Origin of the sequence: Aquabacterium sp., from assembly GCF_016234775.1 — a bacterium.
GTDB lineage: Bacteria > Pseudomonadota > Gammaproteobacteria > Burkholderiales > Burkholderiaceae_C > Aquabacterium.
The window spans coordinates 1-228,720 of record NZ_JACRAH010000021.1 but is presented as its reverse complement, the minus strand read 5'-3'; the positions used below and the strand labels follow the sequence as shown (position 1 = coordinate 228,720).

The window sequence follows — 228,720 nt, the reverse complement described above, 5'->3', positions numbered from 1 at the left end:
TGCTGGTGATGGAGGACGGCGAGGTCGTCGGGATCATCACCGAGCGCGACTACGCACGCAAGATTGCGCTCATGTCTCGCTTGTCCCGGGAGACGGACGTGAGCGAGATCATGACCTCGGCCGTGATGTACGTGAGCCCGAGTCAGACCAGCGAAGAGTGCATGGCCCTGATGACCGAGAACCGCCTGCGCCATTTACCCGTGATGGACGGTGATCGCCTGCTCGGCATGGTGTCCATCGGCGATCTGGTCAAGGGCATCATCTCCGAGCAGAAGTTCATCATCGAGCAACTGGAGCACTACATCTCGGGCGTGCGTGCCTGAGTTGCTCGATGTGCTGTCAGCCAGTTCAGTGGCTGATCATCCACGGCCGCTTGCTCGGGAACATCTTGTTCCCGTTGGCCGCCTTGACCGTGGCGCTGCGCTTGGCCCCTGGCGAGCAGCAGCCGCATCCTGACGGATGTTTGAGCCGCTGATACCCACCGTACTCCTTGGATGACATGGGCGCGTGTTGCGCGCGCTCATTGGTCTCCATGGCCGTGCGCGTGTCGCTGCTCACGCAGGCCAGGCGCGGTGCACTCACGAACACACGTTGCGAGTCCGTGCCGCAGTCAGGGCAGGCACATGGGTCATTGCGCTGAGCCAGGCTGCGAAAGGCGTCGAAGCCGCCGCAGCTCGGGCACGCATAGTCATAGGTGGGCATGAGCGTGCTCCTGGTGCTTACTTGATGTCCGGCGAGATCGGCATGTCGATGCTGCCGTCGAGGAACTTCGTGGGCCCGGCGGCGGTCGGGTTGATGTCGAAGTCGAAGATCTCGGTGGGCAGCCACAAGGTCGCGCAGGCATTGGGCACGTCGACCACGCCGCTGATGTGGCCCTGCACGGGCGCCGTCCCCAGGATGGAATAGGCCTGCGCACCGCTGTAGCCGAACTTCTTGAGGTACTCGATGGCGTTGAGGCAGGCCTGGCGGTAGGCCACGTTCACGTCCAGGTAGAGCTGCTTGCCTTGCTCGTCCACCGAGATGCCTTCGAAGATCAGGTAGTCGTTGTAGACAGGCTTGATCGGGCTGGGCTTGAAGATGGGGTTCTTGATGCCGTACTTGGCCATGCCGCCCTTGATCAGCGTGACCTTCATGTGCACCCAGCCGGCCATCTCGATGGCGCCGCAGAAGGTGATCTCGCCATCGCCCTGGCTGAAGTGCAGGTCGCCCACCGATAGGCCAGCGCCATCTACATACACGGGGAAGTAAACCTTGGAGCCCCGCGAGAGATCCTTGATGTCGCAGTTGCCGCCGTGTTCACGTGGGGGAACGGTGCGGGCTGCGGTAGCGGCGGCCTTGTCCTTGGCTTCGCCGGTGAGCTTGCCCATGTGGGCTGTGCCGGCGAAAGGCGGGTTGGCCAGGCCGGTCACGCCGGGGTTCGAGTCGATCAGCTCTTGCTCACGCGTGTTCCAGGCCTCCAGCATCTTGTGATCAGGCAGGCAGCCGATCAGGCCTGGGTGGATCAGGCCGGCATAGCTCACACCGGGCACATGGCGGCTCTTGGTGAACATGCCGTGGATGTCCCAGATGGACTTCTGCGCCAGCGGGAAGTGCTCGGTCAGGAAGCCACCACCGTTTTGCTTGCTGAAGAAGCCGTTGAAGCCCCACAGCGAGTCTTGCTTGGCGCCGATGTCCAGCAGGTCTACCACCAAAAGGTCGCCAGGCTCTGCACCCTTCACGCCCACGGGGCCGCTGAGGTAGTGCACGGTGCTCAGGTCGATGTCGCGAACGTCATCGGCCGAGTCATTGTTCTTGATGAAGCCACCGGTCCAGTCGAAGGTTTCCAGGATGAACTCATCACCAGGGTTGACCCAGCAGGCCATCGGGATGTCCGGGTGCCATCGGTTGTGGATGTTCTCGTTCAGGGTGGGCGATTGGGTCAGGTCGACTTTGATCAGGGTGTCAGCCATGGCGTACCTCTTGGTGAAGATGGGTTTCGAAGAAATCAGACAGACAAATAGGCTTTGATGCGCTCGGCATCGGTGTCGGCGCGCGTGGTCTCATGCACCAGTCGGCCGCCTTCGATCACGAACAGACGATCAGCCACGTCCATCGCAAAGGACAGCACCTGTTCGGACACCACGATCGTGATCTCGCGCAACTTGCGGATCTCGTTGAGGGCCTTGGCGATGTCCTTGATGATGGAAGGCTGAATGCCCTCGGTGGGTTCATCGAGCAGCAGCACCTTGGGGTTGGTCACCAAGGCTCTGGCAATGGCCAGTTGCTGTTGCTGCCCGCCCGACAGGTTGCCGCCCTTGCGTGCGCGCATGTCGAACAGCACGGGGAAGAGCGAGTAGATCTCGTCAGGGATCTTCTTGCTCTTGCTGTTCTCCAGACCGGTCTGGATGTTCTCTTCCACCGTCAATGTCGGGAAGATCATGCGGCCTTGCGGCACATAGGCGATGCCTTTGGCTACGCGCTTGTAGCTCTCGTCCTTGACGACGCTGCTGCCTGCCACGCTGATCTCGCCGGACTTGGTGGGCAGCACGCCCATCAGGCTTTTGAACAGCGTGGTCTTGCCCATGCCATTGCGGCCCATGATGGCCACGGTCTCGTTCTTGTTGGCTTCAAACGAGATGCCATGCAGCGCCTCGCTCTGGCCATAACTCACGAACAGGTCTTTGACTTCCAGCATGGTGTGTCTCCTCAGTGACCCAGATAAACGTCAATCACCTTGGGATCACTCTGGACCTGGTCCATCGTGCCTTCGGCCAGGATCTTGCCCTGGTGCATCACCGTGACCTTGGATGCAATCTGAGCCACAAAGGCCATGTCGTGTTCGATCACGATCATCGAGCGGTTCTTGCAGATGCGCTTGAGCAACTCTGCGGTTTGCTCGCGCTCCTTGGCGCTCATGCCGGCGATGGGTTCGTCCAGCATCAGCAGCTCGGGCTCCTGCATCAGCAACATGCCGATCTCCAGCCATTGCTTCTGGCCGTGTGAGAGCAGGCCCGCCTCGGTCTCCAGCTTGTCCGACAGACCGATTTCTTCGGCCACCACCTGCACGCGCGCCTTGACCTCGTCCGTGCACTTGAAGCCCAGCGCGCCCAGTACGCTGCGGCCTTGCGGGAAAGACACCTCCAGGTTCTGGAAGACGCTCAGGTTCTCGTAGATGGAGGGGGTCTGGAACTTGCGGCCCACACCCGCCCGCACGATCTTGTGCTCGGGCGTTCTGGTCAGCTCCTGGTCCTTGAACTTGATGCTGCCTGTGCTGGCCTTGGTCTTGCCGCAGATCAGGTCCAGCAGCGTGGTCTTGCCGGCTCCGTTGGGGCCGATGATCACGCGCAACTCGTTCTTGTCGACATAGAGGTTGAGGCTGTCGATGGCCTTGAAGCCATCGAAGGACACCGTCAGATCCTCGATGTAGAGCACGAACTCTTTCTTGCCACTTGTGTCACTCATGATGAGGTTCCTTGTGTGAACAGGTGAGGGTGTCAGGCTTGTTGGCCGCTCATGCCGGGGGGCAGGCCATCCTTGCCGGGCGGCAGCACATTGGGGTAGGCCGCGTGGGCCGCCTTGATGCGCTCTGCTTGAGTGGCACGATCGGCCTGACGCTTGTCCCACCAGGGTTTGATCTTTTGCTCCCACAGACCGGCCAGGCCATCGGGGAAGGCCATGGTCACGCCGATGAACAGGCCCGACATCAGGAACAGCCACAGATCCGGTGCGCTCTCTGAGAAGTAGGTCTTGCCGAAGTTCACGATCAGCGCGCCGTAGATGGCGCCAACCAGGCTCATGCGGCCACCCACTGCGGCGAAGATCACCATCTCGATGGAAGGCACGATGCCCACGAATGAAGGCGACATGAAGCCCACCTGCAAGGTGAACATGGCACCACCGATGGCGGACAACATGGCGGCCAGGCAGAAGGCGAAGACCTTGAACATGGCCACGTCGTAGCCAGAGAAGCGCACGCGGTCTTCCTTGTCGCGCATGGCCAGCAGCAAGGTCCCCAGCTTGGAAGACTGTACCCAGCGGCACAGAAAGACCGAGGCCAGCAGCAGGCCCACGCACACGTAGTACAGCACGTACTTGGCGTGGTCGGTGCGGATGTCCCAGCCCAGCATGGTCTTCAAGTCGGTGATGCCGTTGACGCCGCCTGTGTAGCCTTGCTGACCGATGATGAGCACCGTCAGGATCAGGGCCACAGCCTGCGTGATGATGGCGAAGTACACGCCCCCCACGCGCCGCTTGAACATGGCGTAGCTGATGATGAAGGCCAACAACGTGGGCACCACCAGCACGGCGATCAAGGCCAGGGGCAGGCTCTTGAATGGCACCCACCAGGACGGCAGGGCTGTGAGCTGGTTCCAGTCCATGAAGTCGGGGATGCCGGGTGTGGACTGGATCTTGGTGCTGATGGGATCCGACGCCTCCAGCTTGAGGAACATGGCCATCATGTAGCCACCCAGGCCGAAGAACACCCCTTGCCCCAGGCTGAGGATGCCGGCATGCCCCCACAGCATGACCAGGCCGAGTGCCACGAAGGCGTAGGTCAGGTACTTGCCGATGAGGTTGAGGCGGAATATGTCCAGCGCGAGGGGGAAGACCACGATCAGCAGCAGGGCCAGCAGCGCGATGCTGCCCAGCTTTTGCTGTGTGATCCAGGTTTGAACTTTGCCCATGAAAAACTCCTTTCAAACCGTTGGATTACTTGCGAACCTTCGAGGGGAACAGGCCTTGTGGACGCAGCATCAGGATCGTCACGACCGTGAGCAACGTGAGCACCTTGGCGTTCGAGCCTGTCATGAAGAACTCGCTGATCGATTGCGTCTGGGCGATGCCGAAGGCCGATGCCACGGTGCCCAGCAGGCTGCCTGCGCCACCGAAAGTGACCACGAGGAAGGAGTCCACGATGTAGAGAGAGCCGCTGGTAGGGCCTGTGGAGCCGATGGTGGTGAAGGCGGCACCGGCCACACCGGCGATGCCGCAGCCAATCGCAAAGGTGAGTCGGTCCGTCTGTTTGGTATTGATGCCGATGGCGTTGGCCATCACGCGGTTGCTCACCGTGGCTCGCACACGCAAACCCCAGCGGGCCTTGTACAGCGCCAGCATCAGCAGCACCGTGACCAGGGCGGTAAGGCCCATCACGAACATGCCGTTGATGGGAATGTCCAGGCCCTCTTGAGGCGCCCAGGAGCCCATCAGCCAATCGGGCAGCGTCGGGCTGACTTCCTTGGGGCCGATGGCCGTGCGGAAGATCTGTTGAAGACCGAGGCTCAAGCCCCAGGTTGCGAGCAGGGTATCCAGTGGCCGTTTGTAGAGGTGACGGATCAGTGCCCATTCAGTGAGCCATCCGATGCCGAAGGCGATCAGGAATGCGGCGACGATGGCAAACGGGAAGTAAGCCTGGATGAGGTCCGGTGCGTATTTCTCGATCACGGTCGATCCCATGAACACCGTATAGGCGCCGATGGTCATGAATTCACCGTGCGCCATGTTGATCACACCCATCTGGCCAAAAATCACGGCCAGCCCCAGGCCCATGAGCAGCAGCACCGAAAACAGGCTCAAGCCTGCGAAGCCCTGCATCAGGCCGATATTGAGTAGTTCTTCAAAAGACATGGGTCATCCCCTTCAATCCAAAAAGCCCGCGCAGCACCGGTCCGTGACTGCAACCGACGCTGACGCAGGAAGCGATCTGCTTGCCTGAACCCTGGCCGTCGTCTGAATACGGCAGGCAGATCGCGCGCTCATCCTTCGAACACACGCAGTTCGGCCCATCAGCCCCCTTGAGGGGGAGGCCAAGGCCGTAGGGGGTGGGTTATTGATATCCCTTGGGGAATGGATTCGGCTCGATCAGGTCGGTTGATTCGGCTACCACCTTGAACGTGCCATCCGGCATGCCCTGAGCGATGCGTGCCTTGCTGTAGAGGTGGTGGTTGGCGTGGACTTTGACGTAGCCTTCCGGCGCCGTTTTCAACTCGATGCCAGGCGAGGCGGCCACGACCTTGTCGACGTCGAAGCTGCCGGCCTTTTCGACGGCAGCCTTCCACAACCAGGGCCCCAGGTAGCCGGCCTGCGTCACGTCCCCGATGACCGACTTGGGACCGTAAGCCTTCTTGAAGGCCTCGACGAACTTCTTGTTGTTCTCGTTGGGCAGCGATTGGAAGTACTTCATCGAGGAATAGAAGCCGGCGAAGTTTTCGCCGCCTACACCCAGCATTTCGTCTTCGGTCACCGACAGGGTCAGCAGGAACTGCTTGGCGCCCGTGATCCCGGCAGCCTTGAGTTGCTTGTAGAAGGCCACGTTGGAGCCCCCGACCACTGCCGCAAAGATGCAGTCTGGCTTGGCCAGCTTGATCTTGTTGATCAGGGAGTTGAAGTTGGTATTGCCCAGTGGGTAGTACTCCTCACCCACCACTGAACCCTTCTGGAAGTTTTCGATGTGCTTGCGGGCGATCTTCATCGACGTGCGTGGCCAGATGTAGTCGGACCCCACCAGGAAGAACTTCTTGGCCTTTTTCTCCTTGGCGCCCCAGTCCAGGCCCCAGATGATCTGCTGCGTGGCTTCCTGGCCGGTGTAGATCACGTTCTTGGACTGTTCCAGGCCTTCATAGAAGGTGGGGTAGTACAGCAGGCCGTTTTCCTTTTCGAAGATGGGCAGCACGGCCTTGCGCGAAGCCGATGTCCAGCAGCCGAACACGCAGGCCACCTTGTCATTGACCAGCAGCTTCTTGGACTTCTCGGCAAAGGTCGGCCAGTCCGATGCGCCGTCTTCCTTGATGACCTTGATCTTGCGGCCCAGCACGCCGCCCATGGCGTTGATCTGATCAATGGCCAGTTGCTCTGCCTGGATCGATCCCGTTTCCGAGATGGCCATGGTGCCCGTCGCGGAGTGCAACTGGCCCACGATGACCTCGGTGTCGGTCACGGCCAGCTTGGTCGTGTTGACAGCCGAGGTGGCGGGTGCCGCACCGTAGCTCAGGCCGGCGACGCCCATCAGGGGGACGGTGCCCAGCCCTTGCAGGACGCGGCGGCGGTTGAGGGACTGATCATTCTGGTCATTCGACATGAAAGGACTCCTTGCACAAAAACGGGTTGCCGATGCCGCGCAGTGGTGCATGAGTGGCCCTTGTCGAACCTGTCATCCCGCACCGCTTGTCGCGACCTTGGGTGCAACAGTACGGACGAGCGGGTTTTCCATGAATACGTTAATTGACGTAGTGGGCGTACGCACACGTTGCCAAAACCGGTGGATCGCTTCTTGCATACGAGCAGAGCCGTCCTTCTTTTCGGAGCCAGTTCGTGTCCGTAGCCCGGCAAAAGATCTTTCGCATTCGCCGTGAATACAACTCCTGGGTGGCCAACGAGACCCTGGAGGACTACGCGCTGCGCTACACCCCGCGCACCTTCCGCAAATGGAGCGAAATGCGGGTGGCCAACACGGCGTTTGGTGCCGTGTCTTTTTTGGCGCTGGAGGCCATAGGCGGCGCCATTGCGCTGAATTACGGCTTCACCAACGCGCTGTGGGCCATCCTGGTGGTTGGGCTGATCACCTTTCTGACCGCCCTGCCCATCAGTTATTACGCTGCGAAATACGGCGTGGACATGGACTTGCTCACTCGGGGTGCCGGTTTTGGCTACCTGGGCTCCACGCTGACTTCGCTGATCTACGCCAGCTTCACCTTCATCTTCTTTGCGCTGGAGGCGGCCATCATGGCGCTGGCCCTGCAGATGTTGTTTGGCTGGCCCTTGCCCGTTTGCTATGTGGCGTCTTCGCTGGCCATCATCCCGCTGGTCACCCATGGCATCACGCTGATCTCTCGATTGCAGATGTGGTCTCAGCCTGTTTGGCTGAGCCTGTGGATCTGCCCCTTCCTGTTCGTGGCCTTTCAGAATCCTGAGGCCTATGTGGCCTTTACCTCGCTGAGCGGTCGCAGCACGGGCAGCAGTGGTTTTGACATGACTGCGGTGGGGCTGGCCTCTACTGTGGCTTTCTCGCTGGTCGTACAGGTTGGCGAGCAGGTGGACTTCCTGCGCTTCCTGCCGGAGAAGACACGCGAGAACCGTGTGCGCTGGTGGACGGCCGTCCTGGTGGCGGGCCCGGGCTGGGTGGTGCCCGGCATGCTCAAGATGCTGGCGGGGGCCTTTCTGGCCTTTCTGGCCTTGCAACACGAAGTGCCGGTTGACAAGGCCATCGAGCCCACGCAGATGTACCTGGCCGGTTTCAGTGAGGTGTTCTCATCGCCAGCGTGGGCATTGGGTGCCACGGTGCTGTTCGTCATCGTGTCGCAGGTCAAGATCAATGTGACCAATGCGTATGCGGGCTCGCTGGCCTGGTCCAACTTCTTTGCGCGGCTCACGCACAGCCATCCGGGGCGGGTGGTGTGGCTGGTCTTCAATGTCATCATCGCCGTGCTGTTGATGACGCTGGGCGTGTTCGGCGCGCTGGAGCGCGTTCTGGGCCTCTACAGCAATGTGGCGATCGCCTGGGTGGGCGCGTTGGTGGCTGATCTGATGATCAACAAGCCCATGGGTTGGTCGCCCAAGGGGATCGAGTTCAAGCGCGCGCATCTGTATGACCTCAATCCGGTCGGGCTGGGGGCCACCTTGTCGGCAGCGGTGGTGGCGGTGGCGGCACATGCCGGGCTGCTGGGGGAGGGGGCCGTGGCCTGGTCCTCCTTCATTGCCCTGGGCATCGCCATGGTCATGTCGCCCTTGCTGGCCTGGATCACGCAGGGGCGTTACTACCTGGCCAGATTGCCTCGCACACAGTGGAAACCGGGCCAATTGGTGCGCTGCTCGGTGTGTGAGAACCACTTCGAGGCCGAAGACATGGCCATGTGCCCGGCCTACGATGCGCCGATCTGCTCCTTGTGTTGCACGCTGGAGTCTCGCTGCCATGATCGCTGCAAGACGCGATCGCGCGCGGCCGAACAGGTCTCGGATGGCCTGATGGCGGTGCTGCCGGTGGCGCTCTCCAAACGCATCAACTTCAGGGTGGGGCACTACCTGGTGGTGTTCCTGTCGATTGCCACCCTGCTGGCCTTCGTGCTGGGTGTTGTTTACTACCAGGAAGGCGTGGTCACCGGGCAAACCATGCTGGACGGGCCCTTCGTGAAGGTGTTCGCCCTGCTGTTATTGGCGGCGGCCGTGTGCGCCTGGTGGGTGGTGCTGGCCTCCGAGAGCCGGCGCATGGCGCAGGATGATTCCAACCGCCACAACCAGTTGCTGCAACTCGAAATCGACGCTCACCGGCGCACTGATGCGGCCTTGCAGCAGGCCAAGGAACTGGCCGAAGCGGCCAATCAAGCCAAGACGCGCTATGTGGCCGGCATGACGCACGAGTTGCGCACACCGCTCAACAGCATCCTGGGTTATGCGCAGATCCTGCTCAAGGAGGCCCCGCCTGTTGGCAAAAAGCGCACCGCACTCAACACCATCCAGCGCAGTGGCGAGCACCTCATGGGCCTGATTGATGGCTTGCTCGATCTCGCGCGCATTGAAGCCGGTCGATTGCGACTGGAATCAGCACCCGTTCCTTTGCCCGAGTTTCTGGATGATGTGGTCAGCATGGTGCAACCGCAGGCAGAGGCCAAAGGCCTGGGCTTCAAACTGGAGACACGAGGCAAGGTGCCTTCGTGGGTGCAGGCTGATGCCAAGCGGCTGCGTCAGATCCTGCTCAATTTGTTGAGCAACGCCGTGCGCTTCACGCAGAAGGGGCGGATCACCTTGCGCCTTGATGCACGCCGTGAGGTGCTGCGTTTTGAAGTGCTCGACACCGGCATCGGCATTGCGCCCCAGGACCTGGAGCGCATCTTCCTGCCCTTCGAGCGTGGCAGTGGCGGGCGTCGCAGCAGCGAGCCAGGTACCGGCCTGGGCTTGACCATCACGCACTTGCTGACGGAACTCATGGGCGGCGAGTTGAGTGTGCAGAGCGTGATGGGGCAGGGCAGTACCTTCAGCGTGCGCCTGTACCTGCGAGAAATTGTTGCGCCGCCTGAATCGAAGTTGCGGGAAAACGGGGAACGCACCATGCGTCTGCTGCAGCGCCCGATCACTGGCTATGAAGGCAAGCGCAAGACCCTGCTGGTGGTGGACGATCAACCGATACAGCGGCAGATGCTGGCGGGCATGTTGTTGCCACTGGGCTTTGATATTCGAGAAGCAGCCAGTGGCCAGGAGGGCCTGGAAAGCGTGAAGGAGGCCTGCCCGGACGCTGTGCTGCTGGACATCTCGATGGACGACATGGATGGCTGGCGTACCGCGCGGGCGATCAGGCAAGCTGGCTTTCGCGAGGTGCCCATCGTGCTCGTGTCGGCCAATGTGTTCGAGAACCGGCCTGAGAACCTGGCCGCTGCCGAGTGCCAGGCTTTTGTGGCCAAGCCGGTGATGGAGTCGGAGTTGCTCGATACCCTGGCGCGCTATCTGTCATTGCAGTGGGTGACGGCGCCGCTTGCAGCCATCAATGCGGACCACGCCGAACCCACGGACTTGCCGCAACTGGATTTGTTCACGGCGTCAGACAACGTCATGCCACAGGATGCGGCCTGGGAGCTCGATCGTCTGGCGCGCAAGGGTCATGTGCAGGGCTTGCAATCTGCGCTGGAGGAATGGACGCAGTCCGCGCCGGAGCAGGCTCGCCATTGGCGCCGCCTGCGCGAACTGATCGATCAATTTGACATGGAGGCTGTGGTCTCCTATGTGGCCCCCTATCTCGCAGAGGACACGCTTGATGAATCCCAAGCTTGAGCAGAGCCAGGGCACCGTCCTGGTGGTGGATGATGCGCCGGACACCCTGCGCATGTTGTGTGATGCGCTGGCCGATGAAGGCTATACCGTGCTGGTGGCCCGTGATGGCGAGCAGGCATTGGCCAGGCTCGATGTGGTGTCTCCCGATGCCATCCTGATGGACGGCGTCATGCCTGGGCTGACTGGCTTCGAGACCTGTCAACGCATCAAGAATCATGCGGCATGGTCTGCCATCCCGGTGATCTTCATGACGGGCTTGTCAGAGACAGCTGATGTCGTCGCAGGCTTTGAAGCGGGGGGCGTGGACTACGTGGTCAAGCCGGTTCGAATCGAAGAGGTGCTGGCCAGATTGAGCACGCATGTGCGCAACGCACGCATGGCACGTGATGCGCTGCATGTCATGCAACAAGGACAACGCACAAGCGAAGGCGGTTCAACAGAGCTCAGTCGTTTGAGTGATGCCGCCTTGACACCCCGTGAAACCGAAGTCCTCAGCTGGCTGGCAAAGGGTAAGACCAACCGAGATATCGCCGACATCCTGGGCATGAGTCATCGCACGGTCAACAAGCACCTGGAACACATCTTCGAAAAGCTCGGCGTGGAGACCCGCGCAGCTGCTGCGGCGCTCGCCAGCAGGGCCATCTCAGCTTGATGATCGAGTGCAAGAACCCTCAGCAAGGTTCTTGTCATCTCGCAAACCCTCATGCAGCAACAGGGGTAGTTCACGTCAGCATGCGTTAGGCTTGCGGGCGGCGTCTTGGCACGCCAACAGTTGAGGCCACAGGAGCAGTACATGGCATCACCACCTCCAGCGCATTGGGTCGCTGGCTGGGTCAAATACAAGCGTTTCAGCGAACTGATCTATGTGTCGGTTGCTGGGCACTTTGCGTTCGCACTGGCATATGGCCTGTATCTGGGCCAATGGTCGATAGCGGCCATGCTGGGCTTGCCTGCCACACTCGTGCTGGCCTTGTTCCCACTGTTCAAATCCAGATTGAGCCCTATCAGCATCCGCGCCTGCAGCTATGTGATGTTGCTGGGCAATCTGGCCGGACTGGTGCTGGCCTTGATGTGGATGGGCCTGACGCCGAGCACCGCCGTGTGGTGGCTGGTGTGGTGGCCCATGTTCGTGGCCCATCTGATGGGCGTGGTCGACGGCCTGATCTGGACGGCCATCGCGCTGCTGTCCGCCGTGTTGATGTGGCAGAACCAGCAGCATGGCTGGGTGCAGCCCTTGATGCGGCATGAAGACAACCCCTTGTTCATCATGCAGATCGGCTTCCTGATCATTGGCGCGGGCTTTGGCATCGTGGTGCGGCGCGCCTATGATCGATTTGGTGAAGAGATCGATGCGAACCAGCGCATGATCGACAGACAGAACCTGTCGCTGGAGCGGCGTGCGGTCAAGTTGGAGAGCATGCTGCAGGCCGTTCAACAGTCCAGCCTGGATCGCACGCGCATGTTCGCCCAGATCAGCCACGAAGTGCGCACGCCGCTCAACGGCATCCTGGGCTTCACACAATTGCTCAAGCGCGGTGAACTCACCAATCAGCAGTCGCTCTATGTCGAACAGATTGATCGTTGCGGTGATACCTTGATGCAGATCGTCAACGACGTGCTGGATTTTTCTCGCCTGGAGTCGCACCCTACACAGTTGGCATCGCAACGGTTTGACGCCGTGCAGTTGGCCCATGAGGCCGTGGACATGGTCTCGTCCATCGCCGAGCAGAAGGGTGTGTCACTGATTCGAGAGTTTCCCGACGGCGAGATTGACGCCATGGGTGATCCGCTGCGGGTCAAGCAGGTCTTGCTCAACTTGCTGGCCAATGCCGTGAAGTTCACGCCCCATGGCGAGGTCTCCGTGCGCTGCCGGACCATGCAGGCCGATGATGGCCAGCATGCCTTGTACGTGGAAGTCCAGGATTCGGGCATCGGTATTCCGCATGAAGCGCTGTGCCAGCTGTTTCAGCCCTTCAACAAGGCCAGTGACAGCACCATCCGTCAATACGGTGGATCGGGCCTGGGGCTGGCCATCTGCAAGCGCCTGGTGGACATGATGAACGGGCGCATCGGCGTGGACAGTCAACCAGGCTGCGGCAGCCTTTTCTGGTTCGAGGTGCCGATCACCGAGTGAAGGCGCTATCGGATGACGGCCAGCATCTCGTGCACGTCATGCGTCATCACGGCCAGGAAGGCCAGCAGGCCGATGTAGGCGGTGGCGTAGGTCAGCCGGGTTTCGGCGGAGGCCACGTAATAGCCTGCATGCGAGGGATCATCAGCACGGAACTTCCAGGCCTTGATCAATTGCGGAATGGCCATGATGGCGATCAGGATCAGCACTGGATTGAGTGGGTTCTGCCACAGCAGGAATCCCATTACCGGCACACCCAACAGCCACAGGCGTGGCGACAGCACGGCCGTGATGCGTCCGCCGTCCAGAGGTGACAGAGGGATCAGGTTGAACAGGTTCAGGAAGAAGCCGGCGTAGGCCACGGCCAGCAGCCACTTGCCACTGTGGTCCAGGTCCCGTGCAAGGAAGTAGCAGGCCAGCGCACCCAGCGTGCCCACCAGCGGCCCGCCCAGGCCCACGTAGGCCTCGGTCTCTGCGTCATGGGGCAGATCCTTCATCTCGATCCAGGCGCCCATGAAGGGGATGAAGGTGGGTGCACCTACTTGCAGGCCGCGCTGGCGTGCGGCGATGAAGTGTCCCATCTCGTGCACGAACAGCAGGGCGATGAAGCCAGCGGCGTATTTCCACCCGTAGATGAAGGCGTACACCACCAGCGAAATCAGCATGGTGCCGCCCGTGGTGAGCAGCTTGCCGAACTTCAGGCCGCTGAACAGCAGCAACAGGATCTTCAACATGGTGTGGGCACTGAACGAAGGTCAGCCTTGGTTTTTGTCACGCTTGAAGAACTTGGTGAACACAGCGAACACGCCTGCGCCGGCCAGCAGGATCACCTTGGCAAACTTTGCCAGGAAGCCGGCAGCCAGGGCGAACATGCCCAGCTTCTTGGCTGCCAGGCCACCCACGAGCGCAGCCAGACCATACTCCGCTACTTTGTCGGTGGACTGATTGAAGTCTGCATAGCGCTTGCCTTCATTGAAGTCCAGTGCCGTCAGCAGCGTCTGAGCGTGGGCCTTGTCCTGGCCGATGGCCTGCGAGCCGGTGATCAGGTTGAGCGTGATGTAGCCTTCGCGGCCCAAGGCATAGGTGTTGTAGTTGATGCTGGTGGGTTCATCGGCGGGGGCGCCCTTGACGCGTGCTGACATGGACCACACCAGGCGGTGCGCGTCTGCCACGTAGTTGGGCTTTTCCACCCAGCCCAGGATGTCGAGTTCGGGGTAGCCGTTTTTGCGGCGCTCTTCGTTGGAGGCTTCGGTACCTTCCTTCAGGCTCTTGAACAGCTCGTCCACGTCCCAGTTCCTGGCGTCATCATCCTTGATGTAGCCGGCGTCTTCATAGCGGGCCACCACCATCCAGCCTTGTGCATCCGATTCCGGGAAGACCAGGCCCAGCTCGCGCTCGTCGGGGTGGTTGCCCACGGCTTTCATGAACTGACTGGCGGCAGGCTCCGGCACCCAGATGTAGCCGGCAGGCAGCTTGAGGGTGGCCTGATCGCGCAGCTTGATCTCGGCAGGTCCCCTGATCTGGGCGGCCTGCATGGCCTTGGAGGCCTCTGCGATGGCGGCCTGGTGGGCATTGCTCTGGGCGGTATCAGATTGGTGCTCGTCGGCGATGGCGGTGGCCATGGCGGTGCACAGCACGGCGCTCAATGTGACTTGAATCAACCATCGGTATATGCTGAATGTGCTTGTTCTCATGGCGGCTCCCTTGTTTCAACGGCCGCAAAGGTTATCAGAGACAGTAACAGTGCTTTCCAATCGACGTGCCAGCTTTTAGACTTTTCGTCCCTAGAGATATTCAATCAAGGAGTCTCAGCATGAATGGTTTGTATCGGTTGTTGTGGGCGGGGGCCCTTTCCGGGGCGGCATGTCTGTCTCACGCTGAGTTGCGCTACACGTTTGATGCCGATGCGCAGGGGTTTTCTATCAATGGCGATGCGGCGGGCATGCTGGCGCACGAGTCAGCGGGATACTTGCGCATCCAGGATCTGACGGATGCCACCAATGTGATGTTGAGCCTTCCGGAGAGTGCGGTGGCCGGTGGATGGCTGCCTTATCTGGGGGGGGCCTTCTCGTTTGATGCCAGGCTGGCGTTGCCCATCTCCTCGTACTGGCCGGAGTTCGGTGCGGTTTCCCTGATTTCGAGTCAAGGCAGTGTGGTGCTGGACCTTGTGCCTTCCGGCGAGCCAGGTTCGGACTGGCGGACCTACAGCTTGAAGCTGGACGCCAGCGAATGGGGCGTTGAGCCAGGCATGTTTGCGAGCATTGTGGCCAACCTGCAGCGCGTGGACATCAACATGGAGGCAGGCAATGGCCCCATTGAAACCGTTCACCTTGACAACGTCGTGGTGAGCGCCGTGCCTGAGTCGTCCACGTGGGCATTGTTCGTTGTTGGGGCCGCTTTGATGGGCGGCGCCTCGGCGTTCAGGCGCTCACGATCAACTGCGGGGCGCCTGCCTTGTGCGTCACCAGGCCACCTTGCAGGGTGAGGGCATCTTCCACGAACCATTTCACGGCACGCGGGTAGATCACGTGTTCTTGCTTGAGCACCCGGGCTGACAGGCTGCCTTCTGTGTCCTCGCTCAGGACGGGCACCGCCGCCTGGGCCACGATGGGGCCGTGATCGAGCTCTGGCGTCACGAAGTGAACGGTGGCGCCGGCCAGCTTGCAGCCGGCTTCGATGGCACGCTGGTGCGTGTGCAGGCCTGGAAAGGCCGGCAGCAGGGAAGGGTGGATGTTCAGCAAACGGCCTTCGTAATGGCGCACGAAGCCTTCTGTCAGGATACGCATGAAACCGGCCAGCACCACCAGATCGGGCGCGTAGCCGTCGATCACGCGGGCCAGTTCGGCGTCGAACGCCTCGCGTGTCTCGAAGGCCTTGTGATCCAGCACGGCCGTGGCGATGCCGCGCGAAGCGGCAAACTGCAGGCCGCCAGCGCTGGCCTTGTTGCTGACCACGGCCGCGATGCGGGCGGGCCATTGCTCGCTGGCGCAGGTGTCCACAATGGCTTCCATATTGGAGCCTCGGCCGGAGATCAGGATGACGATGTTCTTCATGCGGGCGACAGTGTAATGTGCCTCGCACGTGGCCGGGCACCTACAATTCGGCACTTTCCCGTTTTCGTTTCTCCATTCGAAATCATCGCTTTCCACAAGCCGTCAACCAGTCGACCAGCCAGCCATGACCGCACGCGTTCTCACCGGTATCACGACCACCGGCACCCCCCACCTGGGCAATTACGTGGGCGCCATCCGTCCGGCCATTGCCGCCAGCCGCGAGGCCGGGGTCGAGAGCTATTTTTTCCTGGCCGATTACCACGCGCTGATCAAGTGTGACGATCCGGACCGCATCGAGCGTTCGCGTCTGGAAATCGCCGCGACCTGGCTGGCCGCCGGCTTGGACACCGAGCGCGTGACCTTCTACCGCCAGAGCGATGTGCCCGAGATCACCGAGCTGAACTGGCTGCTGACCTGTGTGACGGCCAAGGGCCAGATGAACCGGGCGCATGCCTACAAGGCGGCGGTGGATGCCAATGGCGTGAATGCCGAGGATCCGGATGCGGGCATCACCATGGGCCTGTACTGCTATCCCATCCTGATGGCCGCCGACATCCTCCTGTTCAACGCGCACCGTGTGCCTGTGGGCCGCGATCAGGTTCAGCATATCGAGATGGCGCGGGACGTGGCTCAGCGTTTCAATCACACCTTCGGCAAGGGCCGCGAGCTGTTCGTGTTGCCGCAGGCCGAAATCGAAGAAAGTGTGGCCACCTTGCCGGGCCTGGACGGTCGCAAGATGTCCAAGAGCTACGACAACACCGTGCCCCTGTTCGACGGCGGCCCCAAGGCCCTGAAGGACGCGATTGCCCGCATCGTCACGGACTCGTGCCTGCCTGGCGAGCCCAAGGACCCTGAGAGCGCGCACCTCGTCACCATCCACGATGCCTTTGCCGATGCCGCCACGCGTGCCGCCTTCCATGCCGACCTGCGTGCCGGCCTGGGCTGGGGCGAGGCCAAGCAACGTGTGGTCAAACTGATCGAAGACCATGTGGGCCCGATGCGCGAACGTTATGCGCAACTGGTGGCGCATCCCGAGCAGATCGAAGCCGTGTTGCAGGCCGGTGCTGCCAAGGCACGTGCCGTGGCCACGCCCTTCCTGACCGAGTTGCGTCAGGCCGTGGGCTTGCGCGCCATGGTGGCGGTGCCTCAAGCCAAGGTGGCCAAGGTGCAGGCCGTGAAGGCTGATGTGCCCGTTTTCAAGCAATACCGCGAGTCAGACGGCCAGTTCTATTTCAAGCTGACGGCAGCCGATGGCACCTTGCTGCTGCAAAGCCAGGCCTTTGCCGAAGGCCGTGAAGCGGGGGCGTGGGTCAAGCGCTTCAAGGCTGAAGGTGCCGTGGTGCTGGGCGAGGCCCCGGTGAACCTGGCTGAGGGTGTGGCACGTGATATGGCAGAGGCAGCGTTGACGGCCTTGCAAGCGCATGAAGCCGAGCAGGAAGCCAGCAAGGCCGCCAAGGGCTGAGCTGACGCACATCATGGCCGGCATCCACATCACCGACATCGAATCGGCCATCAACTGGTGGCGCGACCAACGGCCCTCGCCTGATGGCATCAGCTTGTGCGACGAAGTCAAGTCGCTGGCCGAGGTGTACGCGCTCATGGTGTATTACCGCGAGACGGTGTGTGATGACGTCACCATGCCCGTGGCAGCCCGCCAGGCCTGGCTGGCCTGGTACGACACCACACCCGATACCCCGTGCATCGCGATTTGCTCGACCAGCCAGGGCGATGACATCTGCAAGGGCTGTGGCCGTACCTTTGACGAGGTGCAACTGTGGCCCGAGATGACGCCGTTCGAAAAGCGGGCTACCTGGCGCCGCATCACGCTGGACGCCACATCCTGGCGCTTCAACCGCTATGCCGAGCGCGCCCGTGAGGGTGCTGAAGCGGCGACGAAAGCGGCCACCGCTGCGTCGGGCGGCGTTTAATCGCCCGCGCCAGCCCGCTGAGGATCGTCGTCGGGCGGTTTGTCGCAAGGGGCTTGCCTGCTGGCGAGGCTCGTTCACAATTGCAGCCCATGGCATCGTCTGAACGTGCTTTGGCATCTCCTTCATCTTTCAACTCTGTGCGGGCGTTCGGGCAGCGTGGCGTGATGGCCTTGCTGGCCAGCGCTGGCGTGGGCGTGTTGATGGGTATGCTTCGCGGGCAGATGTGGATCGGTTTCCTGGATTCGCTCTGTGTGGGCGTGGCCTGCTGGTTCCATGTAGACGTGAGCCGGGCCATCGTGTCGGGCTGGCGCTGGCGTCGCATGGGCCTCGATGCCCGGCAGGCCGAGCCCGCACCGGACGGCACCCTGCCGCACTGGCCGGGTTGGCGCTGGATGGGACCGTGCGTGGTGCTGGGCACCTTGGCGGGCATGTGGTCTGGCGCGTGGCTGGCGCAATGGCTGGCACTGGGCATGGGCTGGTTGCCAGGTTACCGCAGTGCCATGACCCAAAGCCAGACCGCCTGGCCCGTGGCTGCCATGGTGACCTTGGGTGTGACCCTGGTGGTCAGCTATGTCTTCTATGCCCGCGAGCGGGTCGCCCTGAGTCTGAAAGAGGCTGAAGCCGCGCGCCGTTTGGCGGCGGAAAGCCAGTTGCGCTTGCTACAGGCTCAACTGGAGCCGCACATGCTGTTCAACACCCTGGCTAATCTGCGCGTGTTGATCCAGATGGACGCGGCCAGAGCCCAGGCCATGCTGGACAGCCTGATCAGTTTTCTGCGTGCCACCCTGAGCGCCAGCAGGCAGGCCGCTCATCCCTTGTCCGATGAGTTCGATCGCGTGTCGGACTACCTGGCCTTGATGCAGGTCCGCATGGGCGCCAGGTTGCGCGTGCACTTGATGCTGCCAGACAGCTTGCGCGGCTGCATGGTGCCGCCGCTGCTCCTGCAACCCCTGGTTGAAAACGCCATTCAGCATGGCCTGGAGCCCAAGCTGGACGGCGGTGAGTTGCGGGTGGAAGCCAGCCGCCATGGCTGCCAGTTGCAGGTGACCGTGCTGGACACGGGGCTGGGCCGGGCTGCAGGCGAATCGGCATCAGGCCGCCCTGGAACGGGCTTCGGCCTGCAGCAAGTCAGGGAGCGGCTGGCGGTGACCTGGGGCGATGCCGCCTCGCTGCAACTCGCAGACCGCCCTGAAGGCGGCACGGTCGTGACTTTGAGCTGCCCCTGTTCATGACCCTTGGAGCACACACCGGCATGAAAGCCACCGCCCTGATTGCCGAAGACGAACCCTTGTTGGCCGCCTCACTGCGCCAGGAGCTTCAGCAACTCTGGCCTGATCTGCAGGTTCTGGCGGAGGTGCCGGACGGTCAATCCGCCGTGCAGGAGACCCTGCAGAAGCGGCCGCAGATCGTGTTTCTGGACATCCGCATGCCGGGCATGAGCGGGCTGGAGGCGGCGCAGGCCATCTCGGAAGACTGGCCTGGCCACGAGGCCTCGCTGCCGCTGATCGTGTTCGTGACGGCCTACGATCAGCACGCGCTGGATGCCTTCGAGCACGCGGCCGTGGACTATGTGCTCAAGCCGGTGCAGACATCACGTTTGGAGCGCACCTGTCAGCGCCTGCAACTCGCCTTGAAACGCCAAGTAGAGGACGATGCGGCTGAGCCAATGATGGCCCCCATCATCTCCCAGTTGCGCGCCTTGATTCAGGCCGAGAAACCCCGCTCCGACGAGCGCAACATGCCGCCGCCATTGCGCGTGCTGCAAGCCAGCCAGGGCCAGACCCTGCACATGGTTCCGGTTGACGAGGTGATCTACTTCGAGGCGGCCGACAAGTACGTGCGCGCGGTCACGGCGCAGTCAGAACACCTGCTGCGCATGTCGCTCAAGGAGCTGGCGCCGCGCTTGCCCGCAGGCCAGTTCTGGCAGGTCCATCGCAGCACGCTGGTGAAGGCCGATGCCATTGCGACCGCACGCCGGGAGGAAACGGGCCGCTACACCTTGACGCTCAAGGGGCATGCAGACAAGCTGACCGTCAGCCGTCTGTACGCGCATTTGTTCAAGGCCATGTGAGCCAAGGCGCTTCGGCGCGTTGCGGGTTGTCGATCAAGCCGTGCGGGTCTGACGCCCTGCCTGTGTGGTGCCCGATGGCTTGCCCTTCCAGGCCTTGACAATGAAAGGCCAGATATAGGTCAGGAAGGTCTTGAGGTCCGCGCGCGCGATGCAGGGCAGTTCGGTGCCGCGCTGCCAGGTCGGGTTGCGTTGTTCGAAGTAGGCGATGTCCGGATCTGCGCGCATGTCGTCGGTGATCTCGGCGACATGGTCCTTCAGGCAATTGGCGCCGTCGCCAAAGTCCAGCAGCATCTTGTCTTGATCGAGCTTGCCGGGGAACATGGCTTCACAGTATTCGATCACCAGCTCTTGCAGATCCGTTGATGCCGTGCCGCCGCGCTTGGGGTAGAAATCTGGGAAGTTGCGTGCCAGCAGCAGATAGGTTTTGTAGCCCTTGGAGATCAGCGTCCAGTACTGCGGCGTCAGGGGCGATTTGAGCGCTTCCCAGAACAGCTTGAATGCAAACGCCTTTTGCAGAGAACGTGAACCCCAGTAGTTGCGGTCGATGATGGTGTCGCCGCTGAACAGGCCCTTGGCCTGCTTGCCGCCCAGCTTGAAGGTGTAGATGCCCAACGTCGAGAAGCCCACGATTTCCTGAGTCGACTTGTGGCGCACGATGAAGGCGCCATCCTTCTTTTCCAGGTCGCTGATGAAGGTCGACAGCGGGCTGTAGGCGTAGTTCGCCTCGAACAACTCGTGCATGCGGGCGATGTCCACGACACTCAGCGTGTTGACCTTCTGGTAGCGGGTGGTGAGCATGGTGACGACTTTCGGGTGGCGTTTGACGTTGTCTATGGGCTTGATTCTTCCGTTTGCCCACAGCCTTGCCCGAGAGGGGCAACCCTTGCGTTTTGGCTCAACCCTTCAAATGGGGGGTGTTTGAAACGGTGATATTTCTCCTATGTACAACGTCGAACGTTTGTTTGAAATCCGTTTAACAGAAGGGCCGGAGGGTATGGCACCCCTCGGGCCCTGGGGCTTTACTGCGGTACGGGTGCAGCCTGTGCGCGTTTGAGTGCCTGGAGGTAGTCGGCAGGCCGGATGTAGCCCTTGGCCAGCGCAGCGTCTGCGGCGGCCTTGTACTTGCTCACGTAGTCGGCGTGAGTGGGGTACAGCGATTTGAGCTTGGTGGCCGAGAAATAATTGGTATTGCCTCCGGCTACACAAGCGAACAAGTCCAGGAAGGCCAGTGAGCCGGTCGTGAAGTTCGCGTGGCCGTACTTGGCAATGGGCACGTCGATCTCGGGCAGGCGCAAACCCCCGACGGCATTGCCGTTGGCGTCCTTCTTGACGCTGCCCAACCAGTCGCGCTGCATGCGTGGCGCCACAGGTGGTACCTTGCCATTGAGCATCCAGTTTTTCAGGTGGTCATAGGCAGCGATCTGGGCCATGTAAAAAGGCATGGCGTTGTAGGGGCTGCCACATTCGGGTGGTGTCCAGCCAACTTCTCGCCCGCTCACGGATCCGATGCTGTCCAGCAGGTATTGATCTGCATGGGCCGAGCCGGCCACCTCCCAATGGCGGATGCGGTCCGTGTCGATCTGTCTGGAGGTGCCGCCCGCGACCGCCACATCCATTTCCGACTGAATCAGAAAGACCGGCACGTTGGTGTCGCTGCGCACGGCTGCCAGCGAGGGCATGTTGTCGGATGAAGCCATCTTGGCGCCACTGTTGAGTCGGCCGTGGATCAGGATGCCGTCAAACACCTTGTCCAGCGGCTGGATGGCGTTGGCGTAGGTCATCATGCGCATCGCTGATTGGGAGTGTCCGCTGGCGATCAGTTTGTGAGGCCGCAGGCCACCCAGAATCAGGTCATTTTGGTCACGCAGGGCCTGCGCTGTTTGCGACAGGATGTCGTAAGAAATGTCGTCACTGGGGATGCTGCCGGCGGCATAGCGATCGCCATAGGCCGTGAGCTTTTGCACACCCTGGATGCCCACCTTCTGGACGTTCACGCCCACATAGGCATAGCCCTCGCGCAGGATGGCCTCGTGCGCCATGCCCCAGTCCACATCCAGCGGGTAACCGGTGCTGACATTGAGCCATTCCACAATCACGATGCCGTTGAATTTGGCTGGATCAGAAGGGCTACGCACGATCATCATCGTGTTGTACGGCGTGTTGCTGGACACCACACTGGCGGCCCACTTGCCATCGCTGCCCAGTGTGCCCACGCCCTTGAACTTGCGGGCCAGGCCAGAGATGATGAATTCGCGCTCGGTGAAGCCGTATTGATCGAGGTGATCGACATCGGCGCGGTCACCGTAACCCGGTGTGGCCGGGCTGGCTGTGATGGCGGCTTGCGGGGCTGCGGCGATGGCCGAGGCCCCTGCGCAGATCAGCCATGTGGCCAGTGTCAGCCGGCTGAGGACGTGTTTTGTTCCAACTTGCATGCGGTGCTCCTGTAATGCGTTTAATGGAATGGTGTTCGTTATGTTTTTATCGCAAAGATAGTTGTCTTGCATAACAAAGCCAACCGGGCGAACCCGAATGAAGACCTCGGCGGATCACGCAGGCAAGGGGGTCGATAGAATCGAGGCATGAACGCGCCTATTGACGACAACACTCCCTCGAAACCCAGCAATTTCCTTCGCGGCATCATTGACCGCGATCTGGAGCAGGGCACCTATGCCAGCCGCCGTTGGGCCGGCTCGCCCGGTGATGCCGCTCACCACGAACAGGGCCAGCCAGACCCCGCCAAGATCCGCACCCGCTTCCCGCCGGAACCCAACGGTTACCTGCACGTGGGCCACGCCAAGAGCATCTGCCTGAACTTCGGCCTGGCGCGCGACTACGGCGGCATTTGCCACATGCGCTTTGATGACACCAACCCGGAGAAGGAAGAGCAGGAATACGTCGACGCCATCCTGGACGCCGTCAAGTGGCTGGGCTTTGGCTGGGACTCGAACTTCAATGGCAAGGCCGAGCGCCACCTGTACTACGCCAGCAACTACTTCGACCACATGTACCGCGCCGCCGAGTACCTGATTGACGCTGGTCTGGCCTATGTGGACGAGCAGACGCCCGAAGAGATGCGCGCCAACCGCGGGGACTTCTCTACGCCTGGCAAGGACAGCCCCTTCCGCACGCGCACCCCGCAGGAGAACCTGAACCGTTTCCGCGAGATGCGCGACGGCCAGCACCCTGACGGCAGCATGGTGCTGCGCGCCAAGATCGACATGGCCGCACCCAACATCAACATGCGCGATCCGGCCATCTACCGCATTCGTCGCGCCACCCACCACAACACGGGCGACAAGTGGTGCATCTACCCGATGTACACCTTCGCGCACCCCATCGAAGACGCGCTGGAGCAGATCACCCACTCGATCTGCACGCTCGAGTTCGAAGACCAGCGCCCGTTCTACGACTGGTTGGTGGACCGACTGGCCGAAGGCGGCTTGCTCAAGCAGCCCACGCCACGTCAGTACGAATTTGCCCGCCTCAACCTGACCTACGTGATCACGTCCAAGCGCAAGCTCAAACAGTTGGTGGACGAGAACGTGGTGGAAGGTTGGGATGACCCCCGTATGCCGACCATCGTGGGCCTGCGCCGCCGTGGCTACACACCCGAGGCCATCCATCTGTTCTGCGAGCGCATCGGCGTGAGCAAGTCTGATAGCTGGATCGACTACAGCACGCTGGACATTGCCCTGCGTGACGACCTGGAGCACAAGGCCCACCGTGGCATGGCTGTGCTGGACCCGGTCAAGCTGGTGCTCACCAACTGGGACGAGGTGATGGGCGCTGGCCACCTGGATCCTTGCTCTCTGCCCGCCTTGCCGCATCCGCCCGAAGGCACGCCCGAGCCCGCACACCGCCAGTTCACCATCGGCAAGGAAGTGTGGATCGAGCGCGAGGACTTCGAAGAAGTGCCGCCCAAGGGCTACAAGCGTTTGTTCCCCGGCAACAAGGTGCGCCTCAAGGGCGGCTATGTCATCGAGTGCACGGGTTGCGTCAAGGATGCCAATGGCCAGGTCACCGAGGTGCTGGCCACCGTGGTGCCCGACACCAAGAGCGGCACACCCGGCGCGGACAGCGTCAAGGTCAAGGCCGCGATCACCTGGGTGGGTGTGGCCGATGGCGTGGCTGCTGAAGTGCGCTTGTATGACCGCCTCTTCACCGAAGCCCAGCCTGATGCGGGTGGCAAGGACTTCAAGGCCAGCCTGAACCCTGACAGCAAGAAGATCGTGACGGCTTACGTCGAGCCTTCACTGGCGCAGGCTCAACCTGACCAGAAGTTCCAGTTCGAACGCTTTGGCTACTTTGTGGCTGATCGCCTGGACCACGCGGCCGGCAAACCCGTGTTCAACAAGATCACGGGCATGAAGGACGGCAACTGGGCAAAGTGATGGTCGGTTTACGTATCCGCATATGAACAAAGGGCGCTCAAGGCGCCCTTTGTTTTGGTGGATCAGCCCTTGCGGCTCAGCGGGACGGCAGGGAAGTCCACCGGCACGGCAAACGCCACGTTCACGTAGTTGGTGAACAGGTTAAGTGCCACATGCGCCAGGATCTCGACGATCTGTCCATCGTTGAACCCGACCTCGCGCAGTGCCTGCACGTCATGGTCCGTCACCTGACCACGGTCGTTGACCAGCTTGAGTGCAAAGCGCAAGGCGGCGGCGGTTCGTGGGTTGGCCGATTCGCCTTGTTGTGCAGCCTGCATGTCTTGCGATGACACGCCGGCCTTGCGGCCCAGGGCCGTGTGTGCAGCCAGGCAGTATTCGCAGGCATTGCGGTCGGCCACGGCCACGGCGATCTGCTCACCTAACTGGGCGTCGATGCTGCCACCACCCAGGGCGCCAAACGAACCCCACATGCTTTGCAGCGCAGCCGGTGAGTTCGAGACGGCCTTGAACATATTGGGCACGGTGCCAAAGGCTTGCTGGATCTGCTGAAGCAGGGGCTGGCTATGGGCGGGGGCTTGGGCGGTGTGATGCAGTGGGAGGCGAGACATGGTGTTTCCTTTCCTGGCTGAATGCCGGTTGATGCCCTGGTGGGCGTGGCGCACATCGGTGTGCTGAAGGAAAGTGTCGCGCTCAGGTCTGTATCATGGGGTTCATTTCGTCCACGAAACAAACCATATCGTCCATGATGGAGCCTGCTTCAACACCAGCGCTGGATCGCCTGTCTTCGCTGCTGGAGCGATTCAGTGTGCGGGCGCACCTGTTTCACAACGGGCCTTTGTGTGGCGTCACGCACTTTGCGGCTGAGCCGGGCCTGGGCTTTTTGCATGTGATGCGCCGCGGCACCATGACCGTGACGCACAAGGCCCGCAGCGGTGCGCCGCGCAAGGTGCAGGTGAACGAGCCCGCCTTGATCTTCTATCCGCGGCCACTGGCGCATGACTTTCACAACGCGCCCGAAGAAGGCAGTGACTTCACCTGCGCGACCCTGGCTTTTGACGGCGGAGCCATGCATCCCTTGGCCCGATCGTTGCCGCCCCTGCTGATCCTGCCCTTGTCGCAGATGGGCGAGATGAGCCACACGCTGGCTTTGCTGTTCGGCGAGTCGGAGCGCGTGCGCTGTGGTCAGCGTTTGCTGGCAGACCGCTTGTTTGAGGTGCTGCTGCTGCAACTGCTGCGCTGGTTGCTCGACCACCCTCAGGAAGGTGGCGTCAGCGCGGGCCTGCTCAATGGTTTGTCCGAGCCTCGCCTGGCCAAGGCCTTGGTGGCCATGCAGGAGCAGCCTGGTTTGAACTGGTCGTTGGCCAGCATGGCCGCCAGCGCTGGCATGTCGCGCAGTGCCTTCGCGGCCTTGTTCAAGCAGGAGGTGGGCGACACCCCGGCTGACTACCTCACGCAGTGGCGCTTGAGCCTGGCGCAATCGCAACTGCGCGCCGGGCGATCCATCAAGCAGATTGCCGATGAGTTGGGTTATGCCAATCCATCGGCGCTGTCTCGCGTATTTCGCCAGCGAGTGGGCATGTCGCCGCGCGATTGGCTCGGTCTGTCTGTCTGACTGGCGCGACAGGTGCCGATCCTGTCGCGCATTGCTTCTCAGCGGCGACGGCGAACCTTGGCCGCAGCGATCAGGCCCAGTGCACTCAGTGCCAGGGCGTAGGTCGAAGGTTCTGGAACAGCGGCCAGTTGGTACATCGATGTGGTGTTCGATACTTCATTGGAGAAGGCCAGGAAGACCTTGCCGTTCATCACGAAGCCTTTGAGTCCTTCGGGCGAGAGGTCACCATCGGACACCAGCATGTCGACAAAGCTGCTGTTGGCCGGGTCGGTGATGTCGAAGATGGCTACGGCAGCCTTGCGGGTGCGCTCCAGACCGATGAAGGCGTAGCTGCGGCCGTCGATCTCCAGGATTTCCACGCCCTCGGGTTCGACACCCTTGTCGCGGCTGCGGTTGTCATCGTAGATGCCACGTGCAATGGCCTCGCGGTCCAGGATCTCGCCGCTGTCGTAGACGATGTCGCCGGTCAGTGAGTCTCGGATCGAGAACGACCGCGCGCCTGCCGCATACAGATCGCCGGTGGACGAATCGGTGTTGGACACACGCAAGGCGTTCAGCGGCGAAGTGGCGCCGAAGCTGCTGGCCGCCGAGCGGTCAGCGTCATCTTCCCGGAAGTCACCCTCGTTGGCCATCACGACCAGGGTCTTGCCGCCGGCTTCATAAGCCGCGATGCCGTCGGGCATGTACAGGCCTTTGGCATTGACGGAGATGAGCGTGGCAGGTGCCGAGTTCGTGGTGTCGTTGTTGAGTGGGTCAATGCGATTGCCGGGCAGGCTGAAGTTCTTGGCGCCCAGTCCGATGACCTTCTCGAAGCCGCCGGTCTGCAGATTCAGCACGCCCATGGCATTGCCTTCTTGCAGCGTGACGTAGGCTTCGGTACCTTGCTTGTTGACCGCGATGTACTCAGGCTCGAAATCCATGCCCGTGTTGGCGCGGATGTGGGTGCCGCTTTGCGGCACGCCAGCGAGCGTGGCGGTGTGGGCCACCGTGCGGGTGTTCATGTTGATGATGCTGACACTGCCGACCGGATCCAGTGCGGGGACGCCATAGTTGCGATGCCCGTTTGAGTCAGTCAGACGCGTACCGTAGGTGCCGGGGGTGCCTTCGTTGGCAACCAGCAACTTGCTGCCATCCTTGGTGAAGGTCAACATGTCGGGCAGGGCGCCGACAGTGATGGTGTTCGTGCCGCTGAGCAAGGTGCGCGTACCGGTATCGAACAGTTTGACCACGCCGGAATTGGTGCGCGTGCTCGATTCGATGGCGAAAGCGGCCACACCGTTGTGGATGGCCACGCTGTTGATCGAGCCCCATGCCGACGTGTCGATGCGCTCAAGGAATGTGCCAGTCTGGGCGTTGAGGACGTCCACCCCCGCCACGCCGGACACCCACACGGTATTCGTGGCGCTGTCGAAGCTCACAATCTCCGAGAGGAAGCCGCCAGTGTTGCTGTGCTGATAGGTCCAGGATTTGGTGATGTTGTCCAGTGCGCCTGCCTGAGCGGACAGTGTGGTCAGCAGAAGTGCCGTGGTGCACGCGCGGCGGATGAGCGCGGGAAAAGTCGGGAAAGTCATGGGACTGCTTGCGGGTAGGATGACGGTGATCCGCATGCTGCACTAGCTTCATGACTGGCCCGTGACACGGCGTTTCCAGGGGTATCTCGAACATCATGGACCGATCTGAACCAACTCTGCGAGCTGACATCCGCCCGGCATGGCAACGCTATGCCCTGATGCTGGCCGGCATCGTGGCCTTGGGTCTGGGTGTGTTGGGGGTGGTTCTGCCGGGTCTTCCCACCACGCCCTTTGTTTTGCTGGCCGCAGCCTGTTTTGCCAAGGCCTCACCACGTTGGCATGCCTGGCTGAAACACAACCGCTGGTTTGGTCCCATGGTGCGTGACTGGGAGGCCCATCGCTCTCTACCGCTGAAAGTGAAATGGCTGGCCAGCGCCATGATGCTGGCCATGGTTAGTCTGTCAGCCTGGAGCTTGCGTGCCCCACCGGGCGCTGTGGCCTTGCTGTTCGGCCTGGCCTTGGTGGGCTTGCTGGTGGTCTGGCGTATACCAACACGACGCTGAAGGCGGGCTCGCCGCACACCAGCTCAAGCCTGTGGGCAGCGCGGCGTCACAGCCCCTTGAGTTTGAGGCGCACGGCCTGTTGTATGTAGAAGGCGACAGGATCCGGCGCACCTTTTCCTACCAGCCCCAGCACGTGGTTGATCTCATCGAGGTGGTTCCAGGGGTAGTCGTCACGCAGGACCTTGCCCCAGTGCGCGGCGCAGACCGGCACCAGGCCATCGGTGGCCACGCCGGGGGTGCTGGCGCCGGCTTGCTTGAGGATGGCGTCAGAGATGTCCCAGCTGTTGGTGGCAGCCTGATTGCCGGTGATCGAATAGAACAGCGTATTGCCCACCTTCTCGGCACCTTCGCCGCAATAGCTGATGGGTTTGCCTGCCGGAAAGCGTGCGTTGAAGGCTACGGTGTTGGATGCCCAGGCTTGCAAGGCGACCGGATCCTGCGGCAGCTTGCTGTTGCCCGAGGCCCAGCCGATCACGCTGCCCATGGCTGCCACCACCTTGCTGTAGTTGGTGAGCAGGTCACCCAGGGTGTTGTCGGCCTGCATGGTGGTGAGGTCGTGCGGAGAGCCGATCGAGGTGATGCTGGCCACCATGCCCGGGGCCACGCCATGCACATAGCGTGCGGTCGGGCCGCCCTGGCTGTGCGCGATCAGGTTGAACTTCGTGTAGCCCTTGGCGGCCGCCCAGTCTTTCATTTGCTTGAGCAATTGTTCGCCGCGTACATCGTTGTCATTGAAGGATGACACGGAGGCCACGAACACCGTGGCACCGTTCTTGCGCAGTTCATCGGGCACCTGGTAGAAGTAGTCGATCCCCATGATCGAGTCGAAGCCGGCCATGCCGTGCACCAGCACGATGGGGTATTTCGTCTTCGCCGTGGCGGTGGCTGCGTAGCAAGCCGAGGTGCTTAACGCAGCCAACAAGGTGGCGGCCAAGGAGACACAGCGAGAAAGCGATGAGGTGGACATGATCTGACTCCAGGTAAATTGTTATGCGATATAACAATGTTGAGCCAGTGAAATCCGGACGGCATCAGGACTTGTACCGAGGTGCGTTCAATCAAGGGGGATGACGCTGGCGCTGGTTCAGTGCTGAGCGAGTCAGTCGCCGCCGCAGCCGCCACCACAACTGCCGCCGTCGCCCCCGCTGCTGCTGCCATCACCGCCATCGCCATGGCCGCCCGAGTGGCCGTGCGCGCCACCTTGATCAGCGCCCGGACCGTCGTTGTCAGACAGGCCACTTGTCCTGCCGTCTACCGTGTTGTCGCTGAAGTCACCGCCACAGTAGACGGCTGCAACGTCGTCCCGTTCCTGTCCTTCGCGCCGTACGCCGCTGCAATCGGCCACGTACACAAAGCCGTTGGGGACCTGGTATTTGCTGTCCAGCGCAAACAGCAGAGGCAGGCGTGAGGGCTTGCGGGGGTTGATGTTTTCTTCCTGGCAACAGCAGCGCCAGCATCGGCGCAAGCCTTCGTTACCCAACTGGCTTTGCTTGAGCACGACAGCCGGCGTGTGATGCAGGAATCGACCAAAGGCCTGTCGACAGAAGGCCTCGTAGTGGCGTGTATACAGGATGAACTCGTGCCAGAGCTCATCTGCAAGCTGCGATGGCATGGACACGTAGTGGTGCCCGCTGCGGTGGTAGGCCAGGAAAAACTGGCGCAGCCCTCGGCTGACCAGTTCCATGTCCCGTTGTGTGAGTTGCGGGTGGCGTTCGATGACCTTGCCGAACACACCTTTCGGGAAGGCGAAGTGACGGATGAAGGCTTCGCGCTGCAGCGTCCGCTGGCGCCGCCAAAAGGTGAAAGTCAGGGCACCTATCGGGATCAGTGCCAACAAGGCGAGTGCCGTGTGCATGTGGCGAAGTCCTCCCTGTGATGTGTGGCGATGCGGCCATGTCGGCTCATCTATCGCTCACACATCATGCTGCCGCGGACTGGCTTATTCCGCCGTTTTCTTGGCAGCAGGCTTGCGAGGGCGTCGCGAGCGTGATGCGCTCTTGCGTGCGGCGGGCGCCTCGTCGGATGGTGCTGCTGCCTGGGCTGGTGCGTCGGCGGGCTCATTGCCCGCAGTGGCTGCGCGGGGCCTGGCTGGGGCGGCCTTGCGCTCGGTGTTCCTGGTGCGGGCAGGTGCTGGTGCAGGTATCGCATCTGCTTGCGCCATGGGAGCGGCTGGTGCCGGGGTCGCTGGCGCATCGTGCTGCTGGACATTCAATTCAGACAACCCATCATCCTTGCGGCGCGAGGTCTTGCGGGCGGCATTCTTGGCCGCAGCCTGGCGCCCGCCATTGCGTTGGCGACCACGCTGGCGTGTGGATGGTCCTTCTTCTTCTGAGGCGGCTGCCATGCTGTCCGCATCAGCTTGTGCACTCGCGTTGGCGTTCGTCGTTGACGTGGTGTCCGCATCCTGGTGATGTTGGGGGGCAGCTTGAGGTTTGGATGCTTCCAGCATCTCGGCAGGCTGCGTGGCGTTCACGTTTGCCTGCTCGATGCGGGGCGCCACTGTGCCTGTGCCACGTGACACATAGGCACCGGATTTCTCATCGCGACCGAACTCCAGCAAACCACGCTGCTGGGCATCTTCCAGCAGGTTGCCGAAGGTGCGGAAGCCGTAGTAGTTCTCGTTGAAGCCGGGGTTGCGGCGCTTGATGGCTTCCTTGAGCACCGAGGCCCAGACGCGACCACCTTCGTCGCGGTCCGTGACGAGCGCTTCGTAGGTCTCTGCGGCCATCTCGACGGCCTTGGTGCGACGCAGGTCCATTTCTTCGCGGCGGCGGCGGTCTTCCTCGGGCGTGCGGCGTTGCTGGGGCTGGTCGCGGTTATCGCGGCGTGCCGCCTGGCGCTGGCTTTCGCGCACCAGGTCGTCATAGAAGATGAATTCGTCGCAGTTGGCAATCAGCAGGTCGGAGGTGGAGTTTTTCACGCCCACGCCGATCACGTACTTGGCGTTCTCGCGCAGCTTGGAGACCAGCGGCGAAAAGTCCGAGTCACCCGAGATGATCACGAAGGTATTGACGTGGGACTTGGTGTAGCAAAGGTCCAGTGCGTCCACCACCAGGCGGATGTCGGCCGAGTTCTTGCCGGACTGCCGCACATGCGGGATCTCGATCAACTCGAAGTTGGCCTCGTGCATGGCGGCCTTGAAACCCTTGTAGCGCTCCCAGTCGCAATAGGCCTTCTTGACCACGATGCTGCCCTTGAGCAGCAGGCGCTCCAGCACGCGCTTGATGTCGAACTTCTCGTAGTTGGCGTCGCGCACGCCGAGGGCGACGTTTTCGAAGTCGCAAAACAGCGCCATGCTGATGTTGTCTTGGGGGAGGGCCATGTTGTTCTCTTTGGTCTTAGTGGGGCGAATCATCACATGACCAGGGCCCAAGTTGGCGCCTTCAGCGATCAAAACGCATAGTTGCTGTTCTTCGGGTCGAAATCGGCGTCGGTGAAGGTGGCGGGCAGGACCTTGTCAAAGCTGATGCGTTCGATCATTTCTCCGCGCTCGTTCCACGATTCAATCATGCGCACCCAGGGTTGCTGCAGGTTCACATAGACCTTGGATTTGGCGGCATAGGCGCCCGTCATGCCGGCAGGGGTCACCCAGGTCAGGGCGATGGTGCGTTCGCCGTTGACCTTGGCCAACTCGATCTGATTGGGGGCGGTGGGATGGCCATCCTTGACGCGCATCTTGTAGCTGTCAACCAGGATGGCGACGACCGACTGCATGCCCAGATCGCGCACGGTGTGATTGGAGTTGCCCTTGGCCATGGCGCCGTCAATGGCTGTCCACATCGAGGTGACGTTGAACAAACCGCCCAGGTGCCCATAGCTGGCGTCCTTGCGCCTGGTCTCGTCGTAGATGATTTCCTGGCCGGACTTCGGGCTCTCCTTGAGCCACTTCATGTAGACCTGACGGGGCTTGTGGCGGTATTTGATGTAGTTGACGAAGGGCTGACTGGTCCAGGTGCCGCTCAGCCGCTCTTCGCGTTTCATCCACAACTCGTACTCGTTGAGCTGCTTGAGGCCCACATCCAGATAGCCGGAGTAGGTCTGCGGGGCGAGCTGTGTGAAGGTTTTGATCAGTTGGTCGTCGTTCATGGCCTGCAAGGTGCCGGCCTTGATCTTCTGGACCAGTGCGTCGGCTTCGTCCATGCTGGCTTCGGTGCCATGCGCGCTCGCGGTTGTGGCCGCACCTGCGCTGATTGGCACCGATGTGAGCATGCCGCACGCCAGCGCCAGACCACCCAGGATGCAAGATGGAATACGGGGAACACGGCTTGGCTTCATGGTGACTCCTGCGAGCATGTCGATGGTGTTAGTATAAGGAAAGAAAAATTTCCTGAATGCAAACATGCTCCACTCATCCCGCAAACCAATGGCCGAGCCCGGGGCAAAAGCTCGGGTGCCTCGGCGTGGTTATGGGGGGCGCAGTGCGGAGGAACTGTTGCTGGAGCGGCGCCAGCGCCTGATGGCAGCCGGGCTGACCCTGTTTTGTACGTTGGGCTTCCAGCACACACGGATTGACGCCATCTGCGCGGAGGCCAAGGTCACGCCCCGGCACTTCTACGAGCAGTTCGACACCCGCGAGGCCTTGTTGCTGGCGATCTACGAGCAGGTGGTGGCGCACGCCCGCAGCCAGGTGCAGGCCGCCCTGCAGACCCCAGGCTTGATGCCGACTGAGCTGATCAACGAAGCCATCCGCGCTTTTGTGCGTGCCTACACGGACGACGCGCGCCACGCCCGTCTGGCTTGTGTCGAAGTGGTGGGGGTGAGCGCCGACATGGCCCGCCGCCGCCGTGCGGTCATCCACGAATTTGCGGGCCTGATAGAGGCTTATGCCAACGCCATGGCCCAGAGCGGTTTGCTGCCGAAACGGGACTACGGCCTGTCCTGCCTGGCCATGGTGGGCGCGGTCAACGAACTCATGTGCGAGTGGCTCATGGGCGACACGCCGCCTTCGGTGCCCGCTTTGACCGACGAGTTGCTGTCCATGTTTGCGGCCCTGATCCTGGGGGCGCGTGCCTTGCTGCCCGAAGCCTGAACCCCCTCAGATCAGGCCTGCATCCACCAGGTATTGGCTGGGGCGCTGGCGGTCGCACAGGATGGTGAGCCGCTGGCGGGCCCGCGTCATGCCCACATAAAGCAGGTTGCGGTTGTCGGTGGTGTTGCCGCCAATGGCGAACTCGCCCTTGTTGAGCCCGGGCAGGATGACGTGATCGAACTCCAGGCCCTTGGCGGCTTCGATGCTGGACAGCACGATGCAGTCCTTGCCGCGCATGCCTTGCTGACGGATCTCGCGCTCGTTCATCGCGCGGAAGAAGGATTCGACATGGTCATACGTGGCCGCTGATGCGATCAGGCCCTGGATGTTGGCACTGACCTGGGCGATGTCGCTGCGTTGCACCATCACGCGTGCGGCCAGTGTCTGCGGCGACAGGGCCGCCACAAAGCGCTCCAGCAGCACATGCGTGGCATTGGTGCTGGCGATGTCGATGGCCGCTTCCAGTTGATGGCGCGCGGCCTTGCCTGCATTGCGCAGGATCTGGTTCTCCAGGAACACCTCGACCAGTTCGGGCGTGTGCGCCACGCTCTTGATGGCCTCGTGCTGCTCCTTGGCGCGGTCCTCTGCCGTGTCTTGTGCGCTCTCGACATGGGAGCCCGCAAAGGTCAGCATGGCCTGCAGCACCCGCATGCGCGTCTCGATGCGCTCGATGCCGGCAAAGCTGTTGCGCGCACAGGCGATGAGGCCGCGTACAAACAGCACTTCCGGGCGCATCAAATAGGTGTCAAAGCCGCTGGTGCGGTAGTCCACCCCCTTGTCGAGCAGGTGGTTCTCCAGCGCCACGGATTGATGCGGCTGGCGCAGGAGGATGGCCAGCTCGCTTCGCGTGGCCTTGGGGCCCAGGCCAACGCCTTGCTGGATCACCTCGATGATGTGCCTGTGTGCGTCTTTGATATCGTCGTAGCCCACCACCTGGATGTCGGTGGCCATGCTGCTCAGCGAGTCATAGCGTTTGTTCGACAGCCTGCTGACCGATGCCGCCAGCTTGGGTCCGAATCGATATGAGGCGGTCAAGGGTAGCCTTTCGGCCTCACCGATTTCACGCTCGAAGGTGTCCCCCATGAAGCCGGCATCGGCCCCCGCCACCGCATGGATGACCTGATCCCGGTCGCCCACCCCGACAAAGGCGGTTTGCGGGTTCTGGATCAACAGATGGCGCAGCACCGTGAACATGGCCCGGTTGGTGTCGTGCATCTCATCGACCAGGATCAGATGCAGGCCCATGGCCAGCGGTTGCGGCAGGTCCACGAAGGCTTCGTCGTCCAGCAGCAGGCAGGCCAGGTCATAGGTGGCGTCATGCGGGGCGCGAAAAGCCGGGTGATCGGGGTGCCCGCCGCGCCGCAGGATCTCGTAGGCCCAGAAGGTGCGCAGCGTCAGGTAATCGAAGCCCAGTTCGTTGGCCAGATCAGGTGTGAGCACCTGTTCGCCGGCCTCCAGGAACCACTGCAAGGTGCCCTTGAGCCGTGCGAACGCCTGCAGCAAGCCTTCGACCATGGCCTCGCCGCTGCCATCGACGGCAAACTCGTCCGCGTGCCGTTCGTCCGGGTTGGACATCACGCGCTCGATGGCTTGCAGCACGTAGGGCTTGAGCTGTTCGGGCGTGTCGTAGTGGTGCACATTGCCGCCTTCCACATGCTGCAGGCGGGCGCGGCAGAAGTCATCGAAGGTGCGGATCTTGATGCGGTTGCGCACGGCCGCTGGCAGGCCGATGCGCTCCAGCGCCTGTTTCAAGGCCAGTACGGCGGCGTCGGTATAGGTGAGGGCCAGGATGCGCTCGGCATCGGCGCCGCGTTCGAGCGCCTGAGCCAGGCGCAAGGCCAGTGTGGTGGTTTTGGCGGCACCCGCATTGGCCTCCACGATCACGCGCTTGTGGCGCCCCAACTGGATGGCCAGTTGTTCGGCTGTGGGCACGATGCCCTTGGGTTGATAGCAGGTGTCAGCCATGGGCGCCATTCAACAGGCTCAACGCACCGATGGGATGCGGATGTTGCCGCTGCGGCAGGCGGTCGTGACACCCTTGCCGCAGGCCATGGCTTTCAGGTCCTTGCTCATGCACACGCGCACTTCAGACAACTCCGGCCCGCTGCAACTCACGACCACACTGTTGGCGGGCAGCGCGGGGTTGGCTTGCTGGATGGCCGATGCAATCGCCTTGGCTGGCATGAACAAGGGCTTGACCGGTGCCTGCATGGACGAAGGCACGCGGATGCTGGCCAGGGCCAGGTCTGCGGTCTTGAAGTAAGCCAGGGCACTCTGGTTGCTGCACGTACCGTGTTTGTCCCACTCGTGCCGAATCAGCGATGGGCTGGGGAACAGGCTGACGCCGTAGATGATGGCGTCGCGGCTCAAGGTTTCTGTTGTCTGGCAGAACTGAGGGTAGCCGCCCGCCTTGTACTGCGGCCACAGCCCGTGCAGCACAAAGCCATAGCCTTTGCCGCACTGATTTTTGTCCTGGCTGTGCATCAGGCAGTAGGTGGGCGACCAGGACAAGGCCAACACGTAGTAGTCGAATGGCTTGCTGCCTGCCGCTTGCGCAGCGCATGTGACGGCCAGCGTGATGGCCATGCTCAGCATGCGGATCACGGAAAGGATGGGCTTGGGCATGGAAAGGCTCCTGTGTTGATCTGATTAGCGTTGTACAGGGTGCCGGCGTCAGTCTTCTTGATCGTCGTCGTCATCCTGGCGTCGGCCGCTGCCTTTCTTGTTGCGGGCCGCCTTCTTGCGCTGGCGTTCCGCTTCGGCTTCTTCCGCCACGGCAGCCCATTGCGCGAACTCTTCAGGCGTTTCCAGCGTGATGGGCCCCAGGATCGCGCTGCGGAAGTCGTTGAGCACGATCTCGGCGGCTTTCTGCAGGTTGACGCGGCCACCCGTCATCACGGCCCCGCGCTTGCGGCCGATCTCAGTCAGCAGAACATCGTCATGCAGGGCGGGGATGCCGGCCACATCATCGAGTTTGTAGCGTGCGGCCAGCAAGGCGGCATAAGGCCCTTTCAGTCGGGCCAGCAGCTCCAGCGCCACTTCTTCTTCGTCATAGGCGTTGCGGCCCACGGCGCCACTGGCGGCCAGGTTGTAGCCACCTTGCTCGATGGTGATCTTGGGCCACAGCATGCCGGGCGTGTCGAACAGGTAGAAATCACTGGCCAGGTTGATGCGTTGCTCGATCTTGGTGATGCCGGCCTCGTCGCCCGTCTTGGCCGCCTTCTTGCCCACCAGGGTGTTCATCAGCGTGGATTTGCCCACATTGGGGATGCCGCAGATCAGCACGCGCAAGGGCTTGGCCATGCCGCCACGATTGGGCGCCAGTTCGCGGCAGGCCTTGATCAGGCGTTGGGCCGGGGCGGTGTCGCTGGCATCCAGCGCGATGGCTTGCGTGCCTTCCTGGGCGTTGTACCAGGCCAGCCAGGCGGCGGTGCGCTCGGGGTCGGCCACGTCCTGCTTGTTGAGGATCTTGAGCTTGTGGCGCGTGCCGGTCAGCTCCGCCAGCATGGGGTTGGCGCTGGAGCCCGGCAGCCGTGCATCGAGCATCTCGATGACGACGTCGATCTCCTTCATGCGTTCGATGATGGCTTTCTTGGTCACATTCATGTGACCGGGGAACCAGTTGATGGCCATCGGGGTGTTCTCTTTCCTGGGCTGGGGCCGCGCAGATGTGCAAACCCTCCATTGTGCTTGCTTCTGAATGTCAGAATGTGCGCCATCATTCAAATGGAGTGCGTGGGATGCCCAAACGTGTATGGACGCTGCTCTTGTGCGGCCTGGCCTTGTCAGTGCAAGCCGAGGAAAAGCCCAAATGGGAGCTGGGCCTGGGTGCCGCAGCCATGAGCTTTCCCGATTACCGGGGCTCGGATGAGTCTCGCGCCTACTTGTTCCCGATTCCCTATCTGGTTTACCGTGGCGACTGGATCAAGGCGGACCGTCAGGGCGCGCGTGCAGAACTGATCGATCTGGGGCCTTCGGCTCACGTGGATCTGGGGCTCAACGGCAGCATTCCTGTCTCCAGCGTGAAAAACCAGGCGCGCCGTGGCATGCCCAGCCTGTCTGGCGCCATCGAGATCGGGCCGGCGCTGGAAGTGCATTTCTACAAGTCCGAAGGTGACCGCGTCCGTTTGAAGATGCGCGTGCCCGTGACCTATGGCATCACTTTGGGCAACGGCGTGGGCAGCGACGGCTGGCAGGCCAGCCCGAACCTCAATCTCGATATCCGCAACGTGGCGGGCTTGTCAGGCTGGAACCTCACCATGCTGACAGGCCCCATCTATGCCACCACGCGCCGTCATGCCTACTTCTACGACGTGGCGCCCCAGTACGCCACGGCCGCGCGCCCTGCCTACAAGGCCACGGCGGGTTATTCGGGGGCGCAGTTCGTGGCCGGCCTGAGCAAGCGTTTCGACAAGACCTGGGTGGGCGCCTTCATGCGCTATGACAACCTCAATGGTGCCGTCTTCCGCGACAGCCCCCTGGTCAGGACGCGCAGCTACCTGGCCGGTGGCGTAGCCGTGGCCTGGGTGCTGGGTCAGTCTTCCGAAATGGTCGAGGCGGACTGAGGCGCAGGCAGCGCGGCGTCACCCACCCAGGCCCGCACGATCGGGTCCACCAGGCGTGAGTCGGTCAATGTGCGGATCTGCATATAGGCCTCTTGCGCCTCAGGGTGGCGCTTGCGCATGTAGTTGAGCCACTGCTTCATGCGGCCCGTGCGGGCGCGCGGCTCGACGTGAGCAAGGATCAGCTCCCAGAAGTAGCCCAGCAGAGGCTGCAGGCTGGGCCAGTCAGGTTGGGCCTGGCCTGCAATGGGCAAGCCCTGATCGATCAGGATGGCCAGTGCCAGGCCCGGGTCCACCACGATGCCTCGCCCCAGCATGATGTCGGTGCAGCCTGACACTTCCACGCAACGTCGCGCATCGTCTACCGTCCAGATCTCGCCATTGGCCACCACGGGAATGCGCACGCTGGTTCGGATGTCGGCGATGCGGTCCCAGTAGGCCGGGGGGCGGTAGCCATGCGCCTTGGTGCGGGCGTGCACCACCAGTTCATCGGCACCACCGGCTTCGATGGCCCGGGCGCAGTCTTCGGCCAGGTCGTCATCGTGAAAACCCAGGCGCATCTTGGCCGACACCGGCACTTCGCCCGGCACGGCCTGCCGCACAGCCGTCAGGATGCGGTGCAACAGCTCGGGGTCTTGCAGAAGGGCCGCGCCGCCGCCATGCCGGTTGACCACCTTGGCCGGGCAGCCGAAGTTCAAGTCGATGCCGGCAGAGCCCAGTTCGGCCAGCCGTGCAGCGTTGTCAGCCAGGCAAATGGGGTCCGAGCCCAGCAGTTGGGCGCGCACGGGCACACCTGCCGGTGTGCGGCTGCCATGGCCAAGCTCCGGCACCACGCGCAGGAAGGCGCGGGCCGGCAGCAGCGTGTCGGTCACGCGGATGAATTCGGAGACGCAACGGTCTATGCCGCCCACGCGGGTCAGGACATCGCGCAAGGCGAAGTCCAGCAAACCCTCCATGGGCGCCAGCAGGATGGCCATGAGAGAAAAACCTAGGGAACAACCGGGGCGCCAGTGTACGTATTTGGCCGCGTGTCGGGGTCACAATGTGCGCCTTCCTGCCCCATCCACGGTTCAAGAGAGGCGTCAATGAGCACCACCACCAGCCATGCCGCGCCTTTGCGCCAATGGGCCGATCTGCCGGGCCCCAAGGCCTGGCCCATCGTGGGCAATGCCCTGCAGATCCAGCTCAACCAGATCCACATCGATCTGGAAGACTGGGCCAAGGCTTACGGCCCGATCTTCAAGGCCAGGCTGGGGCCGGCGAAGGTGCTGGTGCTGCGCGATCACGACCTCATCAACACGGTGATGCGTGATCGCCCTGAGGGTTTCAGGCGGCCCGCCAAGCTCGATCAGCTCGTGCGCGAGATGGGCTTGCACCCCGGCGTGTTCAACGCGGAAGGGGCCGTCTGGTACGCCCAGCGCCGCATGGTGATGTCGGCGTTCTCGCCCAGCCATGTGCGGGCCTATTTCCCCTTGCTGCTGAGCGTGTCGAGGCGCTTGCAGGCTCGCTGGATCAAGGCGGCCAGCGCACATCAGCCCATCGACCTGCAAGCTGATCTGATGCGCTTCACGGTGGATGCCATCGCGGGCCTGGCCTTTGGCGCCGAGACCAACACGCTGGAGTCCGACGAGGACATCATCCAGCACCATCTGGACAAGATCTTCCCGGCGCTGTTCAGCCGGGTCAATGCGCTGGTGCCTTACTGGCGCTGGTTCAAGCGCGCCAAGGATCGCGAGCTGGCGCACAGCCTGACCATTGTCAGCCAGGCCATCGAGGATTTCATCGCCCAGGCACGCCAGCGCATGCGTGACGACCCCGCTCGCGTGGCGCAACCCACCAACCTGCTGGAAGCCATGATCGCGGCTGCAGACCAGCCCGACAGCGGTGTAACCGATGACGATGTGGCGGGCAACGTCATGACCATGTTGCTGGCCGGCGAGGACACGACCGCCAACACCCTGGCCTGGGCGATCTACCTGCTGCACCGCAACCCGGCGGTCCTTCAACAAGCCCAGCAGGAAGCCCGGGATGTGGTGGGCGCGGATCTCTCGATGCTCACCATGGACCACATGGCGCAACTGCCTTATCTGGAGGCCGTGTGCCACGAAACCATGCGCCTCAAGCCGGTGGCGCCATTTCGCGTGGTGCAAGCCTTGCGCGACACCGTGGTGGCCGATGTGGCGGTACCCAAGGACACCATGATCTGGTGCGTGTCACGCCATGACGCCATGGATGCCACCTACTTCCCGGATCCCGAAAGATTCGCCCCCGAGCGATGGCTGGATGCCGATGCGGCGCAGGCGAGCAGCGCCAAGCGGGTGTCCACGCCATTCGGAGCCGGGCCACGCGTCTGCCCGGGGCGATATCTGGCCCTGGTCGAAATGAAACTGGCGCTCGCCACCTTGCTGAGCCAGTTCCGCATTGAGGCCGTGGACACGCCCGATGGCAGCGAGGCGGCAGAAGTGATGTCCTTCACGATGACACCGGTCGGTCTGACCCTGAAATTGTCGCCAATTTCACCCTGAATCAGGGCTCAAGAACGGGTGGGCTTGTCCGATAAATACCCATCGTTCCCACGTCTGCCGCCATGACCACCGCCACCGAGCCCACCTGCATCGATGACATCCTCACGGAGTTGGACAAGGCCAGAAAAAACGGCCCCTTGCATGACATCCAGATCCCGCCATGCCCTGCATTGCTGACCCGCCTGCAGGGCGCCATGGCCAAGGAGGAGCCGGACCTCAACGAGGTGGCGCACATCGCCACCAGTGACGTGGCCATGTCGGCCGCCTTGCTGCGTGCGGCCAACAGCCCTTTGTACGCCGCTGGCGGCCAGCCTGCTCAGACCATCGGTCAGGCGATGAACCGCCTGGGCCTGGAAAACACGGCCGCGGTGATGATCGGTTTTCTGGCACGCCGCGCCATCAAGGTCAATTCCAAACATCTGTTGCGCTTCTGGGAACGCTGTACCAAGCGGGCCCTGGCCATGGCCTTCATGGCGGGCAAATTGCCCGGTGTGTCCACCGATCTGGCGCACACCTATGGCCTGTTCTGCCACGTTGGCATGGCCGTGATGGCGCAAAGTGTGCGTGGCTACCTGGGCACCCTGATCGAGGCCCATGCGCGCATTGATCGCTCCTTCGTCGAAACCGAGAATGCCAACCACAAAACCGATCACGCGGTGGTCGGTGCCCTGGTGGCCCGCGTGTGGCGCCTGTCGCCCTCGGTGACGGCGGCCATTCGCCTGCACCACGATCTGGACATCCTCAGGGAAAAGGGCGCGAAGTCGGAAGTCAACACCCTGGTGTCCATGGGCTTGCTGGCCGATTACTACATGCGCCGCCACGAAGGCCTGGAGCAGGACGTGGACTGGAAAGTCCACGGTGCTACTGCCATGGAGTGGCTGCAGGTCAGTGTGGACGAACAGATGGCCTGGGAAGAAGAACTGCGCGACATCTTCGAATCGGCCTGATCAGGCTGCTTGACTCCCGGCGGCCGCTCAGCCGTTAACATTCACGCCTTGCCTGTGGCCAACAATCGGCCACGCAGGCGATGAATTCAAGGGAGTCCACATCATGGCTGTATCCAGCCTCCTGGTATTGCTCGACGACATTGCGCTCGTCCTCGACGACGTGTCCGTCATGGCCAAGGTGGCCGCCAAGAAGACGGCGGGCGTGTTGGGGGACGATCTGGCCCTCAACGCCCAGCAGGTGGCTGGCATTCGTGCCGAGCGTGAACTGCCGGTGGTCTGGGCCGTGGCCAAAGGATCGGTGCGCAACAAGGTGATCCTGGTGCCCGCAGCGCTGGCCATCAGCGCCCTGGCACCCTGGGCCGTGACACCCCTGCTGATGCTCGGAGGCGCTTACCTGTGCTTTGAAGGCGTTGAAAAGCTGGCGCATCCCTTCCTGCATGGTGATGACCACGAAGAAGAGGCGCATCGCGAAGCCCTGGCCCATGCGCTGGCCGACGCCGAGGTGGACATGGTGGCGTTCGAGAAGGACAAGATAGAAGGTGCTGTGCGCACCGACTTCATCCTGTCAGCCGAGATCGTGACGATCACCTTGGGGACGGTGGCCGAAGCTTCCTTGATGAAGCAGGTGCTGGTGCTCAGCGGCGTGTCGGTGGCGATCACGGTGGGTGTTTATGGCCTGGTGGCCGCGATCGTGAAGATGGACGACGTGGGGCTGTACTTCAGTCAGATGGAAGGGCAGGGGCCTTTGCCAGCCCTGCGGCGTCGCGTTGGCCAAGGGTTGCTGGCTGCTGCGCCCGTGTTGATGAAAACGCTGTCGGTTGTTGGCACGGCGGCCATGTTCCTGGTGGGCGGTGGCATCTTGCTGCATGGTCTGCCTGGCGCACATGAGGTGGTGGAGGCGGCCGAACATGCGGTGCACGGCGTGCCAGCTATCGGCGGGGTGCTGGCTGTGGTGGCGCCGGTGGTGCTGGATGCGGTCGCCGGTATCGCAGCGGGCGCCCTCGCGCTGGCCGTGGTCATGTTGGGCAGCAAGCTCATGGGCCTATTCAAGCGCGGTTGAGCATCAAGGCGTTGTTCGATGTACAAAGCGCCACCCCCAACACAATGAGGAAGCTTCATGAGCCTGTCCATGTACTCGGCCTTCGTCCCTGTGGCCATCCACACCCTCCACAACCTGGCGGCCATCCTGGCCAAGGGTGCGGCGCATTGTGAGGCGCGCAAGATCGATCCGAACGCCTTCTTGACGGCGCGCATCTACCCCGACATGTTCCCCTTGATCCGCCAGGTTCAGATCGCCTCGGACACGGTCAAGGGCGGCGCAGCACGCCTGGCAGGCATCGACATGCCCAAGTACGAGGACAACGAAGCGACGTTTGCCGAACTGCAGGCGCGCATCGACAAGACCGTCGCTTTCCTCAAGACCATCACGCCCGAACAGATCGATGGCAAGGAAGACGCCGACATCGTGCTGAGCTTCCCGTCACGCACTTTCGAGTTCAAGGGCCAGGCCTACCTGACAGGCTGGGTGCTGCCCAATCTGTACTTCCACACCACCACGGCCTACAACCTGTTGCGCCACGGTGGCGTGGAGATCGGCAAAGCCGACTTCCTGGGCGGCGCCTGATGGATCAGTCGCTGGTGGCCGTGGCGGACACGGTCATTGGCAACCATTTGCCGAGCGTCACGGCCAGCATGTGGCGGTCAAAGGGCTTGGTGAGGTAGTCGTCCATGCCTCGCTCCAGGCAGGCTTCGCGGTCGCCCGTCAAAGCGTGTGCGGTGAGGGCCACAACTGGTGTGCGCTCCCGCGCCGTGTCTTCCGATTCGATGGCGCGGATCTGCCGGACTGCTTCGTAGCCATCCATGATGGGCATCTCGCAGTCCATCAGGACCACATCGAACGCCTTCTCCCTGAACATCTGCACGGCGACTTCGCCATTGCGGGCTTGATGACAGGTCACGCCCAGGCTCTCCAGCGTCATCGAGGCGATGAAGGCATTGACCTCATTGTCTTCCACCAGCAGGACATCACCGGTGAGTTTCCAGTCCTGGTCTTGCGGGGGCACCGAATCCCTGAACATCATCTGATCGGCCAGACCGTCGGTGGCGTTTTGTTCCACGGTGCTGTAGGGCACTTCCAAGGTGATTTCAAAAGTGGTGCCCACGCCGATGGCGCTGCGCGTGCTGATCTGCCCCCCCATTTCTTCGATGATCTGCTTGCAGATGGCCAGCCCCAGACCCGTGCCGCCATGGCTGCGGGAGGTGCCTGATTCAACCTGATAGAAGGGCTGGTACAACCGTTCCAGCGCCGCTTCGGGAATGCCCATGCCCGTGTCAGACACATCAATGACCAGTTGGGCATTTTGCTTGTCCAGCAGGTTCACGCTGGCCGAGACAACCACCTCGCCTTGTTGCGTGAACTTCACTGCATTGCTGATCAGGTTGAGCAGCACCTGGCGCAACTTGCCCTCGTCGGCGGTCAGCGTCTTGACCTCAAAGGGCACGCCAGAGACATCGCCGCGAATCTGCAGGCCTTTCTGAAGGGCGGCAGCGCGAAAGGACTCGCAGGCGGTGACGATGGTGTCGCGCAAGTTGAACGTTGTGGGCGTCAGGCGGACCTTGTGCGCATCGAGTTTGGCGAAGTCCAGGATCTCATTGAGGATGTCGAGCAGGTTCTTGGCCGAGTCGCGTGCCGACTTGACGAACAAGCGGTCCCGCTCCGTGAGTTTGTCGACGTTGAGCATGCTCAGGGCACCGATGACGCCGTTCATCGGTGTGCGAATTTCATGGCTCATGTTCGCCAGGAAGGCAGTCTTGGCGCGGTCGGCGGCTTCGGCTTGCTCCTTCATGCGACGCAGGTCTGCCACGCGGTTCTTGCGGCGTGATTGAAGGAACAACTTGCGCTCGCGGGACATCGACAGCCGATGGAGCATGTGGCCCAGTGCGTTGGCCGCGAACAGGTGGATCACCATGCGTTGGTAACCCGGGCCATCAAAGTCAGGCACGGCCGCACCGAAAGCCAGGGCCACCGCCATCATGAAACCGCCCAGCAGCAAGGTGTTGATGGCATTCAGGCGGGCAAAGCCGTAGGTCACCAAAGTGGCGAGCACAAATGCGGAGGTGAGCGTCCAGTAGGCGGAACTGGCAGGCGCATTGATCTGCCCGATGTGCGCGATATAGCCTGTGGTCAACGCGCTGAAGCAAACCAGGCAGGAACTGGTCTTGGCGTAGTGGCGTTTGAAGAATCGTTTGAAGTGTTGAACCAGTTGGCCAAACACCATGAACAAAACGGCCACGCTGAACCGGATCAATTGCGTGTCATCGAGCACGCCTCGGCGACCGGTTAAACCGTCAACCAACCAAAATGCCATGAAGGAGCAGGCCGCCAGCATGGATGAAATATGGAGAAACCGAACGCCATAGGAGCGATATCCCTTCTGGAATTCACGCTCCAGTTTGGGGTTGGTAAAACCTCGGTTACCCAAAATACGCTGTAGCTTTGAAATGGCCGCAAAACTCATCGGTCGCTCCTCAAGCATGCTCGGGAATCATCTGCCGCATTCACTGGCAGGATTCAGTTATGGCGTTCGTGGCGAGTATCTTGTGACTCGACATACCACTGCCAGCGGAGCGACATGCTTGGCAGGGGGCGCCAGATTAGCGCCTGTGCAATCTATGTGCAATACCGCAGCCCTGTCAAGCGGCAGATACCAAACTTGGTTTGATTGATACAGGCGTGCTGGCGGTCCCGGCGAGGAATCAGACCACTTGCACATTCTGACTGAGGTAAGGCTTGCGGATGAGTAACCCCGTGCCCGCTTATCAGCCCAAGGCGTCGTGCAGGGCGATCATCTCCTGCGTGAGCTTGTGGCGCTGATCCAGATGGATCATGGGTTTGGCTTGCTGGTGTGATTCCTTCACCTTGACCGAGGCGCTCAGATAAGGTTGCAGAACGGGCAAACCCTCGTCAATCAATTCCTGAACCAGTTTTTGCGGCAAGGATGCACGCGGTTGAAACTGGTTGACCACGATGCCGGATACCTTCAGGTCTTCATTGTGATCGGCCTGGATTTCCTGCACGTTGTCAAGCAAGGTGTAGAGCGCGCGACGAGAGAAATCATCGCAGTCAAAGGGAATGAGGCAGCCTTGCGCGGCAATCAATGCCGAGCGGGTATAGAAATTCAAGGCAGGCGGTGTGTCGATGTAAATGCGGTCATAGTCATCGGCCAGATCCGCCAGGGCGTCACGCAGCTTGTAGATCTTGTAGCGTGATTCCAGCTTGGCGTGCAACTCGTCCAAGGTGGGATGCGAGGGCATCAGGTGCAGGTTCTCGAACGGGGTTTCAACCGTGTACTCGTCTGCACCCTTCGGGCGTGCACTGAACTTCAAGGTCTGGTCAAAGAATTCGGCGGCGCTGACCTCGGCGTCTTCTTGGGGGGCCCCAAGCAGGTATTGCGTGGAATTGCCTTGAGGGTCCAGATCGATGACCAGGGTGCGCATGCCCTGGCTGGCACTGATGGCCGCGAGGTTGCAGGTGATGGTGGATTTGCCGACGCCACCTTTCTGGTTGAACACGACATAGCGCATGGCTGCTGACCTTCCTTGGACGCGTTGAAATGGGCAACCTTGCGTGTGTCGCCCTGGCGTCTATTGTGCACTGCAACAATGCCGGTTCGCGCAATGGGTCAGCGTTGTTTGCGTACCGGTTTGTAGCCTTCGTCGGGCTGTTTGATTTCCAGCAACACTGGCCTCTGGTGGCTGCCATCCTGATCGAGCAGCAAAGTGCCTTCAAATCGCCTGATCCGTTCGGCGGAACGAGGCAGACGTTCGTCTGTCAGCAGTTGCAGTTCGTGGATGCGGCGAGGGCGCAGGGCCAGGTTGACGTCGTCCGGCAGCATCACACACAGGGCATGCTGCAACTTCAGGATGATGGTCGTGTCGGTGCGGCTCCGCACATAGCCGTCCTCATCATCAAGCGCACCCTTGCGGCGTTTGCGATGGACTTCGCCGGAAACAGTGACCGTATCGCGTTCGTACACGCAGTTGTCGGCCGATTGGGCCTGAGCGGGTGCGGGCGAGACAAGCTCACTGAGCAGCCAGATGAACACGGCCGCCGCCGGTGCAATGAAGGACTTCAAGGCCGGTCTCCTGTGATGTGGGATGTTTAATCATCCGAGTCTAGGAGGGCCAGCGCATGAAGACATTCCCCTGGGGAGGGGATGTGTGGCAGATCAGCGACCGGTTTCGGGCAGCTCGATCTTGACTTCGAGCACTTCGAGGTCACCCTGACGCTCCATGGACACCTTGATGTCATCCGGATTGATCGAGACGTACTTCGAAATGACGGCCACCAGTTCGCGCTGCAGATCGGGCAGGTAGCTGGGGCTGTGGCTGCGACCATTGCGCTCGTGCGCCAGGATCAGTTGCAGCCGCTCCTTGGCCACCGTGGCCGTCTGCTTCTTTTCGCCGAGGAAGAAGGACAGGAATCCCATGGTCTTACTTGCCTCCGAACAGGCGCTTGAAGAAGCCGGGCTTTTCGGCTTCGATGAAGCGCAGTGGTTTGTCCTGGCCCAGGAAACGGTCGATCACGTCGCTGTATGCCTCTGCGACGTCCGAGCCCTTCATGTGGATGGCCGGGATGCCCTGGTTGGAGGCGTTCAGCACGGTCTCCGATTCAGGGATCACGCCGATCAGCTTGACGCGCAGGATCTCGTGCACGTCTTCCAGCGACAGCATCTGACCGCCTTCCACGCGATTGGGGTTGTAGCGTGTGATGAGCAGGTGTTCCTTGATGGGCTCGGCGCCGTCTTGTGCACGCTTGGTCTTGCTGTTGAGCATGCCCAGGATGCGGTCGGAGTCGCGCACCGAGGAGACTTCGGGGTTGGTCACCACGATGGCCTCGTCGGCAAAGTGCATGGCCATCAGCGCGCCCGTTTCGATGCCGGCCGGTGAGTCACACACGATGTACTCGAAGCCCATCTCGCCCAGGTCTTTCAGCACCTTCTCGACGCCGTCTTGCGTCAGGGCTTCCTTGTCGCGCGTTTGCGAGGCCGCCAGCACGTAAAGGTTCTCGCACTGCTTGTCCTTGATGAGGGCCTGGTTCAGGTTGGCCTCGCCGTGGATCACGTTGATCAGGTCATACACCACGCGGCGTTCGCAGCCCATGATGAGGTCGAGGTTGCGCAGACCGACGTCGAAGTCGATCACGGCTGTCTTGTGGCCGCGCAGGGCCAGGCCGGAAGCAAAGCTGGCGCTGGTGGTCGTCTTGCCAACGCCCCCTTTGCCGGAGGTCACCACGATGATCTTGGCCATGGATGGCTGTCCTTTCAGGTAAGTCTGGTTGAGGCCGGAGCCTCAGATTTGAATCGGGTCGAAAACCAGGCGCTCGCCTTCCAGACGGATCTGGGCAGGCTTGCCTTTGATGTTGGCGGGTAGCGGGTTTTCTGTGGTGCGGTAGGTGCCGGCAATGGACAGCAACTCGGGCTCCATGCAGGTCGAAAAGATGCGGGCCTGGGTGTTGCCTTTGGCGCCGGCAATCGCCTTGCCGCGCAACGGGGCGTACACATGGATGTTGCCGTCGGCGATGACTTCAGCGCCGTGGTTCACGATGGCCATGATGACCAGATCGCCACCCTTGGCGTAGATCTGTTGACCGGAGCGCAGGGGCTTGTCGATGACCATGGTGGGTACCGAGGTGGGCACCTCCACGCGCACCTCGACCGGCACTTCGCGCACGACTTCCTTGATGACTTCCTGCACCACGGTTTCGACGCGGGCAGAGGCGGCGTGGCCATCAGGCGCTTCGCTCAGGCCGGCTTCCAGCGCCGCGGCAGTTTGCTTGACGGTGCCGCCACGCACGGCCACGGGCTTGAGCTTGAAGCGGGTGAGCAGTTGGAGCAGCGCGTCGAAGTTGACGGTGGCGTCCAAGCTGGCCAGGTGGGTGAGATCGATCACCACCGGGTCGTTGCTGAAAAAATCGGGCGTGTCGCCAAAGCGTTCCGCCATGGCCTGACCCAGGGCCTGGATGTTCCCGGTCTTGAGCAGGAAGGCTTCCAGAGAGAGCGAGGCGCTCTTGAGGTCGAACAGGGCGGAGGCGTTCGCGGGTGATGCGGCGGACATGGACGACAGGCGCTGAAAAACCCAGAGTTTAAGGCAAGGTGGGGCCCGATCCGGCCGCGCTCGGCACGATTGGATCGGGCCTTACCCCGATGGCGGGCGATACTGGCGCCATGGATCGCTTGTTGTCGTCTCAACAGATGGGCCTGGCCGTGGCGCTGGGTGCGGGTTTGCTCATCGGCCTGGAGCGCGAACGGCGCAAGGGGCAGGGTGATGACCGCGAGGCCGCCGGGCTGCGCACCTTCATGGTGGCGGCGATGGCGGGCGCGGTCGCGCAGATGCTGGCTCTGGCGCTGGCCGTTGTGGCACTGGCCGGCGTCGCGGGGTTGGCGGGCTTGTCCTACTGGCGCAGTCGCTCCCGCGACCCCGGGCTGACGACCGAACTGGCTTTGGTGGCTACCGCCTTGATTGGCATGCTGGCCGTGGCGCAGCCTGCGCTGGCCGCCGGTTGCGCCGTGTTGCTGGCCGCCGTGCTGGCCGCACGTGAACGCTTGCACCATTTTGCGACTGACTGGTTGACCGAACGCGAACTGCATGATGGTTTGCTGCTGTCGGCCCTGGCGCTGGTGCTGTTGCCCTTGCTGCCTGCCGCACCGGTGGCCTGGCTGGGGCAGTTGTCAGCGCAACGCGTGCTGATGCTGGTGATCATGATCCTGTTGATGCAGGCTGCAGGCCATGTGGGACAGCGCTTGCTGGGTGCCCGCGCGGGCCTGGCCTTGTCGGGCCTGTTGGGCGGTTTTGTGTCCAGCACAGCCACCATCGGTGCCATGGGCAGCCTGCTGCGCAGTGGTCAAGCGCCCCTGCGGCTGGCGCTGTGCGCCAGCGTGCTCTCGATGGCTGCAACCTGGTTGCAGATGCTGTTGATGGCCACACTGGTGTCGGTCGATGCCGCTCGCCAGGTCTGGTCACTGGTTTGCATCGGGATGGCTGTGCCTGTGATGCTGGGCACCTTGTTGTGGCGTCGCGCTGGCGCTCGGGAGCCTGTGGGAGATGGGGCCGCCGCTGCCAAGCAGGGTGTCTTGCGTCTGCGCGAAGCTGTGAGCGTCACGATGCTGCTGGTTGGTGGTGCGGTACTGGTCAGCCTGGCGCAGCAGCAAGGCGTCGGTGGCCTGCTCATGGGGACCGCTGTGGCCGCGCTCGCCGATGCCCACGCCCCGATGGCCAGCCTGATGTCGCTATTCGGTGCAGGGCGCTTGAGCCTGTCGCATCTGCAGTGGGGGTTGATGGTGGCCCTGGTCGCCAATGCGCTGACCCGAACCGGGGTGGCGCTGACCTCCGGTGGTCAGCGCTTTGGTTTTGGGGTGGGCCTGGCTCTGACACTCAATTTACTGTGCGCAGGTGCATGGGTCGTCTGGCTCGCTCGCTGAACGAGCTTCAGGCTCGTGCATTGAGCTTGAACGTTCCCACCGCACGGGCCAGGTAGTCGGCCTGGTTGCGCAGGCTTTCTGCGGCGGCAGCCGTCTGTTCCACCAGGGCGGCATTGCTTTGTGTGCCTTGGTCCATCTGGCTCACGGCATCGGTCACTTGCGCGATGCCTGCTGTCTGCTCACGGCTGGCACTGCTGATCTCGCCGATCACATCCGTGACTTTCGCGATGGCGTCCACGATGCTCTTCATGGTGCTGCCAGCCTGGCCGGCTTGCTCGGCACCCATGGTCACGCGTTCCACGCTGGAGGTGATCAGGCTTTTGATTTCCTTGGCGGCTTCGGCACTGCGTTGGGCCAGGTTGCGCACCTCTCCGGCCACCACGGCAAAGCCTCGGCCTTGCTCGCCTGCGCGGGCGGCTTCCACTGCGGCATTGAGGGCCAGGATATTGGTCTGGAAGGCAATGCCATCGATCACGCTGATGATTTCGGCGATCTTCTGGGATGAGCGGTGAATGTCCTGCATGGTGGAGACGAGTTGTGTCACGACCTCGCCGCCATGGCCAGCCACGGCACTGGCACCTTGAGCCAACTGGCTGGCTTGTGCCGCGTTGTCCGCGTTATGTCCCACCGTACTTGACAGTTGCTCCAGGGCAGAGGCTGAACGCTCCAGGGCGGCGGCCTGATCCTGCGTGCGGTTGGACAGGTCTGTGCTGCCTGCCGATACCTCGGCCGAGGCGTTGGCCACGCTGTCGGCGTTGTCGCGTACATTGGCCACGGTCAGTCGCAGTTGTACAACCATGGCGGCCAAGGACGCCACCACGCTTTCCTCGTCGCCTGGTTTGACGCGCACCTGCAAGGCCAGGTCGCCATCCATCACGCGGCGCAGCAACTTGCGCACAGTGTTTGGCTCAGCCCCCAGCGTCTGCATCAGATAGCGTGTCACGAGCAATGCGGCTGCAAGCAGTAATCCGGCGCCAGTCAGCGTGGTGGCCGCCACCGTCCACAAAGTGGTGCTGCGTGTGCTGTGGGCGGCGTCCTTGGTGGCGTGGGCCATCGCTTCAATGCTTTCGATCGCTCCATGCTGTTCTACCGCCAGTTGATCGAACAGTACGACGAATTCTGGCAGTCTGGACAAGGCCGCATTCTGATCGTTTGCGGCCAGGGTGGTCAGCTCCTGCCCTGTGCGCGCGTACTGCTCTACCTTTGGCGCCAGGGCATCCGCCTTGGACTTGAGTTCCGGCGCTAGTGGGAGCGCCTGTAATTCGCGGATGCGGGCGACGAAACCTTCGCCATGCTCCCTGGCATCCTTCTGCGCCTGGGCGAGTCCCTGGCTGTTGCCTTGCGTTGCGTACAGCAGGGCCTGGAACACATCGCCGCGCAAGGCGTCGTGCATCATGTCACCCATGCTGGCGGCCTGCGTGGCCTGTGTGGCGATCACGGATTCGTCCATGCGCTCGCCCAGGGTGTGTACGCCGAGCCAGCCCGCTGTGCCGACGGCCGCTGAAAACACCATGCCGAGCACGCCCAGGCCCAGCAATACTTGCTTCATCCTCATGAGAACTTGACTCCAGTGGTTGTTCAGGCCGGGCGGTACTGCCAATGTGGGCGCCCCGGTCCTGGACCGGGATATCGGCAAGCGTGCACAGGCCTGAAGCTATTTGTGCTGGATCAAGTTATTTGTGGGCGTCAGCGGACCTTTTTCCGAGTTCCGGCAGCACTTCTCGCTTTGGGCGCAGCCGGACCGTTGCGGCTGCCGTTGTCACGTGGCGGCAAACCGGTGTGCTGCGTCAGGATCTGACCCTTGCGGGGCTGAACCTTGGGCAATTGCCTGGGGTCGGGGGCTTCTTTCAGCTGGTGGCTGGCGCGCCCGATGGCGGTCATCGACGTCTTGCCACCCGCGGCGCCCGTCGAATTCTTGCGGCGCGCGCTCTGGTAGCTGCCATCCGTCTGCGGCTGGTAGAAGGGGATCAGGTGGTGCTTGCCGTTGCCGATCAGGTCGGCGCGGCCCATGTCCTTGAGGGCCTCGCGCAGCAGGGGCCAGTTGTTGGGGTCGTGGTAGCGCAGGAAGGCCTTGTGCAGGCGGCGGCGCTTCTCGCCCTTGACCACGTCCACACGCTCGCTGCGGGTTTCATCACGGCTGATGCCCTTGAGCGGGTTGCGGCCCGAGTGGTACATGGCCGTGGCTGTGGCCATGGGGCTGGGGTAGAAGGTCTGGACCTGGTCGGCTCGGAAGCCATTGCGCTTGAGCCACAAGGCGAGGTTCATCATGTCCTCGTCGCTGGTGCCGGGGTGGGCCGCGATGAAGTAGGGGATGAGGAACTGCTTCTTGCCGGCTTCTTCGCTGAACTTGTCAAACAGCTGCTTGAACTTGTCATACGTGCCGATGCCCGGCTTCATCATCTTGGACAACGGCCCGCCTTCGGTGTGCTCCGGCGCGATCTTCAGGTAGCCGCCCACGTGGTGGGTGACCAGCTCCTTGATGTACTCGGGCGACTTCACCGCCAGGTCATAGCGCAAGCCAGAGCCAATCAGGATCTTCTTGACGCCAAGCAGTGCACGTGCCCGGCGGTAGATCTTGATCAGCGGGCCATGGTCGGTGTTGAGGTTGCTGCAGATGCCGGGGTAGACACAGCTGGGCTTGCGGCAGGCGGCCTCGATCTCGGGCGACTTGCAGCCGATGCGGTACATGTTGGCCGTGGGGCCGCCCAGGTCGGAGACGACGCCGGTGAAGCCCTTGACCTTGTCGCGGATCTCTTCGATCTCATGGATGATCGAGTCTTCGCTGCGGCTCTGGATGATGCGGCCTTCGTGCTCGGTGATCGAGCAGAAGGTGCAGCCGCCGAAGCAGCCGCGCATGATGTTCACGCTGAAGCGGATCATCTCCCAGGCAGGGATCTTGGTGGGGCCATCGTGGCCGCCGGTTTCATCGGCATAGGCCGGATGCGGGCTACGGGCATACGGCAGATCGAACACGTGGTCCATCTCGGCCATGGTCAAAGGGATGGGTGGTGGGTTGATCCACACATCGCGGTTGGCGTGAGCCTGCACCAGCGCGCGGGCATTGCCCGGGTTGGTTTCCAGGTGCAGCACGCGGTTGGCGTGGGCATACAGCACCGGGTCGCTCTTGACCTGCTCGTAGGAGGGCAGGCGGATCACGGTGCGCTCGCGCGGCGGCATCACGATGCGACCAGCGCGTTCAGGCAGGGCCGCGTTGGCCTTGATGGCCGCTGACTTGGCTGCCAGCGTGGGGTTGACCACGAGCTTGATGGGCTTGGCGCCGCCGGACAGGTCCATCTGGCCGCCTGCTGATGCCGCATCCACCTGAGCCGTGCCTTTGCCCTGGCCCTCGCCTTGGCCCTTCAGCGGGTCGAACGCGCCTTCTTCTTCGCGTGCGCAGGTCTCGCCATGGGCCTCGGCCTGCTGGGCCATGGTCATGTAGGGGTTGATGTGCTGGTCGATGCGGCCGGGCATGTCGACTTCGCTCGAATCCAGCTCGAACCAGCCGAGCGCCGTCGGGTCATTCGTGCGGCGCAGGAAGGCGGTGCCACGCACATCGGTGATCTGCTCGATGGGCTCGCGGGCGGCCAGGCGGTGGGCCACTTCCACAATGGCGCGTTCGGCATTGCCGTACAGCAGCAGATCGGCCTTGGCGTCAGCCAGGATGGAGCGGCGGACCTTGTCCTGCCAGTAGTCGTAGTGCGCGATGCGGCGCAGCGAAGCCTCGATGCCCCCCATGACGATGGGCACATCCGGGTAGGCTTCCTTGCAGCGCTGGGCATAGACCAGCGAGGCACGGTCCGGGCGCTTGCCGGCTTCGCCGCCAGGCGTGTAGGCATCGTCACTGCGGATCTTGCGATCAGCCGTGTAGCGGTTGATCATCGAGTCCATGTTGCCGGCCGCCACACCGTAGAACAGATTGGGCTTGCCCAGTGCCTTGAACGGGTCGGCGCTTTGCCAGTCTGGTTGCGCGATGATGCCCACACGGAAGCCCTGGGCTTCCAGCACGCGGCCGATCACGGCCATGCCGAAGCTGGGGTGGTCCACATAGGCGTCGCCCGTGACGATGATGATGTCGCAACTGTCCCAGCCGAGCTCGGTCATTTCCTCGCGGCTCATGGGCAGGAACTTGGCCGTGCCGAAGCGCTTGGCCCAGAAGGGCCGGTAAGCGGTCAGGGCCTTGGGGGCCTTCGGTGCGGCAGGCTGCGTGGTTTTGGCGACGGGGGACGCGGTGGTCTGGGCGGACATGAGCTTCGGAGCCTGAGGGGCGCCAGGCAAGTCGGATACGGACAACCCTCTATTGTCGCCTGACTGGCCGAATCAGAGGCCTCATTTTAATCAGGGGCTTTTGCCTCGGTATCCTGGCAAAGTTTGGGCGCTTCGGTGTCCACGCTGGACTTGCACAAGCGGCGTTGTGCTCCGGGCCGTTCACGTGCATTTTTACTTGCTCCAGCGCGTCATGCGGCCGTACTCGCGAAAGCCCAGCCTGCGGTAGGTGGGCTCGCCCATGTGCGTGGCCTGCAGCGCCACGCCCCTTGCGCCGCGTTCCAGCGCCAGGTTGGTGACGGCTGCAGTACACGCTGCGGCCAGGCCGTGCCCGCGTGCATCGGGCACGGTGCCCACCCAATAGATGCCGGCGACATCACCTGTGTGCAGCACCATGGCGGCAGCACCCACCAGGCCATCCTGGCGGCGAGCCAGCGCGATGGAGACATCCGGTGCCAGCAGGCCTGCGGTATCCACGAAGAAGCTGGGCGTGAACACCTCGGGCAGGCCCAGCGTGGCATAGGCTTTGGCGCACACGTCCACGAAGGCGGGCAGCTCGTCTGCACGGGCAAGCAGGTCGATGCGCCAGTCAGCAGCAATGGGCGGCATGGCGACGGGGGCTTCGGCCAGCATGGAGGGCAGGTCGGCTTGCGCCGTGTAGCCCTCGGCGTCCAGGTAGGCGTCCAGGTCCAGATCCTGGCGGCTCATGGTGATCGCCGCGTACGGATTGGCTTGCCCGCCAAAAAAGGCCTGTGCCTGCTTGAGCACCAGCTCAGGTGGCACGGCCTGATCCACCCTGATCACGCAATTCTGATGTGGCAGAGGCAAGGGCAGCGTGCCCTGATGCAGCAGCACGCCATTGAGTTCAAGCAGCCGACCGGCGGGTTGCCAGCGGGCATGGATGCGCACGGCGTGCGCGAGGTTCTGGTCGGCCAGGTCTTCAAGCAAAGCGCTGGTCATGTGGGGGCTCCTGCGTGTTGTTCTTGGTGCGCAAATCCTAGCGCGCCCATGCCACCCCACCTTTCACTTTGTTTCAGCGCCCTGATTCCAGGGCCGCAGCGGCCAGCACGTCCTTCAACAGCCGGGCCTTGACCTTCTTGCCCTTGACCTTGACCGCGTTGAGTTGCGCCACGGCCTTGCCGGCAATGCCCCGCTCCACCGCCACATAGGTGTGGAAATCCGTGACGTTGATCTTGCCGATCTGGCTGCCCTGCAAGCCGGCTTCGCCCGTGAGCGCACCCAGCACGTCGCCCGGCCGGATTTTTTCCTTCTTGCCACCCAGGATCTGGATGGTGACCATGGGCGGCTGCAGCGGGTCCTTACTGACAGGCGTCAGTTCAGACAGCTTCTGCCACTTCGACTCACGGCCTTGCAGCAGTTCGATGTTGCCCACGCGGCCCATCTCGTCCATGCTGGCCAGATTCAGGGCCAGGCCCTCGGCGTCACCACGGCCGGTGCGGCCGATGCGGTGGATGTGCACTTCAGGGTCCGGTGTCACGTCCACATTGATCACGGCTTCCAGTTGGGCGATGTCCAGGCCACGGGCGGCCACGTCGGTGGCCACCAGCACGGAGGCGCTGCGGTTGGCAAACTGGATCAGCACCTGGTCGCGGTCTCGTTGCTCCAGGTCGCCGTGCAAGGCGATGGCCTCGATGCCATGGGCGGTGAGTACGTCCACCAGGTCGCGGCATTGTTGCTTGGTGTTGCAAAAAGCGATGGTGCTGGCGGGGCGATAGTGCAACAGCAGGCTGGAGACGGCATCCAGGCGGGTGCTGCCTTCTACCTCGATCCACAACTGGCGGATCTTGCTGGCGTCATGTGTGCTTTCGACCTTGACCTCCTTGGGCGAGCGCAGGAACTGGGCGCTCAACTTCGCGATGCCTTCTGGATACGTGGCCGAGAACAGCAGCGTCTGGCGTTTTTTGGGGCATTGGCGTGTCACGGCGACGATGTCGTCGTGGAAGCCCATGTCCAGCATGCGGTCTGCTTCGTCCAGCACCAGGGTCTGCAGGCCGGACAGGTCCAGCGTGCCACGCTCCAGATGGTCCATCAGGCGCCCGGGTGTGCCTACGACGATGTGCGCGCCGTGAGCCAGGCTTTCAATCTGCGGGCGCATGGTGGCACCGCCGCACAGCGTCAGCACCTTGGTGTTGGGTTCGAAGCGGGCCAGGCGGCGGATTTCCTGGGCGACCTGGTCGGCCAGTTCACGCGTGGGGCACATCACCAAGCCTTGTACGGCCATGCTGGCGCCGTTGAGGCGGTGCAGCATGGGCAGTGCAAAGGCCGCCGTCTTGCCGCTGCCGGTCTTGGCCTGGGCAATGAGGTCGTCCCCGGCAAGGGTCAGTGGCAGGCTGGCCGCCTGAATGGGCGTCATCGCCAGATATCCCAGGGCTTGCAGGTTATCCTGCATGGCGGGATTCAGCGGCAGCGTGCTGAAGGACTGGGCTGATGGGATGCTGGTAGGGGAAGGGGTGCTCATGGCGCCATTATCCCCAGTGTGGCCATTTGTCAAGGACCGTTGAATTTGTGTGGGCAGCCCCCATCTACCCAACAGGCGCGCACAATGCGCGTGTTAGCAACGACCCCTTGATGGGGTAAGGATAGAAAATTCCATGAACTGGAAGAATGGTTTGACGGCCTTGGCCGTGGTGATGGCGGGTGTGGGCATGGTGTCTGCGCCCATGGATGCAGAGGCCAAGCGCCTGGGCGGTGGGCGTGCCAGCGGCATGCAGCGCCAGATGCCGGCCAAGCAGCCTAATGCTTCGCCTGATGCCACACCGAATCAGGCCGCCAAGCCTGGTCAGCAGGCCAATGCGGCAGCCCCTGCTCAGGCAGCGGCGCCTGCCGCTCAGCCGGGCAAGCGTTCCTGGATGGGGCCTATTGCCGGTATCGCCGCTGGCCTGGGCATCGCTGCGCTGATGAGCCATCTGGGCATGGGTGAGGCGTTCGGCAACTTCCTGACCATGGCTTTGGTGGCACTGGTGGCCGTTTTTGTGGTCGGCTGGTTGATTCGTCGATTCAAGGGCGCAACGCCTGCGGCCGGGCCTCAGTTGGCTGGCGCGGGCGCCCCTTACCAGGCGCAAAGCGCACCCCAGTCTGCTTCGCCGATGTACCGTGAAGCGGTGGCGCAGCCTGCTGCTGCCTCACTGGCTTCGGGTGGTGGTGCCGCGCCGACTACAGAGATGCCTGCCGGCTTTGATGCCGCTGGTTTCACCCGCATCGCCAAGATGATCTTTATCCGCATGCAGGCGGCCAACGACTCTGGCAACGTCGATGATCTGCGCAAGTTCACCACGCCCGAGTTGTTTGCCTCCTTGCGCCTGGACATCCAGGAGCGCGGTCAGTCTGCCAATCAGACCGATGTCATGCAGCTCGATGCGGAGCTGGTGGACACAGCCAAGGAAGGCACTCAGTGGGTGGCCACGGTGCGCTTCCATGGCCTGATCCGCGAAGAAGTCAACGCTGGTGCCGAGCCTTTCAACGAATTGTGGCACCTGGTGCGCCCCGTTGATGAGAGCCAGGAATGGGCGATTGCCGGCATCACGCCGCTCTCAGCCTGATGGCCTTTGGCTGATCCGCGCAAACCGTGACGCAGTTCACGGTCTCGGAACGCAAAGATGAAGATGGCGCCTTGTGCGCCATCTTTTGTTTGGATCCGTTACCCTCAATGACAGTGCAACAGGTGCCGATAAGGTAATCATTTATTGCCTCGCACTCTGCGTGGGTCTGCTGCCGGCTTGTCTACAACGGCGGTAACTCCCGGGGGTGCAAACGATATGTCCGCACCCCAAACCGGCGTTGAGCCGGTTGTGTCACCACCGATGGCCATCCAGAATGGCTTGTCGCATGAGTTGCCGACCAGGCTGATATTCAGCCTGGCCGTGATTCTCATCGCCCTGTGGGGCGGGGTGACCTATTTGCCCTGGCATATCGACGGCACCGTGTTCTCGGTGTCCATCCATACCATCACGGAATTTGGCGCCATCGTGGCAGCCTTGCTGGTGTTTTCCGTGGCCTGGCACGCACGTAGTCCCGGGCAACCTGGGAACATCGTCATCATCGGGTGCGGTTTTCTGGCTGTGGGCCTGATCGATTTTGGTCATACGCTCTCTTTCAAGGGCATGCCGGACTTCGTGACGCCATCAAGCCCGGAAAAGGCCATCGAGTTCTGGTTGATGGCGCGCTATACCGCTGCCTGGACCATGCTGGTCGCAGCCATCCGACCGATTCAGCCTCTCCACTCGGGGTGGCCGCGCTATGCCTTGTTGGCCCTCGCTCTGGTGTGGACGGCTGCCATGTATGCCATTGAGTTGATGGCCCCGGGATTCTGGCCTCGCACCTTTGTGGAAGGCAAGGGGCTGACAGCTTTCAAGATCCTGGCTGAATATGGGGTGATGGCCCTGGCCGCGCTGGCCGCCTTTGTTTTCATGCGGCGCAAGAGCGCAGATCTGGCCTACAGCACCAATGACCTGTGCGCAGCGGCCATCATCACCGTTTTGTCCGAGGCCTGCCTGACGATGTATGGCAGTGTCAATGACGTCTTCATCCTGCTGGGCCACCTCTACAAGGTGGTGGCCTATTACTTCATCTACCGTGCGGTCTTCATCACCAGCGTGCGCGACCCTTATCGTCGGCTGAGCGAGGAGATCGAAGAGCGTCAGGAAGCCGAGCAACGCGCGGCCTTCCTGGCCTATCACGATGTGCTGACCAGCTTGCCCAATCGCGAGCTGGCTCGCGACCGGTTGCTCCAAGCCTTGGCAGATGCCAAACGCCATCAGAAGCAGGTGGCCATGGTCCTGCTGGATCTTGATCACTTCAAGAACATCAATGACACGCTGGGGCATGCCGTTGGCGATCAGTTGCTGCAAGCTGTGGCCGACATCCTGACGCGTACACTGCGCCAGACCGACACGGTGAGCAGGCCAGGCGGTGACGAGTTCCTCATGATCCTCAAGGATTTGCATGACGCGGATGCAGCGGCTCCTGTCGTGACCAAGTTGATCGAAGAACTCAGCAAGCCCATCGAGATCGAAGGTCAGGAGCTGTCAATCTCTGCGTCCATCGGCATCGCCATGGCGCCCAATGATGGCGAGGACTTCGAGATCCTGCTGCAGCGGGCTGATACCGCCATGTACCGCTCCAAGGAGGAGGGGCGCAACACCTATCGCTTCTTTGACGATCGCATGAATGCGGAGTCCGTCGAGAAGCTCTCCATGCGCAATGGCTTGCGTCGTGCACTGGAGCTCAAGCAGTTCGTGCTGCACTATCAACCGCAGGTTGATCTCGCGACGGGGCGCGTGTTCGGTGCGGAAGCCCTCATTCGCTGGCAGCACCCGGAGTGGGGCCTGGTGCCTCCTGGCAAGTTCATCCCGGTGGCTGAAGAGAGCGGTCTGATCGTACCTATTGGTGATTGGGTGATCGAGGAAGCTTGCCGGCAGGCCAAGGCCTGGGTGGACAGGGGCTATCCCCCGCTGACGGTGGCCGTGAACCTGTCTGCTTTGCAGTTCAAGCGTGGCGAAGTCGAGCAGGTCGTGTCGCAAGCCTTGGCGACATCAGGGCTGCCTGCACATCAGCTGGAACTGGAGTTGACTGAATCGGTGCTGATCAGCGATGTGGAAAGCGTGGAGCGCCGGCTCAAGGCACTCAAAGCCTTGGGCGTGAAACTGGCGATCGATGACTTTGGTACGGGCTATTCCAGCCTGTCATATCTGAAGCGCTTCTCGGTCGACAAGCTCAAGATCGACCAGAGTTTTGTGCGCGATCTGGAGCGTCATCCAGATGAAGTGGCCATCGTGCGCGCCATCATCCAGATGGCGGCAGGCCTGGGATTGAGCAGCATTGCAGAGGGTGTCGAGACCCTGGGCATGATGCAGAACCTTCGGTCGTTGGGGTGTGATGAAGGGCAAGGCTACTGGTTTGCCAAGCCCATGCCTGCTGCCGCGTTCGAGGACTGGCTGATCCAAACCCTCGATCACGGCACCTTGGCGCGGGTCACGGAAGCAGCGTGACCCGTATCGGTCTGACGAGCGGGCTCGATCAGGCCTTCTTGGCGTAGCCCGAGCACCAGCCCTTGGCGTTGACTTGCTTGCCGCCCAGCAGAGGGCAGCCGCCCCAGGCATCACTGGCCTTGCCTTGGTAGAACTGACAGTTGCCGCAAATGGCACCGGCCTTGAAGGTGGGATATTTCTTGGCGTCGACCTTGGTAGCGTCGTGCTTGTAGCCCAGGCCAACGGCTGCGGGGTCTTTTTCATCGGCCTTGGCTGCATCGGCAGCACGAGCAGTGCCCATCACCGTCAGTGCGGCGGCGGCAGGAACGACGGTCATCATGAATTGGCGACGGCTGGTCATGGGTGAGTTCTCCGGTTCAGTGGGGAAGGAAATGCTTGAATCCACTTTGACTCATTTTCGACCTCCTTTTGCGCTTTGTACGTTGTCACAATGACTCAAAGCTAGTTCAATTTGAGTTCAGTCAAGATTTGAGGTGCTGCATGTCCGAAGAACCGAGATCAAAGGCTGATGAGGCCGTTGTGCCCAGCTACCGCAGCAGCGCTGCGGCCCGCATGGTCAATATACCGGTGGCCACGCTGCGCGTCTGGGAGCGTCGGTATCAGGTTGTCGGGCCAACGCAAACGCCATCCGGGCAGCGCCTGTACTCCAGCCAGGATGTGCGCCGCCTCGTGCTGATCAAGCAACTGGTGAACCGAGGTCATGGCATCGGCATGCTGGCACGCATGGACACGGCGGCCCTGCAGGACCTGATGGACGAGGCAGATCAGACCGAAGGCGTCATGAACGGAGCGGTCGCTCCTGTGGATCGGGTGCGTTCGCCCGAAGTGAGCAGACGGATCGACCCTGTGCGCGTTTTGCTGGTTGGCAAGGACGCTGCACTGCATTGGCAGGATCAGCTCCATGCTTTTGAGGACGATGGCGTGCGGGTGGTCAAGGCCATCGACGGCAGCCCTTCATCCGAGTTGTCCTTGCGTGGCCTTGTGGCCGACCTGGTGTTGGCAGACTTGCCGGCTTTGCATATGGAAACAGTGGACTGGCTGGTGCGCTTGCAACGTCTGGTTGGCGCCCGGCAAATTCTGACGGTGTATGGCTTTGCCAGCAGCCAGGTCACAGGCGCCTTGCACGCTCGCGGGGCTATCCTTCACCGAGCTCCTGTGGCTGCACCCGAGTTGATGCAATCACTGATGGATGCAGTCAGAGGCTGGCGCAGTGTGGCGCGCGGCTTGAGGCATGTGCCCGAGCCTGCGCCCGTGCCTCGATTCGACGGCCCTACACTGGCCAGCCTCGTGCAATCCATGCCACGTGTGGCTTGTGAATGCCCTCAGCATCTCGCCCATCTGGTGACCTTGCTGGGGCAGTTCGAGTCCTACAGCGCCGATTGTGAAAGCCGCGAGCCAGCCGATGTGGCCTTGCACGCCTACCTCTATCGCGTTGCGGGCCACGCCCGCGCCTTGATGGAAGAAGCCCTGATCACAGTGGCGCAGGCGGAAGGCATCTCGGTGCCCGACAAGGATCAAGCCACAGCCTGAGTGCCTGCGGCTTCGTCATCGTCGGTTTCGTCGCCCAGGAAGCCGCCGCTTTGATGTGCCCAGAGGCGAGCGTACAGGCCACCTTGAGCCAGCAAAGTCGCGTGGTCGCCTTCTTCCACGATGCGGCCCTTGTCCAGCACGATGAGGCGGTCCATGGCGGCGATGGTGGACAGGCGGTGCGCAATGGCCACCACGGTCTTGCCTTCCATCAGCCTGTACAGGCTGGCCTGGATCGCGGCCTCTACTTCCGAGTCCAGCGCGCTGGTGGCTTCATCGAGCAAGAGGATGGGCGCGTCCTTGAGCATCACGCGGGCAATGGCGATACGCTGGCGCTGCCCGCCTGAGAGCTTCACGCCGCGTTCACCCACGTGGGCATCGTAGGCTGTGCGGCCCTTGGGGTCTGACAAGGTCTGGATGAACTCGTGGGCCTCGGCCTTGGTGGCCGCTTCGATCATGTCGGCATCGGTGGCGTCTGGGCGGCCGTACAGGATGTTGTCGCGTACGGAGCGGTGCAGCAGCGAGGTGTCTTGCGTGACCATGCCGATCTGCGCGCGCAGGCTGTCTTGCGTGACGCGGCTGATGTCCTGCCCGTCAATCAGTAACTGGCCCCCTTCCACGTCATAAAAGCGCAGCATCAGGTTGACGATGGTGGACTTGCCCGCACCGGAGCGGCCCACCAGGCCGATCTTTTCACCGGGTTGGATGTGCAGGTTCAGGCCGTCGATCACGGCGCGCTCGCCACCATAGGCAAAGCGCACGTTCTGGAAGCGGATGTCACCTTGCTGGACGACCAGTTGTTTGGCCTGAGGCTGGTCCAGCACCGTGTGCGGGCGCGACAAGGTGGTGATGCCATCCTGGATGGTGCCGATGTGCTCGAACAGCATGGCCACTTCCCACATCATCCAGTGCGAGATGCCATTGAGGCGCAGCGCCATGGCCGTGGCTGCCGCCACCGCGCCGATGCCCACTTGCCCATGGCTCCACAGCCACAAGGCCAGCCCGGTGGTGGACAGGATGAGCAGCATGCTCAGCGAATGGTTGATGACCTCAAAGCCGCTGACCAGCCGCATCTGGCCGTACACGGTCTTCATGAAGTCCTTCATGGCCGAGCGCGCGTAATGGGCTTCGCGGTTGGCGTGCGAGAACAGCTTGACCGTGGCGATGTTGGTGTAGGCATCGGTGATGCGGCCCGTCATGGTCGAGCGGGCATCGGCCTGCTCCTTGGCCTTGCGTGCCAGGCGAGGCACGAAGTAGCTTACCGAGATCACGTACAGCGTCAGCCAGCCCAGGAAGGGCATGATGAGCCACAGATCGAAGCGGCCCACCACCACGGTCATGGTGACGAAGTAGATGGCCACGAAGACCAGGATGTCGGCCACGATGAAACAGGTGTCGCGCACGGCAATCGCCGTCTGCATGACCTTGGTGGCCACGCGCCCGGCGAACTCGTCCTGGTAGAAGCCCATGCTCTGGTTGAGCATGAGGCGGTGGAAGTTCCAGCGCATCTTCATGGGGAAGTTGCCGGCCAGGGCCTGGTGCTTGATCACCGTCTGCAGCAGCACGGCCAGCGGGCTGGCCAGCAGGATGGCGGCCAGCAGGAGCAGCTTGTGGCGCGCCTGCGTCCACAACTCGGCAGGCGGGACCTGGCTGAGCCAGTCCACCACGCTGCCCAGCATGTTGAACAGCAGGGCCTCGAAGGCGCCGATGGCGGCCGTCAGCGTGGTCATGCCCAGGATGAAACGGCGCTGGCCATGCGTGCCCGCCCAGACGAAGGCGAAGAAGCCTTTAGGCGGCACCGCGGGCGGCGTTTCGGGATAGGGATTGATCAGTCGTTCAAACCAGCTCAGCACGGGCAAAGGCTCCACCAGGGCGCAAAACGCCCAAGCGTACCGTGTTTGTGACCCGCGCGGGTGGCGCCACTACTTTGTGGCGCAGGCTGGTTCGCGGACTGGGGCTGGGTGGCCGGCCAGCGCGGCTTGTTCGATGGCGGGCTTTCGGCCGGATTCGGCCACGAAGTGCAGCAACTGGCGCGCCTGTTCATTGCCGATGGTGGCCTCGGCCAGCAGGAAGCCCCCGACCTCGCCAATGCCCACCACCAGATCTGCGCCGGCTGACTCGATGTACATGCGCTGGCTGGGGTCCAGCAGTTCCGCGATGATGCGGGCATCGGGATTGGCCTTGCGGGCGACCATGCAGTTGATGGCCGTCAGCGCGTCGGCATTTTGCTTTTCTGCGTAGTTGGCCAGGACCACGATGGTGGCAGCCTCTGGCATGCACGCCCGGTCAATCGCTTCGCCTCGGATGGGGTAGCTCGATCGCGTGAACATCAGCAGAGGGTCGTCAATCGGCTTGTGGTCCAGGTCAGCCATGACCAGGATGGGGGCATGCTCGAACTGAGGCTCGCTGCGCAGGGTGCGGATGATCTGGGGCCCCTTGAGGTTCCAGCCGACGATGACCACGTGTTGGTTCAGCTTGTGCATTTTCAACCCCATGTCTTCCTTGACCTTGCGCTCGATGAGGACGGCGGCCGCCAGCGCGCAGAGCAAGGCGGTCAGCAGCTTGGAGAGAATCAGGGCGATGCCCACAACGACCCGTCCGGGTGTGGTGATGGGCTGCACAGCGGAATCACCCGAGGTCGTCATCGTGACCAGGAGGCCATAGAAGGCCTCGCCGAAAGTCTGTACGCGGGCGCTGTGGCCCGCTTCGAAGTAGTAGACAAGCGCGGCACCCACCAGCCACATCAGCATGAACATGCCGGTCAGCTCCGCGATGAAGCGGTAGCGGGCTACTGCCATCAGGCGCATGAACAGGGCCAGGAGGCTGGTCCGAGAGGTCACCATGGGCGGCCCTCCTTCGCAAGACTTCGTTGAAATCCAGTCTACGCCCGCACGATCATTTGTGGGTGCGGGCTAATGGGGATGCGAAGGCGCCTGGCGTGAAGTCTTCAATAGATTTCGGGGACGATCATGCTCTGAGGCACAGGCTGGCGGATGTAGTCTTCACGGCGCACGCGCGGTGGCAAGGCCACGGGCTCGTGTTCGATTTCGTGATACGGCATCTGCTGCAGCAGGTGGTGCATGCAGTTCAGGCGCGAGCGCTTCTTGTCCACAGCCTGGACGACCCACCAGGGCGCTTCGGGGATGTGCGTGCGCTCCAGCATGACCTCTTTGGCACCTGTGTAGTCTTCCCAGCGCCGGCGGCTTTCAAGGTCCATGGGACTGAGCTTCCACTGTTTGAGCGGATCCTGGATGCGGGCCATGAAGCGGGCTTCCTGTTCGTCGTCCGACACCGAGAACCAGTACTTGAACAGCTTGATGCCGCTGCGCACCAGCATCTTCTCGAATTCGGGCACCGAGCGGAAGAACTCTTCAAGTTCATCGTCCGAGCAGAAACCCATCACACGTTCTACGCCGGCCCGGTTGTACCAACTGCGGTCAAACAGCACGATCTCGCCAGCGCCGGGCAGGTGGGCCACATAACGCTGAAAGTACCACTGGGTCTTCTCGCGGTCATTGGGGGCGGGCAGGGCAGCCACGCGGCACACGCGCGGGTTCAGCCGTTGCGTGATGCGCTTGATGGCGCCACCCTTGCCGGCCGCATCGCGCCCTTCGAACAGCACGACCACCTTGGCGCCTGTGTGGACAACCCAGTCCTGCAGCTTGACCAGTTCACCTTGCAGGCGAAACAGCTCGCGAAAGTACATGCGGCGGGTTTCGCGCGCTTCGGCGCTGAGCCCCTGTAGTTCACCGCCCAGCAGGCGGTCGTCGATTTCCATCTCCAGCTCTTCGTCGTAGCTGTCGATCACGTCATCTTGCAGGCGACGCAGCAGATCCTGGTCAATGGGGGGCGTGGGGCTGGACATGGCGCAAATCCGGTTCATGAAAACACAAACCGAAGACGCTGCCAGCCTTTCGTGTCAATTTGATGATGAGGCCTACCGCATCGCTCGGGTATGCCTGGGCGGGGGCATCACGCGTTCGTCAGGATCTCATCGGGCGATGTGCGTTCCGCCCAGCTCTGATCGGCTGCCGCGCCGATGATGTGGCGGCCACTGCCCTGCGTGGCCCTGCAACGCTCGAATCCAGGCAAGGTCACCACATCTGGCGCATTGGGATCACAGCTGCGCTTGACCACCACGGCCTGGTGGCCGGTAGCGAGTTCCACCAGGCAGCCGGGTGGGTACAGCCCCAGCTCGCGGATGATGGTGGCACCGAAGTAGCCGGCGCTGCGCTGGCGGAAGATCTCGGCAGCCGCACGCGGTGTGGGCATGCCGGTGCGGCCAATGCGGGGGCTGATCTTGGCGCCAAACACATCGCAGGTGCGAATGGCGTCAGCCAGTTGATGCAGCTCGGTCAAGCCCTGTGGGTAGCCTTTGCCATCGGGTTGCTCATGGTGCTGGGCCACGGCAATCAGCCACTCTTCATCTCGCACACCCAATTCCTGCAGCATCTTCCAGCTGGTCAGCGGGTGTGTGTCGATGGCTTCCCGTTGCGCGGTGCTCAGGGGGGCGTGCTGCATGGCCAGGTCGATCTGCAGGTTGGTGATGGACAGGTTCATGGTCAGGCCCGCTTTCACGGCGCTGGCGGTGCGCTTGTCACCCCAGTCCTTGCGCTGCCCGACCAGGGCCAGCAGCATGGCCGTGTGCATGGCGTGCAGCACGCTGTAGCGGTGCATCTTGTCCGGGTTGGGGTAGACCATGTGGAAGATGCCGATGTCTGGCGCCTGACGAACCAGGGACATCACCGTGCCAGCGATCACCGTGATGTCGCCCAGAAAGTCGGGGCAACTTTTCGGCGTCAGCAAAAGGGGCATGAGGTCGTCAGCGAGGGCTTGCCATTGCTGCCATAGTGCGACGAGCTTGTTGCTGGCGGCGGGCGGCGCTGCCTCCAACGTGCCGGGTAGAGGGGCTTCATCAAGGACTGCGAAGGAGCTGGCCTGCATGGGGTCTCACCTGTGTCAATGCCCGAGGTGATGCTCGGTCTGTCAGCCACACCTTACGACAGCGGCTGCTTTGTGCACAGGGGGATATGACGCATAAAGCGTGAGCGCTTGTGAACGACCGCACGTGAATCCGGCAAATCTGGCAAATCGTGCAGTGCAGCAGGAGATTGATGCGGGGCAGTGGATTTCTGTACATCTGTGCACATAATCGCCACCTGTCGCATTTTTTCGGGAGCGCGAAGCTCCGCCTTGTCATGCTTCATCGGATCGTGTCTTTCACCAAGGGTGCGCTGGCCAGCTTTGTGCTGACCGTCAACATCGTGGTGGCCTTCTCTCTGGTCTTCCCCCTGGCGCTTGTCAAGCTGGTGCTGCCATTCCGCTTCGTGCGGCTGGTGATCGACTTCATCCTGGCCAACATTGCCGAGACATGGATCGCAGTTAACAGCATGTGGATGGCGGCAGTGGGGCGCACGCGCTGGCACCTGCAGGGCCTCGACAAGTTCACCTACAAGGGCTGGTATCTGGTCAGCAGCAATCACCAGAGCTGGGTGGACATCCTCGTGCTCCAGAAGATCTTCAACCGCAAGATCCCCTTGCTGAAGTTCTTCATCAAGCACGAGCTGATCTATGTGCCCCTGATGGGGCTGGCCTGGTGGGCACTGGATTTTCCCTTCATGAAACGCAAGGGCGGTGCCAGTGCGAAGAAGGACCTGGAAACGGCGCGCAAGGCTTGCGAGAAGTACAAGGTGATCCCCACGTCGGTGATCAGCTTCATGGAGGGCACGCGTTATACGCCTGCCAAGGCGCAGGAGCAGAAGACGCCCTACAAGCACCTGCTCAAGGCCAAGACCGGTGGCGTGGGCATGGCCCTGGAGACCATGGGCGAGTTGTTCAACTGCATGCTGGACGTGACCATCGTTTATCCGAAGGGTGTGCCCACCTTTGTGGACCTGCTCACCGGCAACATCGAGGACGTGATCGTGTCCGTGCGCCAGGTCGAGATCCCCAAGGATGTGCTGGTCAACGAGAACGGCGATCCGCCGTCTCGTGCTCACTTGCAGCGGTGGGTCAATGGCATCTGGGAAGCCAAGGACCAGGAGATCGATCAGCTCACCGCTGACTTCAAGGCTGGGAAGCTGAAGTAGTCGAAGACGACGCCGCTGCGGCCTTGAGCAGTGGTTGCCTCAGCCGGTCAAACTCGGCGGGGGCCACGTATTGCAGGAGTTCCTTGCCTTCGGTGTCCAGCGCCAGATCCAGGCCCTTGGCGGGATAGAGGAAGTGCTCCAGGTGCCCGTTGCTGCGCACGCGCTCGGCGGGTTGGCCGAAGCGGGCGATGATCGTGTCGGCATCCAGATTGGCCTGAGGGATGAAGCTCAAGGCCACAACGGGCGCCTTCATGGCAGCTTGCAGATCAGACGGCGTGAGCGTGTACTTGCGCGTTGTGCTCTCCATGAACTCGGTCTTGATCGCGCGTTCGCGCATGGCCCGGATGTCCGCACTGTCCAGATACGCGGTGATCACGATCTTGCCTGTGATGAAGCCGGCACTGGCTGGGTCCACGAAGGCTTCCAGCAGGCCGTCTTCACCTGGGGCCGCGATGATGGCGACCTGCGTGGCGTCACCCCAGAGCCTTTGAACGTCACCCAAGGTGCTGGCCGTGCCCGCCGGGCCCAACGTCAGACCCATGACCTTGTTGGCGCCATTGGGCAAGGTCTCGACCTGCCAGGGCAGGCCGCTTGGTCTGGCTGCGACCTGGCTGGCATCGCCGGGCGTGAAGATGTCATGCCCCATCACGATCACGGTACCCAGTGCGAAGGAGGCTGCCACCAGGCCACTGATGATCCATACTTTTTTCATGTCTTGTAGCTTTGATCGGTTCGGTCGAGTTTGCGGATGAGGGCTGGCCACACGAAGGCGCCGCCCATGCCGCCAGTCTGTACCTTCATGGCTTGCGCCACGCCCTGCAGGATCAGCGGGTTGACCTCGGTCAAATCCGCGCCGCCGGATTGTGCAGCCAACTGGATCTGGCAGGTGGATTCGAAGATGTACATGCCCAGGAAGGCGTCTGCGATCGTGGGGCCCACGGTCAGCAGGCCGTGGTTGCGCAGCATGAGGAAATTCTTGTCGCCGAGATCGGCTTGCAGGCGGGGTTTTTCTTCTTCACGGAAGGCCACGCCTTCGTACTCGTGATAAGCCAGTGAAGCCAGCACAAAGGTGCTTTGCTGCGAGATGGGCAGCACGCCGTTCTTCTGGGCCGACACGCCCACACCGGCACGCGTGTGCGTGTGCAGCACGCAGCCAGCGTCTTCACGCACGGCGTGCACGGCGCTGTGGATGGTGAAGCCGGCCGGGTTGACGAAGAAAGGCGAGTCGCTGAGCTTGTTGCAGTTCTGATCGACCTTGACCAGGCTGGAGGCCGTGATCTCGTCAAACATCAGGCCATAGGGGTTGATGAGGAAGGCATGCTCAGGGCCGGGGATGCGCGCCGAGATGTGCGTGAACACCAGATCGCTCCAGCCATACAGGGCCACCAGTCGGTAAGCCGCAGCCAGATCCACACGCAGTTGCCATTCTTCGGGGCTGACCTTGTCCTTCAGGGATGGGATGTCCATGCTTGTCTCCTCGTCGGGTTGTTGAAACTGAATCGATCGGGCCTTGCGCCGGGTATCACTTCGAGCGTCACGCGAAGGTGTGCTGATGGCTCTGGCGCAGCAGGTTCTTCTGCACCTTGCCCATCGCATTGCGCGGCAGGTCATTCACCATGAACACGCGCTTGGGCACCTTGAAGCCGGCGATCGTGTCCTTGAGCGTGCGGATGATGTCGGCCTCTTGAAGTGCATGGCCTGCCTGCGCCACGATCACAGCCACCACGCCTTCACCGAAGTCCGGGTGCGGTACGCCGATCACGGCAGATTCGATCACGCCGGGCAGTTTGTCAATGTGGCTTTCGATCTCGGCCGGGTAGACATTGAAGCCACCCGTGATGATGAGGTCCTTGGCGCGCCCGGAGAGGTGCACGTAGCCTTGCGCATCCATGTGGCCCACGTCGCCAGTGCGGAACCAGCCATCAGGCGTGAAGGACTCGGCGGTCTTGTCGGGCATGCCCAGGTAGCCGCGAAACACATTGGGGCCTTTGACCTCCACCTGGCCGATGCTGTCTGCAGCGAGTTCGTCCCCCTGCTCATCCACGATGCGCACGCTCACACCTGGCAAAGGCTGGCCCACGCTGCCCGGCAGGCGTGTGCCATCCACGGTGCGACAAGGGTTGGAGCACAGCATGCCCGTCTCGCTCATGCCGTAGCGCTCCAGGATGGTCTGGCCGGTGCGCAGGCCAAAGGCGTCGTGCGTGGCCATGAGCATGGGCGCCGAGCCGCTCACGAACAGGCGCATGTGCTGCGTGGCCTCCGGCGTGAGGCCGCTGTCTTGCAGCAGGCGCACATACATGGTGGGCACGCCCATGAACAAGGTGGCGCAAGGGCTGCGTGTGTCGCTCATCCCGCGCAGCACGCTGGTGGGGTCGAACTTGCCCAGCCAGCGCATGGGTGTGCCCGACAGCAAGGCGCAATGGCAGGCCACGAACAGGCCGTGGATGTGGAAGATGGGCAGGGCGTGGATCAGGCAGTCGTCGTGGCGCCAGTCCCAGTAGCGCACCAGGGTGCGGGCATTGCTCAGCAGGTTGCTGTGGCTGAGCATGGCGCCCTTGCTGCGGCCTGTGGTGCCCGAGGTGTACAGGATGGCAGCCAGGTCGTCGGCATGGCGCACAGCCGGCTCGTGCACGTCGTCCTGATGCGCGGCGTGCACCAGCAGACTGCCCGTGCGGTCGTCACCCAGGGTGAAGAGGTGCTCGACATGGCCATGCGCGGCCACGGGGATCACCCATTCCTGGTCAGCGGGGCGGCATACCAGCACCGCTGGTCTGGCATCACCCACGAAGTATTCCAGCTCGGTGGCGAGGTAGGCCGGGTTGAGTGGCAGGAAGACGCAACCGGCACGCAGCGTGGCCATATACAGCAGCAGCGCTTCAACGGATTTGTCCACATGGGCGGCCACCACGGGTGGGCGGCCCTCCACGCCCTGCAGATGCAGGCCGTCAAGCAGATTGGCCAGCATCGCCGTGGCGCGTTCCAGATCCTGCCAGGTGTAGGCCAGGCCGGTGTCGGTGAGGATGGCGGTGTCTTGCTGCGTGGCAGGCCAGGCAGCGCGCAGGGCGGTAAACAGGTTCATGGCTTGAGTGCGTGTCGTGGTGGATGCACTGGATGGCTCCACCCGATACGGTAACTCAAGCTGCGTCGTTTGCCGCGCGCAGCGGTGTGGCGGCGGTGGCTTCCATCTGCATCAGCTCTGCGTGGTAGAGCTGCACGCGGTTGCGGCCATGGCGTTTGGCGGCGTACAGGGCAGCGTCCGCATGGGCCAGCATGCCGTCTACATCGAGGTGGTTGGCGTTCCACTGCACTGCACCGATCGACACGGTGGCATAGATGGGGCGGCCTCCCACGTGGATGGGCGTTTCGTCCAGCGTGTGGCGAATCCGTTCCAGCGCAATGAGGGCTTCGTTCAAGGGCGTGTTGGTCAGCAGCACGGCGAATTCTTCGCCGCCCACGCGGGCCGGGGTGTCCGTGTCGCGAAGTGACGCACGCAGGATCTCGGAGAAGGCGTTGAGCACGGCATCACCTGCGGCATGGCCATGCGTGTCGTTGATGTGCTTGAAGTGATCCAGATCGAGCAGGGCCACGGTCATGGGGGTGCCATAGCGGCGGGTCTGCACCAGGCTGGTCTCGGCGATGTCGAAGAAGTGGCGGCGGTTGGCCAGGCCGGTCAAGGCATCGCGTGTCGCCAGGCGCAGCAGTTCCTGCTCGGCGTTGACGCGGGCCACTTCCTGATCCCGCGCATGGAAGAGGGTGCCCAGCGTGACAACGAGCGGCTCAAGCAATTGCACCATCTGCTCGTCGAAGCCGTCCGGGCGGTTGCCCAGCGCGATCATGCCCAGCACCTTGTTGTCAAAGCGGATGGGCATGCCCAGGAAGTTGCGCAGCTGCGGGTGGCCGTTGGGCGTGCCCTGGCTGGCATGGTGGGTGCCGGGCTCGTTGGTCAGCACGATGGTGTTGTGCGTCACCACATGGCCAAACAGGTTGTCGAGCTGGTGGAACTGCATGCCTTCGGCACGGCGCTCGTAATGGCCAGGGCGAGCCTTGCTGCTGCGCCAGTCCAGATCGGAGATGGTGGGCACGTTCAGGTAGGGCTGGCCACGCTCGTTGTGCTGCACGATGCCGATGAAGCCGAAGGCGCTGTCGCTGATGCGCAGCAAAGGTTCGAACAAGGCCTCGCAGGCATCCTGCACATTGCGGTTGAGCAGGAAGCTGGTTTGCGCCTGGTTGAGCAGATTGAGCAACTGGCGCTGGCGGTTGCGCAAGGATTCCTGTTGCTTGCTGTCGGTGATGTCGATCAGCGTGCCCACGATGCGGCGCGGTCGCCCGTTGCCCTCGCGCTCGACGGCGCGGCCATGGCTTTGCACCCAGACGTAGTGACCACGCTTGTGCCGGATGCGGTATTCCAGCGCGACCACATCCATGGCGGGGTTGCGGTAGTCCGACGTGGCGCGGTCGATGCTGACGCGGTCATGCGGGTGGACGAGATCCAGCCAGCTGTGGTTGTTGTGCTCGACCTCATCTTCGCGGTAGCCCATCATGCTGGCCGCGCGTGCGTTGATGAGCAACTCCTGCGTCTGGTTGTTGACGTCCCAGGTGCCGATGCGGGCCGATTCGAGCGCGAGGTAGAGCCGTTCCTTGGTGGCCTCGATGGAGGACTCCAGTTGCTTCTGGCGGGTCAGGTCGAACAGGTAACTGCGGATGCGTTCGAGCTCGCCCGCCTCGTTGTAATCGGCCTTGTTGACCTGATGCACCCAGCGTGTGCCGCGCGGAGAAGGGCGCAGCCGGTAGCTGATCTCGAGGTGTGGCAGGCAGCCTTGATGGTGGCTGCTGAGGCTGCTGCGCATCGCCTCCTGGTCTTCCGGGTGGACGATGTCGATGTAGGGCTGCTCGTTGCGCAACTCATCAGACAAGCGCTTGCCGATGATGTCAGGCAGGTTGTCGGACAGGTAGACAGGGTGAGGTGGCATCTGCTTGTCCCACACCACGGTGCCCACGGGGCCGGATGAAAACAAGGTATGGGCCTGTTGTGCTTCTAGCCTGGCCTGACGCAGGCGGATCTGGTCATGCACGATCTCGCTGAAGCGGATCAGTTGCTGCAGTTTGCGCTCATCGAAATCGGGGCGGGGGCGCTGGTCCATCACGCACAGGGTGCCGACCACCTGGTCTTCACCGAACACCAGCGGCACCCCGGCGTAAAAGCGCATGGGCGGCAGGCGGCGCACGACCAGGTCGTTGTCCGCAAAACGGTCGTCCAGGCGCAGATCATGGGCCATGATGGCCCGCTTGCCATGCACCACGTGGCTGCAAAAGCTCAGCTCACGCGGCCACTGGTTGCCATCTGTGCCGTGATGGGCGGCGAACCACAGGCGCTCTTCATCCACCAGCGAGACAAGGCAGATGGGCACGTCCAGCACGCTGGCGGCCAAGGCCGTGATCCGGTTGAGTTCCTGGTCGCCTTCCTGATCCAGCAGATTGAGATCTCGCAGTGCCGTCAGTCTGAGGTTTTCATCTGACGGAATCGGGGCAGCGGGCATTCACAAGGCTCCAGCAACTCGGCAATCAACACTCCCGTGTCGGCTGTTTTTCTCGATGGGCCGATCACTTGAAGCAGCGATGTTACGCACAAAGTTGTGCCTGTGGGTTGGGATATTTACGTGCGCCAAACCCTGATTTGACAGGGCGCGCCAGGTGGCTTTACATCACGAAACGTCAAGGCGCATGGTGGGGCTTGAACTTGCGGCGACCGACCTGATCTGAAGGTGTCAACACCTGGAGGGTGCATATGCGCATGACTCGATACTGGATGACAGGTTGCATGGCGCTGATCCTGCTCGTGGCCGGGCGCTGGCCTCAGCGCGATGAACCGGAAAAAGACAGGCAGGGGTACGGATCCCGTATCACGATGACCAGCAAGTACGGTGCAGACGAAACCGCTCGCCAGATCGAGCGTTCGGTTCGCCGCAGCGGCTTGCCTGTGTTGCTCAAGGCGGCGGTGACGCCACCCGGTGGCGCGCCCGATCAGGGCGAAGCACGCGTGCTGGTTTTGGGCGACGAGGGCGGCCAGACACCCATGCGTCAGGCTGATGGCCAGGCCTTGCCCGAGTTGCCGTGGACGGTGCTGATACGCGCCTTGCCTGATGGCCGGACGGAGGTGTCGTTGACGGATCCCTCCGGCGTGGCGCCGCCGGAAGGCGTGTCAGACCAGACCTTGCGCATGGTGACGGCCCTGCCTGAGCTGGTCAGGGCGGCCATCACCTGATGCGTGCGTGGTCTGATGGGCAGGTTCAGACGTTGATGGCCTGAGCCGAGCCGGCCCGCTTGCGCAACTCGAACTTCTGGATCTTGCCCGTGGAGGTCTTGGGTACCTCGCCAAACACCACGGCGCGTGGCACCTTGAAGCCCGCCAGATGCTGCTTGCAGTGGGCAATGATGTCTTCCACGGTGACCTGTGCGCCGGCCTTCAGTTCGATGAAGGCGCAAGGCGTTTCGCCCCACTTCTCGTCGGGCTTGGCCACCACGGCTGCGGCCATCACGGCAGGGTGGCGGTAGAGCACGTCTTCCACTTCGATGGACGAGATGTTCTCGCCACCCGAGATGATGATGTCCTTGCTGCGGTCCTTGATCTTGACGTAGCCGTCGGGGTACATCACGGCCAGGTCACCGGTATGGAACCAGCCGCCCTTGAAGGCCTCCTGCGTGGCCTTGGGGTTCTTCAGGTAGCCCTTCATCGTGATGTTGCCGCGGAACATGATCTCGCCCATGGTCTCGCCATCGGCGGGCACGGGCTGCATGGTCATCGGGTCCATCACGGTCACGCTGCGCTGCAGGTGGTAGTTCACGCCCTGACGTGCGTTCAGGCGTGCGCGCTCGCCCACATCCATCTGGTCCCACTCTTCGTGCTTGACGCACACGGCAGCCGGCCCGTAGATCTCGGTCAGGCCATACACGTGGGTCAGATCAAAGCCCAGTTGCTCCATGCCTTCGATCATCGCGGCAGGGGGCGCGGCGCCCGCCACCATGGCCTTGACCTGGTGCGTGATGCCTTGCTTGAGGTCTGCAGGCGCGGCCACCAATGCGGCATGCACGATGGGCGCACCGCAGTAATGGCTCACCTTGTGGGTGCGGATGGCATCGAAGATGGCCTTGGGATCGACGCGGCGCAGGCACACGTTGACGGCAGCGCGTGCGGCCACCGTCCAGGGGAAGCACCAGCCATTGCAGTGGAACATGGGCAGCGTCCACAGGTAGGTGGCGTGCTTGGGCATGTCCCATTCGAGGATGTTGGAAACGGCGTTCATGGCCGCGCCGCGGTGGTGGTAGACCACGCCCTTGGGGTTGCCGGTGGTGCCGGATGTGTAGTTCAGGCTGATGGCCTGCCACTCGTCGGCGGGCATCTGCCAGTCGAAATTTGCATCGCCGCTGGCGACCAGTTCGTTGTAGCTGAGGCTGCCGATGCGTTCGGTCTTGCCGGTGTAGAGCGCGTCTTCGGTGTCGATCACCAGGATGTCGCGCTGCGTCTGGCGCAAGGCCAGGGCCTTGGCGATCACGGCGCTGAACTCCGGGTCCACGATGATGGCCCGGGCTTCGCCATGGTCCAGCATGAAGGCCAGGGCTTCAGGGTCGAGTCGGGTGTTCAGGGTGTTGAGCACCGCGCCTGCCATGGGGATGCCGAAGTGGGCTTCGACCATGGGTGGGGTGTTGGGCAGCATCACGGCGACGGTGTCGCCCAGGCCGATGCCACGTTGGGTGAGGGCGCTGGCCAGTTGTCGGCAGCGGCTGTAGGTCTCGCCCCAGGTCTGGCGCAGTTCACCGTGGATGATGGCCAGCTTGTTGGGGTAGACAGTGGCCGTCCGCTCGATGAAGGACAGGGGCGTGAAGGCGGTGAAGTTGGCTTCGGTTCGTGGCAGGTCTTGCTCGAAGATGTCGGTCATGCTGGTCTCCTTGTGGGAGCCGACATCCTGCCGCAGAAAACCCGCGCTTCAAACAGGGATAGTCATGGATTTGCGCAGTTTGCGCGATTTACGTGTTCGCCTGGTCGGTAGATTCGGACGGCGCTTCAGGTACCACCTTGATGCGGGCGCCTTGCACGCTCACCACCTGGCCGGCACGGATCTTGGCGGTTTTGCGCAGTTCATCCTGTCCATCGACCTGCACGCGGCCCTCGGCTACCATGGTCTTGGCGCGCCCGCCGCTGTCGGCCAGGCTGCAGGCCTTGAGCAGTTTGTCCAGGGTGATGAATTCGCCGCGAAGCTCGAAGGTGATTTGTTGAAGTGGCGCCATGAGACAGGAATCAGGGTTGTTGCGTAAGCCGCGGGAGTGTGAACGCTTGCACAGTCAGTGCACAATCGCGGGATTGTGGGCCGCTGTGTATTCAGATACCGTGCAGCCCGTGCCTGAAAGCCCGATGGGCCTCAGCGTTCAAGGTCTCTATTGTCCCCTCTCGGGGCTGCACCACTGACACATGAAGAAAACTGATCTGGTAAAACACCTCGGCAAGAAGATCACAGGCCAGATGCAGAAAGCTGCGATTCCAGGCCGTTTCGCGCAAGGGTCCACCGCCTTGCCAGATCGCCGTGAGCAGCGCAAGATGGATCAGGCTGCGGGATTGCTGCCCTTTGCCGTGAAGCTGCACATTGATCTGGCGCGCCAGTTGCGTGAGATGGCCGAGCGCGAAGGCGTGAACCTCAATGCCCTGGTTGACCGTTTGATTCGTGCTGGTCTGGGTGGTGCGGCTGCGATCCCTGCTGCGCAGCCTAAGGTCGAGAGCAAAGCGGTACCGGCCAAGAAGGTGGTGGTGAAAGCCGAGAAGGCACCCGCTCAACAGTCGGCTGCCGTGAAGAAGGCACCGGTCAAGACGGCTGCCGTTAAGAAGGCCGTCGCCGTGAAGGCTGTGGAAGACAAGAAGAAGGCGCCGGCCAAGAAGACGGTGGCCACCAAAGCCCCAGCGAAGAAAGCGGCCGCCAAGAAAGCCACCGCTCAAACAGTCGCCAAAAAGGCTGTCAAAACCAAGGCCTGAGTGCCGGCTGACCTGATCGATGGAGACAAGCATGAACCGACCCAATATGCACATCGTTGACCCAAACACCGGCGAATCCAACCCTGCTGACATTCAGCGGGTGTTCGAGTCGCAACTCGCCACGGCAACCGCCTGGCGTGAATCGACCGTCGCCGAGCGCATCGCCCGCTTGAAGAAGCTGCGCCATGCCATGATGGCCCGACGTGAAGCGTTCTACAACGCCTTCCAGCTGGACTACCGCAAGCCGGCGTCCGAAGTGGAGGCCACCGAGTTCATGCCCGTTCTGGATGAGATCCGCCACGCGATCTCCCATCTCAAGAAGTGGTCCACGCCCAAGCGCGTGTGGCCCACGATGGCCACCATGTTCACGCAGAGCTGGATCGAGTACCAGCCACGTGGGCGTTGCCTGATCGTCGCGCCGTGGAACTTCCCGCTCAACCTGTGCTTCGGCCCGCTGGTGTCGGCCCTGGCTGCCGGCAACACGGCCATCCTCAAGCCCTCGGAGATGACGCCCGCCGTCAGCGCCGTGATGGCCGAGGTGATCGCCGAGATCTTCCCGAGCAATGAAGTGGCGCTGTTCGAAGGCGCCTTGCAGACCTCGCAAGCCTTGCTGGAGCTGCCCTTCGACCACATCTTCTTCACCGGCTCGCCTGCCGTGGGCAAGGTCGTGATGGCAGCGGCCGCCAAGCACCTGACCAGCGTCACGCTGGAGCTGGGTGGCAAGTCGCCCGTGATCGTCGATGAGTCCGCTGACCTGAAGCTGTCGGCCCAGACCCTGCTGTGGGGCAAGTTCACCAACTGCGGCCAGATCTGCGTGGCACCGGACCACCTGTATGTGCACGAGTCGGTCAAGGACCGTTTCGTGGCGGCCTGCCGTGAAGTGATCGCCGAGCGCTTTGGCGCCACGCCCGAAGCCCAGCGCAAGAGCCCGGACTTCACCCGCGTGATCAACCAGCGCCACACCCAGCGCATTGCCGGCCTGCTGCAGGACGCCAAGGACAAGGGTGCCAAGGTGCTGATCGGTGGCGATGTAGACATCCCCGGCTGCTACATCTCGCCCACGCTGATCGAGCAGGCCCCCGCCAACGCCAGCATCATGTCTGAAGAAATCTTCGGCCCGGTGCTGCCCGTGATCACCTACCGCGACATCAGCGAGGTGGTGCGCCAGATCAACGCGGCGCCCAAGCCCCTGGCCCTGTACATCTTCAGCAAGAACAAGGCGCGCATGCGCCAGATCCTGGCCCAGACCAGCTCCGGTGGCGTGGCCATCAACCACGTGGTGCTGCACTACGCCCACGGCAACCTGCCGTTCGGTGGCGTGAACAACTCCGGCATCGGCAGCGCCCACGGCGAGTTCGGCTTCAAGGCTTTCTCGCATGAGCGTGCCGTGCTGAAGTCCGGCCCGGTGCTGATGGCCAAGATGTTCTTCCCGCCCTACACGGGCCTGAAGCAGAAGATGATCCGCTGGACAGTGGATTCCCTGCGTCTGCCATCGCTGTTCTGACCGATAATCCCGACGCCTGATCATCTCAGCCCGCCTACATGGCGGGCTTTTTGCATGTCGCGAAGCTCGTGGATACCTTCATTCAACAACTGATCAACGGCCTGGTGCTGGGCAGCATGTATGCGCTCGTGGCACTGGGCTACACCATGGTCTACGGGATCATCAACCTGATCAACTTCGCCCACGGCGAGGTGCTCATGGTCGGGGCCCTGGTGAGCTGGACGGTCGTCACCCATCTGGCCGACAGCGGCCTGCCTGGCTGGGCCGTGCTGGCGATCTCGCTGGTGGTGGCGATGCTGGCCTGCATGGCCCTGAACTACCTGATCGAGAAGCTGGCTTACCGGCCCTTGCGCAACGCACCGCGCCTGGCGCCGCTGATCACCGCCATGGGCATGTCACTGCTGTTGCAGACCCTGGCCATGATCATCTGGAAGCCTGACTACAAGCCGTACCCGATCCTGCTGCCTGATGAGCCCTACGAGATCCTGGGCGCTTCGATCAACATGGTGCAGATCCTCATTCTGGGTGTGACCGCGGTGACGCTGGCTGGCTTGATGTTCCTGATCAACGGCACGAAGCTGGGCCGGGCCATGCGCGCCACGGCCGAGAACCCGCGTGTGGCGCAACTGATGGGGGTGCAGCCCGACAAAGTCATCTCGGCGACATTCATCATTGGTGCCGCCCTGGCGGCCCTGGCCGGTGTGATGTGGGCGGCCAACTATGGCTCGGTGCAGCACACCATGGGCTTTCTGCCCGGTCTGAAGGCCTTCACGGCCGCCGTGTTTGGCGGCATCGGCAACCTGGGCGGCGCCATGGTGGGCGGCGTGCTGCTGGGCGTGATCGAAGCCATGGGTGCGGGTTATATCGGCGACCTGACCGGTGGCGTGCTGGGCAGCAACTACCAGGATATCTTCGCCTTCACCGTGCTCATCCTCGTGCTGACCTTGCGGCCTCAAGGCCTGCTGGGTGAACGCGTGGCCGATCGAGCCTGATGAGGTGAGCAAGATGAAGAACCGTCTGCAAACCTTTCTGATCAGCGCCGTGGCCCTGGCCGTGTTGCCGCTGCTGCTGCAAGGCTTCGGCGAAGCCTGGGTGCGCATTGTTGACACGGCCTTGCTCTACATCCTGCTGGCGCTGGGGCTCAACATCGTGGTGGGCTTTGCCGGCCTGCTGGACCTGGGTTACATCGCCTTCTATGCGGTGGGCGCCTACATGTTCGCCTTGCTGGCCTCGCCGCACCTGACCGAGAACATCCCGGCCATTGCGGCGATGTTCCCTGATGGCCTGCACACACCGATCTGGCTGGCGATACCGATTGCGGCAGGCGTGTCAGGCCTGGCCGGCGTGCTGCTGGGCGCGCCCACGCTGAAGCTGCGCGGTGACTACCTCGCCATCGTCACGCTGGGCTTTGGCGAAATCATCCGCGTGTTCATGAATAACCTGGATGCACCCCTCAACATCACCAACGGCCCCAAAGGCATCAACAGCATCGACCCCATCAGCGTGGGTGGCGTGAGCCTGGGCGAGCCCTGGCATGTGGCGGGCCTGACGCTGCCGCCCGTCACCCTGCACTACTACCTGTTCCTGGCGGTGGTGGTGGTGGCCGTGATCGTGTGCCTGCGTTTGCATGATTCGCGATTGGGTCGCGCCTGGATGGCCATCCGTGAAGACGAGATCGCCGCCAAAGCCATGGGCCTGAACACACGCAACCTCAAGCTGCTGGCCTTTGGCCTGGGTGCCACTTTTGGTGGCGTATCCGGCGTGCTGTTTGCCAGCTTCCAGGGCTTTGTGTCCCCCGAATCCTTCAGTCTGCAGGAGTCCGTGCTGGTCGTGGCCATGGTGGTGCTGGGTGGCCTGGGGCACATCCCCGGCGTCATCCTGGGTGCTTTCTTGCTGGCGGCCTTGCCCGAGGTGCTGCGCCATGTGGCGGGGCCCTTGCAAGCCATGACGGGCGGGCGGCTCGATGCGGCCATCCTGCGGCAGTTGCTGGTGGCCCTGGCCATGATCGGCATCATGCTGATGCGCCCGCGTGGTCTGTGGCCTTCGCCGCGCCATGAAGACCGCCTCATCCCTGATGAAGATGCACAAGGAGGCCGTGCATGAGTGCCGCTACCTTGTTGACCGTGGCGGGCGTGTCCAAGCGCTTTGGCGGTGTGCAGGCCTTGAGCGATGTGGGCCTGAGCATCACTGCGGGCCATGTGCATGGCCTGATCGGCCCCAATGGCGCGGGCAAGACGACATTCTTCAACGTGATCACAGGCCTGGTGCCTTCGGATCAAGGCCGCTTCGAGCTGGCCGGCAAGGCCTACAAGCCCACGGCCGTGCACAAGGTGGCACAGGCCGGCATTGCCCGCACCTTCCAGAACATACGCCTGTTTGCCGACATGAGCGCGCTCGACAACGTGCGTGTGGGCCGTCATGTGCGGACCAAGGTGGGCTGGTGGCAGGCGCTGTTGCGCACCAAGGCCTTCACGCATGAAGAAGGTTTGATCACCCGTGACGCGATGGCGCTGCTCGAATTCGTGGGCCTGGCTGGCAAAGCGAACCAGACGGCACGCACGCTCAGCTATGGCGATCAACGCCGCCTGGAGATCGCGCGCGCGCTGGCCACCGAGCCCAAGTTGCTGGCCCTGGATGAACCTGCTGCCGGCATGAACGCCACCGAGAAGCTGCAATTGCGTGAGCTGATCGAGCGCATTCGCCTGCAAGGCCGTTCTGTGTTGCTGATCGAGCACGATGTGAAGCTGGTCATGGGCTTGTGTGATCACGTCACCGTGCTGGACCAGGGCAAGCTGATTGCATCCGGCTTGCCGGACCAGGTGCAGCGTGACCCGGCCGTGATCGCCGCCTACCTGGGCAGCGGCCACCAACCCACAGCCTGAGCCGAGCACCATGACGTCTCACACGACATTGCCCAACATGACTGATTCGTCGCATGCTGATGTGCGGTCTACGCAGGCGCCCCTGCTGGCCATCCGCCAACTGAGTGTGGCTTACGGTGGCATCAAGGCCGTCAAGAGCCTGAACCTCGAACTGCACGAGGGTGAACTTGTCAGCCTCATCGGTGCCAATGGCGCCGGCAAGACGACCACGCTCAAGGCCATCTGCGGCCTGCTCGCACCGCAAGCTGGCGAGGTGCTGTACCAGGGCCGCAGCATCAAGGGGCAGGGCGCCTGGGATCTGGTCTCGCAAGGCCTGGTCATGGTGCCGGAAGGACGTGGCATCTTCACGCGCATGAGCATCGACGAGAACCTGCGCATGGGTGCTTATCTGCGCAAGGACAAGGCGCAGATCGAAGCAGACATTGAATCGGTCTACCAACGATTCCCGCGCTTGAAAGAGCGCCACAAGCAACTGGCCGGCACCTTGTCGGGCGGCGAGCAGCAGATGCTGGCCATGGGCCGGGCCCTGCTGGCGCGACCCAAGCTGCTGCTGCTGGATGAGCCTTCGATGGGCCTGTCACCCATCATGGTCGACAAGATTTTCGAGGTGGTGCAGGACGTGGCCAGGCAGGGCGTCACGGTGCTGCTGGTCGAGCAGAACGCGCACCGTGCACTGGAGATGGCCGATCGCGCTTATGTGCTCGATTCGGGGGAGGTGGCGCTGTCAGGCGCGGCCCGCGACCTGCTGGGTAATCCGCAGGTGCAGGCGGCTTATCTGGGGGCTTGAGGCCGCCGTTCCAACATGGGAAACGGCGTTGGTCTTACGTGGCTTTGTGGCGTCGGACAGTGGTCAAGAGGCCGACCAGGCCGAGTGCGCCGAGTAGCCCCTTTGAAGGTTCCGGCACGGTCTGGGCGAAACTGTTGACATGCCCCCAGACGGATGGATGGCCGCCACCATTGAAGTCGAATCGGATGTCACCCGAGTTTGTTGATGGGCTGAGCGCGTACTGTGTCAACAATTCATGCGCAGAGATGGGCGTGGATGGCGTGGGGGTCCTGGCCAGGTTCAGCGCATTGAATGACACAAAGGTCAAGCCAAAGATGGCGTCCATTGGCGTGACGTTCAGGCCCAGGCCTGCTCTTGCGATGTGGCCATTCGCCAAAGTGCTGTTGCCATTGATGGTGATCTGTTGAACGGCGGTGTGAATTACATAGCCGTCAAATGGAGCATCACCATCGATGATGTAATCAACCGTGAAAGATTGATCGATTTGGAGTCCATCAGGGATGTTGGTGGCCGATTCGGTCACCCGGTAAATGATGCCCTCAAGGTGCCAGGTCTCGGTCTCGGCTTTGGCCGTACTGGCAAAGATTAATGACAAGGCGGCCATGCCAATGAAACGATTGATCATGTTGTGATTTCCCTGAACAGTATTGATTGACCGCTGCATTGTTGGTTATCTGCAGGCGGCAGTGCCCCCCTTGTCGAGGGCTTCATGCGACCTGTCCCCTGCGTTTCCATTTGGGGCTCAGTTTGGAAAGCCTATCAGGCTTCCAGCGTCGCGACAATCTTCGCAGCCAGCGCCGTCAAGTGCCCCTGATCCGCCATCACGGTCGCAAGCGTGCGCGACAAGTCAGACTTGGGCCTCACTTGCGCAAAACCCGCTCACCCGCACAACTCGCGTTGTACGCCGCCGATGTATTGGCAAGCTCCGCCGCGCGGCGCTGAAAACCACCGTTTCGCTCATTGAACCCGGCCACCAGCTGATTGGTGCGCGCAGCGTCTTCGTTATAGGTCGCCACAGCTTGATTGATCGCCCCTTCCTCTTGCAGTAGCGCAGACCGCAGGCCGTTGAACTTGGCCACATCTGCGTTATAGGCTGCAACCAGTTGATTGGTTTGCGCCATATCCTGCCTGGTCTTCGCAGGTGCGCTTTTTCGTTTCTCGATGTCGGCCAGGCGGCGCGCCAGGCTGGCACTGTCAGCATGGAATTGATCCACGCGGGCCTGATGTGCCTGCCGCCTGGTATCCAGCGTTCGGGCGCCTTGCGCCAGTTCTTCATGCTTGGCGGCTAGCTGAGCTTGCTCCCCTTCCAGTTGGGATTGCTCTTGCTTGATTCCTTGGACCGCTTGCCGCATGCCGGCGTTCTGCCCCATGCAGCGCTCGATGTCGTCGATGGTGATGTCTGGCCCGTTGCTTCCCTCTGGCCGCTTCCACGTCTTGGTGATCGAGGGGATGCGGATTTCCAGCGGGCTCAGCTGGGTTGGCGGTTCGCTCGGTTCTGCCAGAACTGGCGTAGCGAGCGATAGCCAAAGCACGCCCATGACAAACGGCCGACGCATGAAGTCTCCCCACTTTTCGTCATGGAACCTGCCTGGTTCCTGCTTTGAAATTCGTGGAGAGGCAGGATAAATGGCGAACGGGCTCGCTTGATGTCAACACCGTGACACGACCCCATGTCCCCTCATCGTGGGGGCCGTTCAGCATGAGGCCGGTTGAGGGTGTTCAGGCTTCCAACGCTGCCACAATCTTCGCAGCCAGCGCCTTCAAGTGCGTCTGATCCGCCATCACGGTGGCGTGCGGCTTGCGCAGATCAGCAATGGAGCCCGGGATCACATGGATGTGAAAGTGGGGCACGGTCTGGCCTGCGCCCGGGCCGTTGAGCTGCATCAGCACGACGCCATCGGCGCCCAGGCCTTTCTTTTGCGCATTGCCGATCTTGCGCACCGTGTTCATGCAGGCGGCCGCGGCGGCATCCGACAGCTCGAACACGGTCTCTGCGTGCTCCTTGGGGATCACCAGGGCATGGCCTTCGGTCTGCGGCATGATGTCCATGAAGGCCAGCGTGTGATCGTCTTCATACAGCTTGATGCAGGGGATTTCACCGCGCAGGATCTTGGCAAAGATGTTGTTCGTGTCGTAGCTCATGTGGGGCTCCTTGGATGGTGTGGCGCGGGCCTGGCTTCAGGATGAGGCCTTGTCGGCAGCGCTCGTGAAAGCATCGGCGTAGAAATACTCTTCGGGCAGGCCAGCCTTGGCGATGAAGTCTTCACGGGCTGATTGCACCATGATGGGCGCACCGCAGGCATACACCTCGTGCGCAGACAGATCGGGCAGGTCAGCCAGCACGGCCTGGTGGACGAAGCCGGTGCGGCCGGTCCAGTTGTCTTCCGGTTTGGCCTCTGACAGCACGGGCACGTAGGTCAGCCAAGGCAGCTCGGCGGCTTGTTGCGCGGCCCAGTCATGCATGTACAGATCCGCCTTGCTGCGGCAGCCCCAGTACAGCGTGGTCGGGCGGCTGATGCCCTTGTGGCGCATGTCTTCGATGATGGCTTTGAGGGGCGCGAAGCCGGTGCCCGAGCCCAGCAGCACGACCGGGCGCTCGGATTCATCGCGCAGGAAGAAGGTGCCGAACGGGCCTTCCACACGCAGGATGTCCTTTTCCTTCATGGTGCTGAAAACCTGATCGGTGAACACGCCACCCGGCATGTGGCGGATGTGCAGCTCGATGCCTTCAGGCCCGGCCTCCTTGACCGCATGCGGGGCATTGGCCATGGAGTAGCTGCGGCGCTGGCCATCCTTGAGCACGAACTCGATGTATTGCCCCGCACGGAAGCCGAAGTTGTTGGTGGCCGGCAGTTGCAGGCGCAGCACCATCACATCGGGTGCCAGCCGGGTGAGGCTGGTCAGCCGCGTGGGCATCTTGACCACGGGATGGTCGCCCACACCTACCACCTGCTTGCACTCCAGCACCAGATCGGTCTGTGGCGTGGCGCAGCAGGTCAGCATGTAGCCCGCTTCTTCGTCCTTGAGGCTCAACGCCTTTTCCTGATGCGCGCCGTGGATCACACGCCCTTCCACCAGCTTGCACTTGCATGAGCCACAGGCGCCGTCCTTGCAGCCGTAGGGCAGGCCGATGCCGGCATTGATGGCGGCACTCAGCACCGTTTCATCACGCTGCATGGTGAAGGTGCGGTTGCTGGGCGTGATGGCGACGGAAAAACTCATGAACACAACCTCGATCAAGATGGCCTCAGAATCACAGGGTCGATTTTCGCTCAGACTTTGCAGCACGCCCCCATGTTCTATCCCCAACCCGCACGACATACCCGGTTTCGTCAAACGCGCGTGCTGATCGTGGGCTGTGGTGATGTGGGCTTGCGGGCAGCGAAGCAACTGCTGCCGCGTTGCCGCGTGCTGGCCCTGACATCACAAGCAGGCAAGGTGCAGGCCTTGCGCGAGGCGGGCATCGTGCCGCTGGTCGGCAACCTGGATCAGCCGGCCGGCCTGGGGCGATTGGCCGGCCTGGCTACCCATGTGCTGCATCTGGCCCCGCCGCCTGGCACGGGTGCCACCGATCCACGCACCAGCAGATTGCTTGCAGCTTTGAGCGGGCGTGGCGGTGTGCGGTCCTTGGTCTATGGCAGCACCACAGGCGTGTACGGCGATGCCCAGGGCGCAATGTTTGATGAGACCCGCGCCGTTGCGCCTGCTACGGACCGAGGGCGCCGCCGCGTGCACGCCGAAGCGTTGGTGCGGTGGTGGGGGCGTCGTGAGGTGATGGCTTCAGGCACCCGGGCCAGCGTGCTGCGTATCCCTGGTATCTATGCGCTGGATCGCGAAGGCGGCGATCCGCGTGATCGCGTGCGCCGAGGTAGTCCTTTGCTAAGGCACGAAGATGACGTGTACACCAACCATATCCATGCCGATGACCTGGCGCGTGCCTGCTTGGCGGCCATGTGGCGCGGCAAGCCGGGGCGCGTGGTGCATGCCTGTGACGACACCGACATGCGCATGGGTGAGTACTTCGATTGGGTGGCCGATCACTTCGGGCTGCCGCGATCACCACGCGTCAGCAGGGTAGAGGCGGCTGCCAGCCTGAGCCCGATGCAGTTGTCGTTCATGAGCGAGTCCCGTCGCTTGACGAACCGCCGACTGAAGGATGAGTTGAAGCTGCGTTTGCGTTACCCATCGATACAGATTGGGTTGACTTGACGCCTGTTGGCGACATGCGGGCCCCCTGTTCAGGGCCCTTTCCCTCTCATAGGGGTGTCGTGCCTCGGCCTTGCTGGAAGGGTCGGTGATATCTTTGCCGCTTTCATCATCCAATATTCAGCAGGGATCAGTACATGTCCATCCGTCGTGCTGTGGCCGCCGCCAGTGTGGCCCTGATTGCAATCCTGTCCGCCACGTCGGCGCAAGCTTATGACCAGGTGGTCGTCTTCGGCGACAGCCTGTCCGACAACGGCAACCTCGCTCAGAAGTTTGGTGGCGCCGTGCCCGCCGCGCCCTATGCCAATGGTCGCTTCACCAATGGTTCGGTGGCTGTGGAAGTGATGGCTCAGCAGTTGGGCTTGCCTTTGGTTGATTACGCCTACGGTGGCGCCATGACCGGCACTGCCAACCAGTTCCAGGCGCAGAACCCGCTGGTGGCCAATACCGGCATGCTCAGCCAGGTCAACAACTATGTGGCGGCCGGCCCTGCTGATGCCAACTCGCTGTACGTGGTCTGGGGTGGCGGCAATGACTTCCTGGCAGCCATTGCCACGGGTAACTTCTCGAACATGAATGCCGTCGTGACCACGGCCGTGACCAACCTGGTGACCGAGGTGGGCACGCTGTACGGTGCCGGCGCGCGCGACTTCTTCATTCCCCTGCTGCCGGATCTGGGCACCACGTTCTATGGCACCTCGGGCGCGATTCCCTCAGCAGTTCTGAGCGGCCTGAGTGCATCGTTCAACAATGCGCTGACCACGCAGATGAACAACCTGGAGGCCAACAGCGCCGGGATGAACCTGTCCATCTACAACACGCCCGCCATGCTGAGCATCGTGCGCAATGAGCTGAGCGTGTTTGGTGGCAACGTCACCGATCGTTGCTGGACGGGTGATTACGCTGGTGGCGGTTCGTCTGCACCGGTATGCAGTAACCCCGATCAGTACTACCTGTTCGACAAGGTGCACCCGACCGCGCTGGTCCATCTGGCGGTTGGCAAGGACATGGCTGCTTCGGTGATGGCTGTGCCCGAACCCATGACCAGTGGTTTGATGATGGTGGGCTTGATCTTCACAGGCCTTGCTGTGCGCCGCCAACGCTCAGCCTGATGCGCGTGCGGCCTGGCGCCGCATCTGATCCTGGAGCGCCTGCCCGAGTTCGCACTCAGGCGGGCGCTGCTGTTTTGGGCTTGAACTTGCAACTGCTGCTGACGCTGCATTCCCAGCATCGGGGCTTGCGTGCCTGGCATACATAGCGCCCGTGCAGGATCAGCCAGTGGTGGGCATGCAGCCTGAAGTCAGGCGGGATGCGCTTGAGCAATTTCAGCTCCACATCCAGGGGCGTCTTGCCGGGCGCCAGCCCGGTGCGGTTGCCAACGCGGAAGATGTGCGTGTCTACCGCCATGGTCGGCTCGCCGAAGGCCACGTTCAGCACGACGTTGGCGGTCTTGCGACCCACGCCGGGCAGGGCCTCCAGGGCTTCTCTGGTGCGGGGCACTTCGCTGCCGTGCTGCGCGATGAGCATCCGGCAGGTCTCCAGCAAATGGCGCGCCTTGCTTTTGTACAGGCCGATGGTCTTGATGTACTCGCACAGCCCCACTTCGCCTAAAGCCAGGATCTGTTCAGGCGTGTTGGCCACGGGGAACAGCCTGGCCGTGGCCTTGTTCACGCCCACATCGGTCGCCTGTGCCGAGAGCAACACGGCGGTCAGCAATTCGAACGGCGTGCTGTAGTTCAGCTCCGTCTCGGGGTGGGGGTTGGCGGCTTGCAGCGTTTCGAAAAAGGCCTGGATGTCGGCCGGTTTCATCAACGTGGTCATTTGGATGGCGGCTCGATAGGTTTGAGCCCGCCGCAGTCGGCGCTCAGCCACTTGCCTCGATGCTTCATGGACATCGTTTGTGCCTGTCCGTTGCGCGTGCTGCGCATCTGCAAGTCACTCGTATAGGCCTCGCCACTCTGGAAGGTGGTGCTACCTTCGCCTTCACTGGGCGGCTCCGTGCAGGTGAACTTCCAGCTCCAGGTCATGCCGGACTGTTTCATGGCGGTGTTCTGGCAGTGGCCATCCATCTTCTGCCAACGGTTTTGCGACAACATGTCCCGGGTGATGCACATGCGCACGGCCATGCCGGTGCCGCCAGGTGCCATCTGAATACCCCGGGCCTTCATCTGCGACTCCATCTGAGCACGCATTTCGGGTGGCATGCGCTTCATCTGTTCAGCCAACTGAGCGGACATGTCTGGCAAGGGCTTGCCATTGACCTTCTGGGAATCAGGTGTGACCTCCCAGAGGCCGGGCTTCATCGGGGGCATGTCGACGGCCATCGCCGACGCGGGCAAGACGATGAGCAAGGCCGAGCTGAGCAGGTGTCGGAAGGTGAGGGCAGGTGCGCGAGTGGGCATGTGAACCTCCTGTTGTGCATGGCGATGATGACACAAGCCGGCGGGCAAAGCGCTGTCGAGTCAGCGGCGTCGCTTGAGCGCCATCGTCCCTGTGATCAGGCCCATGCCAAGCAGGCTGAGCAGCCATTGATCTGGCTCAGGTACGGCCACTGCTTGAACCAGCAACCCACTGAAAAACACGGTATTGGCGAAATAAGGCACGTTGGCCAGATTGCCTGGATCGCTGATGCGGATGAAGTCGAGGGCCAGGCCACCGGCGTAGGCTGGCAGTTGCGCAGGCATGGTGGTGTCGGTCAGGAAATCCGCTGCGCCATTTGCACCTTGCGTCCAGAACAGCCTGACGTTGCTGAGCCGGTAGTCACCGATATCGAATGTTGACAGCTGCCTCGGGTATTCGGTCGGCGTGGTGTTGCTGCCTGCCTTGGGTGACGGGTCAGCCGCGATGAGGATGGAATCTCGTGGTGCACCTGGTGTCGCCAATTGATCGTTGCCAACACTCACTGTTCCATAGGGATCCGCGAACGACAAACCAGCGACCGAACCTGACAGCCCGGAGAGAGCCAGTGCGGCAGGTGAGCCCAGGTAGATGGCCGAGTTGCCACCAAAGCCCAGATCACCTGAATTGCCGTAGAAGGCTGCTTGCGGGTCATAGTTGAATTGACCAGACACCTTCGGCGCAGCGCCCAGCAACGCCACAAGCTGACTGTTGCCGCTGCCTGAAATGGCGCCACTGGTGAAGGTGTAGGTGGTCGGTGTGGCCGCGGCCAAGCCGGAAAGCGCGGCCATGAAGGCGAAGCTCAGCGTCTTGAGTGTCATGTTTTCCCTGTATCGGTATGAAGCCCGCGAAGTGTCTTGTCGGTGCACATGACGGTCAATCCCGTGGTCGCGTGTTTGACACGGCGCATGTGTTTCAGATCAACACCACCGCGTCAGGCAGTTCATTCCGATTGGGCGCGCTCGTCAGTGGGAAGTGCTGTCGCAGCAAGTTGCTGACCGCCTGGATGGCCTCGCTCAGCCCGTCTTCGTATCGGCCGGCCTGCAGCGCCGCCGACAACTGATCGCTGATGCCTTGCCAGACGGCCGGGCCCGTGCATGCGTGCAGGCCTCGGTCGGCCAGGATCTCGATGCGGCGCTCGGCCAGCAGCAGGTAGATGAGCACGCCGTTGTTGTGCTCGGTGTCCCAGACGCGCAACTGGCTGAACAGCGCCACGGCACGCTCTCTGGACGAGGCACCTCGCCATAGTGCAGGGGCATGCAGCCCCGCTTCGATGCACAGACGCAGTTCGCCCATGTGTCGGGCTTCGCTGCCGCGCACGGCTTGTTCCAGGCGTTGCAGCCCGTCCGTGCCCAACAGCCTGCGTGCATCGGCCGCATCCAGCCAGAGATGGCGTGCCCAGCGGGTGAGTATGTTCATCGCCTGCGTCCTCACCAGTTGCCGGAGGCACCACCGCCTCCGAAGTCACCACCACCGCCGGAGGACCAGCCACCACCGCCGGAGGACCAGCCGCCACCCGTGGGTGGACCACCCCAGCTGCCCGGGCCACCGCGGCGTCCGCCTCCGTTGCCAAAGGCCAGTGCGAGGAAGATCGCGATGATGCCGCCTCCGATGGCCAGAAAGAGGCTGCTCGTGACCACCCATATCAGAAAGCCACCAAGGGAGCCCGTGGCCAGGGCGCCCAGCTTGCGCCCGAGGATGGCACTGAGCACACCAAACACGATGGGGATGCCGATCAGGCCAAAGACCATCAGATCATTGAACTGAAAGCCATCGCCGCTTGGATGGCGCCCCTCGGACGTTCGCGCTTCGGGTGCAGGCAGGTTCTCGCCCTGAATGCGTGCCACGAGCTGATCCACGCCCCGATTGAGCCCGCCCGCATAGTCACCCGCCTTGAAAGCTGGCTTGATGGCCTGCTCGATGACGCGGCTGGCGGCCAGATCGGGCACGGCCCCTTCCAGTGCCTTGGCCACTTCAATGCGAATGCGCCTGTCCTGTTTGGCCACCACGATCAGCAGGCCGTCGCCCACATCACGTCGGCCGATCTTCCAAGTCTCGCCAACGCGTTGGGCAAAGGCGGCGATGTCTTCGGGTTGCGTGCTGGGCACCAGCAGGATCACCATCTGCGTGCCATGAGCGCGCTCGAATGCCGACAGCTTTTGCTCCAGCGCCTGCGCCTGGGCGGTGCTCAGTGTCTGGCTGCTGTCGATCACATGCCCGCTCAACGGGGGGACAGGCAGGACATCGCCCGTTGGCTCGGCAGACAGGACCAGGGTCGAAAACAGCAGTGCGAAGAGCGTCAAGAGCAGGGCAGCAATCCGGCTCAGGCTCGTCCACGCAGCGCGCATCCAGCGCAGCGCATGCGTGGTGTCAGCAGGCGGGGGGCCCGGCCTCATGATGCGCGCTTACTTCTTGCCGAAGTCGACTGTGGGTGGTGTCGAGATCTGGGCTTCGTTCTGGACCGTGAACGTGGGCTTGACCTGGTAGCTGAAGACCATGGCCGTCAGGTTGCTCGGGAAGCTGCGCGCCAGCACGTTGTAGTCCTGAACGGCCTTGATATAGCGGTTGCGGGCCACGGTGATGCGGTTCTCGGTGCCTTCCAGTTGCACACGCAGATCCTGGAAGCCCTGATTGGCCTTCAGGTTGGGGTAGTTCTCGGTGACCATCATCAAGCGAGACAGCGCGCCAGACAACTCCCCCTGGGCTTGCTGGAACTTGTTGAAGGCCTCGGGGTTGTTGACCAGTTCCGGTGTGGCCTGGATGCTGGTGGCCTTGGCGCGGGCTTCGACCACCCTGGTCAGCGTGTCTTGCTCGAAGGCGGCTTCGCCCTTGACGGTGGCCACGATGTTGGGGATCAGATCTGAGCGTCGTTGGTACTGGTTGAGCACCTCGGACCAGGCCGACTTGGTTTGCTCGTCCAGACGCTGGAAGTCGTTGTAGCCACAGCCGGTGAGCGACAGCGCCAGGGATGCGGCACCCAGGAACAGGGCCAGACGGCGCAAGAGGCAAGGCAGAAGGGAAGACGCAGCAGTCATCGCGAACCTTTCATGTCAACGGGACCTGAGCCATGGCTGGCGCAGACCTGTAGCTTAGATCAGGTCAGGATCGCAGATTGCAAGGGGCGCAAATACAGCGAAGGCAACGGCAGCACCGGCTCAGGCGGCCTGGGCATCCAGCAACTGGCAGGACAGCACTTCGTGTGAACGCGACTTGGGATAACGATCGCGCACGATCTGGATGGCGCCCAGGGGGGTGTCTGCCATCACTTTGAGAACGCGCTTGACGGCCTGCTGGGAGGGTGTGATCACCACCAGAGTTGACACTTCAAAAATACGCAGGGCAGGTTCAATCGCAAGGTTCATCAAGGCGCGCATGGCTTCTCCACTTCATGGCCAACGCGCATGGGCTGGCCACCTTTTTCATCATGCATTTTGCGGGCCAGACATGACAGGGGGGTGACCCCATGAAGCAGGGGTGTGCCTCGCCTGTCCGGCCTCGCAATGGCCCCGATTCTCAGGGGGTGTCCCCGCGTTTTGACGGCGGATAAACCCCTTGTTGTCGTTACGTGAAACGTCGCCCGTGCCGTGGCAACAAAGTGGTGCCAGGGGGTGTCAGCTTTGGTGCGAGCGGCGTGTGAGACGTCCCAGAATCAACAACCCGGTCAAGGCGAGCGCCACACCCTCAGGTTCGGGTACGGCGGGCGTCAGGCCAATGTGCTGGACGGCCAGCACACTGGTGGTGTCGTAGCTGTCCACGTCTGCAACCACGAAGCCGATCTTGACCAGGCCGGTTTGCGTGAAGGTGTGGCTGGCGTGCTGCAGACCAGAGTCCAGCCAGGTGCCGTTCATGACGCTCAGGCTGTCCACGTCGGCCAGCTTGATGGCGGTGTTGTCCAGGATCAACCAGGCGGCATCGGCCGCCGGTATCGACTCCGTATTGACCTGAGCAAACAGGCGCCAGTCGAAGCTCAGCGTGTCGCCGGCTTGAACGCTGACCGTGTTGAACAGGGCAGACCCTTCATATGTGAAGTGATCATGGGTCTGATCGTCAAAAAGGTAGTCTGGTACGCCGATGACGCTGGTCAGGCTGGCGACATCCTGGGGATTTTGTCCGGACAGGTTCAAGGCGCCTGCTGCCAACGGTGCATCTTCGGCAACGTCCATGCCGGCGGTGCCCAGCAGGTAGCTGGGCATTGTCAGATCGATGTTGCCTAGTTGTGCGCCTTGTGCGACATCGCCTGCCGTCAGCCAGGTGTTCAAGGGGGCGGCATGTGCCACGGCGCCGGTCAGGGTGAACAGGCCGGCTGTGATCAGCGCGCGAAGGGTGGAGGTGAACTTCATGGTGTCTGTCTCGTGTGGATTACAGGATCAGGTCGCGGGCGGCGACGATCTGGGCGGCCGTGACGCCGCGCAGCGTGACCAGGGGGCGCGCGCTGGCCGTGCCTGCCAAACCGTCGGCATCGAGACGGATCTGCACGCCGGCGCTGCTATCGGTCAGCTGGAAGAAGCCAGCGGTCAGCAGGTCAACGCCAGGGTTGTTGGCACGCAGGCTGGTGGCGATGGCGCTCAGATCGACGCGATCCACGCCGGGCGTGAAGTCGGTGATGGCATCGAAGGCATCGCGCAGGCTGTTGTAGGCGAAGACGTCGCGCCCTGCACCGCCGGTGATCAGGTCTGCGCCTTCGCCGCCGGTGATGCGGTCATCGCCAGCGGTGCCGTTGATCGTGTCGCCGCGTGTGGTGCCGGTGATCCGCTTGACCAGGTTCAGGCCGATCACGACGGGGTCATGGTCAGACGAGCGATAGGGTGACTGGCTGTAGTAGTCGGGGCCGCATGTCGAGCAGGCGGGTTGCTTGAACTCGAGGTTGTAGTCGATGATGGTCGGTTCATCGGCGTTGATGTGCCAGTGCACGGCGCCCGTGACCTGAGAGGCCAGCGAGGGCGTGGCCAGGGCATGATCAAGGTAACCTGCTTCGCCGTCGAACACGTAGGAGTAGTCGCTGGTGCCGACGTACGTTTCGAGCAAATCGGTCAGACCGTGGCTGTTGGTCAGCGTGAGGATGGGGTCCTCCTTGCCGTATGCGTTCAGGTCACCGATTACCAGGGTGTCGGCATCTTGCTGGGTGTTTTGAATCGCGGTGATGAAGTTGTGCAGCTGGCTCGCCTGTTGTTGGCGCCGGCCGTTCCAGCAACCTTGACCGTCACCACTGTCGTCGTTGCTCGGGTAGTCCGCATCACCGGGCGCGGGGCAACTGCCCTTGGACTTGAAGTGGTTCACCAATACGGTGAACTTTTCCCCGTTGGTCGCAGAGAAGGTCTGGGCCAGAGGAGGGCGGTTGTGGATGGTGTTGGTGTCGCTCACAGACTGGCCCACGGTGGCGAGCCGGGCTGGTTTGTAGATCATGGCCACGCGGATGGCATCAGTTCCGGTGCCGCTGCCGCCACCACTCAGCGAGGTTGGCAGTGACACGGCAGCATAGGTACCTGTGCCCATGTGAGCGTTGAGCGCGTCGACCAGGTTTTGCACGGCGGTGTTGCCGTTGTTCTGGATCTCCATCAGCCCGACCACATCCGCATTGATGGCGGCCATGGCGCGCACGATCTTGTCACGCTGGCGATTGAACTCGGTAAGGTTGTTGGCGCCGCGGCAGTTGCTGGCGGACACGGATGCACCCAGGCTGCAACCCTGTCCGCTCAGTCCGTCGACTGTGCTGCCGTTGACGAAGGTTGTGAAGAAGTTCAGCACATTGAAGCTGGCTACCTTCACATTGCTGCTGCCCACGGAACTGGGCGCTGCTGTGCGCGGATGGCTGCGCGTGAAGCTCACGCTCTGAGCAGGGTGGATGGCGTAGTCGGCCAGGCCATTGGTCGCACTGGTCGCCAGCTTGTAATCAATGACGCCGGTCAGAGAGGCGATGGTATCGCCTGCACGCAAGGTGTTGTCCGAACCGATATAGGGCGTGGGGTTGGGGTTCTGCAGGGTGCTGCCATCGTCTAGCAGGATGCGGCGCCTGGCATTGTCGGCAGCCAGATTGATCGCGTCCACCGAGCCGGCCGTGTACTTGTTGGTGGGCTTGATCAGGCGGCCCTCGGCCGACAGGGTGACCTGGCCGTAGCGGCCCAGGAAATAGTTCTGGCTGACCGTGAGCGGCGTGTTGATGGTCACCAGCATGCCTTCGACCTTTTCCAGGTCGTCTTCATTCACCTCGGGGAAGGTGATGGGCGTGGGGTTGACGGCATGGCCTGTGCTCAGCACGGTCAGTCCGCTGATGGTTTTCAGTTGGGTGACGGTGTGCGCCTCGGCCAGAGGGTTGTTTGCGCTAAGGCTGACGTCGAACTCCTCGACCAGGCCGGTGAGCCTCACCTCGTTTCCGACGCTCACAGTGGGTGCAGTGGAGGTGAACACGAAGATGCCGTCTGAGGTGTCCTGGTTGAGGTCAGGCACCAGGGATTGCATGAAGAAACCATTGTTGGTGAGCTTGGTGACCACACCCTGGGTGGTGACGGTCTGCCCTGCCAGTGGGCTGGTGTTGCCTTGGCCTTGAATCTGGGCAATCGGGGTGCTGGTGGCGGTCGCGGGCGACACCGTCAGGTTGACGGTACATGCGCTTGTCTGGTTCTGGTTGTTGGCCCATTCCAGCAGCAAGGGGTAGCTGCCCACTGGAACGGTACTGGCGACCAGGATCTGACCGTTGGCGGTCCCGCCGTTGACCGTGGCCTGGAGGAACGGGCCGAATGTGACGCCTGTGGGTGGTGCGGGTACGAAGGCCACATCGTTGACGATGCCATCGGCATCGCTGGCCGAGATCGAGACGGCGCCACCCGTGCCAGCTTGCAGGTTGATCGCTGGGCAACTGGCCACGATGGGTTGGCTGCTGACGCTGCAGGCGTTGAGCGGTGAACTCGCATTGCGTGGCGCTGGCGTGCCGGTGGCGAAGTCAGTGCTGTTGTTGCCGGCATCTGTGCAACCGCCATTGGCGCGCAAGGCGGCTGTCGTGTTTGACAGCGCCGCCGCTGCCGAGCTTTCGCTCATCGTGGCCGAACCATAGCCCACCAGATCGATGATCAAGCCCAGTTTGGCGGGCGGGCAGGGTGTTGCCGACGTGCCGGTTGCACCGCAAGCCAGTGCCGTGGTGCCTGCCACCAAGGCGAATTTGCCGTTGGTGGCTGACGCGGCGGTCGAGCCGCTGATGTCGACCAGGGGCAAGTTGGGGCCGACCGTGCCGGCACCCAGGCCGACCAACACATACTGGCCCGGCGCCAGGGTCGTGATTGAGCCGGTGTCCAGGAGCACGGGCGAGCCGAAGTTGCCGGCGGCGGAGGCGTACTGCAGGCTGAGGCCAGTCAGGCTGACGCTGGAGTCGCCGGCATTGAACAGTTCAACGTAGTCCTGCTTGAACGATGGGCTGCCTTGCGTGGCCTGGCCGCCACCATAAACCTGGCTGATGACCAGGCCGTTCTCGGAAGCGTGTGCCAAGCCGCTCAGTGCCAGGAGCGCCGCGGCGCAAACCGGTTTGATGGCGTGGATGGAGGCAGTTCGGGCAGGGCGGAACAATCGCATGGCAGACCTTGGTCAATGAGGTGCCATGCAGTGTGGTCATGCCGTGTGGCAGCGGCACGAGGGCGCGTCCGCTGGATCGTGGTCCCTTGGGCCCATGATCCGTGGCAGTGTCTGCAATAGGGTGATGCCAGACAGACGTGGTGGCGGTGTCAGCCCTGCCGGCGTGCTCTTGCGCGGGCCAGCGCCGCTTCAATTACGGCGCGCTTGTGGTCCAGTTGCACCGGGTCGGTCAACTTGGATGCTTCGGGCAGGTGGGCCAGTTTGTGCTCGGCCTTGGCCTGCATGCGTGTTTCATGCTCGGCCTTGGCACGCACCACGCGGATCTGATGGAAGGCGTAGCGCTGGCGGGCCTGGTCGGCTAGTTCCTGGGGCCAGGCGGCCCAGCCGGTGGGTTTGGGGTCGCCCGCATGCGCCGGTTCCAGCGAGATGCAGTCCACAGGGCACACGGGGATGCACAGCTCGCAACCCGTGCACTGGTCCTCGATCACCGTGTGCATGTGCTTGTTGGTGCCGATGATCGCGTCGACCGGGCAGGCCTTGATGCACAAGGTGCAGCCGATGCACCATGCCTCATCGATGACGGCCAGCGCACGCGGCCCTTCCAGGCCATGGGTCTCGCTCAAGGGCAACTCTGCCAGGCCCGTGAGCTGGGCCAGTCGACGCACACCTTCCATGCCGCCAGGTGGGCATTGATTGATGCCAGCTTCACCCTGGGCAATGGCCTGGGCATAGCTTTCACAATCAGGAAAGCCGCAGCGCGTGCATTGCGTCTGCGGCAAAAGGGCGTTGATCTGTTTGGCGTCCAGCATGATGGCGCTGGAGTGTACAAGCCCTGCGCCGCACGGGGCGTGCAGGGCTTGGGGCTCACTTGTTGTGGGACAAGATGAACGCTTTGACTTCAGGGTAAGCCTGCTCGCGCCAGCGACGGCCAGAGAAGATCCCGTAGTGACCTGCGCCGACCACGTCGTAGTGCTTCTGGCGCGCCTTGGGGATGCCCGTGCACAGATCGTGAGCGGCCCTGGTCTGGCCGGCTCCGGAGATGTCGTCCAGCTCGCCTTCCACGGTCAACAAGGACGTGGTCTTGATGTCCTGCGGACGAACCAGTTCTTCCTTGCCCTTGGGGTTGCGCACCTTCCAGGTCCCGTTGACCAGGGCAAAGTCCTGGAACACGGTCTTGATGGTGTCCAGGTAGTACTCGGCCGGCATGTCCAGCACCGCGTTGTACTCGTCATAAAACTGACGATGAGCGTCGGCGCTGTCACCATCACCGCGAACCAGATCCAGGAAGTAGTCGTAGTGCGAGGTGGCGTGGCGATCCGGGTTCATGGCCACAAAGCCAGTGTGCTGCAGGAAGCCTGGGTACACACGGCGCGAGGCACCGGGGTAGTTGGGCGGCACGCGGTAGATCACATTGTTTTCGAACCACTCGAAGCTCTTGTTCATCGCCAGGTTGTTCACGGCCGTGGGCGACTTGCGGGCGTCGATCGGGCCGCCCATCATGGTCATCGTGCGTGGGGTGGGCTCGCCGCGGCTGGCCATCAGTGAGACGGCGGCCAGCACGGGCACCGTGGGTTGGCACACCGAGATCACATGCACGCCAGGGCCCACCTTGCGGATGAAGTCCTGCACGTAGTTCACATAGTCGTCCAGATGGAATGGGCCATCTTCGAGCGGCACCATGCGGGCGTCGATCCAGTCGGTGATGTAGACCTTGTGGTCTTGCAGCAGGGTGCGCACCGTGTCGCGCAGCAGGGTCGAGTGGTGGCCGGACAGCGGCGCCACGACCAGCACGGAGGGCTGATCACGCATCTTGTCGAGCAGCTTGGATTCGTCCGTGAAGCGCTTGAAGCGGATCAGCTTGCAAAACGGCTTTTCTTCAACGACCTGTTCCTGGATCACCACGTCCGTGCCGTGCACGTTGACCTTGTTGATGCCGAACTCGGGCTTTTCGTATTCCTTGGTCAGGCGGTGGATCAGATCAAAGCCAGCCGACACGCGATGCGCGGAAGGGACCTGGGCCATGGGCGACAGCGGGTTGCTGTACAGCTTGGAGGCGGCACTGGCGAATTCGGAGAATGGACTGATCCAGGCGCGGTTGGTTTCGTAGATCTGATAGAGCATGGCGGGGCCTTTTCCTCTGGTACTGCGGACACATGACCGTGATCACTCACGTTTTCAACAGCATGGTGCAGTGCAGCATAGTTTAGTTTTTCAATATTTGCACTTCTCCGGGTCCCTAGAGCAAGGCAACAACAGCACGAACATCGTGCATTTTTGAGTCTGCTCAATCGTTTAATGCGCGGCAAAGGCTTGTCGTGATACGTCCCTACTGAAGCAGGGGGGAATCCCCCCGGACCGAGGGGGCCTTGAGCCTAGGGTTGGCCTCAGGTCTGCGATAACGTTTACTTACTGGTCATTTCTTATTGTGAAATGAAGCCAAATCCAGCCAGCAGACACCAGGGAGCCTTCCGATGACGACGTGCCGCACGACCAGACTTGTTCCAACCCGCATCGCCAAAGCCATTGTGGTCGGTGCGACGTTGAGCGCCTTGCAGGCCGGGGCGGCCTGGGATACCTATGTCAAAGGCTCCTTCGGTCCGGTGGTGAACTGGCCCTTGATTCCTATCCATGTGGTTTTGCTGCCTGACGGGCGTGTGCTGGGCTACGGCACCGACGGTCAGGGTAATCAGACTGGGCAGTTCACCTACGACGTCTGGGACCCGGCCAAGGGCACAGGTGCCGCTTCGCACCTGACCTTGCCCAACACCACCGGAACGGACACCTTCTGCAGTGGGCAGATCGTGTTGCCCGCCAGCGGCGCCGTGCTGCTGACCGGTGGTGACAAGACGGTCAACAACGTTCGCAACTATTCGGTCAACGACGTCAATCTGTTTGACTACCGTTCGTCGGCCCTGTATTCAGCCCAGCAACCCATGTCTTTCCTGCGTTGGTACCCGACGGTGCTGACCACGGCAGCTGGCGAGGTGCTGGTGCTGGGCGGCCGCATCGATCCCGACACGCCAGCGCCCACGCCGGAGGTCTATACCGAAGGAAAGGGCTGGCGCTCGTTGACAACCGCCGCCGACGATAACGCCTATGGCATCAACAACTGGAGCTACCCGCGCGCCTGGCAGGCACCCAATGGCAAGGTGTTCATCGCCACCAAGCTGGGCGGCACTTACTTCCTGGATCCGGCCGGCACCGGCAAGCTGGAAAAGGCCAGCCTGACCTTGCCGGCCAGCGACGAATACCTCACCAGTCTGATGTATGCGCCTGGCAAGATCCTGTCGTTCCGCAAGCTCAACAAGGCCGTGGTGATCGACATCAACGGCGCCACGCCCAAGGCGACCAACGTCACCGGCGTGGGGCAGGATCGCTATCACGGCTCGGCCACGGTCATGGCCGATGGCAAGGTGTTCGTGAGTGGTGGCTCTTTCGTGTCCAACGTGGCCAATGGCGTGGCCTATACGGCCAAGATCTGGAACCCGGCCAACAACGGCTGGACCACGGCCGCCACGGCGGTGAAGATGCGCCTGTATCACTCGGTCTCGATGCTGTTGCCTGATGGCCGCGTGCTGACGGCCGGTGGTGGCGCGCCTGGCCCGGTCATCAACCTCAATGGCGAAATCTACACGCCGCCTTACCTGTACAAGCAGGACATCACGGGTACGCTGGCCACGCGCCCCAGCATCACGTCAGCACCCGCCACGGCCACGTGGGGCTCGCCCATCACGGTGACGGCGAATGTGTCTGGCATCAGCAAGGTCACACTGGTCAAGACCGGCTCTGTCACGCACACAGTCGATTTTGATCAACGCTTCCTCAATCTCGGCTACACCGCGTCGGGCTCGACCTTGAAAGTGAACATGCCAACATCTGCAAACGTGGCCCCTCCGGGCTACTACATGCTGTTCGTGTTCAACAGTGCAGGCGTGCCCTCGGTGGCGAAGATCATCAAGTTGGGTTGATGGCTTCGCCTGACATCGAACCATGAAGCACAAACCCCGCCGATACTGGCGGGGTTTGTCTTTGTGCAGTCGTGATCTGAGGTGAGGCACTGCGCCCCTCACCTCAGATCATCGGCGTTCAGGCTTGCTTGCGACGCAGTTTGCGGGCGCCCAGCAACACGCTCAGACCGACCATGGTCAGCGCGTAAGTCTCGGGCTCAGGCACGGCAGCCGTGACGTTGTCGGCCACGGCACCAACGCCGGTGATGCGCAGGCTCTTGATGTCCATGGTGTTGCGCAGGAAGCCTACGTACAGACCTTCGTCATAGCTGTACATGCTGCTGGCGGCGAACGTCACGGTCGCGTTTTCCAGCACGTTGCCACTGCTGCCCAGTGCTTCGATCAACAGGCTCTCGCCGCCCAGGTGGCTGACGAAGGCGCTGGCGCCGGCCTTCAGCGCATCGAAGGTGAAGGTCATCGTGCCGCTGGTGCCCGAGGCGGCGAAGCCGTTCAGACCAAAGGTCCACGCACCGTTGTCGCCCAGGTCGCGCACTGGTGGCGACAACTCGGCGTCCAGGTCACCGGAAAAGACGACACCATTGCCCAGGTCGATGCTGCCGGTGGTGTTGACCAGGCCATCAAAGCTGTCAAAGCCGATGACGGTGGCACCCGCCACGCTCTCGAGCGAGTAGTTGATGTGAGCGGCCTGGGCCGACACGGAGGCAGCCATCAGGGCGGCTGCAGCGATCAATGGGAATTTCATGTTGAACATCCTTGAGATGAAATGGGCACCGATCAGGAACCGATGATGCCGCCGTCGTCTTTGGTGATGACCACCACGGCAGAGCGGGGGCGACCGGCGGGCAGCGGGGTCACACCATCGGATTCGACCGCCCACTGCCCCTGGGGCCAGGTGGAGTAGTAGGTTGGCGTGGCGATCGTCTGGAAGGGGGCTGTGTCGTTGTCTTCACCAGGGTGCTGTACGCCCACGAACATGGTCTTGCCATCGGGCGTCATGGTCACGCCGGTGACTTCGCACTTGTTCGGGCCGGTCAGGAAGCGACGGGTCTCGCCGGTAGTTGGGTCGGCGCACACCATCATGTTGCCGCCAATGTTGACGAAGTCACCCGAGCCATTGCCAACCTGGTCTGTCTGAACCCACAGGCGGCCGAACCAGTCGAACCACAGGCCGTCCGGTGCACCGTAGTCGGCACTGCCGTTCGGGATGTCGTTGATGTCGCCTTTGTAGTCGTTGATGGCGCTGCCGTAGGTTTTGGCGGACTTGGCGGTAGACGTGTCACCAGCCTGAGCGAACAGGTCCCAGGCAAAAGTTGTGGCGGTGACGGTCTTGCCCGTTTCGCGCCAGCGAATGATGTGGCCGTAGACGTTGTCAGGACGAGGGTTGGCGGCGTCCGGTGCGGGTCGAGCCGAGCCTGCGGTCGTTGAGCCATTGACGGCGTTCGACGTGGCGGTCGCAGCGCTACCGCGGCGGTTGTTGTTGGTCAGGGTGCAATAAATCTCAACCTCGTCGTAACCAGCTATGCGGGGGCGTGCGCCGGTCCATTCGGGGCGGTCCATCATGGTGGCGCCGACGGCATCACCCGCCATGCGGGCCTTGATCAGGATCTTGGCCAGTACTTCGGCGTCGTTCGCACCCAAGAAGTTCGGGTTGTCACGCAGCGCCACGCCGTCCACGCCAACGGTGCCGGGCACCAGCGCAATCCATTCGCCGCTCAGTGTGCTGTTGAACTTGGCCACATACAGTGTGCCGCTGTCCAGCAGGTTGCGGTTGGCTGCACGGTTGGTCGGGTTGTACTTGCCGGCGCAGACAAACTTGTACACATACTCGTTGCGCTCGTCGTCGCCCATGTAGAACGCGATGTTGTTGTCAGCGTCAACCACGTACTGCGCACTCTCGTGCTTGAAACGGCCCAGTGCCGTGCGCTTGATCGGTGCCGCGATCGGGTTGGTCGGGTCGATTTCGACAACCCAGCCAAACAGGTTGGGCTCATTGGGGTTGACGTTGACATCAAAGCGCTGGTCGGTGGTGTGCCAGCGATAGCCGAAGCCAGAGGCCGTCACACCGTAACGGTTGAACAGCTTGCCCACTTCGCCAGAACTGGCGCTGGGTACGGCCGTGGTGCTGCCGAAGTTGCCGTTCCAGTTCTCTTCGCAAGTCAGATAGGTGCCCCATGGGGTGTAACCATGGGCGCAGTTGTTGATGGTGCCGTAGGCCACGGTGCCATCGTTCAGCAAGCCGGTGTCGGTGCTGCCGGATTCCGCAATGGCGTACTTCTTGGACTTGAGCAGCGCATGCCCGGCGGCAGGGCCGCTGACCTTGCACAAGGTGTTGGCGGTAACGCGGCGGCCATAGATGGAGTTCTTGACGACCTTCCACGAGCCGCTGACGCGACGCACTTCCAGCACGGAAACGCCGTGTGCGGCCTGTGACTTGCGGGTCTTGGTGATGTCATAGCCAGCGCCGCCATCCTGACCGCCGGGGAACAGAATGTGCTCGTGGGTGTACTCGTTATTGGCGCACAAAATGCCACGGTCGCTCAGCACCGTGCCACCAGCGCCCTGCATCGGGAAGAAGTGCATGCCGTCTGTGTGCATGCCGTATTGCCGGGCCTGTTGCGCGGCGCTTTCGCTGGCGTCCCCGACAAAGGCCGTGCCGCCGGCCATGATTGGGTCACCCCATGCCACGAGCACCTGCGCGGTATAGCCGGTTGGCACCGTGATTTTGTCCACCACGGCATCAGCGGCACCGCCCAGGCTCACATTCAATGCGCGTGTATTGGCCGGTACGTTGGCAAAGCCGATCGGCTGCGTCATGGCGGAACTGGAGACCGCCGCGTGCACGGTGTTGACCAGGCCACCCAGGGTCAAGCCACCGGCCGAGGCCAGCGCGGTGGCGCTCAGGCCAGACTTGATGAATTGGCGACGACCAGCTTGAACCTCGCTGATCACCTCAAGGATGGATGGTGTGGACGACGGGTTCAGGGACACGTCATTGGTGGGATGGGATGCACCCTTCATCTGGAACTCCGATTGCTGAGGCTGGTGGGCTGCGAGGCTGGCGTCACACCAACCCTCGCAGGATCACAGCACTATCTCGAAGCCATGTGACATGCCTGGTGCCTGTCGGTCAGGCATAGGGTGATCCGAACGGATCATTTGTCCGAATATGAAATGCAGCCTGCACACCCTGAACAAGGGGGCAGGCAAAAAAAAGCCCGGGCCGCTGAACGGCTCGGGCTTGGATCGAACAGGCTGGCGCTGTTTACATCACGGCCTTGATGGCAGCCGCCACCGCCTTGATGTTGCCCGTGTTCAACGCAGCCACGCAGATACGGCCCGAGTCGACACCATAGATGCCGAATTCGGAGCGCAGACGCTGCATTTGAGTGGCATTCAGGCCCGAGTAGCTGAACATGCCCTTTTGACGGGTGATGTAGCTCAGGTCGCCTTGCACGCCAGCGGCGCTCAGCTCGTTGACCAGGGCAGTGCGCATCAGCTTGATGCGGTCGCGCATTTCGGCCAGCTCGTCTTCCCACATCTTGCGCAGTTCGGGCGAGGTCAGCACCGAAGCCACCACTTGGGCGCCGTGCGTGGGTGGGTTGGAGTAGTTGGTGCGGATCACGCGCTTGAGCTGGCTCAGCACGCGGTTGGACTCTTCAGCCGATTCGCTCACGATGCTCAGGGCGCCCACGCGCTCGCCGTACAGCGAGAAGCTCTTGGAGAAGCTGGTGGACACGAAGTAGCTCAGGCCGGCGTCCAGGAACTTGATGACCACGGCGCCGTCTTCGGCGATGCCGTTGCCGAAGCCCTGGTAGGCCATGTCCAGGAAGGGGACCAGGCCGCCAGCCTTGATGGTGGCGATGATCTCGTCCCACTGGGCGTCCGACAGGTCGTAGCCGGTCGGGTTGTGGCAGCAGGCGTGCAGCAGCACGATGGTGCCGGGCTTGGAGGCCTTCAGCTTGGCCAGCATGCCGTCGAAGTTGATGCCACGGTTGGCTGCGTCGTAGTAGGGGTAGACGTCCACGGGGAAGCCGGCGGCTTCGAACAGGGCGCGGTGGTTTTCCCAGCTCGGGTCCGAGATCAGGACTTGCGCGTCAGGGTTCAGGCGCTTGAGGAAGTCAGCGCCGAGTTTGAGGCCGCCGGTGCCGCCAATGGCCTGCGCCGTGGCGATGCGGCCAGCCTTCACGGCGGCGTGTTCGGCACCGAACACCAGGCCCTGCACGGCCTTGTCATACGCCACGATGCCGTCGATGGGCAGGTAGCCGCGGGCTTTGGGCGCCTCGGACATCTGCTTTTCAGCAGCGGCCACGCACTTCAGCAGGGGCAGCTTGCCCTGGTCGTCGGTGTAAACGCCCACACCCAGATTGACCTTGTTGGGGTTGGGGTCGGCATTGAATTGTTCGTTGAGGCCCAGGATGGGGTCACGGGGGGCCATTTCAACGGCAGCGAACAGCGAGGCCATGCAAGCAGTCTCCGGTCAGAGGTGTTAGAGCTGAAAAAGGGATAAGCTGGAAAATTCGACAGCTCGAACTTGAGCAAAAAATGGTTTTTGACCACCTTCGCCAAATCGGGCAAACCCTTTATTTTATCGAACTGTGACCCGGATGTCTGAGCCGATTGATCTTTCCTCTGCCGCGCACCCGTCAAAAAGTGTGCAATCTCCTGCGATTGCGCTGGAGGGCGTGGTCACAGCCGGGCTGGCAGGCAGCGAACACAGCGCCGGGCATTTCGTGCAGTTTCCCGACTCGCCCTTCGAGCTTTACCAGCCTTATCCCCCTGCGGGCGACCAGCCCACCGCCATCGCGCAACTGTGCGAAGGCATCGAAGATGGCCTGTCCTACCAGACCCTGCTGGGCGTGACCGGCTCGGGCAAGACCTTCACCATGGCCAATGTGATCGCCCGGCAAGGGCGCCCGGCCATCGTTTTTGCACCTAATAAAACGCTGGCGGCTCAGCTGTACGCCGAGTTCCGCGAGTTCTTCCCGCACAACGCGGTCGAGTACTTCGTCAGCTACTACGACTACTACCAGCCCGAGGCCTACGTCCCGCAGCGCGATCTGTTCATCGAAAAGGACAGCGCCATCAACGAGGCCATCGAACAGATGCGTCTGAGCGCCACCAAGAGCCTGCTGGAGCGCCGGGACGTCATCATCGTGGCCACCGTGTCGGCCATCTACGGTATCGGCAAGCCTGAGGACTACATGCAGATGGTGCTCATCACGCGTGTGGGCGACAAGATGGGCCAGCGCGACGTGATCGCCCAGCTCATCCGCATGCAGTACAAGCGCAATGACATGGACTTCGGGCGCGGCACCTTCCGCGTGCGGGGCGACACGATCGACGTGTTCCCGGCCGAACACAGCGAGCTGGCCGTGCGCATCGAGCTGTTCGATGACGAGATCGACAGCATCCAGTTGTTCGACCCGCTCACCGGCAAGGTGCGCCAGAAGATCCCGCGCTTCACGATTTATCCATCGAGCCATTACGTGACGCCGCGCGAACGCGTGCTGGTGGCCATCGAGGCCATCAAGCAAGAGCTCAACGAGCGCGTCAAACAACTGGTGGCTGACGGCAAGCTGGTGGAGGCACAGCGCGTCGAGCAACGTACCCGTTTCGACCTGGAGATGCTGCAAGAGATCGGCCACTGCAAGGGCATCGAGAACTACACGCGCCATCTGTCTGGTGCCAGGCCGGGTGACCCGCCGCCCACGCTGGTCGATTACATGCCGGCAGACTCGCTCATGTTCCTCGACGAGAGCCACGTCATGATCGGCCAGCTCAGCGCCATGTACAACGGCGACCGGTCGCGCAAGACCACCTTGGTGGAGTACGGCTTTCGCCTGCCATCGGCCCTGGACAACCGCCCACTCAAGTTCGAAGAGTTCGAGGGCAAGATGCGCCAGTGCATCTTCGTATCGGCCACGCCCGCTGCGTATGAGCAGCAGCATGCGGGGCAAGTCGTCGAGCAGGTGGTGCGGCCCACCGGCTTGCTGGATCCGGTCGTCGAGGTGCGCCCCGCCACGCATCAGGTGGACGATGTGCTGCAGGAAATCCGCATCCGTACTGACATCAACGAGCGCGTGATCATCACGACGCTGACCAAGCGCATGGCCGAGCAGCTCACCGACTACCTGACGGAAAACGGCGTCAAGGTGCGCTATCTGCACTCGGACATCGACACCGTCGAGCGTGTCGAAATCTTGCGTGATCTGCGCCTGGGCGTGTTCGACGTGCTGGTGGGCATCAACCTGCTGCGCGAGGGTCTGGACATCCCCGAAGTGTCCCTGGTGGCGATTCTGGACGCCGACAAGGAAGGCTTCCTGCGGGCCGAGCGCAGCCTGATCCAGACGATTGGTCGTGCGGCGCGTAACCAGAATGGCCGCGCCATTTTGTACGCTGACAAGATGACCGAGTCCATGCGCAAGGCCATTGGCGAGACCGAGCGTCGTCGCAACAAGCAGATCGCCCACAACGAAGCGCATGGCATCACGCCGATGACCATCAACAAGAAGGTCAAGGAGTTGATCGACGGCGTGATGTCCAACGCGGCCAAGGACGATCTGCGTGCGGCCGAGGCCCTGGTCAAGTCGATGGAGGGCAGCGAGGGCATGTCTGAACGTGATCTCAGCAAGCGCATGAAGCAGCTGGAAAAGGACATGCTGGAGGCCGCCCGCAACCTGGAGTTCGAAAAGGCCGCCCGCCTGCGCGACCAGCTGGCCCTGCTCAAGGAGCAGGCTTTTGGGGCCGTGGTGCACGACCACGTGGTGCCGATTCAGGCTGGGCGCAAATGAGCCTATCCCCCTAGCTTGCCATGGGTGAGCTAGGGGCTTTTCACCGCTGGGCGTGACGCGCACAATCCATTTCTGGCCGAGCAAGTGCCTGGCCGTTTTGCGGGAGCACGCCATGGACAAGAAGCTTCACTGCCTTGAGACCTTTCGTGTGCAGGACATGCACGGCGCCACCTACAAGGTGCATGCCTATGAGCACCTGACTCGCGTCGACAACCTGCTGGACATGCGCACCCAGTGGGAGCCCACGGGGGAGGTCGAATTCAAGCTTGAAACTGGTGAACACCTCGATCTGGATGAAGATGGCACTTTGCACGTGCTTGGATCGAGCATGCCTTTGAGGCGCGTGTCACCAAGTGCCCACGTCATGTGACCTTTGCCCTTGGGGACCGAGGGTGAGCGCGAGACAATAGCAAGATGGCTTTTTTCTTTCCGTCTCGCTCCAAACCTACGCCGATTCCATCCTCGTTTCGCATGCGGGTGCTCATGGTGTGCATGGGCAACATCTGCCGCAGTCCGACGGCGGAGGGGGTGCTGCGCCACAAACTGGCCCAGGCCGGTCTGGCGAATGTGATCGAGGTCGATTCAGCCGGTACCCACGCCCACCACGTGGGCAGCCCACCTGACGAGCGCTCGCAACAGGCCGCGCGCAAACGGGGCTATGACCTCAGCCGCCAGCGCGCCCGCAAGGTGCGTTTGCAGGATTTTCAGCAGTTTGACCTGTTGCTGGCAATGGATTGGGACAACCTGGCCTTGCTGGAGGAGAACTGTCCGCAAGACCCCGAATTGCGCCGCAAGCTCAAGCGGCTGACCGAGTTTGTGCCCGCAGCATCGCCTCACGCGGGTGCGCAGGTGGTGCCGGACCCGTATTACGGCGGGCCGGCTGGTTTCGACTTCGTGCTCGATCTGGTCGAGCACGCCTGTGACGGCCTGGTCGCACATTTGCGACAAGTTGTCGGTTCTGTCGCATCGCGCGCCTGACAAGCTCCGCCATTAACCCAGCACGCCACTGGGGCAGCAGGCTGGCCCGGATCTTGATAGATCAGGCCTATGGGCGCCATCGTCAATGCATAAGGGAACTCCCTTGGTTGAAGTTGACTAAATCAGTTGGGTACCTTATGATCGAGCTGATTACTCGGAAATAAGGCTTGGCCGGAGATCCCGGCTTTGCCACCCACAGGTCATCCCTGCCGCGATGGGTGCCAACCGAGTCCCTGACCAAGGAGAGAAGCGATGCGTCTGACTACCAAAGGCCGTTTTGCCGTAACGGCGATGATCGATCTGGCTCTGCGTGAGCACACTGGCCCCGTGGCCCTGGCTGCCATCAGCCAGCGTCAACAGATTTCCCTGTCCTACCTCGAACAGCTGTTCGGCAAATTGCGCCGTCACGAGCTGGTCGAGAGCACCCGTGGCCCTGGCGGTGGTTATTCGCTGGGCCGCAAGGCTGAGGACATCACCGTGGCTGACATCATCGTGGCCGTGGATGAGCCCATTGATGCCACAGGTTGCGGCGGCAAGGAAAACTGCATGGGCGAAGACGGTGGCCGTTGCATGACGCACGACCTCTGGACCAGTCTGAATAACAAGATGATCGAGTACCTTGATTCGATCAGCTTGCGCAAACTGGTGGAAGACCAGCTCGCCAAGGGCGTGTCCATCGAGGCGCAGCCCATCAAGCGTGCCATCTCCACCCAGCCGGTGGTCAAGCCGATCAAGGTCACGGCCCCCAACTCGGTCTTTGCTCTGGGCGCAGCCCTCACCAAGTAAAGGGGCACCCACCCCCGGGTTTGCCTACCCCGGGTGGTGTCCCTGATAATTGACAGTTTTGCGCTGAGCAGAGCTCATTTATTTCCTGCGTAGATATCGCCCGGGCCGCCCATGTCACCATGTGGCAAGGGTCTGGCGCCAGCTTTGTTGAGTCTCCACCATGGACATGACCCCTCACTTCCCGATCTACATGGACTACGGCGCCACCACGCCGTGCGACCCCCGAGTCGTTGACGCCATGATTCCCTGGCTGCGCGAGCACTTCGGTAATCCCGCATCCCGCACCCATGCCTATGGTTGGGAAGCCGAAGAAGCGGTCGAGAAGGCGCGTGTGCAAGTTGCCGAGCTGATCGGCGCCGACCCGCGCGAAATCGTCTGGACCTCGGGCGCCACCGAATCCAACAACCTGGCCTTGAAGGGCGCCGCGCACTTCTACAAGACCAGAGGCAAGCACATCATCACGGTCAAGACCGAGCACAAGGCCGTGCTGGACACCGTGCGTGAACTGGAACGCCAGGGCTTCGAAGCCACCTACCTCGATGTCAAGGATGACGGCCTGCTGGACATGGACGTGCTCAAGGCCGCCATCCGTCCCGACACCATCCTGATCTCGGTCATGTTCGTGAACAACGAGATTGGCGTGATCCAGGACATCCCGGCGATTGGCGCCCTGTGCCGCGAGAAGGGCATCATCTTCCACGTGGATGCTGCCCAGGCCACCGGCAAGGTCGAGATCGACATGGCCACGCTGCCTGTGGATTTGCTGAGCCTGGCCTCGCACAAGACCTACGGCCCCAAGGGCATCGGCGCGCTGTATGTGCGCCGCAAGCCCCGCATCCGCATCGAGGCGCAGATGCACGGCGGTGGTCACGAGCGTGGCATGCGTTCGGGCACGCTGCCCACGCACCAGATCGTCGGCATGGGCGAGGCCTTCCGCATCGCCAAGGAAGAAATGGCCTCCGAGAACGTGCGCATCAAGGCGCTGCGGGATCGCCTGCTGGCCGGTCTGCAAGGCATCGAACAGATCTTCGTCAATGGCGATCTGGACAAGCGTGTCGCCCACAACCTGAACGTGTCGTTCAACTATGTGGAAGGCGAGTCGCTGATCATGGGCATCAAGGGCATCGCCGTGTCTTCTGGCTCGGCCTGTACCTCGGCCAGCCTGGAACCCAGCTATGTGCTGCGTGCCCTGGGCCGTTCGGATGAGTTGGCGCACAGCTCGCTGCGCATGACCATCGGCCGCTTCACCACCGAGGAAGAAGTGGACTACGTGGTCAATACGCTGAAGGATCGTGTGGCCAAGCTGCGCGAACTGTCACCGCTTTGGGACATGTACAAAGACGGCATTGACATCAGCACTATTCAATGGGCTGCACACTAGACGTCAGCCCCCGGCTGCGGGGTACCGCAGCCACCCCCCGAGGGGGTAGCGGGGCCGGACGCTTGGGGCGGCCCGGCGCTGGCCCCGCCGCCACTAACAAGGTCGGGGCGGATCACAGAGCCGCGTTAAAGATCGTTCTTTGAGAGAGATTTGGAGTTTCACCATGGCATACAGCGACAAGGTCATTGACCACTACGAAAACCCCCGCAACGTTGGCTCTTTCGAAAAGGGCGACGAGACTGTGGGCACCGGCATGGTCGGCGCCCCAGCGTGCGGCGACGTGATGAAGCTGCAGATCAAGGTCAACCCCAGCACCGGCGTGATCGAAGACGCCCGTTTCAAGACCTATGGCTGCGGTTCGGCCATCGCATCGAGCTCGTTGGTGACAGAATGGGTGCGCGGCAAGACCCTGGACGAGGCCCTGGACATCAAAAATACCCAGATCGCCGAAGAGCTGGCTTTGCCCCCGGTCAAGATCCACTGCTCGATCCTGGCGGAAGATGCCATCAAAGCAGCCGTCAACGACTACAAGGCCAAGCATGCAGCCTGATCAAGCCACTTCCGCTGTGAACCCGGCATCGTGTACCGCCGGTCCCGGCAACGGGCCGCTGGCGGACATCGCTGAAGTCAACGCCAACATGACCGTGGGCCTGACCGAGGCCGCCGCACGTCACATCACCCGCTACCTGGGCCGCCGTGGCAAGGGCGTGGGTGTGCGCCTGGGCGTCAAGACCACAGGTTGCTCCGGTCTGGCCTACAAGATCGAGTTCGCCGACGAGATCGCCCCTGAAGACATCGTCTTCGAGCAACTCGGCGTCAAGATCCTGGTCGACCCGAAAAGCCTGCCCTATATCGACGGCACCGAACTCGACTTCGTGCGCGAAGGCTTGAACGAAGGCTTCAAATTCAACAATCCGAACGAGCGTGATCGTTGCGGGTGCGGCGAATCCTTCCGCATCTGACGTGAACGTGGCAAGGCATGCGCCTTGCGAGGATGGAAGCCTCACCATGTGGTGGGGTTTCTCTTTTTGACGGGTTGCTGTGGCCATGAACATCGACGCTGACGACTTCACCTTGCTGGGCCTGAACAAGGCATTCGCACTGGATCGCGCCCAACTGGACGCGGCCTGGAAAGCCTTGCAAGCCCAGGTTCACCCCGACCGTTTTGCGGCCGAAGGCGCAGCCTCGCAACGTATCGCCATGCAATGGGCGGTGCGGGTCAACGAGGCGCACCAGCGCTTGAAAGATCCGCTCAAGCGTGCTGCCTACCTGTGCCAGCTGGCCGGCGTGCCGGTTCAGGCCGAGAACAACACGGCCATGCCGGGTGCCTTCCTGATGCAGCAGATGCAGTGGCGTGAAGCCCTGGAAGAAGCCGGCAGCGCCCAGGATGTCGAGGGCTTGTCTGACGAGGTCACAGGCCAGCGCAAGGCCCGCCTGGCCCGCGTCACGCAATTGCTGGATGTGGATGCCAACCCCACCGAGGCCGCGCAGGAAGTGCGCGCCTTGATGTTCATCGATCGCCTGCTGGAGGAGATCGATGCCCGACTTGAACAATACGAAGACGCCAGCTGAGACTGCTGACCACACATGGCCCTGCTGCAAATCTCCGAACCCGGGCAATCGCCCGATCCCCATCAGCGCCGCATTGCGGTCGGCATCGACCTGGGCACCACGCACTCGCTGGTGGCCGCCGTTCGCCACGGTTCGGCCGAGTGTCTGCCGGACGAGCAGGGCAGGGTGATCCTGCCGTCGGCCGTGCGCTACATGGTCGATGAGCGCGGCCAGACGCGTCGCCACATCGGCTTCGAGGCGCTCGCAGCCCAGGCCGAGGATTCGCAGAACACCATCGTGTCGGTCAAGCGCTTCATGGGCCGCCGCCTGGCGGATCTGCCTGATGCCGGCCGTTTGCCCTATCAGTTTGAAGACCAGCCCGGCATGGTGGCCGTCAAGACCGTGGCCGGCGTGAAGTCGCCCGTCGAGGTGTCGGCCGAGATCCTGGCCAGCCTGCGCCAGCGCGCCGAAGACACCTTCAACGATGACCTGTTTGGCGCCGTGATTACGGTGCCCGCCTACTTTGATGATGCCCAGCGGCAGGCCACCAAGGATGCGGCCCAGATGGCCGGCCTCAATGTGCTGCGCCTGCTCAATGAGCCCACGGCCGCAGCCATTGCTTACGGCCTGGACAACGGCGCCGAAGGCCTCTACGCCATCTATGACCTGGGCGGCGGCACCTTCGACATCTCGCTGCTGCAACTCAGCCGGGGTGTGTTCGAGGTTGTGGCCACCGGTGGCGATTCTGCCCTGGGTGGCGACGACTTCGATCACCTGCTGGCTGACGCCGCCCTGGCCGATGCCAAGATGGAAGCCGTCACCCCGCAGGACAAGCGCACGGTGCTGGTGGCGGCGCGCCGTACCAAAGAGAAGCTCTCTACTGATGGCAGCGCGCACCTGTCTTGCATGCTGTCTGGCGGCATGCTGTCGGCCAGCATCACGCGCGAGCGCCTGGCTGAGTTGGCCAAGCCCTTGATCGACAAATCGCTGGCCTCGGTCAAGCGCGTGCTGCGAGATGCCAAGATCAAGCCGGACGAAGTCAAGGGCGTGGTCATGGTGGGCGGATCCACCCGCATGCCCGCTGTGCGCGATGCCGTGGGCGCCTTCTTTGGCCAGGCACCGCTGACCGATCTGAACCCCGATGAAGTCGTGGCCCTGGGCGCGGCCATCCAGGCCAATCAACTGGCCGGCAACAACGCGCAAGGCGAGTTGCTGCTGCTGGACGTGCTGCCCTTGTCGCTCGGTCTGGAGACCATGGGTGGCCTGGTCGAGCGCATCATTCCGCGCAACACGCCGATTCCATGCGCCCTGGCGCAGGACTTCACCACCTTCAAGGACGGGCAGACCGCGCTGGCCGTGCATGTGGTGCAAGGCGAGCGTGAGCAGGTCGAGTTCTGCCGCTCGCTGGCCCGATTCGAGCTGCGTGGCATCCCGCCGATGGCCGCTGGTGCCGCACGCATCCGCGTCAGCTTCCAGGTCGATGCAGACGGCTTGCTGAGCGTGTCGGCCAAGGAGCAGCTCTCCGGCGTGGAAGCATCGGTTGTGATCAAGCCCAGCTATGGCTTGACCGATGACCAGGTGGCGCACATGCTGCGCGAAGGCTTCACCACCGCTGCCGCTGACATGAAAGACCGTGCCTTGCGCGAAGCCCGTGTGGAAGCCGAGCGCATGCTCGAAGCCACGCGCACCGCGCTGGCTGCCGATGGCGACCTGTTGAGCACCGAAGACCGCGCCCGCATTGATGGCCTGATGACCCAGATCGGCCAACGTTGCGACCGTGGTGACATCGTGGCCCTGGAGGCGGCTATCAAAGCGCTGGCCGACGGCACCGAAGCCTTTGCCGCCGAACGCATGAACCGCAGCATCCGCCAGGCCTTGGCGGGGCGCAAACTCGATCAAGTCTGAAGCTCGACCATGCCCATCATCAAGATCCTGCCCCACGCAACCCTGTGCCCCCAAGGCAAGGAAATCCAGGCCGCGCCGGGCACCAGCATCTGCGAAGCCTTGCTGGAAAACCACATCGAGATCGAGCACGCCTGCGACATGAGCGCCGCCTGCACCACCTGCCACGTCATCGTGCGGCAGGGCTTCAACAGCCTCAACGAGATGGACGAGACGGAAGAAGACCTGCTGGACCGCGCCTGGGGGCTGGAGCCCGACTCGCGCCTGAGTTGCCAGGCCATCGTGGCAGGGCAGGATCTGACGGTCGAGATTCCCAAGTACACCATCAACCACGCGCGCGAAAACCACTGATCACATTCAGAAAGGCCTGATGTTGTGACTGTTCGCACTTTCAGCACCTGGCCATTCCTGCCGTCTTTGCCTCAGTTGCGCAGGCGTTGGTTTGTTGGTGCTTTGCTTGCGGGGGGGCTGTTGGGGTGGGCCGCCAGAGCGGATGCCAAGGTGGCCGTGCATCGTGCGCGCGTCAAAGTGAATGGTGCGGGGCGCGTGCTCATGCCGCTTGCACTCAAGGCCTTCGTTGATCACCTGATCCCCGCTGATGAACTGACACCCGCTGCTTCCGCCTTGAAGGTGCCCGAAGTCATCTGGCAACAAGCGCAAGCGGATGCCGAGTTAGGTCGGCTTGTTGAGGTGGTTTGCAGGTGGATGGATCAATACGGAGAGGGCTTTGCCGCCTTACTGCCGCAGGAGCGTGAGGCGCTCGTGACGTGGATGTCCAAAGCGCCTTGGGAATCACCACAGCGGCGCTTTTTCCACCTGGTGCGCGATCGTGCTTTCACGCTGTACTACACCCAGCCTGCTTCGTGGAAGGGCTTGCCCATGCAGCGCCCGCCACAACCGCTTGGCCATGTGCTGGATTGAATCAGCATGAGCGCCAGGTTTGATGCCATCGTGATCGGCTCAGGTGCTGGTGGTGCAGCTGCCGCTTGGCGCCTTTGTCAACGGGGGTGCAGGGTGCTCGTGCTGGAGGCAGGCCCCTGGTTTGATCCAGACAAGGACTACGGTCTGGACAAACCCGACTGGGAGGCGCGCTCCTTTCCTGTCAAGCCCGGCTCCGCTGGCCGACATCGCTACGGTGAGATGCAGCAGCTTGATCCGCAGTGGGACGACTTGCGAAGCTGGCATCACGAGACAGGGCGCCTGGTGCTGGGTGATCGGCGGGCTGTGCGCATTGGCTACAGCCATGTACGAGGCGTGGGCGGCAGCACCTTGCACTATGTGGGTGAGGCCCACAGGCTCAACCCACATTCGATGAAGTTGCAAAGCGAGCATGGTGTAGGCGCCGATTGGCCTTTCGACTATGCAGAGCTGGAGCCCTTCTACCTGGAGGCCGAGCGTCTGATCGGCGTGGCCGGGCCATCGGCCGTTGGTGATCGTTGGCGTAGCCAACCTTATCCCTTGCCAGCACATCCCGTGTCTCGCGCTTCTCGCACGCTGGGCGCTGCGGCATCCTCGCTGGGTTTGAGTTGGTCGCCCAACCCGCGCGCGACCTTGTCGCAGGCCTATGACGGGCGCCCTCCTTGCAACTATTGCGGCGCTTGCGTGAGAGGGTGCCCTCGGCGAGACAAAGGTTCAGCCGATCAGACCTTCATTCGCCACGCCTTGCAATCAGGCCAGTGCGAAGTCAGGGCTCGTTCCACCGTGCTCGATTTGCTGCATGGCGAGCAACGGGTCATCCGGGGCGTTCGCTATGTAGACGAGAAGGGGCGCCATCATTTCGAGCATGCGCGCATGGTGATCGTGGCTGCAGGTGCCATCGAAACACCTCGGCTTTTGCTGGCCAACCGATCGGCGCTGGCGCCACAGGGCATCGGCAACGATCATGGGCAAGTCGGTCAGCACTTCATGGAGACCTTGTCCTGGACCTCTGTGGCCATGCATCCTCAGGCGCAGGGTAGCTACATGGGCCTGCCGGCAGATGCCATTTGCTGGGATTTCAATCGGCCTGATGCGATTGCCGACGTGGTGGGCGGCGCGCGCTTTTACTCGGCCACGCTGGATGCCGATCTGATGGGCCCGGTGGCTTACGCGACGCGCCTGATCGATGGCTGGGGTGCGCAACACAAGCAGCGCTTGCGACGCAGCTTTGGCCATGCGCTGGCCGTTGGTGCCATCGGCGAAAGTTTGCCCCATCCTCGCTCATTCATTGATCTGCATCCCAGTGATCGCGACGAACATGGTATGCCGCTGGCCCGCATCCATTCGCATGTGGATGACATGGCTTGCAGGCGCCTGCGCTTCATGGCAAAGACCTGTCGAGACCTGCTCAAGGCTGCGGGCTGTGCGGACTTGCGCATGGAAATGGGAACGTATGACGACTTTGCCTCCACGCATGTGTTCGGTACCTGCCGATCAGGGGTGTCTGCGCGTGACAGCGTGTGCAATGCGCAAAATCAAATTCACGGTTGGAACAACCTGCTACTGTGTGATGGAAGCACGTTTTCCAGCACTGGCGGAGGGGAGTCGCCCTCGCTGTCCATCCAGGCCTTGGCCTTGCGGGCGGTCGACCGGTTCCTTCAGGCTGGCTAGTGCGGCGTGCCTTTTCCCTTTGCACTACTGGAGTACCACCATGAACATCACTTTCACCTTTGCTCGCGCTGCCGTCGCGTTGGTTGGCGCACTGTCCGCCGCTTCTTTTGCGCCTTCCGTGATGGCTGGAGCGGCGCCTTGTGGTTCGGGTTGCAGCGCACCGGTGGCCTCTGGCAGCGGTGAGGCCGACACCACGCAGGCTTACGCAGGCATCAACTGGGCATTTGGTTCTGGGCCCGAACTGGTTCTGGGCGTTCGCAGCCTGCACACCAATGACCGCAACAAGGTCGCTGGTGCCAAGGTCGAAGCAACCTTCCCATTCGGCAAGCAAAGCATCAGCTTTGACAAGCTCCGTCTGCGCCTGGTTGGTGGCAATCGTGCGGGCATGTATGAACTGGGTGCCGGTTATTCGTTCGGCAGCAAGGGCTTCCTGTTGTCCGGCGCTTTGCAAGCTGACTACGTGGTGGCGGGCACCGACTTCAACTTGAGCAACTTCCAGTGGCAGCCCTTTGTCGGCGTCAACACCTTGGCGCGCCCTGACGAGGGCCAGGGTGGGGGCTTGTCATGCCCGGCTGGTTGGACCATGCAGGATGCCAATACGGTAGAGACCTCGCTCAACGTCACTGTCGACCCCAGCCAGGAAGTCAATGGCAAGACCTGCGTCAACAACACGTGATCTGAGTTGAGCTGATGGGGCTTGGGGGACGGCTGCTAAAGTATGCAGCCGCCCTCTGTTTCTTCGAAAAGCCCCATGTCCCGTCAGATCTTCCTGGATACCGAAACCACCGGCCTGAGCCCCGAATCAGGCGACCGCATCATCGAAATCGGTTGCGTGGAAATGGTCAACCGACGCCTCACTGGCCGGCACCTGCATTTCTATATCAACCCGGAGCGCCCCAGCCATGAGGATGCCGTCAAGATCCACGGCCTGACGGACGAGTTCCTGGCTGACAAGCCCGTGTTCGCGGCGCTGGCCGATGAGATCATCGCGTACTGCCGTGACGCCGAGATCATCATCCACAACGCCAGCTTCGACGTGGGCTTCCTCAACGCCGAGCTCAAGCGGCTTAACAAGGGTGTGTTCAAGGACCATGTGGGTGGCATCGTCGACAGTCTTGTCATGGCGCGCGAGATGTTCCCCGGCAAGTCCAACTCGCTGGATGCACTGTGCAAGCGGCTTGAAGTCGACAACACGCACCGGACCCTGCACGGCGCCCTGATGGACGCGGAGTTGCTGGCCGAGGTCTACATCAACATGACGCGGGGTCAGGATGCTTTGCTGATCGACAGCGATGCATCCGATGGTGGCGAAGGGCAGGGCAAGCAGGAAGTGGTGGCCGTCGACTTCAGCGCCTTTGATCTGCCGGTGATCAAGCCCACGGACGAAGAAGCAGAAGATTTCGAGAAATCGTTGGCTGCGATCGACAAAGCGAGTGGCGGAAAAACTTTGTGGAAATCGATTGAAGTTATGCTATAGTCATGGTCTTCGCTGATTGCGACAAATAAATCAGTGATCCCGAACCAGTTTCGGGCGGTTAGCTCAGCGGTAGAGCACTGCCTTCACACGGCAGGGGTCGCAGGTTCGAACCCTGCACCGCCCACCAGAACAAAGCCTCTTGCGAAAGCAAGGGGCTTTTTTTGTATGTCGTATCAAATCAAGGCATGAATCTGGCTCCACCAAGGCGCCATCTCAGCCATGTTTGCTTCGCCAGGCGGCCAACTCCAATGGCCGAATGCCAAAACGCACGGCATTGCCGGGGTGCAATGCGCTGAACTCATCGAGAACCAGCTTGATGAAATGTGCCTTGTCCGCCTCAGGCACTGCAGATGGCACTCGCGCACTCACAGTGGCCTGTGTTGCGACCTCATCACCACGGACGATCTGGGCGATGACCTCACCCAAGGCCTGCCGATAGCGCAGGCGAAAGATGTCGGGCGGCACCAGGTTTTGCTTGACCGCGACGTATTGCTGGCACGAACGTTCGTAGGCCCACAGGAAAACGTCGCGCAGCAACTCGATTTGGTTCAGTTCGTACACGCCGATCATGGCGTCCACATAGGCTTGCTGCGGTACATCGATGAAGGACAGAGGGCACAGGTTATGGCGTATGAGCGGGATGTTCGCCGCCAGGCGTGACACGCGCTTGTTCACATCTTCGAATGGCTGCAGGTAAGGCAGATGCACCATCAAGAAGAAGGCTTGCTCGAACGGGTCAAGGATGTCTGCCGCCATTTGCACCACGATACCGAACAGTTCCTCCAGCCGCTGGGGCAGGGCGACTGGAAGGTATACGCTGCCGCCGATCTCAACCGCTCTGCTGCGGATGCGGCCACAGGCGCTGGGGTCGGCCATCAAGCCATCTGACAGCAAGGCGTGCAGGGCGATGATGGTGTCGGGGGCCACGCGGGCATGGTCGGGGTCGTGAACCAGATACTCGATCGCATGCTTGTGGTTCAGGATCATCTGTGTTTCCAGCGCGTCCTTGCCCTCTGCGGCCTGGCCGTACTCGATCAGGCGCTCGGTATCCAGCCTGCTGTAGGTGTTGCCTTCCAATTGCGACGAGGCCCAGGACAAGTCAATCAGCAAGCGATTGAGGATGTCGCGTGCAAACGTGCCTGCCGGGGTTTGATCTGCGGGCGACTTGCCCAGTGCATGCAACTGATCGCATAGTGCTTCGGGCAGATAGGCCGTGACGTTGGGGTGGTACTGCTCAAGAAAGCCCAGTTGGTAGCCCACTGGCTTGCGCAGTTGGCGGGGCTGTCGTACATAAGCCTTGATTTCCTGCCCCTCCGCTGAGGTCGGTACGTAGATATCGGCAGAGGCTGGATCTACGGCTTTGATCTGGTCATGAATGGCGGCCCCGATGACCTGTGGCGCTATGGCGTAGCGCACAGCACGGGCTTCACCCAGCATCTGTATGCGGCCGTGTTCCACCAGCGAGGCCAGGCGGCGCTGCAATGTGCGGCGCTGCAAGCTGTTACCCAGCGTTTGCGAAAGCGCATCGATCCCAATGCCTTCAGGGTGTTGGCCAATCAGCTCAACCAGACGATCAAGCTCTTTTTGTAGGGGGACTCGGGGCATGTACATTCCTTGGCGCCAGAGTCCGAGTATCGCGACAATTTATTTGTCGCACAAGAAGTATTGCGACAATTTGGTGTCGTGATTTCGGCATTCGCGACATCTCATCCACACCGGGCTGACCTGATCAGCGTGCCACCCAATCTCTGGGTAACGGTCCTTCATAGCGCACATCCACACACGGTGTCGGGAAGGTGGCACCTGGTGGCTTGTCGGCCGCCTCCAGGTAGCAGGGGTACATGCCGGCCAGGAAGGCGCAGAACAGCTGCATGTTGAACTCCCTGGTTGTCCAGCCAAAATCTGCAGCGAAGGCCGACAGCAGCGAACTCAGGTTCATGCGCAAGGGCCGCCCAGTGGATTCAAAGTAGCGGTCGATGTCGAACGCCAGCTTCAGATAGGGGCCGTCGGTCAGCCCCAGCTCCTTGGCGAGGCCCAGCGTCAGCGGCATGCGCTCGTCGCTGGTCGAGATGGGGCGGCCATAGCCAGCCATCCGCCCGCTACTGCGCAGGAAGTGCTCCAGGTAGTCGGGCAGGGTGCTGCCGGCATCCAGTGCATGCTGGGTTTTGTAGAAAAAATCCAGTGCACGGAACTCGTTGCCACGTCCAAAGATGGTGGCCTCCGAGATGGCCTGGGCCGCACTGATGGCCAGGTTGGGTGTGCTGCGCGTGGTGCCGGCCAGCGCGGCAACGCGGTTGTTCCACAGGCGGGCGTCGGGATAGCTGCTGTACACGAACGCAGATGTCATCAGCTGAATCTGCTCACGTGGCACGTGTCGCCCGAAGATGCCGAAGGCGCAGAGCGAGAACCAGTCCAGTTCCTTGAGTTCGCGGTGAAGATCGTGGCCGCGGAAGACGGCGCGCTGCCCTGGAAAGGCCGCACCCATGCGGGTTCGCAGGATGCCGACATGTTCATTCAGAGTCTGGGGGCCCGTCATGCAGGGGTCTCCTTGTGCTTGTTCAACGGGTCATCCAGCAGATCGACGTCAGGATAGGGGAAGTGCTTGAAGCCGTAATCGGCTTGTTCCAGTGCGTGTGCGGCGGCGCCGGGCAGCCTGAGCAAGAGGAACAGCATCTCACCTTGTCGAGCATGGAAGCCCATGTCCGCCAGCGCGGCAGCGGCGACACCCGTCATGGCCAGCGGCAAGCCTGCAGCCCGTTCAAGTACATCGCGTTGCGACACCATCCATGCCAGGCGAGGGCCTTGGCTCAGTCCGGCCAGGGTGACGAGCGACTTCAGCACGACGGTGGGTGTGCTGACACCATTCGCATCGAAGCCCGCAGGGTGTTCGATGGCGGGCCAGCCTGCGTCATCGGGGGCCAGCCACGTTGGCGGGCGAGTGTGGGTCAGCGTATCGATCCAGTCCGATGGCGTCAGTGCGTCGCACCGCGCCCAAAGTCGCATGCTCAGGTACACATCCCTCGCGCCGCCACTTTGGCCCGCCCCAACCGCCAGGGCCGCCATCAGGCTGGCTGCCGCGGGCGAGCCACCAACACCGCCGCACATGGCGGCATGAACCATCGGGTCCCGTGGGCCAGGGTTGGCCAGGGCCACGGCCAGCGCGTCCAGCATGGCTGCTTCTGATATGGAAGGCGCTTCGCCTTTGATCAGTAGCCAGACCATGTCCGCCCAGCGCGCCCGCCCCAGCATGTGCCCGTAGACGTCATACCCGTGACAGCGAGCTGTTCGCGTCGCAAAGGGGTTGTCCACCTCGGGCTCTTCGTGCCAGATGCGGGTGTGCAGTGGTGAGCCACTCATGCGGAACCCTCCAGCGTCTGCATGCGCAGGCTCATGGGTGGCACTTCCTCGCCATCGATGCGGATGTCCAGCAAGGTCGGCCCAGATCGCGTGAGGATCGCGTTCATGTCCAGCTTGTCAAAATCCTCGGGGCCTTCGATCACGTGTCCTGGTATGCCCATGGCTTCGGCCATGAGTGCGTAGTTCACTGTGGGTAGCTCGAAGGCGATGCGTTCCGCGCCTGCCAGGCGTTGGCCGTGTTTCACCATGCCCAGCGCGCTGTCATTGAGGATCACGAAGATCACGGCGAGGCCTTCTTGTGCCGCCACCGTGATTTCCTGGCCATTCATCAGGTAGCTGCCGTCGCCAGTGATGCACACGACAGGGCAGTCCGGCTTGCCTCGCGCCACACCGACGGCGGCTCCAATGGCCCATCCCATGGGCGCAAAGTCCATCAACACGCGCAGCCAGCCTGCATGATCGTGGCGGCGCTCGCCACTCCAGACTTGATTGGTCTGGGTTTCGCCTGCCGGCGGCACGAGCCCCAGGCGGCGGTTGTTGCGAGACTCCAGGTAGTGAATGGCCCAGGCTGTGGCGTTGCCAGCATCGGCCAGAAAACGTGTGGTGGGCGGGAACCGTTTGGAAAGCTCCACCATCAGGCGTTGAGGCTTGATGGGCCTGGCGTCACTTTGCAGTTTTTCAGGTTCTCTCAGTGTGACGGCCGACTTCATGGAGATGCCGCCAATAGCTGGCGCCCAAGGCATGCCCAGGGCTTCCTGTTCGATGTGCATCAGATCCAGCAGCCGCTCGAAGACAGTGCGGATGCGGCCGCGCACGTGCTGGCGGGCCATCGGTGAATGCCTCAGGTGCTCATCGGTGGCGTCGATGTGAACGAGCTTGTGGTTGAGCACACTGTTGCTCCAGGCACCACTTGTCCATTCGCCCAGGCTGGTCCCGATGGCCAGGATCAGTCCCACGTTGTCATTGAGCGTCTCATTGGCTGAAGTGTGGCCGGCAAATCCGAACACACCTCGGTAAAGCCTGTGATGCGGGTTGATCAGGCCCTTGGCATCTGGCGTGGTGACAAAGCAGGAGTTGGTCATCTCCGCGAAGTGGATGATGGACTCGATCGCTTCGCCACAATCGCCGCCGATGATCAGCGCAACCTGTTGCGCATCCTGCAGGGACATGAACAGGCTGTGGACCATGTCCTCGTCAACCAGCGATGGTTTGCGCATGAGGTTGTGGAGCTCGCGTGGTGACAACCGCTGCTCGACCGTGCCTTTGAGCAAGTCCAGGGGGATGGACAGGTGCACCGGGCCGTGCGGTGCCTGAGAGGCTCGCATCAAGGCCTGAACCAGTTTGGTCTCCAGTTGTTCCGCGTGAGACACCAGCGTGTTGTAGCGGGTGCAATGGCTGAACATGCCGACGGTGTTGACGCCTGTGCAGGCCGATTCCTGCAAAGCGCCTTTGCCGAACACTGGTAGAGACGGTTGCCCCGTGATGACCAGCATGGGCACGCCGTTGTCATAAGCGCAGGCCACGCCGGTGATCAGGTTGGTGGCGCCTGGTCCTGAGGTTGCGCAGCACACGCCGATCTTGCCGGTTTCCCGTGCATAGCCATCCGCCATGAAGGCGGCGCCAGCCTCATGTCTGGCGACAATGGGCCTGAGGCCTTGACGCCGGGCGCTGACCGCCATGGCGTTGTAGAGCGGCTCGATGGCGCCGCCAGGGACGCCGAATATGTAATCGACGCCAATGGCTTCCAGGTAAGAAATGATGAGTTCCGCTGCGCCAACCGTGGTGGGCGGAGGGGCCAATGAAACAACTGCCGCGGATTTCACGCCTTCTTGTCCTTGTTACACGAGGGGTGTTTTGTTCACATATTGATACATGTGGGTTGTCGGCGAGAATGCATCCCTGAGGGGGCTGTCGTCACCCCCCCTGTCGCGGGTCCACCCTTGGACAAGGGGTCAAATTTGTGGCGACTACGCACAACTCGCAACATTGTTGACAGACAGGAGCGAGAGGGCCCCAGAATGGGCGCCTGCGACAGGACAGAGTGGGGAGTTTCTTGTTCTCAGCGTGGCGTGAATGGCGGTATGCCATGAGGTGTCTGGTGGTGGCGGTACTGAGTGGTCTCATGTACGCCAGCTTGGCCGTCGCCGCTGAAGACGATGTGTCTCGATCTGGCCTGGCTGTGGTCTACCCCGATATTGGCGAGCCCTACCGCAGCGTGTTTGCCTCCATCATTGAAGGCATTGAAGATCGCGCGCGAAGCAAGGTGGCCACGTTCCCCATTGCGATGGGCGCCAGTCCGCCTGCACTGTCCGACGAGTTGAGGCACCGCAACGTGCGTGCTGTCATTGCGCTGGGTCGCAGTGGCCTGAAGGTGGCCTCCACGCTGGATCGTCATATCAATGTGGTGGCCGGCGGGGTGCTGTCGGTGCCTGAGTCGGATACCCAAGGCATGATGGTTCAAAGCCTGGCGCCGGATCCGGCCTTGCTGTTTGCCCGCTTGAAGTCCTTCATGCCAGGAGCGAAGAGGGTGGTCGTCGTGTATGACCCACGCCAGAATGACTGGCTCATCAGGTTGGCCCGTGATGGGGCCAAGGCGCAAGGGCTGGAATTGCTGGCGCTGGAGGCTGACGATCTGAAGGTTGCGGTTCGACGCTATCAGGAAGTGCTCGGCACCCTCAATCCAAAACGTGACGTGCTGTGGCTGCCGCAGGATTCGACCACGGTCGACGAATCCGCTGTGCTACCTCTGATTTTGCGAGAGTCCTGGAATCAAGGGTTTGTTGTTTTCTCCAGCAACGTGATGCATGTGCGGCGAGGTGTGCTGTTCGCGCTCTATCCGGACAACGCAGAAATTGGGCGATATCTGGCTGGTGCCGCCCTGGCCTCAATGTCTGCCAGTAGCCCCCAACCGCGCGGCATTCATGCCCTCAAGCAGGTATTGACGGCGGTCAATACCCGCACGGCCGAGCACCTCGGCATTGACCTGCGCGCCTCTCAGCAGCGCATCCATTTAGTATTACCGGAGCAATGAGATGACAGGTGCACAGACCTCGCTCCCATCGCGGCAGCTCAATCGGCTACTGAGAGCCATGACCTTCCAGCAGCAGCTTGGCATCGCCATGACGGTGGGGGTGCTCTGTCTGGCCTTGTTCTCATCCATGGGCAGTGCATGGCAGGGTAGCCGTCAGGTCCGTGACAACCTCATCCAGCAAAGCATGCGCATGGCCGCCAGCCTGGCTACGCAAAGCAAGCTGGCCTTGCTGTCCGGCTCGCCCGAGAATGTGGCGGAAGCCGTAGCTGCTACCTTGGCCTTTCCGGATGTCTTGCGCGTAGAGGTGCTCAAGACGGACGGCGGTAACTTGTTGGCCAAAGGCGTGCTGCCCAAAGGAGAGGCGGACAAGCCTGTGTCGATGCAGCCGGCCACCCGCGACGCGTATCTGGAGAGTGAGTCGGATGATGCCTGGCGCTTTGTGGCCCCTGTGTGGTCCACGCGTCAGGAGACCCCATTTGACGTGGTTGCGCCCACGGATGAATTGCTGGGCCACGCAGTGGTCGTCATGAGCAAGAGCACGTTGACGAGGATGGTGGCCAACATCTTTATGGTCAACATCCTGTCGTCGTTTTTCTTTGCGGCCGTTTTTCTGGTGGTGATTCGGCTGCTGAGCGCCAGGCTGACCCGCCCGCTCAATTCGCTGTCCAGTGCCATGGCCAGAGCAGAGCAGGGCGATGTGCAGGTCCGCACCGCGGTGGATGGTCCGCGCGATATCCAGACCATGGCGCAAGCCTTCAACCAGATGATCTCGGCGCTGCAGGAGCGAGGCGATGAGCTCGAACGCCACCGAGGGCATCTGGAAGAACTGGTGCGGGACCGTACGACCGAGTTGCGCATGGCCAAGGATCGCGCGGAAGTGGCCAGTCAGGCCAAATCGGATTTCCTGGCGCGCATGAGCCACGAGTTGCGCACGCCATTGAATGCCATCATGGGTTACGCGCAGATCCTCAAGATGGATCGTAGCTTGACAGACAGGCAACTCAACTGCCTCAACACCATACACGGCAGTGGCGAGCACCTCCTGATGTTGATCGTAGATATTCTGGATCTCTCCCAGATTGAAGCGGGCAAGACCGACTTGAGGCCGACGCCTGTTGATCCGCGGACACTCGCTGCCATGCTGGACGACATCATCCGCATCAAGGCAGCGGAGAAGCAGTTGACCTTCCTGACCGACTGCGGCGAAGACTTGCCTGCCGCTTTGATGGTTGATGAGAAGCGTTTGCGTCAGGTCCTGCTCAACTTGCTTAGCAACGCGGTCAAGTTCACGATGTCGGGCATCGTCAGCCTGAATATCAAGCTGGTATCTTTGGATGGCGCCGGCAAGAAGGCACGCGTTCGCTTTGAGGTCCAGGACTCAGGCGTTGGCATTCGCAGCGAAGACCAGCAGCGCGTATTCGAACCTTTCGAGCAGGCTGGCGACGCGCGCAGCCGTGCGGCGGGTACAGGTTTGGGTTTGGCCATCAGCCGACAACTGGTTCGCCTGATGGGGGGGGAGCTTCATCTCAAGAGTGAGATCGGCGCGGGCAGTCTGTTCTGGTTTGAGTTGACTTTGCCCCTGGCTGAGTCGTTGGACAAGTATGCAGGCGTACCTGTTGTCAGGGCCGTGGGCTATGAAGGGCCTCGTCGGCGCATTCTGGTCGTGGATGATGTTGCCGCCAATCGCGACATGCTGACTGAGTTGCTGGGAGCTTTGGGCTTCGAGACCCTGGATGCAGTTCATGGTCAGGATGCGCTGGAGAAGGTCTTGTCGACACCGCCAGACCTGGTGCTCATGGATCTGGCTATGCCCGTGATGGATGGTCTGGAAGCAACCCGCCGTCTTCGTGAGACCGAGATAGGTAAAACTTTGCCTGTCATCGCCTTGTCGGCCAACGCGTCTCACACACATCGTGATCAGGCCTTGGAGGCGGGCGCCACCATGTTCATGTCCAAACCTTTCGATAACGCCGTGCTACTGAGTAACCTGGGTCGCTGCTTGTCCCTGACCTGGGTCTCGCAGGCCTGATAAGCACAAAAGGTGTCGTGCACAGGCACAGGTTGGTGGAATCGCACTTCCCAAATTCCTATGGAAGACACACAATCGGCGCGGTGCAAAATTTCAGGAATCGAATAATGAGCTGTTTCGTTTCCGTGCGTCGAGGTGCTGCAAGTCGTGCCATCTCGTATGCTGTGGCGTGCATGTTGCCCCTGACGTCGTCTGGAGCCTATGCACAGGTTGGCAGCGAAGAAGAAGAGCTGTCCCAGGCGTTTGGTGACAAGTCTACGGTCAGCATCGCAACCGGTAGTCAGTTGCCCCTGCGGCGTGCGCCAGCTGTGGCGACGGTCATCACCGCCGAAGACATCGCTGCCATGGGCGCGACCGACCTGGATGAGGTGCTGGAGTCGGTGCCAGGCATCCACGTCGGCCGCAATGTTCAGGGCTACAACCCCTTGTACATTTTTCGGGGTATTTACAGCGAGTTCAATGCCCAGACCTTGGTGCTGCAGAACGGCGTGCCTTTGACCATGATGTTCATTGGTAACCGAGGTAATGCCTGGGCTGGCTTGCCACTTGAAAATGTGGCGCGCATAGAGGTCATTCGCGGCCCTGGGTCGGCGCTGTATGGTGCCGATGCCTATTCAGGCGTGATCAATATCATCACCAAGTCGGCGGCAGATGTGGCCGGAACCGAATTGGGCATGCGTGCCGGTTCGTTCAAAACCGCAGATGCCTGGGCGCTGCACGGCGGCAAGATTGGCCCGTTCGATGTTGCTGGTTATGTGAGGGTTGGCTCGACCGAAGGTTTCAAGGGGCGAGTGGACGCCGATGCGCAGACGCTCAATGATTCACTTGCCTCGACCCAGGTCAGCCATGCGCCGGGTTCTGTGAGTGTGGGTCGTGGAGCCGTCGACAGCAGCATTGATCTGGCTTACGACAAGCTGCGCCTGCGCGCCGGCTACCGTTTGCGGGATCGCATTGGCCTTGGTGGTGGTGCTGGCAGCGCGCTGGATCCGGTGGGAAGAGGGCGCACTGAACGCTACAACGCCGACTTTTCCTGGACCGACATTGAGCTCGCTCAGAACTGGAAGCTGGGGCTGACGGCCAGTTACTTCGAGTACATCACCACCTATCCTCAGCCGCTTCAGGTGTATCCGCCTGGTGCGGTGATCTATGGCCAGGACCCGGTTCTGTTTCCGGAAGGCATGCTGGGCGCGCCCAATACCTGGGAGCGCCAGCAGCGTGTGTCTGTCGTGGCATCCTACTCCGGTTGGGCCGGGCACCGCATGCGTGTCGGTGTGGGGCAAGATGACCTCAATATGTACCGGACGCAGGAGTTCAAGAACTTTGCCTTCCTGCCAAACTTCATGGTGACGCCGCTGACTGAGGTGGCTATCGAAGATTCATTTCTGGTTCCTCGCCGTCGCATCGTGCGGTACGTTTATGCGCAGGATGAATGGAATTTCGCCAGAGATTGGGCGTTGACGGCGGGCTTGCGTCATGACCGATATTCAGATTTCGGTGGGACGACCAATCCGCGTGCGGCGCTGGTTTGGGATGCCAGTCTGGATGTGACCGCCAAGGTGCTGTATGGGCGCGCCTTTCGGGCGCCATCCTTTTCCGAGCGTTACAGCATCAACAATCCCGTGTTGCGCGGGAACCCTGGTCTGAAGCCCGAGATCATCGACACGCTGGAGGCTGCCTTTGCGTGGCAGGCTCGACCTGATACACAGTTGCAGTTGAGCGTATTTCGCTACGCCATGAAGGACATCATCCGTACCGCCGGTTTTCCCGCTACGCGGAGCAACACGGGCACGCAAGTCGGGCAGGGGTTTGAGCTGGAGGCGACGCATGATCTGCTGAGCAACGTTCGCCTTGTTGGCAACTACGCTCATCAACGCTCAACCGACGAGACCACTGGTGAGGATGCCGGTTATGCGCCGCACCATCATGCCTTTGCCAAGGCTGACTGGGGTTTTGCGAGCGGGCTCGTTCTCAGTGGCCAGGTTAACTACGTGGCCGACCGTGAGCGCGCCCCGGGCGACACCAGGCCGCAAATTGCTGACTACACGACGGTCGATCTGACCTTGCGCACGCATCGCAGCAAGAGCAGCTGGGATGTGGCGGCTTCTGTGCGCAATCTCTTCAATGCGGACGCCAGGGAGCCCAGCTTGTATTCGCCGGGGCATCCCATGCCAGTGCTTGTTCCGAATGATCTGCCCCTGGCGGGACGGTCATTTTTTGTGCAGATCACCTATCGCTTGTGATCACATCAGCAAGCTGATGCCGCCATCGATCACCAGTTCGGCGCCCACAACATAAGTCGATGCATCCGAGGCCAGATAAAGCGCGGCCTCGGCGACTTCATGTGCGGTACCAAAGCGCTTGCTCGGTGAACGATTGGTGAACTCCGTGCGGGCTGCATCCACCACCTCTTTGGGCACGTCCCAGCGGCCGAAGCCTGGTGTGTCGATGGGGCCGGGGCTGATGGCATTGACGCGGATGCCGCGGCCAGCCAGCTCCAGACTGGCGGTTTGCACCAGCGAGCGTGCAGCGGCCTTGCAGGCGGCATACACGGCAAAATTGGGGGCGCCGACCTGATTGGTGATCGAGGTGGTCACGATGATCGATCCGCCTTGGCGCATCAAGGGCGCAGCCTTCTGAATGGCAAAAAACACGCCCTTGAAGGAGATGGCTGACATGGCGTCGAACTGCTCCTCCGTGGTCAGGTCGATGGGGGCGGGGCTACCAGCTGCGGCGTTGAGAAGCAACACGTCCAGTTGCCCGAAATGTTCTCCGACGGTGGACATCAACTGCTCGATTTCGCTGACCTTGCCAGCATCGCTGCGCAGCGCCAGCACGTCAGCCCCCAGCGAGGCGCGCGCCTGCTCGAGCGATGTGGCGTCTCGGCCAGTGATGGTCACTCTGGCGCCTTGCTCCACGAAGAGTTTGGCTGTTGCCAGGCCAATGCCACTGTTGCCGCCCGTGATCAAAGCGGTCTTGCCGGAAAGTTTCTGCATGGGAATTCCTTACTGCTGGAAGTCCCGCATCGTAGTGAACCGATCAGCTCGGGGGTACACCCGATCTAAGTAGGAGGGGCTTGATGCCACCTGATCAAAGGGGGTAGTGTTGCGATATGGCCAAGCCTCGGCAACTGATCATGCCTGGGCGCTTTGGTTGGCGTGTCGCCCAGGCTGCGGCGTGCGGGCCACCACCCACGCCGAGACGCTGCGTGCACCAGCCTCCAACAGTGTTCGGGCGCAGGCGTCCAGGGTGGCTCCGGTGGTCATCACGTCATCGACGATGGCCACATGTCGGCCGCCGATCAACGCCTGCCCCGCTGATGTGATCTCAAAGGCATCTCGGATCTGAAGGGCGCGCTCTTGCGCGCTCAGGCTCATGAGGCGTTGTGTGTGTTGCCGTCTGGTCAGCACGTCGAACCGTGCTGCCACCGCCAGTTGCCGTTCGATGTGTTTGGCCAGCAACCAGGATTGGTTGTAGCCTCGCTCCGTCATGCGCTGACGGGACAGGGGTACGGGGACGATGAGGTCAGCCTGCGCGCGTCGTTCGTGAATGCGTTCGGCCAACATGGTGGCCAGGGGGCGCGCCAGGGCGGTGGCTCCGTTGAATTTCAGTCGTGTCAGCAGTTCCGGCCATGGTCCGTCATAGTCGACGGCGGCAATCGCTCTGTCAAACTCTGGCGTGACGTCTTCGCACGAGGAGCAGACGTCGTCATGGTGCGCGGCGGGCAGGGTGATGGCGCAGCGCTGGCAGCGACGGATAGCGCATTGCCAGACCGTCAGGCAGGTCGAGCAGATGGCGTGGGATTGCCAGCGCCTGCAAATGTGGCATTGACCGCCGCGAGGGGTGGCGATGGTGCGGACGGCCGCAGGAAGGTGTCGGGAAAAGGATGCCCTTGCGAGCCAGGCGGAAAGCATCCGATCAATATACTGTTGAGGCTTCCTTGCTCATATCGCCCTCTGTGGGGGCTTCCGATTCGTTTTCCATGTCGTCTAAGTCGCCTGCTGATCCAATTGCTTCAACGCACGAGCCCTGCGCGCCGAGCGATGTGGCGCTTTGGAGGCAGGCAAGGCGCATGGCATCCTTGAGCGAAGCGCCCTGGCTCCACCGGGAGGTTGGTCGACGCCTGGCTGACAAGCTGGCGCCCATCAAGCTGCAACCGCAAAACTGGATCGACTGGTCAGCGTTTCTCGGGGCGAGTGGTGACCTTGTCTCTGCCTGCTACCCGCAGGCTCAGCGCTGGGTGGTCGAATCCACCGAGGAGTTGTGCCAGCGCAGTCAGCTGGCATTGGGGCAGGGCGCCACGCGCAGCTGGAAGGCGCTGTGGCGCAAGGAAGCGCCCAAAGCCTGGCTGGCTGATGAGCTGACCCAGGCGCCCTGGTTGCCTGGTGGTGCGCAAATGCTGTGGGCGAACATGTGCCTGCATGCGCATTCGGATCTGGCAGCCATGATGCGCCAATGGCATCGGCAACTGGCCGTCGGTGGCTTTTTGATGTGCTCCGGGCTGGGGCCGGATACGGCGAGGGAACTGCGCGCCCTCTACCGTGCCATGGATTGGCCCTTGCCCACCATTGATTTCATCGACATGCACGATCTGGGGGATGAACTGGTCAAGGCCGGTTTCGCTGATCCGGTGATGGACATGGAGCGCCTGACATTGACCTGGGAGACGCCGCAGGCCATGCTCAAGGAGTTGCGTACATGGGGGGGTAATGTGGCTGTGGGTCGTCATGCCGGCTTGAAAACGCCGCGATGGCGTGATGAGCTGCTGAATCTGCTGGTGCGGCGGCTTGCTCGGCCGGACGGCCGTTTGGGCTTGACCATCGAGGTGGTCTACGGGCATGCCATCAAGCCGGAACCCAGGATCAGACTCGAGCCGGAAACGCGTGTGTCTCTAGACGACATGAGGCGCATGGTTCGCAAGCAGGGCTAGCCCTGATAGGGTTGTGGCGCCGTTGTATCGGTGCTTTTTGATTCTTGTGCGAACTGCGGGTTATTCATAGCACTTCTGCCTGGATTGCGTATTGAGGCGCCTCAAGTGGCTGGCTAGAATGAATTGAAATTTTTGGATGGTGCACCGCATCAACCAACGTTCAACCAACCATCCGGGGTCGCCCTCCGGACACTGCCTGTGTGGTCTAGGAATATTGGCGCGCATGTCGCCTCCTTGTTGCCCGTTAGGTTGATGTCGCCCTCAGCAATGAGGTTCGGGGTGAGCTCTGCTTTGTCGATCAAGCCAGCGAAAGCGTTGAGCTTGGCACTACGGCACCAGGGTAATTGACGGGCTGACTGGTGCCCGGTCAGGCGCCAGGTCTTTTGCATGCCCCGCAGTAATGACCGCGTTCAATCCTAGACGAGCCAAGACATGATCAAAGATCCTGGATACAGAGTGAGTCGGATGTCGTCTGCACGGTGGCGTCAGTCCCGTGTGACTTCCATGGCGCAGGCAGCTGCAGTGGCATTGATGGGGCTGATGGCTCAGGTTAGCTGGGCGGTCAATGACCTGCCTGGCGGGCCTGGGGTCAGGCAGCTGGACTTGCCGAATCCCGTCACGAAGATCGCTGCCGAGCAGCAGTCGCTTCACTACTTGTTGCTCTACATCTGTGGTGCGATTTTTATAGCCGTGTTCGGCGTCATGTTCTATTCGATCTATGCGCACCGCAAGTCGAAAGGACACAAGGCAGCTGATTTCCATGAGTCGACGACCGTGGAAATCGTCTGGACGGTGATCCCCTTCCTGATCGTGATCGGCATGGCCTTGCCAGCAACCAAGGTGGTGGTGGCCATGAAGGACACCACGAATGCCGACATCACCGTCAAGGCCACCGGCTATCAGTGGAAATGGGGCTACGACTACCTCAAGGGTGAAGGCGAGGGTGTTCAGTTCATCTCGACGCTGGATGCCTCGCAGCGTGCGCTGTCAGATTCTGGCACCCCTCAAGGGGATAACTACCTGCTGAAGGTGGACAACCCTCTGGTGGTGCCGGTCGACAAGAAGATCCGCATCATCACCACGGCCAATGACGTGATCCACTCCTTCATGGTGCCAGCCTTTGGCATCAAGCAGGATGCCATCCCTGGCTTTGTGCGCGACACATGGTTTCGTGCGGAAAAGACAGGTGATTTCTATGGGCAGTGCGCCGAGCTTTGCGGCAAGGAGCACGCCTATATGCCTATCCATGTGAAGGTGCTGAGCGCCGAGGATTACACCAAGTGGGTGGCCGAGCGCCAGAAAGAACTGGCAGCCAAGGCCGATGATCCCAGCAAGGTGTGGACACAGTCGGATTTGCTGGCGCGTGGTGAGAAGGTCTACAACGCCAACTGTGCAGCTTGCCACCAGGCGAATGGCAAGGGTGCAGGTGCGGTCAAGCCGATTGATGGCTCGCCCAAGGTGCTGAGCGAAGACAAGTCGGTACAGATTCAAGTGATGCTCAATGGGCAGAACAACATCATGCCCGCCTGGAAGCAGTTGTCTGATACCGAGATCGCTGCCGTGATCACTTATACCAAGAACCACTGGTCCAACAAGACCGGCCAGACGGTGCAGCCGTCGGAAGTGCTGGCCGCGCGCAAGTGAAGCGTGCTTGAACCCATCAGGATCAGAAAGGACACGATATGAGCAGCACAGTTATTGACCACGGCGGCCACGGGCATGACCAGGCACATGGTCATGATGACCACGGTCATCCCCATGGCTGGCGGCGCTGGGTCTATGCCACCAACCACAAGGACATCGGTACCCTGTACCTGCTGTTCTCGCTGACCATGCTGATGATCGGCGGCGTGCTGGCACTGGGTATCCGCGCCGAGCTGTTCCAGCCAGGCCTGCAGATCATGAACCCCGAACTGTTCAACCAGTTCACCACCATGCACGGCATCATCATGGTGTTCGGGGCCATCATGCCGGCCTTTGTGGGCATGGCCAACTGGATGATCCCGTTGCAGATCGGTGCCTCCGACATGGCCTTTGCGCGGATGAACAACTTCAGCTTCTGGTTGTTGATTCCCGCTTCGCTGCTGCTGGTTGGTTCTTTTTTCCTGCCTGGTGGTGCACCCGCTGCCGGCTGGACGCTGTACGCGCCACTGACCCTGCAGATGGGCCCCTCGATGGACGCCGGCATCTTTGCCATGCACATCATGGGTGCGAGCTCCATCATGGGCTCGATCAACATCATCGTGACCATCCTCAACATGCGTGCCCCCGGCATGACGCTGATGAAGATGCCGATGTTCGCCTGGACCTGGCTGATCACCGCCTATCTGCTGATCGCCGTGATGCCTGTGCTGGCCGGCGCCATCACGATGACGCTGACGGATCGCCACTTTGGTACCAGCTTCTTCAACCCCGCTGGTGGTGGCGACCCGGTGATGTACCAGCACATCTTCTGGTTCTTCGGTCACCCAGAGGTCTACATCATGATCTTGCCGGCCTTCGGCATCATCAGTCAGATCGTGCCGGCCTTTGCACGCAAGCAGTTGTTTGGCTATACCTCGATGGTTTATGCCACCGCCTCGATCGCCATCCTGAGCTTCATCGTGTGGGCACACCACATGTTTGCCACGGGCATGCCGGTGACTGGCCAGCTTTTCTTCATGTACGCCACGATGCTGATCTCGGTACCTACGGGCGTGAAGGTCTTCAACTGGGTGGCCACCATGTGGCGCGGTTCGATGACCTTCGAGAGCCCGATGCTGTGGGCCGTGGGCTTCATCTTCGTGTTCACGATGGGTGGCTTCACCGGGCTGATCTGTTCGGTCGCCCCCATCGACATCCAGATTCAGGACACCTACTACGTCGTGGCCCACTTCCACTACGTGCTGGTGGCAGGTTCCTTGTTTGCCTTGTTCGCCGGCTTCTATTATTGGGCGCCGAAGTGGACTGGTGTCATGGTGCCCGAGTGGAAGGGCAAGCTGCACTTCTGGTGGTCGTTGATCGCGTTCAACATCACTTTCTTCCCGATGCACTTCCTGGGTCTGGCCGGCATGCCTCGTCGTTATGCCGATTACCCGATGCAGTTCACTGACTTCAACGCCATTGCGTCGGTTGGTGGTTTCTTGTTTGGATTCGCGCAGGTGTACTTCATCTTTGTGGTCATGATCCCGGCGATGCGTGGCAAGGGGCAGCCTGCCGCCGCCAAGCCGTGGGAGGGCGCAGAAGGCCTGGAGTGGGAGGTGCCATCACCTGCGCCATTCCATACCTTTGAGAACCCGCCCAAGCTGAATGAGACCGCTACCCGCGTGATCGGTTGATGGCCTTAGGATCAACAGGAGTGTGGTGATGAGCAAGCAGTATTCACCGGTCGATCGCCAGCGCAACCTGAGGTTGGCGCTGATCCTGGCTTCCGTGGCCGTGACATTCTTCGCAGGTTTTGTCGCGAAGATGGTGATGTTCTCGCATCATTGAATCAACAAGGTTGAGCCTGTCGTGATCATTGCGGACCCACATCAACTATCTGAAGCTGGCCGCAAGCAAAGCTGGTTGCGCCGCGCCAATCTGGACATGGTGGGCAAGCTCGTCGTGATCGTGGGCCTGATGTTCGGGTTTGGCTATGCGATGGTGCCCATGTACAAGCACATCTGTGCAGCGCTGGGCATCAACGTGTTGTCGCTGACCGAGCAGCAGGTCCCTGGTGCGCGGGCCACATCCAAGGTCAACACGCAAGTGGATCTGAGCAGGTCCATCACTGTTGAGTTCGATGCCAATGCGCGCGGACCATGGGATTTCAAGTCCGAGGTTCGTTCCGTGCGTGTGCACCCAGGCGAGGTCACCACGGTGATGTATGAATTCCGCAATCGGCAAGATCGCACGATGGCTGCACAGGCCATCCCCAGCTACGCGCCCAAGCAGGCCACCTCGCATTTCAACAAGCTGGAGTGTTTCTGCTTCAGCGAGCACAAGCTCAAACCTGGCGAGAGCAAGCGCTGGCCGGTGGTATTTGTGATTGACCCCAAATTGCCCAAGGATGTGCAGACGATCACCTTGTCATACACCTTCTTTGAAGTAGGTGGCAAGGTGCCGATGGCGCCCAAAGGTTCTGTGTGAAGAGATTGGTATGACGGATGAATTGCGCGATGCCGCGCAGCGCAAGGGCTCGTTTGCCCAGACGCTCAAGGCGGTGGCGTGGTCGTTCTTTGGTGTGCGCAAGTCCAAGGACTATGCGCAGGACGTGGCCAAGATCAACCCGGTCCATGTGATCGTGGCAGGGGTGCTGGCGGCTGTGATTTTTGTTGTGGGGCTGGTCTTTCTGGTGCGATTCATCGTCGCGAGCGGAGTGGCCCAGTGAATGAATGTTGTTTCTTGAGGAGCACATAGATGTCCACTGCAGTGAACAAGGGGCAGGCCCCTTACTACTTCGTGCCAGGGCCTTCGCGCCACCCGATGATGGCAGCCGTCGGGCTGTTCTTCGTGGTGTTGGGCGCGGGGCAGTGGGTCAATGGCGTCGAGTGGGCGCCCTATTCGGTTCTGGGCGGTTTCGTGTGGTGGGCCATCGTGCTCAAGCAGTGGTTTGGGGATGCCATTGCGGAGAGTGAGAGTGGCCTCTACAGCGATCGCATTGACGTGTCTTTCCGCTGGAGCATGGCCTGGTTCATCTTCTCGGAGGTGATGTTCTTTGGCTCCTTCTTTGGGGCCTTGTACTGGGCCAGGCTGCACGTTTTGCCCAATCTGGGTGACATCGAAAATGCACTCTTGTGGCCTGACTTCAAGGCGATCTGGCCTTCCGAAATGGCGGGCGTGACGGGTTCGCCAGCGGGTACGGTGGAACCCTTCAGGACCATGGGGCCATGGCCGATCCCGACCATCAACACGGCGCTGCTGTTGACCTCAGGTGTCACGCTGACCATCGCGCACCACGCCTTGCGCGAGAACAAGCGGGGCAAGACGATTGGCTTCATGTGGCTGACCGTGTTGCTGGGTGCCACCTTTGTGGGCTTTCAGGCTTTCGAGTACTACGAGGCCTATACCCACTTGAATCTGAAGCTGTCTTCCGGCATCTACGGTTCGACCTTCTATATGCTCACTGGCTTTCACGGCATGCACGTGTTTGTGGGCATGTTGATGTTGCTGTTCATCACGCTGCGCCTGATGCGCGGGCATTTCACGCCAGACAAGCACTTCGGCTTCGAAGGTGCAGCCTGGTACTGGCACTTCGTGGACGTCGTCTGGCTCGGCCTGTACGTGATTGTTTACTGGACCTGATGCGCTGAAGGCAGGCGGCAGCGCCAGCCTTCACCTCACGCAAAGCAAAGCGCCCGGATGGGCGCTTTCTTGTTGGCTCACTTCAGCGGGATGCCCGTCGGGTGAATCCAGCCCATCTTGTAGCTCAGCAGGATGAAGAGAAACAGCGCGATCGACAAGCCCACGCGCAAGGCCAGTGCATGGACCATGCGGTTTGATTTGGGCTTGCCGTCACGACCATCCTGCAACATGGCGCGGCCGGCGAAGACCATTGCCATCACAATGGCCAGCAATGCAAATGCGAACACGATTTTCATGAACACGGATTATGGGTGTCGCAGCGCGCGCGGAGGGGAGCAATGACCCCAGTGCAGCGTCGCGTGGTGGTCTGGTTGGCCGCATTGTTGTGTGCCGTGTTGACCGCCAGGCTGGGTGTCTGGCAGCTCAGTCGCGCCGATGAAAAGAAGCAGGCACATGCACTCATGCAGGCGCAACTCAGTCAGGCCCCTTGGGGGAATGCTGATTGGCCTTGCGACCGGGGCCTGGATGCGTCGCGTTTGCCGGCCTACAAGCCCGTTGTACTGGAAGGCCAATGGCTTGCGAACCGCACGGTTTTCCTGGATAACCGGCCGATGGATGGCATGAGCGGCTTCGTGGTGGTGACGCCCTTGTTGCTGGATGGCGGCGAGGGCGCCTGCCGCCGTCGCATCGTGCTCGTCGAGCGAGGCTGGTTGCCCCGTGATGTCCGTGATCGCACACGGTTGCCTGAGGTGCCACCTGGTGCTGCCAAGGTGCGCGTGCTGGGGCGTGTGGTCCATGGCCTGTCCAGAACGTATCAACTGGGCAGCGAGTCAGCCGTGGCGAGTGCGCCTGGCCCGCTGCTCAGGCAGAACGCCGATGTGGCGTTCTGGCGCAACTGGCTGGGGCAAGTCCCTGTGGCTGGCGCGGTGCTTCAGGTGCAAGCTGAGACCCCAGTTGAACAACGTGACGTCATGCACCGGAACTGGCCCGAGCCAGGTCTGGGGCAAGACAAACACCTCGCTTATGCGGCTCAGTGGTTTGCGCTGTCAGCGCTGACCATCGGGCTCACCGTCTGGTTCCAGATCATCCGCCCTCGTCGAGCACGTGCCCATGTCCCAATCTGATACTGCGCAGGCCGCCCCCATTCAGTTGAGTGTGCACAGCCTGCCCAAGGCGGCCAACGAGCCACAGCAACGTACGCGCTCCGGCCGTTTGAAGATGCTGCTGGTGTGGGCCGTTTGTGCCGCGCCTGTGGTGGCCTCGTACCTGACTTACTACGTGATCAAGCCGCAAGGCCGGGTGAACTATGGCAGCTTGATCACCCCGCCCAAGCCCTTGCCAGCGGACGCCGACATGCCGCTGGTCGATCTGGAGGGGCGCTCCGTCAAGGCCGCTTCGCTCAAAGGACAGTGGCTCCTGGTGGCGGTGTCCGGTGGTGCGTGCGATCGCCAGTGCGAGCGTCAACTGTATCTGCAGCGGCAGTTGCGCGAAACCTTGGGCAAGGACAAGGACAGGCTTGACCGAGTCTGGTTGGTCCCTGATCAGGTGCCAGTACGTTCCGGTTTGCTGGAAGGGCTCAAGAACGCCTGGGTATTGCGTACGAGCGAGGCTGATCTTCAGCGTTGGCTGGCACCAGAGGGCGGTCAGTCGATGGCCTCACACCTCTATCTGGTTGACCCGCGTGGTGAGTGGATGATGCGCTTTCCGGCTGATGCCGATCCATCTCGTGTGAAGAAGGACCTGGCCCGGCTCATGAAGGCCAACGAGTCCTGGGACGATCCCGGGCGTTGAGATCGAAACAGGGCGCAGCATGCTCAGCCTGATCAATCTGGACCCCGCGCTGGAAGTCGCGCTCATGGGGGCGCTCATCGCCCTGGTGCCCGTCAGCGTGGTGGCCTGGCGCGCGCGTCGTCAAGGTCTGCGTGGCTGGCCGGCGTGGCAGCGGGTGTTGACCGTGCTCACGCTGTTTCTGACGATCGATCTGGTCGTGTTTGGCGCCTTCACGCGTTTGACGGATTCTGGCCTGGGGTGCCCGGACTGGCCCGGGTGCTACGGGGAGACCAACCCCTTCGCTGCCCATGCGCAGATCAGTGACGCGCATGCTGCCTTGCCCTCGGGCCCGGTGTCGCACAGCAAGGCCTGGATCGAGATGGGGCACCGCTATCTGGCCACAGGCGTGGGGGCCTTGATCACCGGTCTGATGGTGGCGGCCTGGGCTTTGCGCAGGCGTGCCGGGGCCTTGTCGCCCTGGTGGGCCACGGCCACCATGGTCTGGGTGTGTGCACAGGGGGCCTTTGGCGCGCTGACTGTCACGCTCAAGCTGCAGCCGATCATTGTGACCGGCCATCTGATGGGCGCCATGCTTGGCGTGGGGCTGTTGACGGCGCAGGTCCGCGTGCTGGACATGGCGGGCATGCCTGTGCGGCTTCGCCAGGCATGGTCGGCGTCCCCTCTGCGCAGGGCCGGATGGCTGGTGCTCGCCTTGCTGGCGGTCCAGATCGCGTTGGGGGCCTGGGTCAGCACGAATTACGCGGTGCTGGCCTGCACGGAGGTGCCGATGTGTCAGGGGCAATGGTGGCCGGAGATGGACTTCCAGACCGGTTTTCATCTGCTGCGCCCCTTGGGCGGTGACGGGCAGGGCGCTTTCATCACCTTGTCGGCGCTGACGGCCATCCATGTGGCGCATCGCCTGATGGCCGTGCTCGTGCTGCTGGTCTTGCTGGTTTATGGTGGGGCCTTGCGGCGCTGGCGCGATGGCACGGCTGATGCATCCACGCCCTGGCGTCGTGATGGTCAGATCTTGTGGTGGTTGGCCGGGCTGCAACTGGTGACGGGCCTGAGCAATGTGGTGCTGGGCTGGCCGCTGGTGGCGGCGCTTGTGCACACACTCGGTGCGGCGCTGATGGTCTGGCGCCTGGTTCATGTGCTGACTTGCACCGCACTGCCTGTGGCCAGCCGTTCTACAGTGCATGGCGATGTGTACAACGCGTTGTCGGATCCACCACATCAGGGACTTCACGCTGGTGAACCGCAGGCCTCGGCCTCATAGTGGTTCTCCAGACACCAGGGGACATGCATGTCTGACGCCATCGCTTCATCTGCCGACAACGTCGTGCTGCCCGCCGCATCGGCGGCGCCCTCGACCTTCCGCCAGTTCTATGTGCTGACCAAGCCGCGCGTGGTCCAGTTGATCGTGTTTTGCGCGGTCATCGGGATGCTGCTGGCGGTACCGGGTGTGCCGACAAAATCCGAAGCCTTGACGGCGCTGGCTGCCTGCATTGGCATCTGGCTGGTGGCGGGGGCTGCGGCGGCTTTCAATTGCCTGATCGAGCAGGGCATCGATGCGCGCATGAAGCGCACGGCCTGGCGGCCCACGGCGCGAGGCGAGCTCACCCGTTGGCAGACCTTGACCTTCAGCGCGGTGCTGTGCGGCATCGGCATGGTGATCCTGGCGGCGTGGGTCAACGCGCTGACCATGTGGCTGACACTGGGCACCTTCGTGGGCTACGCCGTGATCTACACCGTGGTGCTCAAGCCGCTGACGCCGCAGAACATCGTGATCGGTGGTGCATCCGGCGCGATGCCGCCCGTGCTGGGTTGGGCCGCCATGCGCGGTGCGGTCGAGCCTGAAGCCTTGATGCTGTGCCTGATCATCTTCCTGTGGACACCACCGCACTTCTGGGCCCTGGCGCTCTACCGTGTGGAGGATTACGCCCGAGCCGGTCTGCCCATGCTGCCGGTCACCCACGGCAACGCTTTTACCCGCCTGCATGTCCTGCTCTACACCCTGATCCTGCTGGCCGGCAGTGTGTTGCCCTTCATCTACGGCATGAGCAGCTGGATCTACCTGTGGTCGGCCTTGCTGCTGGGCGTGATCTTCCTGGGGTACGCCTTTGCCCTCTGGCGGCGTTACAGTGATGCACTGGCCCGCAAGACCTTCCGCTTCTCCATCATCTACCTGATGCTGCTGTTTGCCGCCTTGCTGGTCGACCATTACTGGACGATCTGACGATCCACATGCGATGAGCAAACTGTTTTCTTTCACCCGCCGGGCGATGTTGCTGGCGGGGGTGGTTGCGGCCGTGTCCCTGGCCGCTTGCGACAAGGCCGGCACCTCTGCCGACCCCAAGGCCCCCGCACTCAAGTTCAACTCGGTGGACATCACCGGTGCCGCTTATGCACGCAAGCTGGCCCTGACCGACTTCGACGGCAAGCCGCGCCAGTTGAGCGACTTCAAGGGCAAGGTGGTGTTCGTGTTCTTCGGCTTCACGCAATGCCCGGACGTGTGCCCCACCACCATGGCGGAGCTGGCTGAAGTGCGCAAGCGCCTGGGGCCGGATGGCGATCGCCTGCAAGGTGTGTTCGTGACGGTGGACCCCGAGCGCGACACCGCGGAGGTGCTCAAGGCCTATCTGCAGGGCATGGACCCGAGCTTTGTGGGCCTGCGCGGCTCGCTGGCTGAAACAGAAGCCGTGGCGACCGAGTTCAAGGTTTTCTACCAGAAGGTGCCGACCAAGAGTGGGGGCTACACCATGGACCACACCGCTGGTGCCTTCGTGTTCGACACCGACGGGCAGGTGCGCCTGTTTTCGCGCTATGGCGCCAAGGTGGAAGACCTGACGGCCGATATCAAACAGTTGCTGGCTTTGGCCAAGCGCTGAGTCGCCATCAACGCGGGCCGATCAACTGGCCCGAGTGCCGCGGTTGACGATCAATCAGGCGGCTGTCAGGGTGAAGCTCTGGCGGCCGCTCCAGCTTTCGTCCGGGCCCAGGGTGATGGGCTCGAAGATGCGCGCGGCTTCGATGCACAGCATGTTCAGCCAGCCATCTTCGGGCATGTCCTTGAGGGCGGCGCATTTGTCGGGGCCGGGATTCCACAGGACCACATCGGGCAGGTTGTCGGATTCGATCTCCAGCCGACGGGGGCCATCGCGCAGGAGCAGGGCGCCTGCCTCTGCGTAAATGCGGTCGATTTCGCCGTGGAAGCGCTTTTCCGGATGGTCCTCGGTGGCTTCTCCGCCCACGGTGTTGTCCACATAGCGTCGGCCTTCCAGCCCTTGCAGGCGCACCTGGGTGAGCTCAGACACCGCCAGATAGGTGTGCAGCGCAGCCGCAAAGGGCCAGGATGTGTTGCCCGGGTTGTGGGCGTACAACTCCAGATCCAGGCGCTGGCCACTGATGGAGACGGTCAACTCCAGCGTGAAGCTGTGTGGCCACAGGGCACGCGTTTCGGCGTTGTCGTCAATGGCCAGGGTCAGTTGGGCGTGGTCTTTGCCTTGGCCGCTGCTGTCCACGGCCCAGGGGCGGGTGCGCACCAGGCCATGGCGGGGCAGGCTGAAGTCTGGTCCGCGTTGTTCGAATTGGGGAAAGATCACCGGCACGCCACCGCGCACGGCCTGGCCTGGGCCGGCCACCGCCTTGGGTGACAGATACAGCTGCTCCTGGCCGCCAGCGGGAATCCAGGAGACGAGATGGCCGCCATGCAGCAGCACGGTAGCCTGGGCGCCATCGGGGGATTGAATGCGCACGGCGGGTTGGCCGAGCACCTCGGTCATCGGGAAAATCAGTTCTTCGCTCATGCCGTGAGTATCCACCCTTCGATGGGGTGAACGTCGGGTGGCAGGCCCCAGGTAGGGGATCCGTGCTCGTGCTGGTAATGTGCCCAGCCAGCCTGCATCAGGCACAGCACGGCATCGAGCCTGTCGCCCTTGGGATCGGCCACCAGTTGATCGCGTTGCGCCGGGCTGAGCTTGAGCCGCAGGCCCAGGCGCGTGCGGCCTTGCTCCAGCGCATCCACCAGGTCCATGCGGGCGATCAGGCGTTCCTGGGTGGCGTCGGTCTCGCTTTTGTAGCTGCGTTTGCCCAGCAGTTCGCCGGCCAGCAAGCCGGGATAGGCCTCGAACGCCATGGCTTCAGGGCGACCCTGGCGCAGGCCGGGCAGGGTCAGGTCGGCTTTCACCAGCCTGGCCATACCTTCAAAGTACATCTTGCCAACCGGCACATAGCGGGTCTGTAGCGGGCTGGTGCTCGAGAGGCCAGGCACGGCCTTGTCCGTGGTGCGATGCAGCAGCTTGCTGCCCTCGGGGCGATCTGGTTGCCAGGTCTGGCCCCAGTGGTCGATGAGCTGCTGGAAGCCGGCGCGGTCGCCGCAGTGCTCATGCAGCGCCTGGATCAGGCGATCGGCGGCGAAGCTCTGGCGCTGATGGACATGATGGAGGGCAGGATGGTGGGCCTCACCCAGATCGCAAAGCAGCGCGGGCAGCTCACCCGGGCCATGAACGCGCAGGGCATCCACGAAGGGCGAGGGCAGGCCAAAGGGGAAGTCACAGCCCATCACGAAGCCATGGGCCAGCTCGGGCCTGGCTTTGGCGCCATCGCTGGAGATCAGCGCTTCCAGATCGGCCAGCGTGGGCAGCTCATCCACGCGATCCAGGCGAATCACCTGGCCCGCGCGGCGCCCCCAGGCGAGCGTCAGAGGTTTGCGTTGGCTGGGCGCGCAGCTGAAATCGAGGCCCAGCAGCGTGGCGGGCGCGCTCAGCAAGGCCGGGAAACGATGGACGCCGTGGCGATCAGTTCTTCCAGCAGGGCCATGGAGACCTTGCCTGAGACCGCATACGGATCCAGCACCGGGCGCTCGGAGTACTTCAGCAGGATCGACGGGTTCACGCGTGCCAGGTTGACCTGGCCCATGGTCCAGCCGGCAAAGCGCCGTTCGGTGATCTCTTCGTACTGCAACAGCACCACATCGCGATGGCGCGGGTCCTGGCTGATGTTGTTGTAGAGCTGACTGACGGCATCGCGGCCACCTTCGAGCACCTGCATGAAGATGTCTCCGCTGTGGCACAGCAGGCCGGTGATGCCCAGCGCAGGGTTGCCCTTGCGGGAGGCGGCCAGGATATGGTCGATGACTTCCGCCGTGAGCGTTTCCGAAGCACGGCTGGCGTACAGCAGACGAACCAACATGGGGTTCAGCCTTTCTTGTGGTTGACCAGAGAAAGGAATTCTCGCCGCAGATTGGGGTCCTTCAGGAAGGAGCCACGCATGACGCTGTTGATCATCTTGGAGTCCATGTCCTTCACGCCACGCCAGTGCATGCAGAAGTGATCGGCCTCCATGACCACGGCCAGACCGTCGGGGTTCATGCGCGATTGCAGGATATCGGCCACCTGGGTGACGGCCTCTTCCTGAATTTGAGGGCGGCTCATGATCCAGTCGATCAGTCGGGCGTACTTGGACAGGCCGATCAGGTTGGAGTGCTCGTTGGGCATCACGCCGATCCAGACGCGACCGATGATGGGGCACAGGTGGTGCGAGCAGGCGCTGCGCACGGTGATGGGCCCCACGATCATCAGCTCGTTGAGCCGTTCCGCATTGGGAAATTCCGTGACGGCGGGCGCCTCGTGATAGCGGCCGCGGAAGATCTCGTTGAGGTACATCTTGGCCACGCGACGGGCCGTGTCCTGGGTGTTGTGGTCGCTGTCGGTGTCGATCACCAGGCTGGAGAGCACCTCGCTCATCTTGCCCTGCACCTCGTCGAGCAGCTTGTCGAGCTCGCCGGGTTCGATGAATTCGGCGATGTTGTCGTTGGCGTGGAAGCGCTTTTGCGAGGCCTTGATGCGCTCGCGAATCTTGACGGAAATCGGCGTGCCGTCGTCAGCGGCAGCGTCCTGCTGGGGGGCAGGGTCGGGCTGGCTGGTGTCGATGGCTCGGAGCGAGGGAGTGGTCATGGCGCGTCCAATGACTGGAGGAAACGAATCCCCGATGCTAACAAGGGCTGGACAACCTTGCTGACAGTCCGGGAAGGACGCGCGTCAAATGACGTGAACAAAGGGGGGACAGAAGGGGTTTCAGTCCTGGTGGCAGACGGCCGCGGTGGGGTTTTGCACGCAAACCCGGGCGCGGCAGGTGGCTGCTTCGGCGCCACTCAGGCTGCCGCAGCGCTGTTTGAGTTCGTCGGCAACCGATACGCTTGCCGGCCGTGGGCGGGTGTGGGCGAACATGGCTTCCAGCAGGGCGACGTCTTCGTCCTTGCTCTTGCTGGCCGGTGTGCGTTTGGCTGGCGGCGGCATGCTGAGCTTGGTGTCGAGATTGCCCGAGCCGGATGTGGATGCCCTGGTGGCCGAGTCATGAACTGGCGCCTGGGGCTGGGCCTTGGCGGGGGGCTGAAGGGGCGTCGGTGCTGGATTGACGCCGGCCACCTTGGGTTCGGTAGGCTGCATCGCTGGCGGCGTGTTGATCACGTTCTCGATCACCGCAGCCTGTTGCGGCGCGGGCGCCATGGCAGGGTGTTGGGGGGGGGCGATCAGGGCGGCCAGCGGATTGCTGGTGTTTGCGGCCACTTTGGGCGCCAGGCCATTGGCGCGCTTGATACCCTCTGACGTTACGGCAGGACGGTTGCCTGACTCGGGCTTGGCTGGACTACTGTGGCCTTCCAGGATCACCATCACAAAACTGGTCAGCAAGGTCAGCACACCAATGCCCATCAGTCCGATCAGTGCCTTGGTCTGCCAGTTGCTCCGTTTTTTCTTGGTGATGCCGTGGATCTTGGTCAAGCCCTTGCGGCCGGTGGGGCGGCGTGAGGACTCCAGCGTCGATAGAATGCGCACGCGCTGCGTGTCGCCGCCAAACGTGCTGTCCTCGTTGTCCATGCCGGCGAACAGGCTGGGACGATCCAGGCTCGGTCGGCCGGGTTTGTCTGAGGTGGATTGGCGGACGAGTTGTCCGCCGCGGTTCTGGCTCAAGCCGGGCTCCCTTGTTCTTATCGATTCTTCAGCGAATCGGGGCATTCTAAAGACGGGCGGCCCAACGCGATATGGGGCTGCAACGGGGTTGCAAATAATCGTTACAAAAAATGATGCGAACAGGGTGGGTCTGGATGTTGTTCCTGCTGGGCTGCGTGACGCTGGCCCTGCTGGTTTTTCCCCAGTGGCGCGAGCGCGTGTGGCGGGGCGCGCCGCAGTGGTCTTCGCGCTGGACATGGGCCCTGGGCTCGGTCGCGCTCTTGTTGACCCCCGTGGCATTGGTGCTGGCTTGGGGGCTCAAGGGGCCACGCACGCTGGAAGGCTTCGACGATCGCATTGATCCGGGCAATCAACAAGTGGCGCATCTGCTGGCTGGTGAACAGTTGGTGCCACCTCCGCCTTTGCCGCCGGATGTCTTCACGACGGTGGAGGTGGAGAGCGTTCGGCCCATGCTGTCGAGTGCCGATCGTCGCTGGGATCTGATGGACCCTGAGTTCGTTCAACGGGTGCTGATGGTCTTCAAGATCATGAAGGACGAGCATGGCTACGAGATGGCGCTGCTGGAGGGCTATCGCAGCCCTGAGCGGCAGGCCATGCTGGCGGCCAAGGGCAGCAACGTGACCATGGCGGGCGCCTGGCAGAGCTATCACCAATACGGCCTGGCCGTGGACCTGGCCTTCTACAAGGATGGCAAGCTGGTGATCTCGGAGAAGGACCCGTGGGCCATGCGTGGTTATCAGTTGTATGGACAGGTGGCCGAGCAGATGGGGCTGACATGGGGTGGCCGTTGGCAGATGATGGATCTGGGCCATGTGGAGTGGCGAAAACCAGGTGCCAAAGAGGCGATCAAGGCCGCTGCTGCTGGGGCAAAGGTGCAGTGATGTTCGGGCATGTAACTACTGCGCGCATTTGACACAGTTGGTAACGGCGTTACCCCTCCTGCGGGGGGGCTTGATGCCTTGCGCTGCCTTTAGACTCGCCCCGCAGCGGCGCAATCCGTCTGACACATACACAGCACAAACAGGGAAGCAGACGCCATGGGCCGTCCATTCATCGTATTGGGTGACACCACCGATCATGGTGGCACGGTCATCGAAGCCTCCGGCACGACGGACACCCAGGGCAAACGCATCGCCCGCGTGGGCGACCAGGTGACTTGCCCCAAACGCAGTCACGGCACGACCGTCATCGTCTCGGGTGACCCCACGATGATCATCGATGGCAAGCCCGCGGCGCGGCATGGTGACAAGTGTGCATGCGGTGCCACCCTGATTGCGGCACAGGCGGTCTCCACGGGCATCTGAGTCACATCGGGTGCGCTCTTCATAAAGAAAAAATCAGGTCGGGGTCGAACATCGACTCGGTCATCAAGCAGGCAGTCAGGGCATGACCAAGGTATTGAAAGCAGGCGCTTTGTGGCTGGCGATCACCGTTGTCGTCTGGCTGTTCACGATCTGGCATTGGCAATCCAGCGGCCATCAGGCCAGCACCACCGAGATCGTCGGGCAACTGTTCGTGCTGCCTTTTGCACTGACAGGCTTCTTCCTGTTGGTCCTGTGGGGCGTCGTGCGTTTGCGCGAGCAGGCCTCTGCGACCGTGGTGAACCCGGTCAAGCCCGCTGAAGCGCCGGCGTCTGGCGTGTCGGCTCAGCCTGCCGCCGACGAATCTCTGCGGCATCTGTCGGCATGGGTGCTGGCCGAAGCCGTGACGCTGTCTGCAGGAACCGATGCGTCTGCGGCATGGAGTGGTCTGCAATCGCAATCGATCCGACCTGAGTTGGACAGCGAGTTGCAGGACTTGGATGGCTTGCCCATCTTCACCTCGCGTGTGGCCGATCTCGATGTGCGCGACTGGCTGGATGCGCATGCCGAACTGGCGCAGGATGGTGCCGAGTTGCCCGATGCCGTGTTGCGCGGTCTGGCCTTGCTGGAAGCCCCTTTGCACCACATGCTGAGTGCCGTGAGCGAGTTGGTGCCTGCGCGTGCGCCTGCTGCAGAACATGGCCACTCCTTGCCATCGGCTCAGGCCGCTGACATGAAGGCGCACTTGTCTGGCGTGGCGATGCCCGTCAACAAGGCCCAGTTGCGGGCGAAGGCCGCTGTGGCCCCGCACCTGACCGTACGCCTGCTCTTGCCCACCAGTTGGGCGGCTCACGAGCGCACCGCAGCGGTGGAATGGGTGCGCAGTCAGTGCGGCAGCCTGCTGGACTGGGCCGAGGCCGCCGGTGCCAAAGGCGTGCGTTGGCTGGTGGATGCGGTGGAACGCCCTGAAGAGGTGTGGGACGAACTGGATCGCCAGATGGTGCAATGGTCGCGCGAGCCACGCCCCGAGTTATGGCTGGTCCTGGCCGTGGACAGCGCGGTCAACGAAGCGCGTGTGGAACGCATGCAGGCTGTGGGCGAGTTGTTCACCTCTTCGCATCAGACGGGCAAGGTGCCGGGTGAGGCCGCAGCAGGGCTGCTGCTGGCCAATGAGCACTGGCCTGATCTGGCCGAGCGCGCCCAGCCGCCTGTGCGCATGTGGCGTCCCGTGCGGGCCGCACGCGACAAATCTGCCGATGCCGCAGGGCGTGTGGGTGCCACCGTGCTGGGCGCGGCCTTGCAGCATGCCTTGTCCTTGAATCAGGCAGACAAGGATCGCTTGCTGGTGGTGTCCGATGGCGATCACCGGGCCAGCCGCACCGCCGAATTGTTCGAAGCCCTGCAGGACGTGATGCCGGGTGTGGACCCCATGCTGGCCGTGACCCGCGTGGGTGAATCCTGTGGTGATCTGGGTGTGGCGCGGGCCCTGGTGCCTTCGGCGCTGGCCTGCACCGCCTTGCGCTCAGGCGAACAGCCTGATCAGGTGGCCGTGGCCACACACGTGCAGTCTTCTCATGATCGGGTCGTGGTGGCTCTGGCGCCTTGGCGTGCCGAGCCTGTCGCGGCCTGATCGACATTGGTACAAGTTCATGCAACGAATCTGGCAGTTCCTTCTTGATCCTCGCGTGCTGGCCGTGATCGGCCTGGCCGCCTTGGCTGGTTTGCTTCTGGTCGGTGCCGACGCCATGCGCATCGGCATGGTCTGGGCTGTGGCCGTGCTGGCCTTGCTGCTGATGGCCTGGGCCGGCGTGTGGGTGTGGCGGCGCTACAAGGCCCGTCAGGCTGCCAAGGCGCTGGAGCAGGCCATGGACGCCGATGCCGACAAGGCCTTGAAGGCGGCGGCCAAAGCCGGCAAGCAGGATGAGGTGGCGGCCGTGCGTGAGCGCATGGCCGAGGCCGTCAAGCTGATCAAGTCATCCAAGCTGGGTGAGACCTCCGGCTCGGCCGCCCTGTACGAGCTGCCCTGGTATGCCGTGATCGGCAACCCTGCGGCAGGCAAGAGTTCGGCGGTGGTCAAGTCCGGGCTCAAGTTCCCGTTTGCAGAAAGCGCTGACAACGTCATTCAGGGCATAGGCGGGACACGCCATTGCGACTGGTACTTCACCACGGAAGGCATTTTGCTGGACACGGCAGGCCGCTATTCCGTGCACGAAGAAGATCGCAGTGAATGGCTGGGCTTCCTGTCGCTGCTCAAGAAGCATCGGCCGAAGGCGCCGCTCAATGGCGTGATCATTGCCGTGAGCGTGGCAGAGCTGGGGGGCAACAAGCCCGAGTTCGCCATCGATCTGGCGCGCAAGTTGCGCCAGCGTGTGCAGGAGCTGACCGAGAAGCTGGAGGTCTTTGCGCCGGTGTACGTGGTGTTCACCAAGGCTGACTTGATTGCCGGTTTCGTCGACTTCTTCGAAGACCGTGATCGCAGCGAACGCGACAAGGTCTGGGGTGCCACCTTGCCGTACGACACGGCCGGGGGCGTGGATGCGGTGGCGCAGTTCGAAACGCACTTTGAAGAGCTGTACCAAGGCTTGAAGGATGCGTCGGTGGCCCGCATGTCGCTGCACCGAGGCGAGCAGTTGCCGCCTGGCGTGCTGACCTTCCCTCTGGAGTTCGCAGCGCTCAAGCCGGCGTTGCGCACCTTCATCAACACCTTGTTTGAAGAAAATCCCTATCAGTTCCGACCGATCTTCCGCGGCTTTTACTTCACGAGTGCCGTGCAGGAGGGGCAGTCCACCAGCCGGGCCAGCGAGCGCGTGGCCGAACAGTTCGGGCTGCAGTTGCAACCGGGTACCTCGGCTGCGGTGTATTCCAACAGTGGCTTCTTTCTCAAGGAATTGTTCTCTCGTGTGATCTTTGCCGATCGCCAGTTGGTGCAGCAGTACACGAGCCGAACCAAGCTCCACCTGCGCTACGCGACGTTTTTTGGCGGCGTCGTGCTGCTGGGCGCCTTGCTGGCCGCGTGGACCTGGTCCTACATGGGCAACCGTGAGCTGGTGGCTCACGTCGAGGCGGACCTGATCAAGGCGCTGCAGGTTCAGGACAAGCGCGTGGATCTGCAGTCCCGCCTGGAGGCGCTGGAGATCCTGCAGGATCGCCTGGAGCAGATGCAGCGCTATCGGCAGGCGCGCCCTTGGTCCATCGGCATGGGCCTGTATCAAGGCAAGGCCATTGAAGATCGCCTCAAGGAAGAGTATTTCAATGGCTTGCAGGTGGTGATGTTGCAGCCCACTGCGCAGGCCATCGCCGCGTACCTGGGTGATGTCAATGCCCATGCGGCCGATCTGCGCCCCTTGCAGTTCCTGCCGGACCCGAATGCACAGCCGGTGGCGGTTGCCGCGCCCGCCAATGCACCAGGTGTGATCACCGAAAACGCCAACGGTGATCCGGTTGCGGAAGCGCCGGCGGCGGGTGCATCCCCTTATGCCAACGCTTCCAGCACCAATGTGACCGAGGCTTACAACGCGCTGAAGGCCTACCTCATGCTCGGTGAGCGCGGCCGGCTGGAGCCCGGCCACATGAGCGACCAGCTCACGCGCTTCTGGCGCACCTGGCTGGACAACAACCGCGGCAACATGCGGCGCGAGCAACTCATCCCGAAGGCCGAGCGCATCATGTCCTTCGCCATGGCGCAGATGGCCGATCCGGCTTTCCCCGAGCAGGAGCTCAATGTCAGCCTGCTGGACCAAACGCGTGACAATCTACGGCGCGTCATCAAGGGCATGCCGGCTCGCGAGCGCGTGTATGCCGAGATCAAGGCCCGTGCGGCCACCCGTTTTGCCCCGGTGACGGTGGCACGACTGGTGTCGGATGCCGACCGCCAGGTGGTGGCCGGCGGTTATGCCGTATCCGGTGCGTTCACCCGGGAAGCCTGGGACGGCTATGTCAAGGATGCGATCAAGGATGCCGCCAACACAGAATTGCAGTCCACCGACTGGGTGCTCAAGACGGCCTCCAATGATGACCTTACCCTGGAAGGCAGCCCGGAGCAGATCCAGAAGTCGCTGACCCAGCTCTACAAAACGGAGTACGTGCGTGAGTGGCAGAAGTTCATGCAGAGCATCAGCGTGCAAGATTTCGCCAGCTTTGATGCGGCCGTGGTCAACATGAACCGCCTGGGTGACCCGGCCAACTCGCCCGTGGGTGTCTTGCTCAAGAGCCTGTACGAGCAGACTTCCTGGGACAACCCCTCCTTGCTGGACGACAAGCTGGGCGCAGGCAAGCGCTCCTTCATGACGTGGTTCAAGCAGACCATCCTGGGCGCAGCGCCGTCCCCTGTGGCCATCAATGTGAACATGGACTTCAGCAAGGAACAGGCCAAGCCCATGGGACCGATCGGCAAAGAGTTTGCGGGCGTGGGGCGTCTGATGATGCCGCGTGAAGGCGGCGAGCCCATGATTCGCGCCTACCTGGCCTCGCTCGCCAAGATCCGCTCGCGCTTCAATCAGATGAAGACGCAGGGCGATCCTGGTCCGGCATCGAAGCAGCTGATGCTGCAGACGCTGGAGGGCAACGGTGAGCTCGCCGAGGCCTTGAAGCTGGTGGACGAGCAGATGCTCAATGGCATCGGCGATTCGGCTCGCAACGCGCTGCGCCCCTTGCTGGTTCGCCCCTTGATGCAGGCTTATGCCGTGATCGTCAAACCGACAGAGGCCGAGCTCAATCGCGTCTGGATGGCGCAGGTGTTTGAGCCTTATCAACGTGGCCTGGCAGACAAGTACCCCTTTGATCGTGGATCCCGCATGGAAGCGGCGCCGTCTGAAATCGCCAAGGTGTTCGGCACCGATGGGGTGATCGCCAAGTTCGTCGAGCAGTCGCTGGGGGCGCTGGTGCTCAAGCGCGGTGATGGTGTGTCTTCGCGCACTTGGGCGGACATGGGCGTGCGCCTGCGACCGGAGTTTGTCTCGGGGCTGGGCGCCTGGATTGCACCGCTCAACGGGCAAGGCCCCGGTGCGGCTGCTGGCGGCGGCGCGGCGGCACCTGAAGCGCAAACCGTGTTCCAGATCATGCCTTTGTCTGCGCCGGGCTTGACCGACTACACGGTGGAAATCGATGGGCAGGTGATGCGTTACCGCAATGGCCTGGCGAACTGGGCGCACTTCGTCTGGCCGGGTTCGGGCACACCGGGTGTGCGCATCACGGGCAACACCCTGGATGGCAAGCAGGTCGAATTTTTCAATGAGCCAGGCCGTTTTGGGCTGGAGAAGATGATCAATGCGGCGCAACGCAAGCGCGTCGACGGCCAGACCCATGAGTTGCGCTGGACGCAAGGCGGCGCATCGGTGGGGGTGCAGTTGCGCATCATCTCCAATGCCTCGACGCCAGCACCGGCTGCACCTGTTGCCCCAGCCACGGCCAGCGGCAACGGCCCGGTGGGCAAGCCGGGTGCGCTGCCATCCATCATCGCTGGCCAGGACGAGGGGGCGAGCACCGCCACCAGCAACTCGAATAACAACAAGGAAGGATCAGCATCATGAGCGCGGTGAGCACCTCACCTACGGAACTGCTGTATTTCGGCAAGGTGCCGTCGCGAGGCGACTTCGTGCGCAGCGCCCAGCATGCTTCGCTCATTACCAGCCTGGACAAATGGCAATCCCAGACCATGGACCGCCTGGCGGCCGATCCCCGCTGGAAGCTGGTCTACGACGCGGCACCGGCCACGCAGTTTGCGATTCTGGGCACGGGCAGTTCGGTGGGCCTGGCCGGGCATTGGCTGGCCAGCCAGGATGCGTCCGGGCGTCGCTTTCCCTTCATCACCGCAGGGGCGTTCGATCTGCCCCAGCCTCGTGATTTCGTGACGGTGGGGCCTCTGGCCTTGTCTCGTCTGTGGGCGCGACTGGAGCAGGTGGCGCGTGTGGCGCATGCCGCCGTGGAGCTGGAGCACGCGCAGGCCAGCCTCAATGGCCCGCTGGATGTGGATGTGAACCTGGCCAGTGCGCAGCGTTCGTTCGAAGACTTTCTGGATACGCACACGGTGGCCAGCCTGGAACAGATGCTGGCGGCCAACGGCACGCGCATCTCGATCCGGCAGGCCACGCTGGCCATGGGCATGTTGCTACAACCGGCCATGGCACAAGGTGCGGCCAAGCTCAGCAAGGTGCTGTGTCTGCCTTTGGTGTCCGATGTCGCCATGAGGGGCGCCGTTGCATCCTGGTGGCTGTCCTTGATCATGGGCTTCTTCAGCCGTCATGCGGTTGAGTTAGGCCTGTTTCTCACCACGCTGGATGGCCGTCCATATCTGGTTGTCGGCTTTCAGGGGGCTTCGGCGGCCACGCTGCACGCCGTGGTAGATCAGGCCTTGCTGGGGGAGCAGGGCGTGAACCTGCTGGATGCCGAGTGGGTCGAAGACGAGGTGGATGCCGATTACGGCTTGCGCAAGCTGTCCAACTACCTGCGTGACCCGGGCTTGTCGCTGGCTCAGGCTTTGAGCACCTACCGTGAAGTGTTCCTGGGAGAGTGATATGAACAGGTCTTTCTTGATTGCTCGTCCGGGATGGGGGCTGGCACTGGTGGGTTGGCTGGCGGCGCTGTCGCCGCTCCACGCGCAAACTGCAGCTCAGGTTCAGGGGGCCAATCAGGTCGTCGTGGCAGGCACCGTGCCGGACGAAGCCACCCGGGTGGCCGTGATCGCGCGCATGCGAGAGCTCTATGGCGCAGAGCGGGTAGTAGACCAGCTCACGCTCGGCTCCGTGGTGGCGCCTCCGCAATGGAACCAGTACGTGAGCAAGTTGCTGTCGCCCTCGATCAAGCAAGTCAGCCATGGGCAATTGAGCATCCAGGGCAACACGGTAAGCATCCGCGGCGAAGTGGGCAATGAAGCCGTGCGTCAGCAGATCACCAGCGACATGGCCCAGTCCCTCAACCCCACCTACACGATCCGCAACGGCTTGCGCGTGGCTGTTCAGGAGCAGTCGGTGGTCGACCAGGCACTGGCCAATCGGATCGTGGAGTTCGAGCCCGGTAGCGCGGTGCTGCGCCAGACGGCCTGGCCCATCCTTGACGAGATGGCCGTGGCCATGGGCAAGCTCAAGGGGCGCAAGTTCGAGGTCATCGGGCACACCGATGCGTCGGGCGCGCGCGCGGCCAATGTGAGCTTGTCGCTGGCGCGGGCGCAGTCGGTCAAGAGCTATCTGATCGGCAAAGGCTTGCCGGCCGACAGCATGGCCATCTCGGGCCTGGGGCCAGATCAGCCTGTGGCCTCCAACGCCACGGACGAGGGCCGGGCACGCAACCGACGCATCGAATTCCGCGTCGGTTCCTGACGCCCCTGCGTTCCTGAGGACCCTGCGGCGGCAGGGCGCATGCGCTTCAGGCGTCCTGGCCCTCGTTGTCGTCCAGGCCCAGCAGCTCTTCCAGATGTGACATGGCACCCTGGTCCTTGATGACCTTGCGCAGCCATTCATGCAGCGGCATTTCGCCCCACTTGACGGCCTTTTCTGCCAGGTAGGCTACGGGGCTGTGAGGCTCGGTGCGGCGGAAGAAGCTGGCCACTTCGCGCAACTGTTGAATCGCCTGAGCGCGCGTGCGCAAGGGGCCGCCCTGGCCGTAGGTGCCGCGGTTGGCGGCGGGCCCATCCGTGCCGATGTCGTCGCTCTGGTCGGGCAGATTCCCTGACAGGTCGTCTGACAGCCCGTTCGCAGCGCTGCCGCCGTCGTGCAGTGCGCCGGCATCGCGTGCCAGCCGCTCCAGTTGGTGGATGACCGAAGCCAGCGCCTCCTTGGCCTGAACGAAACCGGGGCCGTCGGCGCCCAGGTGGCCATCGACGATCTGTTGCCAGGCCAGCAGGTGTGCTTCACAGTGGCGCGCCGATTGCAGCCTGGCCAGCAGATGGGCAGAGGGGGTTTCCTTCAGGGCGCGGTTGAACTTCTCCACCGTCAGGGCGTCTGCGCCCTGGCGTGCCGCATCGGCCTCATCGCGATCGGACTGGGCCGCGTTCTGCCTCGCAGTGGCCAGATCACGCAGGCTGTAGGCGGCACCTTGGCGCCCTTTGGTGAAGGGCAGTGCATCGGACAAGGCCACCACACGGTGCAGCAGCCAGCCGATATTGCCGATGCGCTCTTCAAAGTCGCCGGCATCGGCCTGCGGATGCAGATCGCTCCAGTAGCGCTCGCACAGCTGGGCGCACAGTTGCAGGCCCTGATCCAGCCCCTCGTAGCCGTGTGTGATCGCCTGGGCTTCGGTCAGCCACATGGCCAGCCGCAAATCCTTGGTGCGGGTGCTCAGCAAGGTGGTGCAGGCCTGGCTCACGCCTGGCCAGTCTGCCACTTTCAGCGATGTGACCCACTCGCCTTGATCCAGCGTGGGGTCGTCCTGGCGACGCATGTCGGCGATCTGATCGAACTCGGTCGAAAACGACATGTCTTCGCCACACGGCGAGGCGCCTGCGATGGGCGCCAGCAAAGCTTCCAGTTCCATAGCTTCCCTGATTCGTAGACAGCGATCATCCCATGAAGCAGGGCGCGCTTCGGCCATGCGCGCTCCCCCAAGCTGGGGAGAAAGACGTCAGACATGGATAAGATCGCCGCTTCGAGTGCTCGCACTGGCGCTCGTATTTGCACCGACCCCGTTCATGCCCCTTACCTTGTCACAACCCGTTACCTCAGGGCGGCCCCTCTTGCCGGCTGAGCTGACTTGGCGTCAGCGTGTCTGGCTGGTGGGCATCGTGCTGCTGCTGCATGGTCTGGTGGCGTGGCTGGTGCTAAAGGCATCGGTCAAGCCGCTGGACTATCCCGAGCCTGTGGTGATCTCGGCGCAGTTGCTGCCGGATACGCCCAGCCTTGCAGTTCCGCCGCCACCACCTCCTCCACATGTAGAGCCGCCACGCTCACGTCACGAAGGCTTGGCTCCCTTGCCTGTGCGTGATCAGGTGGCACAGCGCAGGCAGGTCGTGGATGCACCCGCCCCGCCACCCGTTCTGGCCAGCCCCAAGGCAGCCCAGCCCACCGAGCCTGTGGTAACTGCGACCGAAAGCCGCGTGGCACCACCTTCGCCAGCGGCAGTAGCCCAACCCGCTGCCGTTCGCGCTCAAAAGGATGTGGCCGGCGATGCGCCATCCGGCTCGGAGCGGGGCCGTAACGACCAGAAAGACCACACGATCTCGCCCGCCGACTACCTGGTCAAGCCACCCAATGACTACCCGGCCGATGCCTATGATTTCGGCGAGTCGGGTACGGTGAAGTTCGAGGTGCTGATTGATGAGAGTGGGCGCCCCGAGGACTTCAGGATCTCGCGCAGCTCCGGCTCTTCGCGGCTGGATCGCCAGGCCAGGCGCAATGTCATGCGCGCACGCTTCAAGCCTCGCACGGAGAACGGCCAGCCCTGGAAGGGGTGGCTGCATGGTCAAATGACGTTCACTGCCCCCGATTGAGCCTGACAACAAGAATCACCAGTCAAGATGAATCCAACTGCTGTTGCCGCATCGCTGCCCTTGCCCGCCGCCTCTGCACAAGTACCGACCACTGCCACCACGACCGCGGGCACGGAACTGGGTTTTGTTCACTTCATCGGTCAGACCGATGCGGTCGGGCAAGGCCTGTTCGTGATCCTCGTGCTGATGTCACTGGTGTCGTGGATCCTGATCCTGACCAAGGGCGTGGCCTTGCTGGGCCGGCAACAGCGCAGCCGGGCTTTCCTGAAGGCCTTCTGGAACGCGGACTCGCTGGAAGCCGTGCACCGGCAGATACAGGCGCAAGGTGCAGCCGATCCTTTCTCGCATCTGACGGCCCATGCCATGCAGGCACAGATTCACCACGCGCGCTTCGGTGCTTCCAAGCTGGAGGAAGCGGGCAGTGCCCAGGAGTTCCTCACGCGCACCATCAAGAAGGTGCTTGATGAAATCACGATGGACATGGAGAGCGGCCTGAGCGTGCTGGCCACCATTGGTGCCACCGCACCCTTTGTCGGGTTGTTCGGCACGGTATGGGGTGTCTACCACGCGCTGCTGGCCATTGGTGCGACGGGCGCAGGCACGCTGGACAAGGTGGCAGGCCCCGTGGGCGAGGCGCTGATCATGACGGGCGTGGGCCTGGCGGTGGCCATTCCGGCCGTGATGGGCTACAACTGGCTGACCCGCAGCAACCGTGTGTGGGGCGCCAGACTGGACGCCTTCGCCTTCGAGCTGTTCACCTTCTTGTCGACCGGCCAGACCCTCAAAGGGCCGGGCAAGGCGAACTGAACCGGACGAGGTGCGACATGGCTTTTGCAAGCTTCGATGACAAGCGCAATAGCGCCCCGATGGCCGAGATCAACATGGTCCCGCTGATCGACGTGATGCTGGTGCTGCTGGTCATCTTCATCGTCACGGCACCTTTGCTCAGCCACTCGGTCAAGCTGTCCTTGCCCAAGGCCAGCACGCAGGTGATGGCGATCAAGGCCGAGAAGATCGACCTGTCCATCGATGCGCAAGGTGAGCGTTTCTGGAACGGCCAGCCCGTCAGTCGTGAAGAGGCGGTGGCCCGCTTTGCCGCCGAGGGGGGCAAGTCGGTGCAGCCCGAATTGCTGCTGCGTGCCGATCAGGCCGTGCCCTACAAGGCCGTGGCTCAGGCGCTGGCCGATGCCTCACGAGCCGGCCTCACGCGTATCAACTTCGTGACCGATCCCGAGCTGGCAGCTCCCTTGCCGGCACCTGCTGCATCCGCGCCTTGATTGACCTGACTTTGCCGAAGAGCCGCCTATGAACTCCACCACCTCGTCGATCCCTCCGCAAGCTTTGGCCGGTCTCAAGGTGATCGAACTGGGCCAACTGATCGCGGGCCCCTTTGCCGGCAAGACCCTGGCGGACTTTGGTGCCGATGTCATCAAGATCGAGCCACCCGCCACCGATGCCGCAGCGGGCGGTGACCCGCTGCGCCAGTGGCGCATGCTGCACAACGGCACCAGCGTGTGGTGGCAGGTGCAGAGCCGCAACAAGAAAAGCGTGGTGCTGGACCTGCGCACGGAAGAAGGCCGCGACACCGTGCGCCGCCTGATCGACGAGGCCGATGTGGTGATCGAGAACTTCAAGCCCGGCACCATGGAGAAGTGGGGCATGGCTTATGAGGCGCTGAGCCAACGCAACCCCGGCCTGATCATGCTGCGCATCAGTGGCTATGGGCAGACCGGGCCCTATCGCGAGCGGTCAGGCTTTGCCGTGGTGGCCGAGGCCATGGGCGGCATGCGCTATCTGAATGCCGAACCGGGGCATGTGCCGGTGCGGGCTGGCGTGAGCCTGGGCGATACGCTGGCGGGTTTGCACGGCGCCATCGGCATCCTGCTGGCCTTGCAGGCGCGCCAGCGCAGCATCAGCCCGGAAGCCCCCAAGGGCCGAGGCCAGGTGGTGGACGTGGCTTTGTACGAGGCCGTGTTCAACTGCATGGAAAGCCTCTTGCCCGAGTTCAGTGCCTTCGGTGCCGTGCGCCAGCCGGCGGGTTCGGCCTTGCCGGGCATCGCGCCCAGCAACGCCTATCCTTGCGCCGATGGCATGGTGGTGATCGGTGGCAATGGCGACTCGATCTTCAAGCGCCTGATGATCGCCATTGCGCGCGATGACCTGGCCACGGATGCCGAACTGGCGAGCAACCCGGGCCGTGTCAGGCGCGTGGCAGAGATCGATGTGGCCATCGGGGCCTGGACCGCCTCTCGCTGCGTGGAGCAGGTGCTGGACGTGCTCAACGCGGCCAGCGTGCCGGTGGGCCGCATCTACAACGCGCAGGACATCGCGCAAGACCCGCATTACCGTGCGCGCGACATGATCCTGCCCGTGACGACGCACGATGGCCTGACGGTCGAGGTGCCAGGCATCATCCCCAAGCTGTCGGCCACGCCAGGCGTGATCCAGCGCCGTGGGCCAACCCTGGGTGAAGACACCGAAGCGGTGCTGGCTTCGCTCAAGCCCGCGCAGTGAGCTTTCAGCCTGCTGCGGCCATCACGTCTTGCCCGGTGGATGCCGCCACAGGTCCACAAAGGCCTGCCACCACCATGAGCGCAGGCCGATGACCAGCGTGTAAGGCTTGCGCTTGTCGGCTGGCAGGCGCTGGTCGGCCAGATGCTGCTGCGCAAAGTCTTCCGCCGTGCGCTGCAGGCGCTCGGCAAAGGCAGACGCCAGCCCGGGGCCCAGCGAGCCATGCACCAGCAGGAGCATCTCGTCTTCGCCGTCGAAGCCGCCGGCAAAGTACTCGTCCACCACGTTGTCCCGGAAGAACTGCATGACCGGGCCGTGCGGGCGCCAGCGGAAGGTCTTGGCTACCTGGAGGCGGTAGCGGTTGAGCGGGCGCAGTTCGATGATGCCCAGCTTGTCGAGCTTGGTGAAGTAGCGGATGCACTCCACTTCGCTGATGTTGTAGCTGGAGATGATCTGATCGAAGTTCCACTGGCTCAGGCAGCAGATGGCCATGAGCAGCAGCTTGCGATCGGCCACCACGGCGCGCTCCTGTGCCAGCGTGAGTTCGCGTCGAAGGGGTTGGGCGTCGGCCACGCGCCTGGCCAGCTCGGCGAAATCCAGCTTGAGTGCGCGGCAGATGTCGTCCACCCGTGACAAGGGCATGTCGGCTTTGGCAAAGATGCGCTTGACGCTGGACTCGGCCATGCCCAGTCGGGCGGCGAGCTGCGCATAGGTCACGCCTGCGGCCTTGAGTTCGGCCTTCAGCGCGGTGACCAAATCCTGGCTGGTGCTCATGATTCAAAGCTCCTGTGTCTGTTCAAGTATCGAAAAATGATACTTCATGAACACGCTTGTGGCACTTCGTATTGTTTGATTGACCTGAACGGGGTGCTCGCCAAGAATCGCGTCCATGTTCAACAGCCAAGGCAAGACCATCATGGCTACTGTGATTCGACGCGATACCCGGGCCTGGAAGATTCAAGTCTGGATCTCTTTTTCCATCGCCGCCTTTCTGTGCGGAACGGGTCTCGCATGGTTGCCCGGCAAGGCGCTGGAGCAGGCCTTCATGGTCATGGGCTATGTGTTTTCCTTGTCCACGGTGTTCGTGCTGTCCAAGCATGTGCGTGACCAGGCGGCCGCTCAGGATGGCACACCGATGTGGGCATTGGTGGTGTGGGTTGGCTTTGCACTCGCTGTGGGCCTGACAGGTTGGGGCATGTGGCAGATGGCGGTTGACGCTTGCTACAAGGCCTTCCTGATGGTGTGCTGGTTGTTCTTGCTGTCCTCGGCCTTCACGCTCGCCAAGATGCTGCGTGATGCGCATGAAGACGATGTGGCCGCGATGTCGGTGTCTCAGTAACCCCTTCTTCCAACTGGAGTCAGATCATGTGTGTTGATCGCGTATCGGTGTCTGTTCGTCGCGGCCTGCTGGTGTCGCTGCTGTCGGTGGGCATGGCCTTGCCTGCGGCACCCGCCCTGGCGCATAACGACGGCTTGTCGGAAGCCAGTGCCTTGTCGGCCTTGCCGGTGGCCGTGTCGGTCTCGGCGCCCATCCTGTCCGTGGCGGCGGGGTCGGTGCTCGTACTGGCCTCCATCGAGGTGGTGGCAGATGGCACGGTGTGGGTGTTGCAGCGTGCCAGCGACGGCGCACGCATCGTGGTGAAGTGGTCGGCGATGTCCGTGGGCATGGCGTCCGTGGCCGTGGGTGCCGCCATCACGGTCACGGCCATCAGTGCGGGCTGGGTCTTGTCCACGGCCGGTACCGTGCTGGCACTGATCCCCAATGCGCTGGGGCAGGCCTTGTTGCATCACGAGCGCGTCATTCGCTGAATCAGGAGCCGATCATGTCTGTTGAAAACAAGGTGGGTGGCGTGCGTGCTGTTCTGGGGGCGGCCTTGCTGGCTGTGGCCTGGGTTGGGGTTCAGCCTGCGTGGGCAGGGCGAACCTGTGAGGCACAGCCCCTCAAGCTGTCGGCTGTCACGCGTGGTCTGGCGCTGGCAGAGCGCACCATCAAACAGCTGGATGCGTCGGGTGCCAAAGTGGTGGTGCTGGCGCGCGCTGGCCAGAACCTGCGCGAATACGGCTTGCGCTATTCACACCTCGGCCTGGCCTACAAGGATGGCGACACCTGGCGGGTGCTGCACAAGCTCAACCAGTGCGGCACGGACAAGGCGTCCGTTTACCGTGAAGGCATTGGCGACTTCTTCATGGACACGCCCTTCGAGTACGTGGCGGGCATCGTGCCTTTGAGTCCGGATGCCCAGCAAAAGCTCTGGCCCATGCTGAAGAACCCGGCGCCCGTGGCTGGCATCCACACCCGTGCCTACAGCATGGTGGCCTATCCCTGGTCGCAAACCTATCAACAGAGCAACCAATGGGCGGTCGAGACCATCGCCGTGGCCATGGGGGCCGATCAGATCAGCCGCGAGTCGGCGCAGGATTGGCTCAAGGCGCATGACTACGAGCCGACCGAACTGCATCTGTCCACATTGACGCGTCTGGGGGCTCGCATGACAGCGGCCAATGTGAGCTTTGATGATCACCCCGGCTACCTCAGGTTTACCGGACGCATTCGTACCGCCACGGTTGACTCGGTCTTTGCGTGGTTGCAACGTACCGGCCTGGGTGGCGCGGAATGGGTGGTCCGTTGAGCCCATTTGTGTCTGCACGGGCAGCTGATTTGTTGTCCAATGGACGCCATTCAATCCGAGAGGGCCTCACCGTGAGTGAAAGCAGCAACCCATCTGCTGGAGTCCAGCACGCGCCGCACGGCACCCAGACGGGGCAGTTCGCCTTGTTGTCCCAGCGGCGATTTGCGCCGTTCTTTTTCACCCAGTTTCTGGGTGCCGCCAATGACAACCTGTTCAAGTTTGCCCTCACGGTGCTGGTGACGTATCAGCTGCAGCTCAGCTGGCTGGAGCCGAAGATGGCGGGCCTGGTGATCGGCGCCTTGTTCATCCTGCCGTTCGTGCTGCTGTCGGCCACGGCAGGGCAGTGGGCAGACAAGTACGACAAGGCGGTGATCATGCGGGGTGTGAAGCTGCTGGAGATTGCCGTGATGGTGCTCGCTGGCATCGGCTTCTGGATGCAGATCGTGCCCTTGCTGCTGGCCTGCGTGTTCCTGATGGGCTTGCACTCGACCTTCTTTGGGCCGGTGAAGTACGCCTACCTGCCTCAGCACCTCAGCGAGCGCGAGCTCACTGGCGGCAATGGCATGGTCGAGATGGGCACCTTCGTGGCCATTTTGCTGGGCAATGTGGGGGGCGGCCTGATGATGGGCATTCCCGAGACTGGTGTGCACTGGGTCGCAGGTAGCTGTTTCGCTGTGGCATTCATCGGCTGGCTGGTGGCCTTGCGCATCCCGGCTTCGCCCTCGTCGGATCCGAACCTCAAGTTGAACTGGAACCCGGCCTCTGAGACCTGGCGCAACCTCAAGCTGGCGGCCGAGTACCCCAGCGTGTTCCGCTCCCTGTTGGGCATCTCGTGGATGTGGTTCTTTGGTGCGGTGTTCCTGTCGCAGTTCCCGTCCTTTGCCAAGGAGGTGCTGGGTGGCAATACCGAAGTGGCCTCGCTGTTGCTGGTGGTGTTCTCGGTGGGCATCGCCACAGGCTCGCTGCTGTGTGAAACCTTCTCGCACCGCCATGTCGAAATCGGTCTGGTGCCCATTGGCGCCGTGGGCATGAGCGTGTTCGCGTTTGATCTGTACCTGGCCACGCAACATCTGTCTCATGCACCTGGTGCGGCCTTGATGACGGTGGGCGAGTTCGTGGCGATTCATGAACACTGGCGCGTGATGGCCGATCTGGCCTTGCTGGCTTTCAGCGCGGGTCTGTACAGCGTGCCCATGTACGCCTTGATCCAGTTGCGCGCCAAGCCCAGCCACCGTGCGCGCATCATCGCGGCCAACAACATCCTCAACGCCTTGTTCATGATCGTGAGCAGCTTGATGGCCGGCGCCTTGCTGGGTCATGGCTTCTCCATTCCGCAGGTGTTTGCGGCCACCGCCTTGCTCAATGTGATCGTGGTGGGCTATGTGTTCTGGCTGATGCCCGAGTACATCGTGCGCCTGGTCATGCTGTTTGTGACCCGCATCGTTTATCGCCTCAAGGTGCTTGGCGATGAGAACCTGCCTACCGATGGTGCTGCCATCCTGGTGTGCAACCACGTGAGCTTCGTGGACGCGGTGATCCTGGGGGTGTGCAGCCCGCGCCCGATGATCTTCCTGATGGACCACCGCATCTTCAAGACGCCCGGCATGGGCTGGTTCTTCCGCGCGGTCAAAGCCATCCCGATCGCGCCGCAGAAGGAAGATCCGCAAGCCTACGAGCGCGCCTTCGAACGGGCCCGCCAGGTGCTCAACGAAGGTGAGTTGTTGTGCCTGTTCCCTGAAGGGGCCATCACCAAGAACGGTCAGATGCAGCCTTTCAAGCCCGGCATCATGAAGATCCTGGAGACCAATCCCGTGCCGGTGATCCCGTCAGCGCTGCACAACCTCTGGGGCTCGACCTTCTCGCGCATTGAAGGGGCGGCGATGTCCAAGCCCTTGCGCCGTGGCTTGTTCAACCGCATTGGCCTCGTGGTGGGCGAGCCGATTGCGCCACAGGACGTGACGCCGGAGGGGCTCCAGGTGAAGGTGCAAGCCTTGCTGGACCAACCTTGCCCTTGAGGCCAGGTTCTCGTCATGAGCGAGCCGGATCGGCGCCCCCATCAGATCAGGCTGCTCGGGCAGCGGCGTTTTGCGCCGTTTTTCTGGACAGTGTTTCTGGGTGCCGTCAATGACAACCTGTTGAAGTTCGCTGTTGTCCTGATCCTGACCTATCAGGTCAACGTGCCCTGGTTGCAGCCGGAAGAGGTCGGCCCGGTGCTGGGCGCCTTGTTCATCCTGCCGTCAGTGCTGTTGTCTGCCACGGCCGGCCAGTGGGCGGATCGCTCCGATCTGGCCGCCTTGATGCGCCTGGCCAAGGTGGCCGAGGTGTTCATGATGCTGCTGGCAGCCTGGGCGCTGTCGACGAAACATGTGCCGTTGTTGCTGCTGAGCGTGCTCCTCTCCGGCGTGCACGTGACCTTGTTCTCCACGGTCAAGTACGCTTATGTGCCCAGGCACCTGGCCGCCAGCGAACTCACGGGTGGCAATGGCTTGCTGGAGATGGGCACGTTCACGGCCATCTTGCTCGGGACGGTCTGCGGGGGCGTGCTGGTGGCGCCGCAGTGGGGCGGCACGGTCGCCTTGATGGCCGCCATCGTGCTGCTGGCTGTGGTGGGCCTGGTGGCCGTGCAGGGCGTACCGGCGACACCTGCCGTCTCGCCTGGTTTGCGCATCAACTGGAACCCCATTGCGGAAACCTGGCGCAATCTGGATCGCATCCACCATGACCGGGTGCTGTTCATGTGCCTGCTCGGCATCTCGTGGATGTGGTGTTTCGGGGCCTTCTTTCTCGGCTTGTTCCCGGTTCTGAGCAAGACGGTGCTGCACGCGGGCGAGGACATCGCCTCCTTGCTGCTGGTGCTGACTTCTCTGGGCGTGGCGGCCGGTGCCTTGCTGTGTGAGTGGTTGACCCACGCCCGCGATGGCGATGAGCCCGAACTGGGCCTGGTGTTGGTGGGGGCCCTTGGGATGGGCGTGTTCGGTCTGGACATCGCCTGGGTGGTGCACGGCATCTCGATCGATCCGGGCATGGCGTCCGTTCAGGCTTATTCGGTGCAGGATTTCATGGCCAGGCCCTTGCACTGGCGTGGCCTGGCCGACCAGATGCTCATGTCGGTGTCGATCGGCTTGTTCAGCGTGCCCTTGTACGTCCAGATGCAATACCGTGCGGAGCCTGCGAGGCGCGCCCGGATCGTGGCGGCCAACAACATCCTCAACGCCGTTTTCATCCTGCTGAGCGCCTTGTTGACCTGGTTGCTGTCGGCTTTGGGGCTGGGCGTGGGCGGCATTTTTGCTGCAGCCGTTTTGTTGCACGGCTTTGTCATGCTGATGACCGTGTGGTGGCAGCCGCTGTTGTGGGTTCAGACCGTGGCCTGGTTGCGACGCTGGCGTGTGCGCTCGCCTGAATGAGGTGGAGGCCCGTGCCTTGCTTGACGCGACAATGTCAAGGTCTGCGGCTGACCGATGCCGCACCCATCTCCATAGATTCGGAAATTCATGGAAAGCTTGCTCACACGTGCCGGTTGGGCCCGCGTCGTTCCGTTCGCCCTGTTCATGGTGCTGCTGGCCGTGCGCGGCTATCTGCCGCAGGACAACGCCTGGCTGGATCCCCGGTGGGTCTATGGCCTGTCCGTGCTGATCGTTGGTGGCAGTCTGGCCTTTTTCTGGCGTGAGTACAGTGAACTTGCAGCGGGCTCCCGGCTGAACTTGCAGCGGGCCGTCATCGCGGTGGTGGTGGGACTCGTGGTCTTCAAGCTGTGGATCATGCTGACCGAGCCCTGGATGATGCTGGGGCGGCCTACGGCGAGTTTTCGGCCCGTCGATCCGGACGGCCAGTTGCAATGGGGGCTGGTGATCGTTCGCTGGATTGGTGCAGCCTTGCTGGTGCCCGTGATGGAAGAGCTTTTCTGGCGATCATTCCTGATGCGCTGGATCGACAATCCGGACTTCGAGAAGGTCGATCCCGCAGAGGTCTCGCCCAAGGCCATGGTGCTCTCTACCCTGGTGTTCATGCTGGCCCATACCCAGTGGTTGGGGGCCATCGTGGCAGGCCTGGCTTATGCCTTGTTGTACCGTTACACGCGGTCCTTGTGGGTGGCCATCGTGGCCCATGCCGTGACCAACGGCGTGTTGGGCATCTGGGTGGTGGTTTTCGGGAATTGGCAGTTCTGGTGAACTGGAAGGCGATCAGGCCATGAGGCGTGCAGGCGGATGGTGGGTGAGGTTGTGCCAGGCGGCGGTGCTGCTGGTCGCCGTCGGTGTGGGGTTTCTGTGGTTCAACCTGTCCGCCACCCCGGAGCGACGTCCGCTGCTGGCCCTGATGCAGTACCTGCCCTATCCCGTGTACCTGGGCCCAGCCGCGGTAGCACTGGGCCTGTCGTTCTATCTGGGGTGGTTCTGGCGAGCCTTGTCGGCAGTCTCGCTGATCGTGGTGTTGACGGCGATCATGGGTTTGTGCGTGGGCCAAGCGGACGAGGGGCATGATCGGATCCGTTTCATGACCTACAACGCCAAGACGTTCTACGCCGCGGCGCGCCCCAACGGATACTATGAGTTGGCCATGGAGGTGCTGCAACACGATCCCGATGTGCTGGTGATGCAGGATGCCAACGAGATGGGCGACATGAAACAGTACCAGCCAGAACGGTTTCGCGCGATCGTGGGTGATCGCCACACCTATCTGTATGAGCAGTATGTGGTCGCCAGCCGATATCCTATCAAGGAATGCGGGCCGGGTTGGATACCCTACAACAAGCGAATGCACAGCTTTGTGCATTGCGTGATAGAGGCCCACGGCCAGGAGGTCGATGTGGTGACCGTGCACTTCGTGACGCCGCGTCAAGGCCTGAACGCCACGCGATTCGAGGGGCGCAAGGGCTTGAAGGTCTGGGGCGAGAACGTCAGCAACCGCATGAGTCAGTCGGCGTTGATGGTGGAGCAGCTGCGGCACTACAAACCTCGCCCACGCATCGTGGCGGGTGATCTGAATGCGCCGGAATCCTCGGAGGTGGTGAAGCTCTTGCTCAACACCGGATTGCGGGATGTGTATTCGTCTGCGGGCTGGGGTTATGGCTATACCCATGGCCATTCGCTCAAACTGGGGATCTCGTTGCTGCGCATTGATCACATCCTGGTCAGCGACAGCATCGGTGTAGCGAGCGCCGAGGTGGGCGGCAAGACAGCCTCAGAGCATCGGCCAGTGATTGCGGACTTGTTGTTGGTCCGCCAATGAGCCTTGATGCTGTGATGCACGCTAGAAGAGTGCGCGTATGCGTTGAACCAGGTGTTTGACGCTGACCTTGAATGCATGCCACTGGTGCCAGGCTTGGCTTGATTTCACGCGCGTCAGCACGCGCTCCTTGAAGGCCATCCACCTGTTGAATCCAATTGCAAACCAGGCTAGCCTCATGAGTGTGGGGCGAGTCAGCATGAACAGGCGAGCGGTGATGGCGGTGCCACCCAGTTTGGCTGCCACGATGAGGCTGACGCCCAGAACGGTATGCCCGTTCCCTAGCCAGTAGAGCGCCAGCAGCTTGACTGGCAGCAACGTGAGAGCGGGCACGACGAAGAGCGCCAGTGCGCCGTAAGGCGGGAGACCGCGAATGCGGCCCTCTATCCATCGCAGGCCGGGCAGTCGCCCGAACCAGGCGACGATGGCCGCCAGGTATTCCCAGCCCCATTCTTCGAACAGCAGCACCAGGGCGATCAGCCAGATGCCGACCGTGGAGATGGCGCGGCCTATGCCTGAAATCAGCCCCTTGAGGACACGCTTGAGTACGGTCAACAGGTTGGTAAGCATGCTGGCAGTATGGGCCCTGGCTGTGAAGTTTTGTGTCCGGCCGCCCTGGTCTGGAACCGTTTAAACGCCGCGCGCCCGATCCGCTGCAAACTGCTTCTGGAACTCGCCAAAGCGACCTGCATCCAGGGCATCACGCACCTCCTGCATGAGGTTCAGGTAGTAGTGCAGGTTGTGGATGGTGGTCAACATGGGGCCGAGCATTTCGCCGCAACGATCCAGGTGGTGCAGGTAGGCGCGGCTGAAGTTCTGGCAGGTGTGGCAGGTGCAGGTCTCGTCGATGGGGCGTTCGTCAGCCTTGTAGCGGCTGTTGCGCAGGCGCAGGTCACCAAAGCGCGTGAACAGGTGGCCATTGCGCGCATTGCGTGTGGGCATCACGCAGTCGAACATGTCGATGCCCGTGGCCACGCCGGCGATCAGGTCTTCCGGCGTGCCCACGCCCATCAGGTAGCGCGGCTTGTTGGCGGGCAGCTTGGGCGTGATGTGGTTCATCACGCGCAGCATCTCGTCCTTGGGTTCGCCCACGCTCACGCCGCCGATGGCATAGCCGGGCAGGTTCAGGTCCACCAGGCCGGCCAGTGATTCCTCACGCAGATGGGGGAACATGCCACCTTGCACGATGCCGAACAGGGCATTGGGGTTCTGCAGCTTGTCGAACTCGGTGATGCAGCGCTTGGCCCAGCGCAGGCTCAACTCCATCGACAGGCGGGCTTCCTTTTCGGTGGTGATGTGGCCCAGCGACTTGTCACCCTTCCAGTAAGGCGTGCACTCGTCGAACTGCATGACGATGTCGGAGTTCAGGATGGTCTGGATCTGCATGCTGATCTCAGGCGTCAGGAACAGCTTGTCGCCATTGACGGGCGAGGCAAAGCGCACGCCTTCTTCGCTGATCTTGCGCATCTCACCCAGCGACCAGACCTGGAAGCCGCCCGAGTCCGTCAGGATGGGCTTGTGCCAGCTCTCGAACTTATGCAGGCCACCGAACTGCTTCATGATGTCCAGGCCTGGGCGCATCCACAGGTGGAAGGTGTTGCCCAGGATGATTTGCGCGCCCATTTCTTCGAGCGAACGGGGCATCACGCCTTTGACCGTGCCATAGGTGCCTACCGGCATGAAGATGGGGGTCTGCACCACGCCGTGGTTGAGTGTGAGGCGGCCGCGTCGGGCTTCGCCTTCTGTCTTGATGAGATCGAATGTCAGCATGGTGTATGGCGTGTAGTGTGAGGCAGCATCAGGCCATGGTGACCGTGTTGCGCCGGGCATTGAGTCGCTCCAGCAGGCGCTCGCTGCGGAAGGGTTTGGACAGAACTTCCAGTCCTGACGCGCTCAGACGGGCGATTTCGGTTGGGTCTGTGTCGCCCGAAATGATCAGGGTTTGCAGGTGTTTGCCATGGGCTCGCATGTGCACATCCAGCGTCTGCACCAGGTGTAGCCCGCTGATGCCGGGTAAGCGGTAGTCCGTGATCAGCGTATCGGGCAGATCTTCTTCGTCGCTGTTTTCCATGATGGTGGGCAGCTCGTCCAGCAAGGATTCCCCATCCGGCCAGGAGCGAGTGCGGGCCCCCCAGCTGTGCAGCATCTCACCGATGGCGCGACGCAGGAGCATGTCATCTTCGACCAGCCAGATCACGCGGCCAGCCAGTGGCTGGGTGGGCGCTTCCACCACTTCAACGCGCTTGTGAGCAACCAGGTTGAGCGGCAACTCGATCGAGAAGCACGAGCCGCGACCGACACGTGATTTGACGGTGACCTGTTCGCCCAGGATCGTGGCCGTGCGACGCACAATGGCCAGGCCCAGGCCAATGCCCCGGTTGCGGTCGCGCGCCGAGTTGCCGACCTGATAGAACTCTTCAAAGATGCGATCGAGCTGATCGGGGGCGATGCCGATGCCGGTGTCCCAGACCTCGATGCGAAGGCGGTGTTTGCCGCGCCGGCGTGCCGCCACCAGCACGCCGCCGCTGTGCGTGTAGCGGATGGCATTGGCCACCAGGTTACGCAGCACGCTGTGCAGCAGCATGGGGTCGGTCAGGACCATCAGTTGTGCGCCATGGGGGCCTTGCGGCAGCCTGAAGCGCAGCCTCAGGCCCTTGGTGTCTGCGGCACTCTTTTCATGCACGCGCACGGCCTGGAACACGTCATGCAAGCCAACGGACTGGAATTCAGGTTTGACGGCGCCCGCGTCCAGCTTGGAAATGTCAAGCAGGCCGACCAGCAAGGACTCCATGGAGGCCACTGCCTCGTCCAGCATGTTGGTCAGGTCCTTGACTTCAGGCTCTTTCGCTTGTTGGCGCAGGAGGCTGACCAGCAGGCCGATGGCGGCGGTTGGTTGGCGCAAGTCATGGCTGGCAGCGGCCAGAAAGCGTGTCTTGGACTGGTTGGCGGCTTCCAGGGCGCGGGTGCGTTCAGCCACGCGCTCTTCCAGCGTGATGTTCATGCGTTCGGCCAGGTTCATGGCTTCGATGAACTTGCTCATCAAGGTGAGCGCAAAGCCCAGGAAGATGATGGGCACGCAGTAAGGCGTCCAGTAGAGCGCGGTCACGTCCAGATAGGGCGTGAGGAAGAGGTAGTCGTGGGCCACGCTGACGAAGGTGCCCACGGGGCCCAAGGTCATGGCGATGGCCTCCAGCCAGTGACGCGTCCAGGCTGTCAGCACCACGCGCACCACCACCAGGATCCCGCAGATCATCAAGATGGGGTAGGCCACCAGTCGAAGCGTATCCAGATAGGGCGTGCCCATGGCGAGCAGGCCAAAAAGCGGGAAGCCAAAGCCCATGAAACGCAAAGGCCACAGCAATCGCTCAAGGGAGATGTTGGCGTAACTCAGCCCGAACAGGGCGACGTAGTAGGTGCTCACCGCCTGCGCGGCAAAGAAGAACCAGTCCACCACCGGCGCAGGCCAGCTGATGGTCTCAACGAAGTACAGCGCATTGCGGCCACACATGACCAGCATCAGGCAGCCGAAGTAGCCAAAGATCACGTCCCGTGGACGGGCGCGCCAAGCCAGCAGCAGGAACAGCGCCATGCCTGCCACGCTCATGTTGAGCGTTTGCGGCAGGTCGACGCTCACACTGACCCAACGGTCGAAGTCATCGCGCATGTCGCTCAGCGGGCCCGCTTGCATCGGGGCAATGCCGGGCTTGCGGAAGGGGTTCATGCGCACATCGATTTCGATGTCGTTGTCGCCCGCCAGCAAGACGTTGACGGGCAACTCGATCAGATAGGGCAGGGTGGCCATGCTGGTGATGGCTTGCCCTTCCATGTGCCGGGTACTGAGCTGGATGCCGTTGACGGTGACGCGGTGGTTGCCTGGCAGGCGATCAACGCGCAAGGCCCAGGGCACCACGGGCGAGCGTGGCATGTACAGGCGAGCCCGGTAGCAGCCAACGGCCGGTGGTTTGATGTTCAGTGCGCGCCAGTCATCCGGCAGCCTGACCGTGCGACCTTCCTGTTGTTCTGCGCAGGTGCCTGGTGACAGGGTGGCCTGATCCAGGATGAAGGTCGGCTCGGCCCAGGCGGCGCCCGCCAGCCAGAGCGAGAACCCGATCAGCCAGGTCAGCAAGCGTCTGAGCCCGGATGCTGCAAGGAGGTCAAGGTTCGGTCCCATGATGTGATGTTTTATCGTTGGATCAGCATGGCGTCGCCGTAGCTGAAGAAGCGGTACTTCTGTGCGATGGCATGCCGATACAGCTGTCGAACATGCTCGTAGCCTGCCAGGGCGCTGACCAACATCATCAGGGTGCTCTTGGGCAGGTGGAAGTTCGTGACCAGCACATCCACCACCTTGAACTGAAAGCCCGGTGTGATGAAGATGGTGGTGTCACGGCTGCCGGCCTGCAGGATATGGCCTTCTGGCACATTCAGCGCCGCAGACTCCAGCGCGCGCAAGGTGGTGGTGCCAACTGACACCACGCGGCCCCCTGCTGCCTTGGTGGCCTCGATGGCCGCCACGGTCGATTCAGGCACGTTGAACCACTCGCTGTGCATCTTGTGCTCGGCCAGGTTGTCGGTGCGCACCGGCTGGAAGGTGCCTGCACCCACATGCAGCGTCACTTCGGCGGTGCGGATGCCTCTGGCCTCCAACCGGCTCAGCACGGCCTCGTCAAAGTGCAAGGCGGCGGTAGGTGCCGCCACTGCGCCAGGCTGAGAGGCGAACACGGTCTGATAGCGGCGTACGTCATCTGCCTCATCTGCGTGCGTGATGTAGGGCGGCAGGGGCACGTGGCCGTGTTGTTCCAGCAAGACGAGCGGATCAGCTTCGAAACGCAGGTGGAACATGCCGTCGTCAGGCCCGCAGCGCCCCAGCACTTCAGCGTTGAATGCTTCGGCGAATCGCAGCTTGCTGCCGGGTTTGGGTGATTTGCTGGCGCGCAAATGCGCCCAGACCTCGTTGCCAGGCAAGACGCGCTCGACCAGCGCTTCGACCGCGCCGCCGGTGGCCTTGTGGCCGTACAGGCGCGCCTTGATCACGCGGGTGTTGTTGAAGACCAGCAGATCCCCGGGCTGCAGCAGATCGGGCAGGTCTCGGAAAACGCGGTCTACGGGGGTGGGGCCTCGGCCATCGAGCAGTCTGGAAGCGCTGCGTTCGGCGGCCGGGTGCTGGGCGATCAGCTCGGGCGGCAGCTCGAAATCGAAATCGCTCAGGGAATAGGAAGAGGAGATGGTCATGCCATTGAGGGACGGACGAGTCCCGTGCCAAGGAAACCCGATATTGTCACCCCAAGCGCGGGTCGCGGTGTGACTCGCCCATCGGAGTGAGGGGGCTGCCCTGTGCGAACACGGCACAATCGGTGCCTGTCAGTTTTCCGGGCCGGGGAGTCCATCGTGGCGCAATCTGCGTCTGCCAGCAGCAAGTCCAGCAAACAGGAAGCCAGCGCGTCCACCGATGGGCGTGTGGCCGCGCCTGCGCGCTCGGCGCCGCAAAAAGCGATGGACAAGCTGGGCCTGGTGCGAGACATCGATCTGGCCCTGCACCTGCCGCTGCGCTATGAAGACGAAACCCGCCTGACCTTGTTGCGCGATGCCCGAGATGGCCAGACGGTGCAGATCGAGGGCGTGGTGTCGGACAACCGCATCGAAGCACGAGGCCGCCGCCAGTTGATCGTGCGGCTCGATGACGGCACCGGCGAGGTCCTGTTGCGCTTCTTGAACTTTTACGGTTCGCAACAAAAGAGCTGGGCGCCCGGCGTGCGTTTGCGCGTTCGAGGCGAACTTCGCCATGGTTTCTGGGGCCGGGAGATGGTGCACCCGACCGTGCGCATCGTCAGCGGCAACACGCCGCTGGCGTCGTCGCTCACGCCCGTCTACCCGACCAGCGCCGGCCTGCCCCAGGCCTATCTGCGCAAGGCCGTGGCCTCCGCCTTGACTCGGGCGCCCTTGGAGGAGCTGATCCCTCCCGAACTGCTGCCTGGGCGCTGGCCTCGTTTGCGCGAGGCGCTGGACTTCCTGCACCACCCCTCACCTGAGGTGTCCCTGCTGGCACTGGAAGACCACAGCCACCCCGCCTGGCAACGCCTGAAGTTTGAAGAGCTGCTGGCTCAGCAAGTGTCACAGATGAAGGCGCGCGCCGAACGAGCGCACCTGAAGGCGCCGGTCTTGAGTGCCACACCCCAAGGGCTGCGTGATCGCCTGCTGGGCGTGTTGCCTTTTGAGCTGACCGGGGCCCAGCGCAAGGTGTGCGAAGAAATCGCGCTGGATCTGCACAAGCCTCAGCCCATGCACCGATTGCTGCAAGGCGATGTGGGCTCGGGCAAGACCGTGGTGGCCGCCCTGGCTGCTGCCGTGGCCATGGATGCCGGCTGGCAGTGTGCGCTGATGGCCCCCACCGAAATCCTGGCCGAGCAGCATTTCCGCAAGCTGGTGGGCTGGCTGGAGCCCCTGGGCATCAAGGTGGCCTGGCTCACGGGCAGCCTCAAGGCCAAAGCCAAGCGCGAACAGATCGCGGCAGTGGCCTCCGGTGAGGCTCAACTGGTGGTGGGTACGCATGCCGTGATCCAGGATCAGGTCACCTTCGCGCGACTGGGCCTGGCCTTGATCGACGAACAGCATCGCTTCGGCGTCGCCCAGCGCCTGCAGTTGCGCCGCAAGCTGGAGAGCAGCGAGTTGGAGCCGCATCTGCTGATGATGAGCGCCACGCCCATTCCCCGTACCCTGGCCATGACCTATCTGGCCGATCTGGAGGTCAGCACCATCGACGAATTGCCACCCGGCCGCACGCCCATCGTCACCAAGGTGTTTGCCGACACGCGCCGCCCCGAGGTGATCGAGCGCATCCGCGATGAGGTGGCGCGAGGGCGTCAGGTCTACTGGGTCTGCCCCTTGATCGACGAAACCGAAGACAGCGACCAGGCCGCCGATGAGGCCGCCGGGCGCGCCAGCAACAGCCGCCCGCCGCTGGATTTGAGCAACGTCACGCAGACCCATCAGGAGCTCGGTGAATCACTGGCGGGCTTCGGCGTGGGCCTGCTGCACGGGCGTTTGCCGGCGGCCGAGAAAGCCGACGTGATGGCCCGCTTTGCCAGTGGCGAGTTGTCCGTGCTGGTGGCCACCACGGTGATCGAAGTGGGTGTGGACGTACCCAACGCCAGCCTGATGGTGATCGAACACGCCGAGCGCTTTGGCCTGAGCCAGTTGCACCAGTTGCGTGGCCGGGTGGGGCGGGGCGCCGTGGCCAGCGTGTGCGTGCTGCTCTATGCCTCGCCCTTGTCTGATTCCGGCAAGCAGCGTCTCAAGGCCATGGCCGAGACCACGGATGGCTTCGAGATCGCGCGCCGGGATCTGGAGATTCGCGGCCCGGGTGAATTCATGGGCTCGCGGCAATCCGGTGCCGCCTTGTTGCGTTTTGCCGACTTGAACGAGGACCAGGGGCTGGTGGCCCGGGCGCGCCAGGTGGCCGAGACCATGCTGCGTGATCACCCCGATGCGGCGCAAAGGCATGTGGCCCGCTGGCTGGGGCAGAAATCGGAATACCTCAAGGCTTGACCCGATACTGCGCGCCTCGCGCAGATCAAGCACAATCGGTAGCATGACCCTGACCGAACTTCGCTACATCGTCGCCGTTGCGCGCGAACGCCATTTCGGGCGCGCCGCAGAGGCCTGTTTCGTGTCTCAGCCGACCTTGTCCGTGGCCGTCAAGAAGCTGGAAGACGAGCTGGACGTGAAGCTGTTCGAGCGCGGCAGTTCCGAGATCACCGTCACGCCGCTGGGCGAGGAAATCGTGCGTCAGGCGCAGGCCGTGCTGGAGCAGGCCCAGGCCATCAAGGAAATCGCCAAGCGCGGCAAGGATCCCCTGGCGGGCGCCTTGCGTCTGGGGGTGATCTACACCATCGGGCCCTATCTGCTGCCGGATCTGGTTCGCTCGGCCATTGCCCGCGTGCCGCAGATGCCCTTGATGCTGCAGGAGAACTTCACCGTCAAGCTGCTGGAAATGTTGCGTGCCGGCGAGCTCGATTGCGCCATTCTGGCTGAGCCTTTCATGGACACCAACCTGGCCATGGCGCCCTTGTACGACGAGCCCTTCATGGTGGCGGTGCCGCGTTCGCATCCCTTGGCCCAGAGGGCCAGCATCAGCGCGGAAGAACTCAAGCGCGAGACCATGCTGTTGCTGGGTGCCGGCCACTGCTTCCGTGATCATGTGCTGGAGGTTTGCCCGGAGTTCGCGCGTTTCTCCAGTGACGCAGAAGGCATTCGCAAAAGCTTCGAAGGCTCCTCGCTGGAGACCATCAAGCACATGGTGGCCGCCGGCATGGGCGTGACCGTGGTACCGATGCTTTCTGTGCCGCCCGAACCGCATCCCCACCTCGTGTTCGTGCCGTTCGAAGACCCCGTCCCGACACGTCGTGTGGTGCTGGCATGGCGCCGCAGTTTCACGCGCTACGAGGCCATTGCCGCCTTGCGCAATGCCATTTACGCCTGCCCGCTGGAGGGTGTGACGCGCCTGTCGGCCTGATGCATTTGGCGTGAGGCCGCTCAGGCTGCCGGCTTGACTTCCGGCTGATGAGGCTCGAAACAGTCCACCACCGTGAAGTACAGCGAGGCGTAGAACGAGGCAGCCACCCACATGCTGGCCGTCATCATCAGCACGCTGACCAGCATGGGTACCGGCAAGATGGCGGCAATGGCCGTGGCCAGCAGCGCCACGCCGCACAGCACGCCAAACCAGCCCAGCCCGAACACCACAAAGGCGCCCAGGTTACGCCAACTGGCCATGAAGCTGAAGAACAGCGCTTTGGCCGCCGGCATGTGCGCCCACAGGATCAGAGCTGGTGCATGCAGGAAGGCCAGGGTCAAGGGCAGTGTCAGCAGCAACTCCAGCAGCAGCACCTGCTGCACCAGTGGGTCACCGATCATGTCGCCAATGTCCTTGGCCTTGGCTTTGACGTCGTCCAACAAGGCGGGATCAGGGCCCAGCGAGGTGGCCACGCTCACGGTGGCCAGCATGGCCAGGCCATAAGCCACGCCCAGCAAAATGAATGCCTTGCGTGTGGGGGCGTCCGTCTTGAACGGCTCGATCATGACCGTGGGTGTGACCATTTGCCCCGTCAGGACGCGGCGTGTGCCCAACATGAAGCCCATCCAGATGGCTGGTGCCAGACAGGTGGCCAGCGCCACGCCGACCTCACCCAGCAGGGCTGTCATCAGGGTGGCGACCATGAACGACAGCCCCAACAAGCCGATGTAGCCCAGCGGTTGCTGACGGCAGGCGAGCATGCCTTGGCGAATCCACACCAGGCCTTGCGAGGCCTTGACCAGTTTGAGTTTCATGTTCAGGCCGCAGTGCTGCGCTGGTAGGACCAGGGCTTGTTGCGACGCAGGGTCAGAACCCGCTCGAAGTGGGTGGGGTCATGGGGTTGGAGCATGGCGGCATCGCGGGGCAGGTAGAAGTCCCACAGGCGCGAGGTCCAGAAGCGCAGGGCGGCGGAGCGCAGCAGTGAAGGCAGCAGCACCAGCTCGTCATCGGTCAGGCGGCGTTGGGCGTCGTAGGCCGCCACGAAGGCCTGCGCGCGAACCGGGTCGAGCTCGCCCGTGGCCAGGTCGATGCACCAGTCATTGAGGCACACGGCGATGTCGAAGCCGAAGGTGTCGCAGCCTGCGAAATAGAAATCGAAGAAGCCCGACAGCACCGGGCCATCGAACATCACGTTGTCGCGGAACAGGTCTGCGTGAATGGGGCCGCGGGGTAGGACCTTGTAGCTGGCTGAGTCGGCGAGCGATTGCTGGAAAGCCAGCTCCGACTGGATCAGCGTGGACTGATCCGCATTCAGATGGGGCATGACGACCGGAACGGTTTCTGTCCACCAGGCCAGGCCACGCAGGTTGGGCTGCTCATGTGGATAGTCCTGGCCGGCCTCGTGCATGCGGGCCAGCATGGCGCCAACCTGGGCGCAGTCTGCTGCCTGCGGCGCCAGCTGATTGCGGCCTTTCAGGCGTGTCACCACGGCGGCGGGCTTGTCCTTGAGCGTGTGCAGGATGTCGCCCTTCGCATTGGCCTGTGGCGCCGGCACCGGGATGCCGCGGTTGGCCAGGTGGTGCATCAGGTTCAGGTAGAAGGGCAACTGCTCGAAACTCAGGCGCTCGAACAAGGTGAGCACGTAGTCGCCCTTGTCCGAACTGACAAAGTAGTTCGTGTTTTCGATGCCGGAGGCGCACCCTTGCATGGATTGCAAGGTGCCAAGATCCAGGTCGGACAGCAGTCCAGCCGCTTCTTGCGGGGACACTTCAGTGAAAACGGCCATGTGACAGGTCAAGCATCGAAAGGACAGGTTCCCACGCTTCAAAAAGGTGCGCCGGGGCCGAAAAACCGCAACCAGATGTTGCGATGCCTCATGACCTAGGCGTAAACCCTCAGGGTCCGGGGGAAGACGAGCGTGTGATTGTAGGAGTCGCTGTGGCAGACTCGACAGAATTTGTAAAACATTGCCCTCCGCCCTGGGGGGTGCTCAAAGACTGACTGTGTGGAGATAGCTCTCGATCATGAATACACAAATTTTTAAGCCAACGCTGACCAGCAAGCACATCGGACTGGGGTTGGTTGCCCTTGCCTGCGGAGTGGTCATGAATGCCGCTCAAGCTGAAATTGAGGGCGTGTATGTTGGCGCGGGTGCAGGTGTTGGTGTCGATGCGCGCTCGTGCGGTGCTGCTCCGTCTTGCAATCGTACGAACTTCAGTCAGAAGATTTTTGGTGGTGTGCGCCTGACCCCGGGCTTGGCCGCCGAGTTGAACCAGTTCTATTTCCGTGGCTTGGACAGGGCGAATGCGGATCCTGTTGCCACGTCTACCGGCGTGGCATCTACCCGTGAATCTATGGACGCAACGGCTCTTGGTATCAACTGGGAGGTCGAGTTGCTGCACGGATTTACAAACCAGATTCGCCTGGGATGGGCCTATACGCGGCGCGAAATCCTCTCTTTGTCGCCCAGTGGCGTCGCGACTCGGCGCAATGAATACAGCGGCATGCCCTACCTCGGTGCGGGGCTGGAATTCAGTCTGACAAGCGACGTTCGCTTGTTCTCCAACTACGATTTTCTGATTGGTGGTCACAATAGCCATCATCTGTTCTCGGTAGGCATGGTGGCCGACCTGCAATCGGATAAGCGGTCTTCCGAGTTCGGTAAGACCTATGTTGGCGGTGCGCTGGGCCAAGGTTCCGTGTCAAAACTCAGTTGCGCAGGCGTGGAGAATTGCGACAATACGCGCATGGGTGGCAAGGTCTACATGGGTAAGAAGATTACCTCTAACGTTGCCTTGGAGGTCAATGCCATGCGTCTGGGGAGCGTCAGAGCGTCCGGCTTGGTTGGTGGTAGCACCCCGTACAGCCTGGATGCAAAGGCTGAAGCTTTGGTTTTGGGGGGCGCATTGCGTTTGCCGACAGAGGTGGTGCCTGACCTGACTGGCGTTGGTCGACTGGGTGTTGCCTATGTGCGAACAAGCTTGAAATCGACTGTAGGAACCGCATCGGGTAACGTGGCTGATGACAGCATGCAGCCGTTCTGGGGTTATGGCCTCGAATACGGTTTGACCAAGGACCTCAAGCTGACCGGCTCGATTGATGCCTCGAAGGCGAACATGTCGCTGGGTCGCGCAACGGTGCGCTTGGTCACCCTGGGCGCTCAGGCGGATTTCTGATCTGTGGCCCTGACGGGCTTGTGGGTGGCATGAGTTGATTGGTGGACAATCGACTCATGACCACGATAAGCCCCACCACACCCACCCTGCTGCTGGTAGACGGTTCCAGCTACCTCTATCGCGCATTCCACGCCATGCCCGACCTGCGCGGGCCCAATGGCGAGCCGACTGGCGCCATGCACGGCGTGGTCAACATGATGGGATGGTTGCGTGAGCACATTGGTGCCGAGCACGCCGTGTGTGTGTTTGACGCCAAAGGCCCTACCTTTCGCGACGAGTGGTACCCCGAGTACAAGGCGCATCGCCCCTCGATGCCGGACGACCTGCGTTCGCAGATCGAACCCATCCATGAAGTCGTCAAGCTGTTGGGCTGGCCGGTACTTGAAGTGCCGGGTATCGAAGCGGATGACGCCATCGGCACGCTTGCCCGTGTGGCCGCGGCCTCAGGCCATCGGGTCGTCATCTCGACGGGCGACAAGGACCTGGCCCAACTGGTCAACCCGCAGGTCTCCTTGATCAACACCATGGCCAAGCCGCCCGAGGTGCTGGACATCCCCGGCGTGCAGGCCAAGTTCGGCGTGCCGCCTGAGCGCATCATCGATTACCTGACCCTGATCGGCGATGCGGTGGACAACGTGCCCGGCGTCGAGAAGGTGGGCCCCAAGACCGCCGTGAAATGGCTGGCTGAATACGACACGCTGGAAGGCGTGATGGCCGCAGCGGACAGCATCAAGGGCGTGGTGGGTGAGAACCTGCGCAAGGCCCTGGACTGGTTGCCGCAAGGCCGCCGCCTCATCACGGTCAAGCTGGATTGCGACCTCACGGAACATGTGCCGCAGTGGCCCTCCCTGGATGCCCTGGCCTTGAAGGCGCCCGATCTGCCTGGCTTGCTGGATTTCTATACACGCTATGGCTTCCGCGGTGCCCGCGCAGAAGTTGAAAAGCTGCTGGGTGGTGGTGCAACCGCGCCTGCCGCCAAAGCAGCCAAGGCGCCCAAGGCAGCGAAGCCCAGTGCCACGGGTGATCTGTTCGGGAACGACGCGGATCCTGCTGCAGCCGATGCTGCTGATGCCTCGCCCGCTGATGGTGGCCATGCTGTTGCGTCCGGCTTGACCCAGATCGAAACCCATTACGACACCATCCTCGACTGGGCGGCATTCGATCAATGGCTGGCCCGCCTCAACGCGGCTGAACTGGTCGCCTTCGACACCGAGACCGATTCGCTCGAACCCTTGAACGCCCGCATCGTGGGCTTGTCCTTCAGCGACAAGGTGGGCAGCGCCTGCTACATCCCGCTGCGTCACGAAGGCCCCGATGCACCTGAGCAGTTGCCGCTGGATGAGGTGTTGGCCAGGCTCAAGCCCTGGCTGGAAGATGCCAGCAAGCCCAAGGTGGGGCAGAACATCAAGTACGACACGCATGTGCTGGCCAACCATGGTATCCGCATTCAAGGTTACGCGCACGACACCATGCTGCAAAGCTATGTGCTGGAAGCGCACCGCCGGCACAACCTGGGTGACCTGGCCTTGCGCCACGTGAACCGCGCTGGCTTGAGCTACGAAGAAGTGGCAGGCAAGGGCGCTCAACAGATCCCGTTTGCGCAAGTGGCGGTTGACCGCGCATCGCTGTATTCCAGCGAGGACAGTGACCTGACATTGCACGTGCATCAAACCCTGTGGCCGCGCCTGCAGGCCGAGCCCGCCTTGCAGGACATCTACCAGCGCTTCGAGATGCCCGCATCGCGCGTGCTGCAGCGCATCGAGCGCAATGGTGTGTTGATCGACAAGGCCTTGTTGCAGCAACAAAGCCATGAACTGGGCCAGCGCATCATGGCGCTGGAGCAGGAGGCTTACGCGCTGGCAGGGCAACCGTTCAATCTGGGCTCGCCCAAGCAGCTCGGCGAGATCCTGTTCGTCAAGCAGGGCCTGCCCATCGTCAAGAAGACGGCATCCGGCGCCCCTTCCACCAACGAGGAGGTGCTGGAAAAGCTGGCCGAGGATTACCCGTTGCCAGCCCGCATCCTCGAGTACCGCAGCATGGCCAAGCTCAAGTCCACTTACACGGACAAGCTGCCGCTGATGATCAACGCGACAACGGGCCGGGTGCACACCAACTACGCGCAGGCCGTGGCCGTGACGGGCCGCCTGTCGAGCAACGACCCGAACCTGCAGAACATCCCGGTGCGCACGGCGGAAGGCCGCCGCATCCGCGAGGCCTTCATCGCGCCGCCGGGCCATGTCATCGTCTCGGCCGACTATTCGCAGATCGAGCTGCGCATCATGGCCCACATCTCGCAAGACGAGAACCTGCTGCGCGCCTTCTCCGAAGGCATGGACGTGCACCGCGCCACCGCCGGCGAGGTCTTCGGCGTGACGCCTGACGAGGTCACCAGCGAGCAGCGCCGTTATGCCAAGGTCATCAACTTCGGCCTGATCTACGGCATGAGCGCTTTTGGACTGGCCTCCAACCTGGGCATCGAGCGCTCGGCGGCGTCGGCCTATATCGAGCGCTACTTCCAGCGCTATCCCGGCGTTAAGCGCTACATGGATGACACCCGCGCCCTGGCCAAAGAAAAGGGCTACGTGGAAACCGTGTTTGGCCGTCGCTTGTGGCTGCCCGAGATCAACAGCCCCAATGGCCCCAGCCGGGCCGGTGCCGAGCGCGCGGCCATCAACGCGCCCATGCAGGGCACGGCAGCCGACCTGATCAAGCTCGCCATGGTGGCGGTGCAGGACACGCTGGACGCCCAGGGCAAGGCCAGCCTGATGATCATGCAGGTGCACGACGAACTGGTGTTCCAGGTGCCCGAGGCCGAGCTGGACTGGATCAGGGCCGAGGTGCCGCGCCTGATGGCGGGTGTGGCGCAGTTGCGGGTGCCCCTGCTGGCCGAACTAGGGGCTGGCCCTAACTGGGAAGCGGCGCACTGACGCATCTGGAGGCGACGTTGACGAGCGCAACGTTGCCCAGGGACACACTGACACGAAACTGTCATCATCCTGAAGGGTGTCGGGGTCTAAACTGAAAGCCCCCGTTTTTCACTCTCAGGAAGTCGTTTCAGGTGTCTCCCGCCCCGCGTTTGAAGTTGTTGAGCCGCGAACAGGCCATTCTCGAATTCAACCGCCGAGTTCTGGCGCAAGCCCAGCGCGAGGATGTCCCCTTGCTGGAGCGCCTGCGCTACATCTGCATCGTGTCGTCCAACCTCGATGAGTTCTTCGAGGTGCGCTTTGCCGATGTGCTGGAAGCCTCGCGTACGCGCGGCACGGGCATCGATCCGCAGTACCTGGCCGATGTTGCCAGGGAAGCCCGGCAGCTGGTCGAGGATCAATATCAGATCTTCAATGAGGTGGTCGGTCCGGCGCTGCGTGACGCGGGCATTTACATCCTCAACCACGCGCATCGCAACGAGGCACAGCGCGAGTGGGTGGCCAACTTCTTCCATCGCCAGGTGCAGCCTTTGCTGGTGCCCATCGGGCTGGATCCCTCTCACCCGTTCCCGCAAGTTGCCAACAAGACGCTGAACTTCATCGTGCAGCTTGGCGGCCGCGATGCGTTCGGGCGCGACAACGACATCGCCATCGTGCGCATCCCGCGGGTGTTGCCTCGCGTGATCAAGCTGCCGCCGGAGCTCTCCGATGGCAAGCAATGCTTCGTGTTGCTGTCCAGCGTGATCCGCTCGCATCTGGGCGAGTTGTTTGCCGGCCGAGAGATGAAGGCCTTCTCGCAGTTCCGCCTTACGCGGGATTCGGATATCGATGTCGATGAAGACGATGTCACCGATTTGCGTCAGGCCTTGCGCTCCAAGATGAGCACGCGCCAGTTCGGCCAGTCGGTGCGCCTGGAGGTGGTGTTCAACTGCCCCAAGGACCTGTCTGACTTCCTGCTGGAGCAGTTCGGTCTGGATCACCAGGCGCTGTACCAGGTAAATGGCCCCGTCAACCTTGTGCGCCTGACGCAGTTGATCGACCAGGCCGATGCCGATAACCTGCGCTTTGCCAATTACCTGCCCAGCTGGCCCGAGAGCCTGCCGCAAGCGGGCATGATCGACCACCTGCGTCAGCACGATTGCCTGCTGCATCACCCGTTTGAATCTTTCGATGCGGTGGTGCAGTTTCTGCGCGAGGCGGTTTACGACCCCGATGTGCTGGCCATCAAGCAGACCATCTACCGCACGGGCAGCGAGTCCGTGCTGATGGAGTTGCTGCTGGAAGCCGTGCGCCGGGGCAAGGAAGTACTGGCCGTGGTGGAGCTCAAAGCGCGCTTTGACGAAGAGGCCAACATCAACTGGGCCGAACGCCTGGAGGCCCTGGGGGCTCAGGTGGTGTACGGCATCGTGGGGCTGAAGACCCACGCCAAGATGATGCTGGTCACGCGCCGGGAGGGCAACCGCCTCAAGCGTTACGCGCACTTGTCGACCGGCAACTACAACCCCAAGACCGCGCGCCTGTATACCGATATCGGCTACCTCACCAGCAATGCCGAGGTCACCGCCGACGTCGACATGGTGTTTCAGCAGCTGTCCAGCCTGACGCATCAGAAGTCGACCAAACAGTTGCTGCTGGCACCGTTCAGCATGCAGACGCAGATGGTGCGCACCATCAATCGGGTGGCCGATGCGGCCGCTGCCGGGCATCCCGCGCGCATCGTGCTCAAGCTCAACTCCCTGACGGACGAGCCCTTGATCGCCGCCTTGCTGGAAGCGGGGCAGGCTGGCGCATCGATTGACCTGATCGTGCGCGGTGCCTGCATCCTGCCGCCGGGTGTGCCGGGGCTGTCGGACAACATCCGCGTGCGCTCCATCGTAGGCCGCATGCTGGAGCACACCCGCGTGCTGTACTTCCGCTGGGGTGAGTCGGACAAGGACGAAGTCCTGTACCTGTCCAGCGCAGACTGGATGAACCGCAACATGACGCGCCGGATCGAGGCCGCCTGGCCCGTTCGGGATGCGGCCCTGCGTCAGCGTGTGATTGACGAGTGTCTGGTGCCCTATCTGCTGGATGTCCGCGATGCCTGGATCCAGCATGGCAATGGCCGGTATGAACGCGTCTCGCAAGAGGGCGTCAGCGCGCAGCAGGCCTTGATGGCGCGCCACCAGGCTCAGCCCTGACAAGTTCGGCTTGTCATCAAGCTGCCCCAGTGTGCGTCCATAGTGCTTGTCCACGGTGCGCGCGCATGATCGGGTGTCGCACATGAATACGAGGAGCTCGCGATGGATCTGATCCTGTGGCGCCACGCGCAGGCGCATGCCTTGCCGCTGGACGAGGAACTGCAAACCCGTGCGGCGGCGGGCGAAGACCTCACCGTGCACATCGACCTGGCGCAGGATCTGGCCCGCACCCTCACACCCAAAGGTGAGCGCCAGGCCGAGCGCATGGCGCACTGGCTCAACCAACGCCTGCCCGACACCACACGCGTGCTCGTCAGCCCCGCGCAGCGCACCCAGCAGACCGCCATGGCCCTGGGGCGCTCCTACAAGACCGTGCGGTCGATCGATCCGCAAGCCAGCGTGGATGATCTGCTGGCCGCAGCCCGTTGGCCCCGCAACAAGGACCCCGTCCTGATCGTCGGGCATCAACCCACGTTGGGCATGCTGGCCGCACGCTTGCTGACTGGGCAGGACTTGGCCTGGTCGGTGCGCAAGGGGGCCGTGTGGTGGTTGCGCAGCCGCGAGCGTGATGGCGAAACCAGCGTCACGCTGCATGCCGTGCAGACGCCCGATTTCCTCTAGGCAAGGGCCAGGTCGCCGCTTGCTTTACATCTCTTGACCAGCGATGGTGCAGCGGGCGGGCGATCTGCCCGGATCCCCTGGATAATGGCGGCCATGAGCCTGTCGTCCGTTGCTGCCTCTCCTGTCTCGCCTGCCGCCACGCCACCAGACCTGGCGAACGCCCATTTCCGGCATCCGGTGCGCGTTTACTGGGAAGACACCGACGCGGGCGGCATCGTTTTCTACGGCAATTACCTGAAGTTCATGGAGCGCGCCCGTACCGAGTGGCTGTCCTCCCTGGGCTTCGAGCAGGAAGACATGCGCCAGTCGGGCGAGGGCATGTTCGTGGTGGCCGATACGCAGATGCACTTCCTCAAACCCGCCCGACTGGATGACCGCCTGACCGTGACGGTGACCGTCAGCGAAGTCGGCCGCTCCAGCGTGGCTTTCCAACAAGATGTCTGGCGCGGCGAGACCCTGCTCACACACGGGCGGGTTCGCATCGGCTGGGTGCAGTCCAAGGCCGGGCAGGACAGCCTCAGGCCTGGCCGCATCCCCGAGCGCATCCTGGCCGTTTTGCCCACACCGATTCAAGCCTCCGGAGGTTGACCTTTCATGAACCAAGACTTGTCCATCATTGCCCTGGTGTTGCATGCCAGCGCCGTGGTGCAGATCGTGCTGGCGCTGTTGCTGCTGGTGTCCGTGGCCAGCTGGAGCGTGATCTTCAGCAAGCTGATCGGCCTCAAGCGGGTGCGGGAAGACAACGACGAGTTCGACCGCGAGTTCTGGGCCGGGCGCACGCTGCAGGAGCTGTTTCAGGACGCCCAGCGTGGCGATGGCCCGCCTTCGCCGCAGGAGCGCATCTTTGCCGCCGGCATGCGCGAGTTCATGAAGCTGCGCGAGCGCCGCATCACGGATGTACCCAGCCTGCTGGACGGCGCCCGCCGCGCCATGCGCGCCAGCTTTCAGCGCGAGATGGACGTCATCGAAGCGCGGCTTGATTTCCTGGGTTCGGTGGGTTCGGTGTCGCCCTACATCGGCCTGTTCGGCACCGTGTGGGGGATCATGCACGCATTCACGGGCCTGTCCAACATGCAGCAGGTGACCCTGGCCACGGTGGCACCCGGCATCGCCGAAGCCCTGGTGGCCACGGCCATCGGCCTGTTTGCCGCCATCCCCGCCGTGCTGGCCTACAACCGCCTGGCGCGTGACATCGACCGCATCGCCATCCAGATGGAGTCCTTCATGGAAGAGTTCTCCAACATCCTGGCCCGCAGCGCCGCGCCCGCCAGCCCGCCCTCCGCGGTGGACGCCGGGCGCAGCCAGCCTCAGGGGCGCTGACCGTGGCCGAGCTCAATGCCCGCGGTGGTGGCCGACGCCGGCGCACGCGCAACGAGATCAACATGGTCCCGTTCATTGACGTGATGCTGGTGCTGCTGATCATCTTCATGGTCAGCGCGCCGCTGTTGCCCACCGGCGTGGTGGACCTGCCCAGCATCGGCAAGGCGCGCAAGGCGCCCGAGAAGGTGATCGAGGTCGTGCTGGAAGATGACGAGCACGTGAAGCTGCGCGTCAACCGCAAGGACGCCGGCGAGATGCTGGTCAAGGATCTGGCCGAGCGCATCAAGCCCATGCAGGACGAAGCTGCCGGTGGCCCCGAAGCCGTGCCGGTGATCATCAGCGCCCGTAAGGATGTGCGCTACGAGTCCGTCGTGCACGTGATGGATGTGCTGCAAAAGGCCGGCGTGGCCCGTGTGGGCCTGTCGGTGCGCACCACCGGAGGTTGATGCCTTGAACGCCGACGCCGTCAGCCAGGGCTCCGGCCCCGTTCTCCGCCCCCGCTCGGCGGATGGCTGGGGGCTGGGCGGCGCGCTGGCCCTGGGCGTTCACCTGATGCTGGTGGCGGCGCTGGCGCTGGGCGTGCGCTGGAAGATGAGCACGCCGGACGTGGTGGAAGCTGAAGTCTGGGCCGAGATCCCGCGTGCGGCCGCGCCCGAGGCGCCGCCACCGCCGCCCAAGGTGGAGACACCGCCCGTTGAGCCACCACCGGAGCCGGTCAAGGCGGTGGAACCTGAGCCGCCTGCGCCCGAGCCCGTTCCCGATGTGGTGGTCGAGCGCAAGCCCAAGAAAGAGCCCAAGAAGCGCAAGCCTCAGGAGCCTCGCGAGGTCTTCATCACGGATGAGCCGGTCAAGTCTGTCAAGAAGCCAGAGAAGACCCCACCGAAGAAGCCCGAGCCTGCCACCAAGCCGGTGAACTCGAAAACGACAAGCCGCACGGACAGCCAGGGCAAGCCCGGCTCGCAGCAGAACGCGCCGCTCAAGGGCATCATGGCTCAGTTGGAAGCATCTCTGGGTGCGGCCAACCGTTCAGCGGGCCCCAGCGCAGCCTATGCCGGGCGCATCGTGGCGCGCGTCAAGCCCAACATCATCTTCACCGAGAGCATCAGCGGTGACCCGCGTGCGGTGGTGGAGGTGCATTGCTCGCCGGATGGTCGCATCATCGCGCGCAAGCTCATCGAGCCTTCCGGTGTGCCCTCATGGGATGAGGCTGTGATGCGTGCCATCGACAAGACCGAAGTGCTGCCCAAGAACGAGCAGGGCGAGGTGCCCATCTCCATGCAACTGGGCTTCCGCTACAAGGACTTCTGAGCCGGGTTCTGACTCCCGGTTTGGGTGGACTGACTATCGGGCACGCAGGCCACTCACTCCGTGGTCGTTGTGATGCGCCATAGCCAGCCCTGCATCACGGCGGTGGTCAGCCAGGCGCTGAAGTCGAAGCCGGCCGGTGCATGATTGAGCAAGCTACCCAGTGATACGTCGGCGCCATCGTGCTGGCTTGCCTCAAGCAGCAGCTGCATCCAATGACCGTCCTGGGCTGAAATCTCACTCATCTGCAACTGCCATGGTGAGCGCCACACAACCGTGGCGCGCATGCCCTGGCCCGACTGCAAGGCCGTTTCAGCCGCAGCCGCCTGCGCCGATTCCGGCAACTGATGCGCCGCCCACAAAGCCGCCAGAGGCCATGGCGATGTGATCACCTGCACGCAGGGCTGCAGGTGCAGGCGCAGTGATCGGGGTGCACTGTCGCCCAGCCTGTGCAAGCTGCCGTGATCCTGTTGAGCGTCGGCGGCACGCTCGCAGAGGTGGCGCGCCCAGTCCAGCCGGGCGCAGTCGGCCAGCCAGGGCCAGTCGGTCAGTTCAGCCCGTGTGCCGATGAGATCCGGCAGGCCGCCACCCCATTGCCCCAGATCACCACTGGAGGGGGGCGATTGCTTCCACAGCAGTATGGCCAGCATGCCCAATGCTTCGTCGCCGAGCATGGCGGCCACGGTGGGGAAGTGCGCCAGCAAGACCCGCTGCGCGGTCGCCCGTGCATTGACCTGGTAGGCGCGCAGGCCTGCCGCATCGGTCTGCAGCCGCGCGGTGTGGATCGCAGGCCAGCCTTGCTGCAGGGCCGCCAGAACAGCCTGTTGCCGGGCCAGTTCCTCTTCGAGGCTCATTCGTCGAAGTCCATCATGTCGGGCTCGCCGCGGGATTGGGCGATCACCTCGGCGGCCAGCCTGGCCTCGTCCAGCAAAACGGCCAGCGGGGGCAGGTCCACATCCCACTCCATCAAGGTGGGCACCTCGCCCAGGTGGTTCAGCGCCATGTCATACGCGTCCCAGACGGCTGGGCTGACGCGCTGGCTGTGGTCGTCGATGACCAACTGATCGGGCTGTGCAGGCCAGCGGAATCCGGCGAGGTGAATCTGCCCGACCATGCCAGGCGGCATCGACCAGACGACATCCAGTGCCTCGGCACGTGCCTGGTAGGTTGCTCGCTCGCGATCAGGCTCGCTGCCCGGCGAATCCTGCCAGTGCAGGCGCCGCGCCCGGTTCAGGCCGTTGACGACCAGGTTGTTCAGATCCAGCAGCAACTGGCAACCTGCCCGTCGGCACGTCTGGATGAGGAACTCGACTTCGGGGATCTGATCGTCCTCGTACGCCATGTAGGCCGACAGGTTCTCGATCAGGATGGGGCGACGCAGGCGATCCTGGACCCGCTGGATATTGGCGACCAGCGCATCTTGCGACGCGGGCGTGAACGCCAGCGGCAGCAGATCACTGGCATGCACGGCACCCGGTGACGTGGGGCTGGCAGGCTGGGCGCGTGCAAAGCTGGCGTGATCCGACACCCGAACCGGGTCGATCTGCTCGACCAGCCTGGCCAGCCGCTCCAGATGGGGCTCGTCCAGCCCACTGGCCGAGCCCAGCGACAGCCCCACGCCGTGCAGGCTGACAGGGTAGTGCGCCCGGACATCCAGCAAGGCCTGGATGGCACTGCCGCCTTCGGCGAAGAAATTCTCCGAGTGCACCTCGACAAAGCCCAGAGCAGGGCGTTGCGTCAACAAGGCCTGGGCATGAGGCTGCCGCAGGCCGATGCCGATCAGGGAAGCAGGCGAGCGATGCATCTGGGAGATAGACCGACCAGATGGCCTGGTTTACTTGGAGCCTGTCTTGGCCAGGGCGGCCTTGGCTTGCTCGGCATTCATGCCGCCCATCTTCGCGCAACTGCCCTTGGCCACGAGCTTCCACTCCGATGGGGCGTTGTCGGTCTTGGCCTCGCCGGCGCAGGAGTGGGTGCCCGACAGGTTGGCGCAGTGGTTCTGGCCCGCCTTGACGATGCCGTAGCACTTCTCCTTGTCCTTCGGGGCGGGTTCGTCGTGAGCCTGGGCCGTGGCGGCGCCAAGCGCCAATACGGAAGCGAGTGCAGAAGACAGCAGTTGACGTTGGTTCATGTCGATGTCCGGTGATTCAGTTTCAAGGATACGCGAGCAAGCCTCGCCTGGTGTCTGTCGTACAGCACCTCGAAATCTGACACTGTTTCTTCAAAAAAACGCAAAGTGGCGACCTTGAGGCCGGCAGGTCGGCGTGCAAAGCCCGGTATTTCTGCCGTTTTTGCGCCCATCATGATGCAGTCAGTTTCATAGCATGGCAATCAACCCGGGGTGTCAGTGTCTCATCCCGGATGCAAGGATCGACATGTCTGATTACCCTGATCACGCCGCCCGAAACGACGCTGGCCCGCCAGCACCGCAGAAAGTCGCCGACTTTCAGGACGCGGGCTTTGGTGATGCAGACGCCGGCGACGTTACCAATGGGGCGTTTCGCTGGCCGACGCCCCCCTTTGCCACCTACCCGGTGGCGACCGCGCAGCAGGAGTCCGAGCCTTGTCAGATCGTCGGGCTCAATGGTCGCGTCATGCAGGGGCGTCTGAACTTTTTCGTGCCGACCGAACGGGTGGCGCACATCCAGGTGCCGCCGGCTCGCACGACCATGCCGCTGCGCTTCAACCAGTTCCGCACCCTCTTGCTGACCAGGGCGCTGGAGCCCACGGCGGTGAGCCACGAAGTGGCGCAACACGATGGCGGTGTGCTCACCGAGCGCCCGGTTACCGATTACCGCGTGCATCTGGTGGCGGGCGGTACGCTGGAAGGCGACACGATTGGCCATGTCGACAACGAATATGGGCTGTTCCTGTTCCCTCCGGTGGATGAAAAAGGTGCGGTCAGCCGGCTGTTTGTGCCCGCCGACATCATCGCGGGTGTGGAAATCGGCCCGCTGATCGGCCAGGCCTTGATCGACGCGCAGGCCGTCACGCCCGACGACGTGCAGCAAGCCATCGACGTGCAGCAAAACCTGCGCAATCAGAAGCTGGGCGACATCTTGCTGACGCAGAAAGTGGTGTCGCCCGAGCAGTTGATCGATGCCATTCAGCGCCAGAGCCACATGCCGATGGTGCGCATTGGCGAGGCCTTGATCGCGCTGGGCCTGATCTCTGACGATCAACTGCAGATTGCGCTCAAACAGCAACAGCATGACCGAACCGTGCCGCTGGGTGAGCTGTTGGTGCGCCTGGGCATGGTGTCGCGGCAGGACTTGCTGAGTGCGCTGGCCCGCAAGATGGGCTACCCCCTTGTAGACCTGGACAAGTTCCCCGCCGATCCGGATGCGCTGCACCGGGTGCCGTTCAATGTGGCGGCACGCTTGCTCGTGGCGCCATTGCTGCTGCACGAATCCATGCTGATCGTGGCCGTGGAGGATCCCAGCAAGCGCAGTGTGCTGGCCGAACTGGAGTTCGTCACGCAGTGCAAGATCGTGCCCGTGCTGGCCAATCAGAGCCAACTGGAGTGGTCGATTCGGGATGCCTACGCCAAATTGGGCGCCGATGTAACCTCGGTGATGTTCACCGCTTTTGCCGAGCCGGCTGAGCTGGAGTTGGACGCCATCGACTCCGGCAAGCTGGTCGAAGACCTGGAAAAGGAAGGCCTGGACAACAAGTCTTTCCAGGAGGAAGACCGGCCCATCGAGCAAAGCGACAACTCGCTGGTGCGTCTGATCAACACCATGATCGTGGAGGCCTACACCCAGGGCGTCTCCGACATCCACATCGAGAGCTACCCTGGGCGCGACAAGATCAAGATCCGCTTCCGCAAGGACGGCGGCCTGGTGCCTTACCTGGAGCTGCCGCACAACTACCGCAGTGCCATGATCGCCCGCATCAAAATCATGTGCGACCTGGACATTTCCGAGCGTCGCAAGCCTCAGGACGGCAAGATCAACTTTGCGCGTTTCGTGCCGCAGTACAGGCTGGAGTTGCGGGTGGCCACCATCCCGACCAACAACGGCCTGGAAGATGTGGTCATGCGGATTCTGAGTTCCGCGCGCCCCCTGCCGCTGGACAAGATCGGCCTGAGTGAACTCAATTTGACGCGACTGAAAAGCGCTCTGGAGCGGCCTTACGGCATGATCCTGTGCGTGGGCCCAACCGGTTCGGGCAAGACCACCACCTTGCATTCGGCGCTGAGCTTCATCAACGTGCCGGAGCGCAAGATCTGGACGGCCGAAGACCCGGTTGAAATCACCCAACCAGGCTTGCGGCAGGTGCAGATCAATCCCAAGATTGACTGGACCTTCGCCAAGGCGCTGCGGGCCTTCCTGCGTGCCGATCCGGATGTGATCATGGTGGGCGAAATCCGTGACCATGAAACGGCCGATATGGGCATCGAGGCCTCATTGACCGGCCACCTGGTGCTGACCACGCTGCACACCAACAGTGCACCAGAAACGGTTACCCGGCTGCTGGACATGGGCATGGACCCGTTCAATTTCGCCGATGCGCTGCTGGTCGTGCTGGCGCAGCGTCTGGTGCGCCGTTTGTGCAGCGCGTGCAAGGTGTCCGAACCAGCCTCACAGGCCTACATTGACGACCTGATGAAGGAATACATGTTCGTGTTCCCCGAGCACCAGGAACACATCACGGCCGAAGCCGTGCAGGCCGACTGGCAGCAGCGCCTGGGGCGCGATGGCGTGCTCATGACCCACACCGCCAAAGGCTGCCCGCAGTGCAACCACACCGGCTACAAGGGCCGTGCCGGCCTGCACGAACTGCTGTCGGTCAGCCGCGAGGTGCGCCGCATGATCCAGACTGGTGCGAACGCCGAAGCCTTGCTCAATCAATCGCTGAAAGAGGGCATGCGCACCTTGCGACAAGATGGCATAGAGAAAGTCCTCTCCGGCATAACGAGCATGGAAGAGGTGCGTGCCAGCAGCAATATTTAGTGTCGTGAGGGTAGGAATGTGATGAAAGCGTGCCTTGTTGTGTGCAAGCAGCACGCATGAATCAAAAAAGGTGCAAGATAGACAACAACGAAGTCATTGATCTGGGGCAGTTTCCGGGGTGTTATCCGGGCTTGCAAGAACAGTGATTTCCTCGATCTTTGGTGTGAAGGCGATGCTTGTGTGGTCGCGCCGAGGTCACCAGGTGGTTACGGCGCAGATCACGAGGCATCGATGGCGTAAGTCGATGGTTTGGAGGTCTGTATGGACGTGATCAGCAACTTCGCAGCTCGCTACGAGCGCACTCGCGAAGAAGAATTCACCCTCGAGGAATACCTCGAGATCTGCAAGAAAGACAAGTCGGCCTTCGCCACCGCGGCAGAGCGCATGCTCCAGGCGATCGGCGAGCCGCAGATGATCGACACGCGCAATGACCCGCGCCTGTCTCGGATCTTCACCAACAAGGTGATCAAGATCTACCCCGCGTTCGAAGAGTTCTATGGCATGGAAGATGCCATTGAGCAGGTCGTCAGCTACTTCCGCCATGCCGCGCAAGGCCTGGAAGAAAAGAAGCAGATCTTGTACTTGCTGGGCCCTGTCGGTGGCGGCAAGTCCTCGATTGCCGAGCGGCTCAAGTTGCTCGCCGAAAAAGTACCCTTCTATGCCATCAAGGGCTCGCCCGTCAACGAGTCGCCCCTGGGGTTGTTTGACCCGACGGAAGATGGCCCTATTCTGGAAAAGGAATACGGCATCCCTCGCCGTTACCTGCAGCGCATCCTGAGCCCCTGGGCCGTGAAGCGTCTGGAAGAGTTCGGTGGCGACATCCGCAAGTTCAAGGTCGTCAAGCGCTACCCCAGCATCCTCAAGCAGGTGGGTATTGCCAAGACCGAGCCCGGTGACGAAAACAACCAGGACATCAGCGCCCTGGTCGGCAAGGTCGACATCCGCAAACTCGAAACCTACGCTCAGGATGACCCGGACGCCTACAGCTACTCCGGTGGCCTGTGCCTGGCCAACCAGGGCTTGCTCGAATTCGTGGAAATGTTCAAGGCGCCCATCAAGGTGCTGCACCCCCTGCTGACTGCCACCCAGGAAGGCAACTTCAAGGGTACGGAAGGCTTCGGTGCCATTCCGTTTGACGGCGTCGTGCTGGCTCACTCGAACGAAAGCGAGTGGAAGGCCTTCCGCAACAACAAGAACAACGAGGCCTTCCTTGACCGGATCTACATCGTCAAGGTGCCTTATTGCCTGCGTGCCTCGGAAGAAATCAAGATCTACGAGAAGCTGGTTCGCACCTCTTCGCTGGCCGCCGCGCCTTGCGCCCCTGGCACGCTGAAGATGATGAGCCAGTTCGCCATCCTGACCCGCCTGAAGGAGCCCGAAAACTCCAGCCTCTACTCCAAGATGCAGGTGTATGACGGCGAGAACCTCAAGGACACCGACCCCAAGGCCAAGTCCATCCAGGAGTACCGCGACTACGCCGGTGTGGACGAGGGCATGAGCGGCATCTCCACGCGTTTCGCCTTCAAGATCATCTCCAAGGTGTTCAACTTCGACAGCCAGGAAGTGGCTGCCAACCCGGTGCACCTGATGTATGTGCTGGAGCAGCAGATCGAGCGCGAGCAGTTCCCCGCCGAGCTGGAGCAGAAGTACATCTCCTACATCAAGGAGTCGCTGGCACCGCGCTACGCCGAGTTCATCGGCAAGGAGATCCAGACGGCTTACCTGGAAAGCTATTCCGAGTACGGCCAGAACATCTTCGATCGCTACGTGACGTATGCGGATTACTGGATCCAGGATCAGGAATACCGCGACACGGACACCGGTGAAATCTTCGACCGCGGCGCGCTGAATGCCGAGCTGGAGAAGATCGAAAAGCCTGCCGGCATTGCCAACCCGAAGGACTTCCGTAACGAGATCGTCAACTTCGTGCTGCGGGCTCGCGCCAACAACGGCGGCAAGAACCCGCTGTGGACCAGCTACGAGAAGCTGCGCACCGTGATCGAGAAGAAGATGTTCAGCAACACCGAAGAGTTGTTGCCGGTCATCAGCTTCAACGCCAAGGCCAGCGCCGATGAGGTCAAGAAGCACGAGGACTTCGTCAACCGCATGGTCCAGAAGGGCTATACGGCCAAGCAAGTTCGCTTGCTGTGCGAGTGGTATCTGCGAGTGCGCAAATCATCCTGATAGCAGACCAATGTTGTTCACCGCGAAGGTGTCAGCACGTTCAACCCGGGTGATCCTCGGGTTGAACAAGATCCCTGTAGAGGATCGACGGCAGAGCGCCTTGAGCGAAGGGTCGACATGACTAGGCAACACATCATCGACAGACGGCTGGCCGGCAAGAACAAGTCGATCGGCAACCGTGAACGCTTCCTGCGGCGATACAAAGACCAAGTGCGTGAAGCAGTGCAGCGTGCCATCAACGGGCGCAGCATCCGCGATCTTGAAAAGGGTGAGGACATCACCATTCCCAAGCGCGACCTGTCCGAGCCCGTTTTCGGTCATGGTCAAGGCGGCACACGGGAGGTGGTGCACCCGGGCAATAAAGAGTATGTTCGGGGCGACCGAATCGAGAAGCCACAAGGCGGGCAAGGGCAGGGCAGCGGGTCTGGCCAGGCCAGCGATTCCGGAGAGGGTGAAGACGACTTTGTTTTCAGCCTGAGCAAGGAAGAGTTCATGCAGGTCTTCTTTGAAGACCTGGCCTTGCCTAACCTGGTTCGCACTGCCCTGGCCGAGGTGCCCGAGTGGAAGAGCCACCGCGCTGGCTTCAGCAGCGACGGCACGCCCAACAACCTGCACGTTGTGCGCTCCATGCGTGGTGCGCTGGGCCGGCGTATTGCCCTGGGGGCCTCCTCACGCCGCGAGATCAAGGAACTGGAAGAGCGTCTTGCAGAACTGCGCGCTCAACCTGTCACGGGCGATGACGCCTTGACCCGCAAGCGCGCGGCCGAGATCGAAGAGATAGAGGCCCAACTGGCCCATCTGTATGGCCGCATGAAGGGTATCCCCTTCCTTGATCCGATCGACCTGCGTTTCCGCAGTCGCGTCAAGGTGCCGGTGCCCACCACCAAGGCCGTGATGTTCTGCGTGATGGACGTATCCGGCTCGATGGACGAGCAGCGCAAGGAGTTGTCCAAGCGCTTCTTCATCCTGCTGTACCTGTTCCTGACCCGGCACTACGACAAGATCGAGCTGGTCTTCATCCGTCACCATACGCAGGCCCAGGAAGTGACGGAGGACGAGTTCTTCCACGCGACTGAAACCGGTGGCACGGTGGTGTCCAGCGCCCTGGTGCTGCTCGACGAGATCATCCAGGCTCGCTATCCCACCAGCGAGTGGAACCTGTATGTGGCCCAGTCCTCCGACGGTGACAACTGGCACCATGACTCCAGCCGTTGCCGCGAGATCATCGAGCAGAAGATCTTGCCGCTGGTTCGCTACTACGCTTATGTGCAGGTGGCGCAGACCGAGCAGAACCTGTGGGACGAGTACCTGGCGCTCAGCGAGATGCACAAGCACTTCGCCATGCGCAAGGTGCTGGATCCCTCGCAGATCTACCCGGTGTTCCGCGAACTGTTCAAGAAGGAAGGGGTGGACGCATGAGTGCACATCAAGCTTATGGCGTGCAAGGCCATCAGTTGCCCGGGCCTTCCGACTGGTCCTTCGATCTGATCGAGCAGTACCACGATGTGATCCGCGCGACGGCAGAGAGCTTCAAGCTGGACACCTACCCCAATCAGCTTGAGATCATCACGGCCGAGCAGATGATGGACGCCTATGCCAGCGTGGGCATGCCGGTGAACTACCGGCACTGGTCTTACGGCAAGGAATTCATCGCCACGGAGAAGAACTACCGCCGTGGCTTCATGGGCCTGGCTTATGAAATCGTCATCAACTCGAACCCCTGCATCAGTTACCTGATGGAAGAAAACACCATGGCCATGCAGGCCCTGGTGATTGCGCACGCGGCCTATGGCCACAACAGCTTCTTCAAGGGCAACTATCTGTTCCGCATGTGGACGGATGCCGGCTCCATCATCGACTACCTGGTCTATGCCAAGAACTACGTGGCGCGCTGCGAAGAGCGCCATGGCGTGGATGCGGTGGAAGAGTTGCTGGACTCCTGCCATGCCCTGATGAACCATGGGGTGGACCGCTATCGTCGCCCCGGCAAGTTGTCGCTGGACAAGGAACTGGCGCGTCGCGAAGAGCGCGAGGCCTATCTGCAGCAGCAGGTCAACGACCTGTGGCGCACCTTGCCCCGCCGTGCCGATCGCCCGGAAGAAGAGGCTGTTCGTCGCTTTCCGGCCGAACCACAAGAGAACCTGCTGTACTTCATCGAGAAGCACGCACCCTTGCTGGAGCCCTGGCAGCGCGAGATCGTGCGCATCGTGCGCAAGGTGGCGCAGTACTTCTACCCGCAGCGCCAGACCCAGGTCATGAACGAAGGCTGGGCCACGTTCTGGCACTACACCCTGCTCAACACCATGTATGACGAAGGTTATCTGACCGACGGCATCATGATCGAGTGGCTGCAGTCGCATACCAATGTGGTGTTCCAGCCGCCTGTCGGGCACCGCGCTTACAGCGGCCTGAACCCATATGCATTGGGCTTTGCCATGTACACGGATCTCAAGCGCATCTGCGAAAAGCCCACGCCAGAAGACCGCCTGTGGTTCCCTGATTTTGCGGGCTCCGCAGAAGGCGCCGATCCGAAGGACCGCGCCTGGCTCAAGACGCTGGACTACGCCATGCGCAACTTCAAGGACGAGAGCTTTATCGGTCAGTTTCTGTCGCCCAAGGTGATGCGTGACTTCCGATTGTTCGCCATCCGTGATGACGAGCAGGAAAGCGAGTACGAGGTCTCTGCCATCCACGATGAAGGCGGCTATCGCCAACTGCGTGAGACGCTGTCGCGGCAATATGACCTGGGCTCACGCGAGCCCAACATTCAGGTCTGGAGCGTGAACCTGCGTGGCGATCGTTCCCTGACCTTGCGCCATACCCAGCACAACGATCGACCGCTGCACGACAGCACGCGCGAAGTGCTCAAGCATGTGGCACGGCTGTGGGGCTTCCCTGTTCACATGGAAAGCGTCAATGGCATCGGCGATATCCGCCAGCAGTGGACGGTGGTGCCTGCATCCATGGAGTGAGGTGGCAAGGGCCTACGAGGGGCCGTGCACTCATGCTCTATAGCCATCTGTCACGGTGCGCAACCAGAGCGTGGCCTGTGTGCCTTCGCCTGCCACGCTGCTCAATTCCACCTCACCACCCATCAAGGACATGATCTCCTTGACCAGCGACATGCCCAGGCCCGTTCCCGGGATGTTGCAGGAGGGGTCGGCGCGGTAGAAGCGTTCACACACGCGGGCCAGTTGCTCGGGCGTCATGCCGATGCCGTGATCGGTGACGCGTATGCCCAGCTGGCTTTGACCAGCCTGTGTGCGTGTGAGTACATTCAGGGCGATCTCACCGCCATGTGGCGAGTATTTGTAGGCATTGGACAGGATGTTGGTCAACGCTCTGATCAGGTTGTCCCGGTCGGCGAACACGCGTGGCAGACCAGCGGGGATGTGCATCTGCACCATGCGCGTGTCTCCCTGAACCAGCAGCGCGTTGACCGCTTGATCCACGATGGGCGAGACATCCAGGGCCTGGATGTGAAAGTCCTTGCCTGCCCGTGATTCGATGCGGGCCAGGTCCAGCAGTTCCGTGACCATGTTGACCAGCAGCTTGGACTGCCGGTGGATGGTTTCGTAGATGTCGCGCTTCTTTTCCTCGCTGAAAGGGCGTTTGAGCAGCAGTTCGGAGAAACCATGCACGCTGACCATGGGGGTCCGCAGTTCATGTGCCGCCGTGGAGAGGAACTCGCTCTTCATGCGGTCCACTTCCATTTCCCGGGTGATGTCGCGCAGATAGACGGCGCGCCCGATGTAGTGGCCGCTGCTGTCGTACATGTCTTTGACCGATCGCTGGAGGACCGATGGCTTGGGCTGTATCAGTTGCAGGCGATCACTGTCATCGCAGTGGGCCCTTTCAGCAATGGGCACCGGGCGATTCTGAGGGGCGCAGAGTGTGGCGAGGATTTCGTCGAACTGTGTCTCCGTGACGCCATCAAGCCGCTCGCGCGTCAAGCCTGTCATGGCGTAGAAGGCGGGGTTGCCATAGGAGCGAATGCCTTCGGTGTTGAAAACGACAAAGCCGTCAGGCGAGAGTTTGAACAGGCAATCGAACTCGGTCATGAACTGGCGCACACGCAGTTCATCTCGGCGCCGATCGATGAACTGCGACACCTGTGCGCACAGGCCTTCCAGCATGGCGAGCGATTCCCCATCCAGGGCCTGCATGCAGGGAGCCACAAACTCGAGCAAGTAGGTGACGCGGTTGCCTGAGTTGATGGGGATCACCAGGGCGGAACTCAGTCCTTCCTTGATGGCTTGTTTGCCTCGGTGGGGGTCATGCTGCTGCGATATGTCGGGCATAAAGGTGCTCCGGCCCTTATCCCATGCTTCTCCCAGGACTGCCACGCCTTTTTCCCATGTGGCCCGCTGAGAGGCACCAAGGAATCCTGCATATCGCATCGTATTGCTGGACCACTGGTGCGCGCAGATCATATTGACATCGCCCACCCATCTTTGGGTTTTGACCTCCCAGGCAATCGCAATGGGCCAGCCAATGAATTGGGCCATGCGTTCGAGCAACTGCGGAATCAGAACGTCAACGTCCTTGGCTTGAGTCAGAAGCTGAATGGCTTCGTGGTGAAAAGACAAGCGTGACTGGTCTCGGCGCAATGCGGTGACATCACGTTGAATGGCCATGAACCACTTGATCTGGCCGCCATCGTCATTCAATGGTTTGGCGGAGATGTGTGCCCAATAGTTGGTGCCGTCCTTGCGCCGATTGAGTATGTCGGTCTCGAAGGGCAAGCCTTGCCCAAGCTGCTCTCGTATGTAGGCGATGGTGGCCGGGTCTGTTTCCCGAGTCTGCAGCAACTCGCCGGGTTTGCGGCCTGTGAGATCTGCCAGCGCATAGCCCGTCAGTCGTTCAAACGTGGGGTTGATCCAGCAGGCCAGACCATGCCTGTCGGTGACGATGAGCGCATTGTCCGAGTTGCGCGCGACCAGTCCGATCATCCTGCAGGCTTCGACTTCGGCGGTCAATGCCTCCACCTGCGCCATCAGCGCCTGGACATCGGGTAGCGTGGCCACCGGGTTCATCCAGCCTCCTGAGAAGATGAGGGACATTCCCCCACACATGATTCTAGGCAGCAGGCGTGGCGCTGTCTGTTCGGGCCGGGCAAAAGCGCCATTTGCTCACGGCTTGCCCCATCTTCAAACGGGCAGGTGCAGTACCTTTTGAATACCTTTGAGCAGGATGTCATCCTTGTGCGGCTTGACGATCCAGGCCACCACGCCGAATTCCTTGGCCTTGGCCTTGAGTTCAGGACTGGTCTGCGTGGTCAGCATGAAAATGGGTGCGTGATAGCCCTGTTCCTTGATGTGGCTGCACATGGTCAGCCCATCCATGCCGGGCATGTTGAGGTCGGATATGACCAGATCGATGGCGTGTTTGGCCATCATTTCCAGGCCTTGTTCGCCGTTTTCTGCTTCCACCACCTCGTAGCCGTTGGGAATCAACAGATCCTTGAGCGTGTCGCGCATGGTCTTGGCGTCATCGATGACGAGTATCCTGGGCATGGTTCACTCTCCTTCGGCCGATTCAATGCACACCTGGTTCTTGCCGTTGTGCTTGGCTACATACAGGTATTTGTCCGAGCGCTGCAAGAGGGTCTCGAGCGTGTCGGACTTGTGGCAGTAGGCCACGCCGCAGCTGGTTGTGACGTTCAGCGTCTTGCCGTCACCGATGTCAATGGGGGTGGACGCCAGTTTGGCTCGGATGCGTTCGGCGACGATGGCGCCACCTTGTTCGTTCGTGTTGTTGCAGGGCAGGGCCAGCACGAACTCCTCACCACCAAAGCGCACGCAGACATCCGTGTCCCGCGTACAGGCGCGGATGATGTTGCCGAACGCCCGGATCACCCGGTCGCCAGCATCGTGGCCATAGGTGTCATTGACGCTCTTGAAGCTGTCCAGATCGAACATCACGATGGACAACTCATGCAGGCTGCCGCGTTTGGCCGAGGCAATCAGGCGGCTCACGCTGTCGTTCATGAACAGCCGCGTGTAGAGGCCAGACAATGGGTCGCGGATCGCACAGTCGTACAGGGCCTGCGCCTGCTTGCCCAGCATGTCGGCCTTCTCGATCTGACGCTGCGCCAGATAGCTGGCGGTGATGTCTTCCAGGATGACCATGTAACGGTCAACCGTGTTGTTCTTGGCAATGGGCTGGAAACGGGGCTTGATCCACTTGTCGGAGTAAGCCGCGCCTTCGATCTTCAGTTGGCCGATGCGTCCCAGAGACGATTCGCGTGCCGTGAAATGCGGCATGAACTTGCCTGCACAGTCTTCCAGAATGTCAAAGGCCTGCTTGATTTCGTTGTGCAGTTCCGGGTTGTGCCGGTTCAGCGTGTCCTGCAGTCGTGTGCCCACCAATTGGTGTTTGTTGAGCAGCACGTGGCAATACTCGGACAGCACTTCGGTGATCGTGCCTGAGCTGTCCACCACCATCAGCCCCAGCGGAATGCTGGAGAAGATGCTCATCAGCTTGAGCTCGGACTGGTATAGCACCGACAGGTCGTCGCCCACGAGTGAGATGACCTGGCCTTCGGCTTCGCTGATATGGCCTAGCCTGAACACGCGCCAGAAAAAGGGCTTGGCGGGTTGATCTTCGCTGGTACCGGCAATTTCCAGCTTGATGCGGACACTGGATTCCTTGGTGGATTTGTCGCGCAGGTGCTGCAGGTGGTGCAACAGGATGTCGGCGTTTTCACTGGTGAAGTAAGCCGTGAAATCCAGATGCAAGGCGCCTTCCATCGTGCAGCCAACCAGATCACAGAACGCCTGGTTGGCGCGGATGACCCGGTTGTCCGCATTGAGCATGACGAACACGCTCGGGATGTTGTCCAGGATTTGCTCGTTGTATTCGCAGGCACTCTCCAGCATGGAGAGCACGCGGTGCGAGGCGATGAGTTCGTTGTGGTTGTTCATAGGAAGTCCAGCTCGCCTTCCTCTGCCACTTCGTCGGCGGCCTTGATGTTGGAGAAGTCGTCTTTGCCCATGATTTCGACGAAGCAGCTGCAGTAGATGGTCTCGAAGGGGCCATCCAGGCGCCAGAAGTCGCCGAACTTGGTGATGGCACCTGACTTGGCCTGGTAGTCGGCATAGATCTCGTAGATGCCACGTGTGCAAAGAGGAACACTCATGCCGATGGCGATCTGGTGTGCATCAAAGATTCGGCATACCCGGCCACCCATCTGATTGCTGAGCTCCTTCATGAAGTCGATCAGCTGTTTGTCGGTCAAGTCTTCCGCGGATGCACCGCGCGACTGGCGGTAGGCCCGGATCTGCTCCGGATTGAAGTGCACCTTGAAGACGATGCGCAATTCGTTGCAGGTCAGCAGCACCATGGCGATGTAGCGGGTCAGAACCTGGCCCAGCTTGTGATCGGGTGGTGTGGCGACCAGTTGCACGGGTTGCCCGTTGAAGTACTGGCTGGCCTGGATGACGGACGCGTTGCGCAACAGTTCACGCAAGTTGTCGACGTTGGCCTGTGTGGCGGCTTGGGCGTCCATGAGGTCAGCCTCGCTGGTTGAGTCGGCAGAAGCAAGGGAGCATCTTCATACCCTTTCGGCGCGTTGGCGGCCCAGCACAGGCCGTGCGGGTGTCATCGGGATGGCGACACCATTTGCTTCCTTAACGGCCTTGAACGGCGAGATCTTTAGGCCAAGCGTGTAGCCTGTCACAGGGATGGATGCCTCAGTGTGACAATTTGCCGAAAGGCGAGGGCGCCATGTTGATACGCAATGGGGCGCGCCCGCAATCGACTCGCCTGCGCGGCCATTGATTTGCACGATTGACCTGCTGACTGTGCCCGAGTCTTGGCTTCGCTCATACTGATTCACGAGCATGCCGCTCGAAATGAAACGTATTCCCGCTTGGTGCTGCGAGTGTGTTCGACAGCAATCAAGATTGGTCGACGTATGGACGATGTTCTCGCATGCTTGCTGCGTTATGTCTAGGACAGGACTGGAAACAAAGACTTCGCCTTCAACGCTCGATGATGTCTGCGTTGGGGTATGCGTTGGCCATTGGCGTGCTTGTGTTGGCGGATGAGCAACACTGGGTGATGATCAGGCCCGCATATGCCTTGCTGTGGGGTTTGGGGCTGGCACCTGTTTTCTTTTTGCTTTTGATTCGCTGTGGTTTGAACAGGATTTTCAAAGATCCTGCCATGACCATGCCGCAATTGATGGTGGCGGTCAGTTTTGCTGCCTGGATCTATTCGCTGGGCGGCTATTTGCGCGACGCCATATTGCTGGTCGTCTGTCCCTTGCTGGCCTGGGGTTTTCACTTTTTGCGAGCCAGGCAGATTCGTCTGGTCAGCTTGTACGCTCTGGCCAGCCTTGGTTCAGCCATGGTGTACTTGATGCTCTGGCGAGCCGGTCAATATGACATGGGTGGCGAACTGTTGCGCTTCATGTTGCTGGCGCTCGTGATCTTTTTGATCTGGCAGTCTACGCAAGACCGTGGCGACGACGAGGACTCGTGGCTGGAGCGCTTGCTGACGCTGGTTCTGACGGGGGATCCCAAACAGCGATTGCGCTTGCAGCGATTTCTGGTGGCCGCGACCAATTTTGCGATTTGCACCGTGGTGTTGCTGTATGCCATCCGCACGGGTGCGGTTGATCGGCAGGCGGGGGCCATGTTGAGCGCTTACATGACCACCCAGAGCGTGCTGTTCTACGTGGTATTGCGAAGCGGTCTGAACTTGCGTTTTCCTGACCCGTCCTTGACCTTTCCGCAGATCATTGTCGCGATCACCTGTGTGGTTGGCTCTTACGCCATCCTCCGGGATTCAAGGGGGGCGTCCTTGATGCTGTTGGTGATGGTGCTGGTGTTTGGGATGTTCAACCTGACAGCCCGCCAGGCGAGGTTTGCTTCGCTGTTCGCCTTGTCGCTGCAGGGGGCCGCCATGTGGGGGCTGGTGCACTGGCAGCCAGGGTACTTCACGCCGCGTCAGGAGTTGATCCACTTCCTCTTCGCCTGTACGGTGTTGCCGACGATTTCCTTGCTTTCAGGGCAGTTGAGTGACTTGCGGGAGCGATTGCGCCAGCGCAAGGATGATCTGACCTTGGCGCTGGAGCGCATACAGACGCTGGCAACCAGAGACGAGCTGACTGGGCTTTATAACCGGCGACACATGATGGACGTGCTCGTGCAACAAGCGAAGGTTGCCGATGGCGGTGGGCGTGTTTTTTGTGTGGTGCTCATTGACATTGACCTGTTCAAGTCCGTGAACGACATGCACGGGCATGGCGTTGGCGACGAGGTTCTGAGGCACTTTGCGCAATTGGTTCAAAACGCCATCGGCTCTTCCGACTATTTTGCGCGGTGGGGCGGGGAAGAGTTCCTGCTGGTGCTCACGGATTGCCGACTGGCGCATGCTCAGGCGTGCCTGCAACGCATTCATCGCGTGATCAATGACGCCAGTTTGAGCAAATCCATGCCGACATTGAAGGTGACCTTTTCCGCAGGGGTGACTGAGCGTGTGTGCGGTGAGGCAAGCGAAGCCGTGATCGAGCGCGCTGACCGAGGCCTGTATCGTGCCAAACAAACCGGGCGTGACAAGACCTATGCCGTCGCCTGAGGCCATCGTGTCGAACGCTCAGGTTTCCACAGCGGCGGCAAACCAGGTGGATGTGCGTGACGCGGGCCAATTGGCTTGGTTGCTGGGGCGCGACCCCAAACAGCGTGTCCGGGTACGGCGCACGCTCGTGGCCGGGCTGATCTATCTTGGCGGTGCTTTGTTTCTGGCCGGTGGCGTCCATGAGGGTCTTGTCGAACGCACGTCGGCCATCTTGCTGGTGGCATATGAGTCGCTGGGATTTGGGTTTTTCTATCTGGCGATTCGGTCTGAATTCAGTCTGAGATGCATGGATCCGTCCCTGACCATGCTGCAGATCATTCATGGCTTGGGGGCCGTGGTGATGAGCTATAGCCTGATTCCAGGCGCGCGCAGCTTGACCTTGCCCTTGTTAAGTCTGGCCTTGACGTTTGCCTTGCTGTCCCGACTGTCCCCACGGCAAACGATGATTTGCGGGCTGTCGGCCACGGCCATGCTGGTCCTCGCCTTTGCGCATGCTTACCTGCTTCGCGCGGCAACTGTTGACGTCATGCAAGAGTCCATCAACCTGATCATGGCCGCCTTGAGCTTGCCCGTTTTCGCGTCAGTGTCCCGTCAGGTCAAGGAGTGGCGGGATCGCCTGGATCAGCAGAAAGACCATCTGGTCAAACTGATTGGGGATTTGAGGGAGCTGGCAACACGAGACGAACTGACCGGGGTGGTCAATCGGCGAAGCATCAATGCCACCATGCTGGAGGAGTACCTGCGGTTCAAGCGACATGGGCGATCGTTTTGTCTGGCCATGGTGGACGTCGATCACTTCAAGCGCGTCAACGACGATTTTGGTCATTACGAGGGAGACCGCGCATTGATGGCGCTGGCAACGCATGCCATCAAGTTCGTGAAAAGGCCGGATCAGGTTGCACGTTGGGGTGGCGAAGAGTTTCTCATCTTGATGCCAGAGTGTGATTTGCTCCAGGCTCAGCGAACACTGGAAGACATGAAGGCCACTTTTTCATTTCTGGTGGGCGATGGCACAGCGAGCCCGCGGAATGTGACCTTTTCGGTGGGGCTTGCTCAGTGCTTGGCCGGAGAAGCCTTGGCGGGCGTTCAGTCGCGTGCCGACAGCGCGTTGTATCAAGCCAAGGCCCAAGGCCGCAACTGCATTTGCGTGGCCGCGCTGTGACCTACAAGACGTCGCCCTCGTTCGATTCCGAAACCGGACGCCTGACCAGCCGCAGCACAACCTTGCGCCTGCTGTTCGGAACGGACCGTAGGGTGGAGTTGGCATACAAACGGACCTTGATGGCCAGTCTGGTGTGCATGGTCTGGACCCTTATTGCCTGGTTTGTGTATTTGCTTGGCAACGTGTCCCAAGTGGGGTTTGAGTCCATCGCGTTGTTCAACGTCGGTGGCGTGATGATCTTCAACGTGGCCATTCGATCTGGCTGGTCGTTGCGCTTCGAGGATGTCGGCCTGACACGGGCGCAGATGGTCTTTGCGACACTTTGCATGTGCGGCATCTATGTCCATATTCCTCAGATGCGGGCCGCTGCCTTGCAGACGATGTGCCTGACTTTGGTGTTTGGTACCTTCAGCCTGACGGCTGCGCAATCCGTTCGTATGGGCCTGTTGCTGGCGCTCTGCCCACTGAGCGCTGCCGTGCTGCTGGCTGTCATGAAAGGCGGAGCCTATTCATTGTCGTCCGATGGCATGCCCGCTGTTGGCGCTGCCTTCATCATGGTGGTCATGTCTCGCTTGCTCAGCCATTTCTGCAAGCTGAGAGGCGCACTGCGCGCCCAACGCAATCAGCTTCAATCACTGGCGGCGGAGGCTGAGCAATTGGCCATGACCGATGAGTTGACGGGCTTGTACAACCGGCGCAGGGGCACCGAACTGGCAGAGCTGGCCCTTGCGCGGCATGCGCGGAGCGGCACGCCGATCTGTTTGTCGATGTTGGACATTGACCATTTCAAACGCGTCAACGATCAACGCGGGCATCACATCGGTGACGAGGTGCTGTCTGGTGTGGCGGCGGTCCTGACGCAAGCGCTGAGGACAACGGACGTCCTGATAAGGTGGGGTGGGGAGGAATTCCTGCTCTTGTTGCCTGACTCATCCGTGCACGATGCCAAGATGGTGCTCGATCGAATTCAGGAGAAGATGAGGTCCTGCGAGGTTTCTCCTACTTACCCTGACCTGCGGGTGAGCTTCTCTGCGGGCATTGCCGCATGGGATGGACAGGAAACGCTCAGTGAACTGCTCGAACGGGGGGATCAGGCCATGTACGGCGCAAAGGCCAACGGGCGGGCTCAAAGCGCGCTAGCTTGATACTTCAGTCGTTTTTGATCTTGAGCGAGTTGCCTGGATTGTTGTCGGCCTGATCGCCTCCAGTTTGCGAGGTCAGCCATCCCAGGGGCGTCGTGCCTGACCATCGTTTGAACGCACGGTGGAAACTTGTGACCGAAGAGAAGCCCAATGCGTCGGCAATTTGCTTGATCGACAGTTGATTGGCGCAGAGCAATTGGCCCGCCTTGAGATACTGACACTCACGCATCAGTTCCTGATGAGTTGTGCCCAGTGTGGCCAAGTGCCTGCGCAAGCTTCGTTCACTCATGCCGAGCGCTCTGGCGATGTCCGCTATGCCTGGCTGCTGAGGAAAGGCCGCCAATATGCGTTGCCGCACACGCTCGGCCGTATCGATCTGACTTTGTCGGGCGAGCAGTGCTGATTCCGCGCGCGTGCAAGCTGCCGCATAGGAGACCGGGTCATGCGATGGCAAGGGCTTATCCAGGCACAGTGGATCGAAATCGATGGCGCATTGGGCTTGGTTGAACTGCAAATGCGGCCCAAATACGCCCTCGTAACGGCGTGCCATGCCTGCAGGGCAGGCGTAAGGAAAACTCACGTCATAGATGTCATCGTTGTCCAGGCCTGCGAACTTGAGCATCTGCAAGGCGCTGGTCGCCGCCAATTCGTATCGGAATTTGCCTGCGGCGCCTTCGCGAACAATCGGGCACACAACAAGACGAGCCTTGCCGGGGGCTTCGTCCAAGTTGATTTCCGCTCGATCCATGACCAGTGCGGCGAACCGGGCAATGTCGGTCAGCAACTGCCGCAGGCTGGGTGTGAACATCGATATGGGGACCATCACCCCGTAGCGCATCAATGCCAGGCTCTTGCCTGCGACCAATCCGAATGAGGGATCCTGGGTTGTCTCCAGCACGTCCTCGATCATCCGCTCATAGGCTTCAATCGGGATCCATTCACCGTTCTCATTGAGCTCCACCGAAAGCCGCAGGCCGCACCGCTGTAGCACCCCCTCGGAGTTGAAACCCTCCACATCCAGCGTATAGGCCAGCACTTGGAGATTCAGTGGTGATACATGCATATGCGTCGTGATGCCGGCTTGGCGAGGCGTATCGAATGGTCTGTCGTTCGTCGCTGCATGCGGTCAAGGTCGATCACGACGGGTTGGCGGCCTGAGGCGCCAGGTCTGGTGAGCGGCGCACCGCCAACACCTGCTCGTCGCGCCATTCCTGTGGCGTCCTTCCCGTCCAGTTCTTGAAGGCCCGATGGAAACAGGTGACCGACGAGAAACCCAGTTCACCAGCAATCTGTTTGAGTGACGAGTTGGTGTCTGACAGCCTGTGTTCTGCGATGAGTTGGCGGCACTCCTTGACCAACTCTGTGTGGCTGGTTCCCCGGTAGGCCAGGTGTCTGCGCAAGCTGCGTTTGCTGGTGCCCATTTGCGACGCGACCTCATCCATGGACGGCGCGTTGGGGAACGCGTTGATCAATACGTTCTTCGCGCGTTGTACCAGGTCCACCTGATGCAACGAAGCGCTCAGGCTCAACTCTGCTTTGGTCTTGTATTCGAGGTAACTCACGCGGTCGTGCCATGGCAGCGGTTGATCCAGCACCTCGCTGTTGAAGATGATGGCGTTTTCTGGCGAGTTGAAGAAGATGCCTGAGCCGAAAGCCTCGTTGTACCGCGATTCATGTGCGGGTGCCGGGTGTGCAAAATGAATCTGCGAGACCTTGATCGAGTTGCCGCTGCCATACCTCAGCATTTGAAGCATGCAAACCGCGATGAACTCGGCGCGGTATATGGCGGCTGCCCCCTGCTTCAAGATAGGCGCGATGATCAGCTTGGCTTTGTCGTTGCACTCTTGCAGCGACAACTCTGGTTGTGCCAGCAACAAAGGGGTGAAGCGAATCACATCCTGCAGCCCTTGGCGCAAGCTGGGCATGTGCATGACCAGCATCGGGTGCAAGCCATAGCGTTGATTGGCCAGGCTGGTGCCTGCCGTCAAGCCGAAGCCTGGTGTTTGCGTGTGTTTCAGCGCGGCCTGAACCATGCGCTCATAGAGCCCAAGCGGTAGCCAGATCGTGTCATCGAGATCCTCAAGCGACTGGATTCCGCATTCGTTCAACACGACCTTGGAGTCATAGCCTTCCATGTCCAGGGTCGTTGCCAGAACACGAAGGTTAATGGGAGAGATCAACATGGTGCGCCAATACAAAGAGCTGTGTCTGCCGATTGACTGTTGATGCGCACTTGATTCGGCATCAATCTAACAGTCCATCTGCAATGGTTGGCGGCATTCTGGCGCCTCGTGACCATTAATGTCGACCTGCATGCATCGGGGTTTCCCTAGGCTGAAGCCGTTGTGCGAATGAATGGCCGTCACGGTTAATGCGAAGGGCAAGGCAAGCCAAAGCTTAATGTGTTGGGTGTGTCGTATACCGTTGTGCGCGCGTGAGAATGCGCCATTTATGCGCAGGAATCGCGCCGAGCGTCATGCGAGCCAAGTGGGCCCAACCACACCAGCCCAACCGTGATGCAGCCGGTTCCGATGGCCGAGACCCACATGAAGGATTGAGCCAAGACACCCCACGATGCCCAAACACCGAGAACTGCGGCGACCGCCAGCAGGAAAAACGCCCCGCCGTTGCTGACAATGCCAACCCAGACGGCGCCAGCAGGATAGCCATGGTGCAATGACATGCGAAGACCGAAAGCGTACCCAACCAACAGTGCCAGATAAGCCATGCCGAGTAGGCGCAAAAAAATCTGAGGCTCGGGAACGGGAAAGCCAAGCCAATGCAGCCAGCTGGACGGAAACAGCAGCAGTGGCCCACCCCAAAGAAGGGCTGTCAGCGCAATTTTTACGACGAATATTCGGGACAAATGGCTCATGCTCGCCTCATTTTGAATAGCCTGCGGCGAGCCGATCTATGGCTGCCTGTCGATTGATTGACGCTTTGGCATCACTTGCCCCTGGCGTTAATTTGGTCAGCGAAGCAGTCAAGTATGGGCCGATTGTAGGCATCCAGCCAGAGATGGTTTTCGATATCCCTTTGATGGCCGCTGTGGCCCGGGCTTTGCCTACAGTGGTTCAGGCCAGGTCCTGCAGCAAGCTGTCTACCGCACGTTGCATCAGGCTGCGGTCTTCCAAGTTGGTGGCCAGGCCTTCCGAGCGCAAGCGTTCCAGCGCGCGCCGTGTCATGGCGTGCATGCGGCCAGCGTGTTCGCTGGTAAACATGAAGAACTGGCGGTTCGAGCTGGTCCACAGCAGGTGGGCCGTGGCCCACTGACCTTGCAGGAAGAGCTTGCACCACATGCCCTTGTGCAGGGATTCAGTCCACTCGGCTGGGGTCTGTGGTGGGATGGCCTGCTGGGCATGAGGCATGTCTTCACCATAAGCCATGGGCACTGTCGGCAGGGTGCCCAAATTGGTGTCGACCAGTTGTGCGTGTCGGCCAGAGCGCGCATGGCACCGATGATCGGCATCCATGTCTTCGCGCATCTGGGCCACGAGATCGGCTGCTGTGGGCTCTTCTTGCGGCTTGGCGGCCTTGGGTTGCGCCACCAGGTGATGACCATGGATGCGCATCAATTCATTGAGGATGGCTTCTTGTTGATCCATCGGCCAATCAATGTGGGCCATTCCCCGCTTGAGCCTGTCGATCAGGTCTGGCAAGGATTGGCGCAAGGCTTCGCGCTCGTCCAAGGTGCGGGGACGTTGCAGGCTGTGCAGCAAGTCGTCGACGCAGGCCATCATGGCTTGTATCTCTTCTTCCGAACTGGAGCCGCACGCCATGAGGTGTGTGAGCACGTCTACCCACGGGCCGAGCAGGAAGTCCTGGATGGTGGGCTTGACCTTCGCGCTGCCAATTTGTTGCTCGACTTGTTGTCGAAGCACAGGCCGCACGGACAGGCGAAGGTCGGCCTCTTGCATGTGCGCGATGGCCTGCGGGGTCGACTCAAGCTGCGCCTGGGTCTGCGTGTCGATGAAGCGCTGCATCTCGGCCAGCGTGGTTTCGAGCTGCGCCATCGTCGGGCCTGGTGGTGGCACCAGTTGCTGAATGCGCGCTTGGGCAAATTGCAGGAACGCGGTCAGCTCCGCATGATCAGCGTCGCCATAACCTGATGCGTAAGACGCCAGCTGATTGATCAGTCGCCAGGCGGGATGCTGGTCCGAGCGCAGGATCTGCGGGTCGTGGTGGGCCACGCGCATCACGGCGGGCTGCAACTGCTCAATCATGCTGCGCACGGCAGGTTGCACTTCTTGATCGTGATGCATTTGCGCGAACAGCCTGCTCAGCAGGTGGCTGACCTGTTCTGGTGTGTAGGTGCGTGTCGGTGCTGTTTGTCGAAACCGTGGTGGGCTGTCCAACAAGGTTTGAAAGGTCAGGGCACTGCCATCACTGGTCTTGTTTGCCGCCATGTCCGAAGGGACGCCAGCGCCGCTCGCTGCGGTAGCCGGCTCTACCGAGGCGGGCAACTTGCCCAGCAGCGCTTCCAAGGCGCCGGGCTGGGTGACGTTGACGTCTGACCGTGGTGGCGCGCGTCTGGGCGAGATGGCAGCTTTGTAAGCCAGCGGCCTGAGCCCTTGTTGGCGCAGGCGCTCGCACGCTTGGGCGTAAAGTTTTTTCAGTTGTTCTGCCAGAACCTTGCCACTGAGCCGCAGCAAGAATTGGCGCTCATTGGGCGTCAAGGCCAGTTCTCTGACGGCGGCGCTCAAGGCCTTGGCGTAGGCCGCCGGCCTGAACGGGTTGTCTTGGGGGCGCAATCTGGTTTCGCCCTGCAAGGTTGAGGTGAAGGCCTGCAATTCACGCAGCTCCCATTCAGCGCTCAATTCAACCAGTTGGACGGTTCGGGACACCTCAATCTCTTGTTCGGCCTGGTCCTCGTCTACCAAGGTGAGTTCGTCCAGGTTGACGACGGTGTTCAGACTCAGGCCGCCGTTGCCCGCCTGGCCGTGCTCCTGGATGGCCTGTTGAATGTGGCGTGTCAGGGCATTTTGAAAGGTGATGCGATGCGTCTGGACGGCTTCCGCCACCTGAAACAGCAGGCTGCGATCGGTAGCCAGCATCGTGTCGGTGCCGCAGGCACGCATGGTCGCCTGCGTGTTGTCCACGATCAGGCCAGCCAGTTCGGGCGAGCGGCCCAGCAGGTAATCGCGATGCTGTTGATAGGGAGGCGAGTCGGCCATGGTCCTGCGTGTTCGAGTAACTGATCGTTTCCTCGGCGCATGGGGTGCAAGCTGAAACGCCTTGCCTCTTCAACTGGTGAAAAGGCTGCGCCTGTGTGACGAGCGTCTCGAAAACAAACCAGGCGCGAGGGCGCACTCGCGGGCGAGGCGCACATGACCCTTCTGCGGTGTTGCATTTTTTCAATACAGGGAAAAATAGACCCCCTGGAATGCGGGGGGTGCAGTAGGCTGGTGCCTGCGTGAATTGTTGGGTTCTTTCGGACAGGCCAGGAAAAGCGCGCTTGATCGCGCTCAGGTATCCACTCGATATGTCCGAACCTGTCTTCTTATTCTTGTCTTGAATGGAGAAATCGATGACAAAACATCCGCAACCGCGGCGCCTGGTGGTGTTGCTCTGCGCCGTGGGTTTGGGCGCTTGGGCTGCCCCTTCGCTGGCTGACGTGCAATACAAGTTCAGTGGGTTTGGCACTTTGGGTGCCGCCAAGACGAACACCGATGAAACTGAGTTCAGAACCAGTGTCGAGCAGGTCCGTGGAGCCGGCAGAAAGCCGGATCTTGGGGTTGACTCCAAGCTGGCTGCGCAGGGGTCTGCGATTTTCAGTAATGGTGTTACGCTGACTTCACAGGTCTTGGGTTCAAGACGTGGTGGCGAAGAGTTTGAGTTGGGATTTGAATGGGCCTACGCCCAGTACACCGGTATTGATGGCTTGGACGTGAAGGCCGGGCGAGTTGTGTTGCCGGCCTTCCTTGTTTCGGATTCTCGATTGGTAGGTTACGCCACGCCCTGGCTGCGCGTTTCGCCATTGGTTTACGCCATGATGCCGCTCTCTAATGTGGATGGGGGGCAAGCAACGGTCCGGCATGCATTTGGCCCAGTCGTTGTTTCCGGTCAATTGACATACGGCAACTCTACTGGAAGCAGTTCTGGTGTTACTGCGGTGCCCAATATGGTCATGGGTATGGTGGGTGGGGATCCGGTCTATTACCAGCAAAATACCACCAAAACAGAGACGAATAATATACATGGCTTTAACGTTGCCGTGGAGTGGGGCGATTGGACAGTTCGTGCCTCTCAAATAAGTGATCGCACGAATATCAATATTTCCTTGATTACTCCCCCACCATATCTCCTGATCGGACAGCCAGCGACCCTGGATAGTTCGAAGAGCTTCAAGGATAAGTTCACGGAATTCGGTCTGCAGTATGATGATGGCAAGACTGTTGTGATGGCCGAGCATGTCAGTCGTTCGACCAGTGACGAGAAGGTCCAAGACAGCAAGGGGTGGTATATCGCCGCCGGCTATCGGTTTGACTCGGTCATGCCTTATGTCATGGTCAGTGAATACAAAGAAACCTTTACGATCAGTGAGGGAGGGCTTCCTCCCAAGGCTAAGGGCTTGGCATTTGGTGCTCGATATGAGTTGGGCGGTAGCGTGGCCTTGAAGGCTGAGTTGGCGCAGTATAAAAATAACTCGACATATATATTTACGGACACTGCGTCACCAAGTGTTGCCAACAAAAAAATAAACGTCATGAGCGTCGCGCTCGATTTCGTTTTCTAAGCCAAGGAGTCAAACATGAACAAGCTTATGACGAAATCCCTGGCAGCACTTGTATTGGTGGGGCTGTTCGGCGCCGCGCATGCTGACATCGTGGTCGTGGGTGGCCCTAATGCTGACCCGTTGAACAAAGACCAATTAACCAACTTGTATCTGGGCCGAACCTTTGATCGCAAGCTGATCGACATGCCGGAAGGCAACGCGATGCGTGATCAGTTCTACAAAAAGGTCACCGACCGTGAACCCTCACAGATGAAAGCCGTCTGGGCGCGCGTGGTGTTCACCGGTAAAGGCCAGGCGCCACTGATGCTGCCGGATGCCGATGCCATCAAGAAGGCCGTGGCCACTGATCCCAAGGCGATCGGGTATATCGACAAGACCCAGGCCGATGCTTCAGTGAAAGTCTTGATGTCCATCAACTGACCGATTTTCGTATTTGCGATTTCCGGCTTGATCGGGCCAGGCGTGACGCAGTTCACACCTGGCCCGATCTGCATTTGCGCCAGGCAAAACGCTCGTTGAATAGCCTGCTGCGCACCCCTCTTATCCGGCTAAAGATTTGCCGGTGCTCGCGAAGAATGCCTATCAAGCAGCAGTCCTTCGCACACCATGTCCGATCAAGGTTCCCAAGACAAGCAATTACCAGCCTCGGCGCGCAAGCTTGAGAAAGCGCGCGAAGAGGGCCAGGTCGTTCGCTCCAAGGATTTGGGCCACTTTCTGGTGATCCTGGCGGCCACGGGCGTGCTCATGGGCTTGACGCCGGTCTGGATGGACAAGATGCAGAACCTGCTGCATGCCGGCTTGCGTTTCGATGCCCGCATGGTGGCCAATGACGGTGTGATGCTGGATCGGCTCAGCCAGTGGGCCACGGAAGCGCTGATGATCGTGGTGCCATTCAGCCTGAGCATCGCCCTGGCGTCTGCCGCAGCAAGCGTCATGGCCGGTGGCTGGGTGATGTCCTTCAAGGTGGTCTACCCCAATTTCGGCAAGCTCAACCCGATCGCCGGCTTCGGCAACCTGTTTTCCAAGCAGCAGATGATCGATGCCCTCAAGGCGTCGGCGCTGGGGCTGATTCTGGGCGCGGCGGGCGCGACCTTCCTGTACAAGGCCTGGCCCGGTTTGATGGGCCTGCTGTCGCAACCTTTGCCTTCTGCCATCCATGACCTGGGCGTGACCCTGGGGCAGGTGCTGGGCTCCATGCTGCTGGTGATGGCGGCGTTTGCCATCATCGACTGGCCGCTGCAGAAGTTCCTCTTCGCCCAGAAGATGAAGATGAGCCACCAGGACATGAAGGACGAATACAAGCAGCAAGAAGGCAACGGCGAGGTCAAGGGCAGGATCAAGCAGAAGATGCGCGAGATGGCCCGCAAGCGCATGCTGGCCGCCATCCCCACGGCCGATCTGGTCGTGATGAACCCGACCCACTATGCGGTGGCGCTCAAGTACGACGAGGCCACGATGGGCGCGCCCCGTGTGGTCGCCAAGGGGCTGGACCTGCTGGCCTTGAAGATCCGCGATCTGGCCGTCGAGAACCGCGTACCCGTGCTGGAGGCCCCGCCTCTGGCACGTGCGCTTTATGCCAACACGGAAGTGGACCAGGAAGTGCCTGTGGCGCTCTACAGCGCCGTGGCGCAGGTGCTGGCCTATGTGTTCCAGCTGCGCAATGCGCTGGCTGGCCGCTCACCCCTGCCTGGCAACCTGCCTGATCTGGATGTGCCTGCCGAGCTGGACCCCCAGCACGCAGCCAAGCTGAAGGCCAAGGTCGAACAAGAAGAATCGGAGTTTGAAGTATGAACGCGATGGTCATGAAGCTCCAGTCCGCCCTCGGCGGGCAGCACAAGAACATGCAGGTGATGGCCGCGCCCCTGGTGGTGGTCTGCGTGCTGGCGTTGATGGTGCTGCCACTGCCGCCCTTCATGCTGGATGTGTTTTTCACGTTCAACATCGCTGCGGCCTTGATGGTGATGATGGTGGCGGCCACCATGTTGCGCCCGCTGGACTTCGCAGCCTTTCCGACGGTGCTGCTGTTGACCACCTTGTTGCGCCTGTCGCTGAACGTGGCCTCTACCCGGGTTGTGCTGCTGGAAGGGCACACGGGCGCAGGTGCCGCCGGCCATGTGATCGAGTCCTTCGGCCACTTCCTGATTGGCGGCAACTTCGCGGTTGGTTTGATCGTGTTCGCGATCCTGGTGGTGATCAACTTCGTGGTGATCACCAAGGGCTCTGAGCGTATCGCTGAAGTGAGCGCCCGGTTCACCTTGGACGCCATGCCCGGCAAGCAGATGGCGATCGACGCCGACCTGAACGCCGGCCTGATTGACGAGAAGGAAGCCAAGCGCCGTCGCCTGGAAGTGGGCGAAGAGGCCGAGTTCCATGGCTCCATGGACGGTGCCTCGAAGTTCGTGCGGGGTGACGCGGTTGCCGGCATCCTGATCCTGTTCATCAACATCATCGGCGGCTTCGTGATCGGCGTGGTGCAGCACGGCCTGTCTCCCGGAGATGCCGCCAGTTCCTACGTGCTGCTGGCGGTTGGTGACGCGCTGGTCGCGCAGATCCCAGGTCTGTTGATCTCGGTGGCCGCCGCCATGGTGGTGTCGCGCGTCGGCAAGGACCAGGACGTGGGCGCCCAGATCATGGGGCAGATGTTCGAGAACCCCAAGGTCATCGGCGTGGCTGGTGGCATCCTGGGGCTGCTGGGTGTGATCCCTGGCATGCCTTCCTTTGTGTTCCTGCCCATCGGCGGTGGCCTGGGTTGGTGGGCCTGGAAGATGGCGCAAAAGCAAGAGGCGATCCGCAATGCGCCCAAGCCGGTCGACAAGCCCGCTTCGGAAGTGGCCAACCCCAACGGCGAAGCCACCTGGGAAGACCTGCAGCCGGTCGACACCCTGGGCCTGGAGGTCGGCTACCGCCTGATCCAGCTGGTGGACAAGGAGCGTGGCGGCGACCTGCTGACCCGGATCAAGGGCGTTCGCCGCAAGTTCGCGCAAGAAGTCGGCTTTTTGCCGCCATCTGTGCACATCAAGGACAACCTGGAGCTCAAGCCCAGCTTCTACCGCATCACCTTGCGCGGTGCCGTGGTGGGTGAGGGCGAGGTCTTCCCCAACATGCTGATGGCCATCAACCCCGGCCATGTGGTCAACCCGATACCGGGTACCGCGGCCGTGGACCCCGCCTTCGGCCTGCCCGCCGTGTGGGTGGAAGAGCGCCAGCGGGATGCCGCGCAAATGGCCGGCTACACGGTCGTTGATCCCTCGACCGTGGTGGCCACCCATCTTTCACACTTGATGCAACTCCATGCAGCCAAGTTGCTGGGACGCGTAGAGACCCAACAACTGGTAGAGCATGTGACGAAACTGGCCCCCAAACTCATCGAAGACGTGGTTCCCAAGATGGTCGGCATCTCCACCCTGCAAAAAGTGCTGCAGCTTCTGCTCGAAGAAGGCGTGCATATCCGCGATATGCGTTCCATCATCGAAACCGTGGCCGAGCACGCTGCTTCCAGCCCCAATGTGGTGAACGACCCGGCCGAGCTGGCCCGTCGCATCCGCATCGGTCTGGCCCCGGCCATCGTGCAGCAGATCTACGGCCCAGTGCGCGAACTCGATGTGATCGCCATCGACCCGGATCTGGAACGTCTTCTGACCCAAGCCCTGACTTCGCCCAGCGGCCCCATGCTCGACCCGGGTGTGGCCGACCACCTGACCCGCCAGGCCTCCGAGGCCACGCAACGTCAGGAAAACATGGGCCACCCGGCCTGCCTGTTGGTGCCGGATGTCATCCGCCCATCGGTGGCTCGACTGCTCAAGCGCGCCGCACCTCGTCTCAAGGTGCTGGGACACAGCGAGATTCCTGAGACTCATTCGATTCGCATCGGTACCCTGATCGGAGGCCACGCATGAACGTCAAACGCTTTACTGGACGGAACAGCCGTGAGGCCATGCAGAAGGTCAAGGCCGCATTCGGCAATGACGCTGTGGTGCTGTCGACCAAACCTGCTGCTGAAGGTGGCATCGAGATCCTGGCCATGGCCGCTGACAGCGTGCCTGCGATGGACCACTATGCCGTGGAAAAGGATGCGCCTGAGTTGGTGCCTCAACGTGCTGAATCGCGTGCAGACACTCGCCACGACTCCCGTGCCGAGCTTCGCGTGGAGTCCCGCGATGAATCCGTGAGCCTGCCTCTCAAGAAGGGCGCCGCCAAGCAAGCCAAGGAAACCATGGCCAACCTGGCCAGCACCGTGCAGGACGACGTCAAGCAACTGGCGATGAGCACGCTGTCCTTCCAGGACTATGTGCGCGAACGCATGCTCAAGCGCCGCCAGGCCGCCATGCAGGCTCGCACCGAGCCGGCCATGGCCTTGCCGCCCGAAGAGCAACTCAACCAGCGCTTTGCTCAGCCCAAGGCCACCAAGCCCGCTGTGTCAACCTCTGTTGACCTGACGGGCGAGGCCATGCGTGGTCGCGCGGCACCCCAGGTTGATGAAGACATGGGCCAGTGGGCGCCGCCTGCACCTCGTCAGGCACCGGTTGCACCGCGTCAGGCCGCGCCTCAGGCCCGCCCTCAGCAAGTCGCAACACCACAGCCCAAGCCCGCGCAAGTGGTGCCGCTGCGCAGCGAGCACGCCGACCTGACCATGGACAAGGTCACGCCCGCTCGTGATGCCATCCGTGTGGCGCAACCTGATGCCGCCACCCTGGCTGCACTGAAGGCCGCGCAAGATGCGAATGCCTCGATGCTGGGTGAGCTGCGTGCCATGCGCGCCATGATGAAGGAGCGCTTCGAGACGATGGCTTTCATCGAAAAGCTCGGCCGCACACCTTCACAAGCGCAACTGGCGCAACGCCTGCTGGATGCGGGTTTCTCGGCCGTGCTGATCCGCAAGATGCTGGATGCCATGCCCGCAGAAGTGTGCAATGGCGCCCACGACGAAGTGCAATGGGCCACGCAAGTGCTGCAGCGCAACCTGAACACAGCCGACCACGAATTGCCCATTGAAGATCAAGGCGGCGTGTTCGCCCTGATCGGCTCGACAGGTGTGGGCAAGACGACATCCACCGCCAAGCTCGCTGCCACGTTTGCTGCCAAACACGGCGCAACGAATCTCGGCCTGATCACGCTGGACGCCTATCGCGTCGGTGCACACGAGCAACTGCGTGCCTATGGCCGCATCCTGGGTGTGCCCGTGCACATGGCCCATGACCGTGCCGCACTGGAAGACCTGCTGGAGCTGCTCTCGGGCAAGAAGCTGATCCTGATCGACACGGCCGGCATGGCCCAACGCGATGGCCGCACCAAGGAACTGCTGGACATGCTGGCCCATCCCAGCATCCGAAAACTGCTGGTCATCAACACCGCAGCGCAAGGTGATTCGATTGAGGATGTGATGCATTCGTATCACGCCGAAGCCTGTGCGGGCGTGGTGCTGTCCAAGCTGGATGAGGCAGTCAAGCTCGGTCCGGCTCTGGATGCGTTAATTCGTCACAAGTTGAAAGTGTTGGGTGTGGCCAATGGCCAACGCGTGCCCGAAGATTGGCATCGTCTGTCGGCACAAGCGCTGGTGCACCGCGCCCTGCGAGCCAGCCTCAACCCTGCTTACCGGCTCGATCCCAACGAGGTCAGCCTGGTGTTCTCTGCGCAGGTGACGGCAGATGCCATGGCCTCTCCGCGTCACGTCTGATCACCGCTTGTCACCCACTCGAACCAATAAAAAAGACAGCCACACATGATCCGCAACGACAGCCATCAGGTCAGCACAAGCGGTACCCGTGCCCACCACCCGGTGGATCAAGCCCAGGGTTTGAGGCAGATGTTTGCCTCCAGGGTTTTGCGTTTTGTGCCTGTGGTGGCCAATGCCGCAACGGCTTGTGGTGGCTTGGTGCTGGAGCGCTTGTGCGCGGCCTACACCAGCTTCAACCTCAAGGTGCTGGTGGTGGATGCCAGCGAGCAGGCGCGCCCGCCAGGTGAGCTGGCCGAGTTTGACTTGGCCGAAGGCATCGAGGAGTTGTCGGACCAGGTCAGCTACATGCCTGCACGTGGCTTGCCGCTGCGCTATGTGGATGCCCGTGGTTCGTGCAGCAGCCTGCTCGACACCATCGCCAACACGGCACCGCAATACGATGTGGTGATCGTGCACGCCTCTGCCAGCGAGATCGTTCGCCTGTTCTCGCAGCGTGCCCGTGGTACCAATCTGCGCCCCTTGCTGTTCACCAACGACCTGGCTGAGGGCCTCAAGGAGGCGTACTCGGCCGTCAAGATCATCAGCCAGCGCGGGGCCTGGATGGCCTACGACCTGCTTGTGTGTGCCACCACGCGCAGCCAGCAGGCCCAGCCTGTGGCCGAGCGCCTGGCCCGTTGCGCCGATGATTTTCTGGGTGTTGCCCAACGTGACTGGCAATTGCTGGATCCGCGCGAGCCTGCTGCCGCTGATCCGCATCCCCGTTTTCTGGAACTGGCAGCAGGTCTGCTGCGCACCGCCTTGCCGCTCGCTCTGAGCGACACGGCCTTTGACCACCTGATGTCGCCGGGGGCAGCCTTGCCTTCTTGCGCCGCCCCCGTACTGAATTGATGTTCATGGAGCAGAGCATGTACACCGCCAAAGGACGACTTGAGATCGACGCGATGTTGCGCCAATACAGTCCTCTCGTGCGACGCCTGGCGCACCAGATGATTGCCAAACTGCCGGCCAACGTCGAGATCGATGACCTGATTCAGGTCGGCATGATTGGCCTGACCGATGCTTTGACGCGCTTTGATGCGGGGCAGGGCGTGCAGTTCGAAACCTTTGCCACCCAGCGGATTCGCGGCGCCATGCTGGACGAATTGCGCGGTGCAGACTGGCTCAGCCGCGGTACCCGCAAACAGCAGCGCGACATTGAAGGCGCGGTGCACAGGCTGGAGCAGCGCCTGGGCCGAGCCCCGCAGGAAAGCGAAATCGCCCAGGAAATGGGCATGACCCTGCCTGACTACCAGGAGATGCTCGGCAAGGTGCGCGGTACCCAGCTGATCTACCTGGAAGACATGAGCGGCGAAGATGGCGACAACGACTATCTGGATCGCCATGTGACCGATGAGGGCAACGACCCCTTGAGCCTGCTGCAGGATCACCGCATGCGACATGCGCTGGTCGAGGCCATCAAGAACCTGCCTGAGCGCGAGCAGTATGTGATGAGCATGTACTACGAGCAGGATATGAACCTCAAGGAGATTGCCGCTGTGTTGGGTGTGACCGAATCCCGCGTGTGCCAGTTGCACAGCCAGTCCATTGCCCGCCTGCGCGTCAAGCTGCGCGAGTGGTGAGTGTTAGCTGAGTGACTGTAGGGGCACGACCATGTTCAAGTTGTTCAATCGCAAGCCGGTAGAGGCTGACGTGATCAAGCCTGAACCTGCGTCCGCGATGAATCTGGAGTTGATTCAACTGGCAGAGACGCTAGAGCGTGACACCAGCGGGCTAGGCTGCGAGGCAGCGCAATTGCGTGGCAGCCTGGAAGACACCACGGCGGTGGCCAATCACCAGACCGAAACCCTGGCCAGCCTCGTGGCCAAGCTGCACGACATCGTTCGTTCGCAGGATCAGATTCACGCCGAGACCGTTGGCGGCATGGCCTCCATGCAGCAGGCGCGCGAATCGGTGGCCCACGTGGGCCGGGAAGTCAGCGGTGTGGTCGAAACCTTGCATCAGGTGTCCGATGCCGCTCAGCAGATTACCCAGGTGGCCTTGCAGACGCGGTTGGTGGCGTTCAATGCGTCCGTTGAAGCCAAGCGTGCTGGTGAAGCCGGCGCAGGTTTCTCTGTTGTGGCGGATGCCGTGAAGGATCTGTCCACCCAGGTTGAGTCCATTTCCAAGGCCATCATGAGCACGATCGGGCAACTCGATCAACGTATTCAATCGCTGGCCAGCGACTTGACCGATCAGGCTGATGGCTCGGCCAAGCACGAGCAAGGTCGCAGGACCTTTCATGCGGCCTTGCATGGCGTGGAAGAGGGTGTTCAACGCATCAGTGCCGCCGCCGATGCGAGCCGCGCGTTGACGCAGAGTGTGAATCAGGAAGTCAGCCTCATGGAGGGTGAGGTGGGCAAGGCTCGCCAGGAGCTATCTGCTGCATTCAAGCGCAGCGATGCCGTGCTGACCGTATCCGAGCGCCTGATGGAGATGATTGCGGGCTCTGGCGTGCGTACGTCGGACACGCCCTACATCGAACTCGTGCAGCTGACCGCGGGCAAGATCGCCGCCACGCTCGAAGCGGCCGTGGCATCTCGGCGCATCTCGTTGGAGCATCTGTTCGATGAGAACTACCAGGCCATGGCCGGCACGCAACCTCAGCAGCACGCCACACGCTTCAATGCGCTGACGGACGAACTGTTTCCCGCCATACAGGAAGAAGCGATCAAGGCCCTGCCGGACGTGGTTTTCTGCATTGCGGCGGATCGCAACGGCTATATCTCTACGCACAACCACATCTACTGCCAGCTACAAAGGCCGGGCGATGTGGTGTGGAACACCGCCAATTCACGTTGGCGTCGCATTTTCAATGACCGCACAGGCCTGGCTTCGGCGCGCAACAAGCGCCCGTTCCTGCTGCAGACCTATCGCCGCGACATGGGAGGCGGCAAGTTCGTGCTGCTCAAGGAAGTGGCCGCACCGATCACGGTTGCTGGCAAGCACTGGGGTGGCTTGCGCCTGGCTTATCGGTTCTGAATACGGTCAGCCAATGCGTCCCAGCAAAAGGTACTCCATGAGTACCTTTTGCACGTGCAAGCGGTTTTGGCTACGGCCCGCCGCCTTCGGCGGCTTCACATCACTGGCGTGATGTGAGCCTTCGCCGGAACCGCTTGCGGGCCTGTCGGCCCAGGTTCACATTGGCCTTCAGCCAATGCGCCCCAGCAGAAGGTACTCCATGAGTACCTTCTGCACGTGCAAGCGGTTCTCAGCCTCGTCCCACACCACGGATTGCGGGCCATCGATCACGTCGGCCTCGACCTCTTCGCCACGGTGCGCCGGCAGGCAGTGCATGAACAGGGCATCGGGTGCGGCCACGGCCATCATGTCGGCGTCCACGCACCAGTCGGCAAAGGCCTTCTTGCGTTCTTCGTTCTCGGCTTCGAAGCCCATGCTCGTCCACACATCGGTGGTGACCAGATGCGCACCACGGCAGGCGTCCATCGGGTCCTTGAAGACCTTGTAGCAGCTGGTGTCGTTGATGCCGGCCACGGCCGGGTCGATCTCGTAGCCGCTGGGCGTGCTCACATGCACCGTGAAGCCCAGGATCTCTGCAGCCTGCAGCCAGGTGTTGGCCATGTTGTTGCCGTCTCCTACCCAGGCCACGACCTTGCCCTTGATCGAGCCACGGTGCTCGATGTAGGTGAAGATGTCGGCCAGGATCTGGCAGGGGTGGTACTCGTTGGTCAGGCCGTTGATGACCGGCACACGCGAGTTGGCGGCAAACTTCACCAGCTTGGACTGCTCGTAGGTGCGGATCATCACGATGTCGACCATGCGCGAGATCACCTTGGCGCTGTCTTCAATCGGTTCGCTGCGGCCCAGCTGGCTGCCATCCGTGGTCAGGTGCACCACGGACCCGCCCATCTGGTACATGCCGGCTTCAAAGCTCACGCGGGTGCGCGTGGAAGCCTTCTCGAAGATCATGGCCAGGGTGCGGTCTACCAGCGGCGTGTACTTCTCGTAGTTCTTGAAGCGCTTCTTGATGATGGCCGCCCGTTCGAACAGGTAGACGTACTCCTGTTCGCGCAGGTCCTTGAACTGGAGGTAGTGTTTGATCAGGCTCATACCGGGCTTCATGCGAATTCTGCGATCAGGTTAAGCAGCGCTTGTTTCAGACAGGAAGGTCTTGACCAGGGGCACCAGGGTGGCCACGATCTCGTCAGCTTCTTCCGCAGTGATGATCAAAGCCGGCAGCAGGCGGATGACCTTGTCGGCGGTGATGCTCAGCAGCAGGCCGGCATCGACCGCGCGTTGCAGCAGCACGCCGCACGGGCGGTCCAGCTCGATGCCGATCATCAGGCCTTGGCCACGGATTTCGCTCACACCCTTGAGCTCGCCCAGTTCGCGAACCAGTGCGTCATGAATGTGCTTGCCGATGCGGTCGGCATTGGCCAGCAATTGCTCTTCTTCGATGATCTTGATGGTTTCCACGCCGGCACGCATGGCCAGCGGGTTGCCGCCAAAGGTGGTGCCGTGGTTGCCGGGCTGCAGCACGTTGGCGGCCTTGGGGCCGCAGACCACAGCACCAATCGGCACGCCAGAGCCCAGGCCCTTGGCCAGGGGCATCACGTCGGGCTGGATGCCAGCCCATTGGTGGGCAAACCACTTACCGGTGCGGCCCATGCCGCATTGCACCTCGTCGAGCATCAGCAGCCAGCCTTGCTTGTCGCACAGGGCGCGCACGGCCTGCAGGTACTCGGCGCGGGCGGGATTGATGCCGCCTTCGCCCTGGATCACTTCCAGGAACACGGCGGTGACATTGGGACGGGTGCGGGCGACCTCTTCCAGCGCGGCGATGTCGTTGAGCGGCACGCGCACGAAACCTTCGACCAGCGGCTCGAAGCCGGCGTGCACCTTGGGGTTGCCCGTGGCCGACAGCGTGGCAATCGACCGGCCATGGAAGGCCTTTTCGTACACCACCACCTCGGCGCGGTGAATGCCTTTGTCGTGGCCGAACTTGCGCGCGATCTTCAGGGCGGCCTCATTGGCTTCCAGACCTGAGTTGCAGAAGAAGACATTGGTCATGCCCGAACGCTCGACCAGCAGACGGGCGAGTTCCTCCTGCAGCGGCACCTGGTAGTAGTTGCAGCAGTGGATCATCTTCTCGACCTGATCCTGCAGGGCGGGGACCAGCTTGGGATGCTTGTGGCCCAGGGTGTTGACCGCGATGCCCGCGAGCGCATCCAGATAGCGTCGGCCATCGGTGTCCCAGACGCGCACGCCTTCGCCGTGCGATAGCGCAATCGGCAGGCGGCCGTAGGTGGGCATCACATGGGGCATCGACACGGGAGCGTTCATGGTGAGAGGGATCTCAGGTTCGTTTGCAAAAGAAAAATGGCGCAGCAGGCACTGCGCCAGAGCCTATTCTATGTAAAAGGCGGCTGCTCAGGAATGCGGGCATCGTTCACGCACCAGCGATTTCCGTGCAGATCCCGGGTGCGCAGCGGGGCGCAATCGCTTCAGGTGCCTGACAGGCTCGCCGACATTGCCCTTGTGGTGCGTGCGATGGGCTGCGCACGGGCGGGTGTCAAGTCGGTGACCCACTTGAGGGCGCGGACTCTTGGCATCAATGTTGCGGGAGATCAATTCGACCGCGACAATGGAGGACTGTCACGCATGGAAACGCTCATTGAGGCCGTGTCCATCACCAAGGTGCCGGGCCAGGACTACCCGTCCGGGTCTGCCCTTGTTCCCCGCAGCCGCCAGACACAATCTGTCGCTGCGCCTGTCAATTCACCCATTGCACAGCCCGTCGGAAGCGCCACCGTGTCGACGCCCCCACCTTCTACCTCCCCCATCCCCACCAAACCACGCGAAGTCTTCATCCAAGGCGTCACCAGCAACGGCAGAACCTTTCGCCCCAGCGATTGGGCCGAGCGACTGGCTGGCGCCATGTCCAGTTTCCGCCCCGGCGGAGCCGCCATGGGTATCGCTGCGCACATCGGTTATTCGCCGTATTGCGTGCCCACGAGCATGGGCGATGTGAAGTGCGTGGTCGTTAACGAAGCCTTGCGAGACCTGGAGCCCATGGCCTGGGATTTCGTCATGAACTTCGCGCGAGACAACGACCTGCAGGTCGTAGATGCGTGTTTGTTGCCTGATCGCAGGGGTTGAATCGCCAAATTTGATGCATCTGCGCGGCGTTTGGTCCACATGCAGTGCTCAAGTTCCCGTCCGTTTTCGTCGACATGTTGTCTGTGTGTATGCCTGCATGGCGTCGAAAGGACTGGACATGGGTACAAATTTCCTGCGCTGGCTGCCTCTTGCGGCTCTGTCTGCTTGCCTCTTGAGCCCGGCTTGGGCTGCGCCCGAGACGCCAACCAAATTGGATGGCGTCAAAGTCGTGACTGCGGAGCAGGCGCGTGACCTGGCTGCCAAAGGCGCGCCGATGATTGATGCGCGCGCGGCGAACGAATACGCCGAAAAAACCATCAAGGGTGCCGTCAGCGTGCCCTACAAGGAAAAGAGCGCCAAGGATCCCGTGTTTGACAAGAGTCAGGACAGTTTTGATCTTGGCAAATTGCCGACAGACAAAGCGGCGACCTTTGTCTTGTTTTGCAATGCGGGAACTTGCTGGAAGAGCTACAAAGCGGCCGTGATGGCCCGGGATGCCGGCTACAAGCAGGTCCACTGGCTGCGTGGCGGTTTGCCCGAGTGGGAAAGCAAGGGCTTGCCTACGCAATAAGCGCCTTTGGCGCCTCGTCGCGTCACGATGCAATCAGAGGGAGGGTTCATGAGTCACTTGACTATTCGCGCCAGGTTGCGATTCGCAGCCTTGGTGGCCGTTGTCGGGGCGGTGCTGCTTGCCGTACTGACCTTGCTGGGGGTGCAGCGGGGAGGGCGCGCGCTGGAGGCCATGCTGGAAGGCAGTGTGAAGCCATTGGTGGCGCTTCAGCGCATTGATGGTTCGCTCAGTTCTGTGCGGGCCCGTGCTGCGGGCTTGTTGCTCGACCAATACGCGGCGCCAGGCAATCTGACGCACCTGCGGCAGGTTCGCAAACTGGTTGATGAAGCCTGGGCCCAGGCCTCAACCCAGTCGGCTACCAATGACGAGCATGGCACGCTGTTGAAGCAGTTGCGTGAGGGGTGGCCAACGGTTGTGTCGATGCTGGATGCGTTGGACAAGGCCTACGACACTGGTGATCGCAATCGCGTGGATGATCTGTTGCAGACGGCTTGGCCAACTGCGCACAAGGCATTCATCAAACATTTGCAGGCAGCGATTCCTTTGCAGGAGGCTGGTGCAAAGGCTACCTATGAACATGCCGTCATCGAGAACCGCCAGTCGGCCGTTCTGGCCGTTGTCGTAGCCTGCTTGCTGGCCGGGAGCATGTTGCTCATCATGATGTGGACCACGCGCAGTGTGATGACCGGTTTGCGTCAGGCTGGCGAGCTGTCCAAGGCGATTGCAGATGGTGATCTGTCTGATAGACCGGTTGCAGATCGGCATGACGAACTGGGTGAGTTGATGTCCTCTCTGACCGATATGCGAACCTCGTTGGCGATGCTGGTGGGGGACATTCGCCAGACGGCAGACAGCATCCAGGTGGCCAGTGCCGAAGTGGCGACGGGCAATGCCGATCTCAGTCAGCGAACCGAACAAACGGCCTCCAACCTTCAGCAGGCTGCGTCGTCCATGGAGCAGTTGACAGGTACGGTGCGTCACTCGGCCGAATCAGCACGGACTGCCAATCAACTCGCTGAGTCGGCGGCATCCGTGGCCATGCGCGGTGGCGAGGTTGTATCTCAGGTGGTGTCGACGATGGAGGACATCAATCAGTCCAGCCGCCGCATCGGCGACATCATCGGGACGATTGATGGCATTGCGTTTCAGACCAATATTCTGGCGCTGAATGCGGCCGTGGAGGCCGCTCGTGCGGGTGAGCAGGGGCGGGGATTTGCGGTGGTAGCCGGAGAGGTCCGATCGCTGGCTCAGCGCAGCGCCGAGGCCGCGAAGGAAATCAAGGCCTTGATTGGCGCCAGCGTGGACAAGGTGGAGACGGGGTCCAAACTCGTTGCGGATGCGGGATCGACCATGAGCGACATCGTGGCGGGTGTCCAGCGTGTGACGGACATCATCGGGGAAATCACCGCAGGTAGTCTGGAGCAGAGTGACGGCATTGCTCAGATCAGTGGCGCGGTGTCGCAGCTTGATCAGATGACGCAGCAGAATGCGGCGCTGGTGGAGCAGTCGGCGGCCGCTGCGGAGAGCTTGAGAGATCAGGCGCAACGGCTCGCACAGTCTGTAACCGTGTTTCGGGTGTGAACCGACCCGACAGGCGGATGTCTTTTCAGCTGCGCCAATGAAAAAAGCCCGCGCAAGCGGGCTTTTGTGCGGTCAAACCGAAATCAGGCGGCGATGGCCTTGATCTTGGCCGACAGGCGGCTCTTGTGACGAGCGGCCTTGTTCTTGTGGAAGATGCCCTTGTCGGCGATCGAGTCGATCACGCTTTGAGCAGTCTTGAAGGCTTCAGAAGCCTTGGACTTGTCGCCAGCTTGCACAGCCTTGAGCACGCCCTTGATGGCGGTACGGAACTTGGAGCGCAGAGCCGAGTTGGCGGCGTTCAGCTTGACGTCTTGACGAGCGCGCTTGCGGCCCGAGGCAATACGAACGGTCTTTTTGGCTTTGGATGCAGATGCCATGATTTTCGAGCCCTGCGAATGCCTGCCTGCTCGGGCAACGGTGAGGTCGCCAAGTCAGCCAATTCGCACCCCACAGGGCTAAGTTGGTTGGAAAACCGAAGATTATAGCTCGACTGAACGCCCTTGCCAAGCCGGGCTCGGGGCGCTTCCTATAATGGGCTCATGAGCCTGCTGAAATCTGCCTCCATCGTCTCGCTGTTGACCCTGGCGTCACGCATCACCGGCCTGGTTCGGGAGTTGCTGATTGCGGCGGCTTTTGGTGCCAGTGCGACGACAGACGCCTTCAACGTGGCGTTCCGGATTCCGAATTTGTTGCGCCGCCTGTTCGCAGAAGGCGCCTTTTCGCAGGCATTTGTTCCCATCCTTGCTGAAAATCGCTCAAAAAATGGCGAGCAGGCCACGCATGAGCTGGTCAACGCCGTGGGAACGGTGTTGTTTGGCGCCTTGCTTGTGACCTGCGTGCTGGGTGTCGCAGGTGCGCCCGTGCTGGTGTGGCTGATGGCTTCGGGTCTGAAAGAGTCCGGCGGTTTTGATGCGGCCGTGGTCATGACCCGCTGGATGTTTCCCTATATTGGCTTCATGTCCCTGGTGGCTTTGAGTGCGGGCATTCTCAACACCTGGGGGCGTTTCGCTGTCCCGGCGGCGACGCCCGTCTTGCTCAATCTGTGCACGATCACGGCCGCGTTGTTCGTGGCGCCGGTGTTCGGCGAACATGGCGTCGAGCCGGTCTATGCCTTGGCCGTGGGCGTCATGGTGGGGGGCATGCTGCAACTGGGCGTGCAGGTGCCTGCTTTGCTCAAGATTGGTATGGTGCCGCGCATTGGTGTCAGCCTGTCGGCCTGGCGACGGGCCTGGTCGCATCCGGGTGTCAAACGTGTTCTGCGCCAGATGGCGCCTGCCATTTTGGGCGTGTCGGTGGCCCAGGTGTCATTGTTGATCAACACGCAGATTGCGTCGCACCTGGGGGCCGGGTCGGTGTCCTGGCTGACTTATGCCGACCGCTTGATGGAGTTCCCGACCGCGATGTTGGGGGTGGCTTTGGGTGTGGTCCTGTTACCCCAGTTGTCTCGCGCTCAGGCAGAGGGTGATACCGGGCGTTTCTCAGACTTGCTGGATTGGGGATTGCGGTTGGTTGTGCTGTTGGCCTTGCCCAGCGCCATTGCCCTGTTGTTGTTTGCCAAACCGCTCGTGGCCGTGCTCTATCACTATGGTCGTTTCACACCCCAGGACGTTCAGCAGACCGTGTTGGCCTTGTCCTGTTATGGCGTGGGGTTGATGGGGCTGATCGGTGTCAAGGTGCTGGCGCCTGGTTTTTATGCCACTCAGGACATCAGGACGCCCGTTCGCATCGGCATCACGGTCTTGGTGATTACGCAGATCTTCAATGTGGTCTTTGTGCCGATCCTGGGGCATGCGGGGCTGGCGCTGTCGATCGGGCTGGGTTCACTGGTCAACGCCATCTGGTTGCTGGTGGGGTTGCGCAGGGCTGGGCGCTATCAGCCTGCACCTGGCTGGTTGTTGTTTGGCTTGCGCGTGGTGCTGGCCACCGCCGTGCTGGGGGGCGGGCTTTGGCTGGCCACGCAGCACATTGACTGGATTGGGCTGCGCGCTCAGCCCATGTGGCGCATCGGCGCGATGGCGGCTTGCCTCGTTGGTGCCGGCCTGGTGTATTTCGGCACCTTGGCGGCCACGGGGCTGAACTTGAAGAAGGCCATTCGGCGCTGATCAGCTCACATCAGTGAGCGCACCAGCTCGATGGCCTCTTCCACTCGGTCCACGGCGTGGATGGTCAGGCCTTCAATGGGTTTCTTGGGCGCGTTGGCCTTGGGCACCACCGCGATCGAGAAGCCCAGCTTGGCCGCTTCCTTCAAGCGATCCTGACCACGTGGGGCGGGGCGGATCTCGCCCGCCAGCCCGACTTCGCCAAAGGCGATGAAGCCCTTGGGCAAGGGGCGGCCGCGCAGGCTGCTCTGAATCGCCAGCAGCACGGCCAGGTCGGCCGCGGGTTCGCTGATGCGCACACCGCCCACGGCATTGACGAACACATCCTGATCAAAACAGGCCATGCCGGCGTGGCGGTGCAGCACGGCCAGCAGCATGGCCAGGCGATCTCGCTCCAGGCCCACGCTCAGTCGGCGCGGGCTGGGGCCGCCTGCATCCACCAACGCTTGAATCTCTACCAGCAGGGGGCGTGTGCCTTCCAGCGTCACCAGCACGCAGGAGCCGGGCACCGGCTCGCTGTGGGTAGACAGGAAGATGGCGCTGGGGTTGGTCACGCCCTTGAGGCCTTTGTCCGTCATGGCGAACACGCCGATTTCATTGACGGCGCCGAAGCGGTTCTTGATCGCGCGGATCAGGCGGAAGCTGCTGTGCGTGTCGCCCTCGAAATACAGCACGGTGTCGACGATGTGCTCCAGCACGCGTGGGCCTGCCAGGGCGCCTTCCTTGGTCACATGGCCCACCAGCACCATGGTGCAGCCGCTGGACTTGGCAACGCGGGTCAGGTGGGCCGCGCATTCACGCACCTGGGCCACGGAGCCCGGTGCCGAGGTCAGCTGATCCGAAAATACCGTCTGGATCGAGTCGATCACGCAAAAGGCCGGCTTTTCAGCGGCCAGCGTGGCGATGATGTTCTCCAGCTGGATTTCGGCCTGCACACGCACATGCGAGCCATCCAGCCCCAGGCGTCTGGCGCGCAGTGCGACCTGGGCGCCGCTTTCTTCGCCGGTGACATACAACACCGGCATCTGGCGAGACAGGGCGTCGAGTGCCTGCAACAGCAAGGTGGACTTGCCGATGCCGGGGTCGCCGCCGATCAGCACCACGCCACCGGCGACGATGCCGCCGCCCAGGACGCGATCCAGCTCTTCCAGGCTGGTGGGCGTGCGCGACACATCGGCCGCTTCGATGTCGGCCAGTGTGGT

Annotated in this window: 203 protein-coding genes, 1 tRNA gene and 1 pseudogene (1 of these 205 only partly in view); 109 read left to right on the top strand and 96 right to left on the bottom strand. The window is 62.0% G+C overall.

What is annotated here, in order from left to right:
* On the top strand, window positions 1-323 hold the 3' portion of the coding sequence (locus HY836_RS07160) for a CBS domain-containing protein (RefSeq protein ID WP_290674966.1). Its footprint begins 118 nt before the window's first position; only the last 323 of its 441 coding nucleotides appear in the window; the start codon falls outside the window, past its left edge; its stop codon occupies window positions 321-323.
* Between the two features lie 25 nt (window positions 324-348).
* Here the strand turns inward: HY836_RS07160 and HY836_RS07155 are convergent, their stop codons facing one another.
* From HY836_RS07155 to urtA, 7 genes are all read right to left on the bottom strand, one after another.
* Window positions 349-702 carry a zinc ribbon domain-containing protein gene (locus HY836_RS07155; protein WP_290674964.1) on the bottom strand — a complete coding sequence of 118 codons (354 nt, stop codon included), beginning with the start codon at window positions 700-702 and terminating at the stop codon, window positions 349-351.
* A gap of 17 nt (window positions 703-719) precedes the next feature.
* Entirely contained in the window at window positions 720-1,949 is a 1,230-nt protein-coding gene (gene fmdA, locus HY836_RS07150) for a formamidase (protein WP_290674962.1), read from the bottom strand.
* A 35-nt stretch (window positions 1,950-1,984) separates the two neighbouring features.
* On the bottom strand, window positions 1,985-2,674 hold the full coding sequence (gene urtE / locus HY836_RS07145; protein WP_290674960.1) for an urea ABC transporter ATP-binding subunit UrtE: 690 nt from the start codon (window positions 2,672-2,674) through the stop codon (window positions 1,985-1,987).
* A gap of 11 nt (window positions 2,675-2,685) precedes the next feature.
* A complete protein-coding gene (gene urtD / locus HY836_RS07140) occupies window positions 2,686-3,441 on the bottom strand; it encodes an urea ABC transporter ATP-binding protein UrtD (RefSeq protein ID WP_290674958.1) in 756 nt (251 codons plus the stop codon).
* A 32-nt stretch (window positions 3,442-3,473) separates the two neighbouring features.
* Window positions 3,474-4,664 carry an urea ABC transporter permease subunit UrtC gene (gene urtC / locus HY836_RS07135; RefSeq protein ID WP_290674955.1) on the bottom strand — a complete coding sequence of 397 codons (1,191 nt, stop codon included), beginning with the start codon at window positions 4,662-4,664 and terminating at the stop codon, window positions 3,474-3,476.
* Between the two features lie 25 nt (window positions 4,665-4,689).
* Window positions 4,690-5,604 (bottom strand): urea ABC transporter permease subunit UrtB, encoded by a 915-nt coding sequence (gene urtB / locus HY836_RS07130; RefSeq protein ID WP_290674953.1) that lies wholly within the window; start codon window positions 5,602-5,604, stop codon window positions 4,690-4,692.
* A gap of 199 nt (window positions 5,605-5,803) precedes the next feature.
* A complete protein-coding gene (gene urtA, locus HY836_RS07125; RefSeq protein ID WP_290674951.1) occupies window positions 5,804-7,054 on the bottom strand; it encodes an urea ABC transporter substrate-binding protein in 1,251 nt (416 codons plus the stop codon).
* 233 nt (window positions 7,055-7,287) lie between these two features.
* On the opposite strand from urtA, the gene HY836_RS07120 reads away from it, so the two are divergent.
* The 3 genes from HY836_RS07120 to HY836_RS07110 all read left to right on the top strand — a co-directional run bounded on the left by HY836_RS07120 (window position 7,288) and on the right by HY836_RS07110 (window position 12,868).
* The gene (locus HY836_RS07120; protein WP_290674949.1) at window positions 7,288-10,734 is read left to right on the top strand and encodes an ATP-binding protein; all 3,447 of its coding nucleotides are present in this window, start codon (window positions 7,288-7,290) and stop codon (window positions 10,732-10,734) included.
* Complete coding sequence (locus HY836_RS07115) at window positions 10,718-11,386, top strand: DNA-binding response regulator (RefSeq protein ID WP_290674947.1); 669 nt, start codon at window positions 10,718-10,720, stop codon at window positions 11,384-11,386. Before HY836_RS07120 ends, HY836_RS07115 begins: the two co-directional genes overlap by 17 nt.
* A gap of 141 nt (window positions 11,387-11,527) precedes the next feature.
* Window positions 11,528-12,868 carry an ATP-binding protein gene (locus tag HY836_RS07110; RefSeq protein ID WP_290674945.1) on the top strand — a complete coding sequence of 447 codons (1,341 nt, stop codon included), beginning with the start codon at window positions 11,528-11,530 and terminating at the stop codon, window positions 12,866-12,868.
* Window positions 12,869-12,873: 5 nt separating this feature from the next.
* On the opposite strand, the gene HY836_RS07105 is transcribed toward HY836_RS07110, so the two are convergent.
* Both HY836_RS07105 and HY836_RS07100 read right to left on the bottom strand, forming a co-directional pair.
* Window positions 12,874-13,599, bottom strand: coding sequence for a site-2 protease family protein (locus HY836_RS07105; RefSeq protein WP_290674943.1), 726 nt, complete (start codon window positions 13,597-13,599; stop codon window positions 12,874-12,876).
* Between the two features lie 21 nt (window positions 13,600-13,620).
* A complete protein-coding gene (locus HY836_RS07100) occupies window positions 13,621-14,559 on the bottom strand; it encodes a DUF2167 domain-containing protein (RefSeq protein ID WP_290674941.1) in 939 nt (312 codons plus the stop codon).
* Window positions 14,560-14,678: 119 nt separating this feature from the next.
* Here HY836_RS07100 and HY836_RS07095 point away from each other — a divergent pair, with 119 nt between their 5' ends.
* Entirely contained in the window at window positions 14,679-15,350 is a 672-nt protein-coding gene (locus HY836_RS07095) for a PEP-CTERM sorting domain-containing protein (RefSeq protein WP_290674939.1), read from the top strand.
* Here the strand turns inward: HY836_RS07095 and purN are convergent.
* A complete protein-coding gene (purN, locus tag HY836_RS07090) occupies window positions 15,286-15,918 on the bottom strand; it encodes a phosphoribosylglycinamide formyltransferase (RefSeq protein ID WP_290674937.1) in 633 nt (210 codons plus the stop codon). The genes HY836_RS07095 and purN overlap by 65 nt on opposite strands.
* A gap of 124 nt (window positions 15,919-16,042) precedes the next feature.
* Between purN and HY836_RS07085 the strand changes: the two genes are divergently transcribed.
* The 4 genes from HY836_RS07085 (at window position 16,043) to HY836_RS07070 (ending at window position 19,917) form a co-directional block, all read left to right on the top strand.
* Window positions 16,043-17,380 carry a tryptophan--tRNA ligase gene (locus HY836_RS07085; RefSeq protein ID WP_290674935.1) on the top strand — a complete coding sequence of 446 codons (1,338 nt, stop codon included), beginning with the start codon at window positions 16,043-16,045 and terminating at the stop codon, window positions 17,378-17,380.
* Between the two features lie 13 nt (window positions 17,381-17,393).
* Window positions 17,394-17,846 (top strand): DUF3717 domain-containing protein, encoded by a 453-nt coding sequence (locus tag HY836_RS07080; protein ID WP_290674933.1) that lies wholly within the window; start codon window positions 17,394-17,396, stop codon window positions 17,844-17,846.
* 89 nt (window positions 17,847-17,935) lie between these two features.
* Window positions 17,936-19,078, top strand: a complete 1,143-nt coding sequence (locus HY836_RS07075) for a sensor histidine kinase (RefSeq protein WP_290674931.1) — start codon at window positions 17,936-17,938, stop codon at window positions 19,076-19,078.
* Window positions 19,079-19,098: 20 nt separating this feature from the next.
* Window positions 19,099-19,917 carry a LytTR family DNA-binding domain-containing protein gene (locus HY836_RS07070; protein ID WP_290674929.1) on the top strand — a complete coding sequence of 273 codons (819 nt, stop codon included), beginning with the start codon at window positions 19,099-19,101 and terminating at the stop codon, window positions 19,915-19,917.
* A gap of 33 nt (window positions 19,918-19,950) precedes the next feature.
* Here HY836_RS07070 and HY836_RS07065 read toward each other — a convergent pair whose 3' ends face one another.
* Both HY836_RS07065 and HY836_RS07060 read right to left on the bottom strand, forming a co-directional pair.
* Window positions 19,951-20,715: a hypothetical protein gene (locus HY836_RS07065; protein ID WP_290674927.1), complete on the bottom strand. Its 765-nt coding sequence runs from the start codon at window positions 20,713-20,715 to the stop codon at window positions 19,951-19,953.
* Between the two features lie 221 nt (window positions 20,716-20,936).
* Window positions 20,937-22,349, bottom strand: a complete 1,413-nt coding sequence (locus HY836_RS07060; RefSeq protein ID WP_290674925.1) for an alpha/beta hydrolase domain-containing protein — start codon at window positions 22,347-22,349, stop codon at window positions 20,937-20,939.
* Between the two features lie 147 nt (window positions 22,350-22,496).
* Between HY836_RS07060 and HY836_RS07055 the strand changes: the two genes are divergently transcribed.
* Window positions 22,497-24,308 (top strand): glutamine--tRNA ligase/YqeY domain fusion protein, encoded by a 1,812-nt coding sequence (locus tag HY836_RS07055; RefSeq protein ID WP_290674923.1) that lies wholly within the window; start codon window positions 22,497-22,499, stop codon window positions 24,306-24,308.
* A gap of 62 nt (window positions 24,309-24,370) precedes the next feature.
* Here HY836_RS07055 and HY836_RS07050 read toward each other — a convergent pair whose 3' ends face one another.
* Window positions 24,371-24,916, bottom strand: coding sequence for a carboxymuconolactone decarboxylase family protein (locus HY836_RS07050; RefSeq protein WP_290674921.1), 546 nt, complete (start codon window positions 24,914-24,916; stop codon window positions 24,371-24,373).
* Between the two features lie 137 nt (window positions 24,917-25,053).
* Between HY836_RS07050 and HY836_RS07045 the strand changes: the two genes are divergently transcribed.
* Complete coding sequence (locus HY836_RS07045; RefSeq protein ID WP_290675069.1) at window positions 25,054-25,920, top strand: AraC family transcriptional regulator; 867 nt, start codon at window positions 25,054-25,056, stop codon at window positions 25,918-25,920.
* Window positions 25,921-25,958: 38 nt separating this feature from the next.
* Here HY836_RS07045 and HY836_RS07040 read toward each other — a convergent pair whose 3' ends face one another.
* Window positions 25,959-27,491 (bottom strand): choice-of-anchor I family protein, encoded by a 1,533-nt coding sequence (locus HY836_RS07040; protein ID WP_290674919.1) that lies wholly within the window; start codon window positions 27,489-27,491, stop codon window positions 25,959-25,961.
* Between the two features lie 95 nt (window positions 27,492-27,586).
* On the opposite strand from HY836_RS07040, the gene HY836_RS07035 reads away from it, so the two are divergent.
* Window positions 27,587-27,994, top strand: a complete 408-nt coding sequence (locus HY836_RS07035) for a YbaN family protein (protein WP_290674917.1) — start codon at window positions 27,587-27,589, stop codon at window positions 27,992-27,994.
* Between the two features lie 46 nt (window positions 27,995-28,040).
* Here the strand turns inward: HY836_RS07035 and HY836_RS07030 are convergent, their stop codons facing one another.
* From HY836_RS07030 to HY836_RS07015, 4 genes are all read right to left on the bottom strand, one after another.
* On the bottom strand, window positions 28,041-28,961 hold the full coding sequence (locus tag HY836_RS07030) for a triacylglycerol lipase (protein WP_290674915.1): 921 nt from the start codon (window positions 28,959-28,961) through the stop codon (window positions 28,041-28,043).
* Window positions 28,962-29,093: 132 nt separating this feature from the next.
* Window positions 29,094-29,849 (bottom strand): hypothetical protein, encoded by a 756-nt coding sequence (locus HY836_RS07025; RefSeq protein ID WP_290674913.1) that lies wholly within the window; start codon window positions 29,847-29,849, stop codon window positions 29,094-29,096.
* Window positions 29,850-29,933: 84 nt separating this feature from the next.
* Window positions 29,934-31,316 (bottom strand): NYN domain-containing protein, encoded by a 1,383-nt coding sequence (locus HY836_RS07020; RefSeq protein WP_290674911.1) that lies wholly within the window; start codon window positions 31,314-31,316, stop codon window positions 29,934-29,936.
* Window positions 31,317-31,384: 68 nt separating this feature from the next.
* A complete protein-coding gene (locus HY836_RS07015; protein WP_290674909.1) occupies window positions 31,385-32,269 on the bottom strand; it encodes a DUF1571 domain-containing protein in 885 nt (294 codons plus the stop codon).
* Between the two features lie 64 nt (window positions 32,270-32,333).
* On the opposite strand from HY836_RS07015, the gene HY836_RS07010 reads away from it, so the two are divergent.
* Window positions 32,334-33,023 (top strand): TetR/AcrR family transcriptional regulator, encoded by a 690-nt coding sequence (locus HY836_RS07010; RefSeq protein WP_290674907.1) that lies wholly within the window; start codon window positions 32,334-32,336, stop codon window positions 33,021-33,023.
* Between the two features lie 6 nt (window positions 33,024-33,029).
* Here HY836_RS07010 and HY836_RS07005 read toward each other — a convergent pair whose 3' ends face one another.
* From HY836_RS07005 to ylqF, 3 genes are read right to left on the bottom strand one after another with little or no spacing between them, the layout of a single operon-like run.
* Window positions 33,030-34,988: an ATP-dependent helicase gene (locus HY836_RS07005; protein ID WP_290674905.1), complete on the bottom strand. Its 1,959-nt coding sequence runs from the start codon at window positions 34,986-34,988 to the stop codon at window positions 33,030-33,032.
* Between the two features lie 18 nt (window positions 34,989-35,006).
* Window positions 35,007-35,648 (bottom strand): ribonuclease T2, encoded by a 642-nt coding sequence (locus HY836_RS07000; protein ID WP_290674903.1) that lies wholly within the window; start codon window positions 35,646-35,648, stop codon window positions 35,007-35,009.
* A 48-nt stretch (window positions 35,649-35,696) separates the two neighbouring features.
* The gene (ylqF, locus tag HY836_RS06995) at window positions 35,697-36,656 is read right to left on the bottom strand and encodes a ribosome biogenesis GTPase YlqF (protein ID WP_290674901.1); all 960 of its coding nucleotides are present in this window, start codon (window positions 36,654-36,656) and stop codon (window positions 35,697-35,699) included.
* A gap of 107 nt (window positions 36,657-36,763) precedes the next feature.
* Between ylqF and HY836_RS06990 the strand changes: the two genes are divergently transcribed.
* Window positions 36,764-37,588, top strand: coding sequence for a MipA/OmpV family protein (locus tag HY836_RS06990; RefSeq protein ID WP_290674899.1), 825 nt, complete (start codon window positions 36,764-36,766; stop codon window positions 37,586-37,588).
* On the opposite strand, the gene HY836_RS06985 is transcribed toward HY836_RS06990, so the two are convergent.
* Window positions 37,558-38,562, bottom strand: coding sequence for a tRNA-dihydrouridine synthase (locus HY836_RS06985; protein ID WP_290674897.1), 1,005 nt, complete (start codon window positions 38,560-38,562; stop codon window positions 37,558-37,560). The two genes, HY836_RS06990 and HY836_RS06985, sit on opposite strands and share 31 nt — an antisense overlap.
* A gap of 108 nt (window positions 38,563-38,670) precedes the next feature.
* On the opposite strand from HY836_RS06985, the gene HY836_RS06980 reads away from it, so the two are divergent.
* From HY836_RS06980 to HY836_RS06965, 4 genes are all read left to right on the top strand, one after another.
* On the top strand, window positions 38,671-40,110 hold the full coding sequence (locus tag HY836_RS06980; RefSeq protein WP_290674895.1) for a cytochrome P450: 1,440 nt from the start codon (window positions 38,671-38,673) through the stop codon (window positions 40,108-40,110).
* Between the two features lie 62 nt (window positions 40,111-40,172).
* Window positions 40,173-41,057 (top strand): HDOD domain-containing protein, encoded by an 885-nt coding sequence (locus HY836_RS06975; RefSeq protein WP_290674893.1) that lies wholly within the window; start codon window positions 40,173-40,175, stop codon window positions 41,055-41,057.
* Between the two features lie 103 nt (window positions 41,058-41,160).
* Window positions 41,161-42,117, top strand: coding sequence for a DUF808 domain-containing protein (locus HY836_RS06970; RefSeq protein ID WP_290674891.1), 957 nt, complete (start codon window positions 41,161-41,163; stop codon window positions 42,115-42,117).
* Between the two features lie 57 nt (window positions 42,118-42,174).
* Window positions 42,175-42,681 carry a DUF1993 family protein gene (locus HY836_RS06965; RefSeq protein ID WP_290674889.1) on the top strand — a complete coding sequence of 169 codons (507 nt, stop codon included), beginning with the start codon at window positions 42,175-42,177 and terminating at the stop codon, window positions 42,679-42,681.
* 4 nt (window positions 42,682-42,685) lie between these two features.
* Here the strand turns inward: HY836_RS06965 and HY836_RS06960 are convergent, their stop codons facing one another.
* The 6 genes from HY836_RS06960 to minC form a co-directional block, all read right to left on the bottom strand.
* Window positions 42,686-44,425, bottom strand: coding sequence for an ATP-binding protein (locus HY836_RS06960; RefSeq protein ID WP_290674887.1), 1,740 nt, complete (start codon window positions 44,423-44,425; stop codon window positions 42,686-42,688).
* 451 nt (window positions 44,426-44,876) lie between these two features.
* Window positions 44,877-45,641 carry a ParA family protein gene (locus HY836_RS06955; protein WP_290674885.1) on the bottom strand — a complete coding sequence of 255 codons (765 nt, stop codon included), beginning with the start codon at window positions 45,639-45,641 and terminating at the stop codon, window positions 44,877-44,879.
* A 98-nt stretch (window positions 45,642-45,739) separates the two neighbouring features.
* Window positions 45,740-46,192, bottom strand: coding sequence for a hypothetical protein (locus tag HY836_RS06950; protein WP_290674883.1), 453 nt, complete (start codon window positions 46,190-46,192; stop codon window positions 45,740-45,742).
* Window positions 46,193-46,285: 93 nt separating this feature from the next.
* Window positions 46,286-46,546 (bottom strand): cell division topological specificity factor MinE, encoded by a 261-nt coding sequence (minE, locus tag HY836_RS06945; protein WP_290674881.1) that lies wholly within the window; start codon window positions 46,544-46,546, stop codon window positions 46,286-46,288.
* A gap of 4 nt (window positions 46,547-46,550) precedes the next feature.
* Window positions 46,551-47,366 carry a septum site-determining protein MinD gene (gene minD / locus HY836_RS06940; protein ID WP_290646216.1) on the bottom strand — a complete coding sequence of 272 codons (816 nt, stop codon included), beginning with the start codon at window positions 47,364-47,366 and terminating at the stop codon, window positions 46,551-46,553.
* A gap of 42 nt (window positions 47,367-47,408) precedes the next feature.
* Window positions 47,409-48,173: a septum site-determining protein MinC gene (minC, locus tag HY836_RS06935; protein WP_290674879.1), complete on the bottom strand. Its 765-nt coding sequence runs from the start codon at window positions 48,171-48,173 to the stop codon at window positions 47,409-47,411.
* A 110-nt stretch (window positions 48,174-48,283) separates the two neighbouring features.
* On the opposite strand from minC, the gene HY836_RS06930 reads away from it, so the two are divergent.
* Window positions 48,284-49,537: an MgtC/SapB family protein gene (locus HY836_RS06930; RefSeq protein WP_290674877.1), complete on the top strand. Its 1,254-nt coding sequence runs from the start codon at window positions 48,284-48,286 to the stop codon at window positions 49,535-49,537.
* 7 nt (window positions 49,538-49,544) lie between these two features.
* Here HY836_RS06930 and HY836_RS06925 read toward each other — a convergent pair whose 3' ends face one another.
* From HY836_RS06925 to dbpA, 4 genes are all read right to left on the bottom strand, one after another.
* Complete coding sequence (locus tag HY836_RS06925) at window positions 49,545-51,092, bottom strand: methyl-accepting chemotaxis protein (protein WP_290674875.1); 1,548 nt, start codon at window positions 51,090-51,092, stop codon at window positions 49,545-49,547.
* Window positions 51,093-51,223: 131 nt separating this feature from the next.
* Window positions 51,224-53,782, bottom strand: a complete 2,559-nt coding sequence (locus HY836_RS06920) for a YgiQ family radical SAM protein (protein WP_290674873.1) — start codon at window positions 53,780-53,782, stop codon at window positions 51,224-51,226.
* A 192-nt stretch (window positions 53,783-53,974) separates the two neighbouring features.
* Complete coding sequence (locus HY836_RS06915) at window positions 53,975-54,760, bottom strand: GNAT family N-acetyltransferase (RefSeq protein WP_290674871.1); 786 nt, start codon at window positions 54,758-54,760, stop codon at window positions 53,975-53,977.
* Between the two features lie 73 nt (window positions 54,761-54,833).
* Window positions 54,834-56,279, bottom strand: a complete 1,446-nt coding sequence (gene dbpA, locus HY836_RS06910) for an ATP-dependent RNA helicase DbpA (RefSeq protein ID WP_290674869.1) — start codon at window positions 56,277-56,279, stop codon at window positions 54,834-54,836.
* A 133-nt stretch (window positions 56,280-56,412) separates the two neighbouring features.
* On the opposite strand from dbpA, the gene HY836_RS06905 reads away from it, so the two are divergent.
* On the top strand, window positions 56,413-57,360 hold the full coding sequence (locus HY836_RS06905; protein WP_290674867.1) for a TIM44-like domain-containing protein: 948 nt from the start codon (window positions 56,413-56,415) through the stop codon (window positions 57,358-57,360).
* Window positions 57,361-57,576: 216 nt separating this feature from the next.
* Window positions 57,577-59,808 carry an EAL domain-containing protein gene (locus HY836_RS06900; RefSeq protein ID WP_290674865.1) on the top strand — a complete coding sequence of 744 codons (2,232 nt, stop codon included), beginning with the start codon at window positions 57,577-57,579 and terminating at the stop codon, window positions 59,806-59,808.
* 28 nt (window positions 59,809-59,836) lie between these two features.
* On the opposite strand, the gene HY836_RS06895 is transcribed toward HY836_RS06900, so the two are convergent.
* Complete coding sequence (locus HY836_RS06895; RefSeq protein WP_290674863.1) at window positions 59,837-60,148, bottom strand: high-potential iron-sulfur protein; 312 nt, start codon at window positions 60,146-60,148, stop codon at window positions 59,837-59,839.
* A 140-nt stretch (window positions 60,149-60,288) separates the two neighbouring features.
* On the opposite strand from HY836_RS06895, the gene HY836_RS06890 reads away from it, so the two are divergent.
* Complete coding sequence (locus tag HY836_RS06890; protein WP_290674861.1) at window positions 60,289-61,338, top strand: MerR family transcriptional regulator; 1,050 nt, start codon at window positions 60,289-60,291, stop codon at window positions 61,336-61,338.
* Here HY836_RS06890 and HY836_RS06885 read toward each other — a convergent pair.
* From HY836_RS06885 to HY836_RS06870, 4 genes are all read right to left on the bottom strand, one after another.
* A complete protein-coding gene (locus HY836_RS06885; protein WP_290674859.1) occupies window positions 61,323-63,188 on the bottom strand; it encodes an ABC transporter ATP-binding protein in 1,866 nt (621 codons plus the stop codon). The genes HY836_RS06890 and HY836_RS06885 overlap by 16 nt on opposite strands.
* 69 nt (window positions 63,189-63,257) lie before the next feature.
* Window positions 63,258-64,178: a potassium channel family protein gene (locus HY836_RS06880; protein WP_290674857.1), complete on the bottom strand. Its 921-nt coding sequence runs from the start codon at window positions 64,176-64,178 to the stop codon at window positions 63,258-63,260.
* A gap of 104 nt (window positions 64,179-64,282) precedes the next feature.
* The gene (ppk2, locus tag HY836_RS06875) at window positions 64,283-65,200 is read right to left on the bottom strand and encodes a polyphosphate kinase 2 (protein ID WP_290674855.1); all 918 of its coding nucleotides are present in this window, start codon (window positions 65,198-65,200) and stop codon (window positions 64,283-64,285) included.
* A gap of 107 nt (window positions 65,201-65,307) precedes the next feature.
* The gene (locus tag HY836_RS06870; RefSeq protein WP_290674853.1) at window positions 65,308-66,279 is read right to left on the bottom strand and encodes an HD domain-containing phosphohydrolase; all 972 of its coding nucleotides are present in this window, start codon (window positions 66,277-66,279) and stop codon (window positions 65,308-65,310) included.
* A 254-nt stretch (window positions 66,280-66,533) separates the two neighbouring features.
* Here HY836_RS06870 and HY836_RS06865 point away from each other — a divergent pair, with 254 nt between their 5' ends.
* The gene (locus HY836_RS06865; RefSeq protein ID WP_290674851.1) at window positions 66,534-67,424 is read left to right on the top strand and encodes an acyltransferase; all 891 of its coding nucleotides are present in this window, start codon (window positions 66,534-66,536) and stop codon (window positions 67,422-67,424) included.
* Here HY836_RS06865 and HY836_RS06860 read toward each other — a convergent pair.
* The 4 genes from HY836_RS06860 to HY836_RS06845 form a co-directional block, all read right to left on the bottom strand.
* Window positions 67,402-68,136, bottom strand: coding sequence for a hypothetical protein (locus tag HY836_RS06860; protein WP_290674849.1), 735 nt, complete (start codon window positions 68,134-68,136; stop codon window positions 67,402-67,404). The genes HY836_RS06865 and HY836_RS06860 overlap by 23 nt on opposite strands.
* Entirely contained in the window at window positions 68,133-68,891 is a 759-nt protein-coding gene (locus HY836_RS06855; protein WP_290674847.1) for a class II aldolase/adducin family protein, read from the bottom strand. The genes HY836_RS06860 and HY836_RS06855 overlap by 4 nt, the downstream gene beginning before the upstream one ends.
* Before the next feature lie 67 nt (window positions 68,892-68,958).
* On the bottom strand, window positions 68,959-70,503 hold the full coding sequence (locus HY836_RS06850; protein ID WP_290674845.1) for a malonyl-CoA synthase: 1,545 nt from the start codon (window positions 70,501-70,503) through the stop codon (window positions 68,959-68,961).
* 55 nt (window positions 70,504-70,558) lie between these two features.
* Complete coding sequence (locus HY836_RS06845) at window positions 70,559-72,961, bottom strand: diguanylate cyclase (protein ID WP_290674843.1); 2,403 nt, start codon at window positions 72,959-72,961, stop codon at window positions 70,559-70,561.
* Between the two features lie 248 nt (window positions 72,962-73,209).
* On the opposite strand from HY836_RS06845, the gene HY836_RS06840 reads away from it, so the two are divergent.
* The gene (locus HY836_RS06840) at window positions 73,210-73,686 is read left to right on the top strand and encodes a hypothetical protein (protein ID WP_290674841.1); all 477 of its coding nucleotides are present in this window, start codon (window positions 73,210-73,212) and stop codon (window positions 73,684-73,686) included.
* A 25-nt stretch (window positions 73,687-73,711) separates the two neighbouring features.
* Here HY836_RS06840 and HY836_RS06835 read toward each other — a convergent pair whose 3' ends face one another.
* Both HY836_RS06835 and HY836_RS06830 read right to left on the bottom strand, forming a co-directional pair.
* Window positions 73,712-75,358 carry an acyl-CoA synthetase gene (locus HY836_RS06835; protein WP_290674839.1) on the bottom strand — a complete coding sequence of 549 codons (1,647 nt, stop codon included), beginning with the start codon at window positions 75,356-75,358 and terminating at the stop codon, window positions 73,712-73,714.
* Window positions 75,359-75,446: 88 nt separating this feature from the next.
* Window positions 75,447-75,707, bottom strand: a complete 261-nt coding sequence (locus tag HY836_RS06830) for an RNA-binding S4 domain-containing protein (RefSeq protein ID WP_290674837.1) — start codon at window positions 75,705-75,707, stop codon at window positions 75,447-75,449.
* 181 nt (window positions 75,708-75,888) lie between these two features.
* Here HY836_RS06830 and HY836_RS06825 point away from each other — a divergent pair, with 181 nt between their 5' ends.
* The 6 genes from HY836_RS06825 (at window position 75,889) to HY836_RS06800 (ending at window position 81,616) form a co-directional block, all read left to right on the top strand.
* On the top strand, window positions 75,889-76,443 hold the full coding sequence (locus HY836_RS06825; protein WP_290674835.1) for a hypothetical protein: 555 nt from the start codon (window positions 75,889-75,891) through the stop codon (window positions 76,441-76,443).
* Between the two features lie 31 nt (window positions 76,444-76,474).
* Complete coding sequence (locus HY836_RS06820; protein WP_290674833.1) at window positions 76,475-77,947, top strand: aldehyde dehydrogenase family protein; 1,473 nt, start codon at window positions 76,475-76,477, stop codon at window positions 77,945-77,947.
* Between the two features lie 68 nt (window positions 77,948-78,015).
* On the top strand, window positions 78,016-78,939 hold the full coding sequence (locus tag HY836_RS06815; RefSeq protein WP_290674831.1) for a branched-chain amino acid ABC transporter permease: 924 nt from the start codon (window positions 78,016-78,018) through the stop codon (window positions 78,937-78,939).
* Window positions 78,940-78,952: 13 nt separating this feature from the next.
* Entirely contained in the window at window positions 78,953-80,050 is a 1,098-nt protein-coding gene (locus HY836_RS06810; RefSeq protein ID WP_290674830.1) for an ABC transporter ATP-binding protein, read from the top strand.
* Window positions 80,047-80,829, top strand: a complete 783-nt coding sequence (locus HY836_RS06805) for an ABC transporter ATP-binding protein (RefSeq protein WP_290674829.1) — start codon at window positions 80,047-80,049, stop codon at window positions 80,827-80,829. Before HY836_RS06810 ends, HY836_RS06805 begins: the two co-directional genes overlap by 4 nt.
* Before the next feature lie 37 nt (window positions 80,830-80,866).
* The gene (locus HY836_RS06800) at window positions 80,867-81,616 is read left to right on the top strand and encodes an ABC transporter ATP-binding protein (RefSeq protein WP_290674827.1); all 750 of its coding nucleotides are present in this window, start codon (window positions 80,867-80,869) and stop codon (window positions 81,614-81,616) included.
* A 34-nt stretch (window positions 81,617-81,650) separates the two neighbouring features.
* Here the strand turns inward: HY836_RS06800 and HY836_RS06795 are convergent, their stop codons facing one another.
* The 4 genes from HY836_RS06795 to HY836_RS06780 form a co-directional block, all read right to left on the bottom strand.
* Window positions 81,651-82,241: a hypothetical protein gene (locus tag HY836_RS06795; RefSeq protein ID WP_290674825.1), complete on the bottom strand. Its 591-nt coding sequence runs from the start codon at window positions 82,239-82,241 to the stop codon at window positions 81,651-81,653.
* Between the two features lie 235 nt (window positions 82,242-82,476).
* The gene (locus HY836_RS06790; RefSeq protein ID WP_290674823.1) at window positions 82,477-83,172 is read right to left on the bottom strand and encodes a hypothetical protein; all 696 of its coding nucleotides are present in this window, start codon (window positions 83,170-83,172) and stop codon (window positions 82,477-82,479) included.
* 163 nt (window positions 83,173-83,335) lie between these two features.
* On the bottom strand, window positions 83,336-83,758 hold the full coding sequence (locus HY836_RS06785; RefSeq protein WP_290674821.1) for an HIT family protein: 423 nt from the start codon (window positions 83,756-83,758) through the stop codon (window positions 83,336-83,338).
* A 36-nt stretch (window positions 83,759-83,794) separates the two neighbouring features.
* Window positions 83,795-84,838 (bottom strand): CDP-6-deoxy-delta-3,4-glucoseen reductase, encoded by a 1,044-nt coding sequence (locus HY836_RS06780; RefSeq protein ID WP_290674819.1) that lies wholly within the window; start codon window positions 84,836-84,838, stop codon window positions 83,795-83,797.
* Between the two features lie 72 nt (window positions 84,839-84,910).
* On the opposite strand from HY836_RS06780, the gene HY836_RS06775 reads away from it, so the two are divergent.
* Both HY836_RS06775 and HY836_RS06770 read left to right on the top strand, forming a co-directional pair.
* Complete coding sequence (locus tag HY836_RS06775) at window positions 84,911-85,825, top strand: SDR family oxidoreductase (protein ID WP_290674817.1); 915 nt, start codon at window positions 84,911-84,913, stop codon at window positions 85,823-85,825.
* Between the two features lie 134 nt (window positions 85,826-85,959).
* On the top strand, window positions 85,960-86,934 hold the full coding sequence (locus HY836_RS06770; protein ID WP_290674815.1) for an SGNH/GDSL hydrolase family protein: 975 nt from the start codon (window positions 85,960-85,962) through the stop codon (window positions 86,932-86,934).
* A gap of 55 nt (window positions 86,935-86,989) precedes the next feature.
* Here HY836_RS06770 and nth read toward each other — a convergent pair whose 3' ends face one another.
* The 11 genes from nth to HY836_RS06715 all read right to left on the bottom strand — a co-directional run bounded on the left by nth (window position 86,990) and on the right by HY836_RS06715 (window position 97,900).
* Entirely contained in the window at window positions 86,990-87,631 is a 642-nt protein-coding gene (nth, locus tag HY836_RS06765; RefSeq protein ID WP_290675067.1) for an endonuclease III, read from the bottom strand.
* Window positions 87,632-87,639: 8 nt separating this feature from the next.
* Complete coding sequence (locus tag HY836_RS06760) at window positions 87,640-88,224, bottom strand: DUF3617 domain-containing protein (RefSeq protein ID WP_290674814.1); 585 nt, start codon at window positions 88,222-88,224, stop codon at window positions 87,640-87,642.
* A gap of 60 nt (window positions 88,225-88,284) precedes the next feature.
* Window positions 88,285-89,040 carry a hypothetical protein gene (locus HY836_RS06755; RefSeq protein ID WP_290674812.1) on the bottom strand — a complete coding sequence of 252 codons (756 nt, stop codon included), beginning with the start codon at window positions 89,038-89,040 and terminating at the stop codon, window positions 88,285-88,287.
* A gap of 94 nt (window positions 89,041-89,134) precedes the next feature.
* Window positions 89,135-89,638, bottom strand: coding sequence for a TPM domain-containing protein (locus tag HY836_RS06750; RefSeq protein ID WP_290674810.1), 504 nt, complete (start codon window positions 89,636-89,638; stop codon window positions 89,135-89,137).
* Between the two features lie 11 nt (window positions 89,639-89,649).
* The gene (locus HY836_RS06745; RefSeq protein WP_290674808.1) at window positions 89,650-90,615 is read right to left on the bottom strand and encodes a TPM domain-containing protein; all 966 of its coding nucleotides are present in this window, start codon (window positions 90,613-90,615) and stop codon (window positions 89,650-89,652) included.
* Window positions 90,616-90,624: 9 nt separating this feature from the next.
* Window positions 90,625-91,254, bottom strand: coding sequence for a LemA family protein (locus HY836_RS06740; RefSeq protein ID WP_290674806.1), 630 nt, complete (start codon window positions 91,252-91,254; stop codon window positions 90,625-90,627).
* 120 nt (window positions 91,255-91,374) lie between these two features.
* Entirely contained in the window at window positions 91,375-91,593 is a 219-nt protein-coding gene (locus tag HY836_RS06735) for a hypothetical protein (protein WP_290674804.1), read from the bottom strand.
* A 237-nt stretch (window positions 91,594-91,830) separates the two neighbouring features.
* Window positions 91,831-92,559, bottom strand: a complete 729-nt coding sequence (locus HY836_RS06730) for a hypothetical protein (protein WP_290674802.1) — start codon at window positions 92,557-92,559, stop codon at window positions 91,831-91,833.
* A 19-nt stretch (window positions 92,560-92,578) separates the two neighbouring features.
* Window positions 92,579-95,779, bottom strand: a complete 3,201-nt coding sequence (locus tag HY836_RS06725) for an ExeM/NucH family extracellular endonuclease (RefSeq protein WP_290674801.1) — start codon at window positions 95,777-95,779, stop codon at window positions 92,579-92,581.
* A 149-nt stretch (window positions 95,780-95,928) separates the two neighbouring features.
* Window positions 95,929-96,588, bottom strand: a complete 660-nt coding sequence (rsxB, locus tag HY836_RS06720; RefSeq protein WP_290674799.1) for an electron transport complex subunit RsxB — start codon at window positions 96,586-96,588, stop codon at window positions 95,929-95,931.
* A 55-nt stretch (window positions 96,589-96,643) separates the two neighbouring features.
* Window positions 96,644-97,900: a polyhydroxyalkanoate depolymerase gene (locus HY836_RS06715; protein ID WP_290674797.1), complete on the bottom strand. Its 1,257-nt coding sequence runs from the start codon at window positions 97,898-97,900 to the stop codon at window positions 96,644-96,646.
* Between the two features lie 350 nt (window positions 97,901-98,250).
* On the opposite strand from HY836_RS06715, the gene HY836_RS06710 reads away from it, so the two are divergent.
* Window positions 98,251-99,747, top strand: a complete 1,497-nt coding sequence (locus HY836_RS06710; RefSeq protein WP_290674795.1) for a galactose oxidase early set domain-containing protein — start codon at window positions 98,251-98,253, stop codon at window positions 99,745-99,747.
* Window positions 99,748-99,865: 118 nt separating this feature from the next.
* On the opposite strand, the gene HY836_RS06705 is transcribed toward HY836_RS06710, so the two are convergent.
* The 3 genes from HY836_RS06705 to HY836_RS06695 all read right to left on the bottom strand — a co-directional run bounded on the left by HY836_RS06705 (window position 99,866) and on the right by HY836_RS06695 (window position 104,209).
* Window positions 99,866-100,489 (bottom strand): PEP-CTERM sorting domain-containing protein, encoded by a 624-nt coding sequence (locus tag HY836_RS06705; RefSeq protein ID WP_290674793.1) that lies wholly within the window; start codon window positions 100,487-100,489, stop codon window positions 99,866-99,868.
* A gap of 32 nt (window positions 100,490-100,521) precedes the next feature.
* The gene (locus HY836_RS06700; RefSeq protein ID WP_290674791.1) at window positions 100,522-102,765 is read right to left on the bottom strand and encodes a PhoX family phosphatase; all 2,244 of its coding nucleotides are present in this window, start codon (window positions 102,763-102,765) and stop codon (window positions 100,522-100,524) included.
* 244 nt (window positions 102,766-103,009) lie between these two features.
* Entirely contained in the window at window positions 103,010-104,209 is a 1,200-nt protein-coding gene (locus tag HY836_RS06695) for an amino acid aminotransferase (RefSeq protein WP_290674789.1), read from the bottom strand.
* 142 nt (window positions 104,210-104,351) lie between these two features.
* On the opposite strand from HY836_RS06695, the gene uvrB reads away from it, so the two are divergent.
* From uvrB to HY836_RS06620, 15 genes are all read left to right on the top strand, one after another.
* Entirely contained in the window at window positions 104,352-106,538 is a 2,187-nt protein-coding gene (gene uvrB / locus HY836_RS06690; RefSeq protein WP_290674787.1) for an excinuclease ABC subunit UvrB, read from the top strand.
* Between the two features lie 112 nt (window positions 106,539-106,650).
* Complete coding sequence (locus HY836_RS06685) at window positions 106,651-106,908, top strand: hypothetical protein (RefSeq protein WP_290674785.1); 258 nt, start codon at window positions 106,651-106,653, stop codon at window positions 106,906-106,908.
* Between the two features lie 101 nt (window positions 106,909-107,009).
* The gene (locus HY836_RS06680; protein ID WP_290675065.1) at window positions 107,010-107,516 is read left to right on the top strand and encodes a low molecular weight protein-tyrosine-phosphatase; all 507 of its coding nucleotides are present in this window, start codon (window positions 107,010-107,012) and stop codon (window positions 107,514-107,516) included.
* 252 nt (window positions 107,517-107,768) lie between these two features.
* Entirely contained in the window at window positions 107,769-108,302 is a 534-nt protein-coding gene (gene iscR / locus HY836_RS06675; protein ID WP_290674783.1) for a Fe-S cluster assembly transcriptional regulator IscR, read from the top strand.
* Window positions 108,303-108,462: 160 nt separating this feature from the next.
* Window positions 108,463-109,683: an IscS subfamily cysteine desulfurase gene (locus HY836_RS06670; protein WP_290674781.1), complete on the top strand. Its 1,221-nt coding sequence runs from the start codon at window positions 108,463-108,465 to the stop codon at window positions 109,681-109,683.
* 163 nt (window positions 109,684-109,846) lie between these two features.
* The gene (iscU, locus tag HY836_RS06665; RefSeq protein WP_290674779.1) at window positions 109,847-110,233 is read left to right on the top strand and encodes a Fe-S cluster assembly scaffold IscU; all 387 of its coding nucleotides are present in this window, start codon (window positions 109,847-109,849) and stop codon (window positions 110,231-110,233) included.
* 88 nt (window positions 110,234-110,321) lie between these two features.
* Window positions 110,322-110,645, top strand: coding sequence for an iron-sulfur cluster assembly protein IscA (gene iscA, locus HY836_RS06660; protein ID WP_290675062.1), 324 nt, complete (start codon window positions 110,322-110,324; stop codon window positions 110,643-110,645).
* Window positions 110,646-110,730: 85 nt separating this feature from the next.
* Window positions 110,731-111,255: a Fe-S protein assembly co-chaperone HscB gene (hscB, locus tag HY836_RS06655; protein ID WP_290674777.1), complete on the top strand. Its 525-nt coding sequence runs from the start codon at window positions 110,731-110,733 to the stop codon at window positions 111,253-111,255.
* Between the two features lie 15 nt (window positions 111,256-111,270).
* Window positions 111,271-113,139: a Fe-S protein assembly chaperone HscA gene (gene hscA / locus HY836_RS06650; RefSeq protein WP_290674775.1), complete on the top strand. Its 1,869-nt coding sequence runs from the start codon at window positions 111,271-111,273 to the stop codon at window positions 113,137-113,139.
* A gap of 9 nt (window positions 113,140-113,148) precedes the next feature.
* Window positions 113,149-113,487, top strand: coding sequence for an ISC system 2Fe-2S type ferredoxin (fdx, locus tag HY836_RS06645; protein ID WP_290674773.1), 339 nt, complete (start codon window positions 113,149-113,151; stop codon window positions 113,485-113,487).
* Between the two features lie 24 nt (window positions 113,488-113,511).
* Entirely contained in the window at window positions 113,512-114,057 is a 546-nt protein-coding gene (locus HY836_RS06640) for a gluconate 2-dehydrogenase subunit 3 family protein (protein ID WP_290674771.1), read from the top strand.
* A gap of 6 nt (window positions 114,058-114,063) precedes the next feature.
* Window positions 114,064-115,725: a GMC family oxidoreductase gene (locus HY836_RS06635; protein WP_290674770.1), complete on the top strand. Its 1,662-nt coding sequence runs from the start codon at window positions 114,064-114,066 to the stop codon at window positions 115,723-115,725.
* A 40-nt stretch (window positions 115,726-115,765) separates the two neighbouring features.
* Window positions 115,766-116,401: a hypothetical protein gene (locus HY836_RS06630; RefSeq protein ID WP_290674768.1), complete on the top strand. Its 636-nt coding sequence runs from the start codon at window positions 115,766-115,768 to the stop codon at window positions 116,399-116,401.
* Window positions 116,402-116,476: 75 nt separating this feature from the next.
* Window positions 116,477-117,202, top strand: coding sequence for a DNA polymerase III subunit epsilon (dnaQ, locus tag HY836_RS06625; protein WP_290674766.1), 726 nt, complete (start codon window positions 116,477-116,479; stop codon window positions 117,200-117,202).
* 52 nt (window positions 117,203-117,254) lie between these two features.
* Window positions 117,255-117,329, top strand: a tRNA-Val gene (locus tag HY836_RS06620).
* 86 nt (window positions 117,330-117,415) lie between these two features.
* Here the strand turns inward: HY836_RS06620 and HY836_RS06615 are convergent.
* The 4 genes from HY836_RS06615 to HY836_RS06600 form a co-directional block, all read right to left on the bottom strand.
* Window positions 117,416-118,807, bottom strand: a complete 1,392-nt coding sequence (locus HY836_RS06615; protein ID WP_290674764.1) for a Fic family protein — start codon at window positions 118,805-118,807, stop codon at window positions 117,416-117,418.
* 124 nt (window positions 118,808-118,931) lie between these two features.
* On the bottom strand, window positions 118,932-119,738 hold the full coding sequence (locus HY836_RS06610) for a hypothetical protein (RefSeq protein WP_290674762.1): 807 nt from the start codon (window positions 119,736-119,738) through the stop codon (window positions 118,932-118,934).
* The gene (locus HY836_RS06605) at window positions 119,735-120,559 is read right to left on the bottom strand and encodes a citryl-CoA lyase (protein WP_290674760.1); all 825 of its coding nucleotides are present in this window, start codon (window positions 120,557-120,559) and stop codon (window positions 119,735-119,737) included. Before HY836_RS06605 ends, HY836_RS06610 begins: the two co-directional genes overlap by 4 nt.
* Entirely contained in the window at window positions 120,556-122,382 is a 1,827-nt protein-coding gene (locus tag HY836_RS06600) for a thiamine pyrophosphate-binding protein (protein WP_290674758.1), read from the bottom strand. Before HY836_RS06600 ends, HY836_RS06605 begins: the two co-directional genes overlap by 4 nt.
* 299 nt (window positions 122,383-122,681) lie before the next feature.
* Here HY836_RS06600 and HY836_RS06595 point away from each other — a divergent pair, with 299 nt between their 5' ends.
* The 3 genes from HY836_RS06595 (at window position 122,682) to HY836_RS06585 (ending at window position 127,859) form a co-directional block, all read left to right on the top strand.
* The gene (locus tag HY836_RS06595; RefSeq protein ID WP_290674756.1) at window positions 122,682-123,590 is read left to right on the top strand and encodes a hypothetical protein; all 909 of its coding nucleotides are present in this window, start codon (window positions 122,682-122,684) and stop codon (window positions 123,588-123,590) included.
* Between the two features lie 58 nt (window positions 123,591-123,648).
* A complete protein-coding gene (locus HY836_RS06590) occupies window positions 123,649-125,619 on the top strand; it encodes an ATP-binding protein (protein ID WP_290674754.1) in 1,971 nt (656 codons plus the stop codon).
* A 107-nt stretch (window positions 125,620-125,726) separates the two neighbouring features.
* Entirely contained in the window at window positions 125,727-127,859 is a 2,133-nt protein-coding gene (locus tag HY836_RS06585; RefSeq protein ID WP_290674752.1) for a TonB-dependent receptor, read from the top strand.
* Here HY836_RS06585 and HY836_RS06580 read toward each other — a convergent pair whose 3' ends face one another.
* Both HY836_RS06580 and HY836_RS06575 read right to left on the bottom strand, forming a co-directional pair.
* The gene (locus HY836_RS06580; protein ID WP_290674750.1) at window positions 127,860-128,612 is read right to left on the bottom strand and encodes an SDR family oxidoreductase; all 753 of its coding nucleotides are present in this window, start codon (window positions 128,610-128,612) and stop codon (window positions 127,860-127,862) included.
* 138 nt (window positions 128,613-128,750) lie between these two features.
* The gene (locus HY836_RS06575) at window positions 128,751-129,530 is read right to left on the bottom strand and encodes a ComF family protein (RefSeq protein WP_290674748.1); all 780 of its coding nucleotides are present in this window, start codon (window positions 129,528-129,530) and stop codon (window positions 128,751-128,753) included.
* A 158-nt stretch (window positions 129,531-129,688) separates the two neighbouring features.
* Here HY836_RS06575 and HY836_RS06570 point away from each other — a divergent pair, with 158 nt between their 5' ends.
* From HY836_RS06570 to HY836_RS06540, 7 genes are all read left to right on the top strand, one after another.
* Window positions 129,689-130,546 (top strand): biotin synthase, encoded by an 858-nt coding sequence (locus tag HY836_RS06570; protein WP_290674746.1) that lies wholly within the window; start codon window positions 129,689-129,691, stop codon window positions 130,544-130,546.
* 504 nt (window positions 130,547-131,050) lie between these two features.
* Window positions 131,051-132,190: a cytochrome c oxidase subunit II gene (gene coxB, locus HY836_RS06565; protein ID WP_290675060.1), complete on the top strand. Its 1,140-nt coding sequence runs from the start codon at window positions 131,051-131,053 to the stop codon at window positions 132,188-132,190.
* Window positions 132,191-132,228: 38 nt separating this feature from the next.
* Window positions 132,229-133,863, top strand: a complete 1,635-nt coding sequence (ctaD, locus tag HY836_RS06560; RefSeq protein WP_290674744.1) for a cytochrome c oxidase subunit I — start codon at window positions 132,229-132,231, stop codon at window positions 133,861-133,863.
* A 28-nt stretch (window positions 133,864-133,891) separates the two neighbouring features.
* A complete protein-coding gene (locus tag HY836_RS06555; RefSeq protein WP_290674742.1) occupies window positions 133,892-134,017 on the top strand; it encodes a cytochrome oxidase small assembly protein in 126 nt (41 codons plus the stop codon).
* Between the two features lie 75 nt (window positions 134,018-134,092).
* Entirely contained in the window at window positions 134,093-134,656 is a 564-nt protein-coding gene (locus tag HY836_RS06550; RefSeq protein WP_290675058.1) for a cytochrome c oxidase assembly protein, read from the top strand.
* A gap of 10 nt (window positions 134,657-134,666) precedes the next feature.
* Window positions 134,667-134,897, top strand: coding sequence for a DUF2970 domain-containing protein (locus HY836_RS06545; protein WP_290674740.1), 231 nt, complete (start codon window positions 134,667-134,669; stop codon window positions 134,895-134,897).
* Window positions 134,898-134,926: 29 nt separating this feature from the next.
* Window positions 134,927-135,811 carry a cytochrome c oxidase subunit 3 gene (locus HY836_RS06540; RefSeq protein WP_290674738.1) on the top strand — a complete coding sequence of 295 codons (885 nt, stop codon included), beginning with the start codon at window positions 134,927-134,929 and terminating at the stop codon, window positions 135,809-135,811.
* A 77-nt stretch (window positions 135,812-135,888) separates the two neighbouring features.
* Here HY836_RS06540 and HY836_RS06535 read toward each other — a convergent pair whose 3' ends face one another.
* The gene (locus HY836_RS06535; protein ID WP_290674736.1) at window positions 135,889-136,107 is read right to left on the bottom strand and encodes a DUF2909 domain-containing protein; all 219 of its coding nucleotides are present in this window, start codon (window positions 136,105-136,107) and stop codon (window positions 135,889-135,891) included.
* Between the two features lie 42 nt (window positions 136,108-136,149).
* On the opposite strand from HY836_RS06535, the gene HY836_RS06530 reads away from it, so the two are divergent.
* From HY836_RS06530 to HY836_RS06510, 5 genes are read left to right on the top strand one after another with little or no spacing between them, the layout of a single operon-like run.
* Window positions 136,150-136,935 carry an SURF1 family protein gene (locus tag HY836_RS06530; protein WP_290674734.1) on the top strand — a complete coding sequence of 262 codons (786 nt, stop codon included), beginning with the start codon at window positions 136,150-136,152 and terminating at the stop codon, window positions 136,933-136,935.
* Window positions 136,922-137,602, top strand: a complete 681-nt coding sequence (locus tag HY836_RS06525; RefSeq protein WP_290674732.1) for a hypothetical protein — start codon at window positions 136,922-136,924, stop codon at window positions 137,600-137,602. The genes HY836_RS06530 and HY836_RS06525 overlap by 14 nt, the downstream gene beginning before the upstream one ends.
* Window positions 137,603-137,621: 19 nt before the next feature.
* Complete coding sequence (locus tag HY836_RS06520; protein ID WP_290674730.1) at window positions 137,622-138,860, top strand: heme A synthase; 1,239 nt, start codon at window positions 137,622-137,624, stop codon at window positions 138,858-138,860.
* A 27-nt stretch (window positions 138,861-138,887) separates the two neighbouring features.
* Window positions 138,888-139,820 (top strand): heme o synthase, encoded by a 933-nt coding sequence (cyoE, locus tag HY836_RS06515; protein WP_290674728.1) that lies wholly within the window; start codon window positions 138,888-138,890, stop codon window positions 139,818-139,820.
* A gap of 13 nt (window positions 139,821-139,833) precedes the next feature.
* Complete coding sequence (locus tag HY836_RS06510) at window positions 139,834-140,472, top strand: SCO family protein (protein ID WP_290674726.1); 639 nt, start codon at window positions 139,834-139,836, stop codon at window positions 140,470-140,472.
* Window positions 140,473-140,526: 54 nt separating this feature from the next.
* Here the strand turns inward: HY836_RS06510 and HY836_RS06505 are convergent, their stop codons facing one another.
* The 5 genes from HY836_RS06505 to HY836_RS06485 form a co-directional block, all read right to left on the bottom strand.
* The gene (locus tag HY836_RS06505; protein ID WP_290674724.1) at window positions 140,527-141,390 is read right to left on the bottom strand and encodes a D-hexose-6-phosphate mutarotase; all 864 of its coding nucleotides are present in this window, start codon (window positions 141,388-141,390) and stop codon (window positions 140,527-140,529) included.
* The gene (locus HY836_RS06500; protein ID WP_367114638.1) at window positions 141,387-142,352 is read right to left on the bottom strand and encodes a DUF429 domain-containing protein; all 966 of its coding nucleotides are present in this window, start codon (window positions 142,350-142,352) and stop codon (window positions 141,387-141,389) included. Before HY836_RS06500 ends, HY836_RS06505 begins: the two co-directional genes overlap by 4 nt.
* Window positions 142,346-142,774, bottom strand: a complete 429-nt coding sequence (locus tag HY836_RS06495) for a BLUF domain-containing protein (protein ID WP_290674722.1) — start codon at window positions 142,772-142,774, stop codon at window positions 142,346-142,348. The genes HY836_RS06500 and HY836_RS06495 overlap by 7 nt, the downstream gene beginning before the upstream one ends.
* A 5-nt stretch (window positions 142,775-142,779) precedes the next feature.
* Entirely contained in the window at window positions 142,780-143,538 is a 759-nt protein-coding gene (folE, locus tag HY836_RS06490) for a GTP cyclohydrolase I (RefSeq protein ID WP_290674720.1), read from the bottom strand.
* 120 nt (window positions 143,539-143,658) lie between these two features.
* The gene (locus HY836_RS06485; protein ID WP_290674718.1) at window positions 143,659-144,552 is read right to left on the bottom strand and encodes a hypothetical protein; all 894 of its coding nucleotides are present in this window, start codon (window positions 144,550-144,552) and stop codon (window positions 143,659-143,661) included.
* A 257-nt stretch (window positions 144,553-144,809) separates the two neighbouring features.
* Between HY836_RS06485 and HY836_RS06480 the strand changes: the two are divergent.
* From HY836_RS06480 to HY836_RS06455, 6 genes and pseudogenes are all read left to right on the top strand, one after another.
* Window positions 144,810-145,433, top strand: a pseudogene (locus HY836_RS06480) (M15 family metallopeptidase); the annotation flags it as partial.
* 156 nt (window positions 145,434-145,589) lie between these two features.
* Complete coding sequence (locus HY836_RS06475) at window positions 145,590-145,856, top strand: PAAR domain-containing protein (RefSeq protein ID WP_290674716.1); 267 nt, start codon at window positions 145,590-145,592, stop codon at window positions 145,854-145,856.
* A gap of 82 nt (window positions 145,857-145,938) precedes the next feature.
* Entirely contained in the window at window positions 145,939-147,483 is a 1,545-nt protein-coding gene (locus HY836_RS06470; protein ID WP_290674714.1) for a hypothetical protein, read from the top strand.
* Window positions 147,484-147,502: 19 nt separating this feature from the next.
* Window positions 147,503-151,381 carry a type VI secretion system membrane subunit TssM gene (gene tssM, locus HY836_RS06465; protein ID WP_290674712.1) on the top strand — a complete coding sequence of 1,293 codons (3,879 nt, stop codon included), beginning with the start codon at window positions 147,503-147,505 and terminating at the stop codon, window positions 151,379-151,381.
* Window positions 151,378-152,364 carry a type VI secretion system-associated protein TagF gene (gene tagF, locus HY836_RS06460; RefSeq protein WP_290674710.1) on the top strand — a complete coding sequence of 329 codons (987 nt, stop codon included), beginning with the start codon at window positions 151,378-151,380 and terminating at the stop codon, window positions 152,362-152,364. The genes tssM and tagF overlap by 4 nt, the downstream gene beginning before the upstream one ends.
* A 1-nt stretch (window position 152,365) precedes the next feature.
* The gene (locus tag HY836_RS06455; RefSeq protein ID WP_290674708.1) at window positions 152,366-153,166 is read left to right on the top strand and encodes an OmpA family protein; all 801 of its coding nucleotides are present in this window, start codon (window positions 152,366-152,368) and stop codon (window positions 153,164-153,166) included.
* Between the two features lie 46 nt (window positions 153,167-153,212).
* Here the strand turns inward: HY836_RS06455 and tssA are convergent, their stop codons facing one another.
* Entirely contained in the window at window positions 153,213-154,319 is a 1,107-nt protein-coding gene (tssA, locus tag HY836_RS06450; protein WP_290674706.1) for a type VI secretion system protein TssA, read from the bottom strand.
* A 154-nt stretch (window positions 154,320-154,473) separates the two neighbouring features.
* Here tssA and HY836_RS06445 point away from each other — a divergent pair, with 154 nt between their 5' ends.
* The 4 genes from HY836_RS06445 to HY836_RS06430 are packed head-to-tail and all read left to right on the top strand — an operon-like array spanning window position 154,474 to window position 157,785.
* A complete protein-coding gene (locus HY836_RS06445; protein ID WP_290674704.1) occupies window positions 154,474-155,271 on the top strand; it encodes an energy transducer TonB in 798 nt (265 codons plus the stop codon).
* A 27-nt stretch (window positions 155,272-155,298) separates the two neighbouring features.
* Window positions 155,299-156,078, top strand: a complete 780-nt coding sequence (locus tag HY836_RS06440) for a MotA/TolQ/ExbB proton channel family protein (protein ID WP_290674702.1) — start codon at window positions 155,299-155,301, stop codon at window positions 156,076-156,078.
* Between the two features lie 17 nt (window positions 156,079-156,095).
* The gene (locus HY836_RS06435; RefSeq protein WP_290674700.1) at window positions 156,096-156,548 is read left to right on the top strand and encodes a biopolymer transporter ExbD; all 453 of its coding nucleotides are present in this window, start codon (window positions 156,096-156,098) and stop codon (window positions 156,546-156,548) included.
* A gap of 28 nt (window positions 156,549-156,576) precedes the next feature.
* A complete protein-coding gene (locus HY836_RS06430; RefSeq protein ID WP_290674699.1) occupies window positions 156,577-157,785 on the top strand; it encodes a CoA transferase in 1,209 nt (402 codons plus the stop codon).
* A 21-nt stretch (window positions 157,786-157,806) separates the two neighbouring features.
* On the opposite strand, the gene HY836_RS06425 is transcribed toward HY836_RS06430, so the two are convergent.
* Entirely contained in the window at window positions 157,807-158,556 is a 750-nt protein-coding gene (locus HY836_RS06425; RefSeq protein WP_290674697.1) for a helix-turn-helix transcriptional regulator, read from the bottom strand.
* Window positions 158,557-158,671: 115 nt separating this feature from the next.
* Between HY836_RS06425 and HY836_RS06420 the strand changes: the two genes are divergently transcribed.
* From HY836_RS06420 to HY836_RS06390, 7 genes are all read left to right on the top strand, one after another.
* On the top strand, window positions 158,672-159,121 hold the full coding sequence (locus HY836_RS06420; protein ID WP_290674695.1) for a YiaA/YiaB family inner membrane protein: 450 nt from the start codon (window positions 158,672-158,674) through the stop codon (window positions 159,119-159,121).
* 26 nt (window positions 159,122-159,147) lie between these two features.
* Window positions 159,148-159,591 carry a hypothetical protein gene (locus tag HY836_RS06415; RefSeq protein ID WP_290674693.1) on the top strand — a complete coding sequence of 148 codons (444 nt, stop codon included), beginning with the start codon at window positions 159,148-159,150 and terminating at the stop codon, window positions 159,589-159,591.
* 14 nt (window positions 159,592-159,605) lie between these two features.
* Complete coding sequence (locus tag HY836_RS06410; protein ID WP_290674691.1) at window positions 159,606-160,412, top strand: DUF2145 domain-containing protein; 807 nt, start codon at window positions 159,606-159,608, stop codon at window positions 160,410-160,412.
* A 143-nt stretch (window positions 160,413-160,555) separates the two neighbouring features.
* Complete coding sequence (locus HY836_RS06405) at window positions 160,556-162,427, top strand: MFS transporter (RefSeq protein ID WP_290675054.1); 1,872 nt, start codon at window positions 160,556-160,558, stop codon at window positions 162,425-162,427.
* Window positions 162,428-162,442: 15 nt separating this feature from the next.
* Window positions 162,443-163,816 (top strand): MFS transporter, encoded by a 1,374-nt coding sequence (locus HY836_RS06400; RefSeq protein ID WP_290674689.1) that lies wholly within the window; start codon window positions 162,443-162,445, stop codon window positions 163,814-163,816.
* Between the two features lie 87 nt (window positions 163,817-163,903).
* Window positions 163,904-164,581 carry a CAAX prenyl protease-related protein gene (locus HY836_RS06395; RefSeq protein WP_290674687.1) on the top strand — a complete coding sequence of 226 codons (678 nt, stop codon included), beginning with the start codon at window positions 163,904-163,906 and terminating at the stop codon, window positions 164,579-164,581.
* A 19-nt stretch (window positions 164,582-164,600) separates the two neighbouring features.
* Window positions 164,601-165,638, top strand: coding sequence for an endonuclease/exonuclease/phosphatase family protein (locus HY836_RS06390; RefSeq protein WP_290674685.1), 1,038 nt, complete (start codon window positions 164,601-164,603; stop codon window positions 165,636-165,638).
* 21 nt (window positions 165,639-165,659) lie between these two features.
* On the opposite strand, the gene HY836_RS06385 is transcribed toward HY836_RS06390, so the two are convergent.
* From HY836_RS06385 to queA, 4 genes are read right to left on the bottom strand one after another with little or no spacing between them, the layout of a single operon-like run.
* Complete coding sequence (locus HY836_RS06385; RefSeq protein ID WP_290674682.1) at window positions 165,660-166,205, bottom strand: hypothetical protein; 546 nt, start codon at window positions 166,203-166,205, stop codon at window positions 165,660-165,662.
* Between the two features lie 60 nt (window positions 166,206-166,265).
* The gene (tgt, locus tag HY836_RS06380) at window positions 166,266-167,405 is read right to left on the bottom strand and encodes a tRNA guanosine(34) transglycosylase Tgt (protein ID WP_290674680.1); all 1,140 of its coding nucleotides are present in this window, start codon (window positions 167,403-167,405) and stop codon (window positions 166,266-166,268) included.
* Between the two features lie 28 nt (window positions 167,406-167,433).
* On the bottom strand, window positions 167,434-169,806 hold the full coding sequence (locus tag HY836_RS06375) for an ATP-binding protein (protein WP_290674678.1): 2,373 nt from the start codon (window positions 169,804-169,806) through the stop codon (window positions 167,434-167,436).
* An 11-nt stretch (window positions 169,807-169,817) separates the two neighbouring features.
* The gene (queA, locus tag HY836_RS06370; protein ID WP_290674676.1) at window positions 169,818-170,867 is read right to left on the bottom strand and encodes a tRNA preQ1(34) S-adenosylmethionine ribosyltransferase-isomerase QueA; all 1,050 of its coding nucleotides are present in this window, start codon (window positions 170,865-170,867) and stop codon (window positions 169,818-169,820) included.
* Window positions 170,868-171,092: 225 nt separating this feature from the next.
* Between queA and recG the strand changes: the two genes are divergently transcribed.
* Both recG and HY836_RS06360 read left to right on the top strand, forming a co-directional pair.
* The gene (gene recG, locus HY836_RS06365; protein WP_290675052.1) at window positions 171,093-173,180 is read left to right on the top strand and encodes an ATP-dependent DNA helicase RecG; all 2,088 of its coding nucleotides are present in this window, start codon (window positions 171,093-171,095) and stop codon (window positions 173,178-173,180) included.
* 43 nt (window positions 173,181-173,223) lie between these two features.
* The gene (locus HY836_RS06360) at window positions 173,224-174,147 is read left to right on the top strand and encodes a LysR substrate-binding domain-containing protein (RefSeq protein WP_290674674.1); all 924 of its coding nucleotides are present in this window, start codon (window positions 173,224-173,226) and stop codon (window positions 174,145-174,147) included.
* 20 nt (window positions 174,148-174,167) lie between these two features.
* On the opposite strand, the gene HY836_RS06355 is transcribed toward HY836_RS06360, so the two are convergent.
* Together HY836_RS06355 and HY836_RS06350 are read right to left on the bottom strand one after the other, a co-directional pair.
* On the bottom strand, window positions 174,168-174,962 hold the full coding sequence (locus HY836_RS06355; RefSeq protein WP_290674672.1) for a BPSS1780 family membrane protein: 795 nt from the start codon (window positions 174,960-174,962) through the stop codon (window positions 174,168-174,170).
* A 2-nt stretch (window positions 174,963-174,964) separates the two neighbouring features.
* Window positions 174,965-175,933: a homoserine kinase gene (locus HY836_RS06350; RefSeq protein WP_290674670.1), complete on the bottom strand. Its 969-nt coding sequence runs from the start codon at window positions 175,931-175,933 to the stop codon at window positions 174,965-174,967.
* A gap of 238 nt (window positions 175,934-176,171) precedes the next feature.
* On the opposite strand from HY836_RS06350, the gene HY836_RS06345 reads away from it, so the two are divergent.
* The 8 genes from HY836_RS06345 to HY836_RS06310 all read left to right on the top strand — a co-directional run bounded on the left by HY836_RS06345 (window position 176,172) and on the right by HY836_RS06310 (window position 185,676).
* Window positions 176,172-177,323 carry a hypothetical protein gene (locus HY836_RS06345; RefSeq protein ID WP_290674667.1) on the top strand — a complete coding sequence of 384 codons (1,152 nt, stop codon included), beginning with the start codon at window positions 176,172-176,174 and terminating at the stop codon, window positions 177,321-177,323.
* Window positions 177,324-177,379: 56 nt separating this feature from the next.
* Window positions 177,380-180,250, top strand: coding sequence for a DNA polymerase I (gene polA / locus HY836_RS06340; RefSeq protein WP_290674665.1), 2,871 nt, complete (start codon window positions 177,380-177,382; stop codon window positions 180,248-180,250).
* A gap of 131 nt (window positions 180,251-180,381) precedes the next feature.
* Window positions 180,382-182,427, top strand: coding sequence for a polyphosphate kinase 1 (ppk1, locus tag HY836_RS06335; RefSeq protein ID WP_290674663.1), 2,046 nt, complete (start codon window positions 180,382-180,384; stop codon window positions 182,425-182,427).
* A 102-nt stretch (window positions 182,428-182,529) separates the two neighbouring features.
* A complete protein-coding gene (locus HY836_RS06330) occupies window positions 182,530-183,048 on the top strand; it encodes a histidine phosphatase family protein (RefSeq protein WP_290674661.1) in 519 nt (172 codons plus the stop codon).
* A 93-nt stretch (window positions 183,049-183,141) separates the two neighbouring features.
* On the top strand, window positions 183,142-183,636 hold the full coding sequence (gene ybgC / locus HY836_RS06325; protein WP_290674659.1) for a tol-pal system-associated acyl-CoA thioesterase: 495 nt from the start codon (window positions 183,142-183,144) through the stop codon (window positions 183,634-183,636).
* Between the two features lie 6 nt (window positions 183,637-183,642).
* Window positions 183,643-184,368: a protein TolQ gene (gene tolQ / locus HY836_RS06320; protein WP_290674657.1), complete on the top strand. Its 726-nt coding sequence runs from the start codon at window positions 183,643-183,645 to the stop codon at window positions 184,366-184,368.
* A 2-nt stretch (window positions 184,369-184,370) separates the two neighbouring features.
* Window positions 184,371-184,814, top strand: coding sequence for a biopolymer transporter ExbD (locus HY836_RS06315; RefSeq protein WP_290674655.1), 444 nt, complete (start codon window positions 184,371-184,373; stop codon window positions 184,812-184,814).
* A gap of 4 nt (window positions 184,815-184,818) precedes the next feature.
* On the top strand, window positions 184,819-185,676 hold the full coding sequence (locus tag HY836_RS06310; protein ID WP_290674653.1) for an energy transducer TonB: 858 nt from the start codon (window positions 184,819-184,821) through the stop codon (window positions 185,674-185,676).
* Between the two features lie 53 nt (window positions 185,677-185,729).
* Here HY836_RS06310 and HY836_RS06305 read toward each other — a convergent pair whose 3' ends face one another.
* From HY836_RS06305 to HY836_RS06295, 3 genes are read right to left on the bottom strand one after another with little or no spacing between them, the layout of a single operon-like run.
* On the bottom strand, window positions 185,730-186,527 hold the full coding sequence (locus HY836_RS06305) for a putative DNA-binding domain-containing protein (RefSeq protein ID WP_290674651.1): 798 nt from the start codon (window positions 186,525-186,527) through the stop codon (window positions 185,730-185,732).
* Window positions 186,524-187,477, bottom strand: a complete 954-nt coding sequence (locus tag HY836_RS06300; RefSeq protein WP_290674650.1) for a DUF692 domain-containing protein — start codon at window positions 187,475-187,477, stop codon at window positions 186,524-186,526. The genes HY836_RS06305 and HY836_RS06300 overlap by 4 nt, the downstream gene beginning before the upstream one ends.
* Before the next feature lie 30 nt (window positions 187,478-187,507).
* On the bottom strand, window positions 187,508-187,804 hold the full coding sequence (locus HY836_RS06295; RefSeq protein ID WP_290674649.1) for a DUF2282 domain-containing protein: 297 nt from the start codon (window positions 187,802-187,804) through the stop codon (window positions 187,508-187,510).
* Window positions 187,805-188,048: 244 nt separating this feature from the next.
* Here HY836_RS06295 and HY836_RS06290 point away from each other — a divergent pair, with 244 nt between their 5' ends.
* The 4 genes from HY836_RS06290 to HY836_RS06275 all read left to right on the top strand — a co-directional run bounded on the left by HY836_RS06290 (window position 188,049) and on the right by HY836_RS06275 (window position 195,784).
* A complete protein-coding gene (locus HY836_RS06290; protein WP_367114637.1) occupies window positions 188,049-190,628 on the top strand; it encodes a GspE/PulE family protein in 2,580 nt (859 codons plus the stop codon).
* Between the two features lie 261 nt (window positions 190,629-190,889).
* Complete coding sequence (locus tag HY836_RS06285) at window positions 190,890-192,812, top strand: PrkA family serine protein kinase (RefSeq protein WP_290674648.1); 1,923 nt, start codon at window positions 190,890-190,892, stop codon at window positions 192,810-192,812.
* A 117-nt stretch (window positions 192,813-192,929) separates the two neighbouring features.
* Window positions 192,930-194,231 (top strand): YeaH/YhbH family protein, encoded by a 1,302-nt coding sequence (locus tag HY836_RS06280; protein ID WP_290674647.1) that lies wholly within the window; start codon window positions 192,930-192,932, stop codon window positions 194,229-194,231.
* A complete protein-coding gene (locus HY836_RS06275; RefSeq protein ID WP_290674646.1) occupies window positions 194,228-195,784 on the top strand; it encodes a SpoVR family protein in 1,557 nt (518 codons plus the stop codon). Before HY836_RS06280 ends, HY836_RS06275 begins: the two co-directional genes overlap by 4 nt.
* A gap of 30 nt (window positions 195,785-195,814) precedes the next feature.
* On the opposite strand, the gene HY836_RS06270 is transcribed toward HY836_RS06275, so the two are convergent.
* From HY836_RS06270 to HY836_RS06255, 4 genes are all read right to left on the bottom strand, one after another.
* A complete protein-coding gene (locus tag HY836_RS06270; RefSeq protein ID WP_290674645.1) occupies window positions 195,815-197,875 on the bottom strand; it encodes an ATP-binding protein in 2,061 nt (686 codons plus the stop codon).
* Window positions 197,876-197,962: 87 nt separating this feature from the next.
* The gene (locus tag HY836_RS06265) at window positions 197,963-198,328 is read right to left on the bottom strand and encodes a response regulator (protein ID WP_290674643.1); all 366 of its coding nucleotides are present in this window, start codon (window positions 198,326-198,328) and stop codon (window positions 197,963-197,965) included.
* Window positions 198,329-198,331: 3 nt separating this feature from the next.
* Window positions 198,332-199,738 (bottom strand): diguanylate cyclase, encoded by a 1,407-nt coding sequence (locus HY836_RS06260; RefSeq protein ID WP_290674641.1) that lies wholly within the window; start codon window positions 199,736-199,738, stop codon window positions 198,332-198,334.
* A complete protein-coding gene (locus tag HY836_RS06255; protein WP_290674639.1) occupies window positions 199,735-200,322 on the bottom strand; it encodes a hypothetical protein in 588 nt (195 codons plus the stop codon). Before HY836_RS06255 ends, HY836_RS06260 begins: the two co-directional genes overlap by 4 nt.
* A gap of 659 nt (window positions 200,323-200,981) precedes the next feature.
* Here HY836_RS06255 and HY836_RS06250 point away from each other — a divergent pair.
* Genes HY836_RS06250 through HY836_RS06240 form a run of 3 tightly spaced genes read left to right on the top strand, consistent with a single transcriptional unit; the run spans window position 200,982 to window position 204,704 of the window.
* On the top strand, window positions 200,982-202,397 hold the full coding sequence (locus HY836_RS06250) for a GGDEF domain-containing protein (RefSeq protein WP_290674637.1): 1,416 nt from the start codon (window positions 200,982-200,984) through the stop codon (window positions 202,395-202,397).
* The gene (locus tag HY836_RS06245) at window positions 202,384-203,559 is read left to right on the top strand and encodes a diguanylate cyclase (RefSeq protein WP_290674635.1); all 1,176 of its coding nucleotides are present in this window, start codon (window positions 202,384-202,386) and stop codon (window positions 203,557-203,559) included. Before HY836_RS06250 ends, HY836_RS06245 begins: the two co-directional genes overlap by 14 nt.
* Window positions 203,556-204,704: a GGDEF domain-containing protein gene (locus tag HY836_RS06240; protein WP_290674633.1), complete on the top strand. Its 1,149-nt coding sequence runs from the start codon at window positions 203,556-203,558 to the stop codon at window positions 204,702-204,704. Before HY836_RS06245 ends, HY836_RS06240 begins: the two co-directional genes overlap by 4 nt.
* A 4-nt stretch (window positions 204,705-204,708) precedes the next feature.
* On the opposite strand, the gene HY836_RS06235 is transcribed toward HY836_RS06240, so the two are convergent.
* From HY836_RS06235 to HY836_RS06220, 4 genes are all read right to left on the bottom strand, one after another.
* A complete protein-coding gene (locus tag HY836_RS06235) occupies window positions 204,709-205,737 on the bottom strand; it encodes an AraC family transcriptional regulator (RefSeq protein WP_290674631.1) in 1,029 nt (342 codons plus the stop codon).
* Window positions 205,738-205,837: 100 nt separating this feature from the next.
* Window positions 205,838-206,884: an AraC family transcriptional regulator gene (locus HY836_RS06230; RefSeq protein WP_290674629.1), complete on the bottom strand. Its 1,047-nt coding sequence runs from the start codon at window positions 206,882-206,884 to the stop codon at window positions 205,838-205,840.
* Window positions 206,885-207,150: 266 nt separating this feature from the next.
* Window positions 207,151-207,576 (bottom strand): hypothetical protein, encoded by a 426-nt coding sequence (locus tag HY836_RS06225; RefSeq protein ID WP_290674627.1) that lies wholly within the window; start codon window positions 207,574-207,576, stop codon window positions 207,151-207,153.
* A 199-nt stretch (window positions 207,577-207,775) separates the two neighbouring features.
* Window positions 207,776-209,875 carry a DUF1631 family protein gene (locus tag HY836_RS06220; RefSeq protein ID WP_290674625.1) on the bottom strand — a complete coding sequence of 700 codons (2,100 nt, stop codon included), beginning with the start codon at window positions 209,873-209,875 and terminating at the stop codon, window positions 207,776-207,778.
* Window positions 209,876-210,216: 341 nt separating this feature from the next.
* Between HY836_RS06220 and HY836_RS06215 the strand changes: the two genes are divergently transcribed.
* The 8 genes from HY836_RS06215 to HY836_RS06180 all read left to right on the top strand — a co-directional run bounded on the left by HY836_RS06215 (window position 210,217) and on the right by HY836_RS06180 (window position 220,129).
* Entirely contained in the window at window positions 210,217-211,437 is a 1,221-nt protein-coding gene (locus tag HY836_RS06215) for a porin (protein ID WP_290674623.1), read from the top strand.
* A 15-nt stretch (window positions 211,438-211,452) separates the two neighbouring features.
* Window positions 211,453-211,857 (top strand): hypothetical protein, encoded by a 405-nt coding sequence (locus tag HY836_RS06210; protein WP_290674621.1) that lies wholly within the window; start codon window positions 211,453-211,455, stop codon window positions 211,855-211,857.
* A 186-nt stretch (window positions 211,858-212,043) separates the two neighbouring features.
* Window positions 212,044-213,228 carry a flagellar biosynthesis protein FlhB gene (gene flhB / locus HY836_RS06205; protein ID WP_290674619.1) on the top strand — a complete coding sequence of 395 codons (1,185 nt, stop codon included), beginning with the start codon at window positions 212,044-212,046 and terminating at the stop codon, window positions 213,226-213,228.
* The gene (flhA, locus tag HY836_RS06200; RefSeq protein WP_290674617.1) at window positions 213,225-215,333 is read left to right on the top strand and encodes a flagellar biosynthesis protein FlhA; all 2,109 of its coding nucleotides are present in this window, start codon (window positions 213,225-213,227) and stop codon (window positions 215,331-215,333) included. Before flhB ends, flhA begins: the two co-directional genes overlap by 4 nt.
* Window positions 215,330-217,111, top strand: a complete 1,782-nt coding sequence (gene flhF, locus HY836_RS06195; RefSeq protein ID WP_290674615.1) for a flagellar biosynthesis protein FlhF — start codon at window positions 215,330-215,332, stop codon at window positions 217,109-217,111. Before flhA ends, flhF begins: the two co-directional genes overlap by 4 nt.
* Window positions 217,112-217,156: 45 nt before the next feature.
* Window positions 217,157-217,999 (top strand): flagellar biosynthesis protein, encoded by an 843-nt coding sequence (locus HY836_RS06190; RefSeq protein ID WP_290674613.1) that lies wholly within the window; start codon window positions 217,157-217,159, stop codon window positions 217,997-217,999.
* A 17-nt stretch (window positions 218,000-218,016) separates the two neighbouring features.
* On the top strand, window positions 218,017-218,730 hold the full coding sequence (locus HY836_RS06185; protein ID WP_290674611.1) for an RNA polymerase sigma factor FliA: 714 nt from the start codon (window positions 218,017-218,019) through the stop codon (window positions 218,728-218,730).
* A gap of 31 nt (window positions 218,731-218,761) precedes the next feature.
* Entirely contained in the window at window positions 218,762-220,129 is a 1,368-nt protein-coding gene (locus HY836_RS06180; RefSeq protein WP_290674609.1) for a methyl-accepting chemotaxis protein, read from the top strand.
* A 168-nt stretch (window positions 220,130-220,297) separates the two neighbouring features.
* Here the strand turns inward: HY836_RS06180 and argF are convergent, their stop codons facing one another.
* Both argF and HY836_RS06170 read right to left on the bottom strand, forming a co-directional pair.
* Entirely contained in the window at window positions 220,298-221,230 is a 933-nt protein-coding gene (argF, locus tag HY836_RS06175; protein WP_290674607.1) for an ornithine carbamoyltransferase, read from the bottom strand.
* An 18-nt stretch (window positions 221,231-221,248) separates the two neighbouring features.
* Entirely contained in the window at window positions 221,249-222,451 is a 1,203-nt protein-coding gene (locus tag HY836_RS06170; RefSeq protein WP_290674605.1) for an aspartate aminotransferase family protein, read from the bottom strand.
* A gap of 498 nt (window positions 222,452-222,949) precedes the next feature.
* Between HY836_RS06170 and HY836_RS06165 the strand changes: the two genes are divergently transcribed.
* The 3 genes from HY836_RS06165 to HY836_RS06155 are packed head-to-tail and all read left to right on the top strand — an operon-like array spanning window position 222,950 to window position 225,419.
* Window positions 222,950-223,267 (top strand): DUF3579 domain-containing protein, encoded by a 318-nt coding sequence (locus tag HY836_RS06165; protein ID WP_290675048.1) that lies wholly within the window; start codon window positions 222,950-222,952, stop codon window positions 223,265-223,267.
* Entirely contained in the window at window positions 223,236-223,838 is a 603-nt protein-coding gene (locus tag HY836_RS06160; protein ID WP_290674603.1) for a rhodanese-like domain-containing protein, read from the top strand. Before HY836_RS06165 ends, HY836_RS06160 begins: the two co-directional genes overlap by 32 nt.
* 48 nt (window positions 223,839-223,886) lie before the next feature.
* Window positions 223,887-225,419: a methyl-accepting chemotaxis protein gene (locus HY836_RS06155; protein ID WP_290674601.1), complete on the top strand. Its 1,533-nt coding sequence runs from the start codon at window positions 223,887-223,889 to the stop codon at window positions 225,417-225,419.
* 83 nt (window positions 225,420-225,502) lie between these two features.
* Here HY836_RS06155 and rpsT read toward each other — a convergent pair whose 3' ends face one another.
* Entirely contained in the window at window positions 225,503-225,796 is a 294-nt protein-coding gene (gene rpsT, locus HY836_RS06150; RefSeq protein ID WP_290674599.1) for a 30S ribosomal protein S20, read from the bottom strand.
* A gap of 162 nt (window positions 225,797-225,958) precedes the next feature.
* On the opposite strand from rpsT, the gene murJ reads away from it, so the two are divergent.
* Entirely contained in the window at window positions 225,959-227,521 is a 1,563-nt protein-coding gene (gene murJ / locus HY836_RS06145; RefSeq protein WP_290674598.1) for a murein biosynthesis integral membrane protein MurJ, read from the top strand.
* A gap of 5 nt (window positions 227,522-227,526) precedes the next feature.
* Here murJ and radA read toward each other — a convergent pair.
* Window positions 227,527-228,720 (bottom strand): DNA repair protein RadA (gene radA / locus HY836_RS06140; protein ID WP_290674596.1); only part of this gene is annotated, 1,194 nt, incomplete at its 5' end.

Excerpts from the sequence above, each read along its gene's own strand:
- HY836_RS06745 (WP_290674808.1), bottom strand. The coding sequence starts at position 90,615 with ATGAGGCCGGGCCCCCCGCCTGCTGACACCACGCATGCGCTGCGCTGG.
- fmdA (WP_290674962.1), bottom strand. The coding sequence starts at position 1,949 with ATGGCTGACACCCTGATCAAAGTCGACCTGACCCAATCGCCCACCCTG.
- flhA (WP_290674617.1), top strand. The coding sequence starts at position 213,225 with ATGAACGCGATGGTCATGAAGCTCCAGTCCGCCCTCGGCGGGCAGCAC.
- HY836_RS07100 (WP_290674941.1), bottom strand. The coding sequence starts at position 14,559 with ATGAGAACAAGCACATTCAGCATATACCGATGGTTGATTCAAGTCACA.
- HY836_RS07055 (WP_290674923.1), top strand. The coding sequence starts at position 22,497 with ATGAACGCGCCTATTGACGACAACACTCCCTCGAAACCCAGCAATTTC.
- HY836_RS06220 (WP_290674625.1), bottom strand. The coding sequence starts at position 209,875 with ATGGCCGACTCGCCTCCCTATCAACAGCATCGCGATTACCTGCTGGGC.
- HY836_RS06545 (WP_290674740.1), top strand. The coding sequence starts at position 134,667 with ATGACGGATGAATTGCGCGATGCCGCGCAGCGCAAGGGCTCGTTTGCC.
- iscU (WP_290674779.1), top strand. The coding sequence starts at position 109,847 with ATGGCATACAGCGACAAGGTCATTGACCACTACGAAAACCCCCGCAAC.
- HY836_RS06415 (WP_290674693.1), top strand. The coding sequence starts at position 159,148 with ATGTGTGTTGATCGCGTATCGGTGTCTGTTCGTCGCGGCCTGCTGGTG.
- flhB (WP_290674619.1), top strand. The coding sequence starts at position 212,044 with ATGTCCGATCAAGGTTCCCAAGACAAGCAATTACCAGCCTCGGCGCGC.
- HY836_RS06970 (WP_290674891.1), top strand. The coding sequence starts at position 41,161 with ATGGCTGTATCCAGCCTCCTGGTATTGCTCGACGACATTGCGCTCGTC.
- HY836_RS06590 (WP_290674754.1), top strand. The coding sequence starts at position 123,649 with ATGACCTTCCAGCAGCAGCTTGGCATCGCCATGACGGTGGGGGTGCTC.
- HY836_RS06790 (WP_290674823.1), bottom strand. The coding sequence starts at position 83,172 with ATGCGTCGGCCGTTTGTCATGGGCGTGCTTTGGCTATCGCTCGCTACG.
- HY836_RS06255 (WP_290674639.1), bottom strand. The coding sequence starts at position 200,322 with ATGGACGCCCAAGCCGCCACACAGGCCAACGTCGACAACTTGCGTGAA.
- minD (WP_290646216.1), bottom strand. The coding sequence starts at position 47,366 with ATGGCCAAGATCATCGTGGTGACCTCCGGCAAAGGGGGCGTTGGCAAG.
- HY836_RS06775 (WP_290674817.1), top strand. The coding sequence starts at position 84,911 with ATGTTCTATCCCCAACCCGCACGACATACCCGGTTTCGTCAAACGCGC.
- HY836_RS06470 (WP_290674714.1), top strand. The coding sequence starts at position 145,939 with ATGACCAAGGTATTGAAAGCAGGCGCTTTGTGGCTGGCGATCACCGTT.
- HY836_RS06695 (WP_290674789.1), bottom strand. The coding sequence starts at position 104,209 with ATGGCCTCGCTGTTCGCTGCCGTTGAAATGGCCCCCCGTGACCCCATC.
- HY836_RS07065 (WP_290674927.1), bottom strand. The coding sequence starts at position 20,715 with ATGCTCACCACCCGCTACCAGAAGGTCAACACGCTGAGTGTCGTGGAC.
- urtA (WP_290674951.1), bottom strand. The coding sequence starts at position 7,054 with ATGTCGAATGACCAGAATGATCAGTCCCTCAACCGCCGCCGCGTCCTG.
- uvrB (WP_290674787.1), top strand. The coding sequence starts at position 104,352 with ATGTCTGAGCCGATTGATCTTTCCTCTGCCGCGCACCCGTCAAAAAGT.
- HY836_RS06260 (WP_290674641.1), bottom strand. The coding sequence starts at position 199,738 with ATGAACAACCACAACGAACTCATCGCCTCGCACCGCGTGCTCTCCATG.
- HY836_RS06285 (WP_290674648.1), top strand. The coding sequence starts at position 190,890 with ATGGACGTGATCAGCAACTTCGCAGCTCGCTACGAGCGCACTCGCGAA.
- HY836_RS06685 (WP_290674785.1), top strand. The coding sequence starts at position 106,651 with ATGGACAAGAAGCTTCACTGCCTTGAGACCTTTCGTGTGCAGGACATG.
- HY836_RS06930 (WP_290674877.1), top strand. The coding sequence starts at position 48,284 with ATGGATCGCTTGTTGTCGTCTCAACAGATGGGCCTGGCCGTGGCGCTG.
- HY836_RS06245 (WP_290674635.1), top strand. The coding sequence starts at position 202,384 with ATGCCGTCGCCTGAGGCCATCGTGTCGAACGCTCAGGTTTCCACAGCG.
- HY836_RS06355 (WP_290674672.1), bottom strand. The coding sequence starts at position 174,962 with ATGAAACTCAAACTGGTCAAGGCCTCGCAAGGCCTGGTGTGGATTCGC.
- HY836_RS06280 (WP_290674647.1), top strand. The coding sequence starts at position 192,930 with ATGACTAGGCAACACATCATCGACAGACGGCTGGCCGGCAAGAACAAG.
- HY836_RS06825 (WP_290674835.1), top strand. The coding sequence starts at position 75,889 with ATGAAGAAAACTGATCTGGTAAAACACCTCGGCAAGAAGATCACAGGC.
- HY836_RS06435 (WP_290674700.1), top strand. The coding sequence starts at position 156,096 with ATGGCTTTTGCAAGCTTCGATGACAAGCGCAATAGCGCCCCGATGGCC.
- HY836_RS06980 (WP_290674895.1), top strand. The coding sequence starts at position 38,671 with ATGAGCACCACCACCAGCCATGCCGCGCCTTTGCGCCAATGGGCCGAT.
- HY836_RS06905 (WP_290674867.1), top strand. The coding sequence starts at position 56,413 with ATGAACTGGAAGAATGGTTTGACGGCCTTGGCCGTGGTGATGGCGGGT.
- fdx (WP_290674773.1), top strand. The coding sequence starts at position 113,149 with ATGCCCATCATCAAGATCCTGCCCCACGCAACCCTGTGCCCCCAAGGC.
- HY836_RS06230 (WP_290674629.1), bottom strand. The coding sequence starts at position 206,884 with ATGTTGATCTCTCCCATTAACCTTCGTGTTCTGGCAACGACCCTGGAC.
- HY836_RS06725 (WP_290674801.1), bottom strand. The coding sequence starts at position 95,779 with ATGCGATTGTTCCGCCCTGCCCGAACTGCCTCCATCCACGCCATCAAA.
- HY836_RS06705 (WP_290674793.1), bottom strand. The coding sequence starts at position 100,489 with ATGAAATTCCCATTGATCGCTGCAGCCGCCCTGATGGCTGCCTCCGTG.
- iscR (WP_290674783.1), top strand. The coding sequence starts at position 107,769 with ATGCGTCTGACTACCAAAGGCCGTTTTGCCGTAACGGCGATGATCGAT.
- minE (WP_290674881.1), bottom strand. The coding sequence starts at position 46,546 with ATGGGATTCCTGTCCTTCTTCCTCGGCGAAAAGAAGCAGACGGCCACG.
- HY836_RS07080 (WP_290674933.1), top strand. The coding sequence starts at position 17,394 with ATGGCCGGCATCCACATCACCGACATCGAATCGGCCATCAACTGGTGG.
- HY836_RS07020 (WP_290674911.1), bottom strand. The coding sequence starts at position 31,316 with ATGGCCCTCCCCCAAGACAACATCAGCATGGCGCTGTTTTGCGACTTC.
- HY836_RS06845 (WP_290674843.1), bottom strand. The coding sequence starts at position 72,961 with ATGCCCGCTGCCCCGATTCCGTCAGATGAAAACCTCAGACTGACGGCA.
- ppk2 (WP_290674855.1), bottom strand. The coding sequence starts at position 65,200 with ATGTCCAGCCCCACGCCCCCCATTGACCAGGATCTGCTGCGTCGCCTG.
- HY836_RS06555 (WP_290674742.1), top strand. The coding sequence starts at position 133,892 with ATGAGCAAGCAGTATTCACCGGTCGATCGCCAGCGCAACCTGAGGTTG.
- HY836_RS06290 (WP_367114637.1), top strand. The coding sequence starts at position 188,049 with ATGTCTGATTACCCTGATCACGCCGCCCGAAACGACGCTGGCCCGCCA.
- HY836_RS06990 (WP_290674899.1), top strand. The coding sequence starts at position 36,764 with ATGCCCAAACGTGTATGGACGCTGCTCTTGTGCGGCCTGGCCTTGTCA.
- HY836_RS06610 (WP_290674762.1), bottom strand. The coding sequence starts at position 119,738 with ATGACGGGCCCCCAGACTCTGAATGAACATGTCGGCATCCTGCGAACC.
- HY836_RS06915 (WP_290674871.1), bottom strand. The coding sequence starts at position 54,760 with ATGACCAGCGCTTTGCTTGAAGACCTGGCCGACCAGAACCTCGCGCAC.
- HY836_RS06735 (WP_290674804.1), bottom strand. The coding sequence starts at position 91,593 with ATGCGCGCCTTGATGAACCTTGCGATTGAACCTGCCCTGCGTATTTTT.
- dbpA (WP_290674869.1), bottom strand. The coding sequence starts at position 56,279 with ATGAGCACCCCTTCCCCTACCAGCATCCCATCAGCCCAGTCCTTCAGC.
- HY836_RS07085 (WP_290674935.1), top strand. The coding sequence starts at position 16,043 with ATGACCGCACGCGTTCTCACCGGTATCACGACCACCGGCACCCCCCAC.
- HY836_RS06715 (WP_290674797.1), bottom strand. The coding sequence starts at position 97,900 with ATGCTCTATCAGATCTACGAAACCAACCGCGCCTGGATCAGTCCATTC.
- HY836_RS06440 (WP_290674702.1), top strand. The coding sequence starts at position 155,299 with ATGAATCCAACTGCTGTTGCCGCATCGCTGCCCTTGCCCGCCGCCTCT.
- HY836_RS06295 (WP_290674649.1), bottom strand. The coding sequence starts at position 187,804 with ATGAACCAACGTCAACTGCTGTCTTCTGCACTCGCTTCCGTATTGGCG.
- HY836_RS06535 (WP_290674736.1), bottom strand. The coding sequence starts at position 136,107 with ATGAAAATCGTGTTCGCATTTGCATTGCTGGCCATTGTGATGGCAATG.
- HY836_RS06210 (WP_290674621.1), top strand. The coding sequence starts at position 211,453 with ATGAACAAGCTTATGACGAAATCCCTGGCAGCACTTGTATTGGTGGGG.
- urtD (WP_290674958.1), bottom strand. The coding sequence starts at position 3,441 with ATGAGTGACACAAGTGGCAAGAAAGAGTTCGTGCTCTACATCGAGGAT.
- HY836_RS06965 (WP_290674889.1), top strand. The coding sequence starts at position 42,175 with ATGAGCCTGTCCATGTACTCGGCCTTCGTCCCTGTGGCCATCCACACC.
- HY836_RS06890 (WP_290674861.1), top strand. The coding sequence starts at position 60,289 with ATGTCCGAAGAACCGAGATCAAAGGCTGATGAGGCCGTTGTGCCCAGC.
- HY836_RS06400 (WP_290674689.1), top strand. The coding sequence starts at position 162,443 with ATGAGCGAGCCGGATCGGCGCCCCCATCAGATCAGGCTGCTCGGGCAG.
- HY836_RS06395 (WP_290674687.1), top strand. The coding sequence starts at position 163,904 with ATGGAAAGCTTGCTCACACGTGCCGGTTGGGCCCGCGTCGTTCCGTTC.
- HY836_RS06275 (WP_290674646.1), top strand. The coding sequence starts at position 194,228 with ATGAGTGCACATCAAGCTTATGGCGTGCAAGGCCATCAGTTGCCCGGG.
- HY836_RS06385 (WP_290674682.1), bottom strand. The coding sequence starts at position 166,205 with ATGCTTACCAACCTGTTGACCGTACTCAAGCGTGTCCTCAAGGGGCTG.
- HY836_RS07005 (WP_290674905.1), bottom strand. The coding sequence starts at position 34,988 with ATGGCTGACACCTGCTATCAACCCAAGGGCATCGTGCCCACAGCCGAA.
- HY836_RS06895 (WP_290674863.1), bottom strand. The coding sequence starts at position 60,148 with ATGACCAGCCGTCGCCAATTCATGATGACCGTCGTTCCTGCCGCCGCC.
- HY836_RS06430 (WP_290674699.1), top strand. The coding sequence starts at position 156,577 with ATGAACTCCACCACCTCGTCGATCCCTCCGCAAGCTTTGGCCGGTCTC.
- HY836_RS07015 (WP_290674909.1), bottom strand. The coding sequence starts at position 32,269 with ATGAAGCCAAGCCGTGTTCCCCGTATTCCATCTTGCATCCTGGGTGGT.
- HY836_RS06710 (WP_290674795.1), top strand. The coding sequence starts at position 98,251 with ATGACGACGTGCCGCACGACCAGACTTGTTCCAACCCGCATCGCCAAA.
- HY836_RS06155 (WP_290674601.1), top strand. The coding sequence starts at position 223,887 with ATGAGTCACTTGACTATTCGCGCCAGGTTGCGATTCGCAGCCTTGGTG.
- urtC (WP_290674955.1), bottom strand. The coding sequence starts at position 4,664 with ATGGGCAAAGTTCAAACCTGGATCACACAGCAAAAGCTGGGCAGCATC.
- HY836_RS06955 (WP_290674885.1), bottom strand. The coding sequence starts at position 45,641 with ATGCGCTATGTCGTGTTCAACCAGAAAGGTGGCGTCGGCAAATCCACC.
- HY836_RS07075 (WP_290674931.1), top strand. The coding sequence starts at position 17,936 with ATGGCATCGTCTGAACGTGCTTTGGCATCTCCTTCATCTTTCAACTCT.
- HY836_RS07000 (WP_290674903.1), bottom strand. The coding sequence starts at position 35,648 with ATGCCCAAGCCCATCCTTTCCGTGATCCGCATGCTGAGCATGGCCATC.
- tgt (WP_290674680.1), bottom strand. The coding sequence starts at position 167,405 with ATGCTGACATTCGATCTCATCAAGACAGAAGGCGAAGCCCGACGCGGC.
- urtE (WP_290674960.1), bottom strand. The coding sequence starts at position 2,674 with ATGCTGGAAGTCAAAGACCTGTTCGTGAGTTATGGCCAGAGCGAGGCG.
- HY836_RS07110 (WP_290674945.1), top strand. The coding sequence starts at position 11,528 with ATGGCATCACCACCTCCAGCGCATTGGGTCGCTGGCTGGGTCAAATAC.
- HY836_RS06495 (WP_290674722.1), bottom strand. The coding sequence starts at position 142,774 with ATGTTGGTTCGTCTGCTGTACGCCAGCCGTGCTTCGGAAACGCTCACG.
- argF (WP_290674607.1), bottom strand. The coding sequence starts at position 221,230 with ATGAAGCCCGGTATGAGCCTGATCAAACACTACCTCCAGTTCAAGGAC.
- HY836_RS06870 (WP_290674853.1), bottom strand. The coding sequence starts at position 66,279 with ATGCAGGCCAGCTCCTTCGCAGTCCTTGATGAAGCCCCTCTACCCGGC.
- HY836_RS07155 (WP_290674964.1), bottom strand. The coding sequence starts at position 702 with ATGCCCACCTATGACTATGCGTGCCCGAGCTGCGGCGGCTTCGACGCC.
- HY836_RS06420 (WP_290674695.1), top strand. The coding sequence starts at position 158,672 with ATGTTCAACAGCCAAGGCAAGACCATCATGGCTACTGTGATTCGACGC.
- HY836_RS06410 (WP_290674691.1), top strand. The coding sequence starts at position 159,606 with ATGTCTGTTGAAAACAAGGTGGGTGGCGTGCGTGCTGTTCTGGGGGCG.
- HY836_RS06215 (WP_290674623.1), top strand. The coding sequence starts at position 210,217 with ATGGAGAAATCGATGACAAAACATCCGCAACCGCGGCGCCTGGTGGTG.
- nth (WP_290675067.1), bottom strand. The coding sequence starts at position 87,631 with ATGAAACCGGCCGACATCCAGGCCTTTTTCGAAACGCTGCAAGCCGCC.
- HY836_RS06520 (WP_290674730.1), top strand. The coding sequence starts at position 137,622 with ATGCTCAGCCTGATCAATCTGGACCCCGCGCTGGAAGTCGCGCTCATG.
- HY836_RS06300 (WP_290674650.1), bottom strand. The coding sequence starts at position 187,477 with ATGCATCGCTCGCCTGCTTCCCTGATCGGCATCGGCCTGCGGCAGCCT.
- HY836_RS06595 (WP_290674756.1), top strand. The coding sequence starts at position 122,682 with ATGTACGCCAGCTTGGCCGTCGCCGCTGAAGACGATGTGTCTCGATCT.
- HY836_RS06615 (WP_290674764.1), bottom strand. The coding sequence starts at position 118,807 with ATGCCCCGAGTCCCCCTACAAAAAGAGCTTGATCGTCTGGTTGAGCTG.
- rpsT (WP_290674599.1), bottom strand. The coding sequence starts at position 225,796 with ATGGCATCTGCATCCAAAGCCAAAAAGACCGTTCGTATTGCCTCGGGC.
- HY836_RS06730 (WP_290674802.1), bottom strand. The coding sequence starts at position 92,559 with ATGAAGTTCACCTCCACCCTTCGCGCGCTGATCACAGCCGGCCTGTTC.
- HY836_RS06700 (WP_290674791.1), bottom strand. The coding sequence starts at position 102,765 with ATGAAGGGTGCATCCCATCCCACCAATGACGTGTCCCTGAACCCGTCG.
- HY836_RS06680 (WP_290675065.1), top strand. The coding sequence starts at position 107,010 with ATGCGGGTGCTCATGGTGTGCATGGGCAACATCTGCCGCAGTCCGACG.
- HY836_RS06975 (WP_290674893.1), top strand. The coding sequence starts at position 40,173 with ATGACCACCGCCACCGAGCCCACCTGCATCGATGACATCCTCACGGAG.
- HY836_RS06900 (WP_290674865.1), top strand. The coding sequence starts at position 57,577 with ATGTCCGCACCCCAAACCGGCGTTGAGCCGGTTGTGTCACCACCGATG.
- dnaQ (WP_290674766.1), top strand. The coding sequence starts at position 116,477 with ATGTCCCGTCAGATCTTCCTGGATACCGAAACCACCGGCCTGAGCCCC.
- HY836_RS07105 (WP_290674943.1), bottom strand. The coding sequence starts at position 13,599 with ATGTTGAAGATCCTGTTGCTGCTGTTCAGCGGCCTGAAGTTCGGCAAG.
- HY836_RS06265 (WP_290674643.1), bottom strand. The coding sequence starts at position 198,328 with ATGCCCAGGATACTCGTCATCGATGACGCCAAGACCATGCGCGACACG.
- HY836_RS06635 (WP_290674770.1), top strand. The coding sequence starts at position 114,064 with ATGAGCGCCAGGTTTGATGCCATCGTGATCGGCTCAGGTGCTGGTGGT.
- HY836_RS07050 (WP_290674921.1), bottom strand. The coding sequence starts at position 24,916 with ATGTCTCGCCTCCCACTGCATCACACCGCCCAAGCCCCCGCCCATAGC.
- HY836_RS06840 (WP_290674841.1), top strand. The coding sequence starts at position 73,210 with ATGCGCATGACTCGATACTGGATGACAGGTTGCATGGCGCTGATCCTG.
- HY836_RS06855 (WP_290674847.1), bottom strand. The coding sequence starts at position 68,891 with ATGGACATCCCATCCCTGAAGGACAAGGTCAGCCCCGAAGAATGGCAA.
- purN (WP_290674937.1), bottom strand. The coding sequence starts at position 15,918 with ATGAAGAACATCGTCATCCTGATCTCCGGCCGAGGCTCCAATATGGAA.
- HY836_RS06925 (WP_290674875.1), bottom strand. The coding sequence starts at position 51,092 with ATGAGGATGAAGCAAGTATTGCTGGGCCTGGGCGTGCTCGGCATGGTG.
- ctaD (WP_290674744.1), top strand. The coding sequence starts at position 132,229 with ATGAGCAGCACAGTTATTGACCACGGCGGCCACGGGCATGACCAGGCA.
- HY836_RS06585 (WP_290674752.1), top strand. The coding sequence starts at position 125,727 with ATGAGCTGTTTCGTTTCCGTGCGTCGAGGTGCTGCAAGTCGTGCCATC.
- HY836_RS06795 (WP_290674825.1), bottom strand. The coding sequence starts at position 82,241 with ATGATCAATCGTTTCATTGGCATGGCCGCCTTGTCATTAATCTTTGCC.
- HY836_RS06835 (WP_290674839.1), bottom strand. The coding sequence starts at position 75,358 with ATGACCGACATCTTCGAGCAAGACCTGCCACGAACCGAAGCCAACTTC.
- folE (WP_290674720.1), bottom strand. The coding sequence starts at position 143,538 with ATGACCACTCCCTCGCTCCGAGCCATCGACACCAGCCAGCCCGACCCT.
- HY836_RS06820 (WP_290674833.1), top strand. The coding sequence starts at position 76,475 with ATGAACCGACCCAATATGCACATCGTTGACCCAAACACCGGCGAATCC.
- HY836_RS06190 (WP_290674613.1), top strand. The coding sequence starts at position 217,157 with ATGATCCGCAACGACAGCCATCAGGTCAGCACAAGCGGTACCCGTGCC.
- HY836_RS06350 (WP_290674670.1), bottom strand. The coding sequence starts at position 175,933 with ATGGCCGTTTTCACTGAAGTGTCCCCGCAAGAAGCGGCTGGACTGCTG.
- HY836_RS06630 (WP_290674768.1), top strand. The coding sequence starts at position 115,766 with ATGAACATCACTTTCACCTTTGCTCGCGCTGCCGTCGCGTTGGTTGGC.
- hscA (WP_290674775.1), top strand. The coding sequence starts at position 111,271 with ATGGCCCTGCTGCAAATCTCCGAACCCGGGCAATCGCCCGATCCCCAT.
- HY836_RS07010 (WP_290674907.1), top strand. The coding sequence starts at position 32,334 with ATGCTCCACTCATCCCGCAAACCAATGGCCGAGCCCGGGGCAAAAGCT.
- HY836_RS06390 (WP_290674685.1), top strand. The coding sequence starts at position 164,601 with ATGAGGCGTGCAGGCGGATGGTGGGTGAGGTTGTGCCAGGCGGCGGTG.
- HY836_RS06270 (WP_290674645.1), bottom strand. The coding sequence starts at position 197,875 with ATGTCCCTCATCTTCTCAGGAGGCTGGATGAACCCGGTGGCCACGCTA.
- urtB (WP_290674953.1), bottom strand. The coding sequence starts at position 5,604 with ATGTCTTTTGAAGAACTACTCAATATCGGCCTGATGCAGGGCTTCGCA.
- HY836_RS06865 (WP_290674851.1), top strand. The coding sequence starts at position 66,534 with ATGCTTCATCGGATCGTGTCTTTCACCAAGGGTGCGCTGGCCAGCTTT.
- HY836_RS07040 (WP_290674919.1), bottom strand. The coding sequence starts at position 27,491 with ATGACTTTCCCGACTTTTCCCGCGCTCATCCGCCGCGCGTGCACCACG.
- HY836_RS06170 (WP_290674605.1), bottom strand. The coding sequence starts at position 222,451 with ATGAACGCTCCCGTGTCGATGCCCCATGTGATGCCCACCTACGGCCGC.
- HY836_RS06750 (WP_290674810.1), bottom strand. The coding sequence starts at position 89,638 with ATGAACATACTCACCCGCTGGGCACGCCATCTCTGGCTGGATGCGGCC.
- HY836_RS06740 (WP_290674806.1), bottom strand. The coding sequence starts at position 91,254 with ATGACTGCTGCGTCTTCCCTTCTGCCTTGCCTCTTGCGCCGTCTGGCC.
- HY836_RS07045 (WP_290675069.1), top strand. The coding sequence starts at position 25,054 with ATGGAGCCTGCTTCAACACCAGCGCTGGATCGCCTGTCTTCGCTGCTG.
- HY836_RS07060 (WP_290674925.1), bottom strand. The coding sequence starts at position 22,349 with ATGCAAGTTGGAACAAAACACGTCCTCAGCCGGCTGACACTGGCCACA.
- tolQ (WP_290674657.1), top strand. The coding sequence starts at position 183,643 with ATGAACCAAGACTTGTCCATCATTGCCCTGGTGTTGCATGCCAGCGCC.
- HY836_RS06670 (WP_290674781.1), top strand. The coding sequence starts at position 108,463 with ATGGACATGACCCCTCACTTCCCGATCTACATGGACTACGGCGCCACC.
- HY836_RS06305 (WP_290674651.1), bottom strand. The coding sequence starts at position 186,527 with ATGAGCCTCGAAGAGGAACTGGCCCGGCAACAGGCTGTTCTGGCGGCC.
- HY836_RS07025 (WP_290674913.1), bottom strand. The coding sequence starts at position 29,849 with ATGCACACGGCACTCGCCTTGTTGGCACTGATCCCGATAGGTGCCCTG.
- minC (WP_290674879.1), bottom strand. The coding sequence starts at position 48,173 with ATGTCCGCCGCATCACCCGCGAACGCCTCCGCCCTGTTCGACCTCAAG.
- HY836_RS06575 (WP_290674748.1), bottom strand. The coding sequence starts at position 129,530 with ATGCTTTCCGCCTGGCTCGCAAGGGCATCCTTTTCCCGACACCTTCCT.
- HY836_RS06345 (WP_290674667.1), top strand. The coding sequence starts at position 176,172 with ATGAATACACAAATTTTTAAGCCAACGCTGACCAGCAAGCACATCGGA.
- HY836_RS07070 (WP_290674929.1), top strand. The coding sequence starts at position 19,099 with ATGAAAGCCACCGCCCTGATTGCCGAAGACGAACCCTTGTTGGCCGCC.
- HY836_RS06360 (WP_290674674.1), top strand. The coding sequence starts at position 173,224 with ATGACCCTGACCGAACTTCGCTACATCGTCGCCGTTGCGCGCGAACGC.
- HY836_RS06225 (WP_290674627.1), bottom strand. The coding sequence starts at position 207,576 with ATGAGCCATTTGTCCCGAATATTCGTCGTAAAAATTGCGCTGACAGCC.
- iscA (WP_290675062.1), top strand. The coding sequence starts at position 110,322 with ATGACCGTGGGCCTGACCGAGGCCGCCGCACGTCACATCACCCGCTAC.
- HY836_RS06525 (WP_290674732.1), top strand. The coding sequence starts at position 136,922 with ATGTCCCAATCTGATACTGCGCAGGCCGCCCCCATTCAGTTGAGTGTG.
- tssA (WP_290674706.1), bottom strand. The coding sequence starts at position 154,319 with ATGGAACTGGAAGCTTTGCTGGCGCCCATCGCAGGCGCCTCGCCGTGT.
- HY836_RS06505 (WP_290674724.1), bottom strand. The coding sequence starts at position 141,390 with ATGAGCGAAGAACTGATTTTCCCGATGACCGAGGTGCTCGGCCAACCC.
- HY836_RS06330 (WP_290674661.1), top strand. The coding sequence starts at position 182,530 with ATGGATCTGATCCTGTGGCGCCACGCGCAGGCGCATGCCTTGCCGCTG.
- HY836_RS06425 (WP_290674697.1), bottom strand. The coding sequence starts at position 158,556 with ATGAGCACCAGCCAGGATTTGGTCACCGCGCTGAAGGCCGAACTCAAG.
- HY836_RS06160 (WP_290674603.1), top strand. The coding sequence starts at position 223,236 with ATGCGTGTTTGTTGCCTGATCGCAGGGGTTGAATCGCCAAATTTGATG.
- HY836_RS06760 (WP_290674814.1), bottom strand. The coding sequence starts at position 88,224 with ATGCCCACTCGCGCACCTGCCCTCACCTTCCGACACCTGCTCAGCTCG.
- ybgC (WP_290674659.1), top strand. The coding sequence starts at position 183,142 with ATGAGCCTGTCGTCCGTTGCTGCCTCTCCTGTCTCGCCTGCCGCCACG.
- HY836_RS06920 (WP_290674873.1), bottom strand. The coding sequence starts at position 53,782 with ATGTCCGCCCAGACCACCGCGTCCCCCGTCGCCAAAACCACGCAGCCT.
- HY836_RS06780 (WP_290674819.1), bottom strand. The coding sequence starts at position 84,838 with ATGAGTTTTTCCGTCGCCATCACGCCCAGCAACCGCACCTTCACCATG.
- HY836_RS06570 (WP_290674746.1), top strand. The coding sequence starts at position 129,689 with ATGGCATCCTTGAGCGAAGCGCCCTGGCTCCACCGGGAGGTTGGTCGA.
- polA (WP_290674665.1), top strand. The coding sequence starts at position 177,380 with ATGACCACGATAAGCCCCACCACACCCACCCTGCTGCTGGTAGACGGT.
- HY836_RS07035 (WP_290674917.1), top strand. The coding sequence starts at position 27,587 with ATGGACCGATCTGAACCAACTCTGCGAGCTGACATCCGCCCGGCATGG.
- tagF (WP_290674710.1), top strand. The coding sequence starts at position 151,378 with ATGAGCGCGGTGAGCACCTCACCTACGGAACTGCTGTATTTCGGCAAG.
- HY836_RS06510 (WP_290674726.1), top strand. The coding sequence starts at position 139,834 with ATGAGCAAACTGTTTTCTTTCACCCGCCGGGCGATGTTGCTGGCGGGG.
- HY836_RS06250 (WP_290674637.1), top strand. The coding sequence starts at position 200,982 with ATGACCATGCCGCAATTGATGGTGGCGGTCAGTTTTGCTGCCTGGATC.
- HY836_RS06455 (WP_290674708.1), top strand. The coding sequence starts at position 152,366 with ATGAACAGGTCTTTCTTGATTGCTCGTCCGGGATGGGGGCTGGCACTG.
- HY836_RS07115 (WP_290674947.1), top strand. The coding sequence starts at position 10,718 with ATGAATCCCAAGCTTGAGCAGAGCCAGGGCACCGTCCTGGTGGTGGAT.
- HY836_RS06185 (WP_290674611.1), top strand. The coding sequence starts at position 218,017 with ATGTACACCGCCAAAGGACGACTTGAGATCGACGCGATGTTGCGCCAA.
- hscB (WP_290674777.1), top strand. The coding sequence starts at position 110,731 with ATGAACATCGACGCTGACGACTTCACCTTGCTGGGCCTGAACAAGGCA.
- HY836_RS06180 (WP_290674609.1), top strand. The coding sequence starts at position 218,762 with ATGTTCAAGTTGTTCAATCGCAAGCCGGTAGAGGCTGACGTGATCAAG.
- HY836_RS06810 (WP_290674830.1), top strand. The coding sequence starts at position 78,953 with ATGAAGAACCGTCTGCAAACCTTTCTGATCAGCGCCGTGGCCCTGGCC.
- cyoE (WP_290674728.1), top strand. The coding sequence starts at position 138,888 with ATGTCTGACGCCATCGCTTCATCTGCCGACAACGTCGTGCTGCCCGCC.
- HY836_RS06580 (WP_290674750.1), bottom strand. The coding sequence starts at position 128,612 with ATGCAGAAACTTTCCGGCAAGACCGCTTTGATCACGGGCGGCAACAGT.
- HY836_RS06805 (WP_290674829.1), top strand. The coding sequence starts at position 80,047 with ATGAGTGCCGCTACCTTGTTGACCGTGGCGGGCGTGTCCAAGCGCTTT.
- HY836_RS06770 (WP_290674815.1), top strand. The coding sequence starts at position 85,960 with ATGTCCATCCGTCGTGCTGTGGCCGCCGCCAGTGTGGCCCTGATTGCA.
- HY836_RS06985 (WP_290674897.1), bottom strand. The coding sequence starts at position 38,562 with ATGGCCATCCTGCTGGCGCCCATGGAGGGTTTGCTGGACTTCGCCTTG.
- HY836_RS06540 (WP_290674738.1), top strand. The coding sequence starts at position 134,927 with ATGTCCACTGCAGTGAACAAGGGGCAGGCCCCTTACTACTTCGTGCCA.
- HY836_RS07095 (WP_290674939.1), top strand. The coding sequence starts at position 14,679 with ATGAATGGTTTGTATCGGTTGTTGTGGGCGGGGGCCCTTTCCGGGGCG.
- HY836_RS06960 (WP_290674887.1), bottom strand. The coding sequence starts at position 44,425 with ATGGCATTTTGGTTGGTTGACGGTTTAACCGGTCGCCGAGGCGTGCTC.
- HY836_RS06475 (WP_290674716.1), top strand. The coding sequence starts at position 145,590 with ATGGGCCGTCCATTCATCGTATTGGGTGACACCACCGATCATGGTGGC.
- tssM (WP_290674712.1), top strand. The coding sequence starts at position 147,503 with ATGCAACGAATCTGGCAGTTCCTTCTTGATCCTCGCGTGCTGGCCGTG.
- HY836_RS06530 (WP_290674734.1), top strand. The coding sequence starts at position 136,150 with ATGACCCCAGTGCAGCGTCGCGTGGTGGTCTGGTTGGCCGCATTGTTG.
- HY836_RS06375 (WP_290674678.1), bottom strand. The coding sequence starts at position 169,806 with ATGGGACCGAACCTTGACCTCCTTGCAGCATCCGGGCTCAGACGCTTG.
- HY836_RS06830 (WP_290674837.1), bottom strand. The coding sequence starts at position 75,707 with ATGGCGCCACTTCAACAAATCACCTTCGAGCTTCGCGGCGAATTCATC.
- HY836_RS06880 (WP_290674857.1), bottom strand. The coding sequence starts at position 64,178 with ATGGTGACCTCTCGGACCAGCCTCCTGGCCCTGTTCATGCGCCTGATG.
- queA (WP_290674676.1), bottom strand. The coding sequence starts at position 170,867 with ATGACCATCTCCTCTTCCTATTCCCTGAGCGATTTCGATTTCGAGCTG.
- flhF (WP_290674615.1), top strand. The coding sequence starts at position 215,330 with ATGAACGTCAAACGCTTTACTGGACGGAACAGCCGTGAGGCCATGCAG.
- HY836_RS06785 (WP_290674821.1), bottom strand. The coding sequence starts at position 83,758 with ATGAGCTACGACACGAACAACATCTTTGCCAAGATCCTGCGCGGTGAA.
- coxB (WP_290675060.1), top strand. The coding sequence starts at position 131,051 with ATGGCGCAGGCAGCTGCAGTGGCATTGATGGGGCTGATGGCTCAGGTT.
- ylqF (WP_290674901.1), bottom strand. The coding sequence starts at position 36,656 with ATGGCCATCAACTGGTTCCCCGGTCACATGAATGTGACCAAGAAAGCC.
- HY836_RS06860 (WP_290674849.1), bottom strand. The coding sequence starts at position 68,136 with ATGAAAAAAGTATGGATCATCAGTGGCCTGGTGGCAGCCTCCTTCGCA.
- HY836_RS06800 (WP_290674827.1), top strand. The coding sequence starts at position 80,867 with ATGACTGATTCGTCGCATGCTGATGTGCGGTCTACGCAGGCGCCCCTG.
- HY836_RS06445 (WP_290674704.1), top strand. The coding sequence starts at position 154,474 with ATGCCCCTTACCTTGTCACAACCCGTTACCTCAGGGCGGCCCCTCTTG.
- HY836_RS06850 (WP_290674845.1), bottom strand. The coding sequence starts at position 70,503 with ATGAACCTGTTTACCGCCCTGCGCGCTGCCTGGCCTGCCACGCAGCAA.
- rsxB (WP_290674799.1), bottom strand. The coding sequence starts at position 96,588 with ATGCTGGACGCCAAACAGATCAACGCCCTTTTGCCGCAGACGCAATGC.
- HY836_RS07030 (WP_290674915.1), bottom strand. The coding sequence starts at position 28,961 with ATGTCCACCTCATCGCTTTCTCGCTGTGTCTCCTTGGCCGCCACCTTG.
- HY836_RS06605 (WP_290674760.1), bottom strand. The coding sequence starts at position 120,559 with ATGAGTGGCTCACCACTGCACACCCGCATCTGGCACGAAGAGCCCGAG.
- murJ (WP_290674598.1), top strand. The coding sequence starts at position 225,959 with ATGAGCCTGCTGAAATCTGCCTCCATCGTCTCGCTGTTGACCCTGGCG.
- HY836_RS06755 (WP_290674812.1), bottom strand. The coding sequence starts at position 89,040 with ATGACACTCAAGACGCTGAGCTTCGCCTTCATGGCCGCGCTTTCCGGC.